Raw genomic sequence first — 200,495 nt, 5'->3', positions numbered from 1 at the left:
CCGCGCCCGCGACACCGACCAGCCGAGCTTCACCATTACCGAGAAGGCCCGGAGCTGGCTTCGCTGGCCCCAGGAGGGCGATCGCGTGGCAACCGAGGGAGTCGAACCCTGCGCGGCTTGTGAAGGCGGCGCCCATGGACCGGCCCTGACCCTTCGGCGGGCGACGGCTGCCATCTGCTCCAACGGTAGCTGGTACCCGGATATTTCCCTTCTCAAGCTGTGCTTCACCCGGACGGGCGGGGCTGGCATGGTGGTCCGCATGGATGATCTCCTGCTGCGCCGCGTCCGGCCGGGCCTCGGCGGGGACCTCGCCGACGTGCGGGTGAACGACGGCCGGGTCACGTCGATCACCGAACCGGGCTCCACGGGGTTCGCCGCGCGGGTGGTCGACGGGCACGGCGGGACGCTGCTGCCCGGGCTGGTCGACGCGCACGTCCACGTCGTGCAGTGGGCGACGTCCCGGCGCCGCATCCCGCTGGACGCGGCCCGCTCGGCGGGGGAGGCGATCGAGTTGCTGCTCGCGCACCTGCTGGCGACGCCGGCGCCGCAGACGGAACTCGTCGTGGGCGCGGGTTTCCGTGATGCGCTGTGGCCGGACAAGCCGCACAAGGACCTGCTGCAGCGGGCGTTGCCCGGGCGCGCGGTCGCGTTGTTCAGCGCGGACCTGCACACGGTGTGGCTGAGCCCGGTGGCGCTGAAGCTGATCGGCCGCGAGCACCCGACGGGCGTCCTGCTCGAGGGCGACTGCATGACCGCGACGGCCCAGCTCCCGACGGCGGCGATCGACGTCCAGGACCGGTGGGTGGCGGAAGCGGTTTCCGCGGCGGCCGCGCGCGGCGTGACCGAGATCGCCGACTACGAATACGCGGACACGGTGGCGGACTGGACGCGCCGGGGCGCCCCGGCCGCCCGGATCTCGTGCGTGATCGCGAGGTACCTCCTGGACCGGACGATCGAGCGCGGCCACCGCACCGGCGACGTCCTGCCGGACTCCGGCGGGCGGCTGACGGTGGGGCCGTTCAAGCTCTTCGTGGACGGATCCCTCAACACCCGCACGGCCTACTGCCACGATCCGTACCCGGGCGCCGAGTCGCCGGGGTTGCTGGAACTGCCGCCCGGCGAGCTGGTTCCGTTGCTGCGGCGAGCGTTCGACCACGGGCTGGTCCCGGCGGTCCACGCGATCGGCGACCGGGCGAACACGATCGCACTGGACGCGTTCGAGGAGGTCGGCTGTCCCGGCCGCATCGAGCACGCCCAGCTGCTGTCCCCGGAGGACATCCCGCGGTTCGCCGCGCTGGGCGTGATTGCGGCGGTCCAGCCGGCGCACCAGCCGGACGACCGCGACGTCGCGGACCGCCACTGGCACGGCCGCACGGCGCGGGCGTTCCCGTACCGGTCGCTGCTGGAGTCGGGAGCCCGCCTGGAGTTCGGCTCGGACGCCCCGGTGGCACCGCTGGACCCGTGGGACGGCATCGCCTCGGCGGTTTCCCGCACGGACGACGACCGCCCACCGTGGCACCCGGAGCAGGCGATCCCGTTCGCCGAAGCGTTGGCCGCGTCTTCGGGGGGCCGTCGCGGAGTGGCGGTGGGGGACGTCGCGGACCTGATGGTGACGGCCACGGACCCGTCCGCGCTGTCCCCGGCCGACCTGCGAAACCTTCCGGTGACGGCCACGATCGTCGACGGGCACGTCACGCACCAGATCTGAGCGGATCACCGGCGCGTGGCCCGGCGTGATTTTCCCGAACCGGCGCCGGGCGTCGCGGGGAAATCCCGGCCGATATTTCGGTCGCGTCAAGAAATCGATCCGATTCGGGGTGGTAATGGACCGTTCTCGCTTTTCGGGATCACGCTTTGGGTCGGATATCGGCTCGAGTGAGTAAGGCGGTGGCGGTGTGATGAGGCACTTCGGAATGGGGCTGCACCTCGTGCCTGCCCAAACCACGACCCCAAGTTCCCCGCCCAGTTCCCCGCCGCCCGGCTCGATGATTCCGGTTACGACGGGCGGCGCGGTCGCCCTGGCGGCCGGTTTCGTGGTGGTGCTCCTCCTCGCGGCATTCATTCCCATGGTCATGGACCTGCGCCGGGCGGCCAAGTGGCGCGACGACCTGACCGCCTGGCTCAAGACCAGCAAAAGCCATTGCGCCGAGCTGCTGCCGATCCTGCGGTTTCTTGCCCGGCCTCGCGGTACCGCGAACACCGCCCGGACCACCATCGCCTACCTCGTGGTCGCGCTGGTCGCCGCCGCATTCGGCGTCACCGCGTTTTCGGGTGCGGCGGATGCCCCGGATCTGCGCAAGACGATCATCGCTTCGATTCTGACCGTGCTGAGCCTGGTCATCGGTTTCTATTTCGGTTCCCGCACCGCGCAAACCGCCATCGAGGCGCAAGCCGGGTTGGGCAACGGAACTCCCAGCCGCGCGCCGGTCGTACCCGTCATCACCGGCGTGACCCCCGCGACCGGCCCGAGCGGAAGCGCGGTGACCGTGACCGGAAGCGGGCTTTCCGGAGCGTCGATCCATTTCGGGACGCTTCCGGCGACGCCCATCGGGCCGCCGTCCGACTGGCAGGTCGTCGTGGCGGTGCCCACCCGGCCCGACCGCTATCCGGCGGAGGTCGACGTGGTGGCCCAGACCGCGGCCGGCGCCTCGGCGATCACGGACGCGACGAGCTTCACCTTCGGCTAGGCGCCCGTCGGGGCTTGATTTGTCCACCGGACAACGGAAAAGATCCCACCGTGGATCTGACAACGTTGTCGCCGATTACCCGGACGCGCACCCGCGTCCTCGCCACTCTGCTCGCGGGAGCCACGACGATGGCGCTCGCCACCCCCGCCGAAGCCGGGGGCAGCAGGTTCGCCGAAGACCCCACCACGCTCGTCGACACCTCGATCGGCAACAACGGCGACGGCACCACCTTCCCCGGCGCCACCACGCCGTTCGGGATGGTCCAGCTCAGCCCGGACACGCAGCTGAAGAAGTACGCGTCCTACGACTACGCGCAGGACACCACCCTCGGCTTCAGCCACACCCACCTCTCCGGGGTCGGCTGCCAGACCATGGGCAACTTCCGGTTCATGCCCACCACCGGTGCCGTCACCACGAGCGACCCCGCGAAGTACGGCGCGAAGTTCAGCCACGCCGACGAGACCCGGCAGCCCGGCTACTACGGGGTCAAGCTCGCCAACGGCATCGGCGCCGAGCTCACCGCCACCCAGCGCACCGGCCAGCACCGCTACACCTTCCCCAACGGCGCGACCAGCGAAAACGTCCTCATCGAGGTCGGCGAGAGCAACGGCTACACCTACGCCGGTGACGTCCACGTGGTCGGCGACGACACCGTCGAGGGCTGGCTGCAGGGCGGCAACTTCTGCTGGGAGACGCAGAAAGAGCGCTACAGGGTCTTCTTCAGCGCCAAGTTCGACCGCAAGTTCACCGGCTTCGGCACCTGGACCGACAACAAGCTGACGCCGAACCAGCGTGACGCGAAGCTCGGCAGCCAGCGCACCGGCGCCTGGCTCACCTTCGGCACCGACAGCGCCCAGGTCGGCGCCTCGGTCGGCTTGTCCTACACCTCGATCGACGGCGCCCGGCTCAACCGCGGCGCCGAGCAGCCCAAGTCGTTCGGCAAGGCGCGAAAGGCCGCCCACGACACGTGGGAAGACGAGCTGAACCGGCTGCGCGTCGCCGGCGGGACGACCGCCGACCAGCGCACCTACTACAGTGCGCTGTACCGGTCGCTGCTGCACCCGTCCGTCGGGTCCGATGTGGACGGCTCGTACCGCGGCTTCGACGACGCCGTCCACCGCAGCCGGGACACCTACTACCAGATGTTCTCGCTGTGGGACACCTACCGCTCGCAGAACCAGCTGGTCGCGCTGCTGCACCCGGACAAGGCCGCGGACATGACCAAGTCCGTCCTCAAGATCTACCAGGACGGCGGCTGGGTCCCGCGCTGGGCGCTCGCCGGCGGCGAGACGAACGTGATGAGCGGCGACCCCGTCACGCCGTGGGTGGTCGACAACTACCGTCGCGGTCTCCTCGACGACCGGACCGCGCGTCAACTGTTCGACGCGTTGTGGCGCAACGCCAACGAAGTGCCCGCGGACCAGTCGATCTTCCGCGGCCGGGACGGCAACCCGAGCTACGTCGAGAACGGCTGGATCGGCTACCAGGACCTCCCGGGCTACACCTACGGCGACACCCGGCAGGCCGGCTCGGCGACCCTCGAGTACGCCCTCGCCGACTGTGCACTGTCCACAATGGCTGCCGGGCTGGGCTACGGAGACAAGGCTGCGACACTGCGGGCGCGCTGTGGCAACTTCGCGCACCTGTGGGACACGAGCGTCGAATCCCACGGCTTCACCGGCTTCCCGCGGACGAAGGCCGCGGACGGCACCGGCGTCGGCGATCCCGACCCGGCGAAGTCGACCGGCTTCCACGAGGGCACGCCGTGGCAGTACCAGTGGCTGGCCCAGCAGGACACCGCGAAGCTGTTCGGCCTGATGGGCGGCCCGGCGCAGGCGGAGCAGCGGCTCGACACCTTCTTCGACATGCCCTTGCTGCTCACCGATCCGGCGAAGGCCGCCAAGGACTCCTGGGTCCACGGCGCGTACGACTACCACAACAACTTCGCCTTCAACCCGAACAACGAGCCCGACCTGCACGCGCCCTGGATGTACAGCTGGACGGGCGCGCCGTGGAAGACCTCGGCCGTGCTGCGCGCGGCGCGGACGCTGTTCACCGACACGCCGTACGGCATGCCGGGCAACGACGACCTCGGCACCATCTCGTCGTGGCTCGTCTTCGGCATGGCCGGTGTCTTCGAGGCGCAGCCGGGCTCCGGGACGTACCTCCTCAGCACGCCGATGTTCGAGAAGGTCGAGATTCGCCCGGCCGGCGGCCGCAAGATCGAGATCGAGGCACCCGGCGCGAGCGCGGCGAAGCTCCAGTACACAAAGGACGTCCGGATCGGACACCGCGATCACGGCCGCAGCTGGATCTCGCACGACGACCTGCTCCGCGCGGGCAAGATCCGCTTTTCCTTGAGCGACACCCCCACCGCCTGGGGCACGAGCTCAGCGCCGCCCGCGATGTAACCTCATGACTCCCTCGGTGTGTTGGTGTCAACGAAACGAGACAGTTTCAATGGACATCATGTTGAGGTGGCAGCAGGCGGAGGGAAAGCGCCACGCGCTCGACGGACCGTTCCCTCCGCGTCCGGAGGAACAGTTCGTGGCTTTGTGCGGGGAAGAAGTGACCGTCGCGGTGAAGGATGTTCCGCAGCTCGGGGGGAATTGGTTCGACCCGACGTGCGCCGAATGCGAGTCGGCGTGGCTGGCGCGGTGCTGATCGACGCCGATCGGGACCATCGGCTGCTGGAGCGCATCCGCGACCTGCACGCCTCGCTCGTCCCGGATCTGGCGTGGCTGGCCAGGACCGTCGGGGAGGAGGCACCGCGCCCCGACATCCTCCGCGACCTGGGAGAGCGCCTCGCCGACCTCGGCGAGGACCTGATCACCCGCGCCGACGAGCTCGACGCCGAGGTCCGGGCCGGCCTCCCGGACCACGGCTGGCTCCCCGAAGCGGGCGCACGGCGGCGCGCACTGGCCGTCGCCCACCAGGTCGGCCCGCGCCCCCTCCGGTGCGGGCCGATCTTCCTGGCCGTCTGCGGCGCGGCCTGTTTCCCCTTCTACGGGACAGACCCGACCGGGCGGACAACCCGCCACGAACGGTGCGAAAAGTGCCTCCACGTGCGCTGACCCGCCGTTTCTGCTGAGCTGGGGACATGACCGACCAGAAACCGACGGCGACCGAGCGGTTCTTCCGCATCGCCATCGCGATCAAGGGCCTCGACGGCGCGTTGCAGGTAGTCGGGGCACTGATCCTGGCGTTCATCCCCGCCTCGACGGTCAGCGGGTTCACCCACGCGGTGATCACCCGCGACCTGCTGGGCGACCCATCGGGCACGCTCGCGCGCCACCTGGAATCGGCGACGGAGAACTTCCTGCACGGCGACACGAAGACCTTCGCCGTCGCCTACCTGCTCGCCCACGGCCTGATCAAGCTCGGCCTGGTGTGGGCCCTGGCCCGCAAGATCGTCCGCGCCTACCCGATCGCGGCCGCCATCCTGGCCGCATTCGTCGTCTACGAGATCTTCCGAGCGGTACACACCCACTCGATAGCACTGCCGTTCTTCGCCGCCCTCGACATCGTGATCATCGTGCTGGTGCTGCGGGAGTACCGCCAGCTCAAGCGCGGTTAAGGGCGAGGCAGGTAGGCGGCGCCTGACCCGCAATCCACGCATCGGCCACACCCGCCGGCGGGAAGACCCCGGCAGGACGCCCTCACCCCCGAGTTTCACGCGGCAACGGGAAACCGGACGGTCGTGCTGTCGACCTCCAAGGGTTCGACATAGAGGGCGGTGGCATTGTCCGAGCCACCGCGCGCCAGCGCGGCTTCAACGAGTTCCGCCGCACCCCGGCCCGGCTGCGCCAGCACAGCCCGAATACCACTCCCGGTGAGCGGCTTGTGGACGCCGTCACTGGTCAGCAGCAAACCCGAGCTCGTCGTCTCCGCCGTGCCGATCTCATGCGCCTCCGCGGTGCGGACACTGGTGGTGACGACGTGCTCCATCCGCGGCGTCACCGGCTGGTGCCGGGCGCGGAAGAACTCGGCGAGCGTGTGGTCGGTGGTCAGGCGGCTCAGCGTGGTGCCGTCCCAGGCGTACGCGCGGGCGTCACCCACCCAGGCGATGCGGTACCCGCCGTGCCCGGCCGGCATGGCGACGACGAGCACGGCGTCCCCGAGCGTCTGCTCGCGCACCGCGCGCTGCGCGGCGAGCACGGCTTCGACCGGTCCTTTGTGGACCGGTGTGCGCGCGGCGGCCGCGGCGGCGGTGCGGGCGGCGCGCGCGGCGGCGGGATCGTCCCCGACGCCGTCGGCGAGGGCGAACGCGATGCCGGGCCCGCCGGCCGCGGCGTACGCCCCGACGGCGTCGGCGTTGAGTGAGCGCGGTCCCTGCGCACTCGCGGTGTGCCAGCGTGGGTAACCCGGACGGGTGATGATCATCGCGGCCTCCTCATCCCCCTCTGGTCTCCATGATCCGCGCCGAACCTAAGGGGCGGCTGAGACTTTCCGGGTACGTTGGAGAGGGGGTGGGGATGGAGTTCCGGATTCTCGGGCCGCTGGCGGTCTCGCGCGCCGACGGCCGCCCGGCCGTGCTCGGCGGGTGCAAGCCGCGGACGCTGCTGGCGGCGTTGCTGCTGGCCCGTGGGCGCGTGGTGCCCGACGAACGGCTGATTTCACTGCTGTGGGACGGCGAACGGCCGTCGACGGTCGACGCGCAGGTGTGCACGTACGTCTCCCGCCTGCGCAAGGCCCTCGGGCGCCCGGCGCGGCTCGTCCGGGCCGGCGGCGGCTACCTGCTGACGCCGGGCGGGACCGTGGACGCCGAGGAGTTCGAGCGGCTGGCGTCGTCGGGCCACGCGGAGCTGCGCGCGGACCGCCCGGCCCGCGCGGCGGGGCTGTTCCACGCCGCACTGGAGCTGTGGCGCGGCCCGGTGCTCGCCGGCGTCGCCGAACCGCTCCGCGCGGGTGAGGCGGCGCGGTTCGACGAGTTGCGCCTGACGGCACTGGAGGGCCGTCTCGAAGCCGAAATCGCGGCGGGCGAACACCGGCGCGCGGTGCCCGACGCGACGGCGTTCGTCCTCGAGCACCCGATGCGGGAGCGCGCGCGGGCCCTGCTCATGGCCGCGCTCTGCGCGAGCGGACGGCCGGCGGACGCGGTGGCGGTGTACCACCGCGGCCGCCACCTCCTCGACGAGCGGCTCGGGATCGCGCCGGGCCCGACGCTGCGGGCGGCGTACCAGCGGGTGCTGGACGTTCAGCCCGGGTAGGGCGCCGACTGGAAGTCACGATCGAGTTCGGCGGGCGAGCGCGGCAGCCAGTACCGGGCGAGCGCACGGACCTGCTCGCGCGGCAGGGCGGGGTTGACGTGCCGGTGGTCGGGTTTCGCGATGGACTGCAACGCCCAGCCGAAGCCGATCATCGGGTGGATCCGCGCCCACCGGTGCCGGTCGATGCCGAGGACCATCTGCGCGCGCAGGACGGAGTGCCAGAAGTGGTAGCCACCCGGCGGGTTCCCGTTCATGGTGTGCACCTCCGACTCTTCCGGCGCGCGCCGCGGGTCGAAGAGGATGCCCTGCCCGAAGGCGGCGAAGGCCTTGACCAGGCCGGCTTCGTCACCGCGGTAGAAGTGGTCGAAGTTGTCGAGCTGCAGCGTCGAGAGAGTGGTCAGCGGACCTTCGACGGGCTTGGCGAACTCGGCGTAGTTCTTCGGGTACGCCGGTTCCCGGCTCAGCTCCCGCCACTTCTCGTACAGGCCTTCCGGAGCGTTCTGCTGGATGAAGGGGAAGAGCACCGCGTAGGCGTCCTGGACTGCCTGCGACGGGTGGTACAGCGAGATTTCGTCGAGCTGGTACCAGAGTTCGTTGGCCCGGCGGTCCCCGAGCATCCCGGGCACGGGCGGCAGCCCGCTGTCCGCGGCGGCGGTCCCGACGGTGCTCCCGGCAAGCGCCACCCCGGCAACGGTGGCGGCTCCGATTTTGAGCAGGCTACGGCGATCCATGGTGTACCCCCTGGTCTGGCGGCCCCCTGCCGCCGTTCGCTGCCAAGGTACGGAAGATTTTTATACTTTCTCTGTAAGATCGTTTAGCCACTATCTGCGTGCGAAGGGTCGTGAACACGGTCCGAGGTGGGTGCTATCCGTCAATCCGCCATTCGGTGGTTGAGTGCAGCGTTTTCGGGCCAATTCAAGGACATGGAGAATCAGATTGCTGCCCAGTCGCCGACTTCGGGAGAATGATCGCGCGGCCGGGTAGGGTGATCGCTCACGGCGTTGGCAACCGGTGAGGTGATCGCGGATGATGGTGCCGCACGCGAGTTTCAGCGGCTTGGTCCTCGGTGCGGTCCCTGATGTCTCGGTCAACTTGATCGCCGCCGCGATCGGTGGCGCGACGGTATGGCTGGCCACGAGAACCGGCAGGCGCGTCCGGTTGCTGCGTGCTCGGCGGTTCTGGAAAGCCATGGGGAGCCGTGCGCCGTTCATCGTTCTCGGTGCTCCGGATTGGGAGCCCCTCAGTGCGTGGGAGAAGTCGGGAATGGTGGGCAAGGGGGACATGCTCGCCCTCGTCGAGATCGAAACCCAGTTGCGCGAGCTGGGTTTCGAGGGAAAGATCGTCGAGTCCAAGGAGCTGAATTCCCGAGATCTGCGTTCGGACCTGGTGCTGATCGGCGGGCCGGACGGCAATTCCGTGACAGCGACCATGCTGGCAAGACTCGATCATGCGGTCGCCTATGAGTTCGCCCGGGACGCGGGAGGCGGCACCGCGGTGATCGATCGCAGAACCGGTTCTGCTTCGGCGCCGCAGTATGACGGAATCGGGGACCCGACCAATGACTACGGACTCATCATCCGTGCGGCGAACCCGCTGGCGCCCGAGACGGCCGAGATTGTCATCTTGGCCGGCTGCTGGGGGTACGGCACGACGGCCGCGGCCGAGAAGCTGCGTGATCGGAAGTTTCTCCGCAAGCAGCGGAAGTCGAAGCACTTCGAGGCGCTGGTGGAGACGACCGTGGTGCGTGGTGCGCACTACAACACGAGGGTCCGGGACACCCGCGAGATCACACCGGTCACGGACGACTGATGCCCGGGCTTCCGAAGAAGCCCGGGCACCCGCTGTCAGCTCTGCAGGTCGTACACCGTCTGGCCATCAACTGTGGTGGCGGTGAAGTTCGCCGTCACCCAAGCCGTGATGTCCGACGAACCACCACCCGGCCCGCCTCCCCGGCCACCTTCGACGTAGTACTTGACGTCACCCGCGGCCACGTACGCCTTGAACTCGGCCAGCGTCGGCGCCAGGTCGGAACCGCTCCAGCCGCCGATGCCGATCACCGCCTTGCCGCTCGACAGCTCCAGCGAGGCCGCGCTCTGCGAACCCGTGGTCGCCGCGGCCCACTTCGTCGTCGTCTGGGCCAGCAAGGAGCCGATCGCGCTCGACGATGAGTCAAGACCGCCACCGAAGCCGCCCATCGCGCTCGAAGTCGGACCCGACGTGGGGATCGACCCGCTGTGCGCCACCGACGCCGTCTCGACGCCGTAAGCCGCGGACGACACGCCGACCGTCAGGACCACCGCCGCCGCCACGACCGCGATCACCCGGCGCGAGGCCGGCACGCCCATCACCAGCACCGTGCCCACCAGCACCCCGAGCACCGCGACGATCCAGCGCAGCGCCGGGAACCACTCCGGCGTCCGGTCCAGCAGGATGAACGACCACACCGCCGTCGCCACGACCATCCCGGCCAGCGTCGCCCGCGGCGCCAGGTGCGCGCGGCCCTGCCACAGCGCGCGACCCGAAATCGCGACCAGCGCCGCGATCGCCGGTGCCAGCGCGACCGCGTAGTACGGGTGCACGGTGCCGCTCATGAAGCTGAACACCAGCGCCGTCACGACCAGCCAGCCGCCCCACAGCACCAGCGCCGCCCGGGTCGCGTCCGTCCGCGGCGCGCGGCGCGTGAACCACAAGCCGGCCACCAGCCCGATCAGCGCGGCCGGCAGCAGCCACGAAATCTCCGTGCCGAAGCTGGCGCCGAACATCCGGAACAGGCCCGACGAGCCGCCGAACCCGGTGTTGCCGCCCATGCCGCCGCCACCCATGCCGCCGTTGCCCTCGCCGCCGAAGATGCGGCCCAACCCGTTGTAGCCCAACGCGAGTTCGAGCAGACTGTCCCCTTCGGACCCGCCGATGTACGGCCGCGAAGACGTCGGCCACAGGTCCACCAGTGCGATGAACCAGCCCGCCGAAACGACCAGCGCCACGACCGCACCACCGAGGTGCAGCAGCCGCTTGCCCAGCGACGCCGGCGCCGCGAGCAGGTACACCAGGCCGAACGCCGGCAGCACCAGGAACGCCTGCATCATCTTCGCCAGGAAGCCGAACCCGATCGCGGCCCCGGCCATCGCGAGCCACCGCGGGCTGGCCTTTTCCGTGGCCCGCACGACGAAGTAGGCGCCCGCGACCATCAGCAGCACCAGCAGCGCGTCCGGGTTGTTGAAGCGGAACATCAGCGCCGCGACCGGCGTGACCGCCAGCACCGCTCCCGCCAGCAGCCCGGCGACCGGGCCCGACGTCCGCTTCACCGTCAGGTAGAGGATCCCGACGGAGGCGACACCCATGAGCGCTTGCGGGGCGAGCACGGTGAAACTGGAGAAGCCGAAGATGCGGGCGAAGGCCGTGCCGACCCACAGGGCCGCGGGCGGCTTGTCGACGGTCAGCACGTTCCCCGAGTCCAGCGAGCCGAAGAGCCACGCCTTCCAGCTCTGCGTCCCGGACTGGACGGCGGCGGCGTAGAAGGAGTTGCCGTAGCCGGACGCGGTCAGGTTCCAGAAGTACAGCACCGCGGTGGCGGCCAGCAGCCCGAACGCGGCCGGGCGGACCCAGCGCGGTGGCGCGTGCGCGGCGGGCTCCCTGCGGTGCTCGGTGACCGGGGCGGGCAGGACGGTGGTCATCAGTACTCCTTCTGAGAGGTGGCCTGGCGGCGCGGGTTGAACACCCAGCCGCGCAGCAGCAGGAACCGGAGCACCGTGGCGGCGAGGTTCGCCAGCACCAGCACGGTGAGCTCCAGGACGAGGCCGGGGGTGGTGGATCCGTTGAGCAGGGCCAGCGCCCCGCTGGTGAGCGCGAGCCCGAGGCCGAACACGAGCAGCCCTTCGAACTGGTGGCGTCCGGCGCCGGCGCGGCCGCGGATGCCGAACGTCAGCCGCCGGTTCAGCGCGGTGTTCCCGACCGCCGTCACCAGCAGCGCGGCGAAGTTCGCCGGTTGCGCCCCGACGACCGTGCGCAGCAGCAGGAACAGCACGAGGTAGGCGAGCGTGCTGCTGACGCCGATCGCGGCGAACCGCACCAGCTGCGTCACCAGCCGCGGCGGCACGCCCGGAGCGTCGACGCCGATCGGCTGCCGGCCGAGCTGCTCGCGCAGCCTGCTGACCGGGATGTCCCCGGTGAACGTGGCCCTGGTGACCCGGGCGATGCCCTTGAGGTCTTCGGTGGCGGTTTTGAGGATGTTGACCGACGAATCGGGGTCGTCGACCCAGTCGACCGGCACCTCGTGGATCCGCAGCCCGGCGCGCTGGGCCAGGACCAGCAGCTCGGTGTCGAAGAACCAGCCGGTGTCCACCACGTGCGGCAGCAGTTCGCGGGCGACGTCGGCGCGGATGGCCTTGAAGCCGCACTGCGCGTCGCTGAACTTCGCGGCGAGCGTCGAGCGCAGGATCAGGTTGTAGCACCGGGAAATGAACTCGCGCTTCGGCCCGCGCACCACGCGCGCCCCCCGGGCGAGCCTGCTGCCGATGGCGAGATCGGAGTGCCCGGACAGCAACGGCGCGACGAGCGGCCCGAGCGCGGCGAGATCGGTGGAGAGATCGACGTCCATGTAGGCGAGCACGGCGGCGTCGGAGGCGCGCCACACGGCGTTGAGCGCGCGGCCGCGGCCCTTCTCGTCGAGGTGGTGGACGGCGACCTCGGGGAACTCCCGGGCGAGCCGTTCGGCCACCTGCAGCGTCGCATCGGTGCTCGCGTTGTCGGCGACGGTGATCCGGTACGGGTAGGAGACGTGCTCGGCCAGGTGCGCGTGCAGCCGGCGGATGCACGGTTCGAGGTCGGCCTCTTCGTTGTAGACCGGGATGACGACGTCGAGAACGGGCTGCGGACCGGCCAGATCGACCGGGACGCTCCCGGGCCGCGATGCGGGGGCGGTGGCTGTCATGCCCCTACGATCGCGGCCGCCGCTTTGGTGATCGTGTGTTCTCTCTGTGCGGTTCCTGTGCGGTGCCCCGTTCGCGGCCGGGCACCGGGGGGCTCAGCTGTGAGCTCGCAGCGGGACCACTTCGCCGGGTGACGCGGCCCGGCCGGGCTCGCGCCGGAACGCCGTGGTGCAGATCGTCAGCGTCACCAGAGCCCCGTACTTCGGATGCCGGTCGACGTAGACCTCGGCGGCGAAGCAGGCGTTCGCCAGGACGTCCCGCCGGGAGTGGAGCTGCTCGAACCCGATGCCCGCCGGGCAGAACAGCGAGACCACGATGTCGCCGTCCACCGGGCGGGTCCACAGGATCGCCGGCCGGCGGCCGTCCACCGTGCAGATCCGGGCACCCGCGAAGGCCGAGCGGAGCCGGTGCTGCACCACGATCGCGCGCAGCCGGCCACGTACGTGACGGCGGGCGGCGCGCCAGTAGAAGACCCAGTTGAACGCCGCCACCAAAGCGATGACGGACCAGATCGGCCCGAGCCAGAGGACCAGGTTGACCAGGGCGTAGGGCAGGAGCGTCACGGCGAGGAGCTCGTAACGCCAGTGGTAGAGCCACAGCACCGGGTTGGACCGCTTCACGGGGGCCAGGTGCCGAGCCAGTTCGGGGACGTGGTTGTCGTGGGTCATGACCGTGCTCCTTCGCAGCCGTCGGCGACCGGGACGGCGGTCGTGGGCGCCCGGCGGACGACTCCGGTGCCGGTGCAGGCCGGGCAAGCCGCGCCGTCGGTCAAGCTGAGCCCGTGGCCGCCGCAGGAAATACAGGCGTGCACGGTGTCCCAGCGAGGATCGCGGTAGGTGCGGGTGCCTCGGGCCCCGCGGCGAACCTCCCAGCCGCGCGCTTCGGCGCGGGCGTCTTCCTCGGTGGCGAACAGCCAGGTGCCGAGGCGGTAGAGCAGCCGGTCGAACCAACTGCGTTGGCCGGACGTAGGTAGGTTGTGGTCTTGCATCGTGGCACCCCCGGAGTGAACGCACGGACTCGGAAGGCCGACCCGGTAGGGTCGCCCACGGGCGGCTCGGGGAGGCCGCCGGGCACTTTGCGTGGTGCCCCAGCTGCGCGCGGTCGCGACCGATACGGCGGAAGGGTGGCCCTCTAGCTGGGGATGCAACCCGTTCGGGCGAGTCATGCGCCGTCCGCACCAACGAACAGTCAGCGATGAGATAAGGTGCGCTCTGTGTCCACATATTGTCACCTCCCTACCTCCGCCTACCTGAGTAGGTAAGGCTGGTGCCGAGTGCTTACCTACATTCTATGTCGACCGCCCCGCGGCCGATAGGTACTGATGTGGTAACGGTGACGGCCGAGCAGGTGGGTGCCGAGCTGCGGCGGCTGCGCAAAGCGGCCGGCCAGACCCAGGCGGACGTCGCCCGGATCGTCGGGGTGAGCCGGGCCAACCTGACCCAGTGGGAGACCGGCCGCTACCTCCCGTCGGTGGAAAACGCCAGGCTGCTCGACGATCACTTCCGGGCAGCGAATGCGCTGGTGGAGCTGGCCGAAGCGGCGCGGTCGCCGGGGCAGGCGTCGGCTGGGGTCCTCACCACGGGGGGATCCCTGCTCGACGTCTTCCGGCGGGCCGGGGCCGTCCTCGCGCAGGAGCTGATCCGCGACGAGAACGGCCGGGCGGTCGGCTGGCGGCACAACCTCCAGAAGCGGGGCAAGCAGACGACGCTCGCCACCGCCTACGGGATCAGTGCGATGGTCGTGCTGGGCGAGCCCTACATCGACCTACATGCGGTGGTCCAGGACCTTTACGCCAAGCGGACCGAGTACGGCTGGCAAGGCCGGTCGGAGGGCCGTCGCCCCGAGGTCACGGCGGCGGTCGTGGACGCGCTGTCCCAGACCAGCACCATCCTGTCGGCGGAGGAAGGGCTCGAAAGCCTCCAGAGCTCGCTGGACGACTACAGCCGGACGCGGCCCTTCCTGCTCTCCGCCGCTTTACGCACTTCGGTCCGGCTCGGGCCGGACGCCCCGCTGACCCGGGGCCTGACGGACGACCTTCTCGCGGCCCGGCTCGACTTCGACGGCGTCCCGCTCTGGGGCGAGAAGAAGGAGCCCCGGCTGGTGGCGCCCGAACCGTCGACAGCGCACACGGCCCGAGCCGTCGTGGCGCTGCGGGCTCTCCTGCGCGCCGGCGACGACCGCGCCGACGTCCGGGACGCCGTCGAGGTCGGCACCAAGTGGCTCCTCGACCGGAACCACCCGGACGACGGAATCATGGAAGACCTGGCACTGCCCCAGCCCGGTGGCCGGGACGCGGTCCGGGTGAACATCAAGCACTTCACTTCCGCCTGGGTCGTCCAGGCCCTGGCCGAGGCACCGCAGGTGCCGGCGGTCCGGCTGAGCCGCGCGCTCAGCTCCCTGTGGGAACGCTACGAAGCCGGTGTCGGCCTGTGGGCCTGGGGCAGTGGTGACCTCCCCATCTGGATGACCCTCGACGCCGTGACGGCGCTGCGCTCGGCTGCGCTGGTCTTCGCGGCACCTCCGTTCCTTCCCCCTGCGGCCGCAGAATAGAGACCCTCACCCGATGAGCACGACACCGAGGGTCGTCGCCGACGACCACGTCTTCCCCCGACAGCTCGCGGAAGTCCTGCGTGGCAGTGAGTCCCAGCCCGGGCTGAACGAGCTGGTGGCGGCAGCCGAGCACGTGCGCGCCGCCCGTGGTGCGTTCGCCGCGTGGCTGCGCGACCTGGCCGCCGACGACGCGGCGGTCGCCGAGATCGCGAAACGCTCGTACTGGCATCCCAACGGCTTCGCGAAGATCGTCCTCCACGCCGGTGCCGAGCCGGAGTTCCGCGTCCGCCTGCATGTCTGGCCGCGCAGCGAAACGCCGTCCCGCGGGGAATCCAACCCGCACAGCCACCGCTGGGAGTTCGCCTCGCACGTATTGGTCGGGGCCGGGATGCACATGGTCGAGTTCGCGGAGACGGCCGAGGGCGGCAAGCCCTTCCGGCGGTATCGCTACGGCACGGACCCCGCGAATCCATCCGCCCTGGCCGCCGACGGTGAGGCGCGGCTCAAACGCCGGGCGGTTCCGCACGTCCAGGGTGGTGACGTCTACACCTGCGACACGGAGATCGTGCACACGGTGCGGCCGATCGACGCCGGGCTCACCGCCACGGTCGTGATCCAGGGACCCCGGCGGACACCCACCACGGTCGTCTACTGCGAGCCCGGGGAAAGCGACGACCAGCCCAACTTCGATCTCACCGAGGCCGACTTCCACGAGCTCGTGACCGCCGTGCGGGCGAGCCTGGACAGCGAGGTCGCGCCATGACGTTCGGGGAGACGGCGGACCAGGCCAGGAAACGGAGCCGGCCGGGCATTCTGACCGACCGGGCGATCCGGCGCGCCCTCGGTGCCGGCGAGCTGCGGGTGGATCCGTTCGATCCCGCGTTGGTGCGCCCGGCCGCGCTCAGCCTGCGGCTGGGCCACGAGGCGTTCAGCCTGGTCACCACCGGCCCGGTGGACGTCGCGGACCGTTCGACCCACCCCGAGCTCGTCCCGAAGGAGCCGGACGGACGTGGGCGGCTGACCGTCGAGCCGGGGGAGGTGGTGCTCGCCCCGACGCTGGAAAAGATCGGCCTGTCCGGGAACTTGGCCGGGCTCGTCGACGGCACCAGCGACTACGCGAGGCTCGGGATCAGCGTGGTGCTGTGCGGGCAAGTCAGCCCCGGCTTCGGCCACGAGACCGGCGCTGTGCTCACCCTGGAGATCGTCAACCACCTCAGGCACCCGGTGCTGTTGTATCCCGGAGTGCGCATCTGCAACTTGATGCTGTTCGCCTCCGCTGGGAGCGAGCTGTCCTACGGCACCATGCCGCACAATTATTCGAGTGACCACGCGGTCGTCGCATCCCGATTGGCGGATCATGTCCGATACCACTGAGCCGCGCCTCGGCGACCTGGGTGAGCGCGGCATCCAGGAACACGTCCTGCGGCCGCGTTACGACGGCACGGAAGGCTTCGGCGACGACAGCGCCCTCCTCGGGGCGGTGAACGCACCCAGCGAACTCGTGGCGACGACCGACAGCTGTCCGACACCGTTGGTCAATCTCCTGCGCGAGCCCGACCTCTACCACGCGGGCTGGCTGCTGGCCACGATCAACCTGTCGGACCTCGCCGCGGCCGGGGCCGAGCCGCTGGGGCTCGTCGTCAACTACACCCTGCCGAAAACGACCACGGTCGGGGCCTTCGAGCGACTGCTCGACGGCGTCGACGACTGCTGCGCCGCGCACGACACCAAAGTCGTCGGAGGCGACATCCGGGACGGTGCCGTGACGCACCTGACGGCCACCGCGATCGGCCGATGCGTCCCGGGCAGCAGGCTCCGGCGGTCCGGCGCTCTCGCCGGGGACCGCCTGCTGCTGGTCGGATCCCCCGGCTACCTCTGGGCCGCGGCCTTGCTGGAGACCGGCCAGGCGACACTCCCGGAGCCGGACCGTTCGGACGTCTGGGAGCGCGCCTGCCGGCCGATGGCCCAGCTGAAGGCCGGGCGGCTGCTGGCTGCCTCCGGACTCGCGCGGGCGGCGATGGACGTTTCCGACGGCCTGTTCGCGACGGTCCGCACGCTTTGTGAAGCGAATGGCCTCGGTGCGTCCGTCGCGGAAGAGTTCACCCTCGACGAACGGCCGGCTTCGGTGGCCCGGCAGTGCGGGTTGACGCCGTTCGCCCTCGCCCAGACCTGGGGCGACTGGGGCCTCGTCGTCGCGGTCCGGGCCGAGGACGTCGAGGTGGCGACCAAGACCCTGCGCGAGGAAGGTGTCGCGGCGCAGGAGATCGGGACGCTCACGTCCGACGGTGAGTTCACGAGGGGAACGGTTCCCTGGCGGGGGATCGCCCAAGAGCGGTTCTCGGCCAGTTCCTGGCACGGCGGCGAACTGTCCACATTGCTCACCGACGTGCTGGGTGTATCCGTTTAGCTGTGCGCGCGCAGCGGAACCACGTTGCTCGGGACCAGTGCCCGGCTCGGTTCCCGCGGGCCGCCGGTCGGGCTGATGGTCAGCGTCACCAGGCTGGCGTACTTCGGGTGGCGGTCGACGTAGACGGCCGGGACGGAACACGCCGCGGCCAGGACGGTGCGCCGGCGGTGCAATGGCTCGAACGCCTCGCGCCCGAACAGGGAAACGACGATGTCGTCGCCGCGAGGGCGGCTCCAAAGGATCGCCGGGCAACGCCCACCCGGTAGGCGCAGCAGCGGGAATACCGCCCTCAGCCGGTGTTGCAACCGTATTGTCTGGATCCGAGTCCGCAGCTGCCGGCGCCGCAGCACCGCCAAGCCGATGGCGGTGGCCAGGACAGCCGACGCCCACAGCGCGCCCGCCCACAGCGCGAATGTCACGAGAGCGTAGGGGAGCAGCGTCACCGCCAGGATTTCCCACCGCCAGTGGTAGAGCCGTGCGGGGACAGACGGTTGCGGAGCGGTGGTCATTTCCGTATTCCTTTCGGTGAGCCGGCGACGGAGAAGGCCGCCGAGGTGGCGCGAGAAACGTCCGGTCGCGATGCCGAACAGAAGCGTTGTCAGGATCGCCAGTCCGGGCGTCATGTCGGGATCCGGTTCTTGGCGGTGGGTTCGGGCCGGAGGTCCCGGTCGCGGCCCAGCTTCCAGGTCCAGCGCCATCCCGCCCAGATCGCGGCGACGGATCCCAGCAGGGTCAGGACGAAAGCTTGACCCAGCAAGCCATCGAGTGGCGCCAACCGCAACAACACCAGCAGTGCCCAGACCTGCGAAGCGGTGAACGGGATGACGATCCAAGCTGCGTAGACGCCCCGGCGCCAGTGGCTGCGACGCGGTGGGGTCGTGTGGAAATCCATGCTTGCCCTCCTCCTCGGTGGATCCAGGAGACCTCCGGCTCGCCGCCCTTTCTGTGTCAGATGACACAGAAAGGGGAAATTCAGCTCGCGAGCCTGCGAAGTTCGGCCAAGCGGTGGATCGTCAACTGTCTTCTGCCAGTGCTGATGACACCCGCCTGACGCAGTTCTCGCGTGGCCCGGGCCCACGACTCCCTGGACATCGCCGCGGTCATGGCGAGTTCGGCCTGCGTGGCCGGGACGGCGATTTCGACCTCGTCGCCGTTCCTCAGGCCGTGCTGGACGGCAAGCTGCATGAGCTGCGCCGCGACACGTCGCAGTGCGGTTCCACTGCCGAGTTCCAACCTCTGCTTGCCGACGTCTCGCAAGCGCGCACTGAGGACGAGCACCAGCGCCCAAGAGAGGCGGGGTTGGGTCCGGCACAGATGGACGAAGGTCGACCCTGAGATTTCCAGCGCGTCGACATCGTCCAGAGCTTCGACGGTTGCGGAGCGCGGTAGAGCGTCGATTGCCGCCAGTTCGCCAACGACGTCACCTTCTCCGCGCACCCCGACGATCACTTCGCGCCCGTCAGACGTGGAGCTGAGGATTCGCACGTGACCCGACCGCAGTAACAACACGGCGCGGGAGCGGTCGCCTTCCCGACACAGCGTTTGTCCGCGCCGGAACCGGCGAGGCCGCCCCGACTCCGCCAATCTGGAATGCGTGGCGGTATCCAGGCCGGTCCAGAAGCCACCTGCTTTCATGGCCGCGTCCACCTCCCCAGTCGCCGCGCCGGTCCGCTGGGCGCTATGCGGTCATGCCGTCCACGAGTTGCCCGGCTCTGGGGACATGGATCCAGCCGCGGAGCCGTCGTTTCCCCATCGAGAAGTGAGCGACTTGGGTGAATTCGTAGTGATCCATTCCGGCGTAGCCGTGCCGCACCACCGAATGATGTATTTCCTGGGAAATCACCAGCACGAGCGGGTCGGTTGTCTCCCGCAGGCGGCGCCGGACCTCGGGAGCGTCGACGAGCCGGCAGGTGATGTCGACGTCTTCACCGTACGGCCCCCGCTTGTCGTAGTGGGCGTCCCCCGCGTGCACAGCGACTCGCAGCCGGAAGGCAAGTTCGGGGTGGTTCTCGGCGCGTTTGGCGAGCAGTGCGGCCAGTGCCGGAACGACGCTGGTGAGCAGAACCGTCTTCGGAGCTTGGTCGACGGGGCGGACCAGGCACAGGGCGCCGTCCCCGCGGTCGACGTACTCGTCGCGGAATTTCTTGGTCACTCCGCCGGCGAGGAGGGCCTCGTCCAGCAGCTCAAACAGCGCGGTCCGGAGCCGGGCTCGGGCGGGGTTCGTGTGCGTGGTCGACCCTTCGATGTCGACGGCCATCATGGCCCGAGGGAGCGGTGTGTTGCGTGGTGAGGTGCCCATGGCCGACTCCTGACTTCAGGTCGGGACTGAAGTTTCAGTCGAAGTTGACTGTAGAACCCGTAGTCCGGTACGAGGAAGGGGTAGCATCGGAAGTTACCCGTTTGGTGCCAGGGAAAACACCCTCTGGTCACGCTTCGGCCCCGGTTTGGGAGGACCCGCGTTCGAAACTCGTCTGTCGGTATGTACAATTTACCCCTTGCTCGCGCCACTGAAATTTACTGAAAGGCGGAGTCGTGTCCCAAGCCAAGCCGCGGCCCGCCCTTGCCCGCCGCTTGCGCGAGCTGCGGGAGAAGGAGTGGCCCGACGCGGGAATCACCCAGTCGCAGCTCGCGGCGGCGATCGGCGGGGCGAAGCCGCTAAGCGTCTCGCTCATCTCCTCGTGGGAGAACATCGAAAAGCCTGTTACCCCGCCGATCAAGCGGCTCGACGCCTACGCCACACTCTTCGCGACGCGCCGGTCGGTGGAAGGGGGAAGCGTGCGGGTTCTTCCGCTGGAAAACCTCACCGACGACGAGCGCAAACTCCGTGACGATTTGTTGGTCGAGCTGATGAAGCTTCGCGGCGGAGAAGAGTCGGCGGCCGCGCCCCTGCCGGATGTCTGGCGCTTCCCGGAGGGCGAAGATATCACCATCGTGTGCGCTCCGTTGCCCGCGAAGTACCGGGAGCACTTGACGTACGCGAATCCGGAAAGCGCCGATTTCGTCACACTCTACACCTATGCCGATCCGGACGCGTTGATCGTCCTGTTTGGTCATATTCGCTCGCGCAATCCGGATAACCTGGTCACGTTCAAGACGAGTGATGAGCTGGTTTTGAAGGACTACACGAGCCATTTAATTCTCCTTGGCGGTGTCGATTTCAACAAGGTGACCCGTGATGTAATCGAGCGGGTAGCGGACCTGCCTGTCGAACAAGTCGCGCGCGAGGCTGACGCCGAACACGGTGGATTCCGTGTGAAGTACGCCGGTCGATCGGAACTGTTCGAGCCCAAGCTGGATCGCGCGGGGCGCCTGTTGGAGGACGTGGCGCACTTCTATCGCGGAGTCAGTCCCTTCAACCAAGAGCGCACAGTGACGGTGTGCAATGGTATGTACGGTCGCGGCACGCTGGGAGCAGTTAGAGCGCTGACCGACCCCCGCTTCCGTGACCGGAACCAGGACTACATCAGATCCCGGTTCCGCGGCGCCGACTCGTTCAGCGTGATCAGCCGCGTGTTGATCGTGGCCGGCAATGGGCTGACCCCCGACTGGACCATCGAGGACAACGTGCTGCACGAGTGGTCCAAGGCCGACGAATGACCGCGCGCCGTCACCCGCAGGTGCGGCAGCACCAATCCCACCTTGACCTCTTGGTCAGAGCCGACACGGCCTTCGCACCGCGCGCGGAGGTGGACGCGATCATCGTGCCGACTGCGCGCCGCGCTGCCTCTTTGTGCAAAGCAATGGCGGTGGCGAAAGACCTCGACGTCCACCTGCTTCTGCTCTGCAGCAAGCAATCCGACGCAGCGAGCGCTGCGCTGTTGGCGAAACGCGAGGGGGTGCGCGCGACTGCGCTCAACGTGGATCTGGTGCCCAAGCATCTGGTGCCTCCCTTCGCCACCGATGAGCTCCTGCGTTTCTTCGGCAGGTTCACCAGGCAGACCGACGTCAGCTTCAAGCGCAACCTCGGCCTCCTGATCGCCGCGTTGGCCGGGTGGAAACGGTTTTTCTTCCTCGACGACGATATCGTCGTGCCCGATTCGGCGGATCTCACCGCCGCAGCTGGTCTCGTCGACGACTATGCTGTAGCAGGCCTTGCGAACGCCGGTATGCCGGACAACTCGGTGGTGTGCCACGCCCTTCGGGACGTCGGCGTCGCGCAGCACACGTTCATCGGCGGTGGCGCGCTCGCTGTCGGCGAAGCCGCGTTCGGCTCGTTCTTTCCCAACATTTACAACGAAGACTGGTTCTTTCTTCTGGACGGCATGCGCATGCGTCGGTCGGCGGTGATCGGGACGGCGATCCAACAGCCCTACGATCCCTACCGCGACTCGCGGCGTGCTCGTGGAGAGGAGCTGGGTGACACCCTCGCGGAGGGGTTGTTCAGTCTCCTTGACGACGGTCTCCGCCTGGCTGATGCCGACGAGCGGTACTGGCGTGAGTTCCTCCCTGCCCGGCGCCGGATCATCCGGACCACCATCGGCCTGGTCGAGGCGTCTGCGGTCGAGCCGGCACAGAAGGACCGGATGCTGGCTGCGCTCAGGGCCGCGATCGGCCGCAGCAAGCTGATCACCCCGGATCTCTGCGTGCGGTACCTCCATGCCTGGCAGGCTGACAGCCTGCGGTGGCAGAGGCACCTCCGGACTGTCCGGCGTGAGCGGCGCGCAGCCAAAGATTTTGCGGGCGCGTTGACCACATTGAAGCTTTCGGACTTGGCGCAGCCAGGGGTTCCGATCAGGGATTGAAGCGCTGAAGCGTGCCGATGGTCCGGAACTCCGTCCGTGGTGCCGGCGGCATCAGTGCCAAGTCCTTGACCAGGATGCGGCATCGTTCTGGTTCCCGTACCTGCCGTCCGTCCGGCGAGGTCGTCCACGACAAGCAAGTGACCTCGCCGTGTGCCCAATCCCGGTAGCCGAGCCGGCCGTAGAGCCGCGCCGCGTCGTGGTTGTCCGTACGCACTGCAAGTGCGACACGGTGATGGCTACGGTCGCGCAGATGCTGCTCGACCGCCCCGACCAGAGCCTGACCGACACCGCGATTGCGCATCTCCGGAAGCACTTCCAGGTGGGTCAGCAGTGCCACGCAGGGGAGGTAACAGCGGATCAGCAGCTCCTCAGCGTCTTCCCGCCACAGGTAGACGGCTCCGGCGGGCTGGCCGTCAAGCCAAGCGAGGAACAGCTCACCCAGCCCTTTTCGCTGCCGTTCGAAGCGATCGACGAAAAATGCGCGGTCGCCGAGGGCGGTGGCGAACGAATCCAGGTCTGCCGAGTCGGCCGACCGTACGGAGGGCTCGGTCATCAGCAGGAACTCCTGTTCGCCTGGGCACCACCAGTGTGCCGGAGTGAGCCGGTTCTTGACCAGGTTGCCCGGGCCCGGACCGGCGTCACACCCTGCTTTCGTCGTGTCTCACACGGTCGCAGTCAGGTCGTAGATCGTTACGCCGTCCACAGTGGATGCCTCATACCGCGAAGCAACCCACTCGGCGATCTGCTGGGCCGCGTCCGAACCGCTGTTGCCCTGCATCGACATGCCCTCGCCCAGGAAGTAGTGGATCCGCCCACTCGCCACGTACTGCTGGAACTGCGCCAGCGTCGGGTACGGGTCCGTCCCGTTGAAACCGCCCACCGCCATCACCGGCGCACCACTGGCCAGCTGGTAGCCCGCTGCGGCGTTCGACAGCACCGTGGCGGCCGTCCAGGTGTACTTCGAGGCGTCCTGCCGGAGCAACGCGGTGAGCGAAGCGCCAGGCATTGTCGTCGAAAGCAGCGAACCGGGGCCGCCGCCACGGCCGCCGCCAAAGCCGCCGAAGCCGCCGCCAGGGCCGCCGAAGCCACGGCCGCCGCCGAAGCCGGGTGATGGTCCGGCCGAGGGGATCGCTCCACCGTGCGTCACCGCCGCCGTTGCCAGCGTGTACGCCCCGGTGCCGGACAGCAGGACCACCAGCGAAAAGATCGCCACGAAAGAAGCCGCTCCGCGGGTCAGGTGCGGTGCGAAGAACAGCGCCACCGCCGCCAGCAGGCCGCCCACCAGCACCGTCGGGGCCAGCCACGGCTGCCACGACGATCCCGAAAGCAGCAGGTACGCCGTCAGCGCCGTCACCGCGACGCCGCCGCTGAGCAGACCCGACGCCGCCGGGTGGGCGCGCAGGCGCCACAGCTGGACCGCCGCCGTTCCGACCAGCGCCGCTATCGCGGGGGCCAGGGCCACCGTGTAATAGGGGTGGATGATGCCGCCCATGTAGCTGAACACCAGCGCCGTCACCAGCAGCCAGCCGCCCCACAGCAGCAGGCCTGCCCGGGATGGGTCCGTGCGCGGGGCGCGGCGGGTGAACCAGAGGCCGGCGAAGAAAGCGAGCAGCGCCGCCGGCAGCAGCCAGGCGATGCCGCCCGCCATCTCGCTGCCGAACAGCCTGGTCAGGCCCGTCGAACCCCAGCCGCGGCCGGCGCCGCCGCCGACGCTGCCCACCTCGTCGCCCGTGAGGCGGCCGAAACCGTTGTAACCGAAGATCAATTCCCACAGCGAATTCGTCTGCGAGCCGCCGATGTACGGCCGTGAAGCCGCCGGCCACAACGCAACCACCACCAGGTACCAGCCCGCCGCCACCAGCACCGAGACCAGCGCGCCGAGCAGGTGCAGCAGCCGCTTGCCCAGGGACACCGGGGCGGCGACCAGGTAGGCGATCGCGAACGCGGGCAGCACCAGGAACGCCTGCAGCATCTTCGCCAGGAACCCGAAGCCGACCGCGACGCCGGCCAGCGCGAGCCAGCGCGGGCTCGCCTTCTCGCACGCGCGCACCACGCAGTACGCGCCCGCCACCAGGAGCAGCACCAGCAGCGCGTCCGGGTTGTTGAACCGGAACATCAGTGCTGCGGCGGGCGTCAGGGCCAGCACCAGGCCCGCGACGAGCCCGGCCGCCGGGCCGGACGAGCGGCGGACGGTCGCGTACAGCAGCCAGACCGAGCCCACGCCCATCAAGGCCTGCGGCACCAGGATGCTCCACGCGTTCACGCCGAACAGCCGCGCCGACAGGCTCATCACCCAGAGCGCGGCCGGGGTCTTGTCGACGGTGATCGCGTTGGCCGCGTCGCTGGAGCCGAAGAACAGCGCCTTCCAGCTCTGCGACCCCGCCTGCGCGGCGGCGGAGTAGAAGGCGTTGGCCCAGCCCGAGGCGCTCAGGCCCCACAGGTAGAGCACCGCGGTGCCGAGCAGGAGCGCGGCCAACGCGGGCCGGTGCCAGGAAGGGCGGGCCGGCGGGGAAGGGGGCACGACGGTTTCGGGAGCGGCTTGTTCCCGGGGGCTCCGGGTGGCGGAGCCCTCGGCCCCGGGCGAAGCCCCGGATGTCACAGCGGTCATGAGCTCAGCTTGCGGTGTCCAGCTGGGGCCGGGTTGTGCCGAGCCTGTGCACGCGCTGTGCGGGCACGGCCACGGGAAGCCGCACCGCGAACTCCGTCCGCCCGGGCCGGCTGTGCGCCTCGATGGAGCCGTGGTGGGCGACGACGACGGCGGAGGCGATCGCCATCCCGAGCCCGGTGCTGCCGGCGTGACGGGAGCGCGACGAGTCACCGCGGGCGAACCGCTCGAAGACGTCCGGCAGCAGGTCCGGCGCGATGCCGGGGCCGTCGTCGGTCACCGTGACCACGGCGTGGCCGTCCGCCGAGCGGGCCAGCGCCGTCACGACCGTGGTGCCCGGCGGGGTGTGCGTGCGGGCGTTGGCCAGCAGGTTCGCCAGCACCTGGTGCAGGCGCTGGACGTCGCCGAACACGAGCACCGGGTCCGGCGGCAGCTCGAGCAGCCACCGGTGCCCGGGCCCGGCGACCCGGGCGTCCCCGACCGCGTCGGCGACCAGCCTGGTGAGGTCGACGTCGCGCGCGTCCAGGGGACGGCCCGCGTCGAGCCGGGCGAGCAGCAGCAGGTCCTCGACCAGCGCCGTCATCCGGACGGATTCGGACTGGATCCGGTCCATCGAGTGCGCGACGTCCGGCGGCACCAGCGCGCTGCCGCGGGCGGCCAGCTCGGCGTACCCGCGGATCGCGGCCAGCGGCGTGCGCAGTTCGTGGCTGGCGTCCGCGACGAACTGCCGGGCCCGGATTTCGCTGTCGTGCCGCGCTTCGAGGGCCTGGGCGACGTGGCCGAGCATCAGGTTCAGCGCCGAGCCGACCTGGCCGACCTCGGTCCGCGGGTCGGTGTCGCCCTCCGGGACGCGGATGGACAGCGCCACCTGGCCGCGGTCGAGCGGAAGCTCGCTGACGCGGCCGGCGGTGGCCGCGACGCGGTCGAGCGGGCGCAGCGTGCGGCGGACCGCGAACGCACCGAGGACGGCCGCGCCGAGCACGCCCGCGGCGGCCACGCCGAACAGGATCAGCCCGACGGTGAGCAGGGTGTCGTTGATCGGTTTCATGGGCAGGCCGGTCACCACGACGTCGGACGTCCCGGGAACCCGCAGCGCCATCAGGCGGTACTCGCCGAGGTCGTCGAAGGACAGGGTGTGCGGTTCGCCGTCGGTGCGCACCGAGAGCATGAGGGCCTGCTGGTCCGTGCTCAGCTCGAGCCGGCCGCCGTGCTCGGAGATGCTGTCGTCGTGGACGAGCCGCCGACCCGAGAAGGTGGCGCTCACCGTGCCGACGTTCTGCCCGAGCGGGTGCTGGCCCAGGCTCTCCGGCGGCGGACCGCCATCCGGCGGCCGGACGTTGCTCGCGAAGACCAGCGAGCGGTTCGCCGCGGCCGAGAGCTGCTGGTCGATCTGGCGGGTGAGGAACACGTCGAGCGCGAACTCGCTGACCACCCCGATGATCAGGCACACCACGGTGAGCAGCACGACCACCGAGCCGGTCAGCTTCGCGCGCAGCGAAAGGCGCCCCCGGCGGGGGCGGGACGGGATGGTTCGCGCGGCCATGGAGCCAGCGTCCGTCCGTGCCGTGTGTGCGGGTTGTGTGCTGCCTGTGAGGCGGCTGTGGGGTGACCGGCCCGTCGCTGGATGTCCGGTTCCTCCGGTCACAGGAACGGCTGACGACAGGCACAGTGCGCACACAGCGAGGGACTCCACCGTGGATCGCACCGAAGGACCACGTGAAGGAGCACCACCATGACCACACCGCAGGCACCGTCCACTCCGGACCAGACGTGGGGCGCGACGCCGGCACCGGGCCAGGTTCCCCGGCCGGGCTGGTCGCCGGGCAAGAAGGTCGCGGCGGGCGCCGTCGCGGCGGTGATCGTGGCCGGCGGGGGAGCGGCGGTCTGGGCCGCTTCGTCGTCGGCGGCCACCGACACCCAGGCCGGGCCGGGCGGCATGACGGGCGGCCCCGGCGGCATGCGGGGCGGCGGCCTGGGCGCGGCGCTGCACGGGGAGTACGTGTCGTCCGACGGCAACGACGGCTACGTCACGAAGATCATGCAGACGGGCGAGGTGACGGAGCTGAGCGCGACGTCGCTGACCGCGAAGAGCGACGACGGCTTTTCGAAGACGTACACGATCACGTCGGCCCAGGCGACCGGCCTGGCGACGGGCGACACGGTCACGGTGGTGGCCACGGAGTCCGGCAGCACGGCGACGGCGACCTCGGTGACGGACGGCGAGTCGGGCGGCCAGGGCCAGGGCCAGGGCCAGGCGCCGGGCGGCGGCCGGGGGACACCGCCCTCGGGCGCCCCGACCCGGACCGGCTGACCGCGCTCCCCGGCGAACGCCGCGAATGACTCATTCGAGACCTCCCACGTCCCGAATGAGTCATTCGCGACACCGGGCGGAGCGGAAAGCGGGCGGTCAGCGGCGGTCGTAGTCGACCGCGACCTCCGGGGTCGTCGCGCGGGAGCGGCACGTCAGGATCCGGCTCGCCGCGACGTCGTCTTCGGTCAGGGCGTACCGGACGTCCATGTCCACCTGGCCGTGCAGCAGCGTCGCCCGGCAGGTGCCGCACGCCCCGCCGGTGCAGGAGTACGGCACCTCGTACCCGGCCCGCAACGCCGCGTCCAGGACCGTCTCCCCGGCTTCGGCCGTGACGCACGTCGTCGTGCCGCCCAGCGTCAGCGCCACCTTCGCCGGCGTGCCCGCCGGGTCGCGCAGGGGCGCCGCGCCGCGGAAGAGTTCGAAGTGGACGTTCTCCTCCGGGACGTCCGCGTCGGCCAGGGTGCGGCGGGCCAGTTCCGTCAGGCCGCGCGGCCCGCACAGGAACCACTCGTCGACCTTCGCCGGGTGCAGCCGGTTCTGCAGCAGCGCGCGCAGCCGCGTCCCGTCGAGCCGCCCGCGCTGGTAGCGCTCGTGGGAGATGGCGAGCGCCTCGCCGACCGCGTCGAAGTGCCGGGGCCGGTGCACGTGCAGGTCCGGGTCGCGTTCGTCGGTGCGGTAGTGGACGACGTGCAGCCGGCCGCCGAACCCTTCGGCGAGCGCGCTCAGCTCCGCGGCGAACAACGTCGTCGCCCCCGAGGTGTTGACGTACAGCAGCGTCGCCCGGCTGTGCGGTTCCGCGGTGAGGGTGCTGACCAGGATGGACAGCACCGGCGTGATGCCGCTGCCCGCGGCCAGCGCGACGTAGTGCGCGGTCCGCGCCGGATCCGGGGTGAGCGTGAACGCGCCGGAGGGCGGCAGCACGTCGAGGAAGTCGCCCGCGGCCAGCGTCGTGGTCGCGAAGCCGGAGAACGCCCCGCCGGCCCGCCGTTTCACCGCGATCCGCAGCTCGCCCGAGTCCGCCGGCGCGCAGATCGAGTACGTCCGCCGCACGGCCTGGCCGTCGACCACCGCGCGGACCGCCACGTGCTGGCCCGGCGCGAACCGGAACTCCGGCGCCAGCTGCGGCGGGACGTCGAAGGTGATCGCGACGGCGTCCGCGGTCAGCGGCCGGACCTCCCGGACCCGCAGCCGGTGGAACCGGCTGGGGCCGCGCGGGGGCGGCTCGGGGCACGGCTCGTGGTCGCCGAAGTCGTCGGCCAGCCGCCGCCACGCGCGGTACTCCGCCGGCGTCAGCTCCCGGCCCCACGCCGTGATGATCGGGACGTCGCGGGCCAGGTACGCGTCCCGGTTGTCCCGCCACGCCCGCAGGTAGCGGTAGAACGGCACGGCGGGGTGGAGGTGGTGGACCAGGTGGTAGTTCTGGAACAGCATCATCGGCGTCACCAGCCACTCCAGCCCCACCCGCACCCGTGTGGTGCCGAACTTGTCGCGCGGCTTCGCCTCGGGGAGGCCGTGGTGGGGCAGCCAGTCGAACCACCACGCCAGCAGGGCCAGCCCGATCCGCTGCGGCAGCAGGTACCCCAGCAGCAGTTCCCGGCCGTGACCGCAGGCGATCAGGATCGCGGCCGCGACGAACGCCAGCGACAGCAGCACGATCGTCTCCGCCCGCTCGGGCGCCGGGCGGGTGCGCACGCGCGCGGTGTAGAAGCGCGCGTACCAGAAGTCGATGGTGAGCCAGCGGAACGGCAGCGACCACCAGGCTCCCTGCGACGTCCACGCATCGGGATCCGTGTGCGAGTCAGCGTTCGTGTTGCGGTGGTGTTCACTGTGGATGAACCGGAGCAGGGGAAACGACGCGTACGCGGCGACGAACGGCATCGCCAGCCGGCCGAGCACCTCGTTGACCCATGTCAGCTTTCCTGCGGCGTGGTGGGCGGATTCGTGCACCACGGTGAACATCGTGAAGGTGACGATCGCGTGCAGCGGCACGGTGTACACCGGCGGCGCGATCCCGGCCAGCAGCAACCAGGTCGCGGTGGCCCACAGCGCGGCACCGCCGGCGAACAACAGGAGCGTCGGCACCGACAGGCGGGGCAGCGGGATGCGGGGCGAGGGCACCGAGCGCGGGGCCGGCGCGACGTTCAGCGGCCCCGACGGGGAGGATCCGGACGTCCGGGAGCCGCGCGGCGGGGTATCGACGACGGGCATCGAGCGGTCTCCTCGGTCGAGAAGCTCCTGGCGAGGCGGGAGTCACCGTAGACAACCCGCCGAGGTTTGTAAACGTTGCGCCACGCTTCGAAAAAAGGTCCCGGCCAGCCGAACGCAAGCGGTGGGTAAGCTGAGCGTGTGAAGGCTGTCACCCATCCCGCCCCGGTGCGCACCCGGGACAGGCTGCTGGACGCGGCGGCCGCCCTCATCGCCGGCGAGGGCTGGGCCGCGGTGACGATGGGCAAGCTGGCCGCGGACGTCGGCGTCAGCAGGCAGACCGTCTACAACGAACTCGGCTCGAAGGCCGAACTGGCCGAAGCGTTGCTGCTGCGCGAAACCGAGCGCTTCGCCGAGCGGGTGGGCGAGGTCGTCGCCGCCCACCCGGGTCGTCCCGTCGACGGTGTCACCGCCGCGTTCCGCCAGACTCTCGAAGCCGCCCGGGTCAACCCGCTGCTGCTGATCGCGCTCGGCTGCCCGAAGGGCGGCCGGGACGACTTCCTCCCGCTGCTGACCACCCGGCCCGAGGGCGTGCTCGAGCGCTCGGTCGACACCGTGGCGGTCCTGTTCGCCCGGTGCTACCCGGAGGCCGGGCTGACCCTGTCGGAGTGGACGGTCGCGGTCGAGGCCATCGTCCGGCTGCTGCTCTCCCACCTCGTGCAGCCGAGCGGGTCGGTGGCGCACGCGACCGGCCAGATGCGCTGGGTGATCGGCCGGATGCTGGGCGCCTGACGCCGCAGGTGGCCCCCGGCCCGGTGGCGGAGGCCACTGGCCTAGACTCGGACGTCCCGGCCTGACAGGTGAGGCGGGGCCATTTCCGCAGGATTGTCCACCACAATCGTTACCGCTCGAGGAGAAGACCTTGAAGAGCACCGTCGAGCAGCTGAGCCCGACGCGAGTCAAGATCAATGTCGAGGTGCCGTTCGACGAGTTGAAGCCGAACTTCGACCGCGCCTACCGCAAGATCGCCCAGCAGGTGCGCATCCCGGGCTTCCGGCCCGGCAAGGCGCCCGCTCGCGTCCTGGAAAGCCGGATCGGGCGCGGCCCGGTGCTCGACGAGGTCGTCAACGAGGCCATCCCGGCCAAGTACATCGAGGCCGTCCGCGCCAACGAGGTCCGCACGCTCGGCAACCCCGAGTTCGACGTGACCAAGCTCGAGGACCGCGACGTGCTCGAGTTCACCGCCGAGGTCGACGTGCGCCCGGAGATCGAGCTGCCCGACATGGACGGCTTCGCGATCACCGTCGACGACGTCGAGCTGACCGACGCGGAGGTCGACGAGCAGCTCGACGAGCTGCGCGCCCGCTTCGGCACGCTGACCGGCGTCGAGCGCCCGGCCGAGACCGGCGACTTCGTCTCGATCGACCTGGCCGCCACCGTCGACGGCGAGGCCGTCGAGGAGGCGAGCACCAGCGGGCTGTCCTACGAGATCGGCTCCGGCCAGCTCGTCGACGGCATCGACGAGGCCATCGTGGGCGCGAGCGCCGGCGAGACCAAGTCCTTCACCACCCAGCTCGTCGCCGGGGAGCACGCCGGCAAGGACGCCGAGGTGACCGTGACCGTCCAGTCGGTCAAGACCCGCGAGCTGCCCGAGGCCGACGACGAGTTCGCCCAGATGGCCAGCGAGTTCGACACGATCGACGAGCTCAAGAACGACCTGCGCGAGCGGCTCGGCCGCGTCAAGAAGATGCAGCAGGGCGTCCAGGCCCGCGACAAGGTGCTCGACGAGCTCCTGGAGCGCACCGAGGTGCCGATCCCGGAGAAGGTGCTCGACGCCGAGATCGAGAACCGCAAGCACGACGCGATCCACCCGTTCGACCACGACGAGGCCCAGTTCGCGCAGGCCCTCGAGGCCGAGGGCCGCACGCTCGAGGAGTTCGACGCGGAGACCCGCACCGAGTCGGAGAAGGCCGTCCGCACGCAGCTGCTGCTGGACACCATCGCCGACAAGGAAGAGGTGTCGGTCAACGACGGCGAGCTCACCGAGCGGATCATCTACCAGGCCCAGCGCTTCGGGATCAGCCCGGACGAGTACGTCCAGCGCGCCCAGCAGTCGGGCCAGCTGACCGCGATCTACGCCGACGTCCGCCGCGGCAAGGCCCTCGCCTCGGTCGTCCGGAAGGCGACCGTGACCGACGGCTCCGGCGCCGAGGTCGACCTCTCGGAGCTCTTCGGCAGCGACGAGCCGCCCGCCGACGTGGCCACCGAGGAGACGCAGGTCACCGACGAAACGGCCAAGACTCCGGCGGAGTGAAGCTGTGAGCGAACTTGGGCGGTGTCAGGCATTCTGCACCGCCCAAGTTCGTTAGGGTCGGATACAAGATCTCAAGCATCTGAAACGACAGCGGCGGCCGTCAGCACCGGGTCGCCGCCGGCGAAAAGGCAGGCAGACGTGACGCAGCACACGCCCGAGGCGCGGACCGGTACCGCAGGGCTCACCCTCACCGACTCGGTGTTCGAGCGGTTGCTCCAGGAGCGCATCGTCGTCCTCGGTTCCGAGGTCAACGACGAGATCGCCAACCGGATCACCGCGCAGCTGTTGCTGCTCGACGCGGACGACGCCGAGTCCGACATCCGCTTCTACATCAACTCGCCGGGTGGCTCGGTCACCGCCGGGTTCGCCATCTACGACACCATGCAGCTGATCCGCCCGGACGTGGCGACCTACGCGATGGGCATGGCGGCCTCGATGGGGCAGTTCCTGCTCTCCTCGGGCACGCCGGGCAAGCGCTACTCGCTGCCGCACGCGCGGATCCTGATGCACCAGCCGTCGGCCGGTGTCGGCGGTACCGCGTCGGACATCGCGATCCAGGCCGACCTGTTCAACAAGTGGAAGCGCGAGCTGGCGCAGATCACCGCGGACCAGACCGGGCAGACGGTCGAGCAGATCATCGCGGACGGCGACCGCGACCGCTGGTTCACCGCGCAGGAGGCGAAGGACTACGGGTTCGTGGACCACGTCCTCACCGCCGACATCGCCCGTCCGGGCTCTCGCTGAGCCCGAAGCACCAAGGAGACTTTCGATGAGCAACTTCAGGCTCCCGGGTGACTTCCGGGCTCCGAACATCCCCCAGTCGCGGTACATCCTGCCGTCCTACGTCGAGCGCACCAGCTACGGCGTCAAGGAGTCGAACCCGTACAACAAGCTGTACGAAGAGCGGGTCATCTTCCTCGGCGTGCAGGTGGACGACGCGTCGGCCAACGACGTGATGGCCCAGCTGCTGCACCTCGAGCACGAGGACCCGGACCGCGACATCCTGGTCTACATCAACTCGCCGGGTGGCTCGTTCACCTCGCTGATGGCGATCTACGACACCATGCAGTTCGTCCGCCCGGACATCCAGACGTACTGCCTCGGCCAGGCCGCTTCGGCCGCCGCGGTGCTGCTGGCGGCCGGCACGCCGGGCAAGCGCTACGCGCTGCCGAACTCGCGCGTGCTGATCCACCAGCCGGCCACCGAGGGCACCTACGGCCAGGTCTCCGACCTGGAGATCCAGGCCAACGAGATCCAGCGGGTGCGGCGCCAGATGGAGGTCATCCTGGCCAAGCACACGAACAAGGACCCGGACCAGATCCGGACCGACATCGAGCGCGACAAGATCCTGACGGCCGAGGAGGCCAAGACGTACGGCATCATCGACGAGGTGCTGCCGTACCGCAAGGCGTCGGCTCTGTAGCTCGATCCGCCAGGCCGGTGTGTGTCGAGAAGACGACATACACCGGCATCCTGGTTTAGGGTCGTCCTCTGACGTGCTCCCTGAGTTCGTGGGTGTTCCCGCTCGCGGCATCGGACGGGTACCGTCAGTGGCAATGCGTGAGGCTCCGTTCGGTCACCCCTGACCGCGGGTCGCACCGTCGCAACACACGTCAGGCGCGGAAACCCGCGCCGGAGGGGACGAGGGTCAACGGCCATGGCACGGATCGGTGACGGCGGAGACCTGCTGAAGTGTTCTTTCTGCGGGAAGAGCCAGAAGCAGGTGAAGAAGCTCATTGCCGGCCCCGGGGTCTACATCTGCGATGAGTGCATCGACCTCTGCAATGAGATCATCGAGGAGGAGCTGGCCGAGGCCGGCGACGTCAAGCTCGACGAGCTGCCCAAGCCCGCCGACATCCACGAGTTCCTCGAGCAGTACATCATCGGGCAGGAAGACGCCAAACGGACCCTCGCGGTAGCGGTCTACAACCACTACAAGCGGATCCAGGCGGACGACAAGGCCGGGCCGAAGGACTCGAAGGACGAGTCGGTCGAGCTCGCCAAGTCGAACATCCTGATGCTCGGTCCCACCGGGTGCGGCAAGACCTACCTCGCGCAGACACTGGCGAAGATGCTGAACGTGCCGTTCGCGATCGCGGACGCCACGGCGCTGACCGAAGCGGGCTACGTCGGCGAGGACGTCGAAAACATCCTGCTCAAGCTCATCCAGGCGGCGGACTACGACGTCAAGCGGGCCGAGACCGGGATCATCTACATCGACGAGGTCGACAAGATCGCCCGCAAGAGCGAGAACCCGTCGATCACCCGGGACGTCTCCGGCGAGGGTGTCCAGCAGGCGCTGCTGAAGATCCTCGAGGGCACCACCGCTTCGGTCCCGCCGCAGGGCGGCCGCAAGCACCCGCACCAGGAGTTCATCCAGATCGACACGACGAACGTGCTGTTCATCGTGGCCGGCGCGTTCGCCGGGCTGGAGAAGATCATCAACGAGCGGGTCGGCAAGCGCGGCCTCGGCTTCGGCGCGGAGATCCGCACCAAGTCCGAGATCGAGGAGAGCGACGTCTTCTCGGACACCATGCCCGAGGACCTGATCAAGTTCGGGCTGATCCCGGAGTTCATCGGCCGTCTTCCGGTCGTGGCGACGGTGAACCACCTGGACAAGGACTCGCTGGTCAACATCCTCACCCAGCCCCGCAACGCCCTGGTGAAGCAGTACAAGAAGCTCTTCGAGATGGACAACGTCGAGCTCGAGTTCACCAAGACCGCGCTCGAGGCCATCGCCGACCAGGCGGTCCTGCGCGGGACCGGTGCTCGGGGGCTGCGGGCGATCATGGAAGAAGTGCTCCAGCCGGTGATGTACGACATCCCGAGCCGCGACGACGTGGCGAAGGTCGTCATCACCGAGCAGACCGTCCGGGAGAACGTGAACCCGACGATCGTCGCCCGGCAGCCGACGCGGCGCGCGCGCAGCGAGCGCGGCGAGAAGTCGGCCTGACGCCGGGCGTCTCCGGGCCGCCCGGCCCGGAGACCCGACAGGAAAGCTGAATGACTGCTGACTCCTTCCCGGGTTCCGGGGCCGCTCCCGCCGGCGGCGTGCAAGCGCCGGCGCCGCCGGCCCCGGAACCCGCCAGGACCACCCCGGCTGGGCCGGTCCTGGGGTTTCGTGAGCTGAGCGAGCGCGTGATCGCGTCCGTCGCCGACCGGTGCCCGTGGCTGCACCGGGTGCTGATGGGCATGCTGGCCGTGTTCACCGGGACGTGCGTCGTCGCCGTCGTGTCTCGGCTCTCGCCGTTGCCGCTGATCCCGGTGCCGTTGTTCGTCGTCGCGGCGTACGGGCTGCGGCAGGCCCGCGGCGTGACCGAGCGGCGTCAGCTGTTCAACTGGGTCCTGCTGTTCGCGCTGGCGACCATCGTCGGCTTCTGGCTGATCGCCGTCGTCGGCCGTTGGGTGGAGTGAATTCCCGACGTCCGGAGGGTTTGAAGCGCTCGCCGGTTGGGTAAAAAAACTACTGTGGTAGATGCCCTCGGACCGTTCCGGCATCCGGCACTCTTCTATCGCGGCGACACCGAGTACCTGGACGGTGTCATCCCGTTCCTCCTCGAAGGTCTCGACCGGGGTGAGCCCGCGGCCGTCGCCGTTCCCGGCCGCAACCTGCTGCTGATCGAGAAGGCCCTGGAAGACCGGGCCGGCGACGTCCGCCTGATCGACATGCAGCGGGCGGGCCGCAACCCCGGTGCCATCCTGCCGTCGGTGCTGCACGCGTTCGCCGGCGAGCACGCCGGCCCGGTGCGCATCGTGGGCGAGCCGATCTGGGCCGCGCGCACGGACGCGGAGTACCCGGCGTGCGTGGTGCACGAAGCCCTCATCAACAACGCCTTCGCCGGGCGTGACCTGGCGGTGCTCTGCCCGTACGACGTCGGGGAGCTGCCGCCGGCGGTCCTGGCCGATGCCGAGCGGACCCACCCGGAGCTGTGGGGCCTGGCCGGGCCGTTCACCAGCCCGCGCTTCGACCCCGACGGCGTCCGGGCGGACTTCACGCGGCCGCTCGAGCCACCGCCGGGCGCGGTCGAGCGCGGGTTCGACATCGGGCAGCTGGCGTCGCTGCGCGGCTTCGCGGAGATCTGGGCGGCCCGGCACGGCCTGCGCCGCCCCCGCCGCGACGACTTCACACTGGCGATCGCCGAGCTGACGACGAACAGCGTGCTCTACGGCGGCGGCACCGGCGTGCTTCGGCTGTGGGCGGAGGCGTCGCAGGTGGTCGGCGAGGTCTGCGACGACGGCACGATCGCCGAGCCACTGGCCGGCCGCATCCCGCCCTCGGTGACCACCCTGGGCGGCCGCGGCCTGCTGCTGGTCAACCGCCTGGCCGACCTGGTCCGCACGTACTGGGTCCCGGGCCGCACGACCACCCGCATCCACTTCACCCGCTGACCCGACCCGCCGGTCGAACGCAGTGAATGACTCATTCCTGTCATCGGATGCCAGGAATGAGTCATTCACTGCATGCGAGGCGGGCTGGGTCAGTCGGCGCGGGGGACGTGCTTGCCGAGGAAACTGATCAGGCTCGGCACCACCGTGCGGTTGAACGGGTCGCCGTGCTTGCCGTGGGCGGTGTGCGCGACCGCCGGGTGGGCCGCGTCGATGTAGCGGCGGACGCCGGTGATGAACGAGTCCTCCGTGCCGCACCAGATGCCGTTGGCAACGCTCTTGGTCTCGTCGATGTGCCGCAGCGGGTCGAGGGCCGTCCAGTCCTGGATGCCGGTGAAGATGTGCCGCTTGGCCATCTCCGGCCACGACGTGATCAGCGCCGGGGCCAGCGTCGCGACGGCGGCGGGCGGCTGGCGCCGCTCGATCCGGCGGCGCGTGTACACCAGCGCGCCGAACCCGCCCATCGACATGCCCGTGCAGGCGAACGGCTGGCCGGCCGGGCCGGCGAAGCCGCGGGCCCGCAGCCACTGCGGGACCTCCTCCAGCAGCATGGCCATCGGGTCGTCGCCGGGGTGGACCTGGTGCCAGTAGTTGTCGCCGCCGTCGACGGCCACGAAGCCGAACGCCGGGACCGCCTTGCGGGCGACGTCGCTGGCGAGCTGCTTGAGCGTGCCGGTGGGTACCGCGCTGCGGGCGTTGCCGTGCAGGCCGTGCAGCGCGAGCGACATCGGCAGCCCCTTCGGCGGGGTCTTCGACGGGAGGATGAACACCAGGTCGACCATCCGGCCGCGCGCGGCGGAGTAGACGCGTTCGACGCGCGTGCTGCCCAGCTGGGTCGTCGGGTTCGACGACGTCACGCCGACTGTCCGCTGCAGGGCCTGGCTGAACGGCAGCTTGCCGGTCGCGGTGCCGACGGCCAGCCCGGTCACGGCCAGCCCGGACGCGCCCGCGATCAGCACCGACCGGCGGCCGATCCACCGCCGGGCCCCCTGGACCGCCTCGACGACCGCCCCGGCCGGTTCCGCGTCCCCGTTTTGCTCGTTCACCCTGTCTCCATCCCCCTGCCCCCTCATCAAGGACGCCGCGCACCCGCTCCGCGTTCCCCGGCGTCCCCGTTCACCGGGTTATTCGTTCTCACCCTGCCCGGCGTTTCCGGTCCTCGCCCGCCAAGCCGCCCGCGCGGCCTCGGCCGAGCGCCCGGCCTCGTCCACAGTGTCCCCGAGACCCACCGCCATGGTGATCCCGAGGGGGATCAAAATGTGGTCTATCCCCTGTTCACCGGGGCCGAAGTGCCCCGACGCCTCCAGTGTGACGAATCCGTGCAGCGCACTCCAGAGCTGGGCGGCCGCCTGGTACTCGTCCGCCGGCCGGAACCGGCCGGCCGCGATGGCCCGCTCGGTCGCCCGGACGATGTGGGCGAAGGCCTCCAGCCCCTCCTGGGCGGCTTCGCGGCCGGCCGCGGTCGTGAGGTCGGACAGCGTCGCCCGCTTGCCGCCGGGTGAGGTCTGGCCGAAGGTGACCGCGAACAGCTGCGGCTGCTCGGCGACCGCCTGCCGGTAGGTGCGGGCCAGGCTGAAGATGTCCGCCACCGGGTCGTCGGTCTCCCCGACCCCGGCCAGCCACCCCGACAGGCGCAGGTAGCCGGCCTGCGCGACCGCGTCGACCAGCGCGGCCATGCCGCCGAAGTGCGTGTAGACCGCCATCGTCGAGACGCCGACCTCCGCCGCCAGCTTGCGGGCCTGGAGGGCGTCGGGGCCGTTCTCGTCGAGCAACCGGATGGCGGCCTCGACGAGCCGAGTTTTGACGTCGGTCGCGCGCGGTTTGGGGCTCATGCTTGCCAGTATCTCATAACCCTGTTATACCTGGTTCTATAACCGAGTTATGGAAGGCGTGAGGGTCACATGGGCAACAAGTTCCTCGAAGGCAACTTCGCTCCGGTCAGCCAGGAGCACACGATCACCGGGCTCGACGTCACCGGGCGGATCCCGGAGTTCCTCGACGGCCGGTACCTGCGCAACGGCCCGAATCCGCTCTCCGAGGTGGATCCGGCCGCCTACCACTGGTTCATGGGCGACGGCATGGTCCACGGCGTGCGCCTGCGCGACGGGAAGGCCGAGTGGTACCGCAACCGGTGGGTCCGCAACCCCGCCGTCACGGCGGCGCTGAACGGCGAAGACACGAGCCGGTTCTGCGGGCTGGGCGCGCTCGGCGCGAACACCAACGTCATCGGCCACGCGGGCAAGACCCTCGCCCTGGTCGAGGCGGGCGCGCCGATCTACGAGCTGACCGACGAACTCGACACCGCCGGCCGCTGCGACTTCGACGGCACGCTCCCCGGTGGTTACACCGCCCACCCCAAGCGCGACCCGTGCACCGGCGAGCTGCACGCCGTCTCGTACTTCTTCGGCATGGGGAACAAGGTCCAGTACTCGGTGATCGACGCGGCCGGCCGCGCCCGCCGCACGGTCGACGTCGAGGTCACCGGGTCGCCGATGATGCACGACTTCTCGCTGACCGAGAAGCACGTCGTCTTCTACGACCTGCCGGTGACGTTCAACGCCGAGATGGCGGTCGCCGCCAGCGTGCCGGCCGCGCTGCGCACGCCGGCGAAGCTGGTGGTGTCGGCCATGGTCGGCAAGGTCCGCGTGCCGGACCCGGTGACCGCGATGATGGCCGGCAAGCTCGGCGCGAACGGCGGCCTGCCCTACCGCTGGAACCCGAAGTACCCGGCGCGGATCGGCGTGATGCCGCGCGAAGGGGGCAACGGGGACGTCCGGTGGTTCGACGTCGAGCCGTGCTACGTCTTCCACCCGCTCAACGCCTACGACGACGGTGACAGCATCGTCCTCGACGTCGTCCGCCACCCCAAGATGTTCGACCGCGGGCTGAACGGCCCCGACGAGGGCGGCCCGACGCTGGACCGCTGGACCGTGGACCTGGCCACGGGCAAGGTGCTGGAGGACCGTCTCGACGACCGCGGCCAGGAGTTCCCGCGCGTGGACGAGCGCCTGATCGGCCGCCGCCACCGCTACGGCTACGCGATGGCGGCCGACGGCGGCGCGGAGCCCGGTGGCTCGCTGTACAAGCACGACTTCCACACCGGCGCGCGGGACGAGCGCGCGTTCGGCGCCGGCCGCCAGCCGGGCGAGTTCGTGTTCGTGCCCCGCCACGACGACGCGGCGGAGGACGACGGCGTCTTGATGGGCTTCGTGTTCGACCCGGCGACGCAGCGCAGCGACCTGACGATCCTGGACGCCGGCACGCTGGACACGGTGGCCGCGATCCACCTGCCGGACCGCGTGCCCAACGGCTTCCACGGCAACTGGGTCGCCTCGGTCTAGGTCAGGATGCGGTGGTCGCCGGTGTAGAGGTTCATCGAGTCGCCGCGGAGGAAGCCGACCAGGGTGATGCCGTTCTCCTCGGCCAGCTCCACCGCCAGTGACGACGGTGCCGAGACCGCGGCCAGCAGCCCGATGCCCGCCATCGCGGCCTTCTGGACCAGCTCGAACGAGGCGCGCCCGGACACCAGCAGGCCGAGGCCGGGCGCCGGGATCCGGCCGTCGAGGACCGCCCAGCCCAGCACCTTGTCCACCGCGTTGTGCCGGCCGACGTCCTCGCGGACCACGGCGAGTTCGCCGTCCGGGGTGAACAGGGCCGCCGCGTGCAGGCCGCCGGTGCTGGCGAACACCTTCTGGCGGGCGCGCAGCGCGTCCGGCAGGCCGGACAACGTCTCGCTCTTCACCGCGAACCCCGCCTCGGCGGGGGAGAAGCGGGTGCGGAGCTTGACCGCGTCGAGCGCGGCCTTGCCGCAGACGCCGCACGACGAGGTGGTGTAGAAGTTGCGCTCGACGCCGGTGTCGGGCGGCGGGACGCCGTCGGCCAGCGCGATGTCCAGCACGTTGTAGGTGTTGCGGCCCTGGTCGTCGACGCCGTCGCAGTAGCGGGCGACCGCGATGTCCTCGCGGCCGCCGATCACCCCTTCGGACAGCAGGAAGCCGTGGGCCAGCTCGACGTCGTGGCCGGGGGTGCGCATGGTGACCGCCAGCGCCCGGCCGCCGACCCGCAGCTCCAGGGGCTCTTCGGCCGCCAGCGCGTCGAGGCGGCGCCGGTCCCCGGTCGCGGAAATCCGCCGCACCGGCCTGCGCACGGTCACCCTGCCCATCAGCACACCCTTCGCTGCCCGAAAGTTCGACACTCGTATGGTGCAACACCGGGTATTTAGTAATACATTCCCACCATCATCCCCAGAATACGGAGGGAACCGATGGCTCTCGGCTTCCTGGACCGATCCCGGATCGTGGCACCCCCCAGCTGGACGCGCTGGCTGGTGCCGCCGGCGGCCCTGTCGGTACACCTGTCGATCGGGCAGGCCTACGCGTGGAGCGTGTTCAAGACCCCGCTCGAGAAGACACTGCACCTCAACGGCACGCAGAGCTCGCTGCCGTTCCAGCTCGGCATCGTCATGCTGGGGCTCTCCGCCGCGTTCGGCGGCACGCTCGTCGAGAAGAACGGCCCGCGCTGGGCGATGTTCGTGTCGATGTGCTGCTTCGCCAGCGGATTCCTCATCTCCGCGCTCGGCGTGGCGACCGGGCAGTTCTGGCTGGTCGTCCTCGGCTACGGCGGCGTCGGCGGCATCGGGCTCGGCATCGGCTACATCTCCCCGGTCTCGACGCTGATCAAGTGGTTCCCCGACCGGCCGGGCATGGCCACCGGCATCGCGATCATGGGCTTCGGCGGCGGTGCGCTGATCGCCTCGCCGTGGTCGTCGTCGATGCTGGGCACCACGCCGACGACGAGCACCATCGCGACGGCGTTCCTGATCCACGGCCTCGTCTACGCGGCGTTCATGTCGATGGGCTGGCTGCTCGTGCGGGTGCCGGCCGACGACTGGAAGCCGGCGGGCTGGGAGCCGAAGACCGACCACGGCAAGGCGATGATCAGCACGGCCAACGTCTCGGCCGCCAACGCGATCAAGACGCCGCAGTTCTGGTGCCTGTGGGTCGTCCTGTGCTTCAACGTCACCGCGGGCATCGGCATCCTGGAGAAGGCGTCGCCGATGATCCAGGACTTCTTCAAGGGCACGTCGACGCCGGTGGGCGTGGCCGCGGCGGCCGGGTTCGTCGCGCTGCTGTCACTGTGCAACATGCTCGGCCGGTTCGTCTGGTCGTCCACTTCGGACCTGGTCGGCCGCAAGAACATCTACCGCACCTACCTCGGCGTCGGTGCGGTGCTGTACCTGGTGATCGCGCTGACGCAGAACTCGTCGAAGCTCGTGTTCATCCTGTGCGCCATGGTGATCCTGTCGTTCTACGGCGGCGGGTTCGCGACCGTCCCGGCGTACCTGAAGGACCTCTTCGGCACCTACCAGGTGGGCGCGATCCACGGCCGCCTGCTCACCGCGTGGTCGGTGGCGGGTGTGCTCGGCCCGCTGATCGTCAACCGCATCGCCGACGGCGAAAAGGCGGCGGGCAAGTCCGGCCCGGACCTGTACACGACGTCGTTCTACATCATGATCGGCCTGCTCGTGGTCGGTTTCGTGGCCAACGAGCTGGTGCGCCCGGTCAAGGAGAAGTACCACGAGCCGGTCCGCGAGGCCGTGAGGAGTGACGCGTGATGACCGAACCGTCGACGAAGCCCAACCGGGTGCCGCTGATCGTGCTGGCCTGGGCGTGGGTGGTGATCCCCTTCGGCTACGGCGTGTACCAGCTGTTCCTGAAGCTGGTGCAGCTGTTCGGCTGAGCAGGGGAGTGCTGGTCACCGGCGCGTCCCGCGGCATCGGGCGCGCCGTGGCCACGGCCTTCGCGGCCGGCGGCGACCGCCTCTCCGTCCACTATGGACACAGGGCCGAGGACGCGGAGGTCACCCTGGTGGCGTTGCCCGGCGAGACCGCGCACCCGGTCGCCGCGGCCGGCGTCTACCTGGCCTCGGCCGACGCGGCCTGGGCGCCCGGCGCGATCCTCGACCTCAACGGAGCCTCGCAGCTGCGGATGTGACCCGGGTCTCACTCGTGCAGCGGTTCCCGGCGTCCAGGCGTCCAGAGGGCGTGCATCCACTGGGGAAGATCGTCGTCGCCGGGCTGGCCCTCGTCGTACTGGGCGGTACCGCGTACGGCTACACGAACCTCCGCGCCCTCGACGAGGTGACGCGCGACAGCGTGATCGACGCGGACGGCGAGACGAAGCCGGGGGAACAGCCCGCCGACGGCTCGCTCGACATCCTCCTGGTCGGCCGGGACGCGCGCGAGGACAACCAGGGCAAGCCGCTGGCGCCGGAGGTGCTGCGCGAGCTGCGGGCCGGCGCCAACGGCGACGACCTCACCGACACCCTGATCGTGCTGCGGATCCCGAACGGCACCAAAGAGGTGAAAGCGTTTTCCATCCCCCGGGACAGCTACGTCTCGATGGCGGGCGGCAAGGGCAAGATCAACGCCGCGTTCGGGCGGGCGAAGGCGACCGAAGCGGGGCGGCTGCGCCGGGCGGGCGAGACCGACAAGGCGAAGATCAACCAAGGTGCGCTCACCGCCGGGCGGCGGGCGACGCGCCAGGCGGTCGAGGACCTCACCGGGGTGAAGATCGACCACTTCGCCGAGGTCAACCTGCTCAGCTTCTACGAGATCAGCAAGGCCATCGGCGGTGTCGAGGTCTGCCTGAAGGAAGCCACCAAGGACAAGAACTCGGGCGCGGACTTCCAGGCCGGGCCGCAGCGCGTCGCGGGTGCGGACGCGCTCGCCTTCGTCCGGCAGCGGGACGGCCTCCCGGGCACCGACCTCGCCCGCGTCCGGCGCCAGCAGGTGTTCCTCGCCGGGCTGGCCAGGCAGGTGCTCTCGGCGGGCACGCTGGCCGATCCGGGGAAGCTGTCGGACCTGATCGACGCGGTGAAGCGCTCGGTGGTGCTGGACGACTCGTGGAACCTCCTCGACTTCGTCGGGCAGATGCGCGGGGTCAGCGGCGGCGGGATCCAGTTCGCGACGATCCCGGTCGGCAACGTCGACTACCGCTACGACCCGGCGAACCCCAAGGCGACGGCGGTGCAGGTCGACCCGGCGGCGGTGAAGGCGTTCGCGGCGAACCTGATCGGCGGCGCGGCCCCGGCGCCGTCCGGCACGCCGGCCGCGCCTTCCACGCCGGCCGCCTCGGTCACCGTCGACGTCTCCAACGCCGGCCCGAAGGCGGGGCTCGCGACCCGCGTGGCGGGGGTCCTGCACGACAAGGGGTTCACCTCGCGCGCGGCCGGCAACTCGGAGACCCGGCGGACGTCGCTGGTCCGCTTCGGTCCCGCCCTGGCCGAGCGCGGCGCGGAGGTGGCGAAGCTGCTGGGCGGGCTGACGACGCAGCAGTCCGCGTCGGTGCCGGCCGGCCACATCGAGGTGGTGCTCGGGTCGGTCTACTCCGGTCCCGGCGTGTCCGCCGGCGGCGGCGCTCCCGCGGGCGCCGCGGACGAGCCGATCACGTCGAACGGCGTCGTTTGCGTCTTCTGACCGGCGGGGTGAATTGATCGACGGCGGAGTTCCGGATTTTCCGTCGAATCCCTGAAATGCGCGGGGAATTCCCGCGAGGATCGTCCCGACTGGACCACGGTGGACCACCCGGGTCAGTGGTCTTGACGCTGCCGCGCTGGTGAGGCAGGGTGCGGTGACCGTCGGCGCGGGCAGGACCGCGTGGGCGGTCGAAAGTTCACCCGATCGGTGGGCGATCTTGGAAAATCGATTTCAGGGAATACGGAAAGTCCGGGATTTATGCGCAGCAGTGTCGCCCGGGGCGGGTGGATCTTGCCCGTCCTCGCTTCAGCCGTTCTTTGTGCCGGGTGCCAGTCGGCGTCCGCTTCGGTGCACTACCCGGGCGCGATAGACGCCTGCCGGCTGCCCGGGCCGAACGCGGAGCAGCAGCTCGCGCCCGGAACCGTCGAGATCCCGGTCGACTCGGTGAAGCTCGCCGAGTCCAAGGTCATCCCCGACGACCACGCCAGCGAGGGCAACGAGGTCACCACCTGCCGCCGGCTGTTCGCGCGCGACCTCGGCGGCGGCAAGCCCAACCTGCAGGACTACCGGCTCGTGACGATCGCGGTGGTGCGGTTCACGCAGTCCGACCCGGACGAGGCCGCCAGCAAGGCCAGCCAGCTGATGACGGACGCGCTCGGCGACCACTCGGGCGTCCGGCTCGCCACCGGCGTCGGCGACGAGTCCGGCTTCTCCGAGCAGTGGGCCGCCGTGCGGACCGGGAACGTCGTGCTGGGCCTGGCCATCGCCGACGGCGGGACCGAGGCCGCGCTGATCCCGCCCGCGACGCTGGACAACGTGCAGGCCGTGGTCACGGACATGACCGGCACGCTGCAGCGGAACTATCAGGGCTGAGGTTCGGCCCGGACCGGTTCGAGCCGCACGACGATCGCCTTCGACACCGGCGTGTTCGACTTGTCCGCCACCGATTCCAGCGGCACCAGCGCGTTCGCCTCCGGGAAGTACGCCGCCGCGCAGCCGCGGGCGGTCGGGTAGGCGACGACCCGGAACGCCGCCGCGCGACGGTCCGGGTCGTCGCGCCACTCGGAGACCAGGTCGACCATCGCCCCGTCGGCCAAGCCGAGCGCCGCGAGGTCGTCCGGGTTCACCAGCACCACGCGGCGGGCGTTCTCGATCCCGCGGTAGCGGTCCGAGAGGCCGTAGATCGTGGTGTTGTACTGGTCGTGGCTGCGCATCGTCTGCAGCAGCAGCCGGCCCTCGGGGACCCGCGGGTACTCGAGTTCCGACACGGTGAAGTTGCCCTTGCCGTTCGCGGTCCCGGTGAACTCGCGGGAGTCGCGCGGAGCGTGCGGCAGCACGAAGCCGTCCGGCTCGCGGACGCGGTCGTTGTAGTCGTGGCAGCCCGGCACGACCCGGGAGATCCGGTCGCGGATCAGGTCGTAGTCGGTCTCGAAGCTGCGCCACGGAACGGCGTGACCGGGCCCGAAGAGCTTCTCCGCCAGCCGGCAGACGATGGCGATCTCCGACAGCAGGTGTTCGCTCGCCGGCTTCAGGCGTCCGCGCGAGGTGTGCACCTGCGACATCGAGTCCTCGACCGTGACGAACTGCTCGCCGCCGGCCTGGACGTCGCGCTCGGTGCGGCCGAGCGTCGGCAGGATCAGCGCCGTGCGGCCGTGGACGACGTGCGAGCGGTTGAGCTTCGTCGACACGTGCACGGTCAGCGAGCAGGAGCGCAACGCCTTCTCGGTCAGCTCCGAGTCCGGCGTCGCCGACGCGAAGTTGCCGCCGACGGCGAAGAACACCTTGCCGCGGCCGTCGCGCATCGCCCGGATGGCGTCGACGGTGTCGAAGCCGTGCTCGCGGGGGACCTCGATGCCGAATTCGCCCGCCAGGGCGTCCAGGAAGGACTGCGGCATCTTCTCCCAGATGCCCATCGTCCGGTCGCCCTGGACGTTCGAGTGCCCGCGCACCGGGCACAGGCCCGCGCCCGGCTTGCCGATCATCCCGCGCATCAGGGCGAGGTTCGCGATCTCGGAGATCGTCGGCACGGCGTGCTTGTGCTGGGTGAGGCCCATCGCCCAGCAGTAGATGGTGCGCTCGGAGGAGGCGATCATCCGGGCGACGCGCTCGATCTGCGCGCGGGGGAGGCCGGTCGCGCGCTCGACTTCCGGCCAGTCGATCTCCTGGAGGTGCTTCGCGTAGGCGTCGAAGCCCTCGGTGACGCGGTCGACGAACTCGCGGTCGACGATCGCGCCGGGCGCCTCGGCGTCCCAGGCCAGCAGCAGGTGCCCGACGGCCTGGAACAGCGCCAGGTCGCCGCCGAGGCGGACCTGGGCGAACTCGTCGGCCAGCGGGGTGCCCTTGCCGACGACGCCGCGGACGTTCTGCGGGTTCTTGAACCGCATCAGCCCGGCCTCGGGCAGCGGGTTGACGGCGATGATCTGCGCGCCGCGGCTCTTGGCCTCCTCGAGCGCCGAGAGCATCCGCGGGTGGTTGGTGCCCGGGTTCTGCCCGACGACGACGATGAGGTCGGCCTGGTGGATGTCGGCGAGGCTGACCGAGCCCTTGCCGATGCCGGTGGTCGCCGCCAGGGCCGCGCCGGAGGACTCGTGGCACATGTTGGAGCAGTCCGGCAGGTTGTTGGTGCCGAAGGAACGCACCAGCAGCTGGTAGAGGAACGCGGCCTCGTTGCTGGTGCGGCCGGAGGTGTAGAAGATCGCTTCGTCCGGCTCGGTCAGCGCCTTGAGCTCGCCCGCGACCAGCTCGAACGCGTCGTCCCAGGAGATCGGTTCGTAGTGCGTCGCGCCTTCGCGCAGCACGAACGGCTCGGTGATCCGGCCCTGCTGGCCCAGCCAGTAGTCGGTCTTGGTCTCGAGGTCCGCGATCGGGTGGGCGGCGAAGAAGTCCCGGCTCACCCGCCGTTTCGTGGCCTCCTCGGCGACGGCTTTGGCGCCGTTTTCGCAGAACTCGGCCAGCTTGCGCTTCTCGCCGTCGACCTCGCGGGGCTCCGGCCACGCGCAGCCCGGGCAGTCGAAGCCTTCGCGCTGGTTCAGCAGCCGCAGTGCCTTGATCGTCCGGCCGGTGCCCATCTGCTCGACGCTGCGCGCGAGCGACACGGCGACACCCGGTATCCCGGCCGCCCAGCCCTTCGGCTTGCCCACCTCGAGGCGGGTTTCGTCCACGTCCTGCGCCGGCGCTTCACGGGTCATGTGTCCATCGTGCGCCTCGATGATCGCCGGGCGCCACGAGGGTCAGGCCTGTTCGGCGCGCAGCCCGCGGTCGACGACGGTGACCACCAGCAGCAGCCCGCTGATGACGACCAGCGCGACGGCCAGCCGGTGCAGGCCGGCGGAGTCGGCGTGCGGGCCGTAGCAGAGCGCGATGAGCGTCGAGGCCACGATCGCGCCGAGGTACTGGGCCGTGCGGAACAGGCCGCTCGCGGTGCCCATCTGCTCGGCGGGTGCCTCGCGGTAGAGCGTCGTCTGGTTCGCGACGCTGGTCAGGCCCTGGGCGAGGCCGAACAACGCGGCCAGGGCGAGCAGCGCGCCGACCCACGTGCCGTCGTGGACGAGCAGCAGCAGCGCCGAGCCGCCGGCCAGCGCCACCGCCACGGTGACCAGCCGCGCCTTGATCCCGGACCCGCGTCCGGAGAAGGCCGCGGCGCAGACGGCGGTGCCCGACATCGGCAGCAGCATCAGCCCGGCGGCTTCCTCGGACAGCCGCCGGGCGGTCTCCAGCCACTGGACGTACCCGAACATGATCGCGTAGATGGCCATGAAGCTCAGCGCCTGCCGCAGGTAGGTCCGCAGGATCGCGCCGTTGGCCGCGAGCATCCGCAGGTCGAGGAAGGGCGCGTCGCGTCGGAGCTCGACCAGCGTGAACGCGGTCCCGAAGGCGGCGACGACGGCGAGCAGCCAGACCTCGGCGCCGGGGTCCATCAGGAAGAACAGGAGCGCGAGCAGGGTCGCGGAGAACAATGCGATGCCGAGCACGTCGATCCGGGTGGCGGTGCGCTCGCCGCGGTCGTCCTTCGGCACCCACAGCAGGGCCAGGACCAGCGACAGCCCGGCGAGCGGGATGTTCACCGCGAAGATCGCCGGCCAGCCGAAGAGGCCGATCAGCAGCCCGCCCAGCGTCGGGCCGATCACCATCACCGTCTGGGCGGACATCGAAAGCAGCGACAGCACCCGCGCGGGCACGCCCTGGCCGTGCGCTTCGGCGTGGTGGCGCAGGACGGCCATCGCGGCCGGGAACCCGGCACACGTGCCGAGGCCGAGGACGACGCGCACAGCGGTCAGCCAGCCGACGGAGACGGGGATCATGCCCGCGATCCCGGCGACGATCACCAGGCTCGCGCCCCCGAGCAGGACGCGGCGGGCGCCGTGGCGGTCGACCAGCAGGCCGACCACCGGCTGCCCGACCGCGGTGGCCAGGTAGAGGGCCGAGATCAGCCAGGCGGTCTGCCCCGGGCCGGCACCGAAGCTCTGCCCGATCGGCACGAGCGCCACGGCGATGAGCGTGGAGTTGATCGGGTTGAGCACCGCGCCGGCCACCAGCGGGGTGACCAGGCGGGCGCCGAACTTGGCGGGAGCGGTGACGGTGCTCGTGAGGAACTCCTTCGGCTTTTCAGCGGTTCGGCTTTTTCAGCGTTGCGCGATGCGCTGCAGCAGCGGCAGCGCGCGGGTGACGGCGTCGAGCTCGGCGGGGGACAGCTCGTCGAGCAGGGCCTGGGCCAGCCACTCGTCGCGGTGCTGCTGGATCCCGCGCACGGTGTCGCGGCCGGCGTCGGACAGGCTGATCACCACGCGCCGCCGGTCGGCCGGATCGGGCGTGCGGGCGAGGTAGCCGAGCTCGTCGAGGACCCCGAGGGTGGCGGCCATCGACTGCTGGCGCACGTGCTCGGCGGCGGCCAGCTCACCCTGCGTGGCCGGGCCTTCGCGCAGGAGCCGGTTCAGCACGGCGGACTGCGAGGGCGTCAGGATCCCGGCGTTGTCGACCTGGCGCAGCCGCCGGTGCAGCTGCCCGACGACCCCGCGGATCCAGCCGGCGCTCTCGGCCACGTGTGGAGGTACTTCGCCCATACACACAGTCTAACTGTTCAGTCCAGACTGTGCATCTGGGAGGCTGCTACTGCGGGCAGCCGTCGAAGGTCGGGACCGCCGACGATTCGATCATCGACGGCGGAGGACGGGCGTCAGCCGAAGTACGCGAGTTCGTTGACGCCGAAACCCTGCAGCTGGTGCACGATGATCGCCGCGGCGACCAGCCCGACCACGATGAGCAGGGCCAGCACGCCCGGCCAGCGGCTGTGCCCCGGCTGCTGGAAACCCCCCGACCGGCGCTCGCGCTTGCGGCGCTTCTTCAGGTCCTTCTTCGCGCCCAGCCAGGCGTCCCGCTGGGCGTGCTTCTGCCAGTCCGGGTTCATCAGGTCCGGGTGCGTCTCGAGGCGCCGGTCGTCCGGATCCTGCGGCTGCTGAGGCTCTGCCATCCCGAGTGCCTTCCCCCTGGGTGACCCGCCGTGACGGGTTCGTAGACTTGTCCATTGTGACCGAGAACGCTCCGCAGCAGACCACCGACCTTCCGGGTGCCTGGGACCCGGCCGCCGAGGAAGCCCCGATGTACGACCGCTGGGTAGCGGCCGGGTACTTCACGGCCGACGCTTCGTCGGGGAAGCCGCCGTTCTCGATCGTACTGCCGCCCCCGAACGTCACCGGCAGCCTGCACATGGGCCACGCCCTCAACCACACGCTGATGGACGCGATGAGCCGCCGCCGTCGCATGCAGGGCTACGAGGTGCTGTGGCTGCCGGGCATGGACCACGCGGGCATCGCGACGCAGAACGTCGTCGAGCGCCAGCTGGCCGGCGAGGGCCTTTCGCGCCACGACCTGGGCCGCGAGAAGTTCGTCGAGCGCGTCTGGGAGTGGAAGGCCGAGTACGGCGGCAAGATCCTCGGCCAGATGAAGCGACTCGGCGACGGCGTCGACTGGTCGCGTGAGCGCTTCACGATGGACGAGAACCTGTCGAAGGCCGTCCAGACGGTGTTCAAGAACTTCTTCGACGAGGGCCTGATCTACCGGGCCGAGCGGATCATCAACTGGTGCCCGCGCTGCCAGACGGCGCTCTCGGACATCGAGGTCGACCACAACGACGACGACGGCGAGCTCGTGTCGATCCGCTACGGCGACGGCGACAACGCCATCGTGGTGGCCACCACCCGCGCCGAGACGATGCTGGGCGACACCGCGGTCGCCGTCCACCCGGACGACGAGCGGTACGCGCACCTGGTGGGCACCGAGGTCGAGCTGCCGCTGACCGGCCGCCGCATCCCGATCGTGGCCGACAAGCACGTCGACCCGGAGTTCGGCACCGGTGCGGTGAAGGTCACCCCGGCGCACGACCCGAACGACTTCGAGATCGGCCGCCGCCACGACCTGCCGATGCTGACGATCATGAACGAGCGCGCCGAGATCACCGCGCCGGGGCCGTTCGAGGGACTCGACCGGTTCGAGGCGCGGCCGGCGGTCGTGGCGGCGCTGCGCGAGGCCGGCCGGATCGTGGCCGAGAAGCGCCCGTACGTGCACGCCGTCGGGCACTGCTCGCGGTGCGACACGGTCGTCGAGCCGCGGCTGTCGCTGCAGTGGTGGGTCAAGGTCGAGGAGCTGGCCAAGCTGGCCGGCGACGCGGTCCGCGACGGCCGCACCAAGATCCACCCGCCGGAGCTGGGCAAGCGCTACTTCGACTGGGTCGACAACATGCACGACTGGACGATCTCGCGCCAGCTGTGGTGGGGCCACCGCATCCCGGTGTACTACGGTCCGGACGGCGAAGTGGTGTGCGTCGGCCCGGACGACGAGTGTCCCCCGGAAGGCTGGACGCAGGACCCGGACGTGCTGGACACGTGGTTCTCGTCGGGCCTGTGGCCGATGTCGACCCTGGGGTGGCCTTCGTCTTCGGAAGACCTGGCGAAGTTCTATCCGACCAGTGTGTTGTCGACCGGCTACGACATCCTGTTCTTCTGGGTCGTCCGGATGATGATGTTCGGCGTGCACCAGATGGACGGCAAGCAGCCGTTCGACCACGTGTACCTGCACGGGCTGATCCGCGACGCCCAGGGCAAGAAGATGTCGAAGTCGCGCGGCAACGTGATCGACCCGCTGGAGTGGATGGACGCGTACGGCGCGGACGCGACCCGGTTCACGCTGGCCCGCGGCGCCAACCCGGGCGCGGACATGGCGCTGGCCGACGAGTGGGCGGCGGGTTCCCGCAACTTCTGCACGAAGCTGTGGAACGCGACGAAGTTCGCGATGATGAACGGGGCTTCGGCCGCTGCCCCCTTGCCCCCTGCTGCGGAGTTGACGGAAGCGGACCGCTGGATCCTGGGGCGGCTCGGCGCGCTGGTGTCCGAAGTGGACGGCCTGTTCGAGGACTTCCAGTTCGCGAAGGTGGCGGGCGCGCTCTACCAGTTCACCTGGAACGAGCTGTGCGACTGGTACCTGGAGCTGGCGAAGGTCCAGCTGTACCAGGGCGATGACGCGCGGGTGGCCGCGACCCGTTCGGTGCTGGGCCACGCGCTGGACACGGTGCTGAGGCTGCTGCACCCGTTCATCCCGTTCATCACGGAGAAGCTCTGGACGGCGCTGACCGGCGGCGAGTCGCTGGTGGTCGCGTCCTGGCCGGTTCCGTTCGAGGGCTACGCGGACGCTTCGGCCGACGCGCACATCGCGGACGTCCAGAAGCTGGTGACGGAGATCCGCAGGTTCCGCGCGGACCAGGGCCTCAAGCCGGGCCAGAAGGTGGCGTCCCGCCTGGCGGGTTACGCGGGCGGCCACGAGCCGGCGATCCGTTCGCTGGTCCGCCTGACCGAGCCGGCGGACGACTTCGCGGCGAGCGCGTCGCTGGAGGTGGCCCTGCCGGACGGCGTGGTGACGGTGGAGCTGGACCTGTCGGGCACGGTCGACGTGGCGGCGGAGCGCAAGCGTCTCCAGAAGGACCTCGCGGCGGCGGAGAAGGAGCTGTCGCAGACCGAGGCCAAGCTGGGCAACGAGGCATTCATCGCGAAGGCCCCGGAGCAGGTGGTGGCGAAGATCAAGACCCGCAAGGAAACGGCGGTCGCGGACATCGACCGCATCACGGCCCGCTTGGCGGCTCTGCCGGCTTCCTGAGGTTGTGGACAAGCCCGGCACTTCTTCACGGGAGTGCCGGGCTTTGTCGTACCCCTCGGGTAGCGTGGAAATCGGGGGCTGCTCAGTTCGTTCTGTCGCGTATACCGACGCCCCTGAACCGGGTGGGCTCGAAGCCCGCGGAATTGATTTGAGACTGCGCCGACAAGTGGAAGCCGGTCTTTCCCTTCGGACATACTTGCTCCGGGCGCGTTGAATACCGGTCGCACGGTCGCCCTGAACTGTCAGTTACGCCGAGCAGGAGAGCCGAGGATGTCCAGCAATTCCGTGGTGTCGGTCGCGGCATCGCGTCCGCGCGGCACCACTGCACGAGCCGTGCGGTGGCTGTACTTGACCGTGTTCACCAGTATTGCCGTGCTGACGTGGATCATCCAGCACGACGGTGTCGCGTTCCTGGCGGCTCTAACGGCGGCGAACGGGGAAGCCGTCGTCGTGGTTGCCCTGGTGAACAGCCTGCTCAAGACCCGGTGTGGCGGAGTTCCGGTGGTCCCGTGTTCGAAGCATGCCGGTCGCCCCCGGCCGTCGGCTTGAGGGGAACCGGATGATGGCGAAGCCGGGGCGCCCGGAGTCGAGTCTGGATCTCGGGTCCGGCCCCGAGGCTCGGTTCGGCGCCGCCTTGCGTCAATTGAGGGAAAACGCGGGCAGCCCGACTTACCGGGAACTGGCGGCGCGTCCCGGAGTGCACTTCTCCGCGTCCGTCCTGTCCACGGCGGCGAACGGTAAGAAGCTGCCTCGGTGGGAACACGTCCTTGCCTACGTGATTGCCTGCGAAGGTGTGGACTGTGCGGCCGCGATCAAGTATTGTAAACGCCAGTGGTGGCGATACTTCGCGGAACTGCACGGAGATTGCGGCGAATCGGGGATGCCGTCAGACGGCGACGCTCCGCTGCCGGTGAACCAGAGGAAGGGCTGCCGGCGTCGGCTTCTTGCGACCGCGGGAACAGTGGTCGCTGCCGTCACCGCCGCCGTTCTCATGGGGTCGGGGGAGACCTCGCTGCCGCCGGCCACACGATTGGAGCTGGGAGTCCCTTGCGAGTCCGTCGGGGCGGGTGGGAATGCCACCAGGCCAGTACGAGTCCCGCCCGGTTACCTGGATGGTCTGCACTACGAGGTCGGATATCGCTTCACCCTGCGAAGTGGCGGAGGCGTTCAGAGAGTTGCTTGTGCTGTCGACCACCAGGTGAACTCCGTGTCTCCCCGTCCCGTCCTGGGGATGATCAAGGTCAGGGTGGGCCTGCCTGACGGGTCGGTGAGCGAGACAGCGGTCACCGTGCGGATTGCCGGCGGCCCCGGATCGATGAACGATGACGAGACCTTCGGTGGTCAGGGAGGCAGCCATCCCACGGAAGTCGTTCAGGTGTTCTCGGTTCGACCGGGCTCGTCCGCGGAAAGAGTGGTCTTCGAGTTCGAGGCCCCTCCTGGCGCCGGGGAAATCGCCGTGGTGATCGCCGATCCGGACTTCAAGATCCTCTGGGGAACGGACGGCTGGTAGCTGGTGTTTCGGTGGCCCGCGCCGCTTCGATCAACGCCACCAGTTCCGGCGTCAACCGCCGATCCGAAGACGTCGCCAGGTACGTCGGCATCCGCGGCGAAGGATCCCGAAGCGGCCGGAACACCACGCCCGGGACCGGCAGCAGGTTCGCGTGTGCCCGGTAGAACACCGTCCAGTGTGGACGGCCGAATCCCAGTGTCCCCAGCGTGTCCTGCGCCGTCGTGAATTCCTTCCCGAGCACCGGCTCGAACCCCGCCTCCCGGCAGGAAGACATCACCAGGTCGTACAACGGCTGATTCCGCGAAGGCGGACTCAATCGCGCGGGAAGCGAAGCCAGCGAGGCGAACTCGACGACCGGAGAAGAAGCCAGTGGATGCGAAGCCGGAAGCGCCACCCAGACCTCGTCCATCCACAAGGGAGTGAAGTCGAGCCCCGGGGAAGGCCACGACCCCCGCACGATGGTCGCGTCCAGGGAACCGTCCCGGACCCGCTGAAGCCGCTGAAGAGTCGGCGCGTGGAGCAACTCCAACGAAGCCGACGGAGAAAGCCGCGCGAACGCTCCCAGCAAAACCTCCAGCCGATCACCCAGACCCTCGCTCGTCCCCAGCCGGACCAAGGCCCCGGAAGGCCGGAACTCCGCAATCGAGTCCACCGCCCGGTCCGCCGCCGCCAGGACCGATCGCGCCTGCGGCAGGAACCGCTGGCCCGCCTCCGTCAACGACACGCTGCGCGTCGTGCGCGCCAGCAGCGTCACCCCCAGTTCCCGCTCCAGCCGCCGGACCTGCTGGCTCACCGCCGGCTGGACGATGTGCAGCCGCTCGGCCGCCCGGCCGAAGTGAAGCTCCTCCGCCACCGTGACGAAATACCTCAGCTGACGCAGTTCCACGACCGGCCCCCATTCATCAGGCTTCGTGATCAGTGTAGGAGCGGACTGCTCATCGAAGCCGCCGGACGCACGCGGTTCCATGACCGGCATGCCCTCCTTGGACGTCAACGGAACCCGCCTCCACTACGAAGACGCCGGCACCGGCCCCGCGCTGCTGCTCCTGCACGGCTGGGGAACCAGCGGGCGCGTCTGGCACTCGTGCCTGCCCGATCTCGTGCGCGACCACCGCGTCGTCACCCTCGACTGGCGTGGGTGCGGCCGCTCGGACCACCCCGCCGACGGCAACACCATCGCCGGTGTCACGGCCGACCTCGTGCAGACGATCGAGGCGCTGCGGATCAAGCCCACCGTCGTCGGTTCCAGCATCGGCGGCCTCTTCGCCACCGAGCTCGCCCTGGCCCGGCCGGACCTGGTCGAACGCGTCGTCGCGGTCGACAGCCCCGGGTACTGGCCGAGCACCGGCATGCTCGACCAGGTCCGTGACCTGCGCAAACAGCTCGTCGACGACCGGGCCGGCACGCTGGCCGGCTGGGTGCCGGGTTGGTTCGCCCCCGGCGCCGCGCGCGAGCTCGTCGAGTGGACCGTCCGCCAGCTGCTCGACTCCGGCGCCTACATCGACGAGCTGTTCACCGAATGCACCACCTACGACCCGCGGCCCCGGCTCAAGGGCCTCGCCGTCCCGATCACCTATCTGCACGGCGAGCTGGACGCCCAGATCCCCCTCGAAGTGCCGCGAAGCTGCGCCGCGGCGACCCCTGGCGCGCGCGTGCACGTGCTCGCCGGCTGCGGGCACGTGCCGCACCAGGAAAACCCGCGCGCGTTCACCGCCGCGCTCCGGACCATCGCCGCCTGAAGGGGACGACCATGCCCAAAGTGACGCTCGGAGACACCGTCGTCCACTACGACCGGACCGGCGACGGTCCCGCGCTGCTCCTGCTGCACGGCACCGCCGCGTCCCGCGAACAGTGGGCGCCGCTGACCGCGCAGGCGGCCGGCTTCACCGTCCTGGCCCCCGACTTCCCCGGTTCCGGCCTGACCACCGACGGCGGCGGCCCGATCACCGTCGAAGCCCTCGCCGCCCAAGCCGTGGCCGTCCTGGACCACGCGGGAACCGGCACCGCCCACGTCGTCGGGCACTCGCTCGGCGGGGTCGTGGCGGCCCACCTGGCCGGCACCCGCCCGGACCGGGTGCGCTCGGCGGTGCTGCACGCCGCCTGGCCGGCCACCGACGTCCGGCAGGACGCCGAGTTCCGCTACTGGCTGGACCTGCTCGAAACGGGGACTTTCGCCCGCATGCTCCCGCTGATGGCGTTCGGGCCGCGCTACTGGGAGCAGGCCACCGCCGAGAGCAACGAACAGCTCGTCAAGACCCTGGAAACGGTGATCCAGCCCGGCGCGGACCGGCAGATCGAGACCGATCGCGCGGTCGACCTGCGGCCGGTCCTCGGCCGGATCACCGCGCCGGTGCTGGTGCTCGGCAGCACGCACGACCGGATCGTCACGGCGGACCAGCAGCGAGAGCTGGTCGCCGCGATCCCGGACGCACGCGCCGCCGCGATCGACGCGGGCCACGGCGCCCCGGCCGAGCTGCCGGACGAGTTCGCGCGGCTCGTGCTGGAGTTCGTCAGCGCAGCGCCTTGAGCACCACGGCCGCCACGCCGGCCATCCCGGCTTGGAACGGGTGGTAGGCGGCCGCCGCGAGGATGTTCTGGTCCTTGCCGTTGATCCACGCCGAGCCGCCGCGCGCGCAGGCGTCGTGGCCGCGCGACGGGCCGAAGGTGTCGACGTACTCCGCGGCGCCGTCCGCGGCCGCGTCCGCGAGGGCCGCGTTGAGATCGCTCTCGACGCGGTTCAACCAGGCGTAGTCGCCTTCGGCGAAGGGGAGGATGGCCGGGCAGGAGCCGCTCTCCGGCGCGATCCGCAGGTAACCCACGACGATCACCCGCGCTCCGGGCGAGCGCTGGTGGATCGCGGCGAGGACGGCCTCGATCCGCGGCTGGATGGCGGTGATGGCCATCTGCACGGTGTCGACGCCGTTGACGGTGAAGTGCTTTTCGCAGGGATTGCCGGTCGGGGCGCCCGCGCGCAGCCCCGGGCACGTCGCGAGGAGCCGGCCGAAGAGGTCGAAGTCGTTGCCCCCGATACCGACGGTGACCAGGTCGGTGTCGAGGCGCAACGCAGCCAGCTGGGGAGCGTTCGTGCCGTTGAACGACACCTTCTGCGGCTCGGTCATCGAGCCGGTGACGGCACCGGCGCAGCTGACGTCGGTGAACACGCCGGGCTTCAGCGCGGCCGCCACGACCGACGGGTAGTTCGCCGTCGACCGCCCGCAGCCGAGCGGGTCGGACCGTTGCATCGGGATGAACGGCCCGGAGGTGTAGGAATCACCCAGGGCGACGTAGTGGTGGATCCCCGCCGCCGACGCGGGGGTCGCGGTGGTGAGCAGGACGGCTGCCGAGGAGACGGCGACGAGCAGCCGGGTGATGCGCATGAAGACCCCGTTCTCGCTGGTGGAAACGCTGCCTCCACTTGTAGCGAGCCCCGGACGCCGACGGGGACGAACTTCACCCGCCAGTCGGGTCACCGTCTCCCTGTTCACGGTAAGCGATCAAGGTGCGCCAGAAGAGCAGCGGCCGGACCGTGCTCCCGGGCAGCAGCCAGGCAGACTCGCGGCGCAGCTCGGCGATCGTGGGGAACCGGAACAGCGTGGGTGCCTGCGGGCCGGCCTCCCCGCCACCGTTGAGCTGCTCGCCCGTATACACGACCAGCCGCGCCAGCGCGTTGAGCGGCACGGCCGCCAGCTCACGCGCCCAGTCCACCGGGCTGCTCGGCCGGGCCGGGGTCAGCACCACGAGCACGCCGCCCGGCACCAGCGCGCGGCGCAGCTTGGTCACCGTCTCGAACGGCATGTGGTGCAGCGACGCCAGGCACGAGATGTAGTCGTAGTGGGCCTCGGGCAGGGCGTCGGTGGTGACGTCGGCCCGCCGGTAGACGATCTCGCCGGGCCCCGGCGACCCCAGCCCCGCCGCCGCTTCGACCATCGCCGCCGAGACGTCGACCGCCTCCACCGCCATGCCGGTCGCGGCCAGCCGCCGGGCGAACCGGCCGGTGCCGCACCCGACGTCCAGCGCGATCCCCGGGCCGGGCGGCAGCAGGTCCAGCAGCAGCGGGTGGTAGTGGTGGTTGTGGTTGAACGGCATGCGTCGAGAGTGCCATCAAGCACGCACGTAGACTCGGATCGCAAGTGCGAAAACCCCAGGCCGGAGGAGATTCAGTGCCGCAGGATGAGACAGGTCGCAGGCCGGACCTGTCGGATCTGGACAGTTTCGCGGGTGTCGACGAGCTGGGTGCCCAGGGGTACGAGGACTCGGACGACCACGACCCGGAACTGGACGCGCGGGACACCGCGTTCGACGTGGGCGGGGGCTCGCGCGGCGGGATCGGCGGCGTCGGCCAGCTCGGTGACAACCTCGCCACCGGCCCGGTGCCCGACCTCAGCGTGCCCGAGGACGCCGAGCTGCACGAGCTCGACGACCAGGGCGAACCCGAGGCGTACGGCAACCCGGACGGCCCCGAGGCGCGCCGCGAGCTGATGGCCGTCGAGGCGGAGCTGAACCAGCGCTGGCCGGAGACGAAGATCGAGCCGTCGCTCACCCGGATCTCGGCGCTGACGCAGCTGCTGGGCGAGCCCAACCGCGGCTACCCGGTGCTGCACGTGGCCGGCACGAACGGCAAGGGCTCCACGGCCCGGATGATCGACGCCCTGCTGACCCGGATGGGCCTGCGCGTCGGCCGCTACACCAGCCCGCACCTGCAGCTGGTCACCGAGCGGATCGCGCTCGACGGCCGGCCGATCTCCGCCGCGCGCTACGCCGAGCTGTGGAACGACATCGCGCCGTACGTGTCCATGGTGGACGGTGCCGCCGCGGACGGCGTCGCGATGAGCAAGTTCGAGATCCTCACCGGGATGGCGTTCGCCGCGTTCGCCGACGCCCCGGTGGAGGCCGCGGTGCTCGAAGCGGGCCTCGGCGGTGCCTGGGACGCCACGAACGTCGCGGACGCCGACGTCGCCGTCATCACCCCGATCGGCCTCGACCACGTCGAGTACCTCGGCCCGGACATCCTCGGCGCGGCGCGCGAAAAGGCGGGCATCATCAAGCCCGGCTCGGTCGCGGTGATCGGCGAGCAGGACCCCGAGGTGCTGAAGGTGCTGCTGGAGCGCGCGGTCGAGGTCGACGCCGCGGTCGCCCGCGCGGGCAGCGAGTTCGGCGTGCTGGAGAAGGAGATCGCCGTCGGCGGCCAGCTGCTGAAGCTGCAGGGCCTCGGCGGCGTGTACGACGAGATCTTCCTCCCGCTGCACGGCGCTCACCAGGCCTCGAACGCTGCGTTGGCGCTGGCCGCGGTCGAGGCGTTCTTCGGCGCGGGCAAGGACAGGCAGCTGGTCGTCGAGGCGGTGCGCGAGGCGTTCGCCGAGGTCGAGACCCCGGGACGGCTCGAGCGCGTCCGGTCGGCCCCGACGGTCCTGCTCGACGCGGCGCACAACCCGCACGGCGCCCGAGCGCTGGCGACGACGGTGTCCGAGGAGTTCGCCTTCCGCCGCCTGGTCGCGGTGGTCGGCGTGATGGCCGAAAAGGACGCCCACGGCATCCTCGACGCGCTGGAGCCGGTGGTGTCGGACATCGTCGTGACGCGCAACTCCTCACCCCGCTCGATGCCGCTGGAGGAGCTGAACGAGCTGGCGATCTCGGTGTTCGGCGAAGACCGCGTCGTCGCCGAGACGGACCTGGAGACGGCGGTCGAGACGGCGATCGCGCTGGTGGAGACCAACGACGACCCCGAGGAGCCCCTGGCGGGCGGCGGCGTGCTGATCACCGGCTCGGTGGTCACGGCGGGCGAGGCGCGCACGCTGTTCGGGAAGGAGCCGGCGTGACGTCCCCCGCGCAGGAGACGCCCAAGCCGAAGGACCCGATGAAGGGCTTCCGCGGCGTGATGTCCGGGACGCTGATCATGGAGGCGATCACGGTCGCCCTCGCCCTCCCGGTGGTGAACAAACTCGGCGGCGGGATCTCGACGGGTACGGGCTGGACGGTCATCGCGGTGGCCGTGGCCCTGATCGTGACGTGCGGGTTCGTCAAGCGCCCGTGGGCGGTGCCGCTGATCCTGGCGCTGCAGGGGGTGCTGATCGCGCTGGTGTTCTGGCTGCCGGCGATCGCGGTGCTGGGCGTGATCTTCCTGGCGGTGTGGTTGTGGCTGCTGTGGCTGCGCCGGGACGTGGCACGCCGCATGGCGGCCGGGACGTTGGCGAGTCAGCAGCCCCAGCCGTGACTCACGCGTGCGGCGCCGCCTGGCAGGCCCGCACCTCGGTGGTGAGCGCGTCGAGCGCGTCGAGGGCATCGGCGGGCACGTCGAGGCGGTAGATCCGGTGCGGGCCCGCCCGGCTCACCGCCAGCAGGCGGGCGTCGAGCAGGATTCGCAGGTGCCGGGACACCGTGGACTGCGGCAGCCCGAGCGCCGCCTGTACCTCGCCGACCGTGGCGGATCCACCCCGGTCGATGAAGACCCCGACGATCTGCACCCGGGTCGCTTCGCCGAGTGCCCGCAGCACGGGCAGCGCCGTGGTGAGTGCGTCCTGGATCATGCGCTCACCCCCGCCAGCAGCTCTTCGAGCTCGCCGGTCGAAAGGCCGTGTCGCCGGCCGAGGTCCACCCAGTCCCGCAGCATCCGGACCGTCTGCGGGCCGTGCCCGCCGAAGTGGCCGCGGAGGTAGTGCGGCACGTCGAACGGCGCCAGCCGGGGCAGCAGCGCCAGTGCCGCACCCACGGCCCGCGGGCGGACCGGGCGCGGGCTCGGACCGCCGAATCCGGCCGCGACCGCGTGCCGCGCCTGGGTCGCGGCGGCGGCGAGCTGCCGGGACGACCGGCGGGCGGCCGCGAGGTCGAAGCCCGCGGCGTGCAACCCGGCCACGACGGGCATCATCGTCGCCGCGGACACCAGCGGAGCCGCGAGCGGGGCGGTCCGCGACCACCGCGGGCGGGCGAACAAGGACCGCAGTGACGCCGACGCGGGACCGGCGATCGTGAACCGGACCCGCGCCGGCGGCCACCACCACGTCGGATCGGCACCGGTGGCGAAGAACTCGGGAACGACCAGGCCCCACGGCCGGTCGCCCGCCAGTTCGCGAAGCAGCTCCACTTCCGACGGCACCTGCGTGACCGCCGCGACGATCGCCGCCTGCCCGAGCAGCTCGGCGACGCCGGGCGAGGCAGGCGAGGCCGTGCTGAGCACCACATCCCAGCCCGGTGCGGGCTCGTCGGCCGGCACCAGGTCGACGCTCCGCCGCTCGACCGGACGGGCGCTGCGCAGCCGGCGGGTCCCGACGAGCCGGGTCTCCGCCGTCCGCTCGCGCACCGCGAACCCGACCCGGTGCCCCTCGGCCGCCGACGTCGCCAATACCCGGGCGACCGGGCCCTGTCCCACCACCAGAACACGCACGTCCGCACTATATCCGCATATCCGGATGTGATGCTAGAGGTAGTCGGCGTGCTCGATGTCGTCGAGCAGGTCCGGCCGGGTGGGCGACCAGCCGAGCAGCTCCCGCGTGGAGGTGCTGGAGACGGGCGCGTCGAAGCCGTAGACCGTGGCCATGAACGGGCTCGCGTAGTGGCCGGCGGCCTCGTCCGGAGTCAGGGAGACCACGGGCAGGTCCAGGCCGCGCCCGATCGTCTCGGCAATGCTCCGGAACGGGACGTTTTCCGCGGCCCCGTGCAGCACGCTGCCGGCCGGAGCTGCTTCCAGGGCCAGGCGGAACAGGATCGCCGCGTCGAGCCGGTGCACCGCGGGCCACCGGTTGGCGCCGTCGCCGACGTAAGCGGACTTCCCGGTCTTGCGGGCGGTGTCGACGAGCATGCCGAGGAAGCCGTAGTCCCCGGGGCCGTGGACGCTGGGCGCGAGCCGGACGACGCTCGCCCGCACGCCACGCCCGGCGAAGTCCAGGCAGGCCCGCTCGCCGGCGATCCGGAACGCGGCGAGCCCGGCTGTGTCGGGCTCGTCCCGCTCGGTGCTTTCCCGGCCGGCGGGCATGACCAGCGTGCCGGACGTGCTCACGAACGGCTTGCCGGAGTTCACGAGGATCCGGCCCAGCGTCTCGATCGCCGTCCGGTCGCGGCGCATCATGTCGCCGGGATCGCTGAAGTCGCCGCCGAAAGCCATGTGCAGGACACCGTCGGCGGCTTCGGCGCCCGCACGCAGGCTGTCGAGATCGTCGAGCGAGCCGGGGTGCGGGGTGGCGCCCAGCCCCTCCAGCCGGGACGCGGCGGCGTCCGAACGCGCGAGGCCGGTGACGGTGTGGCCGGCCGCGATCAGCTCGGCGACGACGGCGGGGCCGGTCAGGCCGGAACCGCCGGTGACGAAGACGTGCATGGGACTCTCCTGGTAGCGACAGTGACTGACGCTACCGACTGTACCTCGTAGTGTCAGTCACTGTCGCTACCGGTAAGATAAGGGCGTGCCACGCAGCGGAGAAGAAGCGCGCCGCCGCCTCCAGCAGGCGGCCTTGGAGCTGTACGGAGAGCGTGGTTTCGACGGGACCACCACGGCCGAGATCGCCGCCAGGGCCGGCGTCACCGAACGCACGTTCTTCCGGCATTTCCCGGACAAGCGCGAAGTGCTGTTCGACGGCGAAGCCGCCCTGCGCGCGGAGCTGATTCGGTCGGTGGCCGACGCGCCCGAGGGCCTGCCGCCGTTCGAAGTCCTGATCCGGGCCTTCCGGAAGGCCGGGCGGATCCTGGCGGAGAACCGGCCGTTCGCCGAACCGCGGCTGGCGGTCATCGCCGCCACCCCGGCGCTGCGGGAGCGCGATCTGGCCAAGGCGGCGGCGATGGCCGACGCCCTGGCGGCGGCGTTGCGCGAGCGGGGGGTCGGCGACCGGCTCGCCGCGCTGGCCGCCCACGTCGGCTGGGTCACCTTCCACCACGCGGCCGGGGCCTGGATCCGGGAATCCGCGCGGAGCTTGGACGAGCACCTCGACGAGGCCTTCGCCGATCTGCGCGCGCTGTCGGCGGAGACGAGTGACTAGCGCCCGCCTCCGCCGAGGCCGTCAGCGCAGCACCACGACCCGCAGCGCGGGGGAGCGCAGGATGTCGGCTTCACAGAACCGGCCCTTCACCCACTCGCCCCGGCTGTAGAGCTTCGTCTGGTCGCTGAAGTACGGCGACGCCGGATTGGCCGACTGCGAATACGCCAGCAACGTCGAGGAGTCCGGGCACCCGCGCGCGCTGAACCCCACCACCTGGATGAAGCTGGACCCGTGCGCGACCTCGGTGTTGCCGCGTGCCGGCTCCCACACCGGCGTCATCACGTTGAGCACCCCGAGGAAGCCCTGGGCGCCGTGGATCGGGATGCGCTCGCCGTTGCGGGTGACGGACTGGGCGTCCCGCAACCGCGCGTCCGGCGCAAGCCTCGCCGCGCGCAGCTCCACGAGCGCGTCCCCGAACGCCCGCTGGATGCCCGGATCCCCGACGTTGAGCGTGTTCGGCGTGGTCAGCGGCGCCTGCGGATCGAACGGCACGGTGAACCGGGGAAGCCCGCCGAGCCGGGTGGCGAACCGCTGGAACAGCAGCGAACCCCGGCTGTCGAGCGAATACGTGTGGTCCCAGTTCGCCAGCGCGGTGCACGCCGGGCCGACGGGCGCCGGGCCGGACGACGACGGCGCCTGCCCGCCGGGGAAGGACGCGCACAGCTTCGCCAGGTCCGCCGCCGCCAGATCGGCGAGCAGGCTGTGGTCGGTGAAGAGCATCTTCTTCATCGAGTCCGTGCTGAACCCGCCCTTTTCGGCCGTGAGCAGCGCTTCCCGGGTGCGTGGGTTGCGCTCGGTCGCCTGGTCTCCGACGATGTGCGGGTACCCCGTGATCGGCGCCTTCGCGTTCGCCAGCCAGGCGCTGTCGTTCGTGTTCAGTTCGTAGTCACGGCGCTGCTGCTGCGGTAGCCGCGACGGCGCGAAGATTCCCGGTTCCAGCGCTCCCGGGTCGGAACCCCACCGGCAGGATGACTTCCCACCGTCCAAAATGGCCAGTTGATCGCCGGGGAACGTCTGGCGTCCCAAGGGAGTGCTGCACGCCTCGGCCAGTGCGTCGGTGACGTGCGGGACGACCTGGATGTCGGCGTAGAGCGCGTTGCCCGCCCGATCGGCGGCGATCGTGTTGACCCACGGCACGCCCTGCGTGCTGCTGAGCGCGCGGACGACGTCGGCCGTGCTGCGGGCCTGGTCGAGTTCGAACCACGTGTTCAACCCGCGCAGGTTGGTCGCATTGGCGTCCCGCAACGCGTACGCCGACTTCGCCGTCCACGGCACCGGGAATCCGCCGACATCGTTCAGCACCGGCCCGTACCGCGTCGCCCAGAACGTCCGGCGGACCGGCTTCAGCAAACCATCGGTCTGGCGCACCTCGACCGTGACCTCGCGGGAGGTCATCTTCTCGGGCTTGCCGTCGACCAGGTACGTCGTCGGGTCGCCGGCGGCCAGCGGCACCTCGAACAGGCCGAACGTGACCGGTGTGGACACCGTGTGCGTCCAGGCCGCGTCCGCGGTGTGCCCGATCATCACGAACGGCATGCCGAGCAGGCTCGCCCCGGCCACGTCCACCCGGCCCGGGATGGTCAGCTGGCTCTGCCAGAACCGCCGCCCGTCGTGCCACGGGTAGTGCGGGTTGCCGAGCAGCACGCTGCCCTTGCCCGCCGCGGTCCCGTCGCTGCCGATGGCGATGCCGTTGCTGCCGAGCCCGCCCTTGCCGAGCCCGTCACGCAGGCTCGCGGACAACTGCGCGGCCGTGCCGGGGCTCGCGGCCGCCGTGCCGGACGGCGGCGTCGCGAACAGCCCTTCGGTGACGAAGCCCAGGCCGCCGGTGACGGCGATGGAGTAGAAGTGCCGGTAGAAGTCCTGCTCGCTGATCGGCCGGACCCAGTCGGCGCCGCGGCAGGCCGGATCGGTGATCCCGGACCGGCCGGTGCGGGCCAGGAAGGCGTTGAACCCCTTGACGTAGCCCGAAACGATCTGCCGGACCTCGGGCCGCGGCCCCTGGGGCGCGGGTTGTGCGACCAGCCGGTCGACCACGCCGGAGTCGTTGAGCTGCTGGAAGAACAGGTCGCTGTGCAGGTTGTTCTTCGCCTCCGACAGCGACGGATAGCCCTCGCCGTCCGGGCCGAAGTACCGCGACCGCTGCGCGCTCACCGTGACGTAGATCTTCGCGAGCTCGCAGACGTTGTCGTTCGCCGCCGCGTAGCCGTACCCGTAGCCGAGACCGGCGAAGTCCTTGGCGACGATGTGCGGGATGCCGTGTTCGGTGTAGCGCAGGACGGCTTTCGCGCTGTCCTCCCCGGCCGTCGCGACGCCGGTACCGAGTGTCGTGATCGCCGTTGTGGTCAAACACAGCGCCGCAGCCACAACGGCCAGCGCCTTCCGGATGTGCGTCATTCGTACCCCCTTGTCGTGATCACCAAGCTACCGACGGCGATCGCCGCCGGGTATGGGGGAAAACCCCAATGTTCGTTCATCCGCACGCAAGCCGGTGTTGGCCGCGGCGGGATAGAAACCGCGCATGACCGAACCGACCCACCACTCCCGCCGCACGCTCCTCAAAGCCGGGCTGACCGGCGCCTCCGCGGTCACCGCCGGCCTCGTCGTGCCGTCCGCGGCCTTCGCCGCGGCCCCGCTCGTCCGCGGCGACCGGCCGCTGCTCACCCACGGCGTCCAGTCCGGCGACGTCACGCCGGGCTCGGCGATCGTCTGGTCGCGCGCGGACCGGCCGGCCCGCCTGGTCGTCGAAATCGCGCGGGACCCGTCGTTCCGGCACGCCCGGCGCGTGCCCGGCCCGCTGGTGGGCCCGGACAGCGGCGGCACCGGCCGCGTGCGCGTCGCGGCGCTGGCACCCGGCACCGAGTACCACTACCGCGTCACCGCCGAAGCCCTGGACGGGCGCGCTACGAGCGAGCCGCTGACCGGCCGGTTCGCCACCGCACCGGTGGGGCGCCGCGACGCGCGGATCCTGTGGTCGGGCGACGTCGTCGGCCAGAACTGGGGGATCAACCCGGGCCTGGGCGGGATGACGATCTTCTCCGCGATGGCCGCCCGCTGCCCGGACCTGTTCCTGCACAGCGGCGACACGGTGTATTCCGACGGCCCGCTCACCGAGACCGTCACCCTCCCCGGCGGCCGGACCTGGCGCAACGTCGTCACGCCCGAGAAGGCGAAGGTCGCCGAGACCCTCGACGAATTCCGCGGCCAGCACGCGTACAACCGGCTCGACGACCACTTCAAGCGCTTCGCCGCGCAGGTGCCCGCCTACGTCCAGTGGGACGACCACCAAGCGCGTCAACCAACAACAGTCTAGCACCGCTCTACCAGCGAAGATGGCCGCCTCTATTGCATAGCGGCGTTCGCTCTGGCGTTAACGTAAGCTAGGCCGCTCGCTGTCCCTGGACGTCGCAGCCCGGGCGGTCTCGGATTCCTCTCGGATCGGTCACGAAGGCAACGGGGTAATCCGTCCTGGCGACTTATCGGCATGGTACTTGCTGTCGAGGAGCCAAAGATCACCGACTGGATGGGTGCGTGGTTCACTCTTGGATCCGGACTGATCGCGCTGCTTGCGTTGATCGCCGCTGCCATTGCGGCCCGAGCGACGATTCAGACGAACAGAAATCAGTCCGCTCAACTGAAGCAGCTGGAAGTCGAACAACAGCGATTGGAGGTAGAACGGCAACGTCAGGAGGATGACCGGCTAAAGCAATTAGCATCACGCTTCGCAGTATGGGTAAGTTTGAACACTGATCCAGAGTCGGGACAGACGATATGTGTACTCACGTATCATAACTCTAGTCAGCTGCCATTTTATGACGTGACAGTTGAGTGGAGAATCGGCAAGAGAACTCGCGGTATTCACATTACCAATATTGCCCCAACTGATGAGCCTGCAGCGATTGAAGACGGCGGGAGTTTTCGCGAATCGATGCAAGAGTCTGCAGATCATGTCATGAAGTATCAGATGACTTCGGATTGGCGAGAAAAGGGACCCTCGCCAATCCTCGACAGAAATGATCTGCTGTTTTATGCGGCCAAGTACGTCGAAGTCAGGGCGCGGTTCCGGGACGTAAATGGTGTGCGATGGCTCCGAGATTCGGACGGCACGCTTACGCGGGATACATCGGCGAAGGGTGGAAATATCCTTGACTCTCGCGTCGTCCAGTTTGGCGCCCTTCTTGTCGGGGCTCAAGGATATGAACCACCATTCTTTGATGCGCCATCGCTGTGATCGTTATCGGAATGGCAATGCTTCACTCTGGCGTTCGCCAAACCTCGTCCTTGAGCGCAGCCGGTGAATCGGGTGAGGTACTGAAGTTCAGTGTTCGTTTCCTCTGCGAGCTCACTGGGCGATTTAATGTCGAGTTGCCATGGGTAGGCGGGCGCACGGCCGGGAGGAACTCGGACGTTGTCGACGCAATGGTCGGAAATGGGGATTAGCTAACAGTCTTCCCAGTCGCATTCGCAGCAGTATCACGCGGAAGCGTTAAATCATCGGCTAACGGAGGCGTAATTGGTCGATGATTTCGGCGATTGTCAGAATGGAGCTGGATTCACTGGCCGCTGTTGCGCGTATGGCTTTTGCGGTCGCCAAATACCGATTGGCATTTCGTGGCTCTGCGTCGTAAACGATGCCGTGAAGACTTTGGTGCACTACCGTAGTTGCGCCTGTTCTGGTCGACTCGTAAATCGAGAACGATGGTACGAAGTTGGTGGAGGCGTTACCGCGAACTACGCATACCCTGATGTGGGGAAGCTCGCTGACCTTCTGTAGATATTGCAATTGGTCGAGCATTACCTGTGGAGAATCGGCAATACTTCGCAAGGAAGGTTCGCCTAGGGCGAAGGTAAAAGTACCTGGGTTGTTACCGTCGACAATGTCCGGGCGTGCCGCGCAGGCGAGCGAGTGGCGACTAACCTCATCTTCACCGAGAATGCTATTCTCCAAGATCGCCTGAGTGTAGTCGGTGGTTTGAAGACGATTTGGAACAAGTGCAGGCGCCCATTCGAAGATTTTAGTTGCGGTCATCTCGTAGTGCCAGAGCAGCGGATTGGCAAGATCCGAGAATGGTTCGATTAGCGTCGGCCTGTCAATCTGACGGAAAATATCGATGATTTCCAGGTATTCGGCCTTCTTGACATGGAGGCAGCCAAGTAGGCGTGCGACGTCCTCAAGCTTGGGGGCGCGTACGCCGAGTTCCCATGCGGACAGTACGGCAGGGTGAATACCCACTCGGTAAGCGAGAACTCGCAATGAGATCCTTCTCGCCATCCGTGCGCGGCGGAGTGCAATGCCAAGTGCGAATACGCTTGGCCAACCGGACTTGGTCGAGGCGGGTCCTGTTTTTAGCTTAGTCAACTTCGCTCCTATTAGCGCCACCGTTTAGGCAGCGGTCGTGAAGGTCGAAATCGGGGCCAAAAGGCGTTTACAACGCGCTGCGCGGCCGCCATATCTTCTTCTGTCATCGGTTCGCCGGGCTTGCGTTCTCTCGATAGCTGCCGGAACGCATCATCGAGCGGCGACTCTTGGTCTTTCTGTTCCATATCACTCGCCGTTCGAACTGGCTGGGAGTGATGGCCATGCTTCGCTTGGCAGCTCGGGTGCAGCGCTGGGAGCCAGCCTTAAGCAGGACTCGCAGGGCAAGCCCGTGGGGTGGTCGATTAACTCCAATTGGCCGGGGCTGAACGATGCTGAGCACATTGCGACCAGCTGATCGGAAGAAATTTCTTGCTCCGCCAGTTCGAATACGTGGACCACGCGGCGAGTCTCGCCCGCGACGCCCGGCAGTGGGCGTCCAAGGATGAGTCGTGTCGTCATCGCTCGGCTCCGTGAGAATCGCGTCCGGCGGGGACGGCTGCGGTCGAGGGGCAGACCGTCCCCGCCGGACTTTCAGATCCGCCGCCATGTGGAGGGCACGCGGCGGCGGACGACCATCGGTGCTGCCGGAAAAGCCGTCTTCGCAGACTTTTCCTGGGCGCAGGTATTTTGGGCTGCGTGTTCGCGTTGCGGAGGATCGCTCGCGCGGCAACATAGGCAAGACAGCGCGGGCAGGGTGGAGCTGGTGGTATGAGGCTAGATGCGATCAGCAGCTCATGTCCGCACAGAGCAACGAACGATCCTTCTTGACGCTGGACACCACGCGCAAACTCTTCATCCGTGATCGCGTGATCCTGGCTGTCCACAAGGCATCGACTCCAGGTCACGAACAAGCGTTGGCCGAGGTCGTTAGTATGAGTCATAGGGACGCCACTCGATGCAGGTTGGTCGTTTTCGGGTGTTTAGCCACTCGATCAAGGCTGCGCGCGCATCGGGGATTGTGATGGCTGCCGCGCGGGGAAACACTGCGCCCGTTGTGCCGTTGAATATCAGGTTCACATCAGGCAGAGGGCGCTTCGAGTTGAAAGAGTTTGCGATCGGCATTTCTCGATCGTGGTTATCCATGTAGTTCAGTGCCGCAAAACCGGCCGATGGCCGGACGCTGATCCGAAGCTGATGGTCGGGGAAGGGGCCATCTTTGCTCCGGTGAAATTCGACGTCCCCGACTATAAGTGTGGTCTCCCAGTCGACATGATCCGTTCTCAGAATCTCGTCGACAAGTCGAGTCGATTCCAGCATTCCGCTCATGACACGGGCCACGCCAGTGGTAAGCGAAGCTGTCAGGAACATGTGTCACGTCGCCGTTCGGTCGGGGAGTGGTTCAGGGCCGGGCGTGCGGGCACGTGCTCGGCCTTCGCCCCAACCGTCACGCTGTGCAACAGGCGCGTCTATATCGCTCTCGGCATGTGACATGCCGAGAGCGGCATAGCGCCAGGTGAAGCGGCGATTCCGCTCTGACGCGGCTCACTCGCTGGTGAGACCCTGTCGCCCTATGTACGCTGGTCAGAGGGAGGCAGGCACCTGCAAGGCGAGGGGATCCGATGAGTTCACCCGGTGGTCCGCAGCATCGCGCGGCCGGCACTTCCGGCGGCCGTCGTTGCCAGGGGTGTGGGTCGGCACTTGCCGCAGACAACACGGCCCGCCTGTGCAGCAAGTGCCACCGGGAGCAACGGGACCAGCTTCGGACGCCTCCCGCCCAATTGAGGAACGAGTTCTTCGAGACGGATGAGTTTCGTGCCGCCTTCGAAAGTCAGCACATCGGCAAGGTGTTCAAGGCGTATCGGAACCACCCGCGTCACCTTCAGCTCTTCGGCAAGGCGTTGAATCAAGAGCTATTGGGGCGGTGGCTCGGGCTCACTCAGGCTCAGGTAAGCAAGCTGGAGAACGGCAAGCCTGAGCAGAACCTTGAGACGCTCCGGAATTACGCGAAGATTCTTCACCTGCCTCAGCATCTGCTCTGGTTCGACTTCCCCGGCCAAAGCCGCTTGAGGTTTCAGCACCTTTCAGCGGGTCAACGTCTGAACTCCGGCGACTCGCGGCCCAGCGGCTTGGTCACTCCCGAGGCTCGGGACGAACTTCTTGTCGTGAACACCGGCATGGACACGCTCGAACTGCTTCGGCGAGTCCGTGCGTCAGCAATCGATTCGTCCACCATCGACGCCTTGGACATCACCGTTGAGCAGCTGTGCTGCGACTACCCGCACGCGGATGCCCGTCAGCTCATGACGACGGGCAAGGAGTGGCTCGGCAAGATGACCGAGCTGCTCGAAAACCGCCTATCGCTGGGCCAGCACCGTGAGGTGCTCACCAAGGCTGGGATGTTGGCGCTTCTGGTGGGGTGCCTTGAGTACGACGTGGGCGACGCGCGTGCAGCCGAGGCCACCCGACGTATGGCATTGGAACTCGGCAAGGAAGCTGGAGATCCCGGCATCGTCGGCTGGGCACATGAAATGCTGGCGTGGTTCCATCTGACGGCCGGAAACTATCGCGCCGTGATTCCGGCGGCTGAGTCCGGCGCTCTGGCTGCGCCCTCGCATTCCGTTGCGGTACAGCTCTACGGACAGCAAGCGAAAGCCTATGCCCGCATGGGAATGGTCGAGGAAGTTCACAAGGCCCTCGACGCTGGCAGCGAGCTGCTGGGACGACTGCCGTTCCCAGAGCGACCGGATAATCACTTTGTGGTCGACCCGGACAAGTGGGACTTCTACGCGATGGACACCTACCGACTGGTCGGCGAGGACCAACTTGCCCAGCGCAACGCTGAGGAAGTCATGCGCCGGAGCGTCAACCCCGAAGGTGTTCCGATGGCACCCATGCGCATAGCGGAAGCGCAGCTCACCCTCGCCGTGATCGCCGCCAGGCGCGGTGACGTCGACGAGGCCGCAGCGTTGGGCATCGAGGCGCTTCAGAACGGCCGTCAGAGCCGTCCGACGCTGCTCATGGTGTCCAGCGAGCTAGAGCACGAGTTGGACACCTACGGCGCCAACGCAGGTGCGGACTTCCGAGAGATGTTCGCCGACGTCAAGCGCGCCCAGTAACGCAATATTCCGACAGAGAATATTCTCGGCGTTCAATATTCTTTTCTGGAATGTTGCGTGGCTTGAACGTGGCCTCGACCTGTGCATATTCCTTCGTGGGATCCTTTATTCACGCGCCGACATAGTCGCTATCTCGCGCTGACGGCTTACTTGATGGCGCGGCCCGCAAACCGCAGGGCCGGAGCCAATAGTAAGGGTCAAATACTGATGAAAACCACAACACATGGCGCCGCTTCTTCGGCGTTTCTTTCCATCCGTCAGGCCGCATGGAGTCTCGGTGTCACCGAGTCCTGCGTGTGCTCCGCAATCCGCAGTGGGGTGCTTCGTGCGGTGCGTCGGCGCTCCCAGCTGGTAGTTCCGGCGACGGAGTTGCGGCGCGTGCTGAGCGGCGGTGCGCGATGACCGATTACGACTACGAGGAGATGGCCTCCCAGCTCGATCGGTACGCCGACGTGCCGGAAGACGTGCTGAACGAAGTGGTGACCAGGGACGGTCTGTGCTTCTGGGCGTTCGACCGGGCCGACATGCCCAAGCTGTCCGGCGACGGCTCGCCGGACCGGGAGTTGGCTGCCGGGATGTGCGCCGGGTGCCCGGTAATCGACGAATGTCGGGAGCTGGACTTGCGGACGGCCGGGCCGGACACGGTCGGGGTGTGGGGCGCGCTGCCGGATACCGATCGGCGTGCCCTGCATCCGGTGTGGACGCGCCGTCGGGGTGGTGAGGCGCGATGACGGTCGATCTCACGCCGACACAGATCCTCGCCGGAGTCGGGGTGATGCTGGCGCTGTTCATGGTCTGGCGCTGGAGCGCCCGCAAGGCTCGCCGGGCCGCCGACGCGGCGCGGGCAAGTTCCCGGGTGGTGTCGCTGGCCGGGCGGGTGCTGTTCACGGGCGCGGCGTTCACGGGCGTTCAGTGGCTCGTGATCACGCACGTGCACAACCCGACCTTGGTCCTAGTGGTCCTCGGGTTGCCGGACCTGATCGCGGCCTACGTCCTGACGCGTGTCCTGACAGTCACGTCCATGGACACCACCAGCCCGCGCCGCCGGGGTGGTGGTCGCCGATGACCACGACTAACCAGAACGAGACAACTGCCGTGGAGGGGCGGGCGCGGCGGCTGGCCGAAGACGCGGCTGAGGCAGCCGACGTCCGTCGCTGGCAGACCCACCCCGACGTGGTGGCGCTGCGGGTGGAGCGGGTCCGGGCGCAGGTCGACCGCCTGTGCTGGTCCGGGATCGTGCTCGGGTTGGCGTTCACCACGGCCAACGTGCAGTGGTTCGCCGCTGCTGGAGCCGCGTTCGGGTCGCTGCCGTGGCTGACGGCGTGGCTACTCGATCCGACCGTGTGTCTGGTCTTGCTGGCGATCCTGCGTGCTGAGCAGGTGACCGCGCGGTACCAGGTACACACGGGAGCGTGGGTACGGGCGGCGAAGTGGCTCACGCTCGCAGCCACCTACGTCATGAACACCTGGTCATCGTGGGCGGCCGGGTCGCCGGCCGGGGTGGTCCTGCACTCCGTTCCGCCGCTGGTTGTGTTCGTCGCTGCTGAAGCGGTCACCGACCTGCGGGACAAGCTCACCGACGCCGTGTCGGTGGCGTTCATGAACGCCACTGATCAGGCGGAGCCTGGCGAAGCGGTCGGGGTTCAAGGATCGGCCGTGCTGGTCCACGAACCGAACACGCCTGATCATGAACCGACCGACCTGGCAAGTGAGCCGAACGTGTCAGGTCCTGAACCGGTGACACCGGAGCCGCGTCGGGAACGTCCGGCTCGGCGGAAGCTGTTCGCCGACTACCTCGCCGACGCCCGGGCCACCTGGACGCCCGGCCTGGAGATCACCCCGGCGTGGGTGCGGGAGACCACGGGATGTTCCCGGGGACTGTCCTCCCGGCTCGCCGCCGCGCTCTCTGCAGAGATCGGCAAGGGGGTGCGCGGCAATGACTGAACCGAGCCGGGAGGACCACGAGCGTGCCGCGTTGGCCCACAGCGGCGGCCGGGACGTCGAACACGTCGGCCCGGTGCTCGACGCTGAGTTGATCGACGACACGTTGCCGCAGCCGCGCCCTCGGACAGCCGGCCAACGGGGTGGCCCGTGGCAGCGGTGCGTGGCCTGGGCGGGCCGAGTGTGGCGATCCGGTCCGGTGTTGCGGGCGCGGTCGGTGTCCGCCTACCGGGTGCGGAAAGCTCCGGTGGACGTGCTCCGGCTGGTGTGGTTCGTGCTGCGCGGGAACTGGCGGTGGCTGGTCAAGTTCTGGAACTGGGCCACCTACGCCGATCTCCGCGCCGACGCTCGCCGGGCTCGGTTGTCCGGGGACGCCGAAGCGCGCCGCGCCGCGCAGGAGCTGATCCGGTCCGATGCCACGGTGCGGTGGGCGCGGCTGGGCATCGTGCTGCGCCGGGTGGCGATCACGCTGCGGTTCGCGGGACCGGTCGCCGGGGTGCTGTGGCTGGTGGATTCGGTGATGGACCGGGCGGACATGTGGCCGTGGCTGGTCGACGTATACATGGGACTGGGCGCCGTGTGGTCGGCTCTCACGGTCGCTGTACCGCTGCTGCTGATCGCGGCACCGGTGGTGTGGGCGGTAGCGGCGGCGTTCGAGGGCCGGGACCGCGCCCCGGGTGCCGGATGGCTGGTCCGCCCGGACCGTGAAGATGCCGACTCCTGGATTGACGAACGGATGATCTCCAAGGCGCTGGCGCATCTGGGCATCGCGCCGCTTGACCGGTTCTACCGCGACGGCGGGGAGTTGATCTACACCGTGGCAGCGCGCAAGGACGGTGACGGCACGTTCGCTCAGGTCCGGTTGCCGCTCGGGGTGACCGCCGACATGGTCGCCGCGCGTCGGTCGAAGCTGGCGGCGAACCTCGGTCGGGCGTCGTTAGAAACGTGGCCGACCAAGGGCGACGAAGACGGGGTGCTTGACCTGTGGGTCGCCGACAAGGGCGTCTTGGGGGGCGGGGCCGGCGAATGGCCGCTGGTCCACGATGGACAGGTCGACGTGTTCGACGGCGTTCCGTTCGGACTGTCGCAGCGCGGGAGGGTGATCAACGCGCCGTTGGTCGGAGTGAACTGGCTCATCGGCGGCCGTCCCGGGCAAGGCAAGTCCGCCGCGCTGCGGACGTTGCTGCTGGGCGCGGCATTGGATCCCACGGCCGAACTGTGGGCGTTCGTCATGGGCGAGTCCCCGGACTTCGAACCGTTCCGGCCCCGGCTGTCCCGCTACGGAATGGGGATGGACGACAGCGTGGCCGAAGCGGCAACGACTGCGCTGGCGGACTTGCTGACCGAAATGGAGCGACGCGGCAAGATTCTCGGAGAGCAGCCGGGTCGTCCGCCGAAGGTCTCGCGCAAGCTCGCCGACAAGGCCGGGCTCGGCCTGCACCCGTTGGTGTGCGGGATCGACGAGTGCCACGAGCTGTTCCAGCACCCGAAGTACGGCAAGAAAGCCGCCGAACTGGTAGTGCGGTTGATCAAGCGGGGCCGCAAGTACGGGATTGTGCTGCTGCTGGCCACCCAGTCGCCGACGAAGGACAGCATCCCCCGGGAGGTCACCCGCAATGTCTCGTGTGGCGTGGCGTTCTCGGTGGCTGATCAGGTGGCCAATGACGGGCTGCTCGGGTCGGGCAAGTACGCAGCCGGTATCCGCGCGACCGAACTGCGGATCAATACCGACCGGGGAACCTGTGTCGCGGTCGGCATCACCGATGAGACGTTCGAGTTGGTCCGCACGTTCTACGTCCCGTTCGAAGACGGGGCCGACGACGTTACCCCGGTCGTTGGCCGCGCTCTGGCTCTGATCGCGGAGATGGGCCGGGCGGTCGAGTCCAGCGCACGGCCGCAACTCGAGCCGGGCGGACCGGTGGAGGTGGACGAGCTGGCCGACCTTGCCGACGTGATCGGTGGGGATGACCGGGTGCGGACGCAGCAGGTGCTGACGCGGTTGGTGGAGCTTAACCAAGAGCACTACGGCGGGTGGAGCTTCGCCGCACTGTCCGCGCTGCTGGCCGAGCACGGCATTGGCGCGCGTAAGTCCCACGGCGTGATGACCGTGCGCGCCGCCGACGTTACCGCTGCCCTCGCTCGTCGGGAAGCGGGAACCGCTGCAGGGGAGGAGGAGGGGATACGGGGAGTTCTCCCCGCCGACTCCCCTGGGCAATCTCCCCCCGATGACCAGCGTAAACACGGCCCGGGGAGCCCGGGGAGCTGCCGCCGGCCGGACCCCGGATCGGGCCGAAGCCGGGGTGGTTCCGGGACCGATACGGATCCTTCCCCGGCTCCCCGCTGGCCCGGCGAGAGGAGGTGATCGCTCTTTTGCCCAATCACCCCATACGCACGCGGCCGAAACTCACCCAGCCCGACCCAGAAGGAAGCGAACATGACCAACAGCGCGACACAGAGGTTGGCCGTCCGACCCTCATTGACGGGTCGTTCGAGAAAAACACCTCAGGAGGTGACCGTGCCCACAGCCCGGACGGCCGAGGCCAGTCGGGCGGCGACCTGCCCCGGCGCGCCAAACAGAGCACCGCCGCAGCACGGTCCCAACGGTCCGTAGACGGCTCACCACCGTCCGAGCCGAACGATCTCTCAGTAACGCTCATGATGGGGCCGGACGGAGGTCCGTGGATGGCTGTGGGCGGCGCGGACCTGCAGGAGGTGGCTGCGAGGATCACCACGACATGTGAAGCGCTGCTCCGGGCGCAGCCATCCCGGAAGTGACTGCAGACGCCCTTCGCTGTGCGGCGAAGGGCGTCTGCCATTGGGAAGCGCCGGGGGTTGAGCAACACCGTCCGCACCGACGGTTGCGCAAGTCTGTCGAGAGTTGGTTTTGGATGGAAATCTACAACCCCAGACTGTCGGCATCCTGATAGGCGACATGCCCATTCTTCCGTCACTTTGGAGTCTCCGTGCTGTAAACCTGACGGCATGGACCTTGAGCGAGTTGGCGAGGATGATGTTAGTCGTGGCGTGGAGCTGCCCACTGATCCCGCTTCTGCGGTTGCGCTCAACGCGGCCGCGCCGTCATGGATGCCGTGGCGATCGCTTGCGCTCTATGGACGGTGGTGGCAGCTCGAAGGTTGGCTACGCGATCTTGTGTACGTGGAGCTTCGAGCACGTCACGGCGAGAAGTGGGGTGACTCGGTGAAAGCTGCGATTGGTAGGCAAAGTCAAGATGCGGCGTTCAGTCATATGACTGGAGTGGATAACGAGAACCCGCTGGCTTACCTCGACTACAGTCAACTCCTTGAGGTAATTGAAAGAAACTGGGACCTCTTTTCGTATGCTCTACTTGAGAAGCGATCATGGAATGGACGTCAGGAAGAACTAAAGCGGATACGTCACCGAATTGGGCATGTGCGGCGTCCGCATAGTGATGATCTAAATAGAATCGAACAAACTCTTCGAGACCTTGAGCTGGGCGCCTTCCGTGCTTGCGCTTCCTATAATAGACAGGCGATACCGGATTCGGATGATGCTAACCTTGTTGTAAAAGGTTGGATGCGGGGAGAGCATCGCGACGCAGATCGTCTGCTAGATCATGCCTATCGGCAGTACGACACACGGTTTAGTCTGCATGTTAGCAAGCGACCATGGGGGGAGTGGAGAAGCTCCCTGGAGGAGTCATCTGGGCTATTATGGCACGCCGAGTTCTATGTTGGAGGGTCGGGTGTAATTGATCCGAGAAGACTGTGGAGCGAAGTGGCTCCTATTCGACCCCTGATTGTTCATCTACTGATTGAGCCATCGGTGGCAAGTTTCACATTCAGCGGTGCTGATGATTCCTCGAAAATTTCCGATGCCGTCGGAAGGGCATTTGATTCTGTTCTGTACGCATCACGCTTCGGCTCTCCTGGATTTCAGCTAGACGATCCCTTCGACAACAAGGAGAGAGAAGTGTGGGTGCAGAAAGCGCAGCGTCTTGATTTTCGCGTGTTGAGTCAGAGTCTGTGGAGCGTTGTCGAGGATGCAACTGTTCCGATATCCATATTCCAATCCGGTGGCGGTGTCTTCGTTGCGGACTGCTAAGAAGATGGCGCGGCTTATGTCGAGGATGGAGGGCGAACAATGAACCGCAAGAGACTTTTTGTTAGTGCGCTCGAAGAGTTGGATGGATTAGTTAGAAAAGGTCAATCGAATATCAGCGACTATGAATTACTTAGAATTTCGGCCTTGCTGCGCCAGTTGATTCTCGATGCTCAGCCGCTGTATGCGCAGATAAATCGAGAGTATCGGGTCTCGGTCACGTTTCGCTCGTCATATCCTGCGAGTATGACGGATCAGGATCTGCCGGAGCCGCCTTTTGAAGGTTTAGATTCACCTTTGCCAATTGGAACGAAGACCCTGTCAAGAGATGACTTTCTTCGTCGACATGCTGGTTACACCCGGCCGCATTCTTTTACTGTAAAGGATTTGATCTTGTATGGGGCGAATGTCGCGGGTGGGGTACACGCTGGCAGTCCGAAAAGTCCTGAACACGCTACCCTTCACGATACTGCTGAGGTGTTAGTATTCTTCGGAAAAGAGCCTGCCTTGCTGGAACTATTAGGCATCGGTCAAGTGGTACTGCGCAGTCTTTCTCCGCTTTATGGCCTCGTCAAGGCTGAGACGTCCCGCGAGACTCCTTGACTTGCTTCTGAACTTCTTGCGCAGTCAAGGTACGGTGTCTATTGGCCTGGTAGCTCGGATTCGATTCTGGCACTTTCGTCGAGGAGCCATGATATCCAGTTGAGCAAATGCGGTTTCGTAAACTCGTCTGGGTAGCGTCTGCTTAGCCATTCGCGCAGAGCGATAGCACAAAAGCCGGTGAGTTGCGCAAGTAACCCCAATGGATGATCGCCGAGGGGTTCTCTTTTGCGATCTGCTGAAAGCCACTTAACGAGTTCGGATATAATCTTGAAGCGTACGTCAAACCCGGGATGCGTGGAGGCTGAATCATCTTCAAGCCACGCCTCGTTGACATGGGTTAATGCAAGAAGGGAGAGTGTGCTTCCCAGGGTTGCTCTGTAGATGTTGCTAAAGCTAGCCGCACGCTCGATAGAATCTGCTATCATCAGGAATGAAAGAATGTCAGCGTGAATTTCTCGCTTCTGCGGTAAGGTCAGCTTAATTAATTCATTCCAAATGTCGGCCCCCTGTATGGCCTCGTCAACTGCGCGCTTTGCCTTGCGGTTTTTTGACGATGAGGTGGTGTGGCCTAGAAGGTGATGCGCGAGCTCATGGCCAACAATGAACATCTCGCAGGACTCTTCGGCCACTTCAAGAGTGGCTCGCCGTTTGGCGGTTATCTTCGAAGTAAGCTTCCTATTCGTTCCGCCGATTATTTTCGAATCAATCCATTCTTGCCGTGAACTATCCAGGTAGTCCCAGGGCTCATAGAGTTGATGATGAAGGCGCTCAACCCACTGGGGATTATCGCCTTGTTCGTTGACGATGTCCCCGATCAATGTTCGCACTACGCGCGTGAATTCGTCGAATGCGACTACGTAGCTGTTTAAGATGTAGGTATATTGCAAGTTTATTTCAATGATTCCGGCTTGACGTTCAGTCCAGGCTTGCGCGTTTGCTTCGGCGTTGATAATCCTGCCGACGAAAATTGATTTGGCGGCCGCTCTCCATTCCGCTGGAAGGCTGTCGATCAAGTGCTCCACATGCGACGTCAACTCTGGGCAATTTGAGCGATCTGGTCTCCATGTGCGGTGAAATTCAAGAGAGGTTGCCGAAGCGTTGTCGAGTTGGTCGAGGCGTCGTATCACCTCGTACCAGAAACTCCCCTGCTTTGGTAACTTGTGTTTCGCGTAGAACTTGTTGCGTGAGTCTGCAAGGTTGGCCATCTGATCATTATAGCTCAGTTAAGCATTTAGTGTTACTGTGGATTCTGGGATTAAGAATTCAGCTGGAATTGAAGTTCGATGAAGTCTGTCGATGGCAAGTGCTGCGATCGCCCTGCGTTCAACGCTGCAATTAGTGCAGGGGTTTGGTAATCTTGATGGTTTTGCTGGTTCTGGAAATCTCGTCAAAATGTTCAGAAAGCTCCGGCATTGCTTCCCGCCATCCTTCCGGCAAACGCCAGCCGGCAGACCATGCGCCATCTGATCGTTTTTGCACGGCGAATCTAAAACCCAGTTCGAGCCACCGAATACGGCGATCCTCCGGTGTCATCCCTGCTAGCTCTTGCTGCCAAGTTCGCTCGGTGGCAACCCACTGCACTCCGCCTGGTTCGGCTGGAAGGGTCCTTAATGTGTCAATATCGGCCAGGATCTTCTCTCCGTCGTTCATAATTCGGCGTCGAGCTTCCAGTGACTTGGCCCGAGCAACCTCGGACATCAACTTGCCGTACTCGCGTTCCAGTTTCGCTATTTCGTTGGCATGGTTGGTTGGCGGCAAGATGACTCGTTCGCGCACTGGGACCATCGCGAAGATTTTGTAGAATGCTTGCGTGGCTAGTGGTTCCACTTCTTCGGCCTTCATGGCTGGGCCGTGTTTGCGTGACGGGCATTGCCAGAACCTGTACTGATATTCGATAGGACTTCCGTCTTTGCCTGTCCTCTTAACTACGGTAAGGCGATGCCATAGGTTTTCAAGACACTCTGGACATACCAGGATACCTGAAAACTCGTATGGTCGATTGCTGCCGCGTGTCTTTCGCTTAGATTTCTCTGCGAGTCGGGCTATGATCTCTGCCTGCTCGGCTGGCTCGAAGATGCCGAATTCGACCAGAGCGGGATCTGTCAGAAGGCGGCCAAGCGTGTTTCCCTGCCACTTATAGCCCTTTAGTTCGACAGTGGTTGGGTCTTGTCCACGTCGCTCGGCTCCCAGTTGCAACTGTCGATCCCTCGGCGTTACGACTTTCCGTTCGATGAGCCAGCGACACATGTCAGTTAGGCCGTCGCCCGCCCGTGCCATCCTGGACAGTTGGTGAAGGATCTTGACGGCGTACTGGTCAAGTCCGAGAACCCAACCACCGCCAGGCAGTTCTACGGGCATGGTGCCGTAAATGTGGCCCTCGCCGCCCCAGCGCCCAGCCTCTTTGAGGGCAGCCTTGGCTGAGCGGAAACGCTCCCTCATGCGCTCCCGTTCCATACGGGCGAACGCGGCAATCAGCGTGATCATGAACTCAGACATCGAGTTACTGGAGTCGATGCCCTCTGCAATGCAGATTAGTCGCTTCCCGCGCGCCCTCAGCCACTCCAGCAAGGTGAGAGCGTCCATGACGTTGCGAACTAGGCGATCCAGCTTCGACACAACCAACGTCTTCCATGGTTGCGGCGCCGCATCCGACAACCAGAGCCTTAGCCCGTCACGCTTGTCGGGCTCCAAGTCCCCGGAGACGTGCAGGTCCGACACGGTCGCAACGATCGGAATGCCGTACGCGTTCGCCCATCGCTGCGTGTCGCGTGTCTGGACCTCGTTGGACGTGCTCTCGTCCGAGAAGTGCGACTGACGGACGTAGCACAACGCTGCGTCGCCCTCAGGGTCGAACGGGACAACCGCCGGCCGCTCGCTGAGTTGCTTCTTGAACCGCCGCTTCTTCCGGGGTGCCGGTGCGCTCATGTTCGGTATCCTCGCTGGTAGACGCCTTGCCAGTGTAGTTGGTTGACGCGCCTGGTGGGACCACGAGGTCTTGAACAACTGGTACCCGGGCAAGATCCTCGACAACCCGGCCTACACCGAGAAGCGCGTCGACGTCCTCGCGCCGCGGGCGTACCAGGCGTTCCACGAGTGGCACCCGATCGACTCGCGCCGGGCCGTCGACGGCCGCGTCTACCGCAGCTTCAGCTACGGGTCCCGCCTCGAAATCTTCGTGCTGGACATGCGGACCTACCGCAACGCCAACACGGCGGACCGGACCAAGCCGGGCTACATCCTCGGTGACGCGCAGGCCCGCTGGCTGGCCGACGCGCTCGGCCGCAGCACGGCCACCTGGAAGATCGTCCAGGCCGACATGCCGCTGGGCCTGGTCGTCCCGGACGGCACCGACATCGAGGCCGTGGCGAACAACCTGCCGGGCGCGCCGGGCGGGCGGGAGACCGAACTGGCCTGGGTGCTGCGGGAAATCCAGCGCCGCCGCGTCCGCAACGTCGTCTGGCTGACCGCCGACGTCCACTACACCGCGGCGCACCACTATTCACCCGACCGGGCCGCCTTCCAGGACTTCGACCCGTTCTGGGAGTTCGTGTCCGGGCCGCTGAACGCGGGCGCGTTCGGGCCGAACGCGCTGGACCCGACGTTCGGCCCGCAGGCGGTGTTCGTGCACGCCCCGCCGGCGGCGAACACGGCCCCGGTCGACGGCTTCCAGCACTTCGGCGAGCTGAACGTCGACGGCGCGAGCGGCGACCTCACGGTCGATCTCCGCGACGCCACCGGAGCGTCGTTGTGGTCGAAGACACTGCACCCGGCAGGGCGCTGACGCCGGACGCCGCGAATGACTCATTCGGGACCTCCCACGTCCCGAATGAGTCATTCGCGACCTCGGCCCGGGCCGCTGACCGGGTCGGCTAGGCTCGCGCGCACCGATACGCACCCGTACCAATGACATCCGGGGCTTCGCCCCGAGCCGGGGGCTCCGCCACCCGGACCCCCGAAAAAGTATTAAGGAGAAACACCGTCGTGACTGAACGCACGCTGGTCCTGGTCAAGCCCGATGGCGTCGCGCGCGGCCTCGTCGGCGAAGTGATCTCGCGGATCGAGCGCAAGGGCCTCAAGCTCGCCGCGGTCGAGCTGCGGACCGTCCCGCAGGCGCTGGCCGAGGAGCACTACGCCGAGCACAAGGAGCGTTCGTTCTTCGGCGACCTGCTCGAGTTCATCACCTCGGGCCCGCTGGTCGCGCTCGCCGTCGAGGGCCCGCGCGCCATCGCCGCGTTCCGCCAGCTGGCCGGCGGCACCGACCCGGTCGAGAAGGCCACCCCGGGCACCATCCGCGGCGACTTCGCGCTGGAGACCCAGTACAACCTGGTCCACGGCTCGGACTCGCCGGAGTCGGCCGAGCGTGAGCTGAAGCTCTGGTTCCCCGACCTGTGATCGGCACCGGGGCCGCGTACCGCGCGGCCCCGGTTTCCCGGGAGACCCCATGACGACGATGCCGTTCCCCGCCCGCGAGTACCTGCCCGTGCTGCGCGAGCTGACCAGCGCCTTCGCGGAGCGGCTGCGCACCGGCGACCCGGCGGCGAAGGTGCCGGACTGCGTGGGCTGGACGCTGGCCGACCTCGGCACCCACCTCGGGAACGTGCACCGATGGGCCGCCACCGTCGTCACCACCGGTCAATCCCACCCGCAGGACTTCGAGCGGGGCCCGGGCGCCGATCTGGCGTCCTGGTACGCCGAGAGCGCCGGAATCCTCCTGGACGCGCTGGCCGCGGCCACCCCTGAAGACCGGTGCTGGCACTTCGGCGGCACCGAGAAGACCAAGGCGTTCTGGTTTCGCCGCCAGGTCCACGAAACCGCCGTCCACCTCGCCGATGCGGGGAGCGACCACGCGCTCGACCCCGCCGTGGCCGCGGACGGCGTCGACGAGGTCCTCGGCGCGATGCTGCCGCGCGTGACGCGCTGGCACGCCGTTCCCCAGCTGCCCGGGCCGGTCACCCTGCGCGCCACCGACACCGGCGACGTCTGGACCGTGCACCCCGGCGAGCCGCCCGCCCTGGGCCCCGCCGCTTCCGGCGGCGCGAGGGTGGAAGGGCCGGCGCGCGATCTCCTGCTGCGGCTGTGGAAGCGCTCCGGGCCCGACCCGCGTGCCACCGGCGAGGCCGCGGAAGCGCTTCTCGCCGCACCGCTGACCCCTTAAGGGTGTTCTAGACCATTCAGGCGGCGTTCACCGGGAAGTCTTCCCCCGGCCGTGCCGCTGCGCTGTGCTGGTCCGGCTCACTCTCACTCGATACTGGGGTACCTGGTGAAGAAGTCACGCGCAGCGCTGCCGCTCGTCGCCTTGTTCGCGACGGCGTTCGTCGTTCCGGCCCACGCCGACCCCCTCGCCGCACCGCTCGGCACACCACCGGTCGAGGCCGCGCCGGCCGCGTCGTCGGACCACCAGGGCCCGGCCGCCTTCGCCGCCGCGAATCCCGACGACGGGCTCGTCACCGGCAGCGCGACCACCGAGGTCGCGCCCGGCCTGAACCTCACCCAGTTCGACCGGTTCGACCCGGCCGGCTGGATCCGCGGCGACACCCTGGCCGTCGACCTGGGCAGCAAGGTGCTCAAGCCGACGTACCTGAGCCCCGGGACGGTTTCCGCGCGCACACCGCTGTCGCAGCAGGCCGCGCGGGCGGGCGCGGTGGCCGGCGTCAACGGCGACTTCTTCGACATCAACGCCACCGGCGCCCCGATCGGCGTCGGCATCGACCGCGGGCAGCTGCAGACCGCCCCCGCCGCCGGCCACAACCTCACCGCGTCGATCACCGACGCGGGCAAGGCCGAGCTCGCGTCGATCTTCCTCGAAGCCACCGTGACGCTGCCCGGGGGCACGGTGCCGGCGACCAACTTCAACAGCCCGGTCCTCGGTGCGGACGCGATCGGCGTCTACACGCCGTTGTGGGGCGCTTCGGGCCGTCGGACATCGGTGGCGGGCGCCGCGCGGGTGCGGGAGGTCGAGGTGCGCGACGGCGTCGTCACGCAGGTGCGCACCGCGCCCGCCGACGGCCCGATCGCGGCGGGGACGACGGTGCTGCTGGCCCGGGAAGCCGGGGCGGACGCGCTCGCCGCGCTGCGGCCGGGTGACGCGGTCGGCGTCACCTACGCGCCGCGCTCGGACGCCGGGAAGATCGCGGTCGCGGTGGGCGGCAACGAAGTCCTGCTCCGCGACGGCGTCGTGCAGCCGGTCGACGACGTCGCCATGCACCCGCGGACAGCGGTCGGCTTCTCCGCCGATGGCCGGAAGCTGTGGCTGGCCACCGTGGACGGACGGCAGGCCGACAGCCGCGGGATGACCGAGCTCGAACTGGCGCGGCACATGAAGAGCCTCGGCGCCGACGACGCCCTCAACCTCGACGGCGGCGGGTCGTCGACGCTCCTCGCGCGCAACGAGGGCGAAGCCGCGCCGAGCGTCCGGAACGCGCCGTCCGACGGCGGGGAACGCCTGGTGCCCAACGGGATCGGCGTCACGACCGTGCCCGGCAGCGGCCGGCTCGCCGGCTTCGCTCCGGCGCCGGCCGTCGCGACGACCGACGCGAACCGCGTGCTGTCCGGCCTGACCCGGCACCTGATCGCCGACGGCCACGACGAAACCGGCGCCGCGGTGGCCGCCGACCCGCGCTGGAGCACGTCGGACCTCCGGCGGGCCACCGTGACACGCGGGGTCGTCACCGGGCACAGCGCGGGTGCCGTCGACGTCGTCGCGCGCTCCGGCCGGGCATCCGGGAAGGCGGCGCTCGCGGTGCTGGGCAAGCCGGTTCGCCTCGGTACGAGCACCGAGCAGGTCGCGCTTTCGGCCGCGGGCGCGCGAAGCACCTTCAAGGTCTACGGCTACGACGCCGACGGCTACGGCACCTGGCTCGAGCCCGGCGACGTCAAGCTCGACTACGACCCCTCGGTCGTGCGGGTCGAGCCGTCCGGTGACGGCTACGCGGTGACCGCGCTGACCTCCTCCGGCGCTTCGGCGATCACCGCTTCGGCCGCCGGCCTGACCACACACCTGGCCGCGTCGGTCGGCACCGTGGCGCAGGTGGCGTCGCCGTTGGACGGTCCGGCGGGCTGGGCGGCCACCGTGTTCCCGGCGGTCGTCGGCGCGGCGCTCTCCGCGGCGCCGGGCCACGACGGCGGCGCCGGCTTGGCGCTGGACTACCGGCTGACCGGTACGACCGCGACGCGCGCGGCCTACGTGACGCCGTCCTCGCCGCTTCCGGTTCCCGGCGGCACGCAGAAGATCGGCCTGTGGGTGAACGGCGACGGCAAGGGCGCGTGGCTGCGGGCGGAACTGCGCGACGCCGCGAACGTGGCGTCCATTGTGGACCTTTCGCTGAGCGTGGACTGGACGGGCTGGCGGTACGTCACGGCCGCGATCCCGGCCGGGCTGCCCGCGGGACAGCGCCTGGCGCGCTTCTACGCCGTCGAGAACGTGCCCGACCAGCAGTACGAGGGCCGGCTCGGGTTCGACGACCTGACGTTCGAGGTGGCGCCGACGACCGCCGTGCCCGCCGATCCGGCCCCGCACGACCCGGCACTGGTCACCGACGGCGTCCTGACCGGCGGTCTGCGGGTCGCGGTGGTCAGCGACGCCCAGTTCACCGCGGACGACCCGGCGGGGCCGCTGGTCGCCCAGGCCCGGCGGGCGCTGCGCGAAGCCGTCGCGGCGAAACCGGACCTGGTGCTGATCAACGGCGACTTCGTCGACCGCGGCACGCCGCCCGACTTCGTGCTGGCCCGGCAGGTGATCACCGACGAGCTCGACGGCAAGGTGCCCTGGTACTACGTCCCGGGCAACCACGAGGCGGAGGCCGGCAACGGCCTCGCGAACTTCCAGGCCGCCTTCGGGGTCACGCACCAGGTCGTCGACGTCCGCGGCATCCGGCTGGTGCTGCTGGACTCCTCCCGCGGCTCGCTGCGGGCCGGCGGGTTCGACCAGGTCCGGCTGCTGCGCTCCGCCCTCGATTCGGCGGCGGCCGACCGGTCCGTGCGCGGGGTCATCGTCGCGATGCACCACCCGGTCGAGGACCCGGGCCCGACCGGGAACTCCCAGCTCGGCGACCGCAAGGAGGCGACCCTGCTGACCCAGTGGCTGACCGGGTTCGAGCAGGCGTCCGGCAAACCGGCCGCCGCCGTGGCGTCGCACGCCGGCGTGTTCTCCCTGTCGCGGGTCGACGGGGTGCCGTACCTGGTCAACGGCAACTCGGGCAAGGCGCCCGCGGCCGCGCCCGGCGACGGCGGGTTCGTCGGCTGGACGCTGCTGCGCGTCGACCCGGCCGACCGCGCGCAGCCGGTGCGGTTCGAGACGCGGCCGAACGTGGACTCGCTTTCGCTGTCGGGGCCGTCTTCGCTGGCCCGCGGCGAACGCGCGGTCGTCCGCGCTTCCGTGCGGCAGGGCACGCGGGACGTGCCGGTGTCGTACCCGGTGAGCGCCGGCTGGGCGGTGTCGTGGGGCGTCGTCGCGTTCGATCCCGCGTCCGGGGTGCTGACGGCGTTGCGGCCGGGGGTCGCGCGGCTGTCGGTGACGGTCAACGGGGTGACGGCCACGCTGGTCGTGACGGTCCGCGGCTAATCCGCTCGGTTTTTGTCGGTGGCGGGTCCTATGGTGCGGAGTGTGGACGAATCGGAGGACCGGGAACCGGCACTGGTGCAGGCCAAGGCACTGGTGAAGCGCTTCGGCGAGTTCGAAGCCGTGCGCGGGATCGACGTCGAGGTGCGGCGCGGGGAGGCGTTCGGCTTCCTCGGCCCGAACGGCGCCGGCAAGTCGTCGACCATGCGGATGATCGCGTGCGTGTCGCCCCGCACCGACGGCGATCTCCGCGTGCTGGGGCTGGACCCGGAGGTCGCCGGGCCGCGGATCCGCGCGCGCCTCGGCGTGGTGCCGCAGCAGGACAACCTGGACGTCGAACTGACGGTCCGGGAGAACCTGCTGATCTACGGGCGCTACTTCGGCCTCTCGCGGGCGGCGGCGCGGAGCAAGGCCGACGAGCTGCTGGAGTTCGCCCAGCTCGGTGACCGGGCCGGCGACAAGGTCGACCCGCTGTCGGGCGGCATGAAGCGGCGGCTGACGATCGCCCGCTCACTGGTCAACGACCCGGAGCTGCTGCTGCTCGACGAGCCGACGACGGGCCTCGACCCGCAGGCGAGGCACCTGCTGTGGGATCGGCTGTTCCGGCTCAAGGCCCAGGGCACGACGCTGATCGTCACGACGCACTACATGGATGAAGCCGAGCAGCTGTGCGACAGGCTGGTGGTGATGGACCACGGCCGCGTCGCGGCGGAGGGCGCACCGGCCGAGCTGATCCGGCGGTATTCCACCCGCGAGGTCGTCGAGCTCCGGTTCGCGCCGGGGGAGCAGGTCGCGGCGGCCCGGCAGGTCGACGGGCTGGCGGAGCGGGTGGAGATCCTGCCGGACCGGGTCCTGCTCTACAGCGACGACGGCGAGGACGCGCTGGAGCACGCGCATTCCCGCGGGCTGCGGCCGCTGTCGAGCCTGGTGCGCCGCAGTTCGCTGGAGGACGTCTTCCTCCGGCTCACGGGCCGGACCTTGGTGGACTGACTCGGGATGAGGGAGAACCATGCTCGCGGAAAGCGCTCGCCCATGACCCTCGTCGATGTGTTCTGCGGGGGCGCGGCCCCCGCGCCCGGTCCGGGGGCGAGCCCCCGGACCCCCGGCTGTCTCCCGCGGCTTCAGCCGTGCGCGGGGTGGCGGGCATGACCACCGTCGCATCGACCGGCCGCGTGGTCGGCAAGTGGCGGGGCGCCTGGCTGCAGGTCGAGGGCCGCTGGACCTGGTACCGCCGCCACTGGTTGTCCACTTTGTACTCGACCGGGCTGCAACCGGTGCTGTTCCTCGCCGCGATGGGGCTCGGCTTCGGCTCGCAGGTGCGGCCCGGCACGGTCACCGGCGGCCTGTCCTACCTGCAGTACATCGCCCCCGCGCTGCTGGCCGCCGGGGCCGCGCAGCAGGCCTTCGGCGAGTCCAGCTACCCCGTGCTCTCCGGGTTCAAGTGGCAGAAGGAGTACCTGGCGGTGACGGCGACCCCGGTGTCGCCGGGCCAGGTGTTCGGCGGGCACCTGATCTGGTCGGCCATGCGCCTGACGCTGGCGGGCGCGATCTACGCGTTCGTCGCGCTGTTCTTCGGCGCCTGGACCGGGCCGGGCGTGCTGCTGGTGATCCTGGCCGGCACCGTCACCGGGCTCGCCTGCACCGCGCCGATGGCCGCGCTGGCCGCGCGGACCTTCGACGAGGGCCAGCGGTTCGGGCTGATCTTCCGGTTCGTCGTGATGCCGATGACGTTGTTCTCCGGCACGTTCTTCCCGATCGCCCAGCTGCCGGCCGCGATCCGCTGGCTGGCCTGGCTCTCCCCGCTGTGGCACGGCACGCAGCTGGCCCGCGGCCTGAGCATCGGGGGCGTCGGCGGCTGGGCGATGCTCGGTCACCTCGCCGTGCTGGCGGCGTTGTTCGCGGCTGGGTGGGTGCTCGCGCACCGGGCCTTCTACCGGAGGCTGGTGGTCTGAATGACGACGGTCGAGGCCCGCGCCGGGCTGCTGCTGCGCATCCTCCCGCCCGGGCTGTACGCCGGCCGGGCCCGCATGCTCGTCGAGCGCTCGGTCATGGTGTCCCGCGCGAGCTGGCTGCTGTTCGTGTCCGGCGCGATCGAGCCGTTCCTCTACCTCCTGGCGTTCCAGCTGGGCTTCGGCAAGCTGGTCACCGAGGTGACGGGCCCGGACGGGCACCCGATGAGCTACGTCGCGTTCGTGGCGCCGGCCCTGCTGGCGACGTCGGCGATGAACGGCGCCGTGTTCGAATCGACGTACAACCTGTTCTTCAAGCTGCGCTACGCGAAGCTGTACGACGCGATGCTGGCGACCCCGATCGGCCCGCTGGACGTGGCACTGGGCGAGATCGGCTGGGCGATGACCCGCGGCGGCATCTACGCGGTGGCGTTCCTCGCGATCGCGGCGGCGATGGGCCTGCTGACGTCGTGGTGGGCGCTGCTGATGGTCCCGTCGGCGCTGCTGGTGGGCCTGACGTTCTCGGCGATCGGGATGGCCCTGGTGACGTTCCTGCGGTCGACGGCCCAGTTCGACTACATCCAGCTGGTCCTGACCCCGATGTTCCTCTTCGCGACGACGTTCTACCCGCTGTCGGTGTACTCGGAGCCGCTGCAGTGGGTGGTCCGCTGCCTCCCGCTCTACCACGCGATCGAGCTGATGCGCGGCCTCGCGACCGGCCTGCTGTCGGGCGGCATGCTGATCAACCTGGCGTACCTGCTGGTCCTGGGCGCTTTGGGCCTCTGGGCCTCGACGCGCCGGATCGCGAAGCTCCTGCTGACGTGACGCCCGGGTCAGCGGGCCTGGTCGGGCCGGCCGTCCGGCTCCGCGGCGGGCGCCGGAACCTGGACCATCCCGTGCCCGTAGAACCCGTTGTAGCCCTCGTACCCGGCGCAGTAGGCGTCCTGGAGCCCGTCCCCGGTCAGGTCGTAGTCGGCCGGGCAGGGCATCGGCAGCGCCGCCGCCTCCAGCGTCCGGCGCAGCTGCCGCGGCCGGGCCTCCGGCGCGGCGGACGCCAGCAGCGCGAGCACCCCGGTGACGTGCGGGGCGGCCATCGACGTCCCGCACAGCGGCGCGTACCCGCCCGGCACCGCCGACGCCACGCAGCCGCCGCTCTCCCCGCCCGGTGCCGTGACGTCGATCACGCCCAGGCCGTACGAGCTGTACCCCGCCTTCACCCGGTCCGCGCCGACGGCCGACACCGCGACGACGTCCCGCAGCCCGGCCGGCAGGGCTTCACACCCGCTGCTCGCCCCGCGCGCCCCCGAACGCGCCGACGGCGTCAGGTCCACCGCCTCGTTGGTGGCCGCCGCCACGTTCAACGTCCCCGCCGACGTGCTGTACTCGACCGCCCGGGCCAGCACCTCGTGCACCACGCCGCGGTCGTGGCCGCGGATGCACGACAGCGACCACGGGTTGACGAAGAAGCTGCTGTTCGTCACCCGCATGTGCCGTGAGGCGGCCCACATCAGGCCGCACACCGCGGCTTCCGGGTCGGCGTACCCGCGGTCGTCGATCACCTTCACCGACGCCACCCGCACCCCGGGTGCCACACCCGTCACGCCGTGCCCGTCGCCGGCCGCCGCGATGATGCCCGCCACGTGCGTGCCGTGCACCGACGTCGTCGGCGCCCACGCCGACGGCGCCCGGTCGGGCGCCCCGGTCAGGCAGCCGGCGGAGTCGTCGCGGTCGACGGCGTCGCTCAGCTCCGGGTGGTCCGGGTCGATCCCGGAGTCGAGCACGCCGACGACGACGTCCCGGGAGCCGCCCGGACCGCCGTGCGACCGGTCCGCGCCGATCATCCGCATGTCCCACTGCTGCTCGCTCAGGTCCGCGGACGGCACCTTCGCGGGATCGGTCGCGGGCAGCGCGGCCCGCGCGGGCTGCGGCTTGACCTCGGTGACGCGCTGGGCGGCCAGCCGCTCGGCCTGCGCGCTGAACGCCCGGTCGAGCCCGATCCGCTCGCCGAAACCCGGGTCGCCCGAGGTGGCGACCGCGACGGCGATCTGCGGGTAGAAGACGGTGGTGGCGCCGCAGGCGCCGTCGATCTCCGAACGGGCCGCGGCCTCGGTGGTGCCGCGGTCGAAGGTGACGACGTAGCGCAGGGCCCGGCCGTGGGCGCAGCTGTCCTCCCCGGCCACCGCCGGACCGGCGGTGACGCATCCCGAAAGCACCAGGACGGTGCACACGGCCGCTCGCAGCGGCCGCGCCAGCAGGGACACCGGACCTCCCACCGGATGCAGGAACCGCGGGTGCCGGCGCGCGAGATCCCGGTCACCCCGAGCCGCACCGTAGCCACCCGGTGCCCGGTGGACAAGCGCTGCGGCGAAGTTCCCCCGGCCGTGGGGCGGATGGGGGCGGTGCGGCGCGCCCGGATGCCTGCGGGAGGTACCGAGTACACCGGAGCGGTCACCCGGTGTGGGATACTCGGGGTGGCCGCTGGGCCGCGGGGCGCATGTGAGAGGTGCTGCCTGCGGCGTTGTGGCCCGGTGATGTGCGTGAACTCCTGCGACGCGCGTCGCCGCCCGCGAACCGGGCGGCTGGACGACGTGGCGGGCGGCCCGGGGGCCGCGGATGCCTCGCGTACGCCGCCGAGCAGACCTTTGACCGGGTTGCGTCCCACCGGAAGCGGTGGTGCGGCGCCCGGTTGTCGGGCCAGGATTCCCGCCGTTGGTGACCACCACGGCGGAACGAACAGAAAGGGGCCCCTGCGCGGCCGCGTCCCTGCCGGTGCGAACCGGCAGACGCGCCCGGGGGCGGAGGAGACATATGTCGAACGCGGAAACACCCGCCGAGCACACCGGCGGGAATCCCGCCACACCCACGGGCGGCCCGCTGGCCGACCTGCCGCCCCGGATCCGGGTGCACGCGCTGGCCAAGCTGCTGGAGTCGCACAGCCGGGACGTCCTCGCGAAGCTCGCCGAGCTGGGCGAGAGCGTGCGCAGCGCGCAGTCGAGCGTGACCAGGGACGTGGCGCTCAAGGTGGCCGAGGCCTTCGTGCCCGGTGAGACCGAAGACACGCCGGCCGAGCCGGAGCCCCAGGAGGCCCGGCCGGCCGCCGAGACGCGCCCGCAGGTGGCCGAGCGGCCGCAGGTGGCCGAGGTGCCGGCCGCCGAGGCCGAGAAGCCGCGGCCGCGGCAGAAGACCCGCGCCCACCTGCCGGTCTTCGCCGCGCCGTCGCCGGTCTTCCTGCCGCCGGAGCCGGCGGAACGCGCGGCCAAGCCGGCCCGCAAGCCGGCCGACCCGTTCGCGGAGCCGCCCTCGCGCCCGGAGCCCGAGGTCGCCGAGGAAGAGATCGAAGACACGACGCCGGGCGCCGACGTCGGGGCCGACGAAGACGACGACGCCGGCAGCCGCCGCCGTCGCCGCCGGGGCCGTCGCGGCCGTGGCCGGGGCAAGGGCGCCGAGGGCGGCGACGAGACCGCCGAAAACGACGACGACCAGGTCGAAGAGCAGCCCCGCCGCAAGGGCCGCAACGGCGACGAAAAGCCCGAAGCGGAGACCGAAGAGGCCGAGGACGCAGAGTCGTCTTCGGAGTCCGAGAGCGACGCGGACGACGGCGAAGGCGGCACCCGCCGTCGCCGCCGTCGCCGTCGCCGCAAGGGCTCGGACGGCGAAGACGCCGAGGCCACCGGCACCGACGACCCGCCGAACACGGTCACCCACGTCCGCCAGGCCAAGGCCGAGCCGGCCGAGCGCCCGGCGCGCGACGAGGTCCGCAGCGTCCGCGGGTCGACCCGGCTGGAAGCCAAGCGCCAGCGCCGCCGTGACGGCCGTGAGGCGGGCCGCCGCCGCGCCCCGATCCTGTCCGAGGCCGAGTTCCTCGCCCGCCGCGAGGCGGTCGAGCGCACGATGGTCGTCGCCGAGCACGGCGACTCCACCCAGATCGCGGTGCTGGAGGACGGCGTCCTCGTCGAGCACTTCGTGACGCAGTCGGGCTCCGGCTCGATCGTCGGCAACGTCTACCTGGGCCGCGTCCAGAACGTGCTGCCGAGCATGGAGGCCGCGTTCATCGACATCGGCCGCGGCCGCAACGCCGTGCTGTACGCCGGCGAGGTCGACTGGGACGCCGCCGGCCTGGAGGGCAAGGCCCGCAAGATCGAGCAGGCGCTCTCCACCGGCGACTCGGTGCTGGTCCAGGTCACGAAGGACCCGGTCGGGCACAAGGGCGCCCGGCTGACCACGCAGATCTCGCTGCCCGGCCGCTTCCTCGTCTACGTGCCCGCGGGCGGCGCCACCGGCATCTCCCGCAAGCTGCCGGAAAACGAGCGCCGCCGGCTCAAGGACATCCTCAAGCGGATCGTCCCGGAGGACGCGGGCGTCATCATCCGCACCGCCTCCGAGGGCATCGGCGAGGTGGAGCTGGGCCGCGACGTCGACCGCCTGAAGGCGCAGTGGGACGTCATCAAGGAGAAGGCCGCCGCCGGTTCCGGCAAGAAGGGCGGCGCGCCGACCATGCTCTACGAAGAGCCCGACCTGCTGGTCAAGGTCGTGCGTGACCTCTTCACCGAGGACTTCACCAAGCTGGAGATCCAGGGCAACCGGTCCTGGGAGACGATCAACGGCTACGTCAGCCACGTCGCCCCGGAGCTCACCGAGCGCCTCCGGCGCTACACCGGCACCGGCGACGCGTTCGCCGACCACCGGATCGACGAGCAGATCACCAAGGCGCTCGACCGGAAGGTCTGGCTGCCCAGTGGCGGTTACCTGGTCATCGACCGCACCGAGGCGATGACGGTGATCGACGTCAACACCGGCAAGTTCACCGGTTCGGGTGGCAACCTCGAGGAGACGGTGACCCGCAACAACCTGGAGTCGGCGGAGGAGATCGTCCGCCAGCTCCGGCTGCGGGACATCGGCGGCATCATCGTCATCGACTTCATCGACATGGTGCTCGAGTCCAACCGCGAGCTGGTGCTGCGCCGCCTGACCGAGTGCCTCGGCCGGGACCGCACGCGCCACCAGGTCGCCGAGGTCACCTCGCTCGGCCTGGTGCAGATGACCCGCAAGAAGATCGGCACCGGCCTGCTGGAGGCGTTCTCGACGCCGTGCGAGCACTGCAAGGGCCGGGGCGTGCTCGTCTCGACCGAGGTGCAGCGCACGGCCGGCAACTCGCCGCAGTCGCAGGGCGGGAACGGCAACGGCGGCAACGGCGGTAACAGCGGTGGCAACAGCGGCGGCGGGGAGAAGAGCTCCCGCCGGTCGCGGGGCCGCGGCAAGGCCGAGGAGGCCGCCAAGGAGGCCGCCGAGGCCGCGAAGGCCGAGGTGCACGCCGTTCCGCCGCCGGAGCGGCGCGAGTCGATCGCGTCGGCGGTGGCCGCGGTGGCCAACGCCGCGAAGGCCGCCAAGGAGCACGACCACGGCGCGCTGAACGGCAACGGGCCCGTCCCGGAGCCGGCCAGGGAGGTCGCGGGCGTCCCGGCGACCACGGAGGCGGACGAGACGCCGGTGGCGGCCGAGCCGGCCGCCGAGCCCGCCCAGCCCGCCCAGGAGGTCGCCGGCACCCCGGTGACCACCGAGGCGGACGAGGTGCCGGTGCCGCAGGACGACGAGCCCGAGGTCGAACGGTCCTCGGCTCCGGAACCGGCGGAGGAGCCGGTCAGCGAGCCGGTCGCCGAGCTCGCCGACCCCGAGGTCAGCGTGCCCGAACCGGCCGTGCGCTCCACCCGGCGCCGTCCGCGTCGGGCGGCGTCGCGGCCGGCGGGGCCGCCGGTGCACGCCTCCGACCAGAGCAAGTGAATCACTAGGGGGACCCCGGTGGTAACGCACCGGGGCACCCCACGTAACCTGTAGTACGGCCTGCCACCAGAGCAGGTTGTCTGCGCGAGTCCAGGACCGCCGTTCCATCAGGTGGGCCGGTCGCGTGGAGCCCCCACCCATTGTCGAGTAATGCAGGAGACTTCCGTGTCGGCGTACGCGATCGTCAAGACCGGCGGCAAGCAGTACAAGGTGGCCGTCGGCGACGTCGTCGAGGTCGAGAAGCTCGAGGGCGAGCCGGGCACCGAGCACATCCTCCCCGCCGTTTTGTACGTCGACGGTGGCGATGTCACCACGGACGCTGACGCGCTGGCGAAGGTCTCGGTCACCGGCAAGGTCGTCGAGCAGACCAAGGGTCCGAAGATCCGGATCCACAAGTTCAAGAACAAGACGGGCTACCACAAGCGTCAGGGTCACCGGCAGAAGCTGACCCGCGTCGAGGTCACCGCCATCTCTCTGTAAGAACTTCTCCGGATCTTAAGTAAGAAAGAGGACTGAGCTATGGCTCACAAGAAGGGTGCGTCCAGCTCCCGCAACGGTCGTGACTCGAACGCGCAGCGCCTCGGCGTCAAGCGCTACGGCGGCCAGGAAGTCAACGCGGGCGAGATCCTGATCCGCCAGCGCGGCACCAAGTTCCACCCCGGCGTCAACGTCGGCCGTGGCGGCGACGACACGCTGTTCGCCCTGGCCGCCGGTGCGGTCCAGTTCGGCGAGAAGCGTGGCCGCAAGACGGTCAACATCGTCGTGCCAGTCGAGGCTTGAGTCTTCGGTTCTCGACGCTAGACCTCGAACGAGGGGTGGAACCGGAATATCCGGTGCCACCCCTCGTTTGTTTTGTGTATCTCTGTTCGCGAGTGAAGTGAGGCAAAGTCATGGCGTCCCGGTTCGTGGACCGCGCGGTCATCCACCTGACCGCCGGTGACGGGGGCAACGGCTGCGCCTCGGTGCACCGCGAGAAGTTCAAGCCCCTCGGCGGCCCGGACGGCGGCAACGGCGGCAACGGCGGTGACGTCCTGCTGGTCGTCGACCCGAACGTGCACACCCTGCTCGACTTCCACTTCCGCCCGCACGCCAAGGCCGGCAGCGGCAAGATGGGCCAGGGCAGCAACCGCGCGGGCGCGGCGGGGGAGACGCTGGTGATGAAGGTGCCGTCCGGCACCGTCGTGTTCACCGAAGACGGCGAGATGGTCGCCGACCTGATCGGCCCCGGCACCACGTTCGTCGCCGCCCAGGGCGGCCGCGGCGGGCTCGGCAACGCCGCGCTGTCGTCGAAGGCCCGCAAGGCGCCCGGGTTCGCGCTGCTGGGTGAGCCCGGCGAGACCCGCAACCTCGTGCTGGAGCTGCGGTCGGTCGCCGACGTCGGCCTGCTGGGGTTCCCGTCCGCCGGCAAGTCGTCGCTGATCTCGGTGCTGTCCGCGGCCAAGCCGAAGATCGCCGACTACCCGTTCACCACGCTGGTGCCGAACCTCGGCGTCATCACCGGCGGCGACACGGTGTTCACGATGGCCGACGTGCCCGGCCTCATCCCCGGCGCGTCCGAGGGCAAGGGCCTGGGCCTGGACTTCCTCCGCCACATCGAGCGCTGCGCGGTGCTGGTGCACGTCGTCGACTGCGCGACGCTGGAGCCGGGCCGCGATCCGGTGTCCGATGTGGACGCTCTGGAGGCGGAGCTCGCGAAGTACACGCCGAGCCTCGGCGGCAAGCTAGAAGATCGTCCGCGGGTGGTCGTGCTCAACAAGATCGACGTCCCGGAGGCCGCCGAGCTCGCCGAGTTCGTCCGGCCGGACTTCGAAGCCCGCGGCCTCAAGGTGTTCGCCGTCTCGACGGCGTCCCGCAAGGGCCTGCGGGAGCTGACCTTCGCGCTCGCGGCGATCGTCGAGCAGAACCGCGAGGCGGAGCCGGTGCTGGAGCCGGAGAAGATCGTGCTGCGGCCGCTGGCCGTCGACGACTCCGGGTTCACCGTCGAGGTCGACCCCGAGGAAGAGGGCGCGTTCATCGTGCGCGGCGCTCGCCCGGAGCGGTGGATCCGCCAGACCGACTTCGGCAACGACGAGGCCGTCGGCTACCTCGCCGACCGGCTCAACCGCCTCGGCGTCGAGGACCAGCTGGCGAAGCTCGGCGCGAGGCCGGGCAGCCCGGTCACGGTCGGCGACGTCCAGTTCGAATGGGAGCCGTCGACGCCGAGCGTCGCGATGCACCTGTCCGGGCGCGGCACCGACGTCCGGCTGGAGCGCATCGACCGGCCCGGCGCCACCGAGCGCAAGGAAGCCCGCCGGATCCGGCGGGCGGGCTCGGACGAGCTCGAGGACGACCTGGACGTCGAGGAGTGAGCGGCACGCGCGAAGCCATCGCCGCCGCGCGGCGGCTGGTGGTCAAGGTCGGCTCGTCGGCGCTGACCAGCGCGGGCAGCGGCCTCGAGGTGGCCCAGCTGGACGCGCTGGTCGACGCGATCGCCGAGCGCGTCGCCCGGGAAACGCAAATCGTGCTGGTGTCCTCGGGCGCGATCGGGGCCGGGCTGGCCCCGCTCTCGCTGGGCAAGCGGCCGCGTGACCTCGCGACGCAGCAGGCGGCGGCGAGCGTCGGGCAGCTGGCGCTGGCGCACGCGTACGCGGAGTCGTTCGGGCGGTACTCGCTGACGGTCGGGCAGGTGCTGCTCACCTCCGACGACGTCGTCCGCCGTTCGCACTACCGCAACGCGCAGCGGACGTTTTCGCGGCTGCTGGCGCTCGGCGCGGTCCCGGTCGTCAACGAGAACGACACGGTGGCGACCGAGGAAATCCGCTTCGGCGACAACGACCGCCTGGCGGCCCTGGTCGCCCACCTGATCGGCGCCGACGCGCTGATCCTGCTGTCCGATGTGGACGGCCTGTACGACGGCGACCCCCGCGGCGGCGCGACCCGCAAGCTGACCGAGGTCCTCTCCGAGTCCGATGTGGACGGAATCTCGGTCGGCATGTCCAGTTCCGGCCTGGGCACGGGCGGCATGGTCTCCAAGCTCGCGGCGGCCCGCACGGCGGCGGGAGCGGGCATCCCGGTGCTGCTGGCGGCGGCTTCGGAAGCCTCGGCGGCGTTGACTTCCGCTTCCCCGGGAACAGCCTTCGCCCCGGCGGACACGCGGTTGTCGGCCCGCCGGTTCTGGCTGGGCTACGCGGCGGACACCACGGGCAAGCTCCGCCTCGACGACGGCGCGGTGACAGCGGTGGTCCGCCGCCGCCGGTCCCTCCTGGCCGCGGGCATCACGGGCGTGGACGGCGAATTCCAGGCAGGCGACGTAGTCGACCTGGTGGACGCGAAGGACCGCCCGGTCGCCCGCGGCGTCGTAGCCTTCGACGCCACGGAACTCCCGGACCTGATCGGCCGCTCGACCCCGGAACTCCCGGCCGAGCAACGACGCGAGGTCGTCCACGCCGACGACCTCGTCCCCCTCCGCCGCTGACCCCGCCCGTGCCGACCCGCCAATCACGCGTGTCGACCCGCCAATCACACGTGATGACCTTCCCGTCACACGTGAGGTCTTAACCCAGCGAGACCAGCCGGGCTCCGCCGTCGGCCTCCAGGACCGTGCCGGTCAGATTCCGGTTCGTCGCCGCCAGCGTCACCACCTCCGCGACGTCGTCCGCCGTCGCGACGCGGCGCACCGGGATCGAAGCCGCCGTCTGCGCGAAGAATCCCTCCCGCATCTCCTCCGGGAAGCCGCTCCACCACGCCGTATCGACCGCTCCCGGCGACACCGCGTTCACCCGCCTCGGCGCCAGCTCGACCGCCAGCGGCTTGACCAGTGCCTCGATCGCCGCGTTCAGCGCGCCGATCCCGGCCGTGCCGGCCATCGCTGCCCGGGCCGTGATGGCGCTGAGCAGCGTGATCGACCCGTCCGCCGCCAGGTGCGGCAGGACGGCCTGGATCGTCGCCAGGTGCGCCCAGAACTTCGCGTCGAACGCCCGCCGCAGCACGGCGAGGTCCAGCGCATCGATCGGCCCCATGCCTTCGGTGCCGGACAGGCTCACCACCAGCACGTCGACCGTCCCGAGCGACGCGGCCAGCGCGGCCATCGCCGGGGTGTCGCCGCCGTCGGCCTGGTGCCCCGTCAGCTCCGGATCGCTCGATGCGACGTCATCGAGACGTTCTTTGCCGCGCCCGGTGACGTGGACGTCGTATCCCCGCTGCCGGAGCCGCCGCGCGGTCGCCAGGCCGATGCCCGAAGTGCCGCCGGCCACGAGAGCGATGCTCATGCTTGTTCCTCATTTCGAACCGGTACGTCTCGTTTCGAAATTAACGCTACCATCGGATCCCATGACCGACCAGTCCCGCCCCGGCCGCAAGCGCAGCGAACAGAGCCGGCTGGCGATCCTCGCCGCGACGCTCGAACTGGTCGCGGAGGCCGGCTACGGCGCACTGACCATCGAAGGCATCGCCGCGCGCTCGGGCGTCGGAAAGCAGACGATCTACCGCTGGTGGCCGTCGAAGGCCGACGTCCTGCTGGACGCGCTCGCGACGAAGGCGGACCTGCAGATCCCCGTCCCCGACCAGGGCTCCTTCCGCGCCGACCTGGCCCGGTTCCTGGGCAGCACCTTCGAACTGGGCGGGAAGTCACCGGTCGCGGACACGCTCCGGGCGCTGATGGCCCAGGCCCAGATCGACCCGGAATTCGGCAAGCGCTTCCGCGAAGACTTCCTGTTCCGCCGCCGTGACGCGCTCGGCACGCTCGTCGACCGCGCCCGCGAGCGCGGCGAACTCCCGGCCGGCGTCCGGCCCGGCACGGTGCTCGACGTCGTGTTCGGGACGCTCTGGTACCGGCTCCTCGCGACGCGGGAGCCGGTCGACCGGGGACTGGCGGACGAACTAGTGGCGCTGCTGGCGGATCACGGCGCCTCGACCGCCGAGATCCGGTAGCGCGCCACCGAGGCGTCGAGGATCCGCGCCGCCTGTTCGTCCGACGGCCCGGAGCCGAGGAAGCGCTCCAGGTCTTCGTCGGACTCCCAGCGCTCGTACACCGTGACCCGGCCGGGGTCGAGCAGGTCGGCACCCAGCGCGTATTCGAGGCAGCCCGGCGCCTCCCGCGCGAGACGGACGGCTTCGGCGCACCCCGCCAGGTAGTCCTCACGCTCTTCGGGAGCGACGGCGAGCCAGCCGGCGACGATGATCACGACGTGATCCGATCCGCCTTGATCGTGAGCAGCAGCCGCGTCTGGTCGCGGCCACCCCACCACGGGTACGGGCCGCCGAGGTAGCGCTGCGACAGCTTCTCGATGTGCTCCACCGCGCCGTCTTCGGTCGTATCGATGACCTGCCCGCGGATCGCGAAGTAGCGCGAGGGCCGGGCGCGGTCGGCGACGTTGAGCGCCACCCGGGGATCACGCGCGATGTTGCGCTGCTTCTGGTGACCCAGCACGGTGTTGACGAGGACGTGTGTCCCGTCGGTGTCCACCCAGGTCTGGGTGAGCTGCGGCGAGCCGTCGGGCATCAGCGTCGACAGGAAGCAGAGGCTGGGCTCGCGCAGCAGAGCGAGCAGATCGCCGGGTAGTTCCACAGTGGTCTCCCGCTAGAGCCGGTCGGGCGCTTCGATGCCGAGCAGGGAAAGCCCGAGCGCGAGTGTGTGCGACGTCAGCGTAGTCAACCTCAGCCGAGACGCGCGCAGTGACGGTGAAGACGCCTTCAGAACGGGACATTCCTCGAAGAACCGCGAGAAAGCCACCGCGGTCTCGTACAGGTAAGTGCAGAGCTTGTGCGGCGCGTAGGCGCTTGTCGACGCCTTCAGTGCTTCGCCAAACCGGAGCAGCTTCAGCGCCAACGCCCGCTCCGCCGGCGCCTCGAGCAGGACGTCGTCGCCCTCCGGCAGGCCGCCCGACTTCCGCAGGATCGACTGCGTCCGCGCGTGCGCGTACTGGAGGTACACCGACGTGTTGCCCTCCTTGGCCAGCATCCGGTCCCAGGCGAAGACGTAGTCGCGCTCGCGGTCGCCGGACAGGTCCGCGTACTTGACCGCGCCGATGCCGACCGCCCGGGCGACTTCGGCCTGCCCGCCCGCGTCGAGCTCACTGCGTTCGGCGACGACCGCGGCGGCCTGCGTCACGGCTTCGGTGAGCAGGTCCGCCAGCTTGACGGTCTCGCCGGCCCGGGTCCGCATGGCCTTGCCGTCCGCGCCCAGCACCGTGCCGAAGCCGACGTGTTCGGCGTGGCCGGTCAGCCAGCCCGCGGCGCGGCAGGTGGCGAACAGCATCGCGAAGTGCTGCGCCTGCGGCGTCCCGACGACGTAGAGCAGGTCGGTGGCGCCGCGCTCGGCCGTCCAGTACCGGACGGTCGCCAGGTCCGTGGCGGCGTACCCGTAACCGCCGTCGCGCTTGCGGACGATCAGGGGCAGCCGGTCGCCTTCACGGTTGCGGAACCCGTCCGGGAACACGCAGATCGCGCCGTCGCTGGCTTCGGTGAGACCGGCTTCCTCGAGGTCGTCGACGACCGTGGCGAGGTACGGGTTGTAGAAGCTCTCGCCGTAGATGTCCTTGTCCGTGAGGGAAATCCCGAGCAGCGCGTAGACCTCGTCGAAGTGCCGTGTCGATTCGTCGACGAGCTCCTGCCAGACGGTGAGAGTCTCTTCGTCGCCGCTCTGCAGCTTGACCACGCGGGTGCGCGCCCGCGTCGCGAACGCATCGTCGCTGTCGAACTTCCGGCGCGCTTCGCGGTAGAAGGCGTCGAGGTCGGCGATCGCGCGTTGCCCGGCGGAGACGTCGAGGAGGTGCTCGATGAGCATGCCGAACGGCGTGCCCCAGTCGCCGAGGTGGTTGTGCGGCAGCACTTCGTGCCCGGCGAAGCGCAGCAGGCGGGCGAGTGCGTCGCCGATCACGGACGAGCGCAGGTGCCCGACGTGCATTTCCTTCGCCACGTTCGGGCTGCTGTAGTCGAGCGCGATCCGCCGGGGCGTCGCCGTTTCCGGCACGCCGAGCCGCGGATCGCCGAGCAGCGCGCCGGTGCGTGCTTCAAGCCATTCCCTGCGCAGCACGAAGTTCAGGAAACCCGGCCCGGCGACTTCGGGCGGAGCGGCGATCCCGTCGAGCTCCAGCGCTCCGGCGATGAGCCCGGCGACTTCGCGTGGCGGACGACCGAGCTGCTTGCCCAAGCTCATCGCGAGATTGGCCTGGTAGTCGACGCCGTCGCGCGGCGACGCCTGGACCAGTGCTTGCTCTGGCGTCAGTGCGACGTCCAGCGCCCGGCCGGCGGCGGTCACCACGCGGCGCGCCAGCTCCTCGGTAACGTCGGCGGTCTGCTGCACGGTGTCCCTCCTTCGGCTCCGGTCGCGGAAGCCCGCAGCGTAGCGAGCGTGACCGGCCGGTGACGAAGGGTTTACCGCAGCTCGCTGCCCTTCGTCTCGGGGAGCGTGAGGATCACCGCGAACGCGATCGCGGCGCCCACGGCGACGTACCAGAAGTAGAGCGTCTGGGACACGGTGCCGAACAGGGTGATGAGCAGGGGAGCGGTGCCGCCGAAGATCGCGACGGTGAGGTTGTACCAAGCCCCGATGCCCAGCCCGCGCAGTTCGGTGGGGAACAGCTCGCTCATGATGGCCGGCGCGATCGACGTCATCGCCGTGTACAGCCCGAGCCCGACGCAGAACACGACGAGCAGGCCGCCGACGCCCGGACCGATCAAAGTGGACAGCGGCACGACGACGACCGCCGTCGCCCCGGACCAGACGAGCAGCTGCGGCTTCCGCCCGACCCGGTCGGCGAGGGCGCCCATCGGGTACTGCAACGCGATGAACAGCGCCGTGCCGACCGACAGCGCGAGGAAGACCGCGTCGGCGTCCGCGTGCCGGTTCTTCACCGCGAACGACGTCAGGGCGCTGAAGAACGTGTAGTAGCAAAGCGTCGAGAGCATCGTGAAGCCGACGAGCCTGCCCACGGCCTTCGGGTGGTGGGTCAGCGTGGTCAGCAGCGGCCGCTCGAGCTTGCGTGCCTTGGTCTTCGTCTGCTCGAACAGCTCGGTCTCGGCGAGACTCCGGCGCAGCCACAGCCCGACCAGGCCGAAGACGCCGCCCAGCAGGAACGGCAGCCGCCAGCCCCAGGACACCAGCTGCGCCTTGTCCAGCGCCCGGGCCAGGACGAACCCGAGCACGGTCGCGATCAGCACGGCCGACCCGGTCGAGATGTAGAAGAACGCCGAATACCGGCCGCGACGCTCCGGCGGCGCGATCTCGCCCAGGTAGGCCGACGCGTTCGACACTTCACCGCCGAGCGACAGCCCCTGCGCGACGCGGGCGAGCAGCAGCAGGATCGGCGCGAGCCAGCCGACCTGCGAGAACGTCGGCAGCAGCCCGATCGCCACCGACCCGCCCGCCATGAGCAGGATGGTGAGGATCATGGCCGGCTTCCGGCCGCGGGTGTCCGCGAAGCGCCCGAGCAGGACTCCGCCCAGCGGCCGGAAGAAGAACGCGAGCGCGTAGGTGGCGAAAGTGTTGATCAGGGCCAGGGTGTCGTTCCCGGCGGGGAAGAACGCGCTGGCGAAGTAGATGCTGAACGTCGCGTAGATCGTCCAGTCGAACCACTCGAGCGCGTTGCCGGCGCTCGCGGCGAACAGCTTGCGCACCGGCAGCCGGTGGCGCTGCGGCACCTGGACGGCGGACTCGGTCATGGCGGCCTCCACGTCACCCGAAGGTGGAACGGGACTTTGCCACATCCGTTCGCAGTTCGAAAGGTTCTGACCGTCCTCCCTTCTCTTAGGCCGTGCTGGCCAATGCGAACGGCAGCACCGCGGGTGCCCCGGCCCGCCGCAGCAGCCGCGTGGCGAGCGTCATCGTCCAGCCGGTGTCGATGACGTCGTCCACCAGCAGGACCGGCCCGGACGGCAGGACCGCCGCGAGGTCCGCGGGCATGCTCATCCGCCGCCACAGATCGGCCAGCCGCTGCGCGCTGTTCGCCTGGCGCGGCGGCGGTCCCTCGGCGTCGAGCGCACCGAGGAAGTCGAGCTTGCCGATCTCGGCCAGCCGAGTCGCGAGGCTGTACACGAGCTGCGGCCTCGTCTCCGACGGGACGGCGACCACCGCCACCGGCCGTTGCGCCCACTGCCACCCGGCGAGCACCTGGACGCAAGCCTTGAACACCGAGTCCGGCACGTCGGCGTCCCGGGCGCCCGGCCCGACGAGCTCCCGCAGCCGGTTGCCCCAGCCGACGTCGGTGAGCCGCCCGAGCACCTGGCCCGGCTCGGCTTGGTCGTCGGCCGAGATCCGGCCGGAGACCGGGACGTCCAAAGAGGACATGCCGGTGGGCCACTGCTTCCGCGGCGCGACCTCGACGCCGGGCCGCTGCAGGCGTTCCCGGGTCGCATTGACGACGTCGTCGGCCACTGTCGTGTCCCAGTGCTGCCCGGTGCAGTTGTCGCACCGCCCGCACGGCGTCGCCTCGGGGTCGTCGAGCTGGCGGCGCAGGTACTCCATCCGGCAGCCGCCGGTCGCGAGGTAGCCGAGCATCGCCTCCTGCTCGCGCTCCCGGGCTTCCGCGACCCGCTTGTACCGCCCGCGGTCGTACTGCCAGTCCTCGCCCGTGCTCGTCCAGCCGCCCTTCACGCGCCGGACCGCCCCGTCGACGTCCAGCACCTTGAGCACCATTTCCAGCCGTGACCGGGAAAGCTCGACCGACGGCTCGAGCGCGGCCGTCGACAGTGGACGATCCGCGTAGGAGAGCGTGTTCAGCACCTGGGTCACCCGCAGCTCGTCGGGGAAGGCCAGCGACCCGAAGTACGCCCAGATCGCCTTGTCCTCCTCGCCGGGCAGCAGCACGACCTCGGCGCGCTCCACGCCACGCCCGGCGCGGCCGACCTGCTGGTAGTACGCGATCGGCGACGACGGCGCCCCGAGGTGCACGACGAACCCGAGATCCGGCTTGTCGAACCCCATGCCCAGCGCGGACGTCGCGACCAGGGCCTTGACGCGGTTGCCGAGCAGGTCGTCCTCGGCCGCCTGCCGGTCGGCCGGGTCGGTCTTGCCGGTGTAGGCCGCCACCGGGTAGCCGCGGTCCTTCAGCAGCGAAGCGACGTCGTGCGCCGCCGCGACGGTCAGCGTGTAGATGATCCCGGAGCCGGGCAGCTCGGCCAGGTGCTCCGCGAGCCAGGCCAGCCGCGCCTGCGACGTCGGCAGCCGGCACACCGACAGCCGCAGGCTTTCCCGGTCGAGGCTGCCGCGCAGCACCAGCGTGTTCGCGCCGGTGCCGAGGCCCAGCTGCTCGGCGACGTCGGTGACCACGCGGTCGTTCGCGGTCGCCGTCGTCGCCAGCACCGGCACGCCGTCCGGGAGGTCGCCCAGCAGGGTGCGCAGCCGCCGGTAGTCGGGCCGGAAGTCGTGGCCCCAGTCCGAAATGCAGTGTGCTTCGTCGACCACCAGCAGGCCGGTGCTCGCGGTGAGCTTCGGCAGGACGTTGTCGCGGAAGTCCGGGTTGTTCAGCCGTTCGGGGCTGACCAGCAGCACGTCCACCTCGCCGGCCGCGACCGCTGCCTGGACCTGGTCCCACTCCTGCGCGTTCGCGGAGTTCATCGTCGCCGCGTGGATCCCGGCCCGCGCCGCCGCCGAGATCTGGTTGCGCATCAACGCCAGCAGCGGCGAGACGATGACCGTCGGCCCGCTGCCCTGCTCGCGCAGCAACGCCGTGGCCAGGAAGTACACCGCCGACTTGCCCCACCCGGTGCGCTGCACGACCAGCGCGCGGCGCCGCTGCGCGACCAAGGCCTCGATGGCCGTCCATTGGTCTTCGCGCAGCTTCGCCGCATCGCCGGCCAGTGCCCGGAGGAGGGTCTCGGCGCGGTCGCGGAGGGCTGGGGTGGTGCTGGTCGTGTCCACGTCCCCACGTCTACCCCATGACACCGACAGATCGGGAATCGGCGGCGTCGCGAACGGACCGTTCGCGACGAATACGGGCCGTAATGTGATCCGAATCACAACTTCTGCCCGGTCGGGCGAGGTGGCGAAGAGCACCAGGCCGCCCGGCGCTCGGCCTTATAGGCTCTTCGCTCATGTCACCACGGCGGATCGGGGTCATGGGCGGCACCTTCGACCCCGTGCACCACGGCCACCTCGTCGCGGCCAGCGAGGTCCAGTCCCGGTTCGGGCTCGACGAGGTGATCTTCGTCCCCACCGGGCAGCCGTGGCAGAAGACCGATCGCGAAGTGACCAGGGCCGAGGACCGCTACCTGATGACCGTGATCGCGACGGCGTCCAACCCGGTCTTCTCGGTCAGCCGTGTGGACATCGACCGCGGCGGCCAGACCTACACCGTCGACACCCTGCGCGACCTGCACGCCGAATACCCCGGGGACGAGCTCTTCTTCATCACCGGCGCCGACGCGCTCGAACAGATCCTGACCTGGCACAAGGCCGACGAGCTGTTCGACTTCGCGCACTTCATCGGCGTCACGCGGCCCGGTTACCGGCTCAACTCCCACCACCTGCCGAGCGGCAAGGTGAGCCTCGTCGAGGTCACCGCGATGGCCATTTCGTCCACCGGCTGCCGCGATCGGGTCGAGCGCGGGGAGCCGGTCTGGTACCTCGTTCCCGACGGCGTCGTCCGCTACATCGCCAAGAAGGACCTGTACCGGAAGAGCGACTGAAACACTGTCGGTCCCTGCGGGTACCCTTCTCGGGCGAACCCGATCTGGAAAAGGAGCACCGTGGCAGCCACGTCCGAGGCTCGAGAGCTGGCCGTAGCGGCCGCCCACGCGGCGGCGGACAAGAAGGCCAGCGACGTCGTCGTGCTGGACGTGTCCGAGCAGCTCGTCATCACCGACGCCTTCGTCATCGCCTCCGCGTCCAACGAGCGCCTCGTCGGCGCGATCGTCGACAACGTAGAGGAAAAACTGCGCGAGAGCGGCCACAAGCCGGTCCGCCGTGAAGGCGCCCGCGAAGGGCGCTGGGTGCTGCTCGACTACGTGGACGTCGTCGTGCACGTCCAGCACGTCGAAGAGCGCACCTTCTACGGCCTCGAGCGGCTCTGGAAGGACTGCCCGCGCATCGAGGTGGCCGGTCTCGAGGAGGCACCCGCCGACGAGGACCCGGACGTCCCGTGAGCCCGCGGCGGCTGGTGCTCTGGCGTCACGGCGAGACGGACTACAACGCCGCCGGGCGGATGCAGGGTCACCTCGACTCCGCGCTGACCCCGCGCGGCTGGAACCAGGCCCGGTTCGCGGCGCCCGCACTGGCCCGCTTTTCCCCGGACCTCGTCATCGCCTCCGACCTGCGCCGGGCCACCGACACCGCCACCGTGCTCACCGACGCCATCGGCGTCCCGCTGCGGATCGACAAGCGGCTGCGCGAGACGCACCTGGGCGAATGGCAGGGGCTCACCGGCGAGGAGGTCGACAAGGCCTACCCCGGTGAACGCGACCGCTGGCGCACCGACGCGACCTGGGCCCCGCCGGGCGGCGAGAGCCGGGTCGACGTCGCCGACCGTGCCGGCGAAGTCGTCACGGACCTGCAGCAAGCCAATTCCGACGCGGGTGACACCGTGCTGCTGGCCGCGCACGGCGGCCTGATCATCGCGCTGACCGCCCGGCTGTTGGACCTGCCGGTCGTGACCTGGCCCTCGCTCGGCGGGATCTCGAACTGCCACTGGGTCGAGCTGGGCCGCCGCGACGGGAAGTGGCGGCTGCACGCCTACAACGCGGGGATGCACGGCTAGCCGATGGGGCCGCGCCTGCTGGTGTTCGGCGATTCGCTGAGCTTTCACGGTCCCGAAGGACCTTGCGCCGCGGACGAACCGCGGTTGTGGCCCAACTTGGCCGCCGCCGCGTTGGGTGGCACCGCCGACCTGGTCGCCGGCATCGGCTGGAACGCCCGGGACGCCTGGTGGTCGCTGACCGGCGACCCGCGGGTCTGGGCCGACCTGCACCACGTCGACGCGGTCGTGTTCGCGATCGGCAGCATGGACACGCTGCCCTCGCCGTTGCCGACCTACCTGCGCACCGGGCTGCGGTACCTGCGGCCCGACCCGGTGCGGCGCGTCGTGCGCAAGGCCTATCTCGCCGCGCAGCCGCGGCTGGCGGTGGCGCTGCGCGGCCGGCCCGTGGTGTTGCCGGCCAAGCTCACCGTGCAGTACCTCGACACGGCCGTGGGCGCGCTGCGCGTCCTGCGGCCCGAGCTGCCGATCTTCGGCTGGCTGCCGTCGGTCCACCGCGCGGCGGCCTACGGCGGCGTGCACACCGCGCGCCCGGCCGCGGCGGCGGCGATGGCGGCCTGGAGCTCGCGAGCGGGAGTTCCGTTGCTGGACCTCGAAGCCATTGTCGGGGAGCACGTGCTGAGCGGCGCGGGCAACCCGGACGGCATGCACTGGGGCTGGCCGGGGCACGCCGCGGTGGGCGCGGCGATGTCCGTGTTGATGGCGCCGGTGCTGGCACCCGGCCACGTAGGCTGACGGCGTGTCGGTCGCCGTAGTCACGGATTCCACCGCCCACCTGCCGGAGGGCTTCGCCGAACGGCACGAGGTCCGGGTGGTGCCCCTGCACGTCCTGGTCGACGGCGTGGTTTCCCTCGACGGCGTCGAGACCGGACCGGCGGCCGTCGCGGAGGCGATGAAGCAGCGGAAGATCGTCACGACGTCGCGGCCGACGCCCACCGAGTTCGTCAAGGAGTACCAGGCGGCGTTCGCCGACGGCGCGGACGCGATCGTGTCGGTGCACCTGTCGCGCGAGCTGTCGGGCACGTGGGAAGCGGCGGTGCTCGCGGCGCAGGAAGTGGGCCCGGACCGGGTCCGCGTCGTCGATTCCCGGACCACCGCGATGGGGCTCGGGTTCGCCGCGCTGCACGCCGCTTCGGCCGCCTCCGCCGGTGCTTCGGCGGCCGCCGTCGAGGCCGCCGCGGTGACGGCGGCCGGCTGCTCGTCGACGTTGTTCGTCGTGGAAACCCTGGACCACCTGCGCCGCGGTGGCCGGATCGGCCCGGCGGCGGCGCTGCTGGGCACGGCGCTGGCGGTGAAGCCGGTGCTGCACATGTCCGAAGGCCGGATCCTGCCGCTGGAGAAGGTCCGCACGATGAACCGGGCGATCGCGCGCCTGGTCGAGCTCGCGGCCCAGGCGGCGGCCGAGGACGACGTCGAGCTCGCCGTCCACCACCTGGCGTCACCGGAGCGGGCGGTCGAGCTGGCGAACCGGCTCGAGGAGGCCGTGCCGCGCTCGGCGGGCTGCGTGGTTTCCGAGCTGGGGGCGGTGATCGGGGCGCACACGGGTCCCGGCGTGCTGGGGGTTGTCGTCCAGCGGACGGTCCTGCCCCGAAGCTAGCGCCCATACCACCGGGGAACGACGGAAACGCCTGCTCCGGGGCTCGGCACGGGGAATCCATCCACAACACCCCGGTTGTCCACAGGACGCGCCGCCACCCCTGTCGGACACCTCCCCGCGGGCCCTAACGTCGATCGTGTGTTCGAGCAGTCCGCCCGGGATCCGGGCTCCCCCGTCAACGACCGGCTCTCCTGGCTGGCCGACCAGCTCTCGCCCGATGCGAGCACGGTCGGCCCGGGCGGCCGGCTGGTCCGGCGCTGGCTACCGGGTGGACAGGCCGGCACCGGCCGCCGCCGGTGGGCACTGGCCGGCGTCCTCGCAGCGGTCGTGGTGATCGTCCTCGGCGCGGTCGCGCTCGTGGGCGGCGGTCCGGCGCCCGAGCCACCGCCCGCGCTGCCCACCGCAAGACCGGCGGCGGAGGCGCGCGCCGCACCGCCGGCGGGTCTGGTGATCAGCGTGATCGGCCGAGTCCGGTCGCCGGGCCTGGTCACGGTGTCGCAAGGCGCCCGGGTGGCGGACGTCCTGCGAGCGGCCGGCGGCCCCGAGCCGGGAGCGGACATAGGCGCACTGAACCTGGCCCGCAAGGTGACGGACGGCGAGCAGCTGGCGGTCGGCATCCCGGCCCCACCACCAGCTCCCGACACCCCGCCGGCGGCCGCCGGAAAGCTCGACCTCAACACGGCAACGGCGGACCAGCTGGACACGCTCCCCGGAGTCGGCGAGGTGATGGCCAAGCGCATCGTCCAGTGGCGCACCGACCACGGCGGCTTCGCGAAGGTCGAGCAACTCCGTGACGTCGACGGCATAGGGGAAAGCAAGTTCCAGAAATTACGGGAGAAGGTGACGGTCGGATGACCGCCTTCCCCGAGACACCCGCCCGGACTGGCTGCGGTTGGCGTCGGCGAGTTCGTTTGCTGGGGGCGGCCGGGTGAGCGCCCCTAAGCGGCCGCCCCCGGCTGGTCCGGGCGGCGTGGGCGAGGGCCGGTCCGTTCGTCGCGGGAGGAGTGGCGAGCGGGCGAGGCTTCCTGATGTCGGCTGCTTGGCCACCACGGCCGGTCCTGGTGCCTCGGGCGAAAGCGAGCCCGCACCCGTGAGTGGCGGTGGCGGCCGGGTGAGCGTCCCTAAGCGGCCGCCCCCCGGCTGGTCCGGGCGGCGTGGGCAAGGGCCGGTCCGTTCGTCGCGAAAGGAGCGGCGATCGGCGAGGTTTGCCGACGGTGGCTGACTTGCTCGCTGCGATCGATCTCGGCGGCGTGGGCGAAGGCGAGCCCGCACCTGTGAGTGGAGGTGGCGGTCCGGCTCGCCACGGGCCGGGTCGCCATCAGGCGAGCCTTTCCCGATGGCCTGTGCCGACGGCACAGGCGAAGTCGCATTCGTTCGTACACGGAAGCAGGTGAAGCTCGATTGAGCACCTCCCGCACGACCGCCACCGGGCCGGCCGCGGCCCATGCCCGCAGCATCGCCGAACGCGAGTTCGCCCGCCCGCGAGAGCAGGCCCCCGGATGAGCACCGACACCCGCCAGGACATGCGGCTCGTCCCAGCGGCAGCGGCCTGTTGGCTGGCGGCGTTGGCCGGCCTGCTGCTCGGCTGGTGGACAGCTGTCGCCACCGGCCTTGCCGCAGTGGTGCTCGCGGGGCTGGTCCTGTGGCGGGCCCGCGGCCGGCCCCGGGTGCGCGACGCGGCGGCAGCCCTCCTGATCCTGGGCCTCCTCGCCGCCGGCCCGATCTCCTGGCGCATCCGCGAAGCTCAACGCGACGAACTTCGTGCCTCCGCCGCAGAAGGGCTGCCGGCGGCATTGCGGGTCGTCGTCGCCGAACGTCCGAAGCCCGTGCGGAGCGCGGGGTATGCCGATCAGCAAGCCGGTGCCCGGTCGGTCGTCCTCGCCGCCGATGTGCGCACCGCATCAGTCGACGGCCGGCCGGTTCCCTCCTCCGGCCGCGTCCTGCTGTTGGCCCCGGTCGCGCAGTGGGCGTCGCTGCTGCCGGGCCAAGAGGTGACGGCGACGGGTCTGCTGATGCCGCCGCGCGGCTCGGATCTGACCGCCGCGGTGCTGTCGGTGCGCGGCCCGCCCGGGGAGCCCGGCCCGGCGCCGTGGTGGCAGCGGGCGGCGGCCGGGCTGCGCACCGGTCTCCACGACCTGTGCCAGGTCCTGCCGGACGAACCCGCGGGCCTGCTCCCGGGACTGGTGCTGGGCGACACGAGCGCGTTGTCCCCGCGCGTCGAGCAGGAGTTCGTCTCCGCGGGCCTCACCCACCTCACCGCGGTCAGCGGCGGGAACCTCGCGGTGATCTGCGGGGCGGTACTGCTCCTGTTGCGCCTGCTCCGGCTCGGGCCCCGGCTGTCGGCCGCGGCGGCCGGCACGTGCCTGTCCGGGTTCCTCGTCCTCGTCGGCCCGGAGCCGAGCGTGCTGCGCGCGGGGGTCATGGCGGCCGTGGCGCTGCTGGCCCTGGCGCTGGGCCGCCGCGGTTCGGCGCTGCCCGCACTGGCCTTCGCGGTGTGCTTGCTGGTGGTCGCGGATCCGGCGATGGCCACGGACTTCGGCTTCGCGCTGTCGGTGTGCGCCACCGGTGGGCTGGTCCTGCTCGCGCCCCGCTGGGCCGACGCGCTGGTCCGCCGCGGGATCCCGCCGGGCTTCGCGGAAGGGCTGGCGATCCCGCTGGCGGCATTCCTGGTGACGGCGCCGGTGCTCGCGGGCATGGCGGGCTCGGTGAGCCTGGTTTCGGTGCTGACCAACGTCCTCGCCGCGCCCGTGGTGGCCCCGGCGACGGTGCTCGGCGTGCTGGCGACGGTCACCGGCCCGTGGTGGCCGGGCGCCGGGAAGGTCCTGGTGCACCTGGCCGATCCGGAGGCCCGGTGGCTGATCACCGTCGCCCGGCACGGCGCGCGGGCGCCGGAGGCGGTCATCGCCTGGCCCGGTGGCTGGGTGGGTGGCCTCCTGGCCGCTGCCGTCCTCGTGGTGCTGGTGCTCGCGCTCCGGCACCGGCGGGTGCGCGTGCTGGTGGCGGTGCTCGTCGCCGGCGCGCTGCTGGTGTTCGTGCCGGTCCGGGTGCTGGCGCCGGCGTGGCCGCCGCGGAACTGGGCGATGGTCGAATGCGACGTCGGTCAGGGTGACGCGGTCGTGCTGGCGACGGCCGAACCGGGACGGGCGGTCGTGGTGGATGCCGGGCCCGAGCCCGGACCGGTCGACGAGTGCCTGCACCGGCTGGCGGTCGACCGGATCCCGCTGCTGGTGCTGAGCCACCTGCACGCCGACCACATCGGCGGCCTCGCTTCGGTCTTCGAGGGCCGTGCGGTCGGCGCGATCGCCGTCGGGCCGGGGCGGTCGCCGGGGTGGGCGTGGCGCCAGGTGGCCGCCGAGGCCACCCGGCGGGCGGTGCCGCTGGTGGAGCTGACCCCGGGCGAGCGGCTGGACTGGCCGGGCCTGGCGCTCGACGTCCTGGGCCCGCGTTACGTACCCGCCCGCTCGGACGGGCCGCAGGACGGCACGACGATCAACAACAGCTCGGTGGTGCTCCGAGCGGAGACCACGGCGGGCCGGGTCCTGCTGACCGGCGACGTCGAACTGGCCGCGCAAGCGGACCTGCTGGCCGACATCGGAGATCTGAAGGCGGAGGTGTTGAAGGTGCCGCACCACGGAAGCCGCTACTCACTGCCCTCGTTCCTCGCGGCGGTGGCCCCACGGGTGGCCTTGGTCAGCGTGGGCGCGGGAAACACGTACGGGCACCCCAGCAAGTCCACAATGGACACCCTGACGGCCCTCGGCGCACGAGTGACCCGCACGGACGTGGACGGCGACACGGCGGTGGTCACCGGAACAGCGATAGCCCGCCGTGGCGAGCCCCGCGGCCCGCCTCGCCGGTGATGGCCGGGGCGGGGAAGGGTGCCGTGGGCCGGTGACTCTTGCCGGAGAGGTGCCGTGGGCCGGTGACTCACGCCGGGGAGGCGACACGTGGTTCGAGCGCCCGGGGAGACAAGGTGCGCCGCCGGGCCGGCGAGCTTGAGCCCGGGGGAGGCGACACGTGGCCGTGCCCCTCCGCCGAGCGCCGGGGCGGGCCGAGTGGCCGCCCCGGCCGGAGCTCAGTAGCCGAGGGCCTTGTTCACGGCCGCGGCCGAGGGCGGCAGGGTTGCCTTGGGACCCACGTGGTTCTCGATCGCGTCGAGGGTCTTGAGGCCGTCGCCGGTGATGAGGAGCACCGTCTCGGCGTCCGGGTCCAGCTTGCCCGTCTCGACCAGCTTCTTCGCCGTGGCGACGGTGACCCCGCCGGCCGTCTCGGTGAAGATGCCTTCGGTGCGGGCCAGCAGGCGGATGCCCTCGACGACCTCTTCGTCCGAGACGTCCTCGATCGCGCCGCCGGTGCGGTTGACGATGTCGAGCACGTACGGGCCGTCGGCCGGGTTGCCGATCGCCAGCGAGCGGGCGATCGTGTCCGGCTTCACCGGCTGGACCACGTCGTGGCCCTCGCGGAACGCGGCCGAGACCGGCGAGCAGCCGGTGGCCTGCGCGCCGAAGACCTTGTACGGGCTGGCGTCCACGAGACCGAGCTGCCCCAGCTCACGGAAACCCTTGTCCACCTTGGTCAGCTGCGAACCGGAGGCGATCGGCACGACGATCTGCGGCGGGATGCGCCAGCCGAGCTGCTCGGCGACCTCGAAGGCCAGCGTCTTCGAGCCCTCCGAGTAGTACGGCCGGACGTTCACGTTGACGAACGCCCACTTCGGGTGCTCGCCGGCGAGCTCGGTGGCGAGGCGGTTGACGTCGTCGTAGTTGCCGTCGATGGCGATGAGGTCGCCGTCGTACACCGCGGTGGTGAGGATCTTGGCGCGCTCGAGGCTCTTGGGGATCAGCACGACCGACCGCCAGCCGGCGCGGGCCGCGGCGGCGGCCGTCGCGTTGGCCAGGTTGCCGGTCGAGGGACACGCGAGCACCTCGAACCCGAACTCGCGGGCCGCGGCCAGCGCGACGGCGACGACGCGGTCCTTGAACGAGTGCGTCGGATTGCCGGTGTCGTCCTTGACCCACACGCGCTTGAGGCCGAGTTCCTTGGCGAGGCGGTCGGCGCGGACCAGCCGCGTCGCGCCCGGCTCGGTGTTCGGGATCTCTTCGACGTTGGACGGAACGGGAAGGAGTTTCTTGTAGCGCCAGATGTTCTTGGGGCCGGCCTCGATGTCTTCGCGGCGGACGCGGCCGAAGTCGTACGCGACCTCGAGCGGCGAGAAGTCTTCGGCGGAGACGAACTCCGGAGCGAGCGGCTGCCGGTGGCCCTCTTCCTTCGACACCAGTTCGACGGCGGGTCCGAGATCCGGGGTCTTCGTGGTGGAGGTCGTGCCGAGGGTGGCGGTCATCGCGAGGTTCCTTTCCTCATCTGCCCCGCCGAAGCGGGCCGGAATTGGCACCGTGGTCGTCAGCTATCCCGCGATCGCGGGATGACAGGCTGTACGCCGGTTGCCGGGGCTTCGTCGGGCCGTTCCCTCTGCCCCTCTGGATGAGCGGTATTCAATTGTCGGTGCGCGCACGCCGGATCCTCCGGGGCGGGCTGCCTCGGCTACACCGTACGACATCGCGCTCGGGACGTGCCACGGTGGCCGCTCGACATCACCGGAGCGGGGGCATCCGAGCGCAAGTGAGAGGATTCCCGGGTGACCGCGCAAGCCACCGCCCCGGCCCCGCTGCACCTGGTGCTGGGTGAGGAAGAACTGCTGATCGAGCGGGCCGTCCGCGAGACGCTCGCCGCCGCGCGCGCGATGGACGCGACCGCCGAGCTGACCCGGGCCCGGGTGTCCGATCTCACAGCGCCCGAGCTGGCCGAACTGGTCAGCCCGTCGCTGTTCAGCGAAGGCCGGGTGATCGTCCTGGAGTCGGCGCAGGACATCTCCCAGGAGCTGGCCGACGCCGTCGCGGCCTACCTGAAGGACCCGGCCGACGGGGTCGTGCTCGTCGTCGTGCACACCGGCGGCGGCCGCAGCAAGGCGGGCAAGACGCTCCCGGCGGCGCTGAAGAAGGCCGGCGCCGAGGTCACCGAGTGCCCGAAGCTGACCAAGCCGGCCGAGCGGGAGCAGTTCGTGCGCCACGAGGTGCGCCGGGTGGGCGGCAAGATCGACCCGGCGGGGGTCGCCGCCCTGCTCGACGCCGTGGGCTCCGACCTGCGGGAACTCTCTTCGGCGGCGACGCAGCTGGTCGCGGACACGGGCGGCACCGTCGACGCCGACGCGGTTCGTCGCTACCACCGCGGCCGGGCCGATGTCACCGGCTTCGCGGTCGCGGAGAAGGCGGTCAGCGGCGATCGCGCGGCGGCGCTGGAGTCGCTGCGCTGGGCGATGCAGCTTGGTGTCCCGCACGTGCTGGTCGCCGACGCGCTGGCCGACGCGGTCCGCACGATCGCCCGGGTCTCCGGCGCCGGCCGGGGCAACCCGAACCAGCTGGCGGGCGAGCTGGGCATGCCGCCGTGGAAGATCCGCAAGGCGCAGGGTCAGTCCCGGGGCTGGAACCCCGACGGCCTCGCGACGGCGATGCGCGTGGTCGCGCGGCTGAACGCCGAGGTCAAGGGCGTGGCGGCGGACCCTGGCTACGCGCTGGAGCGCGCGGTCCTCCAGGTGGCGGCGGCCAAGGGCGACCGCTGACCGCAGCGGCTCCGGACACGAAGAACCCAGACGCGAAGAGCTCCAGGCGCGAGGAGCCCGGCTCGAGAGCCCAGGTGCGAAGAGCCCGGACCTGAGGAGCCCGGACACGAGAGCCGGACCCGAGGAGCCCAGGCGCGAGAGCCGGACCCGAGGAACCCGGACACGAGGACGAGGAGCCCAGGCGCGAGGTGCCCGGACCTGAACAGCCCGGACCTGAAGAGCCGGAAGCGAGAAGTCCGGGCGCAAAAGGCCTGGACATGAAGAAGGCCCCGGCCGAAGCCGGGGCCTTCCCAGAAATCAACCAGCTCAGAGCGCGTTGACGCGCTTCGCCAGCGCCGACTTCTTGTTGGCGGCCTGGTTGGCGTGGATGACGCCCTTCGAGACGGCCTTGTCCAGCTTCTGGGCGGCGTCGCGCTGCAGCTCGGCGGCCTTGGCCTTGTCGCCGGCCTCGGCGGCTTCGCGGACCTTGCGGATCGCGGTCTTCACCGAGGACCGGATCGCCTGGTTGCGCTGACGCGCCTTCTCGTTCGTCGTGATGCGCTTGATCTGCGACTTGATGTTGGCCATAGGGCAACTCCTGTTTCACTCGGTGAGATTCGCCGCCGCGCTGAAGTGGCCCCGCTCGATGAGCAGGTTTCCTCCATGACGGAATGCCGCACGGGCAGCGAGCGATCACTCTAACAGCCGGGCCGCCGGCGCCCGGAGCCGGGAGTACCGTGGGCGACGGCAGTGCCTAGGGTTCCGTCGCCGGTCCGAGCAACCCGCACCACCCGCACCACGCACCACACGCACCACACAGCATCACCCAACCAGGACCGGTGGGTCTGGTCCGAGCGGCACCATCGGCGGGCCCGGACGGCCGGTCGTTCATCTGACGGGGCAAAAGCCTGGAGGACCGGCTGTTCGCGCGCGCGAACAGCCGAAGGGGTCCCGTGAACGCCACCGCCTTGTCCCTCGTCCTCGTCGCCGCCGTCGTGCACGCCGCGTGGAACCTCGCGGCCAAGCGGGTCTCCTCCGGGGGCACCCAGTTCGTCTGGCTCTACTACACGGCCGGCGCCGTCTTGCTGCTTCCCGTCACGATCGTGCTGCTCGTCGTCGAAGACCACCGTCCACAGTGGAGCTGGCTGCTCGCCGCCGCGGTCACCGCCGTCCTGCACATCGCCTACGGGGTCGTGCTGCAGCGCGGGTACCGCGTCGGCGACCTCTCCGTCGTCTACCCCGTCGCGCGGGGCACCGGGCCGCTGCTTTCGGTGCTGGCCGCCGTCCTGGTGCTCGGGGAACGGCCCGGTCCGCTCGGCCTGCTCGGCGCGTTCCTGGTCGTCGCCGGGGTGCTGGTGATCAGCACCGGCCGGAAGGGCGGTGACTCCCGCGCCGTGAAAGCGGGGATCCTCTACGGGCTGCTGACCGGGGCCGTCATCGCCGGCTACACGCTCTGGGACGCGCACTCGGTGACCGGCATCGGCGTGCCGCCGGTCGTCTACTTCGGCCTGGGCTCGGTCCTGCAGAGCGTGCTGCTCGTACCCGGCGCCCTGGCCGATCGTGCCGAAGTGACGCGGATCTGGCGGGACCAGCGCCGCGAGGTCCTGCTCGTCGCGGTCCTGTCGCCGATCGCCTACATCCTCGTGCTGTTCGCCCTCACCATGGCGCCGGTCAGCCTGGTCGCGCCCGCCCGGGAGCTGAGCATCGTGCTCGGCGGCCTCGCCGCGTGGCTGGTCCTGGGCGAGCGTGACGCCGTGCGGCGGCTGGCCGGGTCGGTGATCGTGCTGTCCGGCATCGCCGCGATTGCGGCCGCCTGAGCCCGTCCGGTAGGCATGGTCGGATGGAGATCCTGAAGAGCCGGCTGCTGATCCGCCCGCGGGACGTCGCCGCGTCCACGGCGTTCTACCGCGACACCCTCGGCCTGGCCGTCGAGCGGGAATTCCCGGGTGGCACCGTGTTCTTCCTCGGCCACGGCTCCCTGGAGGTCTCCGGTGCGGGCGAGACGGGCTCGTCGCCCGATCTGGTGCTCTGGCTGCAGGTCCGGGACCTCGCCGGCACCCTGGCCGAGCTGAAGGGCAACGGCCTGGAGCCGGTGCGCGACGCGCGGCGCGAGCCGTGGGGCCTCGACGAGGCCTGGATCGCCGATCCGGACGGCACGCGGATCGTGCTGGTCGAGGTGCCCGAGGGACACCCGATCCGCACGGACACCCGCTAGGCGGGCTTGACGGCGCGCAGCTGCGCGGCGAGCGCGGCGAACCCGGGCGGCTCCCAGGTCCAGGTCTGCAGGTCGGCGAAGCCCGCGGCGGCGGCTTCGTCGGCCAGGACGTGCCTGCTCACGGGCAGCCACTTCTCGTGCGCGGACAGCAGCAGCCGGCCGCCGGGGCGCAGCACCCGGAACAGCTCGGCGAACCCGGCGGCGCGGTCTTCCCACAGCATGACGTTGTTCACGCTCAGCACGACGTCGACGGAGCCGCCGGGCTCGCCGGTGTGCGCCGCCGATCCTTCGCGCAGCTCGGCGCGGTCGCCGCAGCGCTCGTGGCACAGCGTGAGCATCTCGGGGGAGGGGTCGACGCCGACAGCGCGCCCGGCCAGGCGGGCGGCGGCTTCCAGGCCGACGCCGGGGCCGGGGCCGACGATCAGGACGGTCTCGTCGGGCTCGATCTTCGCCAGGTCGACGACTCGGTGTTCGGTGGCGGCGTTGCCGCGGGCCATGACCCAGCCGCCGAGGCGGCCGAGCGTGCCGGTGGGGTGACCGAACGTCCGGTCGAGGACGCGGGCGAAGCCGCTGGTCTCCGGCTGGGGAGGGGGTGCCGGCTGGTGCGGAGTACTCATACTTCGAGGGCACCACGGATCGCGAAACCCCGCATCGGGGATGACCCCCAACCGCACCCGGAGGGCCATGGGACCATAGAGGTGGCCATCCCCGACTTTCCGAGGACTCATTCGAGTGACGACGTTCGCCGACACGACCTTCACGCCTCCGGAGCTCATCCGGAACTTCTGCATCATCGCGCACATCGACCACGGCAAGTCCACCCTGGCCGACCGCATGCTGCAGCTCACCGGCGTCGTGGAAGAGCGGGCCATGCGCGCTCAGTACCTCGACCGGATGGACATCGAACGCGAGCGCGGCATCACGATCAAGGCGCAGAACGTCCGGCTGCCCTGGAAGGTCGACGGGCAGGACCACGTCCTGCACATGATCGACACCCCCGGCCACGTCGACTTCACCTACGAGGTCTCCCGGGCCCTGGAGGCGTGCGAAGGCGCTGTCCTGCTGGTCGACGCCGCGCAGGGGATCGAGGCCCAGACGCTGGCCAACCTGTACCTCGCGCTGGAGAACAACCTCCAGATCATCCCGGTGCTCAACAAGATCGACCTGCCCTCGGCCGACCCCGACAAGTACGCGGGTGAGCTGGCCCACATCATCGGCTGCGAGCCGGAAGACGTCCTGCGGGTCTCGGCCAAGACCGGCATGGGCGTCGGCGCGCTGCTCGACGAGGTCGTGAAGTCGGTTCCGGCGCCGCAGGGTGACGCCGACGCGCCCGCCCGGGCGATGATCTTCGACTCGGTGTACGACACCTACCGCGGCGTCGTCACCTACATCCGCGTCGTCGACGGCAAGATCACGCCGCGCGAAAAGATCAAGATGATGTCCACCGGCGCCACGCACGAGCTGCTGGAGGTCGGGATCATCTCGCCCGAGCCCAAGCCCAGCAAGGGCCTCGGCGTCGGCGAGGTCGGCTACCTGATCACCGGCGTGAAGGACGTCCGCCAGTCGAAGGTCGGCGACACGGTGACGTCCGAGCGCAACGGCGCCAAGGAAGCGCTGGCGGGCTACCGCGAGCCGAAGCCGATGGTCTACTCGGGCCTGTACCCGGTCGACGGTTCGGACTACCCCGAGCTGCGCGAGGCGCTCGACAAGCTCCAGCTGAACGACGCCGCGCTCGACTACGAGCCGGAGACGTCGGTGGCGCTCGGCTTCGGCTTCCGCTGCGGCTTCCTCGGCCTGCTGCACCTGGAGATCACGCGCGACCGGCTCGAGCGCGAATTCGGCCTCGACCTGATCTCGACGGCACCGAACGTGGTCTACGACGTGGTGCAGGACGACGGCAAGGAAATCCACGTCACCAACCCGTCGGACTGGCCGACGGGGAGCAAGATCGACAAGGTGCTGGAGCCGGTCAGCAAGGTCAGCATCCTGGCGCCGTCGGAATTCATCGGCACGATCATGGAGCTGTGCCAGAACAAGCGCGGTCAGCTGCTCGGCATGGACTACCTGTCCGAGGATCGGGTCGAGCTGCGCTACAACATGCCGCTCGGTGAAATCATCTTCGACTTCTTCGACACGCTGAAGTCGCGTACGCGCGGCTACGCGTCGCTGGACTACGAAGAGGCCGGTACGCAGGCGGCGGATCTGGTCAAGGTGGACATCCTTCTGCAGGGCGAGGGCGTGGACGCGTTCTCCGCGATCGTGCACAAGGACGACGCCTACAACTACGGCAACCGCATGGTGAACCGGCTCCGCGAACTGATCCCGCGGCAGAACTTCGAGGTGCCCATCCAGGCCGCCATCGGCGCCCGGATCATCGCCCGCGAAACGATTCGCGCGATCCGCAAGGACGTGCTCGCGAAATGCTACGGCGGTGACATTTCGCGTAAGCGCAAGCTGCTGGAGAAGCAGAAGGAAGGCAAGAAGCGGATGAAGACCGTCGGCCGGGTCGAGGTTCCGCAGGAGGCCTTCGTCGCCGCACTGTCCACTGAGGACTCCGGCAAGAACAAGAAGTAGGCTGTTCCATTGATGTGACTGTTTCGTTGATGTGACACCGGCGCCCATATTCACGCCACCGCGTGAATATGGGCGCCGAACCCGTGTTCGAGGTGGTTTCTGTCGGTGCTCTCTGGTTTCCTCTGGTGTGAAGAGCGAAAGGAGAGCACCATGACGGTCATGGCAGACATCGAGCTTCCCGCCGATTCGGGCCCCCTGACGGTGCACGACCTCGAGGGGATCCCGTTTGATGGCCGACGTTATGAACTCATCGACGGGGTGCTCATCGTGAGCCCCGCACCGGGTCGAAGACACCAGAAGATCGTGATGAAACTCGCGAGAGTGCTCGAGGACGTGTGCCCGGCAGAGTACGACGTACTCGTCGCGCCGTTCGCGGTGCACTCGGGTGACAAGATCGAGCTTCAGCCGGACGTCCTGGTCGGCTTGGACGAGGACTTCACGGACAAGGATCTCCCCGCGCCACCGGTGCTGGCGGTCGAGGTGCTGTCGCCCAGCACGGCGATCCACGACCTCAACACCAAGAAGGCGGTCTACGAGCGGCTTGGGACGGGCAGCTACTGGGTGATCGACCCGGCGGCGCCCGCGTTGACGGTGTTCGAGCTGGATGCGGACGGTCACTACCAGCAGGTGGCCAAGGCAGCGGGCGACGAGGCGGTCGAGCTCGAGCAACCCTTCCCGGTGCGGATCGTGCCACGGGAGCTGCTGGGCCGGCTCGGCTGACGCGGCGCCGGTCAGTGGGGCCGGATGCGAGGCGTCCCGCGGAGCTGGGCGTGCAGCTGCCGGTGGCGCAGTTCCTTCCGGAGCCGGTCGAGCACGGCGTCGAACAGGGCCGGGGTGAGGATCGCCGTCTGCTCGAACTGTCTCCGCTCGGGCGGTGCCGGCGGCAGCTTGCTTCGCGGCGCGTAGCGCTGCACTGAGCTCTCGACGCCGCCGCCGGTGACCAGGTCGACCCAGAGGGCGTCGCGCAGGTAGCCGTCGCCGAAGCGGGCCGAACGCCGGACGGTGACTTCCGCGATCTCCGGCCAAGGCACCAGGCGCGTGCTGAGCGTGCCCGCCGGCAGGCGGATGCCCTCGTCGCCGATGGTGAGGTCGCGCAGGCCCTCGAACCCGCGCTTGAGGTCGCGGGCCCGGGAGACGCGGTAGATCAGGACGGCGGCGAGCACGGTCGCCGCGTAGGCGCCGCCGATCAGCCACGGCGAGAGGCCGCGCACCAACCCGGTGGCGAGCGCCGCGCCGAAGCCGGCGTCGGCGACGACGAGCAAGCCGACCAGGACCTTGACCGGCGTGGTCACGCGGGGCGGGGACTCGGACAACGGGACGACTCCTGGGGCCGGAGGGGTCAGGGATTGCCGATTATCCGGTCTGCCCGGATGAACACCGCGACCCGCCGCTCTTCGGCCATGACCCGGTCGTACTCGGCCCAGTCGTCGTGGGTGCCGGTGGCGGCGATGAAGACGTCACGCAACAGCTGCGGCAGGCCCGTGGGGTCGAAGGCGGGGTCGGGATCGTCGGGCCCGATGAGGTGGGTGGCACCGGTGACGGAGAGCCAGTTCCAGCCGCGCCGGAAGGTGACGGTGGCGTGCCCGGACCGCCGCAGCAGGAGAAGCTTGTGCGCTTGGCCGACGGCGACGTAGGCGACACCCGGCGCACCGGTCACCGGATCGTCGAAGACACCGACGTTGACGACGGAGGCGTGCACGGTGCCGTCCGCCCGCGTCGTGGCGACGGTGGCGAGGCCGTGCTCCTGCAGCGACAGCGTGCGAACCTGCTCCAGATCTGCGGTCATGCCCCAACCTAACCCGCCGCACGGGCCGCCCGTCCGGGTTTCACCGCGCGAAGTGCGCCGATAACCGTCCGCACAGGAGGTCGACGTCGGCGCGAGGCGCCCCGGGCCAGTCGACGTCCATCCACCCGACCTCGGCGGGAGTGCCCCGGTGCCGCACGAAGACGTGCTGGTGGAAGTGGGCAATGGCCCGCCCGGCGATGGCCGAGTGCACGGACTCGGGATCCAGTTCGGCCCGCAGTGCCCGGGCCGCCACCCAGGCGGCCCGCGCGACGGTCAGGGCTTCGGCTTCGGTGAGCCCGTCGAGGTTCGCCACGTGCCGCCGGGTCTCGACGAAGAGGTAGCCGGGGAAGGCGCCGGGCCGATGACTGACGACGGCGAGCTCGTCGGCCCAGATGACCGGCCCCACCAAGGGGCCGGTACCGCTGTGCTTGGCGCAGATCGGGCACGGCATGACCGCAGCGTACTGCGCCACGGTTCAGGTCGAGGTTCGATCGGCTGGAGGCCAGACGTGGCCGGCGGCGTCGTCCGCAACCCGGACGTGTTCGAGGACGACGGTCCGTTCGAAGGCCGCGGCGGCGAAGGAGACGGCGCCGCCGAACACCGCGCCGTCCGGGTGGGGGACGCCGTCGACCGTGCGCACGCCGCCGAACAGGGCCTCGTCGCGGAACACGGCTTCGTCGAACATCGCGCCGTTGTGGAAGACCGCTCCCCGGAACAGCGCCAAGCCGTGGAAGCGGGCACGCTTGAAGTTCGCGGACGTGCGGAACTCGCTGCCGCCGAAGCTGGCGTAGCCGGTGAATTCGACGTCCTCGAAGCGGTTCCAGCCGGCGAACCGCGCTCCGCCGAACCGGACGTTGCCGACCCGGCACCCACGGAAGTCGAAGTGGCACAGGAGAGCGCCCGTCAGGTTGAGGGTGATTCCGGGCCAGAACTCCGGACGCGGCTCGCCGGGAGCGTCGCCGGGTAGAGGTGGTCGGCCAGGATGCGCTGGGCCGTCGCGCGCACCTCGAGCTCCTGGTCGCTCGCGTGCCCGTCGGTGCCGGTCTGTGCTGAATCCGCCGTGTCCTGGCTCGAACCGGGGGCGCGCAACGACGACCAGGGTGGCATCCGGGGCCCGGTGGGCAGCGTGTACGGCAGCCGGAGGTAGGCGCAGAGGAGATTGACGATCGTCTGCCGCTGGTCCGGCGTGTTCTGCGCCAGCCGCTCCAACGCGTAGAGACCGGCCAGCCGGATCGGTGTCTTCTCGGATCCGAGCTGGTCCGCCGCCTTGGTGTAGAGCTCGGTGATCCGCCGTTCCGCCGCGTCGACCCGGGCGTCCTCGGCCAGCCGCCGCTGGTGCGCGGCAGTGTCCGAGGCCACCTGCTCGACGTGCTTTTGCGCGTGCTCCCGCTGGGCGAGCTCCTGCTCCTTCCGGCGGAGTTCGAGCTCGCCCAGGCGCTGCCGTCGCGCGGCCAGCACGAGCGCGACGGCGCCGCCCGCGCCGAGGACCACGTTTCCGGTCGCGCGGAACACCTCCAGCTGCGCCTGGTCCGCCGGTGTGCCGGCGCCGAAGAGCGCCAGCAGCAGCCAGAGCGTCCCGACCGCGACCACGACCAGCCCGGCGAACACGATGGCCCGCGTGGTGAGCACCTTGCCGAGGCGCTCCTCGCGAAGGCCGGCCGGCTCGGTCGGCTCCGGGCCCTCGCCGGCCGGTCGTGCTGGTGGGTTGCGCACCGGTCGACTGTGCCACGCCCACGCCTGGCCCGGAACCAGTTCCGGGCCGGGCCGCCCTCCGGGGAGGGAGGGCCCGGCGTTCGGCTCAGCAAGCGCCGTTGTCGGTCCACACCCCCCACTGGCCCGTCGTTCCCGGCTCCTCGCCCTGCGTCCACCACTTCGCGGTCCACTTGTGGCCGTTGTGGGACACCACGTTCCCGCCCGTGTACACCTGCGTCGCGGTCCACGCCGGGTCCGCGCACGTGCCCGGGTTCGTCGTCCCGCCCGTGTCCCACGCGATCTGCGCCGACCGGTAGAAGTTGATCCCCTGCGCCACCCAGCGGGGCGCCTGGGCGCCCAGCCGGGTCCGGAACGCCGTCCAGTCGTGCGTCGACCACGGTGACCAGCCCAGCTCCGCGTGCGCGGCCAAGCGGGGGAACGCCAGGTAGTCGATGTCCGATGGTGTCACCACCGTTTCCGTCCACAGTGGCGACTCCACGCCGCGGACCGCCGATTCGCCCACGCCCGACAGGTACGCTCCCGGGTTCCAGCCGTAGGCGTCCTGGACCTCGATGTAGCCCGCCCACGACAACCCGATGGGCGTCGAGCTGTTGTACTTCATGTCCAGGTACGCCTTGTTCGCCGGCGACAGGATCACCTTGCTGCCGCGGGAAACCGCCGTCGACACCCCCGGATCGGAGGTGGAAGTCCCCCAGAACTGCGGGGTCGCCGAAGCCGGCAGAGACGCCTTCGCGACGTCGTGCCAGCCCACCACCGACTTGCCCGTGGCCGCGACCAGGGGGAGAACCTTGTTGACGAACGTGAGGTAGTCGGCCGCCGACGTCGAGGACGCTTCGTCGCCGCCGATGTGGAGGTACGGGCCCGGGGTCAGAGCCGCCAGCTCGCGCAGGACGTCCGCGATGAACGTGTACGTGATGTCCTTCGAGATGCACAACGAGCTGTAGCCGACCGCCGTGTCCGTGCGCAGGGCCGGGGCCACCCCGTTGCAGTTCAGCTCGGCGTATGACGCCAGTGCCGCGTTCACGTGTCCCGGCATGTCGATCTCCGGGATGACCGTGATGTGGCGCGAAGCCGCGTAGTTCACGATGTCGGTGTACTGCGCCTTCGTGTAGTAGCCACCCGCGCCGCCGCCGACCTGGGTGCTGCCGCCGTACGTCGTCAGGCGGGGCCAGCTGTCGATCTGGATGCGCCAGCCCTGGTCGTCCGCCAGGTGGAGGTGCAGGTTGTTGATCTTGTACTGGGCCAGCTGGTCGAGGTACCGCTTGACCGTCGGCACCGGGTGGAAGTGGCGGGCGACGTCGAGCATCGCGCCGCGGTAGGCGAAGCGCGGGTAGTCCACGATCGTCGCCCCCGGGACGCTCCACGGGCCCTGCTGGGCCGTCGGGCTTTCGACCCGGCCCGGCAGCAGCTGCCGCAGCGTCTGGACGCCCGCGAAGAGCCCGTCCGCGGTGGTGGCCCGCACGGTGACCGACGACGCCGTCGACACCAGCTGGTAGCCCTGGGCGCCGACGCTCGCGGGGGCGCCGCCGAGCAGCAAGGCGATGCTGTCGGAGGGCACGGACGCCGGCGCGTCGGACACCGGCAGCGCGAAGCCGGTCGACGGCCGCAGCACGCCGGCCAGGTAGTCGCCGACCTGCCTGGCCGGCGCCGAACCGGCTTCGGTGACGATCTTCGTCGTCGAGACCAGCGGGAACGCGACCCCGGCCGCCGGGGTCACCGAGACCGGTGCCGGCACGATCGACTGCAACGCCGGCGTGGCCGCCGCGGCCGGCGTGAAGTGGGCGGCTGTCGTGCCGGCGCCGATCAGGGCCAGCACGGCGAGTGCGCGGCCGAGCCGCCGCGCGAAGGACTGCTTCACCGGGGGACCTCCTGGCGGGAAGGGCGCGACCTCGCCGTCGCACCTGACCGGATCGTCGCACTTCCGGCGGTCGTGGTCTAGACCAGTCTGGGTGGTTAAGCTCGCGCGGTGACGCGGGACTTCGTGCCGGGATCGCCGTTCGCGCTGCTCTCGGAAGCCGAAACGGCCGCCTGGTACGCCTACATGAAGGTGCACCTGCGGCTGGACTACGAGATGAACCGGCAGCTACGGGCCGACAGTGGCCTCTCCCTCGCCGACTACCACGTCCTGGTCGCCCTGACGAGCGATGCCGGTGGCCGGATGCGGGTCACCGACCTCGCGATCCGCATCGGCTGGGAGCGCAGCCGGCTGTCGCACCACCTCAAGCGGATGCGGGACCGCGGGCTGGTCGAAACCGGGACGGCCGTCGAGGACCGCCGCGTCACCGAGGTCGCGCTGTCCGAGGAGGGCTGGGCCTCGTTGCGGCAAGCGGCGCCGGACCACGTCGGGTTCGTGCGTGAAGCGGTCCTGGGTGCCCTCGAGCCCGGTGAGCTGGCGCAGCTGACGACGCTGCTCGACCGTGTCTACGACCGGCTGGTCGAGCGCGGCACCCTGCCCTGGCCGGACGACCACCCCTGACAGTTGCGTGACATGTCACCTAATATGGGTCGTGAGACCGAGGAGGACGTGATGGCGACGGTGGCCGGGCTGATGGAAGCCAATCTGCTTCAGGTGTTCAACGAACGTGACGACGAGCGGCGCGCGAAGGCGATCGCCGCGACCTACGCGCCCGACGTCGAGTTCGCCGACCCGGAAGGGGTGGTGACCGGCCACGCGGAGCTGAACGCCAAGGCGCGCGGGCTGCTGGAACAGTCGCCGGGCTTCGTCTTCGCGCCCGCCGGTCCGGTGCTCGTCAACCACGACCTGGGCCACCTCGCCTGGCAGTTCGGCCCCGAAGGCGCGCCGCCGGTCGTGCGGGGGATCGACATCGCGCTCGTCGAGGACGGCGTGATCAAGAAGCTGTACACGATGTTGCTGCCCGGCTGAGTACTACGCTCGGTGGCATGTTCGACGAGCTGACGTTCCCGGTCGTCGCCGCGCCGATGGCCGGCGGTCCCACCACTCCGGAGCTGGTCGCCGCGGTGTCCGAGGCCGGTGGCTTCGGCTTCCTCTCCGCCGGCATGCTCACGCCCGCGGCGCTGAGCGCGCAGATCGACCGCACCGCCGAGCTCACCGGGCGGCCGTTCGGCGTCAACCTCTTCGTGCCGCAACCCGACACCGGCGCCGACATCTCAGCCCACAAAACCCGGCTCGAAGCGTTCGCCCGCGAGTACGACGTCGAGCTCGGCGAGCCGAAGTGGGACGACGACGCGTACCCCGCGAAGCTGGACGTCGTGCTCGAGAAGCGGATCCCCGTGGTGTCGTTCACCTTCGGGCCGCCCTCGCCGTCGGACGTCCTCCGGCTCCGCGACGCCGGTGCGAAGGTCGTCATCACCGTGACCACCCCGGAGGCCGCCCACCGGGCCGCCGACCTCGGCGCCGACGCGCTCGTCCTGCAGGGCTTCGAGGCGGGCGGGCACCGGAGCCTGTTCACCGACGACCCGCGGCTGCCCGGCGGCGGCGCGGAATACGGCGTCCTGGCCCTCCTGCGGCTCGTCGCCGCCCGCGTGGACCTGCCACTGATCGCCGCCGGCGGGCTGGTGCACGGGGCCGACGTCGCCGCCGTGCTCGCCGCCGGGGCCGTGGCGGCCCAGCTGGGCACCGCCTTCCTGCGCGCGGACGAAGCGGGGACATCGGAGGCGCACCGCAAGGCGCTCGCCCTCGCCGAGCGCGAGACGGCGTTCACCCGTGCCTTCAGCGGCCGCCCGGCCCGAGGTCTGGTCAACAAGTTCATGGACGCCCTCTCCGAGGGAGCGCCGGCCGCGTATCCGCAGCTCAACAACCTGGCCGGCCCGGTGCGCAAGGCGTCGGCGAAGGCCGGTGACCCGGAAGCGATCTCGCTGTGGGCGGGCCAGACCTACCCGCTCGCCTACGACGCCTCGGCCGCCGTGATCATCGAGCGGCTGAAGGTCGAGGCGCGCGAAGCCGCCGCCCGCCTCGACCGGATCCGCTAGCCGCCCGTGCGGTTCAGCAGCGAGTGCCGCCGGCTGTAGAGGAAGTAGACGACCAGGCCGATCAGGAACCAGACGCCGAACCGGATCCAGGTCGCCGGCTGCAGGAACGTGATCAGCCAGAGCGAGAACACGATGCCGATGGCGGGCACCACCGGCATGCCCGGCGTCTTGAACGTCCGGGGCAGGTCCGGCTGCTTGTAGCGCAGCACGATCACCGCGACGCAGACGACGACGAACGCCAGCAGGATGCCGATGTTCGTCAGCTCGGCCGCCTCGCCGATCGGCAGGACGCCCGCGATGATCGCGGACGCGCCGCCGAGGATCCACGTCATCCGGCTCGGCACCTGGCGCTTCTCGTTCGTCTTGCCGAACCACGGCGGCAGCAGGCCGTCGCGGCTCATCGAGTAGCCGACGCGGGTGGCGCCCATCAGGAACGTGAACAGCACGGTGAGGATGCCGATGATGGCACCGATCGCGATCACCGTGGCCAGCCCGGAGAGGCCGACCGACTTGAACGCCGTCGAGAACCCGCTCTTCGGGTCGATCTCGGTGTACTTCTGCATGCCGGTCAGCACCAGGCAGGCCAGCACGTACAGCACCATCGAAATGGCGAGCGAGTAGATGATCGCCTTCGGCATGTGCCGCTGGGCGTCCTTCGACTCTTCCGCCGCGGTGCTCATGGCGTCGTAGCCGAAAACGGCGAAGAACACGGTCGCGGCGCCGGTCACCGCGCCGCCGAAGCCGGCCGGCGCGAACGGCGTGTAGTTGCCGGTCTTGACGTAGAAGAAGCCGACCAGGATGACCACCAGCACGATCAGGACCTTGATCCCGACCATCGCCGTCTCGAACCGGGCGGCGCTGCGGATGCCGCGGTTGAGCAGGTACGCGATCAGCAGGCACAGCAGCGCGGCGAACAGGTCGACCTTGTGGCCCGGCCCGGTCCCGGGCGCACCGAGCATCCACGCCGGCAGGTCCAGGCCGAGCTGGCCGAGCAGGAAGCTGAAGTAGCCCGAGATGCCGATCGCCACCACCGCCACGATCGCGGTGTACTCCAGCAGCAGGTCCCAGCCGATGAACCAGCCGACGATCTCGCCGAGCACCGCGTAGCCGTAGGTGTAGGCCGAACCGGCCTTCGGGATCAGGCCGGCGAACTCCGCGTAGGAGAACGCCGCCGCGGCGCTGGCGACCCCGGCGATGAGGAACGAGATCAGCACGGCCGGCCCGACGCCGGGGATGCCCGCCGCGTCGTCGCCGTGCGCGACACTGCCGGCGAGGGCGAAGATCCCGGCGCCGATGATGCCGCCGATGCCGATGGCGGTCAGCTGCCACAGCCCCAGAGTGCGTTGCAGGCCGCCGCTTTCGGCCGGGTCCTGGATCTGGTCGATCGGCTTGCGCCGGAAGATGCCGGAGCTCGAGCCCAAGCCTCCTGGAGCGGACATCATCGTCTCCCGAACGGTCGGTGGAAGGCCCGGATCACGGACCCTCGCGGGAACCTACCGCCAACCCGGCGCGCCGACAGCCTGAGCGCGTCAGCCCGCCGCGGTGTCCTCGCTGACGGCCTTCGGCGCCGACGCGGCCGCCCGCTTCGCCTGGGTGGTCCGGACCGCGCTCGCCGCGAAGTAGGTGAGCAGCTCCGCGACCTCCACCGGGTCGTCCAGCTGCGGGCAGTGGCCCCAGTCCTCGCGGACCAGCAGCCTGCTGTGCGGTACCAGCGTGTGCAGCTGCCGCCCGGACGCGGCGGTGACGAGCTTGTCCTTGCCGCACGCGACGACCAGCAGCGGGACCTCGACCGAATCGAGGCGGTAGGCGTCGGCGAGTTCCGCGACGAGCTGCCGGGCCTCTTCCAGCCGGCTCTTGGTCGCGCGGTAGTCCGGGAAGAGCGCGGTGAAGCGCTGCACCTGGGTGGCGTCGGCCGCGCCCGAGTCGGCGTACAGCAGCCGCGGGACGAGCTGCTCGGCGACCTTGCGCACCAGGAACCCCGGCACCGGGAGGGGCAGGGACGAATACAGCCGCAGCGGCAGCGGGTAGCGCGCGACCGCGCGGATCAGCCACGAGTCGACGAAGCCCGGCGCGGCGATCGAGACGACGCCGGAGATCGGCAACCTGCTGTTTTGGGCCGCGCGCAGGCTCATGGTGCCGCCGAGGGAGTTCCCGGCCAGCACGACCGAGCCGAGCACGGCCTGTTCGCGGACGACGGCGGTGGTGAACGCGTCGAGCTGCGGCAGCAGCGGGCCCGGCCGCAGTGGCTGGGCGTCGCCGAACCCGGGCAGATCGACCGCGACCGCGGGGATCCCGGCGGCCGCGAGCTGCTCCAGGGCGGGGCGCCAGGTGTCGGCGCTGTCGCAGTAGCCGTGCAGCAGCACCAGCCGCGGTGCGGTGGGCCGGACGTGCGGTGTGGCAGACCTGCGGCGCAGGGAGCGGCGCGGAACCTCCGGCTCGGGGACGGTTTCGCCGACCTCGAGCACGCGGGTGCGGACACCGGCGTAGCGCCGGAAGGAGACCCGGATCGGGTCCTCGTCACTGGGCCGGCCGCCCGGGACAGCCGGCGCGGGCCGCTTCGTTGCGGTCATGTTCCAAGATTACCTGGCCGGGGTGGGGTTTTGGTGGAATTTCGGTGCTAACGACCAGGTCTCGAACTGAAGACGTGAAATATTCACGAGATGCCGCGCTGGGCGGATCAAAGGGTCCGCCCAGCTCACGGTGGGTCTAGCGGGTGAAGACGATCTTCCCGGCGGTGTCCCCGTCGAGCATCGCCTGGAAGCCCTTGGGTGCCTCGGCAAAAGAAAGTTCCGCGCCGATCTGCGGGCGGACGCCGGTCAGGTCGAGGTAGGCGAGCAGGTCCGCGAGCTCGTCGCGGGTACCCATGGTCGAGCCGGCGACGCGCAGCTGGAGGAAGAAGACGCGCTGCAGCTCCGCATGCGCGTCCGGGCCGCTGGTCGAGCCCGAGACCACGATGATCCCGCCCGGCTTGAGCGACTTGACCGAATGCGACCAGGTCGCCTTGCCGACGGTCTCGAACACGGCGTCGACGCGCTCGGGCAGCCGCGCGCCCGATTCGAACGCCTGGTGCGCGCCGAGGCTCGTTGCGAGAGCGCGCTTCTCCTCGGTGCGGCCGGTGACCCAGACCCGGAACCCGGCCGCGCGGCCGAGCTGGACCAGCGCCGTCGAGACGCCGCCGGAGGCACCCTGCACAAGCATCGTCTGCCCCGGCCGCAGCCCGGACTTCACGAAGAGCATCCGGTAGGCGGTCAGCCAGGCCGTGCCCATGGTGGCGGCTTCGGCGAAGCTGAGCGCCGCCGGCTTCGGGACGACGTTGCGGGCGGGCACGACGACCTGGTCGGCGAAGGTGCCCTGGTGCTTCTCGGTGAGCAGCGTGCGCTTCGGGTCGAGGGTGTCGTCGCCCTGCCAGCCCGGCGCGTTGATCACCGAGTGGATGACGACCTCGGAGCCGTCGTCGAGGGTGCCGGCACCGTCGCAGCCGAGGATCATCGGGAACTGCTCCGGCTTGATCCCGACCCCGCGCAGCGTCCAGAGGTCGTGCATGTTGAGGCTGGCCGCCTTGACGCGCACGCGGACCCAGCCGTCGGGCACCTCGGGTTCGGGGCGCTCGCCCACGACGAGCGAGTCGAGCGGGCTGTCGGCGTTGGGCTCCTGCGCGTACACGGCGAACATGTCCTGCAACGTACCGCCCCTGGCACGCGGGGGCAGCAGAGCGCGCGTAGGCTCACACTGTGTTCAACGGGCTTGCCGACTGGTGGGACGGGGTCGAGCTGTGGCTCGCCCAGGCCTGGTTCCCGGTGCAGTTCGTGCTGGTCATGGTGGTCGTCGTGCCGCTGTGCCTGGCCGCCGCCTGGGTGCTCGACAAGGTCGTCGGCCTCTTCGCCCGGCGGTTGACTCCGGGGCGTGACGACGACTCCGACGGGTCGGCATAGGCTCGCGCACCATGTTCAACCGAAGGCGGATCACCGCCGCGCTGATCGGGCTCCTCGTGCTGGTGCTGGGGGGCTGGCTGGTCAAGGACGTCCTCAGCGACAGCTCGTCATCGCCCGCTCCGAGCTCGTCGGCGAGCGCGCCCGCGAAGAGCAGCACGCCGGCCAAGGGCGGCGCCGCTGTGCCGGGCGCGGACTCCGGGCTGCCGGTGAAGGCGCTTTCCGCGCTGCCGCCGCAGGCCTCGGACACGTGGAAGCTGATCGAGGCGGGCGGCCCGTACCCCTACCCGCGCAACGACGACGTCGTGTTCGAGAACCGCGAGAAACGCTTGCCCGGTAAGAAATCCGGTTATTACCACGAATACACGGTGAAGACCCCGGGCAGCGCCGACCGCGGCGCCCGGCGGATGATCACCGGGCAGGCGCACGAGCTGTACTACACCGGCGACCACTACGCGTCGTTCGTCGTCGTGGACCCGGCCCGATGAGCGCCGACGAGCTGGCGAAGGCCGCCGCGGAAGAGGCGTTCGCCCGGGGCGCGTACCCGCACCTGGTGAACTCCCGGCCGACGGTCGACAAGGCCGGCACGCTGAGCGCCTTCGCCGAAGCACTGTCCTTTCCGGACCACTTCGGGCACAACCTCGACGCGCTCTACGACTGCCTGACCGACCTGTCGTGGCTGCCGCCGGGCGAGCACGTGCTGATCTGGCCGGGCTCGGACGCGTTGCGCAAGGCCGAACCCAAGACGTACCTGGCCATCCGCAGCGTGCTGTCGGACGCGCAGCGTGCACTCGGCCCGAGCGGCCGCAGCGCCGGTTCGTGGCGGCTCACGGTCGTGCTGCCGGACGCCTGAGCGGCGTCCCCGCGCGTTTGACCGTGCGGATCACCGGCGCGCTTTCCAGGGTCTGCACGCCGCGGAGCCCGGCGACGCGGCCGGTGAGGTAGCGGTAGAGGTGCCGGCCGTCGCGGCAGTTCACCATCGCCGTGAGGTTCGTCGTGCCGGTGGTGGCGACGGCGAACGACGTCTCGGGGTGGCCGGCCAGCGCCTCGCCCGCCTCGGCGAGGTGCGCGGGCGAGACGGTCAGCCACAACCGCGTCTCGGACCGGAATCCGAGCCGGGCGGGGGACACGTCGAGGTGGTAGGTCAGCGTGCCGTGCCGCCGCAGCAGGTCCATCCGCCGCCGCACGGCCGAGTCGGACCAGCCCGTGGCCGCGGCCAGCGCGGTGTAGCTCGCCCGGCCGTCGTGGGCCAGCGCGTCGAGGAGCGGCTGGTCCCCGGGAGCCGGCGGGAGTCCCGGCCCGCTGGGCTCCGGCGGGCGCAGCCGTTCGATCTGCCCGGGCGACAGGCAGTGCAGTCCGCTCCAGCCGTCCGGGAGCGCGAACGTGTGCAGCAGTTCGTGTGCGGAGACCGCGGTCACGCGGTGGGCGCGCGGCAGCTTGTGCAGCAGGAGGTCGTCGCGCCCCGCCGTGTCCGGGGCGTGGACGGTGCAGGAGATCTCGGTGCCGCCGGAGAGCAGGTGCACCCACGACACGTCGGGCCGGTCGGCGAGCGCGGCCGCGACGGCGGCTCCGGCGTCGGGGGTCGTGCGCAGGCGGAGGGTCCACGTCGTGTAGCCGGCTTCACCGCCGCGGACCGCGCCGGTGATCTTGAGGACGCCGGCGGCCCGCAGCCGCTGGTAGCGCCGGGCGACGGTGTTCTCCGAGACGCCGAGGACCGGGCCGAGCGTTCGCATCGGCGCGCGGCCGTCGAGCTGCAGGGCGTGGAGCAGGCCCCGGTCGACGTCGTCGAGCGTGACGGTTTCCATGTCCGCAGCGTATTCGATGACGGTATCCGGCGGGCTCATCGACTTTTCTGGTGGTGATCGGCGCCTCTCGCGCACTCTTCGGGGCACACACGAAGGGAGTTTCGATGCGCAAGTGGTGGCCGTTGACCGTCGTCTGTGCGGGGTCGTTCCTGTTCCTGCTGGACACGACCGTCGTGACGGTGGCGCTGCCCCGGATCGGCGCCGATCTGTCGGCGTCGGTCGGGCAGCTGCAGTGGGTGCCGAACGTCTACACGCTGGTCTTGGCGGTGCTGATGCTCGCGGTGGGGTCGCTCGCCGACCGCTTCGGCCTGCGACGGGTGTTCCTCGGCGGGCTCGCGGTGTTCGGGCTGGCGTCGCTGGCCTGCGGGTTCTCGCCTGACATCGGGACGCTGATCGCGGCCCGCGGCGTCCAGGCGATCGGCGGGGCGGCACTGGCGGTGACCGGGTTCGCGATCCTGGCCGCCTCTTACGAAGGGCGCTCACGGGGAACCGCGATCAGCGTGTTCTTCGCGGTGAACGGGCTCGGCGCGGCGGCGGGTCCGGTGGTGGGCGGCGTGCTCACCGAGTACTTCGGCTGGGCGGCGATCTTCCTGGTCAACGTGCCGCTCGCGGTGGCTACGGGGTTGTTCGCGCTGCGGGCCGTGCGGCCGGACGAGCCGGGGCGTCCGGGCCGGTTCGACGTTGCGGGCGCGGTGTGGTTCGCGGTCGGCGCCGCGAGCTTGGTGCACGGGCTGACCTCGGACCGGTGGGCGCTGGCGGTTTCGGTGCTCGGTTTCGCCGGATTCGTCGTCGTGGAACGGCGTCGGGCCGAGCCGATGCTGGACCTGCGGCTGTTCCGCGACGGCGGGTTCTCGACGCTCATCGCCTGCGCGGCAGCCTCGACGTTGACGTTCGCGGCACTGGTCTACGTGTCGCTGTGGCTGGGACTTTCGCGGTCGCCGGTCGCGGCCGGGCTCGCGCTGGCTCCGCTCGCGGTGGCGTCCTTCCTGACTTCGACGCTCCTCGGCAAGGTGCTGCACCGGTTCCCGCCGCGAATCCTGCTCGGGGCCGGAGTTCTGGTGGGCGCGCTCGGCTGTGCGTCGCTGCTGGTCATGGCGATCCCGCTCGGGCTGGCGGTGACCGGCGTCGGCGTGGGCATCGCGGGCCCGGCGACGGGCGCGGCGATCGCTTCCGCGGCACCGCCGGGACGGGCCGGGATGGCCGCGGGGATCCTGACGACGACCCGGCAGTTCGGGCAGACACTCGGGGTGGCCGTGCTCGGGATCGCTTACCAGGCCGGGGGTTTGACGCCGGTGTACGTCGTCGCCGCGGTGGCCGGCGGGGTGACGGGCCTGCTCGCGCTGGTTCCGCGCAAGCAGGCCCGCGTCCCGGCTTAGTCCTGCGGGACCCAGTTCGGCTTGCGCTTCTGGGCGAAGGCCAGGATGCCCTCCTGGCCTTCCTCGCCGGCGAAGAACTTCGCCGACAGGCCGAGCATCTCGTCGAAGCCGTCCGAGGGCGTGGCCGGGCGGGGACGGCTCAGCAGCGCCTTCGTCTCGGCCAGCGCCTTCGGGCCACCTGCCGCCAGTGCCTTGACGTACCGGGCGACCTCGCCGTCGAGGTCGTCGGACGCCGAGTTCAGGAGGCCGATCTCGACCGCGCGGCGCGCGTCGAACGTGTCGCCGGTCAGGAACAGCTCGTGGGCCGCCCGGGGGTTGAGGCGGGGCAGGACCGTCAGGGAGATGATCGCCGGGACCACGCCGATGCGGACCTCGGAGAAGGCGAACGTCGCTTCCGGCACCGCCACGGCGATGTCGCACGCGGCCACCATGCCGATGCCGCCGGCGCGGGCGGGGCCGGCCAGGCGGGCGACCACCGGCTTCGGGCTGGTCCACAGCTGCTCGAGGATGCGCGGGAACTCGTTCACGCCCTGGTCACCCGCGCCGGCGCCGCGGGCTTCCTTGAGGTCCATCCCCGCGCAGAACACCGGCCCGGTGTGGGTCAGCACGATCACCCGCACGGCGTCGTCGGCGGCCGCCTTGGCCAGCGAGTCCGAGAGCTCGCGACGCAGCTGAGCCGACAGCGCGTTGCGGTTGTGCGGGGAGTCCAGGGTGATCGTGGCGGTGCCGCCCACCACGTCGTAGTGCACCAGTTCGTCAGCCATGCCCGTCACCCTTGCACATCCGCCGCGGGTGGTGCGGTGTTACGCGGGCCACCCCGCGGGCGGGAACCCGCGGGGTGGCCCGGCGCTCAGCCGATGGTCGTCGTGGTGAAGACCGGGCTCGGGTTGGGGAAGCAGGCCGTCGGTGCGGTGAGGTCGCCGATGATCGTGCTCGCCACCGCCTTGAACGTCAGGCCCGGGTCGCCATAGCTGGTCCCGCCCAGCTTCGTCTCGATCGTGCCCGACTGGCCCGCGGTCAGGTGCGCGGTGACGGTGGGCAGTTCGAACGTGGCGCCCCCGGCGATCGGACCGGGGAAGCTCAGCGTGGCGACGCCGTTCGCGACGGACAGGGTCGGCGGGGTCGAGCCGAGGCCCGAGCCGCCTGTCAGGTCCGCGCCGACGTACGACGAGTTGGCCGGGATCGGGATCTTGAGCGCGAAGGTGTTGATGTTCTTGACCTTGTTCCCGCTCACCTCGCCGGGCACGGTGTTCGGCGCGGGATCGATGACGACGTCGAACGCACCGCCCGGCGCGACCGTGGCGGGTGCGGTGACGTCCGCGTCCTGGTTCAGCGCCACCTTCTGCGGACCGACGATGGGGGCGTCGGCCTGGCAGTCGAAGGTGACGCTGGTGGCCGCCGACGCCGGAGCGGCGAGGGCGATCGGCAGGACCGCGGCCGCGGTCAGCGCGGCGAGCCGGGAGAAGTGAAGAGCTTTCATCTGTATCCACCTACCTGCGGTTTCACGAGGGGAGGGAAGAAAGCTGCGCAGCCGTTCAGATAGTTACCGGCAAGTTAACTAGCTCGTCAAGGATTCACCGTTCCCATGCGCGCTGGGTAACGAAAATGTGAATAAGACTCACCTTGTGGCGGTGTTGCCGCCCCGCTACGCGTACTGGCGGAGCAGTCCGCCGACCGCGGACGCGTACCGGCTGACCACCACGTCGGCGACGCGCGGGTCGTCGGCCAGCGGCTTCGCGATGAACGCCTTCGGATCCGCCTCGCGGGCCAGTGCGGCGATCCGGTCCGGCAGCAGGCCCGGGGCCAGGAACCACGACGCGACGACCAGGTGCTGGGCGCCCCGCGACCGCAAGGCCGCCGCCGCGGCGGGGATGTCCGGCTGAGCGGCGGAAGCGAACGCCTCACTCACCGGGACACCCAGCCGCTCTTCCCAGCGCGAAGCCAGCGAAGCGACCACGGCGTTCGCGGAAGCGTTCGAGGAGCCGACCGCGCTGACGATCACGCCCGTGCCACGGCGGTGGGGCGCGGACGCCAGCCGGTCCAGGGCGACCGCCTGCAGGGCGGGGTCGGGCCCCAGCACGTCCGAAACCTGGATCCGGAAGCCCGGGCAGCCCGCGACGACCTCTTCGATCAGCGCCGGCAGGTCCACCCGGGCGTGGAACGCGCTGCCCAGCAGGAGCGGCACCACGACCGCGGCCCGGTGGCCGTCCGCGTACAACGCTCGCAGCACGTCCGTGACGAGCGGCGCCGAAAGGTCCAAAAAGGACTCGTACACCGAGACGCCGGGTGCCCGCGCGCGCACGACGTCGACGAGCGCCCGCACGGTCGCCGCCGAACGGGGATCACGACTGCCGTGCGCGACGGTGACCAGGGGTGGCGTCACGAGAAGCGCTCACCCACCAGCCCCGCGGCGAGGGTGTCGCCGTCCTTCGGGTCGATCACCAGGAACGCCCCGGTGCGCGGGCTGACGCCGTAGTCGTCGACGCCCAGCTCCTCGGCCAGCCGCAGCGAGACGCGGCCGATGTCGTTGAGCTCCAGCGACGCCGGCGAGTCCACACTGGACAGCGTTTGCTCGTCGAACCGGGCGTTCAACTCGTCCACCAGCGCCTGCACCGTGCGCGTCCCGTGCTTGACGAGCACGCGCGCGCCCGGCTTCAGCGGCTTGGACGACAGCCAGCACAGCGTGCCGGTGATCTCGTCGGTGACCCGTGGCGGCGCGTCCGCGGCGGCGATCAGGTCGCCGCGGGAGATGTCGATGTCGTCGGTGAGCAGCAGCGTCACCGACGTCCCGGCACCGGCTTCCGCGAGCGGGCCGTCCGCGGTGTCGATGCGCTCGACGCGGCTGCGGATGCCCTGCGGCAGCACGACGATCTCGTCGCCGGGGCGGACCGTGCCCGCCGCGATCTGGCCCGCGTAGCCGCGGTAGTCCGGGTACTCGGGCGTGCGGGGGCGGATCACGTACTGCACCGGGAACCGCAGGGCCTGGTCGTGCGGATCGGGCGCGACCGGCACCTCCTCCAAGTGCTCCAGCAGGCTGGGGCCGGAGTACCACGGCGTCCGCTCCGAGCGGCTCGCGACGTTGTCGCCTTCCAGCGCCGACACCGGGATCGCGAGCACGGACCCCCGCGGGTAGCCCAGCGACAGGGCGTGCGCGGCGAACTCCTCGGCGATCACCGTGAACGTCGCCTCGTCGTAGCCGACCAGGTCGATCTTGTTCACCGCCAGCACCAGCTGCGGCACGCCGAGCAGGGCCAGCACCGCCGCGTGCCGCCGGGTCTGCTCGATCACGCCCTTGCGCGCGTCGACGAGCAGCACGGCCAGCTGCGCGGTGGACGCGCCGGTCACCGTGTTGCGCGTGTACTGCACGTGCCCCGGCGTGTCGGCCAGCACGAACGACCGCTTCGGCGTGGCGAAGTAGCGGTAGGCGACGTCGATGGTGATGCCCTGCTCGCGTTCCGAGCGCAGGCCGTCGACCAGCAGCGAGAGGTCCGGTGTGGACAGTCCCTTGTCGACGGACGCGCGGGTGACCGCGTCGAGCTGGTCGGCGAGCACCGACTTCGTGTCGTACAGCAGCCGGCCGACCAGGGTCGACTTGCCGTCGTCGACGCTCCCGGCGGTGGCCAGGCGCAGCAGCGAACTCATCAGAAGTACCCCTCACGCTTGCGGTCTTCCATGGCCGCCTCGGACATCCGGTCGTCGGCCCGGGTCGCGCCGCGCTCGGTCAGCCGCGAGGCCGAGACCTCGGCGATGACCTCTTCGACGGTGGCCGCGGTGGATTCGATCGCGCCGGTGCACGAGCCGTCGCCGACGGTCCGGTAGCGGACGGTCCGCTCCCGGACCTCTTCGCCCGGCCGCGGACCGCCCCACGGGCCCTCGGCGAGCCACATCCCGTCGCGCAGGTACACCTCGCGCCGGTGCGCGTAGTAGATCGACGGCAGTTCGACCTTCTCGCGGGCGATGTAGTTCCAGACGTCGGCCTCGGTCCAGTTGGACAGCGGGAAGACGCGGACCTGCTCGCCCGGGCGGTGCCGGCCGTTGTAGAGGTTCCACAGCTCGGGCCGCTGCCGCCGCGGCTCCCACTGGCCGAAGGAGTTGCGGAGGCTGAAGATCCGCTCCTTGGCGCGGGCGCGCTCCTCGTCGCGGCGGCCGCCGCCGAAGACGGCGTCGAACTTGTTCTCGGCGATCGTGTCGAGCAGCGGGGTGGTCTGCAGCGGGTTGCGCATCCCGTCGGCGCGCTCTTCGAGGCGCCCGTCGTCGATCCAGTCCTGCACCTTCGCGACGACCAGGCGCAGCCCGTGCTGCTCGACGACGCGGTCGCGGAACTCGATGACCTCGTCGAAGTTGTGCCCGGTGTCCACGTGCAGCAGCGGGAACGGCACCGGCGCGGGCCAGAACGCCTTGATCGCCAGGTGCAGCAGCAGCGTCGAGTCCTTGCCGCCGGAGAAGAGGATCACCGGCCGGTCGAACTCGCCCGCCACTTCGCGGAAGATGTGGATGGCTTCGGACTCGAGCGCAGCCAGGTTGTCCTGGGCAGCGTCGGTCGCGGGCTCCAAGGTCGTCATGCGTCCCTTCCTCAGCCGTGCAGTCCGCACTCGGTCTTGCTCTGCCCCGCCCACCGGCCGCTGCGCGGGTCCTGGCCCGGCGCCACGCGAGCCGTGCAGGGCGCGCAGCCGATCGAGAGGTAGCCGATCGACACCAGCGGGTTCTCGAGGATCCCGTGCTCGCGGATGTAGCCGTTGAACTCGTCGTCGGTCCACGCCGCGATCGGGTTGACCTTCACCAGGCCGTTGCGGTCGTCCCAGGTGACGATCGGGGTGTTCGCGCGGGTCGGCGCGTCCACGCGGCGGACGCCGGTGACCCACGCCGAGTAGTTCGCCAGTGTCTTGCGCAGCGGCACGACCTTGCGCAGGTTGCAGCACAGCGTCGGGTCGCGGTCGTGCAGCTTCTCGCCGTACTCGGCGTCTTGCTCGGCGACGCTCTGCTCGGCCTGGGCGTTCACGATCTTCACGCCCGGGTAGACCGTCTGGACGGCGTCGCGCGTGCCGATCGTCTCGGGGAAGTGGTAGCCGGTTTCGAGGAACAGGACGTCCACCTCGGGCTTCACCTTGGTGGCCAGGTCGATCAGCACGGCGTCCTGCATGTTGGACGCGACGATGAAGTCGTCGCCGAACGTCTCGACGGTCCAGCGGATCGCCTCGTCGGCGGTCGCGTCGGCGAGTTCTTTCGACGCGCGCTCGGCGAGGGTCTTGTAGTCGGCAGTGGCGGTCATCGGGACACCTCCGGAAGGGACAGTCCGAGGAACTTGACCGAGAAAACCCGGCGACAGGCGGAACACAGCCAGCCGCCGTTCTCTTCCGGCCGCAGGTCCTCGTCGCCGCAATAGGGGCAGTGGTACGGCGTCGCTCGTTCGGTCACTGCAGGGCGCTTTCGTCGGCCCGCGCGGCCCACTGCGGGAACCGTTCGCCCGGTTCGCGCCCGGCGACGTAGTTGCGCACGACCCGCTCGACGTACCCGGTCAGCTCGCCCGAAGTCACCTTGTGCCCGCGCAGCTTCCGGCCGAACCCGGCGTCGAGGCCGAGCCCGCCGCCGAGGTGCACCTGGAAGCCTTCGACCTGGCGGCCCTCGGCGTCGGTGACGATCTGGCCCTTGAGCCCGATGTCCGCGGTCTGGATTCGGGCGCAGGAGTTGGGACAGCCGTTGAGGTGCACGGTCACCGGCGTCTCGAGGCCGTCCTGGATGTCGGCGAGGGACTTCTCGAGGTCCGTGACGAGCTGCTGCGCGCGCGCCTTCGTCTCGACGATGGCGAGCTTGCAGAACTCCAGCCCGGTGCACGCCATCACCCCGCGCCGCCACGGCGACGGCTTCGTCTCCAGCCCCAGCTCGGCCAGCTCGGCCGACAGGGTCGCGACCTGCGCCTCGGGGACGTCGAGCACGACGACCTTCTGCTGCGGGGTGAGCCGGACGCGGCCGGAGCCGGCCCGCTCGGCGGCCTTGGCGACGGCGACGAGCGTGCCGCCGCTGGACCGGCCGGCGATCGGCGCGGCGCCGACGTAGAACTTGCCGTCGACCTGCGGGTGCACGCCGACGTGGTCGATCGGGACGGCCGGGTCGACCGGCGGCGGGCCGTCGAGCAGCTCGCGTTTGAGGTACTCGTTTTGCAGCACCTGCCGGAACTTCTCCGCGCCCCAGTCCTTGACCAGGAACTTCAGCCGGGCCCGCGAGCGCAGCCGCCGGTAGCCGTAGTCGCGGAAGATCGAAATGACGCCTTCCCAGACGTCCGGGACCTCGTCCAAGGGCACCCAGGCGCCCAGGCGCTGCCCGAGCATCGGGTTGGTCGACAGGCCGCCGCCGACCCAGACGTCGAAGCCGGGCCCGTGTTCGGGGTGCTCCACGCCGACGAAGGCCACGTCGTGGATCTCGTGGGCGACGTCGGGCTGCCCGGAGATCGCGGTCTTGAACTTGCGGGGCAGGTTGGCGAACTCCGGCTTGCCGATGTAGCGGCGCTTGATCTCCTCCAGCGCAGGTGTGCCGTCGATCACCTCGTCCGCCGAGATGCCGGCGACGGGCGAGCCGAGCATGACGCGCGGGCTGTCGCCGCACGCCTCCATCGTGGTCATGCCGGCGTTCTCGAGCTTGGCCCAGATCGCCGGGACGTCCTCGATCCGGATCCAGTGGTACTGGATGTTCTGCCGGTCGGTGATGTCGGCGGTGTCGCGCGCGTACGCCTGCGAGATCTCGCCGAGCACGGTGAGCTGCCCGGTCGTCAGCGCACCGCCGTCGATCCGGACCCGCAGCATGAAGTAGCGGTCGTCGAGCTCTTCGGGCTCCAGCGCCGCGGTGCGGCCGCCGTCGATCCCCGGCTTGCGCTGGGTGTAGAGGCCGAACCAGCGGAACCGGCCGCGCAGGTCACCCGGGTCGATCGCGTCGAACCCGCGGTGCGCGTAGATGTTCTCGATGCGCGCCCGCACGTTGAGCGGGTGGTCGTCTTTCTTGGACCGCTCGTTCGGGTTCAGCGGCTCCCGGTAACCGAGCGCCCACTGCCCTTCGCCGCGCTTCTGCTTGGTGCGCGCGGGGCGGGCTGGGGTTTGGGGCGTGGCCATGGCGGCGTCCTCCGAGAGGCGTTTCGTGGCGGCGGAGGCCCGCCGGCTCGCGGGTTTCCTCCGGCGCCGGCTGTCCGAAATTCGTGGCAGGTGGTGGCGATCGGTGAGTCAGCGAACGGGTACGCAGAGGGCGCTGGCGACCCGCAGGAGGTCGACGTGGCGGCGGGCCACGAGCAGAACACCGGCATGAGTCACGGCGTCAGATTGCCACGTGTCCACAATGTGGTCCAGGCCTGCCCGGATGCTGGGAGAAGGGTCACGTACCTGCGGAAACCGTGTCAACCGTTTCGGATGGACGCTCTTGCGCCGACCAAAGCACTACGTATATAGTACTTCAGGTACAGTGCTTTGAAGAGAGGAACTGGGGATGCAGGTCAAGGGTTTCGGGGCGGGCTACCTGGTCGACGACGTCGCGGCGACCACCCGCTTCTACGCGGACGTCGTCGGCCTGCCGGTCACCATCGAGCTGGACTGGTTCGCCAGCGTCAACGCGGGCGCGCCGGGGTACGAGATCAGCTTCGTGCAGCGCGGGCACGAGTCGGTGCCGCCGGCCTACCGCGCGCGGCAGACGGCCGGGCTGATGTTCGGGCTCGTCGTCGAAGACGCGCACGCCGAGGCGAAGCGGCTGGAGGAGGCGGGTGCCGAGCTGGTGACCCCGGTGGTCGACGAGGTTTACGGGCAGCGCCACTTCTACGTCGCCGATCCGAACGGCGTGCTGCTCGACGTCATCGAGATGATCCCGGTCGACCCGGACTGGGCGGCGGCGAACCCGCCCGCGTCGTAACAGGTGTTGACCCGATCGGCCCCTTGAGGCGACCGGGCGTGACGGGGTGGACAATTCGCACGTGCCCGTGCTGCGTCCCGACCCCGAGACATCGATCGATCCGGCGTTGCCGGAAAGCGCGCTGAAGGGGCTCGGCAGCAGAGCCTTCGGGGTGTACGTGCACGTCCCGTTCTGCGCCACGCGCTGCGGGTACTGCGACTTCAACACCTACACCGCGGGTGAGCTCGACACCGGTTCGTCGCCGCAGTCCTGGCTCGAAGGGCTGCGCCGCGAGCTGGAGCTCGCCGCGCGCGTGCTCGTCGTGCCGCCCGCCGCGGACACCGTGTTCGTCGGCGGGGGCACGCCGTCGCTGCTCGGCGCGGACGGGCTGCGCTCGGTGCTCGACGCCGTCCGGGACGTCTTCGGGCTGGCGCCCGGGGCCGAGGTGACGACGGAGTCGAACCCGGAATCGACGTCACCGGAGTTCTTCGCCGGCATCCGCGAAGCGGGCTACACGCGGATCTCGCTGGGCATGCAGTCGGCCGCGCCGCACGTGCTGAAGATCCTCGATCGCGTGCACACCCCGGGGCGTCCGGGGAAGGCCGCCGCCGAAGCACGCGCGGCCGGGTTCGAGCACGTGAACCTCGACGTGATCTACGGCACGCCGGGGGAGCGCGCCGACGACCTGCGCGCGACGCTCGACGCCGTGCTGGCCGCCGGTGTCGACCACGTGTCGGCGTACGCGCTGATCGTCGAGGAGGGCACGGCGCTGGCCCGCCGCGTCCGCCGCGGCGAGCTGCCCGCGCCGGACGACGACGTGCTGGCAGCGGACTACGAGATGATCGACGCGATGCTGTCCTTGGCGGGACTGCGCTGGTACGAGGTGTCGAACTGGGCGGCCTCCGACGCGGCCCGCTGCCGCCACAACCTCGGCTACTGGCGGGGTGACGACTGGTGGGGCGCCGGTCCGGGTGCGCACAGCCACGTCGGCGGGGTGCGCTGGTGGAACGTCAAGCACCCGGCCCGCTACGCCGCGCTGCTCGCCGGCGGCGACTCGCCCGCGGGCGGCCGCGAGGTGCTCACCGACGACGACCAGCACCTCGAGCGGATCATGCTCGAACTGCGGGTCGCCGAAGGGCTGCCGCTCGACGTGCTCGACGAGCCGGGGCTCGCCGAGGCGCGGGCGGCCGCGGCCGAGGGGCTGCTCGATCCGTCCGCATTGGACTCCCGGGGCCGCGCGGTGCTCACCGACCGCGGCCGGCTGCTGGCCGACGGGGTGGTCCGCCGCCTCGCCGGGTAGGGATTAAAACCGGGGGCCGTGCCGTTGCTTGTATTCAGCAACGACTTTCGAGGAGGCCTCATGGCGCGCGCGATCAGGTTCGACGAGTACGGCGACGTGGAGGTCCTCCGGGTCGAGGACGTTCCCCGGCCGGTCCCGGGACCGGGTCAGGTGCTCGTCGAGGTGCGGGCCGCCGGGATCAACCCGGGCGAGGCCGGCATCCGGCGGGGCTTCCTGCACGAACGCTTCCCGGCGACCTTCCCGTCGGGGCAGGGCAGCGACTTCGCCGGGGTGGTCACTTCGCTGGGCGAAGGCGTCGAGGAGATCGCCGTCGGCGACGAGGTGATCGGGTTCGTCGACACGCGGTCGAGCCACGCCGACTTCGTCGTCGCCGAGGCCGCGAACCTCACGCCGCGCCCCGACGGCGTGCCGTGGGAGGTCGCCGGCTCACTGTTCGTCGCGGGCACCACCGCGTACGCCGCGGTGAGCGCGGTCTGCCCGCGTGAAGGGGAGACGGTCGTCGTCTCGGGGGCGGCGGGCGGTGTGGGCTCGCTCGCGGTGCAGCTGGCGAAGCTGGCCGGCGCCACGGTGATCGGCCTCGCCGGCGAGGCGAACCACGACTGGCTGCGGGAGCTCGGCGTCATCCCCGTTTCCTACGGTGAAGGTGTGCTCGAGCGGATCCGCGAAGCCGCGCCTTCCGGTGTGCACGCGTTCGTGGACACCTTCGGCTCCGGGTACGTGGAACTGGCGCTGCACCTGGGGATCCACCCGGGGCGGATCAACACGATCATCGACTTCGCGGCGGCCGAGAGGTACAACGTGAAGAGCGACGGCAACGCGGCCGCGGCGTCGGCCGACGTGCTGCGCGAGCTGGGCCTCCTGCTGGACAAGGGATTGCTGACGCTGCCGATCGCCCGCGTGTACCCCCTGGACGAGGTCCGGGACGCCTACCGCGAGCTGGAGCAGCGGCACACGCGCGGCAAGATCGTGCTGCGGCCCTAGTTCTTCAGTTCCTCGCGGAGAGGGCCTTGAGGCCGGCGAGGTGGATGTCGAGGGCGAACTCGAGGCGTTCCGCCGCCGTCTCCGCTGAGAAGAACTCGCCGACGTGCAGCATGTTGGGGAATGATTCGGCGGGCAGTGACCGCATGTACGCCACCATCTGCCTGCCGCGTTCGCCGGCTTCCGCCTCGTCGATTTCGCCCCAGGTCCAGCCGCTGGCTTCGTAGGCGTACGCCTTCGCGTAGAGGGAGAGGGCGTCGCCCGCGAAGGTCGCCTGCTTGAGCGTCAACCCGCCCGCGCGGAGCAGGGCGAGCATCCCCTCTCCCTGCTTCAGCGAGTTGGGCGTGACCGGCACGGCGATGTCCCAAGCGATACGCGCGATGCCGCGGTGCGCGGCCATCGCCCGGATCTGGTCGCGGACGAGGTCCTTGACCTGCTCGTCCCAGCGCGCCGGGTCCGGCTCGGGCACCTCCACGTCGGCCAGCACGGCGTCGAGCATCAGCTCCGCCAGTTCGTCCTTGTTCGAGACGTGCGCGTAGAGCGACGCCGGTCCGGTCTCCAGTTCCTGGGCGATCCGCCGCATGGTGACCGCGTCGAACCCCTCGTCGTCCAGCACGATCAAGGCCGCCCGGACGATCGAGGCCTGGGACAGGACGGGTTTCGCGGCGCGGCGGCGGGGAGCGCTGCGCCATGGCGGCGGCGGAAGTGTCACCCGAACACTGTACTTGACGCGAACAGCGTTCGAGAGTAGAACGGTGTTTGTAAGACGAACAGCGTTCGAGGGGATCTGATGACTGTTACCGCCGAAGCCGATGTCCGTGGGGTGCTGGGCCGGCTCGCCGACGCGTGGAACTCCGGGGATGCCGCCGCGTACGGGCGGCTCTTCACCGAAGACGCGGATTACGTGACGTTCTTCGGGGCGAACTTCCCGGGGCGGGAGGCGATCGAGAGTTCGCACCGGGCCTTGTTCGAGGGGCCTTTGCGGGGGTCGAAGCTCACCGGGTCGCTGGGCGGAGCGGCGAAGGTGCGGTTCGTCCGGCCGGACGTCGCCGTGGCCGTCGTCGGCGGTGGCTCGTCGCTGAGCGGAGCGGATGTCGCCGACGAAGGGCGCGAGTCGACCGTTTCCTTCGTGCTCGTCCGGGAAGGGGGCGAATGGCTGATCACCGCGTTCCAGAACACGCGGGTTTCGGATCCGCGCGGGTGAAAACGCTTGCGGAGGCGTCCGGGGTGGTCGCCCGGCCGCCGGCGGAGGTGTTCGAACGGCTGTGGCGGAAGCTGCGTGGCGGCCATCCGATGCGGATGGAGGTCGACCGGGAAAGGGGATTCGTCGCGGTGCAGGGCGGCTGGTGGTATCGCGGGGAGTACCGCGTCACGGCCGATCCGGCGGGGGCGCTCGTCGAGCACCGGGTGGTCAACGCGGCTTCACGGGGGCGGTGGGGCGTGCCGTTGGCGAACCGGTTCTTCGTCGGGTTCCGGAAGGCGGTCGCCGCCGGGTTCGTGAGGTTGCTCGACGAGCTGGGTACACCTGAGTAGCCGCAGGCCGCTTCCGGCGCGTAGGCTGAGTTAGGTATGCCTTACCCGATGGTTGGAGTGGCCGATGGCTGAAGCACCCCGGCGGTCCGGGCGTCCCGCGGCGCGACTGCGGGTGCTGCGGACCGAGCGGCTGACCCCGCACATGATCCGGATCGTCGCCGGCGGTGAGGGGATCGCGGACTTCACGCCGAACGAGTTCACCGACGCCTACGTGAAGGTGCTGTTCAAGGTGCCCGGCGTCGAGTACCCGGAGCCGTTCGACGTCCAGGAGTGCCGGGCGACGATGCCGCGCGAGCACTGGCCGCGGCAGCGCTCCTACACCGTCCGCGGGTTCGACCCGCAGGCCGGTGAGCTCGTCCTCGACTTCGTCCACCACGGCGACGAGGGCATCGCGGGCCCGTGGGCGGCCTCGGCCCAGCCGGGCGACGAGCTGCTGGTGCTGGGCCCGGGCGGCGCATACGCGCCCGGCGCCGAGGCGGATTGGCACCTGCTGGCCGGGGACGAAAGCGCGTTGCCGGCCATCGCGGCGTCGCTCGAAGCGTTGCCCGCCGGCGTCCCGGCGCACGCGGTGATCCTCGTCGAGAACGCGGACGAAGAGCAGCCGCTGGTGACGAAGGCGGACGCGCAGGTCACCTGGCTGCACCGGACGTCGGGCGGCGATGTCGCGGCCGCGGTGCGCGAGCTGCCGTGGCGCGAGGGCGTCGTCCAGGCGTTCGTCCACGGCGAGGCGGGGTTCGTGCGCGAGCTGCGTCGGCACCTGCTCGACGAGCGCGGGGTGCGGCGCGAACTGCTGTCCATCTCGGGCTACTGGCGCTACGGGAAGAACGACGAAGCGTGGCGCGAGGAGAAGGCGGCCGAGCGGGCGCGGGAGAAGTAACCTCGCCGCATGGCGGACTTCGAGGTGGACGTCGACCCGGCCGAGGCCGGCTTCGACGCGGCACGGCTTTCCCGGATCGACGCGCATTTCGACCGGTACGTCGAGGATGGCCGGTTGCCGGGCTGGCTCGCGGTGGTGAGCAGGCGCGGCCGCATCGTCCACCTGGGCCGTGGCGGGCGCCGGGACGTCGAAGCGTCGCTGCCGGTGGAGACGGACACGCTGTGGCGGCTCTTCTCGATGACCAAGCCGGTCACCTCGGTCGCGGCGATGATGCTCGCCGAAGAGGGCCTGCTGGAGCTGGACGACCCGATCTCGCGGTGGTTGCCGGAGTTCGCGTCGCCGCGGGTGTACGTCAAGGGCTCGGCGCTGGCGCCGTTGACCGAGCCCGCCACTTCGCCGATCCGCGTCTGGCACCTGCTGACCCACACGGCGGGCCTGACGTACGGCTTCCACCACGGTCACCCGGTGGACGCGATCTACCGCGCGGCGGGCTTCGAGTGGGGCACGCCGCCGGGCCTCGACCTGGCGGCGTGTTCTTCGCGATGGGCGGCGCTGCCGTTGGTCTTCCAGCCGGGCACGGAGTGGAACTATTCGATCGCGACGGACGTGCTCGGCCGGCTCGTCGAGGTGGTGTCCGGACTTCCGCTGGACGAGTTCTTCGAGTCACGGATCTTCGCACCGCTGGGCATGACGGACACGGGTTTCGTGGCCTCGTCCCCATCCCGCTTGGCGGCGATGTACGTGCGCGACCCGGCATCGGGTCGAGCCACCCGCAACGACGCATTCGGCCGAATGGGCACGGCCCGCCCGGACTGCCTTTCCGGCGGCGGCGGCCTGGTCTCCTCGGCGCCGGACTACTGGCGTTTCACGGAGATGCTCCGGCGCGGAGGCGACCTGGACGGCGTCAGGTTGCTGTCCCCGCGAACGGTGTCCCTGATGGCGAGCAACCACCTGCCGGGCCGCGTGGACCTGGAGGAGTTCGGCCGCCCGCTGTTCGCGGAGATGCCGTTCGACGGTCACGGGTTCGGGTTGGGCTTCTCGGTACTGCAGGACCCGGTCAAGGCCCGCACGCTGTCCTCGGTGGGAGAGTTCGCTTGGGGCGGCGCGGCTTCGACGGCGTTCTGGGTGGATCCGGACAAGGATTTGACGGTGGGGTTCTACACGCAGCTGCTGCCGTCGAGCACCTACCGCTTGCGACCCCAGCTGCGGCAGCTGGTCTATCAGGCGCTGGTGGACTGAACCAGCTGATCCGCTGCATCGCCGGATCACGCCGGTCGTCCGGCACCTGGTGGGCACCCTGCCGTCCTGGGCGAAGGTCCTCGCCTCAGCCGAAAGGGCCGCGGTCCGGCGCGCAGACCGTGCCCGGGGCGGGTACCGCTCCCGTGCCGAAGTAGCGGTCGAGTGCCGCGTCTATGCAGGCGCTCTTGCCTCGGGAACCGTGGCCGTACGCGTCCAGGCTCAGCAAGCGTGCGTTGGCCAGCAGACGCTCTGTCCGCTGCGCCCCCGCGTATGGCGTCTCCAGGTCGCCCTGGCGGTTGGCCAGCAAGAGGATCGGCGCCGTCGGGTGGTTCCACGGTCCCGCGTAGCGGCCCGTGTCCGAGACGTCCCAGGTCGCGCACGGCAGCGTCTTGTAGACGTCGTACGGGCCGAACCCGCGGCCGATCTGGTCGGCGCGGCGAGCGTAGTTCCACCACACGGCCGGATCGTGCGGGTTCTCCGCGTTCGAACACAGCGTTGCGCCGCCGCCGAGGAGGGAGTCGATGTCCGGTGGTCCGTCCGCCGAAGCCGGAGCGGGGGACGCCGGGTTGGCCAGCGCCGTCAGGAAGGCCGCTAGTTGCGGGGCGGCTTGTGCGTCGGTCAAGTAGTTGTGGATCCGGGCGATCGCGCTCTGGTACGTGACGGTGACCTGCTTGCCCGCCGTGTCCGTCACCGTGATCGGGCCCGCCGTCAAGCGGTCGAGGATCGCGGAATAGTCGAACGCGCACCGAGCCGCGCAGGCGTCCAAAAAGGACGAAAGAGCCTTCGGGGCGTCCGAGAAGCCCTGCAGGCGGTAGCTCATCGGGGCTGGGCCGGTCGACCAGCGGACCGGATCGTCGACCGCGTCGAGTGCCAAGGATCCCACCCGGCCGGGGAACAGGTTCGCGTAGGTCTCGCCGAGGTACGTGCCGTACGACTTGCCGTAGTACCGCAGCTTCGGCTCGCCGAACGCCGCCCGCAGCCGGTCGAGGTCGCGGGCGATCGTGCCGGTCGACAGGTGATTGGCCAGCGGGCCCGCGTTCTGTTCGCAGAGGTCGGTGATCGTGCGGGTGTCCGCGATCTGCTGCTGCTCGGCCGCGTGCGTCAGCGGGAAGGTGCCCAATGCCCGTTGCAGCACCTCGAGCTGCGACGGGTCGGTGAAGCAGTGGATCTTCGAACTCGCGCCGACGCCGCGCGGGTCGAACCCGACGATGTCGTAGCGCTCGTGCAGGAACGGTGTCAACGCGGGCGCGAACCGCCCGGACGAACCCGGGCCGCCCGGGTTGTAGAAGATTGTGCCCAGCTTGTGAGCCTGGTCGGTGGCGGGCAGCCGGCCTACGGCGATCGACGCGGAACCGGCGGACGGGTCCTGATAGGACAATGGGACGTCGAGGTGGCCGCATCCGTAGCCGGCCGTGCAGGAGGCTTCCCAGACTATTCCGGCGGGGCTCGCCGCGGCCGCGGGCGCGCTCAACGCGACCACACTCGCGGCGGCCCCCAGAGCCAGCGCAGCACGGAGTTTCGGAGAATTCATGGTCCCGATCGTCCCGGCACCGGGACCGGGGGCGCGCTGGTGCGCACCCCCGGAACCGGAGTAGGGCGGCCCCTACGCGGTGAGCTTCGGGATGATCTGCGACCCGTAGGCCGCCAGCGTCGCCTCGCGGTCGTCGTGCATCAGGTACAGCGAGAACTGGTCCACGCCCAGTTCCGCGAGTTCCTGCAGCCGCTCGACATGGGCGGCCGGCGGCCCCAGCAGGCAGAACCGGTCGACGATCTCGTCCGGGACGAACTCCGTCGACGGGTTGCCCGCCTTGCCGTGGTGGCTGTAGTCGTACCCTTCCCGCTCGCGGATGTAGTCCGTCAGCTCCCGCGGTACCGCCCCCGACGAGCCGTACCGCGCCACCAGGTCCGCGACGTGGTTGCCGACCATCCCGCCGAACCAGCGCAGCTGTTCGCGCTGGTGCGGCAGATCGTCGCCGACGTACGCCGGGGCCGCGACGCAGATCGTGATACCGGCCGGGTCTCGCCCGGCCGCCCGGGCCGCGTCGCGGACCGCGCCGATCGTCCAGCGGACGATCGCCGGGTCCGCGCACTGGAGGATGAAGCCGTCGGCGTGCTCGCCGACCGTCTGCAGCGCCTTGGGCCCGTAGCCGGCCATCCACATCTCGAGCTGCCCGTTCGAGATCCACGGGATCTGCACGGTCTTCTCGTTCATGGTCACCGAACGGCCCTCGGCCAGGTCCTTGACCACGCGCATGCAGTCGCGGACGGTGGCCAAGGTGGACGGCGGCTTGCCGACCACCCGGTGGGCGGAGTCGCCGCGGCCGATGCCGCAGACTGTCCGGTTGCCGTACATGTCGTTGAGCGTGGCGAACGTCGACGCCATCACCGACCAGTCCCGCGTGCCCGGGCTGGTCACCATCGGCCCCACGACTAGCGACGACGTCGCCGCCAGGATCGCCGAGTAGATCACGAACGGTTCCTGCCACAGCACGCAGGAGTCGAACGTCCAGCCGTACCGGAACCCGGCGTCCTCGGCTTCCTTCATCAGCCGTACGACGTCCCGCGCGGGCGGGTCGGTCTGCAGCACGATCCCGAAGTCCATGGCCCGCCCCCTAGTTCAGGTACTGGTTCAGCGAGCGGGACAGGAACTTGCCGTGTGACGTCGAGCCCGAGAAACCCTCAGGCGACACGACAACGCGCCCACGCGAAAGCACCGTGTGCACCCGGCCGGTGATCTCGAACCCTTCGTACGCCGAGTAGTCCACGTTCATGTGGTGCGTCTCAGCCGACAGCGTCTGCTTGGCCGAAGGGTCGTAGATCACGATGTCCGCGTCCGAACCCGCCGCGATGACGCCCTTGCGCGGGTACAGCCCGAACATCCGCGCCGGGGTGGCCGAGCACGTCTCGACCCACCGGCCGAGCGTCAGCTGACCGGCCACGACGCCCTGGTGCAGCAGGTCCATCCGGTGTTCGACGCCCGGCATCCCGTTCGGGATCGCCCGGAAATCGCCGCGACCCAGCTCCTTCTGGTCCTTGAAGCAGAAGGGGCAGTGGTCGGTGGACACCACGGACAGGTCGTTCGTCCGCAGCCCGCGCCACAGGTCGGCCTGGTGCGACTTCTCCCGCAGCGGCGGCGAAGCGACGTACTTCGCGCCCTCGAAGTCCGGCTTCGCCAAGTCCTCAATGGACAGGTACAGGTACTGCGGGCACGTCTCCGCGAAGACGTTCTGCCCCTCGTTACGCGCTTCCGCCACCGCCGCAAGCGCTTGCGACGCCGACAGGTGCACGATGTAGAGCGGCGAACCGGTCACCTTGGCCAGCTGGATCGCTCGTGATGTCGCCTCTCCTTCCAACTCGGGCGGCCGGGTCAGGCCGTGCTGCACGGGATCGATGTTGCCCGCTTCGAAAGCCTGCGCGGCCAGCTGATCGATCGCGATGCCGTTTTCGGCGTGCATCATGATCGTAGCGCCGATTTCGCGCGCTTTCTGCATCGCCAGCAGGATTTCCCCGTCCGTGGAGTAGAACACCCCCGGGTACGCCATGAACATCTTGAAGCTGCCGACCCCGCCGTCGATGCAGGCTTCCATCTCCTTCAGCGACTGGTCGTTGACGTCGCTGACGATCATGTGGAAGCCGTAGTCGATCGCGCAGTTGCCGTCCGCCTTGGCGTGCCACTTGTCCAGTGTGGACAGCAGCGACGTGCCCTTGGCCTGCACGGCGAAGTCGATGATCGTGGTCGTGCCGCCCCACGCCGCGGCCGTGGTGCCGGTGGAGAAGGTGTCGACGGAGTGCGTGCCGCCGAACGGCATCTCCATGTGGGTGTGGGCGTCGATGCCGCCGGGCAGCACGTACTTCCCGGTGGCGTCGATCGTCTCGTCGCCGGTCAGCGTCCCGGGCGCCCCGACGGCGGCGATGGTTTCGCCGTCGACGAGGACGTCCGCCAGGAGCGCGCCCGACGGCGACACGACCTGACCGCCCTGGATCAGCGTGGTCATCAGGCCTCCGCGAGGGGGCCGTAGGTGTCCGGCCGGCGGTCGCGGTAGAACGCCCACTGGTTGCGGACCTCGTCGAGCAGGCCCAGGTCGAGGTCGCGCACCACGACCTCGTCGTCGGTGTCGGACGCCGCGTCGCCGACCAGCTGGCCGCGCGGGTCGACGAAGTACGTCTGGCCGTAGAAGTCGTTGTCGCCCAGCGGTTCCACGCCGACCCGGTTGATCGCGCCGACGAAGTACTCGTTCGCCACCGCGGCCGCCGGCTGCTCCAGCTTCCACAGGTACTGCGACAGGCTGCGGCTGGTCGCCGACGGGTTGAACACGATCTTCGCCCCGGCCAGGCCGAGCGCGCGCCAGCCCTCCGGGAAGTGCCGCTCGTAGCAGATGTAGACGCCGATGCGGCCCACGGCCGTGTCGAACACCGGGTAGCCGAGGTTGCCGGGGCGGAAGTAGAACTTCTCCCAGAACCCCTTGACCTGCGGGATGTGGTTCTTGCGGTACTTGCCGAGGTAGGTGCCGTCGGCGTCGATCACCGCGGCGGTGTTGTAGTACACACCGGGCTGCTCGACCTCGTACATCGGCACGATCAGCACGATGCCGTGCCGCTCGGCCACCTCCTGCATGAGCCGGGTCGTCGGGCCGTCGGGGATGGCCTCGGTGTAGGAGTAGTAGTCCGCGTCCTGCACCTGGCAGAAGTACGGCCCGTAGAACAGTTCCTGGAGGCAGACGACCTGGGCGCCCTGCGAGGCGGCGGTGGCGATGTGGTCGACCGCCGCCTTGATCATGGACTCCTTGTCACCCGTCCACCGCTGCTGGATCAATCCGGCTCGGACGACGCTCACTTGCTTCCTCCTTGGTTGACGGAATGGAGAGGGCGGCGAAGACGACGAAGGCGCCGACCAGGCCGATCACCCAGTTGTAGTCGTAAAGCGGCTTGAGGAACGGGATGAGCCCGGCGTCGGGGAACGGCCCGCCGTAGGCGCCACCGACGGCGAGCAGTGCTCCCACCAGCGTGGCGACCAGCGCGCGCCAGTTCCAGCCGCCGCTGAACCAATACACCCCATCGGGTGTGTAGAGGTCCTTCAGCCGCAGCTTCGTGCGGTTGACGACCCAGTACCCGGCGACGAGCACGCCGGCGACCGCGCCGAGCAGCCCGCCGTAGAAGCCGAGCCAGGCGAAGATGTAGATGTTCGGGTCGGAGTACAGCCGCCACGGCTGGATCAGGATGCCGACGACGCCGGTGATCCCACCGCCGACCGCGAACGTGATCTTCTTCGGGAACGCGTTCGAGAAGTCGTAGGACGGGCTGACGACGTTGGCCGCGAGGTTGGCCGAAATGGTGGCGAGCACCAGCGCGACCAGCGCGACGACGACCACGGCCGGACTGGTGAACTTGTCCGCCAGCTTCGCCGGGTCCCAGATGTCCTCGCCGTAGAGCACGTGCCCGCCCGACGTCGTGAGGATGGCCACGATGGCGATGAACGTCATCGTCGTCGGCAGGCCGAGGACCTGGCCGCGGACCTGCTTGCGCTGGCTGCCGCCGAACCGGGTGAAGTCCGGCATGTTCAGCGACAGCGTCGACCAGAACGCGATCATCGCCATCAGCGACGGCGCGAACACCTTCCAGAAGCCCGGGCCCCAGCCCAGTTCGCCGGGCGCCGACAGGATCGGCCCGAGCCCGCCCGCCTTGACCAGCACGTACCCGAGCATGATCAGGAACCCGACGGACACCAGCGGCGCCGTCCAGTTCTCGAACCGGCGGACCGCGTCCATGCCGCGCCAGATGATGAGCATCTGGCCGATCCAGAACACCACGAAGGACAGCCAGAGCGTCCAGTGCTGCCCGCCGACGACGGCGGAGTCGCGCCACCACGAGCCGAGCAGGCGGCCGAGGATGACGTAGATGGCCTCGCCGCCGACCCACGTCTGGATGCCGAACCAGCCGCACGCGATGAACGCGCGCAGCAGCGCGGCCAGGTTGGCGCCGCGCAGGCCGTAGAACGCGCGGGCGAACACCGGGAACGGGATGCCGTACTTGGTGCCCGCGTGGCTGTTGAGCAGCATCGGGGCGAGCACGACCAGGTTGCCGATCGTGATCGTGAGCAGCGCCTGCACCCAGTTCATGCCGAGCGCGATGAGCGACGCGGCCAGGGCGTAACTGGGGATGTTGTGGGCCATCCCCATCCAGAGCGCGAAGTAGTTGTAGGTGGTCCAGGTCCGTTTTTCGACCGGGACGGGGGCCAGTTCCTCGTTGAAGAACCGGCTGCCTTCGAGAGACCGGACGTCGGCGGGGTCGAGCTCGACCCGGCCGTCGTCGTGCACGCGCTGGTCTGCGGGTGTCGGCGCCATTGCGGAATCCTGCGCGCCTGGTCATCGCCGGGGCAACGGCAGTCTGTTCACTCTTCGCTGATCAGGAGTGCAGTCTGTCGATTGCGCGGAGGGGGCCGGAGTGCATGACCCGCGTCACACATCCGGCCGTCATCAACCGGAAAAGCGGGTGAAACGTCTCCACAGGATCTTCACACTTCACGCGAACCGTCTCCACCGGAGGTGCTTAGGGTCGTGGTCATGGAACTGGGTGGGCGGCGGGTGCTCGTCGTCGAGGACGACGTCACGATCGCCGCGTCGATCGCGGCCCGGCTGCGGGCCGAAGGGTTCGGGGTGGAGGTCGTCCACGACGGACCGGCCGCCGTCGAGGCGGACGCGGCTTCGGAGCCGGACCTGGTGGTGCTCGACGTGATGCTGCCGGGGTTCGACGGCCTGGAGGTCTGCCGCCGGATCCAGGGCCGCCGCCCGGTGCCGGTGCTGATGCTGACCGCGCGGGCCGACGAGACCGACCTGCTGGTCGGGCTGGGGGTCGGCGCCGACGACTACCTCACGAAGCCGTTTTCGATGCGGGTGCTGACCGCGCGGGTGCACGCGCTGCTGCGGCGGGTCGAGCGCTCGGCTTCGGTGGCAGGCACCCGGATCGTGCTCGGCGACCTCGAGATCGACGTCGACCAGCGGCGCGTCGCCCGGGCCGGGGTCGCGGCGCAGCTGACGCCGATCGAGTTCGACCTGCTGGTGCACTTCGCGCGGCGGCCGCGGGTGGTGCAGCCGCGCGAACGGCTCCTGTCGGAGGTGTGGGACTGGGACGTCCACGGCACGTCCGCGGGCACCCGGGCGGTGGACAGCCACATCAAGGCGTTGCGGCGGAAGCTCGGCGCCGACCTGATCCGGACCGTGCACGGCGTCGGCTATGCGCTGGAGGCGGGCTCGTGAACCTCGTGCCGAGGCCGCTGGACCGGATCCGGTCGATCAAGCTGAAGCTGGCGATCCTGATGGTCGCCTCCGGTGGGGTGGCGTTCGCGTTCTTCAACTGGCAGATCGGCTGGCTGCCGCCGAAGACGACGATCACCGCGATGGTGCTCGCGCTGGTGTTGTCGCAGGTGCTGGCGCACGGCATGACGCGCCCGCTGCGCGAGATGACGGCGGCCGCGCGGGCGATGGCCAAGGGCGACTACACCCGGCGGATCCGGGCCACCACGCGTGACGAGGTGGGCGAGCTGGCGCAGGCGTTCAACCAGATGGCGGGCGACCTGGGCGACGCGGACCGGCGGCGCCGGGAGCTGATCGCGAACGTGTCCCACGAGCTGCGGACACCGATCACGGCGTTGAGCGGGGTGCTCGAGAACCTCGTCGACGGCGTCGAGGAGCCCGACCCGGGGACGCTGAAGACGGCGCTGCGGCAGACCGAGCGGCTGGCGACGCTGGTGGACGAGCTGCTGGACCTGTCGCGGCTGGACGCGGGGGCGATCCCGCTGCACAAGACGTCGTTTTCGTTGTGGTCGCTGCTGTCGGAAGTGGTGGGGGAGGCGGCGTTCGCCGGCCGCGGGGTGACGTTCGAGGTGTCGGTGTCCCCGGAGGGCGCGATGGTGACGGCGGACCGCGGACGGTTGTTCCAGGTGGTGGCCAACCTGCTGGAGAACGCGGCCCGCCACGGCCCGGCGGGTGGCCAGGTCCGGGTGGTCGCCCAGGTGCGGCCGGCCGACGTGCGCATCGACGTGTGCGACGAGGGACCGGGGATCGCGCCGGCGGACCGGGAGCGGGTGTTCGAGCGGTTCACCCGCGGCGAGCGGCCCTCGGGCGGGGGCACCGGGCTCGGGTTGGCGATCGCCCGGTGGGCGGTGGAGCTGCACGGGGGAACGATCGGGGTGGTGGATCCGGCGCCGGGGACGGGGAGCCGGATCCGGGTGACGCTGCCGGCCTGATTCTCGGCTCGCCTCCGGTGCCGCGAATGACTCATTCGGGACGTCGGAGGTCCCGAATGAGTCATTCGCGACCTTGCGGAGCGGGGGCTTGGGCAGCGATATTCGCGAAAGCAAACACAAAGGTGGGCGAGATGCCGAAGAGCAGCGTTGGTGGGGCCGGGGAACCGGGGGACCGGGTGCCGCGAGGAAAGCGGGCAGTGGGGGAGGCCGGGGGCGGACCGGGGGTTGGTGGGGATTCGGCCGGGGCGGCGAGGGGCGGGCGCGGGCGGGGTGGAGGTCCGGCGGGGGATGTGCGCGCGGCCGGTTCGCTTGCCGAGGCGGTGAGTGGGGGTCCGGCGGGGGATGCGCGCCCGGCCGGCTCGGTTGCCGAGGCGGTGAGTGGGGGTCCGGCTGGTGGTGCGCGCCCGGCCGGCTCGCCTGCTGAGACGGTGAGTGGGGCCCCGGTGGGGGTCCGGGAACACCCCGGCCGGCACTCCACCGCCGGCGGAGCCGCTTTCGGGGCGCCCGGTGCTCCAGCCACGGGCGGTGGGGTCGCCGTGGCCGCTCCGTCCGTGCTGCTGCGGCCGTTGCCGCCGCCGAAGTCCGCTGTCGTTCCGCTGCCGCCCGCTGTCCTTCCGGCCGCCGGGCTGGCCGGGGTGGCCGGGGCGCTGCTGCTGCCCGTCGACCGGCCCGGGATCGGGTGGCTGCTCTCCGGGCTGGCCGTTGCCGCCGCTGTGGTCGTGGCCGATCGGCGTTCGCGTGAAGGTGCGGAAGGCGCTTTCACCTGGCGCAGCGGCGGGTGGGCCGCGCTCGCGCTCGGGCTGCTCGCCGTGGGGGCCGTGCGGGCGTCGGGGTGGCTGTTCGTCCTCTGCGTCATCGCCGCCGTCGTGGCCGGGTCGCTGGCCGTGGTCGGGGAGCGGACCGTGCACTCCGTCCTCTACGACATGCTCGCCGTCCCGATCGAAGCCTTCCGGGCCATTCCGTGGGTCGGGCGCGGGGCCGGCCGCTTCACCGCCCGCCGTGACGGGGTCGCCCGGCGGATCGCGCTGGCCGTACTGGCCGCCGCCGGGCTCGTCGGGGTCTTCGTGCCGCTGCTGGCCAGCGCCGATGCCGCCTTCGCCGCCGTCGTCACCGCCATGGTCCCCGATCTCAGCGTCGCGACGCTCGTGCGGTGGTGTTCGGTGTTCGCCGTCGTGGGGCTGGTTGTCGCCGGCGCTTGCTACTTCCTCGCCGCGCCAGCGCCCCGCGCTTCGGGCGACCGTCCACACCGGAGCGGATACGGTCTGGAGTGGACGGTCCCGCTGGTCGTCCTCGTCCTGGTGTTCAGCGTCTTCGTCGGGGTTCGGCTGGTCGTGCTCTTCGGCGGCACCGAGTACGTCCTGCGCACCGGCAACCTGACGGCGGCGGAATACGCCCGCGGCGGCTTCTGGCAGCTGTGCGCCGTCACCGTGCTGACGCTGGCCATCGTCGCCGCGGCGCTGCGGTGGGCGCCGGACTCGACGAAAGCCGACCGGCTCCGCCAGCGCGTCCTGCTCGGCACGCTCAGCGCGCTCACCCTGGTGCTCGTCGGCTCGGCGCTGAGCCGGATGTGGACCTACCAGCAGGCCTACGGCTTCACCGTGCTGCGGCTGCTCGTCGAGGTCTGCGAACTCTGGTTCGGCGCGGTGTTCGTGCTGGTGCTGGTGTCGTTGATCCGGCTGCGCCCGGCGTGGCTCCCCCGCGCGGCGATCGGCACGGCCGCGGCGGCGCTGCTCGGCCTCGCCCTCCTCGACCCGGAACGCCTGATCGCCGACGCCAACCTCGACCGCGCGGCCGCCGGCAAGACCCTCGACGACCGCTACCTGGCCCGGTTTTCGGCCGACGTGGTCCCGGTCGTCTCGGACCGCCTGGCGGAACCACTGCGCACCTGCGTGCTGCGGCAGGTCCTCCGCGACGACACCGACGGCACCTCAGACGGCTGGCCGGCCTGGAACCTCAGCCGCTCGGCGGCCCGGGATGTGAGGTTCGGCCCGGTCACCGCCTGCGGCTGAACCGGACCGGCGAGTAGCGCGTGGTTAGGAGTTACGCGGAAGTCACCGGGTCGTCGTGGGGGCGGCCCGGCGGCTTCCGCGCGCTCAGGCTCCCCACGAGGGCTTCCCACGATCGGGTGGTGACGGAGAGTGTGCCGCCCGCGCGGTCTTTCGTGTCGCGGATCTGCGACAGCCCGGCGAGCCGAACTTCGATGCAGTTACCTTCCGGGTCTTCGCCGCTGTAAGAGGACTTCCGCCAGGTGGCATCTGACATTTCAGGCCTCCAGTTCGGTGATCACCCCCTGGATGAGCTGCTCGGAATCATGCTCGCTCAACGCCAGGGCGGACAGGGTTGCGACTGCCGCGCGGTAGTCGGCCAAGTGTTCGTCATGGTAGACGTACCCGTTGCTGCGGTAGTGCTCCAGATAGACGATGGGCGGCAGGTCCGCGAAGTCGAAGATCACGAACGGCCCGTAAAGCCCGGGGTGGTAGCCGCTGCGCTCGGGCAGGACGCGAACCGAAACGTTGCGTGCGCGGGATGCCGCGAGCAGGTGGCGGAGCTGCTCGGCCATCACCTGCTGGTCGCCGATGTTCTGGCGCAGCACGGCCTCGTTGAGCACGGCCCGGTACTGCAGCGGCGGCCGGCCGACCAGGACATCGCGGCGGGCGAGCCGGACCATCACGTGCTTCTCGATGTTCTGCTTCGGGCGCGCCGCGGCGGCGAAGACCGCCCGCATGTAGGCGGGGGTCTGCAGCAGTCCGGGAATCAGCCCCGAAGCCCACTCGAACATTTCGGTGGCGGTCCGCTCGTAGTCGACGAACGTCGCCGTCGGCGGCGCGTGCTGCTCGAGCCAGTTGGGCTCGTTGGCGTTGCGGGCCAACTCGAGGAGCCGGGCGCGTTCGCCCGAATCCACCCGCAGTGCGGCGAGGATCGTGGCGACCTCTTCGAGCTTCGGGATCCGCTTGCCGCTCTCCCAGTTGGAAATGTTCTGGGGCAGCACGTCGATCAACCGGCCCAGTTCCCGGACCTTCAGATTCCGCGCCTGCCTGGCTCTCTTCATCCCGAACCCCAGCGCGCGGGCCCGGGGAGTGGCGATCGGTGGTGGCATGGGCACAGCCTGCCCGGGGACAGGCCGTGCCCGGCCGGGTGATGCCGTTCAGCTGTCGCGGCGCTGCGTCAGAACGCGAAGACCCCGTCCGAGTCGCGGTCGGCCTCGCAGCGGTTCGCGTACGTCGTGTCGAACGACACCGGTTTCCCGCGCCAGGTACCGATCGCCGCGACGTCCACCGGGGCGTAGATCAACGTGCACGCCTGGTGCCGCGCGCTGATCCGCGAGAAATCGCCGCCGGCGCCCGAAAGCACCGCGCACGCCTTGTCGCGCTGGGGGTGCGTGCCGCCCACCGGGTCGCACGCCAGCACCACCGAGCCGATCCGGCCGGCGGTGTCGTGGGTGGTCAGCTGCAGGGTCGAGGCCGGCGGCTGCGCCGGCGCCAGGCAGCCGAGACTCAGCACGCAAGCTGCGAAGGGGAATAGGGCCATATCGGTGTCATCGGCTGCCCGTCGCCGATCACTGTGCTGCACGTCCGGGTGAGTCTTCTTCGCTCGGCCGGGTGAGGTCCGCCGCCAGCAAGGCCACGTACAGCGACAACATCGACTCCGGGTCCTCCAGCCGCACGCCCAAGACCTGCTCGATCCGGGCGAGCTGCTGGTAATAAGCCGTCCGGGAGGTGTGGGCCGCCGCGGCCGCGGCCGACTTGTTGCCGCCCTGCTCGCAGTAGTGCCGCAGCGCCTGCACCAGCCGGCTGCCGGTCGCGGCGTCGCGCTGGAGCAACGGCCCGAGTTCCCGTGCCGCGAAGGCCGTCACGCGGTCGTCGCCGGAAAGCAGGTGCAGCAGGCCGCGCAGGCGGACGTCCGACAACCGGTGCACCACCCGGTCCGCGCCCGTGCCCAGCGCGGCCGCCGCGACCTGGGCCGCCTCCAGCAACGTCCGGCGGGCTTCGGCGGGGGACGACACCGTCGTGCCGACCGCGAGCACCCCCGGCGCGCTGCCGCGGGCTTCGTGGACGTCGGTGGCGAGCCGGTGCAGCACGGCCTCGGCGTTCGCCTCCGGGGACAGCGCGAGCAGGGCCCGCACGCCGAGGTCGTCCGTCGCCACCAGCGCCGAGACCTTCGCGCGGCGCGCCGCCAGCACCGTTGCCTCGGCCAGCTCGCGCAGCACCGGCGGCGTGGACAGCGCCGGACGCGCCGTTCCGGTCAGCCGCGGCCGGACGGCCAGCCCGACCAGCTGCCGTCCGGGCAGCGGCACGGCCAGCGCCGAGGCCCGGGCCAGCAGCTCCGCCGTCGGGGCGGGCGAAGCGAGCAGCTCGGCGAGCACCGCGCGGTGAGCCTGGCGTTCGAGACCGTCGGACTCCTTGGCGACCAGGCGGTGCACGGCCAGCGCGGACGCGGCCCGCTCGGCGACCACCCGGTGGCGGTGCGGCGGCTGGTCGGCGCAGACCAGGATCAGCCGTCCCCAGTCGTGCCCCCGCGCGCCGACCACGGTCACCAGCCAGCCCGAACCCGGGTGGTAGCCGGTGCGCTCGCCGACCTGGACCACCCGCGACCGGGCCGGCCAGGCGGTGAGCAGCTCGGCCGGGTCGGTGCCGGCCGCGTCGTAGGCGAGGACCTCGTGGGAGAGCGTTTCCAGCACGACCGGCTGCTCGGTGAGCCGGGCGACCTCGCCCAGGACGACGCCGGGTTCGGCGCCCGCCACCGTCAGCGCGGTGAACGTCTCGTGCACGCGCTCGGCGGCGCGCAGCTCGGCGACCTGGGCGTCGACGATCTGGCCGTTGACCGCCTCGGTGACGCTCACGAACCGCGTCTCCCGCGAGAGCGTGACCAGCGGCAGGCCGTGTTCCTCGGCCGCGCCGACCAGCGCGGCGGGCAGCTTGTCGCTCCAGTGCCGGACCAGCTCGACCACGACCCCGGCGGCGCCGACCCCTGCCAGGTCGGCGACGTACCGGGCGAGTGCCGGGCCGTCGTCGGGCAGCGCGACGCCGGTGGTCAGCACCAGCTCGCCGCCGCGCAGCAGGTGCGCGATGTCGGCGACCTCGGCGACGTGCGCCCAGCGCACCGGCGCGTCCAGCCCGGCGGCGCCGGCGACGACGTGCGGACGGCCCTGGCGCAGCACCGGCAGCGCGAGGACCTCGGCGACGGTCGGGTACATGGCTCCTCGGCGTGTGATCAGCGGCAGGGACAGACTGTACGGCCGCGACGGCGAGTCCGTACACGTTGCCGATGGCCTGGCGTGGCGCTCGCCCGGAGACTCGGGGGGACGTTGCCGGAGTGAAGGAGTGCCCGCCGTGACCGACCGCATCAGCCACTGGATCGACGGCAAGCCGTTCAGCGGGACCACCGCGCGGTCCGGTGAGGTCTTCGACCCGGCCACCGGGGAGGTCCGGGCGCACGTCGACTTCGCCGGTGAGGCCGAGGTCGAAGCCGCGGTCGCCGCGGCCAAAGCGGCGCTGCCGGGCTGGCGGGGGACGTCGCTGGCCGGGCGGACGCGGGTGCTGTTCGCCTTCCGCGAGCTGCTGTCCGCGCGCAAGCACGAGCTGGCGAAGATCATCACGAGCGAGCACGGCAAGGTCGAGTCCGACGCGGCCGGGGAGATCGCCCGCGCGATCGAGAACGTCGAGTTCGCCTGCGGGGCCGCCCAGCTGCTCAAGGGCGGGTTCAGCGAGAACGCCTCCACCGGCGTCGATGTCTACTCGATCGCCCAGCCGCTGGGCGTGGTCGGGGTGATCTCGCCGTTCAACTTCCCGGCCATGGTGCCGCTGTGGTTCGTCCCGAACGCGCTGGCCTGCGGGAACACCGTGGTGCTCAAGCCGAGCGAGAAGGACCCGTCGGCGGCGGTGTTCATCGCGGAGTTGTTCGCCGAGGCCGGGCTGCCCGCGGGCGCGCTCAACGTGCTGCACGGCGACAAGACCGCCGTCGACGGGCTGCTCGAACACGCCGACGTCAAGGCGATCTCGTTCGTCGGGTCGACGCCGATCGCGCGCTACGTCTACGAAACCGGCACCCGGCACGGCAAGCGCGTCCAGGCCCTCGGCGGGGCCAAGAACCACATGGTGGTGCTGCCGGACGCCGACCTCGACCTGGCCGCGGACGCCGCGGTGTCGGCCGGCTTCGGCTCGGCGGGGGAACGGTGCATGGCGGTGTCGGTGGTCGTGGCCGTCGACCCGGTCGGCGACGCCCTCGTGGAGAAGATCACCGAACGGATGGCCCGGCTGCGCGTCGGCGACGGCCGCGACCCGGAGTCGGAGATGGGCCCGCTGGTCACCGCGGCCCACCACGCGCGCGTCGAGTCCTATGTGGACGCCGGGGTGTCCGCCGGTGCGTCACTGGTCGTCGACGGCCGGGGCATCGAGGTCTCCGGAAGCGGCTTCTGGCTCGGCCCGACGCTGTTCGACCACGTCCGCCCGGAGATGTCGATCTACACCGACGAGATCTTCGGCCCGGTGCTCTCGGTGGCGCGCGCGGCCTCCTACGACGACGCGCTGGCGCTGATCAACGCCAACCCGTACGGCAACGGCACGGCCATCTTCACCGGCGACGGCGCGGCCGCGCGGAAGTTCCAGAACGAGGTCGAGGTGGGCATGGTCGGCGTCAACGTGCCGATCCCGGTGCCGGTGGGCTACTACTCGTTCGGGGGCTGGAAGGACTCGCTGTTCGGCGACAGCCACGCGTACGGGCCGGAAGGGTTCCACTTCTTCACCCGGACGAAGGTCGTGACGTCGCGGTGGCCGGACCGCTCGCACGCCGGGGTCAACCTGGGCTTCCCACGCAACTCCTGAGCGCGGCCCGGCTCGCCTCGTCCGCGGGCCGGCCGATCATCACCCGCTGGTCGGTGTCCTGGAGGGGCAGGAGCACTTCGAAGTCCACCGCGAGGACGCCGGCCGCGGGATGGCGCAGCACCTTGCTCCCGCGGCCGGTGGCCTTGACGTCCCGCTCGGCCCACAGCCGCGCGAACTCCTCGTCCCGGGTGCATTCGGCGATGAGGCCGAGCAACGCCGGGTCTTCCGGGTGGGCGGCCCACGCGGCGCGCAGGTGGGCGATGCCTTCCCGCACCACGCGCTCGCGGTCGACGTAGTAGTCGCGGATCTCCGGGTGCCGCAGGCACAGCCACATCGCGTTGCGCCGCGACGGCGGCAGGGTGCCGAAGTCCAGGAGCAGCGCCGCCATTTCGCCGTTCCAGGCGAGGATGTCGTAGCGGTGGTTCATCAGCATGGCCGGCAGCGGCGAGAGGTCGGCGACCAGCCGGGCCAGTGACGGCACCGCGGTGGTCGCGGGCTCGACGGCGTCGTCCGGGCGCTGCCGGGTCAGGTCGAAGAGGTAAGTGCGTTCGGCGGGGGTCAGGCGCAGCGCCCGGGACAGGGCGGCCACCACGTCCGCCGAAGGCCGCAGCCCCCGCCCCTGCTCGAGCCGCACGACGTAGTCGACGCTGACGCCGGCCAGTTCGGCGACCTCTTCGCGGCGCAGACCCGGGGTCCGCCGGGCTTGCCGGCGAGCGGGCAGCCCGAGGTCGCCCGGGTCCAGGCGCTCGCGCCGGGTCCGCAGGAACGCGGCGAGCTCCTCGGTCGGGGTGATCATGCCCGGTACAACCGCCGGGGGTAGGACTCGTGTTCCCAGGAAGTCCTCTCCCTTACCCCCGGCCCGCGGTGATCACAGGCTGGTGCCCGACGGATTTCGAGCACAGGAGGACCTGATGTCCCTCACCCTTGACACCTACCGGCTGCTGGGCCGCTCCGGGCTGCGGGTTTCCCCGCTGGCGCTGGGCACGGCGACCTTCGGCACCGAGTGGGGCTGGGGCGCGGAGAAAGACGAGGCGCGCAAGCTGTTCGACACCTACGTCGAGCGCGGCGGCAACTTCGTCGACACCGCGGCCACCTACACCGACGGCAGCTCCGAGCGCCTGCTCGGCGAGTTCGCGCGTGACCACCGCGAGAGCCTGGTGCTGGCGACGAAGTACACCACGCTGCGCCGGCCCGGTGACCCGAATTCCGGCGGCCCGCACCGCAAGAGCCTCTTCGCGTCGGTGGAGGCCAGCCTGCGGCAGCTGAACACGGACTACCTCGACCTGCTCTACCTGCACGTCTGGGACTTCACGACGCCGGTGGAGGAAATCCTGCGCGGCCTGGACGACCTGGTCCGCGACGGCAAGGTCCTGTACGTGGCGATGTCCAACGTCCCGGCCTGGGAGGTCTCGCGCATGCAGGCCATCGCCGACCTGCGCGGCTGGTCGCCGCTGATCGCGCTGCAGGTCGAGTACAACCTCGTCAACCGGGCGGCCGAGCGGGACCTGATCCCGATGGCCCGGGCGATGGGGCTGGGGGTGACGCCGTACTCCCCGCTGGCGGGCGGCCTGCTCACCGGCAAGTACCGCCACGCCGACCTGACCGCGGCGAACGCCGGACCCGGCGAAAGCACCCGCAAGAGCTTCAACGCGGGCCTGGGCCTGGTCACCGAGCGCAGCCTCGCCGTCGCCGACGTCGTGAAGGAGGTCGCCGCGGAGCTGGGCCGCACCCCCGCCCAGGTCGGGCTGGCGTGGACCCTGCAGAACCCGGGCGTGACGGCACCGATCATCGGCGCCCGCACCCCTTCGCAGCTGGAAGACAACCTGGGTGCCCTGGAGGTCGCCTTCACCGCTTCGCACCTGGCTCGCCTCGACGAGGTCGCCGCGATCGACCTCGGCTACCCGCACGACGTGCTCGCCAGTGACCACCTCCGCACGGTGACCCGCGGCGACCTGGTCATCGAAGCCCGCCGCTGATCGGTTGCCGGTCAGGCGGGGAGGACGTTGACCAGCAGCTTGCTCCGGGGTGCGACGAGCACGGTGTTGTTCCGGCCGGGCTGGATCCGCTCGCGGAGCTTCCGCTCCAGCGGGTAGGTCCGGCCGCCGGCGCGCAGGCTGAACGATTCGAGGCTCTTGAACCCCTCCGGGCTGCGGTGCAGGCCGATCGGGTACTCGTCGGTGAGGCGGGCGGTGTCGAAGTCGTGCGTCCAGCCCGTCACCGCGACCAGCCGGCCGCCGAAGGCGTCGGCGAGCCGGCGCCAGCATACGAACCCGAACCAGCCGGTGATCGCCAGGAGCGGGACCACGGTGCCCAGGACTTCGCCCGCCGTCTCGGCCGCGGTGGCGAGGGTCACCGTCACCACCAGCCCGGCTATGACGAGGGCCGCCGCCACCCAGAAGTTCAGGTCGAGCAGCGCGCCGCGCTGCGCGGGGTGGAGCCGGCCGTTGCGGTTGGCCAGCTCCACTTCGGGCCGGTCGTTCACTCGCCCTCGCCTTCGGGGTGTTCCTTCTCGTAGGCCTCCTGGGCCTCGTGGTAGCGGTCGTACTGTTCGTTCTCCTGGCGGCGGCCTTCGGTCGCCACGCCGACGGTGTCGGCGGTGTTCCAGTGCACCTTTTCGTTCGGGTCGAGGACCTTGTGCTGGTTCAGCACGCTGCGGCCCTCTTCGGAGTACTTGCCCGGACCTTCCAGCTTCTCGCGGCCCGGGACGTGCTCCTTGGCGGCGTCGCTCCAGCCCTTGGCCGTCTCTTCGGCGGACTTCGCCTCCCGGCCCGCCTGCTTGAGCTCGTTGGCCTTCCGCTCGATGCCGGCCGCCGTCTCGACGCTCTTGTCCACGATCCGGTCGGCCGCCTTACCCGCCTTCTTCAGCGCGTTCGCCGCCCCTTCGAGGGCCGCCTTGGACTTGCCCGCCCCCTTCGCCAGGCCCTCCAGCTTCTCGACGATCTTCGCGATGCGCGTGCTGATCTTCTCCGCGAGCACCCCGCCCTCGATCACCGTGTCCGCGATGAACGCCGCGATCGTGCCGCCGAAGGTGCACCACGACGCCGCCAGCGCGGCCAGCGCCTTGACGATCAGCTCGCCCACGAACGACGAGATCAGGTCGCGGATCAGCCCGCGCTCGGTGCCGACCAGCGCCGCGCCGACGTTCATCGCGGTCGACGCGCCTTCGGCGTGGGACGCGGCGCCGCGCAGGACGCCGACGTAGCTTTCGGCCGTCCGCTGGTACGCCTCCGCGGACCCGCAGTCGCTGAACGACTGCTGGACCTTCTTCGCCTGCTGTTCGTAGCTCTCGGCCGTCTCGGTGAGCTGCTTCGCGATGTTCGTCCAGGTCACGGCCTTGGCGGTGATCGCTTCGGGCTTGCCGGCGAGCTTGTCGAGGCCGTCTTTGAGGAAGCTGATGTGCTCGATCAGCCAGCCGACACCCGCACTCGCCAGGGTCCCGAGCGGGTCCATCGCCGCGCCGAGCAGGTCGAGGGCGTCGGTGCCGACGTCCATGGCGAGGTTGCCCCAGTCGCCGTTGCGGGCGTCGGTCAGCGTCGAGGCGGCGTCGCTGAAGATGCCCGCGCCGCCGGTCTGCGCGTTGACGTTGTCGAGCTCGCCCTTCGAGCCGTCGCCCATGCCGCTCCAGAAGCCGCCCGGCGACTCGGCCGTCGCGACCAGCGGGTTTTCCTGCGTTTCGGTCATGCCGGCAGCTCCTTGCCGATGCCTTCGATCAGGGACTTCGTCTTCTGCTCGTGCTCGCGGAACGCCGTGTGCGCGGTCTTCACCCGGTCCGCGACTTCGTGGCCGGCCTCGACGGCCGCGGCGAGGAAGCCGTCGGCCGTGGTCAGCCACGCCTGGATGGGGAGCGCGAAGACCTGGCCGACCAGTCCGAACGCGTCGAAGTCGAGCGCCTGGGCGGTGCCGGCGGCGTCGAGCGCCTGCTGGACCTTGGCGGCGATCTCGCGGATGTCGTCCTCGTGGCCGCCGAGGACGTCGAAGTCGACCCGCATCGCCATCAGAGCCCCCGGCGCAGGATCGGGCTGCCGAAGTCGTCGTCGGACGGCGGTTTCCGGCGCGGTTCTCCGGTGCGTTCTTCGGGGACTTCGGGTGCCGGAATCTGTTCCTTCAGGAATTCCATCGCCTCGCTGCGCTCGCCGATCACCGGCGCCATGATGCCGGTCAGCTGCTGCGCCGCGTCGAGCTGGGCCCGGCGCGCCGTGGCCAGGACCGCCTGGGCCAGCCGGGTCCGCGGCAGCTCGTCCGCACGCGGGCCGAAGCTGAGTTCCTGCAGCGCACCGGCGGTGTTGACGGTGACCGTGACGGCTCCGTCGGCGCTTGTGGCGGTCGCCGAGACACGCTGCAACCGCGCCTTCGCCTCGGCCGCGCGCCGGGCGATTTCGGGCATTCCGGCCGAAGCCGGGTCAAAATTGTTCACGGCGACCTCGTCAGTCGGGGAAGGGTGCGTGGCTCAGAGGGAGCAAACCGGTTTTCGGTTCCCCGTTCAAGCGGGAAACTCATTTCCAGAACAATTCATGGGCGGCGGTTTGCGTGCTCTTTACCCGGCGCGGGCGGCGGTGGGCGGCGCGCCGGGACGCAGTGAATGACTCATTCCTGACCTCCCACGTCATGAATGAGTCATTCACTGCGCCGGGGGTCGGGGCGGCAAGCGCGGGCTGCCCCCGGCGGCGCCCAGGCGGGCGCGTTGAGCGCGACCGGCTCAGGCTTCCGTAAACTCGGATCGAGCAGCGAGCGAGGTAGGTGAGGAACCGGTGGCCAACGCGGAGGAACGCCGCTTCGACGTGCTGCGCGCGATCGTGGCCGACTACGTGTCCAACCAGGAACCGGTCGGGTCCAAGGCGATCGTCGAGCGGCACAACCTGGGTGTGTCGAGCGCCACGGTGCGCAACGACATGGCGACGCTCGAAGAAGAGGGCTACATCACCCAGCCGCACACCAGTGCCGGCCGCGTCCCGACCGACAAGGGCTACCGCCTGTTCGTCGACCGGCTCTCGGAGATCAAGCCGCTCTCCACCGCCGAACGCAAGGCCATCACCACGTTCCTCGACAGCGGCACCGACCTCGACGACGTCCTCAAGCGCTCGGTCCGGCTGCTCGCGCAGCTGACCCGGCAGGTCGCCGTCGTCCAGTACCCGATGCTGACCAACGCCAAGGTGCGTCACCTCGAAGTGGTGCCGCTCACCCCGGCGCGGCTGATGCTGGTGCTGATCGCCGACAACGGGCGCGTGGACCAGCGCACGGTCGACCTCGGCGACGTCATCACCGAAGAAGACGTCGCCCGGCTCCGCAGCGTGCTCAACACGGCCATGGCCGGACGGCGGCTCAACGACGCCGCGGCGCGGGTCGCCGAGCTGCCCGACAAGTCGCCCGGCGAGCTGCGGGACACGCTCATCCGCGTCACCACGGTCCTGGTCGAGTCACTGGCCGAACACCCCGAAGAACGCCTGGTGCTCGGCGGCACCGCGAACCTCACGCGCAACGTCGCCGACTTCCCGGGTTCGCTGCGCCAGGTCCTCGAGGCACTCGAGGAACAGGTCGTCGTGCTCAAGCTCCTGGCCGCCGCGCGCAACCCCGGTGCGATCACGGTGCGCATCGGTGAGGAAAATGAGGACGAGCAGATGCGCAGCACCTCGGTCGTCTCGATCGGCTACGGCCGCGACGACGTGGTGCTCGGCGGCATGGGGGTGGTCGGCCCAACCCGGATGGACTACCCCGGCACGATCGCCGCGGTGCGGGCGGTCGCCAACTACGTGGGGCAAATCCTGGCCGGCCGCTGAGCCGGGCAGAGCAGAAGGAGAAGCAGAGACGGTGGCGAGGGACTACTACGGCATCCTCGGGGTGGCCAAGAACGCGAGCGATCAGGACATCAAGCGCGCGTACCGGAAGCTGGCCCGGGAGCTGCACCCCGACGTCAACCCGTCGGAAGACGCGCAGCACAAGTTCGGCGAGGTCACGACGGCCTACGAGGTGCTGTCCGATCCGCAGAAGCGCAAGATCGTCGACCTCGGCGGCGACCCGATGGACGGCGGCGCGCGCGGTGGCGGTGGCGGCGACCCGTTCGCCGGCTTCGGCGGCCTCGGCGACATCATGGACGCCTTCTTCGGCGCGGCCGGCGGGGGCGGGGGGCGCGGGCGCGGCCCGCGCAGCCGCGTCCAGCCCGGCTCCGACGCGCTGATCCGGCTCGGCCTCTCCCTCGAGGAGTGCGCCACCGGGGTCGACAAGGAGATCGCCGTCGACACGGCGATCGTCTGCGACCTCTGCCGCGGCGCGGGCACCAGCGAGGGCACCTCGGTCAAGACCTGCGACACCTGCGGCGGCGCCGGCGAGGTCCAGTCCGTCCAGCGGTCCTTCCTCGGCCAGGTCGTCACGGCCCGCCCGTGCCCGGTCTGCCGCGGCTTCGGCGAGGTCATCCCCGACCCCTGCCGCCAGTGCGGCGGCGACGGCCGCATCCGCGCCCGCCGCAACGTCACCGCGAAGATCCCGCCGGGCGTCGGCGACGGCATGCGCATCCGGCTGTCCGGCCAGGGCGAGGTCGGCCCCGGCGGCGGCCCAGCCGGCGACCTGTACGTCGAGATCGACGAGACCCCGCACGAGGTCTTCGTCCGGCAGGGCCACGACCTGCACTGCAACTTCCGCATCCCGATGACCACGGCCGCGCTCGGCGCCACGGTGCCGATCTCGACCCTCGTCGACGGCGACTACGAGCTCGACGTCGAGCCGGGCACCCAGCCCAACGCCGAGCTCGTCCTGACCGGCAAGGGCATGCCGCGGCTGCGGTCCTCCGGCCGCGTCGACGGCCGCGGCGACCTGCACGTCCACATCGACGTCGTGGTCCCGACCAAGCTCGACGAAGCCCAGCGCGAACTCCTCGTCGAGCTGGCCCAGCAGCGCGGCGAAGAGGTCCCGACGCTGGCGTCCAACGGCACCAAGCACGGCGGGCTGTTCTCCAAACTCCGCGCCAAGAACCACCGCTGACCGTGCCCGACACCACCCTGCCGGTCTTCCTCGCCGCGTCGGTGCCGGTTTCCGGCCGCGCGGTCCTCGACGGCGAGGAAGCCCGGCACGCGGCCACCGTCCGCCGCCTGCGCGCGGGGGAGCGGCTGGTCCTCTCCGACGGCGCCGGGACGATGGCCCGGTGCGTCGTCGAAGGCGTCCAGGCCGGGCGCGACCCGCTGCTGACGCTGGCGGTCGAGGAACACTGGACCGAGCAGCCGCCCGCCCTGCGTGTGCTGGTCGCGCAGGCACTGGCCAAAGGTGACCGCGGCGAACTCGCCGTCGAACTCGCCACCGAGGCCGGTGCCGACGCGATCGTCCCGTGGCGGGCGGCTCGGAGCGTCGCGAAGTGGGAGGACGGGGGCCGCGGTGAAAAGGCCCTCGCGCGGTGGCGCGCCACCGCGCGTGCGGCCGCGAAGCAGGCCCGGCGGGCCCACGTGCCGGAGGTCACCGAGCCGGTGACCACCGGAGAGCTGGCCGGGCTGGTGGCGACGATGTCGCTGGCCATCGTGCTCGAGTCCGACGTCCCCGAGCGGCTCACCGACCTGCCGCTGCCCGATGCCGGGGACGTGCTGCTCGTCGTGGGGCCGGAGGGCGGGATCACCGACGAGGAGCTCACCGCCCTGCGCGAGGCCGGCGCCCGGGCGGTGCGTCTGGGCACGACGGTCCTGCGGACCTCCACGGCCGCCGCGGTCGCCCTCGGCGCCCTCGGCGCGCTCACCACCCGCTGGCAGTGAGATCACCCAAAAAACCGGGCGAATTTTGCGCCCAGTTATGGCGCGATCACGCTCCGACCCGTTACTCTCGTTTATTAACGCGCCACTCAAAGTTCAGACGCGCCACTGGGAAGACACAGACTCCGCCGGGCACCTCCCCCCTCGGTCCGGCGGCCGCCGCGGTCGCGGTGAGGCGACCCCCAGGCTTCACCGCCGCCGCGGCATCTCTCTGCTCGCTTCGCTCGCCCTCGAGCCGCGGCTTGGTTTCGTTGTGTTTTTCTGGGGGTCAAACCCCCAGGCCCCCAGCCGGGGCTACGCCCCGGACCCCCGCGAGTTTCGTTTCGGGCCTGTTGTTGACGGCGTGTTGCCGGCTCGGCGGCCTTCGGCCTTCTCGCTTGTGTGGGTGCAGGTGGCGTTTGGGTGTGGTGGGTAGGGTGCTCTTATGAGCGGTAGTGATGCTGAGACTCTCTTCGAACGGATCGTTGGTGGGGAGATCCCTGCCGATGTTGTGTATCAGGATGAGACCACCTTTGCGTTTCGGGATGTTCGGCCGCAGGCTCGGGTTCATGTGCTTGTCGTGCCCCGGAAGCGGTACCGGAATGTTGCGGAGCTCGCCGCCGCGGATCCGCAGCTGCTGAGTGATGTCGTTGCTGCCGCTCGTCGGGTTGCCGAACTCGAGGGGATCGTCGAGAGCGGGTATCGGGTTGTCTTCAACACCGATGGGGATGCCGGGCAGACCGTCTTCCACGTGCACGCCCACGTTCTGGGCGGGGAGCCGCTCGGGCTGTTCGGGGCTCCGGACGAGGACTAGGGAAACCGGCCTGCGTCTTGTCGGTGGGTGCCAGTAGCATCGGTGGGGTCCGTTCTCCCTCACCGAGAAAGCAGGCCTGAGGCCACGTGGCCGGAACCGTACCGGGTGGCGCCGCCCGACCCGACGTCCCCGGGGACGTCGCCAAGACCGAGGATGCCGCCGTCCAGGCTGCGCAGTCCCGGTTCCCCATTCCCGATGCCGCCGCGCTCAGCCTGCTCGGCTCCCGCGACGAGAACCTGCGCGTCGCCGAGGAGCTCCTGGCCGCCGACGTGCACGTGCGGGGCAACGAAGTCACCCTGACCGGAAACCCCGCCGACGTCGCGTTCGCCGAACGCGTCTTCGCCGAGCTCGTGCAGCTCGCCACCGGCGGCCAGCAGGTCGGGCCCGACACCGTCCGGCGCACCATCGGCATGCTCTCCACCGGAGACGCCTCGCCGGCCGAGGTCCTCAGCCTCAACATCGTCTCGCGCCGCGGCAAGACCATCCGGCCCAAGACGCTCAACCAGAAGCGGTACGTCGACGCCATCGACAAGCACACCGTCGTCTTCGGCATCGGCCCCGCCGGCACCGGCAAGACCTACCTCGCCATGGCGAAGGCCGTCCAGGCCCTCCAGGCCAAGCAGGTCACCCGCATCGTGCTGACCCGCCCGGCCGTCGAAGCCGGCGAGCGCCTCGGCTACCTGCCCGGCACCCTGAACGAGAAGATCGACCCCTACCTGCGGCCCCTGTACGACGCGCTGCACGACATGGTCGAACCCGAGTCGATCCCGCGGCTGATGCAGGCCGGCACCATCGAGATCGCGCCGCTCGCCTACATGCGCGGCCGGACGCTGAACGACGCCTTCATCATCCTCGACGAGGCCCAGAACACCACGCCCGAGCAGATGAAGATGTTCCTCACCCGGCTCGGCTTCGGGTCCAAGATCGTCGTCACCGGCGACATCACCCAGGTAGACCTGCCCAGCGGGCAGCGCAGCGGCCTGCGCGTCGTGCGCGACATCCTCACCGGCGTCGAGGACCTCCACTTCGCCGAACTCACCAGCCAGGACGTCGTCCGGCACCGGCTCGTCGCGAGCATCGTCGACGCCTACGAGAAGTGGCAGGCCGTGCAGGACGCGCAGCAGAACGACGGCTGGAAGGGCAACCGGCGTTGAGCATCGAGATCGCCAACGAGTCCGGCGTCGACGTCGACGAGACGTCCATCGTCTCCGCCGCCCGTTACGCCCTCGACAAGATGGAGGTCAGCCCGCTCGCCGAGCTGTCCATCCTCCTCGTCACCCTCGAAGTCATGGAAGACCTGCACGAACGCTGGATGGACCTCCCGGGCCCCACCGACGTCATGGCCTTCCCGATGGACGAGCTCGACTCCTCCCGCCGCCCCGACGCGCCCGACGCGTCGCCGGCGCTGCTCGGGGACATCGTGCTCTGCCCGGCGTTCGCCAAGGACCAGGCCAAGACCGCGGGCCACGCCCTGATCGACGAGCTGCACCTGCTCACCGTGCACGGCGTGCTCCACCTCCTCGGCTACGACCACGCCGAACCCGCCGAGGAACGCGAGATGTTCGCCCTCCAGAAGCGCATCCTCGGCGAGTACCAGGACGCCGTCGCCGCGCTCGAGAAGCGGGACGCCCAACGCAACACCGACGACCGTGTCCTCGGCATCGCCGGGCTCGACGCCCCCGCGCCGGCCGCCGCCGAACCACCCGCCGGGGAAACGCCCTAGGCGCCAGCCATGGAACAGCTCTTCTTCGCGATCGCGCTCGTGCTCCTGGCGGGCGTGTTCGCGGCGGCGGACGCCGCGATCAGCACCGTGTCGCAAGCCCGGGCCGACGGCCTCGCCCGGCTCGGGCTGCCCGGCGCCCGCCACCTCGCCGCCGTCGTCGCCGAACGCCGCCGGCACATCAACCTACTGCTCCTGCTCCGCCTCGGCTGCGAACTCACCGCCACCGTCCTCGTCACCGTGTTCGTCGGCACCCGCCTGGCGCCGCTCGGCCTCGCCGTGCTGGTCACCGCCGTCGTCATGGTCGTGGTCAGCTACGTCCTCATCGGCGTCGGGCCCCGCACCCTCGGCCGGCAGCACCCCTACCGCATCGGCCGCTACGTCGCCGGGCCCGTCCGCGTCCTCGGCTCCGTCCTCGGCCCGCTGTCCCGGCTGCTCATCCTCATCGGTAACGCCATCACCCCCGGCCAGGGCTTCCGCGAGGGCCCGTTCACCTCCGAGGTCGAGCTGCGCGAGCTCGTCGACCTCGCCCAGGAACGCGGCGTCGTCGAGGACTCCGAACGCGAGATGATCCACTCGGTGTTCGAACTCGGGGACACCGTGGCCCGCGAGGTCATGGTGCCGCGCACCGAGATCGTCTGGATCGAGCGCACCAAGACCGTCCGCCAGGCACTGGCGCTGGCCCTGCGCACCGGGTTCACCCGGCTGCCGGTGATCGACGAGTCCGTCGACGACATCGTCGGCGTCGTCAACATCAAGGACCTGATGACCGGCTACCTCGACCCCGACGGGCCGAGCACGGTCGTCGACTCGGTGATGAACCCGGCGTCCTTCGTCCCCGACTCGAAGCGGCTCGACGAGCTGCTCAAGGAAATGCAGCGCTCGCACAACCACATGGCGATCGCCGTCGACGAATACGGCGGCACGGCGGGCCTGCTCACCATCGAGGACGTCCTCGAAGAGATCGTCGGCGAGATCACCGACGAGTCCGACGCCGACGAACGCCCCGAGGTCGAGGAGCTCGACGGCGGCGCCGTCCGCGTCTCGTCCCGGATGGGCATCGACGACCTGGGCGAACTGTTCGGCATCGACCTCGAAGACCACGACGTGGAGACCGTGGGCGGGCTGCTCGCGGAACGACTGGGTAGGGTCCCGCTACCGGGGGCCGAAGCCGAGGTCGCCGGCCTTCGGCTGTTCGCCGAAGGGGGCAAGGACCGGCGCGGCCGCATGCGGATCACCTCCGTCGTCGTCCACCCGGCCGACGCCGAGGCGATGACGGACCCCGTCGACCGGACGCGCCGCCGCACGCGCCTGCCCCACCCCGACGAACGCGACAGGAGCGTCGAACATGCCTGACCTCGAGGCGGAGGACCAGAAGCTGGTCGTCCTCGCCCGGTCCTCGCGCGCCCGCATCCAGGCCCCCGAAGGGGCCGCGGTCCGCGACACCGACGGCCGCACCTACGCGGCGGGCACGGTCGACCAGCCGTCGTTCAAGCTCACCGCGCTGCAGGCCGCGGTCGCCGCGGCGCTGTCCAGCGGCGCCGAAGGCATCGAAGCCGCCGCCGTCGTCAGCGAAGAGGGACTGCTCAAGGGCGCGTCCGTGCACGCCGTGCGCGACATCGCGAAGTACGCGCCGATCATCCTCGCCGCCCCCGACGGCACGGTGCTCGAGGTGCGCGAGCGATGACCGAGCACCGTTCCGGCTTCGCCTGCTTCGTCGGCCGGCCCAACGCCGGCAAGTCGACGCTGACCAACGCCCTCGTCGGCACCAAGGTCGCGATCACCTCCAGCAAGCCGCAGACCACCCGGCACGCCATCCGCGGGATCGTCCACCGCGAGGACGCCCAGCTCGTCCTCATCGACACGCCCGGCCTGCACCGCCCGCGCACCCTGCTCGGCGAGCGGCTCAACGACATCGTGCACACGACGTGGTCCGAAGTGGACGTCGTGGGCTTCTGCGTGCCGGCGAACGAGAAGATCGGGCCCGGCGACAAGTTCATCGCCGCCGAGCTGCAGAAGATCGCCAAGCGGACCCCCGTGCTCGGCATCGTCACCAAGACCGACCTCGTCCAGCCCCAGCAGGTCGCCGAGCAACTGCTCGCGCTGCAGGAGGTGATGGACTTCGCCGAGCTGATCCCGGTGTCCGCAGTGGACGGGTTCCAGGTGGACGCGCTCACGGACCTGCTCGTCCGCAAGCTGCCCGAAGGGCCGCAGCTCTACCCCGGCGGCGAGCTCACCGACGAACCCGAGCAGACCCTGGTCGCCGAGCTGATCCGCGAGGCGGCGCTGGAAGGCGTCCGCGACGAGCTGCCGCACTCGATCGCCGTCACCGTCGAGGAGATGCTGCCCCGCGAAGGCCGCGACGACCTCATCGACGTGCACGCGTTCCTGTTCGTGGAACGGCCCAGCCAGAAGGGGATCATCCTGGGGCACAAGGGCGAACGGCTGCGGGAGGTCGGCGCCGCCGCCCGCAAGAACATCGAGGCGCTGCTCGGCTCGAAGGTCTACCTCGACCTGCACATCAAGGTGGCCAAGGAGTGGCAGCGCGACCCTCGTCAGCTGCGCCGGCTGGGCTTCTGACCGGCGCTTTCCCCCGCCGGGGGAGGATCAGCGGAATTCCTGGTCTCGATTCGGTCGCGGCGTGATGAAACGCCGGACGCGTGCCCACGCCGCCCCCTACAGTCGCGGCTTCGACCACATCGCGGCCGATCGGGGCGGCAGCGGATCCGGTGGTCGTCTCTGGAGCACGACGAAGGGGAACAACCGATCATGACCGATAGCCAGGGCATGCCCAATTACCCCGGCGACCAGCCGAACCAGCCCGGCGGGCAGCCGAACTACCCCGGCGGGCAGCCGGGTGGCTACCAGCCGGGCCCGCCCCCGAGCAACAACCTCGTGTGGGCGATCCTCACCACCATCCTCTGCTGCCTCCCGTTCGGCGTCGTGTCGATCGTGCAAGCCGCGAAGGTGAACGGCCTGTGGGCGCAGGGGCAGACCGCCGCCGCCCAGCAGGCCGCCGACTCCGCGAAGAAGTGGGCGATCATCTCGGCGGTCGTCGGCGTCGTGTGGATCGCGCTGTGGGTCATCCTCGGGATCGCCGGCGTGTTCACGTCCAGCCTGAGCACGACGTCATACTGACGTAGCCGAACAGCAGGAGGATCCCCGGTGACCGACCAGTACCCGCCGCCGTACCCGCCCCCGGGTGGGCCGGGCTACGGCTACGGCTACCCGCCACCGAACTACGGGCCGCCGCCGGACAACAACATGGTGTGGGCGATCCTGAGCACCGTGCTGTGCTGCCTTCCGCTGGGCGTGGTCGCGATCGTGAAGTCCAGCCAGGTGCAGTCGCTCTGGTTCCAGGGCTTCCACGCCGAGGCGCAGAAGGCCGCGAACGACGCCCGCAAGTGGGCGATGTGGTCGGCCATCTCGATCGGGATCCTCCTGCTGCTCTACGTGCTCTTCTTCGTCGTGCTGGCGGGGCTCGGCGTCTTCTCGACGGGCTGGCGGCCATGACCACGACGACCGTCTACACGGGATACCCCGCGCGCGGCACCAAGGCCAAGCTGCGCGCCCTCGGTGCGCCGATGGCCGTCGTCGCGGGGCTCGGCGTGTGCTGCGCGGCCGTCTGGATCGGCGACCCGACCACGCCCGGCGGCTTCCTGCCGCTCTGCCCGACCAAGGCGCTGCTCGGCATCGACTGCCCGGGCTGCGGCGGCATGCGGATGGCCTACAGCCTGATGCACGGCAACATCCCCGCGGCCTTGCACTACAACGCCGTGTCGTTCGTCGTCGTGCTGCTGCTGGTGTGGAGCACGGTCGCGTGGACGCTCGGGCGTCTGCGTGGCCGCGCGATGAACAGCTGGCTCCACTGGCGGGGGACGCCGCTGGCGTTTTCGATCGTGTTCGTCGTCTGGTTCGTCATTCGCAACCTCCCGTTCGCCCCGTTCACGGGCCTGCGCGTCTGATTTCGGCGGCCGGGAACCGGGACGCCGCGGACCGCGTCGGAGCGGCATGGGATTCACCCGGACAGCTGAAGCCTGCGCGGCGCGGCCGAACGCCAACCGAGTACGCTCCCGCGGACCGCGCCGTACATCCGCGATGGTTCCGCACGGGGCGTGCGGCGGAGTGACCAGCGAGGGGAAATCCCAATGACCGATCCCTACGGGCAGCCGTCCTTCGGGCAGCAGCCCGGTGGCCAGCAGCCGTTCGGGCAGCCGCAGCCGGGGCAGCAGCCGTACGGGCAGCCCACGCCCTACGGGCAGCAGGCGCCGTTCGGCCAGCCCGCCCCCTTCGGCCAGCAGGGCAATCCCTTCGGACCGCCGCGGAACTACGCGAGCTGGGGGCAGCGCGCCCTCGGCTGGCTCATCGACTTCAGCCCGATCCTCGTGATCTACATCATCGGCGGCCTGTTCTCGGCGATCGTCGGCGAAGCCGGGCCGATCCTGGTCATCGGCGGTCTCGGCTGGCTCGCCTGGATCGGCTGGTCCATCTACAACCGGTGGATCCAGCAGGGCAACACCGGGCAGTCGCTCGGCAAGCGGGTCGCGAAGATCAAGCTCGTCCGCGAGGACACCGGGCAGCCGGTCGGCCCCGGCATGGCCTTCCTGCGCGATCTCGCCCACGTCGTCGACAACGTCATCTGCTACGTCGGTTGGCTGTGGCCGCTGTGGGACGACAAGAGCCAGACCCTCGCCGACAAGATCCTCGGCACCGTCGTGATCAACGCCGACGACGCGGCCGCGCCGTTCGCCCAGCAGAACGCGCAGCAGAGCGCGCCGGGGTTCGCCGGCGGCTTCCCGCCGCCGGGCCAGCAGCCCGGCCAGCCCGGTCAGTTCGGCCAGCCGCAGTCCGGGGGCTTCCCGCAGCAGCCGTCGTCCGGTGGCTTCCCCCAGCAGCCGCAGTCCGGTGGTTTCGGCCAGCCGCAGCCGGGCGGGTTCGGCCAGCCGCCGTCCTCCGGCGGGTTCGCGCAGCCCCCGCAGCCGGGCGGCTTCGGGCAGCAGCCGGGGCAGCAGCCGCTCGCCCCGCCGCCGGGTGGCGGCGCCTTCGACGAGCAGGCGGAGCGCACGCAGATGCTGCGCCCGGGCACCGGCGAGAGCGCGTTCGACGAGCAGGCCGAGCGCACCCAGATGCTGCGTCCGGACGCCCCGGGCGAACCCGAGGCGACCCAGAAGTTCCAGCCGGGCCAGTTCGGCCAGCCGCCGAACGAGCAGCGCTGACCGGCTCCTTCCGCACCACCGCCGGAGTCGCCCGGCGGAAGTTCACGAATAGTTGGGGTACAACGTCATGACCAATCCCTACGGCCAGCAGCAGCCCTACGGCCAGCAGCCGCAGCAGCCGGGTTACGGCCCGCCGTCCGGCGGTGTGCCCGCGCCGTACGGCCAGCCGGCGCCGTATGGCCAGCCCGCGCCGTACGGACAGCCCGCGCCGTACGGGCAGCCGCCCACCGGCGGCTTCGGCGCGCCCGGTTACGGTGCCCCGGGCTACGGCATGCCCGGTGGTGGCGACATCAACCAGATCAAGGACTACAAGGGCTGGGCGATCGCCTCGCTCTTCCTCGGTGGCCTCATCCTGGGCATCTTCGCCATCATGAAGTCCAACGAGGTCGGCACGTACAAGATGCAGGGCAACTACATGATGGCGGAGCAGGCGTCGCGGACGACCAAGACGCTGTGCCTGGTCTCCTCGATCCTGGGCGGCCTCGGCTGCGTCCTGTTCCTGTTCGCGTTCCTGGTCCCGCTGATCGCGTACGGCGTCTCCTGACACCGGCCGCTTCCGCGGGGCGCTCCACCCCGGCATCGCCCGAGAGTGGGACGATGTCGGGGTGGTGAACCTCTACCGCGACACCGGGGTGGTGTTGCGCACGCACAAGCTGGGTGAGGCCGACCGGATCGTCACCCTGCTGACCCGGCGGCACGGCAAGGTGCGCGCCGTGGCGAAGGGCGTGCGGCGCACCTCGTCGCGCTTCGGGGCCCGGCTGGAGCCGTTCGGCCACGTCGACGTGCAGTTCTACACCGGACGAACGCTCGACGTCATCACCCAGGTCGAGACCGTCGACGCCTTCCAGGTGCCGCTGGTCGCCGACTACCAGAGCTACACCGCGGCCAGCGCGATCGCCGAAACCGCGGACCGGCTCTCGGCCGAAGAGGGCGAGCCGGTGCTCAAGCTGTACCTCCTCGTCGTCGGCGCGCTGCGGGCGCTGGCCGACGGGACGCGTGACTCTTCCCTGGTGCTCGACGCGTTCTTCCTCCGCGCGATGTCCTACGCCGGCTGGGCGCCCGCGCTCACCGAATGCGCCCGCTGCGGCCTGCCCGGCCCGCACAAGGCGTTCAGCGTCGCCGCGGGTGGCTCGATGTGCCAGGACTGCCGGATCGCCGGCTGCGTGCACCCCGCCCCCGAGGTCCTGGCCCTGCTCACCGCCCTGCTGCACGGCGAATGGCCGCTGGCGGAGTCGACCCTGCCCGGCACCCGCCGCGACGCGAGCGGGCTGGTCGCGGCGCACCTGCAGTGGCACCTGGAGCGGCAGCTGCGGTCGTTGCCCCTGGTCGAGCGCCGCCCCCGGGAGAGCACGGTGACATCCGGGGCTTCGCCCCAGGCCGGGGGCTCCGCCACCCGGACCCCCGAAGGACAGGCGGTGACAGCTGGGGCTTCGCCCCAGGCCCGGGGCTCCGCCACCCCCGAAAGACAGGTACTGCCCGGGCAGTAGGGTCGGGCCTGATCGGTTCACCCATCCAGGGAGGCTCGCAGTGCTGCGCAGGGGACGCGAGAACAAGGCGTCGCGATACGAGCTGCGGGCCCCGGATCCGCACCCGTCGGGCGCGAAACCGCCGGAGATCCCGCGCGAGCTGGTGCCCAAGCACGTCGCGCTCGTGATGGACGGCAACGGCCGCTGGGCCAACCAGCGCGGCCTGCCGCGGATCGAGGGCCACAAGCGCGGCGAAGCGGTGATGATCGACGTCGCCGCCGGGGCCGTCGAAATCGGCGTCAAGTGGCTCTCGGTGTACGCGTTCTCGACCGAGAACTGGAAGCGCAGCCCCGAAGAGGTGCGGTTCCTGATGGGCTTCAACCGCGACACCATCCGCCGCCAGGTCGACTACCTCGGCTCGATCGGCGTGCGCATCCGCTGGGCGGGGCGGCGTCCCAAGCTGTGGGCGTCGGTCATCAAGGAACTGCAGGCGGCCGAAGAGAAGACCAAGCACAACACGGCGCTGAACATGACCATGTGCGTCAACTACGGCGGCCGTGCCGAGCTGGGTGACGCCATGCAGCGGATCGCGCAGGACGTCGCCGCCGGGAAGCTGAACCCCGACAAGGTCAACGAGAAGACCATCGGGAAGTACCTGTACCAGCCGGACATGCCGGACGTGGACCTGTTCCTGCGGCCTTCGGGCGAGCAGCGGACGTCGAACTTCCTGCTGTGGCAGTCGGCCTACGCCGAGATGGTCTACCAGGACACGCTGTTCCCGGACTTCGACCGGACCCACCTGTGGCGGGCCTGCCTGGAATTCGCGAAGCGGGATCGCCGTTTCGGCGGCGCGGTCGACCAGGCTTCGTCATGAGCGCGACCGAAGCGGCCGAGACCGCGGAGCTGCTGACGCAGGCGAAGGAGTCCCTCGAGCGCTACCTCGAGGTCCACGTCGACGACGACGGCGCGCTGACGTTCTCCCACGGCGGCGTCCCGTGCGTGATCCAGGCGACCCGGCTCGGCGAGGGCCTCACGGTGCTCACCCTGACCTGCGTGGTCGGCTGGGACTTGGCCGACGCGCCGGAGCTGTCGATCGCCGTCGCCGAGCGGGCGGGGCAGGGGCTGTTCGGGACGCTCGGGATCGGGCATTCGGACAACGGGGTCGACGTGACGCTGCGGTACGCGTTCCCGGCGGCCGGGCTGGACGCGCCGGCGCTCGGCACGTTGCTGATGCTGGTCGTGTCGACGGCTTCGCAGCTGCGGACCGATTTGCCCGGGATCGTGCCCGGCGACTGACCCGTCCGGGGTGGACTTTCCGCCGCGAACGGAGGATCAGGGCCCGAAACGGACCGTGATCCTCCGTTCGCGGACCGTGCGGGTCCCGTCGTGCCGGCCGGTACTGGCATCATCGCCTTCGTGAACATCGTTTCCGACACCGCGGCCGAGCCCGGCCGGCGCACGCGCCGGTTCCGGATCAGCTCGGTCGAAGTGCTGTGCGCGATCCTGCTGATCGCGATCCTCGGCCAGGGCTGGCTGCAGGACCTGTTCGACGTGCCCGCACTCCGGACCGGCTCGACCGTGTTCGTCGCCGTCTGCGTGCAGGCGCTGCCGTTCCTCGTGCTGGGCGTGCTGATCAGCGGGGCCATCGCCGCGTTCGTGCCCGCCCGCGTGCTGGAGAAGGTGCTGCCGCGGCGGGCCGGGGCGGCCGTCGGCGTCGCCGGGCTGGCCGGGGTCGCACTGCCGGGGTGTGAATGCGCTTCGGTGCCGGTGGCGCGGCGGCTGATGGGACAGGGCGTGGCGCCGGCCGCGGCGCTGACGTTCCTCCTCGCCGCGCCCGCGGTGAACCCGGTGGTGCTGGTGGCGACCGCGGTCGCGTTCCCCGGCAAGCCGGAGATGGTGCTGGCGCGGTTCGCCGGCTCGCTCGCCACGGCGATGGTGATGGGCTGGCTGTGGGCCCGCTGGGGCAAGCTCGAGTGGATCGCTTCGCGCGCGCTCCGGCGTCTCCCGGAGGTGGCGGGCGGTCAGCGGTGGCGGGTGTTCGCCGAGACCGCGCGGACGGACTTGGTCGAGGCGGGCGGTTTCCTGGTGCTGGGGGCGTTGATCTCGTCGGCGTTGAACGTCTTGGTGCCGGCGAAGTGGTTCGGCGTGCTGGGCGACCAGCTCGTGCTGGGCGTCGTGGTGATGGCGGTGCTGGCGGTGGTGCTGGCGCTGTGCAGCGAGGCGGACGCGTTCGTCGCGGCGTCGCTGACGGCGTTGCCGCTGCTGCCGAAGCTGGTGTTCCTGGTCGTCGGCCCGGCGATCGACGTCAAGCTGTTCGCGTTGCAGGCGGGCACGTTCGGCCGGTCGTTCGCGGTGCGGTTCGCGCCGGTGACGTTCGTGGTGGCGGTGGCCTGCGCGCTCGGGGCCGCCTTCCTGGTGGGGGTCGCGTGAAACGGGAAACCCAGAACATCCTGCTGATCCTGCTCGGCGGCGCGCTGGTCAAGATCGCGGTCAACGGCGACTACCTGCGGTACGTGAAGCCGGCGCAGCAGCCGTGGATCGTCGCGGGCGGCGCGGTGATGGTGCTGTTGGGCGCGGTCGCGATCGTGCGCGACCTGGTGGCGTCGCGGCGGGTCGTTCCGGCGGAGCACGCCGAGCACGACGGCCACGCGCACTCGGCGCGCCCGGCGTGGCTGCTGCTGGTGCCGGTGCTGGCGGTGTTCCTGGTCGCGCCACCGGCACTGGGCGCGGACTCGGTGATCCGCACGGAGGCCCGCGTCCCGGCGAGCGCGGCGGTGGCCGACGCGGCCGCGTTCCCGCCGTTGCCGGCGGGGAACGCGGTGGCGTTGACGGTGAACGAGTTCGTCAGCCGCGCGGGCTGGGATTCGGCGGGCACCCTGAACGGCCGGACGGTTTCCCTGACGGGATTCGTGGTCCACACCGACGGCAGCACGCTGCTGGCCCGCTTGGTGATCAGCTGCTGCGCGGCGGACGCGTTCCCGGTGACGGTCCGCCTCCGCGGCGGCGCGGCGGACCACCTGCCGAGCGACGCCTGGATCCAGGTGACGGGCGAGGTGGTCCCGGGCACGGCAACGAAGGACAACAGCTACACCCCGGACTTCACCCCCACCTCGCTAACCCCGGTCCCCACCCCCAAAGACCCCTACGAGTACTGACTTCGCGTACCCAGCCAGCCGGTTCGCGTACCCAGCTGGACGACACGCGTACGCAGCCGGACGACACGACCCGGCCGTGCACGGGGTCGTGTCGTCCGGCTGGGTACGCGAGTTCGCTTTCCAGGTTCGCGTGTCGTCCGTCCAGGTGCGCGTGTCGTCCGTTGCGGTACGCCGCGGGTAGCCTTGATCGGCGAGGGTTGTCGGGGTGGGCTGCCTTTTTTGCTTTGTGCGGCGGTGCTGTTCGCGTGCGCGCCGGGGACACGGAGACCGACCGGGTCGCCAAGCAGGTGGCCGGGGAGATCGATTCCCCGCCGCGGACTTCGGCGGCCGGATATGCGCGGAAGGCGCTCGAAACCAACCTCGCGTCCGCGACCGGGAACGACGTGCTCGCCGCGTTGTCGACCGGCGGGATCGACTGCCTGCTGGGCTCACGGGTGAACGGCACCACGCTGGTGTGGCGTCCCTCGTGGGCCCAGGTCCAGCCCGGCGAACTCCCGTGCACGGGGGAGGCCGCGCCGGACCGGCAGGGGACCACCCCGCCGCACTAGTGCTCGGCGCAGGTGCCGGTGATCTCGACCGTGTGGGAGATCTCCGAAAAGCCGTGCTCGGCCGCGATCTTCTCCGCCCAGCGCTCCACCGCCGGTCCTTCGACCTCCACCGTCCGGCCGCAGAGGCGGCACACCAGGTGATGGTGGTGGTGCGCCGAACACCGCCGGTAGATCGCCTCGCCCGAATCGGTGCGGAGCACGTCGATCTCGCCCGCCTCCGACAGCGACTGCAGCGTGCGGTACACCGTCGTCAGGCCGATTCCGTCGCCGCGCTTGCGCAGCTCGTCGTGGAGTTCCTGGGCCGAACGGAAGTCGTCGATCGTGCTCAGCAGCTCGACGACCGCGGACCGCTGCCGGGTGGATCGGCGCCCGGGGACCGGGGCCTGGCTGCGCGACGCGGCGGTGCTCATCACTTTCCTTCCTGCACGTGGGCGACGGCGTCGACCACGATGTGCGCCAGGTGGTCGTCGGCGAGCCGGTAGACGACCTCGCGGCCGCGGCGCTCGCCCTGGACCACCCCGGCCGTCTTCAGCACCCGCAGGTGCTGGCTGATCAGCGGCTGGGCGACGTCGAGGGCGTCCACCAGCTCGTGCACGCACCGGTCGGCCGCCCGCAGCTGCAGCACGATCGCGATCCGGACCGGTGCCGCCAGCGCGCGCAGCAGGTCGCCCGCGTCGGTCAGCACCGACTGCGGGGGGTGGGCGGGCGGTGCCGGAGACGCCTCCGCCGCCGGGCTGCAGTCCGCGAGCCCCGGCTGGGCGCCACTCCCGGTCACCGTCGCCATTCCCGCCTCCACGCTGCTCGTCACGCCGCCTGCGACCATGAATTCCGTAGTCATTGCCGATAACGGTGCGGCCCATCCTAGTGTTCCCCCGTCCGGGACCCCCGTCTCGGCGCCGAGCTGCGCGGTACGGCCGGTCGTATTAACCCATTCGGGTGAGTTCGTGGGATATTGGCCCTGCGGCTTCGCATGTCGTGGCCGACGGTGCAAGGTTGTCGCGGAGCGTTTTGCCGTTTCCCGGACGACGGCGAGCCGCCCGAGCAGAGCAGTGGGGAGACATGACGCGTTTCGTGACGAAGGCAGCCGCCCTGGCGGCCGCGGTGTTCCCGCTGGTCGGCGTGGGGGTCGCGGGGGCGCAGACCCAGGCCGTCGACGAGAAGACCGGCCCGGTCTCGTTCGCGAACATCGCCTCGGTGCGGATCGGCGACGAAGGCCAGCGCGGCGGCGCCCTGATCACCGAAACGCAACGCTCCCCGCTGCTGCCCGGCCAGTCGAAGCTCGGCGCGGACCGCGTCTCGGTCCCCAAGGACGACGGCGAGCGCGCGACCTTCGGCGGGCACTACCAGATCGACCTCGGCCGTTACAGCGCGTCACAGAACCCGTACCCGCCGGGGATCGCGAGCCGGGATCACAACGTCTTCGCCGCGTTGCTGGCCACGACCGTGCCCACCGCCGCCGCGGAGACGAACTACGCGCTGCGGGACAACTGGCAGGGCGGCACCGAACCGGCCGCCAACACCGTGCTCGTCCTGGAAGGCGCCAAGACGGCGGTGGACTGCACCGGCCCGGCGAAGCTCTCCGCCACCTCGTCGGTCGCCCGGCTGTGGGTGCGCCAGGCCGGCGGTGCGCTCGGCATCGTCCCGGTGCCGGGCGGCGACGCCGGGCTGCAGCTGAAGAACCTGCGGCTCGGCCCGCCCGGCGACATCACCAACGCCGACCGGGCGACCACGGTCTCCGACCTCAAGCTGACCCGCGTCGCCGCGTTCGACCAGCTGATCCGCCAGGACGGCTGGCGCGGGGGCGACCACACCGCCGTCGCCGGCTGGCGGGTCGAGATCACCACCCACGTCAAGGACGCGCAGGGTGGCGCGCTGCAGGACGTGCGGACCAGCATCGTGCTCGGCGGGGTCAGCTGCTCGGTGCCGAAGGGGTTCGTCGCGAAGGCTGCCGCCCCCGCGGGCGGCCCGACCGCCACGCAGGCCGCCGTGCCGACCCAGGTCCCGGCCGGTTACCTGGGCGCGGCCGCGCCGGCCACCGACGGTGACGGCTCCCGCGTGCCGTTCGGCATCGGCCTGCTCTTCGGCGGGGTCTTCTTCGCCGCGGTCGCCCTGCTGCTGGGCCGGCGGCGCAAGACCGGGTCGGATTAAGTGCTGCGCACCGCGCTGGCCGCCGTCTCGGCCGCGCTGGCGGTGGCCGCCTTCGCGGCCGGGATCGTCGTGCTGACCTGGCTGCCGCCGGCGGTCGCGCCGTCGGCGGCGGCACCCCCGCCCGGCACGCTGCCGGGTGAGAACGCGGCTCCGGCCGTGCTCCCGGCGGACAGCGAGTCCGTGGCGCAGCAGCGGCCGGGCACGGTCCGGCTGCCCGGCGGCGCCACCGCCCGCCTGGTCCGCACCGAGCTCACCGGCACGGGTGTGCTGCCGATCCCGCGCGGCCTCGGCGACGCCGCCTGGTGGGGCGCCAAGCTCGGCGCGGCCCGCGGTGCGGCCCTGCTGTCCGGGCACGTGAACTGGGAGGGCCGGCGCGGGCCGTTCGACGAGCTGTGGCGCATGCGGGCCGGCGACGAGGTCAGCGTGGTCGACGCGCGCGGCGGCCGGTGGGTCTATCGCGTCCACGACGTCGTCACGCTGCCGAAGGAGACGCTGCCGTCCCAGGCCGGGCGGTGGTTCGGGCAGGACGGGCCGCACCGGCTGGTGCTGGTCACCTGCGGCGGCGACTACGTCGGCGGCACCGAAGGCTACGACGAGAACCGCCTGGTCACGGCCGAGCTGGTGACGCGCCCCACCGGCTGATCGAGTTCGCTGCAACCTCCGGCGCCCTTCGCGGCATGCCTGTCCGTGCACTGGCCACGACAGCGAAGGAGCAGAACCCATGCAGGAGCGGAACCCGGCGGAGCCGAAGAAGGGCTCCGGGCGCTGGTGGATCGTTGGCGTCGCGGGGGCGTTCGTGGTCGCGGCGCTCGTCGCGACCCTGCTCGTGTTCACCGGAAAGGATGAACCCGCCGTCGCGAACGGCACCGGTGGGCCCGTCCCGGCCGCGAACCAGCCGGCCCCGCAAGGCGCTCCGCAGGCCACCGGCAAGGCGCCCGCGCAGCTGTCCCTGCCCGGCGGCGGCACCGCGAAGCTGATCCAGGAGGACCTCGACGCCGCCGGCGCGCTGAAGATCCCGGAGGGCCTCGACGAGGCGGCCTGGTGGGGCGCGCAGCTGGGCGCCGACCACGGCGTCGCGCTGCTGTCCGGGCACGTGAACTGGAAGGGCAAGAAGGGCCCGTTCAACGAGCTCTGGCAGGTCAAGCAGGGGCAGGACGTCAAGCTGACCGACGCCGCGGGCGGCGCGTGGGTCTACCGGATCGAGTCCGCCGAGACCGTGCACAAGACGGATCTCGCCGGCCGGTCGGAGCAGCTGTTCGACCCCGACGGCCCGCACAAGCTGCTGCTCGTCACCTGCGGCGGCGAGTACGTCGGCGGCAGCGAGGGGTACGAGGACAACCGCGTCGTGACGGCGTCGCTGGTGGCGCGGCCGTAGGCTCACCTGCGCGTAAAGGAGTGGGCCCCGGCGGATACCCTTGACGTTCTAGTCCGATGAACCGTCCCCGCAAGCTTTTCGGAGCGTGGAGTGCCCACGAACACCATTGAGAAGATCATCAGCCTGTGCAAACGCCGTGGTTTCGTCTTCGCCAGCGGAGAGATCTACGGCGGCACCCGCTCTGCGTGGGACTACGGGCCGCTCGGGGTCGAGCTCAAGGACAACATCAAGCGCCAGTGGTGGAAGACCGTCGTCCAGGGCCGCGACGACGTCGTCGGCCTCGACTCGTCGGTGATCCTGCCGCGTGAGGTCTGGGTCGCGTCGGGCCACGTCAACGTGTTCACCGACCCGCTGATCGAGTGCCTGTCGTGCCACAAGCGGTTCCGCGCCGACCAGCTCGCCGAGGAGTTCGCGGCGCGCACCGGCAAGGAGACCAGCGAGGACGACCTGTCCGAGGTGCCGTGCCCGAACTGCGGCACGCGCGGCAAGTACACCCCGCCGCGGGACTTCAACATGATGCTGAAGACCTACCTCGGCCCGGTCGAGTCCGAAGAGGGCCTGCACTACCTCCGCCCGGAGACCGCGCAGGGCATCTTCGTGAACTTCTCCAACGTCCAGACGACGTCGCGGAAGAAGCCGCCGTTCGGCATCGGCCAGATCGGCAAGTCCTTCCGCAACGAGATCACGCCGGGCAACTTCATCTTCCGGACGCGCGAGTTCGAGCAGATGGAGATGGAGTTCTTCGTCGAGCCGGGCGAGGACGAGACCTGGCACCAGTACTGGATCGACCAGCGCACCGAGTGGTACAAGGACCTCGGCATCAAGGCCGAGAACCTGCGTCACTTCGAGCACCCGAAGGAAAAGCTCTCGCACTACGCGAAGCGCACCGTCGACATCGAGTACCGGTTCGCGTTCAACGCGGGCCAGGAGTGGGGCGAGCTCGAGGGCATCGCGAACCGCACCGACTTCGACCTGACGACGCACTCGAACCACTCGGGCCAGGACCTGTCGTTCTTCGACCAGGCCTCGGGCCAGCGGTACCGGCCGTTCGTCATCGAGCCGGCGGCGGGTGTCGGCCGCTCGATGATGGCGTTCCTGGTGGATTCCTACGTCGAGGAAGAGGTGCCGAACGCCAAGGGCGGCACCGACACCCGCGTCGTGCTGAAGCTCGACCCGCGGCTTTCGCCGTTCAAGGTCGCGGTGCTGCCGCTGTCGCGCAACGCCGACCTGACCCCGAAGGCCAAGGAAGTCGCGGCCACCCTGCGCAAGCACTGGAACGTCGACTTCGACGACGCCCAGGCGATCGGCCGCCGCTACCGCCGCCAGGACGAGATCGGCACGCCGTACTGCGTCACGGTCGACTTCGACTCGCTCGAGGACCAGGCCGTGACGGTGCGCGAGCGCGACTCGATGTCGCAGGAGCGGATCGCGATCGACAAGCTGGAGTCCTACCTGGCGGGCCGCCTCGTCGGCTGCTGAACCACCCGGGCCCGGGTACCCCTGACACCTGTCACGGTCAGGTCGTGACGCACGATCTGGGGACCCGGGCCTTCCGGGCGGCAGCCTTGGGGGCATGCGAGAAACAGACATCCAGGCGGTGGCGGCGGGGGCCGCGATCCACCTCACCGGCCTGCGGAAGCACTACGGCGAAGTCCACGCGGTCGACGGCGTCGACCTGACGATCGCCCCGGGCGAGGTGGTCGCCCTGCTCGGGCCGAACGGCGCGGGCAAGTCCACCACCGTCGACATGATCCTGGGCCTGACCAGCCCCGGCGACGGCGAAGTGCGCGTGTTCGGGCGCAAGCCGATCGACGCCGTCCGCGCCGGCCTGATCGGCGCGATGCTGCAGGGCGGCGCCCTGATGGACGACCTGACGGTCGGGGAGACCGTCGGCATGGTCGCAGGCCTGCACCGCCGGCCGATGCCGGTGGCCGAAGCCCTGCGCGCCGCCGGCGTCGAGGAGCTGGCCGGCCGCCGCGCGAACAAGCTCTCCGGCGGGCAGAAGCAGCGGGTGCGCTTCGCGGTGGCCCTGGTCAGCAACCCCGACCTGCTCGTCCTCGACGAGCCGACCGCGGCGATGGACGTCGGCACCCGGCGTGAGTTCTGGCAGTCGATGTACTCGTTCACCGAGTCCGGGCGCACGGTCCTGTTCGCCACGCACTACCTCGAAGAAGCCGAGGAGTTCGCCGACCGGGTGGTGCTGATGCGCCGCGGCCGGATCGTCGCCGACGGCAGCGTCGCCGAGGTCCGCGCGCTGGCCGGCGGCCGCACCCTGCGCGCGGCCGTCCCGGGCGCCACCGACGCGGTCATCGCCGCGCTGCCCGGCGTCAAGGAGTTCGAGCTGCGCGGCGACCGCGTCGCCATCTCCAGCGCCGACTCCGACGCCACCCTGTGGGCGCTCAAGGCCGCGGTTCCGGCCGTGCACGACGTCGAAATCAGCGCCGTCGGCCTCGAAGGCGCCTTCCTGTCCCTGACCGCCGACGAGACCGCGGAGCCCGTGCGATGAACGCCACCTACCTGCTCACCGAGATCCGCCGGAACTTCCGGGCGCCGCGCTTCCTGATCTTCGTCGTCGCGTTCCCGGTGCTGATGTTCCTGTTGCAGACCAACGTCTTCACGAAGGCGAGCGACCCTGACCACACGCGGATCGCGGCCGTGATCATGGTCAACATGATGACGTTCGGCGTCTTCGCCGCGGCGACGAACAGCGGCGCCCGGCTCGCCCTCGAACGCGCCGTCGGCTGGCAGCGGCAGCTGCGCCTGACCCCGCTGACCGGCACCGGCTACCTGGCGGGCAAGGGGATCTCCGGGATGCTCGTGGGGCTGCCCGCGCTGATCCTCGTGCCGCTGCTCGGCGTGCTGGCCGAGGGGGTGCACGTCGACGCGGGCGGCTGGTTCCGGATCTTCGCCGGCATCTGGCTCGGCACGATCCCGCTGGTGCTGCTGGGCCTGCTGCTCGGCCAGTTCGGCACGCCGGACTCGATGCAGCCGATCAACATGCTCGTCACGCTCGGCATGGGGTTCCTCGGCGGGCTGTGGATCCCGATCGAGACGATGCCGGGCTGGATGCACGACGTCGCCCAGATCATGCCGACGTACTGGGTGCTACAGGTGGCGCGGCCCGCGGTGACCAATGACATGGTGGTCTCGCTGCCGACGGCCGCGGGCGTGCTCGGCGCGTGGACGGTCGTGCTCGGGGCGCTGGTGATCAGGCGTTACCGTAAGGACAGCGCCCGCGTCTGAGGGCCCGGAGGGGAAAATGGCCGAGGACGACGTGAACCGCAAGTACGGGCTGGGCACGAAGGAAACGTGGTGGGAGGACCCGCCGGTCAACCGCGGCAATAGCGGGCCGGACAAGTTCCGGTGGCCGGTCCTGTCGATCGTGTTCACCCTGCCCTACCTCATTCCGGTGACGAAGGGGCTGCTGGCCGTGGACCGGGTGACGCCCGGCGTGGTGGTGCTGTGGGTGCTCGTCTACGGCGTCGCTGTCTCGTACGCGCTCTTCCCGGTGGCATTCGACCGCAGCCGCCCGTTCCGGTTCGCGTACAGCGCGTGGATGCTCGTCCTCGGCCTCACCGTGGTCGCCGCGGCGGACACCAGCCCGTTCGTCATGCTCTACGGCACCGCGGCGCTGGTGTTCCTGCTGCCGCTGGTCTGGGTGGTGGTCCTCGACGGCGCAGCGCTGCTGCTCGGCGCCGGGATCCTGCTGCTGGACGGCCGGTTCGGCGACAACTACGGCGACCTGATCACCGTCGGTTCGGTGACGATGGCGATGTTCTTCATGTCCAGCCTGGTCCGGGCGGTCCGCCGGTTGCAGCAGGCCAACGAGGAGATCGCCACGCTGGCCGTGGCGAACGAGCGGGAGCGACTGGCCCGCGACCTGCACGACCTGCTCGGGCACAGCCTCACCACGATCACCGTCAAGGCGGGGCTGGCCCGGCGGGTGCTGGAGACCGCCGGCGACATCCCGCGCGCCGTCGAGGAGATCCGGGAAGTCGAGAGCCTCACCCGCAGCGCGCTCTCCGACGTCCGCGCGACCGTGTCGGCGAACCGCGAGGTGTCGCTGTCCGCGGAGCTCGTCGGCGCCCGCGCGGCGCTGCGGGCCGCGGAGATCGACGCCGACCTGCCGCACGCCGTCGACAACGTCCGGCCGGAGTTCCAGCCCACTTTCGGCTACGTGCTGCGCGAAGCCGTGACGAACGTGCTGCGGCACTCCGGGGCCAAGCGGGTGCGCGTGCGGCTGGGTGACAGCTGGCTGGAGATCGAGGACGACGGCACCGCCACCGACGTCGTCGCGGGCAACGGCCTGCGCGGGCTCTCCGAGCGGCTGGCCGCCGTCGGGGGCGCGCTGCGGACGTCGGTCCGGGCTGGGGGAGGATTGCTCGTGCGGGCGGAGATCCCGCTGCCCGAACCGAGCCCGGCCACCCCGGCCGTGCGCGCCGAACCCGCGGGAGGACTCGCTTGATCCGGGTACTGCTGGCCGACGACCAGGCCATGGTCCGCGGGGCGCTGGCCACCGTGCTGGGCCTCGAGAACGACATCGAAGTGGTCGGGCAGGTCGGTTCCGGCGACGAGGTGGTGGCCGCCGCGCGTGAGGCCAAGCCGGACGTCGCCCTGCTGGACGTCCAGATGCCGGGCAAGGACGGCCTGGAGGCCGCGGCCGAGCTGCGGGCCGCGCTGCCGTCGTGCCGGGTGATCATCTGCACGACGTTCGGCCGGCCCGGCTACCTCGCCCGCGCGATGGCGGCGGGCGCGGCCGGGTTCGTCGTCAAGGACGCTCCGCCGGAGCAGCTCGTCGAAGCCGTCCGGCGAGTCCACAGTGGACTGCGCGTGGTGGACCCGGCGCTGGCCGCGGAATCCCTCGCCACCGGGGCCAGCCCGCTCACCGGGCGGGAGCGGGACGTCCTGCGGGAGGCCAAGGACGGCAGCACGGTGGCCGACGTGGCCCGCGCCCTGCACCTTTCGGAAGGCACCGTCCGCAACCACCTGTCCGCGGCGATCGGCAAGACCGGCGCCCGGACGCGGGCCGAAGCCGTGCGCGTCGCCGAGGAGCGTGGCTGGCTCTGAGCCGGTTCTGAAAGAATGACCCGGATGGGTACCGCTGAACGCACCAAACCGTCGCTCGTGAGCTGGGCGCGCCGGATCGCCTTCGGCACGGTCCTGCTGCTGCTGGCGCTCGTCGGCGGCACGGCGTTCCGGGTCTGGCAGGTGGCCCGCGAGAACGACCGGACCCCCGCCGACGTCATCGTGGTGCTGGGCGCGGCCCAGTACAACGGCAAGCCGTCGGACATCTACGCGGCCCGGCTGGCGAAGGCCAAGCAGCTCTACGACGCCGGCGTCGCGAAGACGATCGTCACCGCGGGCGGCAAGAAGGCCGAAGACAACTTCACCGAGGCCCGGGCCGGCCAGCTGTGGCTGACCCGGCGCGGGGTGCCGGCGTCGGCGACGCTCGCGGTCGGCGAAGGCAGCGACACGCTGCGCAGCCTGCGCGCGGTCTCCCAGCAGGTCGAGGCCCGCGGCTGGCGCTCGGCGGTGCTGGTCAGCGACCCGTGGCACTCCTTCCGCGCCCGGACCATGGCCGGCGACCTGGGCCTGGACGCGTGGACCGCGCCGACGCACAGCGGGCCGATCGTCCAGGAGCGCGTCACCCAGGTGCGGTACATCGTGCGGGAGACCGGCGCGCTGCTGTACTACCGGCTGACCAAGACCCCGGCCGACGACCTGTTCGCCACGTTCCTGGGCTGAGGTTTGTCGGTGGGCCCGTTTAGGCTGGTCGGGTGGACTACACCGAGCACGACACCGCCCGCCTGCTGCCGGAGCCGGCGAAGGGTGCGGCGCTGCCCGGCGCCCGGGCGGACGGGCGCAGCGCGTTCTCGCGCGACCGCGCCCGCGTGCTGCACTCGGCCGCGCTGCGGCGGCTGGCCGGCAAGACCCAGGTGGTCGGGCCGGGGGAGGGCGCCGAGATCACCGGCGTCCCGCGCACCCGGCTGACGCACTCGCTGGAGGTCGCCCAGATCGGCCGGGGCATCGCCGACGAGCTGGGCGCCGACCCGGACCTGGTGGACACCGCGGGGCTGGCGCACGACATCGGGCACCCGCCGTTCGGGCACAACGGCGAGCGCGCGCTCGACGAGGTGGCCAGCGCGTGCGGTGGGTTCGAGGGCAACGCGCAGACGTTGCGCATCCTCACCCGGCTGGAGCCGAAGCTGCTGTCCGACGAGGGTGACCCGGTGGGGCTCAACCTGACTCGCGCGTGCCTGGACGCGGCCACGAAGTACCCGTGGCCGCGCCGGCCGGGGCAGGGGAAGTACGGCGTGTACGGCGACGACGTCCCGGTGTTCGAGTGGTTCCGTGCGGGGGCGCCGGCGGAGCAGCGGTGCCTGGAGGCCCAGATCATGGACTGGGCGGACGACGTCGCGTACTCGGTGCACGACGTCGAGGACGGGGTGCTGGCCGGCCGGATCAAGCTGGGCGTGCTCGCCCACCCGGACGAGCGTGCGGCCGTCGCCGAGGCCGCCGCCAAGCACTTCTCCGGGCAGTCGGTGTCCACTTTGGAGGATGCGGCGGCGGAACTGCTGGCGCTGCCGGTGGTGGCGGCACTGGCGTCGGCCGAGCCGGACGGTTCGCCGGGCGCCCAGGTCGCGCTCAAGCGGCTGACGAGCGAGCTGGTCGGCCGCTTCACCACGGCGGCCGTCACCGGCACGCGCGAGAAGTTCGGCGAGGGGCCGCTGGGGCGCTACCGGGCGAACCTGTGCGTCCCGGAGCAGGTGGCGGCGGAGGTGGCGCTGCTGAAGGCGCTGGCCCTGCGGTACGTGATGAGCGACCGCCGCCGGCTGGCCGTGCAGGACGGCCAGCGCGAGCTGCTGGCCGAGCTGGTCGACGCCCTCGCGCGCCGGGCCCCGGAGGCCCTCGACCCGCTGTTCGTCCCGGCCTGGAACGCGGCCCCCGACGAGGCCGCCCTGCTCCGGGTGGTGGTCGACCAGGTCGCCTCCCTCACCGACGCCCAGGCCCACGTCTGGTACTCCTGGCACGTGACCCGCCGCCACCGCTGAGCGGCCGGTTGGCGCTGCGGTGAATGACTCATTCCTGTCATCCGACGCCAGGAATGAGTCATTCACTGCGTCCGGCGATCCGGCATTCGGCTCAGGGGCGCCGCCGGGGGGATTTGTCACGGACGACCGGAGTTGCGCGCGGCCGCTCAACGGGGTGTCCTGTTCCGGTACTCTCGCCCGCATGGCCACGGACAGCCACCTCCGGTTCGCCCTCGCCGTCCACTCGGCCCTCGGTGCCGGGGGCGGGAACACCTGCTTTTCGCCGTATTCGGTGGCCAGTGCGCTGACTCTCGCCGCCCTCGCCGCCCGGGGGCGGACCCGGGACGAGCTGGTCGCGCTGCTCGGCGACCCGGGTGAGCAGACCGTCCTGCTGCGGGAGGCCGCCCAGCTCGTCGAAGAGGCGCACAGCAAGGAACAGCCCGAGCTGGCCGTCGCGAACACGCTGTGGGCGGACGACCGCCTTCCGCTCGAGGACTCCTTCAAGGCCGAACTGGCCGAGTGGCCCGGGGCCGCCGTCGCGAGCGCGCCGTTCGAAAAAGAGCCCGAGGCCGCTCGTGCGCTGATCAACGACGACGTCGAGCACACCACCCGGGGGCTGATCCCGCAGCTGCTGCCGCCCGGTTCGATCGACTCCGACGTCGCGGCCGTGCTGGTCAACGCGCTTTACCTGAAAGCCGCGTGGAGGCTGCCGTTCCGCGAGGCGAACACCAGCGACGCGCCGTTCCACGCCCCCTCCGGCACCCGGGACGTGCCGGCCATGTGGCTCAGCGAAAGCCTCGGGTACGCGCACACCGGCGGCTGGCAGGTGGTGCAGCTCGTCGCGGCCGGTGGCCTGCAGGCCGTCGTGCTGCTGCCCGACGGCGACCTCGCCGAGGCGGAGACCCGGCTCGACGCCGCCACCCTGACGGGCCTGCTCGGCAAGATCCGCTCCAAGAAGGTCGAACTCTCGCTGCCCAAGGTCTCGCTCGACGTGACCAGCAAGCTTGCCGGCGTGCTTCGCGGCCTCGGCGTGCAGACGATCTTCACCGACCGCGCCGACCTGACCGGGCTCTCGCCGGATCCGCGGCTGACCGTGTCCGAGGTGCTGCACCAGGCCGTGCTGCGCGTCGACGAAGAGGGCTTCGAGGGGGCCGCGGCCACCGCGCTGGTCATGCGCCTCACCTCGATGATGATCGACGACCCGGTCGCCGTGACGGTGGACCGGCCGTTCCTGCTGCTGGTCCGGCACGCCGCGACCGGGGCGCTCTACTTCGTCGCCAGGGTGGTCGAACCGTGAGCTTGAAGTCCGAAGCCGTCCCCGACCTGGTGCCACCCGCTCCCGAACCCCCCGAAGGCCCGAAGCGCTGGGCGTGGCAGGATTCCGCGATCGCCGGCGGGTTCCTGCTGTTCACGATCCTGCTCTACAACGGGCTGTGGTTCGACCTCAAGCGCGGCTACCTCTGGAACGGCGGAGCCGACCAGAGCCAGTGGGAGTGGTACTCGACGGTCGTCGCGAAGGCCGTCCTCCACTTCCAGAACCCGTTCACCACGGACCTGCAGAACTACCCGCTCGGCGTCAACATGGCCGCGAACGCGGCGATGTTCGGCCTCAACGTCCCGCTGGCGCCGCTCACCCTCACCTTCGGCGCGACGCTGACCTGGGCAATCGTGCTCACCGCCGGCCTCGCCGGCACCGCGGCCGGCTGGTACTGGGTGTTCTCCCGGCACCTGGTCCCGAACCGGACGGCGGCCGCGATCGGCGGCGCGTTCTGCGGCTTCGCGCCGCCGATGATCTCGCACGGCAACGCGCACCCGAACTTCGTCGTGCTGTTCGTGCTGCCGTTCATCGCGCTCAAGACCATCCAGATCGCGCACAACGAGCGCCCGGTGCGCAATGGCATCGTGCTCGGGCTGCTCGTCGCGTGGCAGATCCTGCTCGGTGAAGAGCCCCTGGCGATCTTCGCGCTCACCTTCCTCGTCTTCGCGGTCGCGTACTTGATCCCGCACCGCGCGGAAATCCGCGGCATGCTGGCGCCACTGGGTAAGGGCATCGGGGTCGGCGCGGTCGTCGCCCTGCTGATCGCCGGATTCCCGCTGTACTGGCAGTTCTTCGGCCCGCAGAGCTTCCACTCGCTGCTGCACGGTTCGGCGGGCAACGACACCGCGGCGTTCACCCGTTTCGCGACGCAGTCGGTCGCGGGGGCACCCGAGGCGGCCGCGGACGTCTCGATGAACCGCACCGAGGAGAACGCCTTCTTCGGCTGGCCGCTGATCGTGCTCGTGGTGATGCTGACGATCTGGCTCTGGCGTGACGTCGTTTCGCGGGCGCTCGCGATCACGATGTACGTGATGGCCGTGCTGTCGCTGGGCGTCGAGATCACGGTGGCGCACGAGGACACCGGCTTCGCCGGCCCGTGGAAGTGGCTGGGCCAGCTGCCTTTGCTCGACTCCGTGCTCGAGTCCCGGCTCGCGATGGGCTGCATCCCGGCGGTGGGCGCGCTCCTGGCGATCGCGACGCACCGCGTCTGGACGGCGGCGGCCCAGCAGCCGGCGCCGCTCGACGGAAAGCCCGCGTTCCCGCTGCGGATGATCTGGATCGGCGCGGTGGTGGCGGTGCTGCTGCCGATCGCGCCGACCGAGCTGGTGACGCACCAGCGTCCCCTCTCGCCGCCGTTCTTCGCCGACGGCATCTGGCGCCAGTACGTCGCTCCGGGCGGTTCGCTGGTGCCGGTGCCGCTGCCGAGCACCGGGGAGGCCGAGCCGCTGCACTGGCAGGTCGACGCGGGCCTCGGCTACCCGATGCCGGAGGGCTACTTCGTCGGCCCCACGTCCCCGACCGACCGCCGCGGCCGCTACGGCGCCGTCCCGCTGCCGACGTCGGACCTGTTCGCGCAGGTCGAGCGCACCGGTCAGGCCGCCGAGGTCACCGAGGCCGACCGCACGCAGGCGCTCGCGGACCTGCGAGCCTGGAACGCGGACGTGCTCGTGGTCGGGCCGCGGCAGAACCAGGAAGCGCTGAAGTCCACTGTGGAGCTGTTGCTGCGCAAGCCCGCCGAGTTCGTCGGCGGGGTGTGGATCTGGGACGTCCGCCCGTTGACGGCGTGAGTAGAGTCGGCCCTCGTGACCACTGTGGACGAACAGGACCGGCCCGAGCCGCCCGTCGACGGCGACGAAGCCGCCACCCTGCTGGGTTTCCTCGACTACCACCGGGCGACCCTGGCTTGGAAGTGCGCCGGCCTGGACGCGGCCGGTCTGCGCGTGACCGTCGCGTCGTCCAAGATGACGCTCGGCGGGCTCCTCAAGCACCTGGCCTACGTCGAGGACCACTGGTTCTCGCGCGTGCTGTTCGACCGCGAGCGCACGGCGCCGTTCGACGCGGTCGACTGGACGGCCACGCCCGACTGGGACTGGGACTCCGCCGCGGACGACACCCCGGAGCAGCTCTTCGGCCTGTGGGAAGACGCGGTCGCCCGCTCGCGGGAGTCGGTGGCGAAGGTGCTGCTGGAGAACGGCCTTTCCCAGCCGGCCCGGCGTCCGTGGCCGGACGGCCTCACACCGAGCCTGCGCTGGATCCTGGTCCACATGATCGAGGAGTACAGCCGCCACAACGGCCACGCCGACCTCATCCGCGAGTCGATCGACGGCCGCACGGGGGAGTAGCCGGGCCCTACTGCCGCAGGCCCACCAGCTTGGCCAGGAACCGGTCCAGCTGCTCGATCGCGGGCGGCCACGGCAGGTCGGGCTCGTTGATCCGCTGCGCCAGCATGCCGTTCACGGCGGTCCGCAGGTCGATCGCGACCGTGGTCGCGTCGTCGGCCGGGGCCACGCCGGCGTCCATGCACGCCTGGACCGCCTCGACCGTGCGGGCGACCATGACCTCCTTGAACGGCATTCCGAGCCGCCGGTGGACCTTGCTCTCGTGGAGCACCTTGTAGAGCCCGGAATGCTCCTGTGCCCACGCCGCCTGCGCCAGGATCCGGGCGCGCAGCGCGTCCGCCGGGCCGGAGGCCGTGGCGGCGGCTTCGTCGCCGACGCCGACCAGCTCCTCGTGGCAGCGCTGCATGGCCGCCAGCACCAGGGCGTCCCGGTCCGGGAAGTGCAGGTAGACCGACGTCGCCGCGATCGACACCTCGCGCGCGACGGCCCGCAGGGACAGCGCCTCGTCGTCGGCGAGCTCGTCGAGCATCCGGACGGCGGCCGTGACGATCTCTTCCCGCAGCAGCTCGCCCCGGCCGCGGGCGTTCGGGCGGCGCCTGGTCTCTTCCATCGACGCCCAGTGTAGCTGGACACCCTTTGCGCTACAGGTGTAGCGTCACTTGCACTACAGCTGTAGCGCTACAAACGTCCATGCAACTGAAGGAGCCGAGCTTGACCACCACCGAAACTCCGACGAGCCTCGAACGGCTCGCCGCGCTCGACCCCGTGTTCGCCCAGATGGCCGGGGCCACGGCGAAGTACGTCCGCTCGATCCCCGAGCTCACCGACCGCGAGAAGACCTTCCTGTGCGTGACGGCCGACGTCTGCCAGGGGAGCCTGGGCCTGGTGTTCACCGCGCACGTGCGGGCCGGCCTGGTCGCCGGGGTGTCCACTTCGGACGTCCGCGAGCTGCTGCGGTTCGTCTCCTACGACTGCGGTTACCACGCGGCGGCGGCGGGCATCGAGCGGATCGCCGAGCTCGAGGCGGAACTCGGCCTGCCGCGTCCGGACGCCGAACCGCTGGCGCCGGAACTGGTGTCGGCCGGACCGGACGCGGCGCCGAGCCCGTTGCCGGACGCGGTGCGGGCGCGCCTCGGCGAGCTGGACCCGCACTTCGCCGCGTACTTCGACCTGCAGTCGCGGATGCGCACCGGGCACGGGCCGGGCACGCTCAGCGAACGCGAGCGCGGCCTGGTCAGCCTCAGTGTCGACGTCCACTACCAGACCCTGGCCGACACGTTCCGCACGCACGTCGGGCGCGCGCTGCGGGGTGGCGCGTCGCCGGAGGACGTCCGGGCGGCGCTGCGGTTCAACGCCCAATTCGGTGTCACCCGGGCCTGGCACGCCTGGGAAGCGCTGAACCCGATCCTCGCGGAAAGCTAGCCGAGGACCTCGTCCGCGAGCCGGCTCAGGTAGCCGGCGAACCGTTCGCGGTCCTCCTCGGGCCAGTGGTCCACCAGTGCTTCGAACGCCTGACGCTGGTGGGCCCGCGAAGCGCCGAGGAACTCTTTCGCCGCGTCGGTGAGGGTCAACACCGCGCGGCGCGCGTCGCGGGTCGACGTCGAGCGCTCGACGAAGCCTTCTCGCGCCGCTTCGCTCACCATCCGGCTCGCGACCGAGCGGTCGATGCCCAGCTGGTGGGCCACGTCCGCGACGGTCACCTCCTCGCCGGCCGCCCCGTCGATCGCCTGGATGACGAACAGGTTCGGCACCGTCCACGACGCCGGCGCGCCGGCGGCGAAGCGCTCGACGACGTCCGGGGCCCACTGGCGTGCCCAGTGCCGGACCAGGCGGAACAGTGCCGGGCCGCCCTCGCTTGATGTGTGCATAAGACACGTTATAACGTGTGCTTTATGCACGCATCTCGGAACCTCGCCTACGCCGGCCTCCTGCTCGGCATGGCCATGGCCCAGCTGGACGGGCTGGTCCTCACCGCGGCCCTGCCGTCGATCGGCGCCGACCTGCACGCCCGGACCGGGCTCGTCGCGGTCACCGCCGCCGGCCTGCTGACCCTGACCGTCGCGACGCCGCTGCACGGCAGGCTCGGCGACCTGTACGGCCGCCGGATCTCCTTCGCGCTGTCGGTCCTCGTGTTCGCCGCCGCTTCCGCGTGGTGCGCCGCCGCGCCCGATCTCGGTTCGCTGATCGCCGCCCGCGCGCTGCAGGGCCTCGGCGGCAGCGGCCTGGTCGTCACGGCGATGAGCGCACTCGGCGAGCTGTTCGACCGCGACGAACTGCTGCGCCGCCAGGGCTGGCAGACGGCCGTCTTCGCGGCCGCCACCCTGGGTGGGCCGCCGCTGGGCGGACTGCTCGCCGCCGGGCCCGGCTGGCGGTGGATCTTCCTGGTCAACCTGCCCCTGAGCGTGCCGGCGCTGGTCCTCGGGTGGCGGGGGCTGCCCGCGAAACCGCGTCAGGGCAGAGAAAAGTTCGACGTCCTGGGCAGCGTGCTGCTGACCGTCGCGGGTGCCGCCGTCGTCGCACCCGGCACGTTCGCCGCCCTCGCGAGAAGTCCACTGTGGACGCCGGTGCTGCTCGGAACGACCGGGGTGGCGGGCTTCCTGTTCGTCCGGCGGCAGCGCCGCACGCCGAGCCCGCTGATCTCGCCGAAGGTGTTCGCCGACGCCGTCCTCAAGCGCGCGGTGGTGGTCAACGGCCTGGCCGGCGCCGCGCTCTACGGCACCTTCACCTACGTCGCCCTGGTCGCCGCTTCGGGGGCGGGCGCGGCGGGCACCGGGCTGCTGCTCGTCGCCATGACCGCGGGACAGCTCGTCCTGTCGGCGTCCTTCGCCGCGCTGGCCCGGCGGCACCCGGAGATGACGGTGTGGGGCCGGTCCGGCTGCCTGCTCGGCACGGCCGGGCTCGCCGCG

At 70.5% G+C, this 200,495-nt stretch carries 201 protein-coding genes, 4 pseudogenes and 1 riboswitch (1 of these 206 only partly in view); of the genes and pseudogenes, 124 read left to right on the top strand and 81 right to left on the bottom strand.

Going from position 1 to position 200,495, the window contains the following annotated elements; all coding sequences use genetic code 11:
• Positions 1 to 259 precede the first annotated feature (259 nt).
• From AB0F52_RS31335 to AB0F52_RS31310, 6 genes are all read left to right on the top strand, one after another.
• Complete coding sequence (locus AB0F52_RS31335; protein ID WP_360178928.1) at positions 260 to 1,708, top strand: amidohydrolase family protein; 1,449 nt, start codon at positions 260 to 262, stop codon at positions 1,706 to 1,708.
• Positions 1,709 to 1,913: 205 nt separating this feature from the next.
• The gene (locus AB0F52_RS31330; RefSeq protein ID WP_360178925.1) at positions 1,914 to 2,687 is read left to right on the top strand and encodes an IPT/TIG domain-containing protein; all 774 of its coding nucleotides are present in this window, start codon (positions 1,914 to 1,916) and stop codon (positions 2,685 to 2,687) included.
• A 50-nt stretch (positions 2,688 to 2,737) separates the two neighbouring features.
• Entirely contained in the window at positions 2,738 to 5,098 is a 2,361-nt protein-coding gene (locus AB0F52_RS31325; protein ID WP_360178922.1) for a GH92 family glycosyl hydrolase, read from the top strand.
• 4 nt (positions 5,099 to 5,102) lie between these two features.
• Positions 5,103 to 5,351 carry a zinc finger protein gene (locus tag AB0F52_RS31320; protein ID WP_360178919.1) on the top strand — a complete coding sequence of 83 codons (249 nt, stop codon included), beginning with the start codon at positions 5,103 to 5,105 and terminating at the stop codon, positions 5,349 to 5,351.
• A complete protein-coding gene (locus AB0F52_RS31315; RefSeq protein ID WP_360178916.1) occupies positions 5,321 to 5,761 on the top strand; it encodes a hypothetical protein in 441 nt (146 codons plus the stop codon). The genes AB0F52_RS31320 and AB0F52_RS31315 overlap by 31 nt, the downstream gene beginning before the upstream one ends.
• A 26-nt stretch (positions 5,762 to 5,787) precedes the next feature.
• Positions 5,788 to 6,264 (top strand): DUF2127 domain-containing protein, encoded by a 477-nt coding sequence (locus AB0F52_RS31310; RefSeq protein WP_360178913.1) that lies wholly within the window; start codon positions 5,788 to 5,790, stop codon positions 6,262 to 6,264.
• 95 nt (positions 6,265 to 6,359) lie between these two features.
• Here AB0F52_RS31310 and AB0F52_RS31305 read toward each other — a convergent pair whose 3' ends face one another.
• Positions 6,360 to 7,070: a serine/threonine protein phosphatase gene (locus tag AB0F52_RS31305; protein WP_360178911.1), complete on the bottom strand. Its 711-nt coding sequence runs from the start codon at positions 7,068 to 7,070 to the stop codon at positions 6,360 to 6,362.
• A 92-nt stretch (positions 7,071 to 7,162) separates the two neighbouring features.
• On the opposite strand from AB0F52_RS31305, the gene AB0F52_RS31300 reads away from it, so the two are divergent.
• Entirely contained in the window at positions 7,163 to 7,897 is a 735-nt protein-coding gene (locus AB0F52_RS31300; RefSeq protein WP_360178908.1) for an AfsR/SARP family transcriptional regulator, read from the top strand.
• On the opposite strand, the gene AB0F52_RS31295 is transcribed toward AB0F52_RS31300, so the two are convergent.
• Positions 7,885 to 8,628, bottom strand: coding sequence for a twin-arginine translocation signal domain-containing protein (locus tag AB0F52_RS31295; RefSeq protein WP_360178905.1), 744 nt, complete (start codon positions 8,626 to 8,628; stop codon positions 7,885 to 7,887). The genes AB0F52_RS31300 and AB0F52_RS31295 overlap by 13 nt on opposite strands.
• 295 nt (positions 8,629 to 8,923) lie before the next feature.
• On the opposite strand from AB0F52_RS31295, the gene AB0F52_RS31290 reads away from it, so the two are divergent.
• Positions 8,924 to 9,706 carry a hypothetical protein gene (locus tag AB0F52_RS31290; RefSeq protein WP_360178902.1) on the top strand — a complete coding sequence of 261 codons (783 nt, stop codon included), beginning with the start codon at positions 8,924 to 8,926 and terminating at the stop codon, positions 9,704 to 9,706.
• A gap of 35 nt (positions 9,707 to 9,741) precedes the next feature.
• Here AB0F52_RS31290 and AB0F52_RS31285 read toward each other — a convergent pair whose 3' ends face one another.
• The 4 genes from AB0F52_RS31285 to AB0F52_RS31270 form a co-directional block, all read right to left on the bottom strand.
• A complete protein-coding gene (locus AB0F52_RS31285; protein WP_360178899.1) occupies positions 9,742 to 11,571 on the bottom strand; it encodes a glycosyltransferase family 39 protein in 1,830 nt (609 codons plus the stop codon).
• Positions 11,571 to 12,827 carry a bifunctional glycosyltransferase family 2/GtrA family protein gene (locus AB0F52_RS31280; RefSeq protein ID WP_360178896.1) on the bottom strand — a complete coding sequence of 419 codons (1,257 nt, stop codon included), beginning with the start codon at positions 12,825 to 12,827 and terminating at the stop codon, positions 11,571 to 11,573. Before AB0F52_RS31280 ends, AB0F52_RS31285 begins: the two co-directional genes overlap by 1 nt.
• A 93-nt stretch (positions 12,828 to 12,920) precedes the next feature.
• Positions 12,921 to 13,493, bottom strand: a complete 573-nt coding sequence (locus AB0F52_RS31275) for a hypothetical protein (RefSeq protein ID WP_360178893.1) — start codon at positions 13,491 to 13,493, stop codon at positions 12,921 to 12,923.
• The gene (locus tag AB0F52_RS31270; protein WP_360178890.1) at positions 13,490 to 13,813 is read right to left on the bottom strand and encodes a hypothetical protein; all 324 of its coding nucleotides are present in this window, start codon (positions 13,811 to 13,813) and stop codon (positions 13,490 to 13,492) included. The genes AB0F52_RS31275 and AB0F52_RS31270 overlap by 4 nt, the downstream gene beginning before the upstream one ends.
• Positions 13,814 to 14,157: 344 nt before the next feature.
• Here AB0F52_RS31270 and AB0F52_RS31265 point away from each other — a divergent pair, with 344 nt between their 5' ends.
• Genes AB0F52_RS31265 through AB0F52_RS31250 form a run of 4 tightly spaced genes read left to right on the top strand, consistent with a single transcriptional unit; the run spans position 14,158 to position 17,782 of the window.
• The gene (locus AB0F52_RS31265) at positions 14,158 to 15,375 is read left to right on the top strand and encodes a helix-turn-helix domain-containing protein (RefSeq protein ID WP_360178887.1); all 1,218 of its coding nucleotides are present in this window, start codon (positions 14,158 to 14,160) and stop codon (positions 15,373 to 15,375) included.
• 13 nt (positions 15,376 to 15,388) lie between these two features.
• Entirely contained in the window at positions 15,389 to 16,138 is a 750-nt protein-coding gene (locus tag AB0F52_RS31260; protein ID WP_360178884.1) for a hypothetical protein, read from the top strand.
• A complete protein-coding gene (dcd, locus tag AB0F52_RS31255) occupies positions 16,135 to 16,749 on the top strand; it encodes a dCTP deaminase (RefSeq protein ID WP_360178881.1) in 615 nt (204 codons plus the stop codon). The genes AB0F52_RS31260 and dcd overlap by 4 nt, the downstream gene beginning before the upstream one ends.
• Complete coding sequence (locus tag AB0F52_RS31250) at positions 16,733 to 17,782, top strand: thiamine-phosphate kinase (protein WP_360178879.1); 1,050 nt, start codon at positions 16,733 to 16,735, stop codon at positions 17,780 to 17,782. Before dcd ends, AB0F52_RS31250 begins: the two co-directional genes overlap by 17 nt.
• Here AB0F52_RS31250 and AB0F52_RS31245 read toward each other — a convergent pair.
• The 4 genes from AB0F52_RS31245 to AB0F52_RS31230 form a co-directional block, all read right to left on the bottom strand.
• Complete coding sequence (locus tag AB0F52_RS31245; protein WP_360178876.1) at positions 17,779 to 18,405, bottom strand: hypothetical protein; 627 nt, start codon at positions 18,403 to 18,405, stop codon at positions 17,779 to 17,781. The two genes, AB0F52_RS31250 and AB0F52_RS31245, sit on opposite strands and share 4 nt — an antisense overlap.
• The gene (locus tag AB0F52_RS31240; protein ID WP_360178873.1) at positions 18,402 to 18,674 is read right to left on the bottom strand and encodes a hypothetical protein; all 273 of its coding nucleotides are present in this window, start codon (positions 18,672 to 18,674) and stop codon (positions 18,402 to 18,404) included. Before AB0F52_RS31240 ends, AB0F52_RS31245 begins: the two co-directional genes overlap by 4 nt.
• 80 nt (positions 18,675 to 18,754) lie before the next feature.
• Entirely contained in the window at positions 18,755 to 19,429 is a 675-nt protein-coding gene (locus tag AB0F52_RS31235; protein ID WP_360178870.1) for a Crp/Fnr family transcriptional regulator, read from the bottom strand.
• A gap of 31 nt (positions 19,430 to 19,460) precedes the next feature.
• Positions 19,461 to 20,039: a hypothetical protein gene (locus AB0F52_RS31230; protein WP_360178867.1), complete on the bottom strand. Its 579-nt coding sequence runs from the start codon at positions 20,037 to 20,039 to the stop codon at positions 19,461 to 19,463.
• 275 nt (positions 20,040 to 20,314) lie between these two features.
• On the opposite strand from AB0F52_RS31230, the gene AB0F52_RS31225 reads away from it, so the two are divergent.
• The gene (locus tag AB0F52_RS31225) at positions 20,315 to 21,379 is read left to right on the top strand and encodes a helix-turn-helix transcriptional regulator (protein ID WP_360178864.1); all 1,065 of its coding nucleotides are present in this window, start codon (positions 20,315 to 20,317) and stop codon (positions 21,377 to 21,379) included.
• Positions 21,376 to 22,524 carry a hypothetical protein gene (locus AB0F52_RS31220; protein WP_360178861.1) on the top strand — a complete coding sequence of 383 codons (1,149 nt, stop codon included), beginning with the start codon at positions 21,376 to 21,378 and terminating at the stop codon, positions 22,522 to 22,524. The genes AB0F52_RS31225 and AB0F52_RS31220 overlap by 4 nt, the downstream gene beginning before the upstream one ends.
• Here AB0F52_RS31220 and AB0F52_RS31215 read toward each other — a convergent pair.
• The 3 genes from AB0F52_RS31215 to AB0F52_RS31205 form a co-directional block, all read right to left on the bottom strand.
• Positions 22,514 to 23,077: a GNAT family N-acetyltransferase gene (locus AB0F52_RS31215; RefSeq protein ID WP_360178858.1), complete on the bottom strand. Its 564-nt coding sequence runs from the start codon at positions 23,075 to 23,077 to the stop codon at positions 22,514 to 22,516. The two genes, AB0F52_RS31220 and AB0F52_RS31215, sit on opposite strands and share 11 nt — an antisense overlap.
• 108 nt (positions 23,078 to 23,185) lie before the next feature.
• Complete coding sequence (locus AB0F52_RS31210; protein WP_360178856.1) at positions 23,186 to 25,132, bottom strand: glycosyltransferase family 39 protein; 1,947 nt, start codon at positions 25,130 to 25,132, stop codon at positions 23,186 to 23,188.
• 4 nt (positions 25,133 to 25,136) lie between these two features.
• Positions 25,137 to 26,672, bottom strand: coding sequence for an ATP-binding protein (locus tag AB0F52_RS31205; RefSeq protein ID WP_360178853.1), 1,536 nt, complete (start codon positions 26,670 to 26,672; stop codon positions 25,137 to 25,139).
• A gap of 189 nt (positions 26,673 to 26,861) precedes the next feature.
• Here AB0F52_RS31205 and AB0F52_RS31200 point away from each other — a divergent pair, with 189 nt between their 5' ends.
• Positions 26,862 to 27,440: a hypothetical protein gene (locus AB0F52_RS31200; protein ID WP_360178850.1), complete on the top strand. Its 579-nt coding sequence runs from the start codon at positions 26,862 to 26,864 to the stop codon at positions 27,438 to 27,440.
• 96 nt (positions 27,441 to 27,536) lie between these two features.
• On the opposite strand, the gene AB0F52_RS31195 is transcribed toward AB0F52_RS31200, so the two are convergent.
• A complete protein-coding gene (locus AB0F52_RS31195; protein ID WP_360178847.1) occupies positions 27,537 to 29,648 on the bottom strand; it encodes a fatty acid desaturase in 2,112 nt (703 codons plus the stop codon).
• 138 nt (positions 29,649 to 29,786) lie between these two features.
• Here AB0F52_RS31195 and AB0F52_RS31190 point away from each other — a divergent pair, with 138 nt between their 5' ends.
• The 7 genes from AB0F52_RS31190 to AB0F52_RS31160 all read left to right on the top strand — a co-directional run bounded on the left by AB0F52_RS31190 (position 29,787) and on the right by AB0F52_RS31160 (position 36,288).
• A complete protein-coding gene (locus AB0F52_RS31190) occupies positions 29,787 to 30,377 on the top strand; it encodes a TetR family transcriptional regulator (RefSeq protein WP_360178844.1) in 591 nt (196 codons plus the stop codon).
• A 130-nt stretch (positions 30,378 to 30,507) separates the two neighbouring features.
• Positions 30,508 to 31,899, top strand: coding sequence for a trigger factor (gene tig / locus AB0F52_RS31185; protein WP_360178841.1), 1,392 nt, complete (start codon positions 30,508 to 30,510; stop codon positions 31,897 to 31,899).
• A 138-nt stretch (positions 31,900 to 32,037) separates the two neighbouring features.
• A complete protein-coding gene (locus AB0F52_RS31180; protein ID WP_360178838.1) occupies positions 32,038 to 32,643 on the top strand; it encodes an ATP-dependent Clp protease proteolytic subunit in 606 nt (201 codons plus the stop codon).
• Positions 32,644 to 32,668: 25 nt separating this feature from the next.
• Complete coding sequence (locus AB0F52_RS31175; protein ID WP_308674633.1) at positions 32,669 to 33,322, top strand: ATP-dependent Clp protease proteolytic subunit; 654 nt, start codon at positions 32,669 to 32,671, stop codon at positions 33,320 to 33,322.
• Between the two features lie 234 nt (positions 33,323 to 33,556).
• Positions 33,557 to 34,852, top strand: coding sequence for an ATP-dependent Clp protease ATP-binding subunit ClpX (gene clpX / locus AB0F52_RS31170; RefSeq protein ID WP_360178835.1), 1,296 nt, complete (start codon positions 33,557 to 33,559; stop codon positions 34,850 to 34,852).
• Positions 34,853 to 34,902: 50 nt separating this feature from the next.
• Complete coding sequence (locus AB0F52_RS31165) at positions 34,903 to 35,313, top strand: hypothetical protein (RefSeq protein ID WP_360178832.1); 411 nt, start codon at positions 34,903 to 34,905, stop codon at positions 35,311 to 35,313.
• A gap of 54 nt (positions 35,314 to 35,367) precedes the next feature.
• Positions 35,368 to 36,288 (top strand): anti-sigma factor RsbA family regulatory protein, encoded by a 921-nt coding sequence (locus AB0F52_RS31160; RefSeq protein ID WP_360178829.1) that lies wholly within the window; start codon positions 35,368 to 35,370, stop codon positions 36,286 to 36,288.
• A gap of 89 nt (positions 36,289 to 36,377) precedes the next feature.
• Here the strand turns inward: AB0F52_RS31160 and AB0F52_RS31155 are convergent, their stop codons facing one another.
• Together AB0F52_RS31155 and AB0F52_RS31150 are read right to left on the bottom strand one after the other, a co-directional pair.
• Complete coding sequence (locus AB0F52_RS31155; RefSeq protein ID WP_360178826.1) at positions 36,378 to 37,331, bottom strand: alpha/beta hydrolase-fold protein; 954 nt, start codon at positions 37,329 to 37,331, stop codon at positions 36,378 to 36,380.
• Positions 37,332 to 37,409: 78 nt separating this feature from the next.
• On the bottom strand, positions 37,410 to 38,117 hold the full coding sequence (locus AB0F52_RS31150) for a TetR/AcrR family transcriptional regulator (protein WP_360178823.1): 708 nt from the start codon (positions 38,115 to 38,117) through the stop codon (positions 37,410 to 37,412).
• A 69-nt stretch (positions 38,118 to 38,186) separates the two neighbouring features.
• On the opposite strand from AB0F52_RS31150, the gene AB0F52_RS31145 reads away from it, so the two are divergent.
• Positions 38,187 to 39,626: a carotenoid oxygenase family protein gene (locus AB0F52_RS31145; RefSeq protein WP_360178820.1), complete on the top strand. Its 1,440-nt coding sequence runs from the start codon at positions 38,187 to 38,189 to the stop codon at positions 39,624 to 39,626.
• Here the strand turns inward: AB0F52_RS31145 and fdhD are convergent.
• A complete protein-coding gene (gene fdhD / locus AB0F52_RS31140; RefSeq protein WP_360178817.1) occupies positions 39,623 to 40,447 on the bottom strand; it encodes a formate dehydrogenase accessory sulfurtransferase FdhD in 825 nt (274 codons plus the stop codon). The two genes, AB0F52_RS31145 and fdhD, sit on opposite strands and share 4 nt — an antisense overlap.
• A gap of 102 nt (positions 40,448 to 40,549) precedes the next feature.
• On the opposite strand from fdhD, the gene AB0F52_RS31135 reads away from it, so the two are divergent.
• The 5 genes and pseudogenes from AB0F52_RS31135 to AB0F52_RS31115 all read left to right on the top strand — a co-directional run bounded on the left by AB0F52_RS31135 (position 40,550) and on the right by AB0F52_RS31115 (position 44,635).
• Positions 40,550 to 41,899, top strand: a complete 1,350-nt coding sequence (locus tag AB0F52_RS31135; RefSeq protein ID WP_360178814.1) for an OFA family MFS transporter — start codon at positions 40,550 to 40,552, stop codon at positions 41,897 to 41,899.
• The gene (locus tag AB0F52_RS31130) at positions 41,899 to 42,024 is read left to right on the top strand and encodes a hypothetical protein (protein WP_360178811.1); all 126 of its coding nucleotides are present in this window, start codon (positions 41,899 to 41,901) and stop codon (positions 42,022 to 42,024) included. The genes AB0F52_RS31135 and AB0F52_RS31130 overlap by 1 nt, the downstream gene beginning before the upstream one ends.
• A pseudogene (locus AB0F52_RS31125) lies at positions 42,021 to 42,170 on the top strand (SDR family NAD(P)-dependent oxidoreductase); the annotation flags it as partial. The gene AB0F52_RS31130 and the pseudogene AB0F52_RS31125, both read left to right, overlap by 4 nt.
• 158 nt (positions 42,171 to 42,328) lie before the next feature.
• Positions 42,329 to 43,762 carry an LCP family protein gene (locus AB0F52_RS31120; protein ID WP_360178957.1) on the top strand — a complete coding sequence of 478 codons (1,434 nt, stop codon included), beginning with the start codon at positions 42,329 to 42,331 and terminating at the stop codon, positions 43,760 to 43,762.
• Between the two features lie 348 nt (positions 43,763 to 44,110).
• Entirely contained in the window at positions 44,111 to 44,635 is a 525-nt protein-coding gene (locus tag AB0F52_RS31115; protein WP_360178808.1) for a hypothetical protein, read from the top strand.
• On the opposite strand, the gene AB0F52_RS31110 is transcribed toward AB0F52_RS31115, so the two are convergent.
• The 4 genes from AB0F52_RS31110 to AB0F52_RS31095 all read right to left on the bottom strand — a co-directional run bounded on the left by AB0F52_RS31110 (position 44,626) and on the right by AB0F52_RS31095 (position 49,229).
• Positions 44,626 to 46,950 (bottom strand): FdhF/YdeP family oxidoreductase, encoded by a 2,325-nt coding sequence (locus tag AB0F52_RS31110; protein ID WP_360178805.1) that lies wholly within the window; start codon positions 46,948 to 46,950, stop codon positions 44,626 to 44,628. The genes AB0F52_RS31115 and AB0F52_RS31110 overlap by 10 nt on opposite strands.
• A 42-nt stretch (positions 46,951 to 46,992) precedes the next feature.
• Positions 46,993 to 48,294 carry an MFS transporter gene (locus tag AB0F52_RS31105; RefSeq protein WP_360178802.1) on the bottom strand — a complete coding sequence of 434 codons (1,302 nt, stop codon included), beginning with the start codon at positions 48,292 to 48,294 and terminating at the stop codon, positions 46,993 to 46,995.
• 90 nt (positions 48,295 to 48,384) lie between these two features.
• Positions 48,385 to 48,822: a MarR family transcriptional regulator gene (locus tag AB0F52_RS31100; RefSeq protein ID WP_360178799.1), complete on the bottom strand. Its 438-nt coding sequence runs from the start codon at positions 48,820 to 48,822 to the stop codon at positions 48,385 to 48,387.
• A gap of 113 nt (positions 48,823 to 48,935) precedes the next feature.
• Entirely contained in the window at positions 48,936 to 49,229 is a 294-nt protein-coding gene (locus AB0F52_RS31095) for a hypothetical protein (protein ID WP_103343410.1), read from the bottom strand.
• 56 nt (positions 49,230 to 49,285) lie between these two features.
• On the opposite strand from AB0F52_RS31095, the gene AB0F52_RS31090 reads away from it, so the two are divergent.
• The 3 genes from AB0F52_RS31090 (at position 49,286) to AB0F52_RS31080 (ending at position 53,414) form a co-directional block, all read left to right on the top strand.
• Entirely contained in the window at positions 49,286 to 51,904 is a 2,619-nt protein-coding gene (locus AB0F52_RS31090) for a valine--tRNA ligase (RefSeq protein ID WP_360178796.1), read from the top strand.
• Positions 51,905 to 52,174: 270 nt separating this feature from the next.
• Positions 52,175 to 52,453: a hypothetical protein gene (locus tag AB0F52_RS31085; protein WP_360178793.1), complete on the top strand. Its 279-nt coding sequence runs from the start codon at positions 52,175 to 52,177 to the stop codon at positions 52,451 to 52,453.
• Between the two features lie 10 nt (positions 52,454 to 52,463).
• The gene (locus AB0F52_RS31080; RefSeq protein WP_360178790.1) at positions 52,464 to 53,414 is read left to right on the top strand and encodes a helix-turn-helix transcriptional regulator; all 951 of its coding nucleotides are present in this window, start codon (positions 52,464 to 52,466) and stop codon (positions 53,412 to 53,414) included.
• Here the strand turns inward: AB0F52_RS31080 and AB0F52_RS31075 are convergent.
• Entirely contained in the window at positions 53,383 to 54,300 is a 918-nt protein-coding gene (locus AB0F52_RS31075) for a LysR family transcriptional regulator (RefSeq protein WP_360178787.1), read from the bottom strand. The genes AB0F52_RS31080 and AB0F52_RS31075 overlap by 32 nt on opposite strands.
• 88 nt (positions 54,301 to 54,388) lie before the next feature.
• Here AB0F52_RS31075 and AB0F52_RS31070 point away from each other — a divergent pair, with 88 nt between their 5' ends.
• Together AB0F52_RS31070 and AB0F52_RS31065 are read left to right on the top strand one after the other, a co-directional pair.
• Positions 54,389 to 55,153 (top strand): alpha/beta hydrolase, encoded by a 765-nt coding sequence (locus tag AB0F52_RS31070; protein WP_360178784.1) that lies wholly within the window; start codon positions 54,389 to 54,391, stop codon positions 55,151 to 55,153.
• 11 nt (positions 55,154 to 55,164) lie between these two features.
• Entirely contained in the window at positions 55,165 to 55,941 is a 777-nt protein-coding gene (locus tag AB0F52_RS31065; RefSeq protein ID WP_360178781.1) for an alpha/beta hydrolase, read from the top strand.
• On the opposite strand, the gene AB0F52_RS31060 is transcribed toward AB0F52_RS31065, so the two are convergent.
• Positions 55,925 to 56,791, bottom strand: a complete 867-nt coding sequence (locus tag AB0F52_RS31060) for an SGNH/GDSL hydrolase family protein (RefSeq protein WP_360178778.1) — start codon at positions 56,789 to 56,791, stop codon at positions 55,925 to 55,927. The genes AB0F52_RS31065 and AB0F52_RS31060 overlap by 17 nt on opposite strands.
• A 73-nt stretch (positions 56,792 to 56,864) precedes the next feature.
• On the bottom strand, positions 56,865 to 57,500 hold the full coding sequence (locus tag AB0F52_RS31055) for a class I SAM-dependent methyltransferase (RefSeq protein WP_360178775.1): 636 nt from the start codon (positions 57,498 to 57,500) through the stop codon (positions 56,865 to 56,867).
• A gap of 74 nt (positions 57,501 to 57,574) precedes the next feature.
• On the opposite strand from AB0F52_RS31055, the gene AB0F52_RS31050 reads away from it, so the two are divergent.
• Together AB0F52_RS31050 and AB0F52_RS31045 are read left to right on the top strand one after the other, a co-directional pair.
• Complete coding sequence (locus AB0F52_RS31050; protein ID WP_360178772.1) at positions 57,575 to 59,230, top strand: folylpolyglutamate synthase/dihydrofolate synthase family protein; 1,656 nt, start codon at positions 57,575 to 57,577, stop codon at positions 59,228 to 59,230.
• On the top strand, positions 59,227 to 59,625 hold the full coding sequence (locus tag AB0F52_RS31045; RefSeq protein ID WP_360178769.1) for a DUF4233 domain-containing protein: 399 nt from the start codon (positions 59,227 to 59,229) through the stop codon (positions 59,623 to 59,625). Before AB0F52_RS31050 ends, AB0F52_RS31045 begins: the two co-directional genes overlap by 4 nt.
• A 1-nt stretch (position 59,626) precedes the next feature.
• On the opposite strand, the gene AB0F52_RS31040 is transcribed toward AB0F52_RS31045, so the two are convergent.
• From AB0F52_RS31040 to AB0F52_RS31030, 3 genes are read right to left on the bottom strand one after another with little or no spacing between them, the layout of a single operon-like run.
• A complete protein-coding gene (locus AB0F52_RS31040; protein ID WP_360178766.1) occupies positions 59,627 to 59,938 on the bottom strand; it encodes a metalloregulator ArsR/SmtB family transcription factor in 312 nt (103 codons plus the stop codon).
• Complete coding sequence (locus AB0F52_RS31035; RefSeq protein WP_360178763.1) at positions 59,935 to 60,792, bottom strand: hypothetical protein; 858 nt, start codon at positions 60,790 to 60,792, stop codon at positions 59,935 to 59,937. Before AB0F52_RS31035 ends, AB0F52_RS31040 begins: the two co-directional genes overlap by 4 nt.
• Positions 60,793 to 60,825: 33 nt before the next feature.
• Positions 60,826 to 61,719, bottom strand: coding sequence for an SDR family oxidoreductase (locus AB0F52_RS31030; RefSeq protein ID WP_360178760.1), 894 nt, complete (start codon positions 61,717 to 61,719; stop codon positions 60,826 to 60,828).
• A gap of 85 nt (positions 61,720 to 61,804) precedes the next feature.
• Between AB0F52_RS31030 and AB0F52_RS31025 the strand changes: the two genes are divergently transcribed.
• Positions 61,805 to 62,374 carry a TetR family transcriptional regulator gene (locus tag AB0F52_RS31025; RefSeq protein WP_360178757.1) on the top strand — a complete coding sequence of 190 codons (570 nt, stop codon included), beginning with the start codon at positions 61,805 to 61,807 and terminating at the stop codon, positions 62,372 to 62,374.
• Between the two features lie 21 nt (positions 62,375 to 62,395).
• Here the strand turns inward: AB0F52_RS31025 and AB0F52_RS31020 are convergent, their stop codons facing one another.
• Complete coding sequence (locus tag AB0F52_RS31020) at positions 62,396 to 64,768, bottom strand: penicillin acylase family protein (RefSeq protein WP_360178754.1); 2,373 nt, start codon at positions 64,766 to 64,768, stop codon at positions 62,396 to 62,398.
• Positions 64,769 to 64,892: 124 nt separating this feature from the next.
• Between AB0F52_RS31020 and AB0F52_RS31015 the strand changes: the two are divergent.
• Together AB0F52_RS31015 and AB0F52_RS31010 are read left to right on the top strand one after the other, a co-directional pair.
• Positions 64,893 to 65,660 (top strand): annotated as a pseudogene (locus AB0F52_RS31015) (alkaline phosphatase D family protein); the annotation flags it as partial.
• 195 nt (positions 65,661 to 65,855) lie between these two features.
• Complete coding sequence (locus tag AB0F52_RS31010; protein WP_360178751.1) at positions 65,856 to 66,602, top strand: hypothetical protein; 747 nt, start codon at positions 65,856 to 65,858, stop codon at positions 66,600 to 66,602.
• A 267-nt stretch (positions 66,603 to 66,869) separates the two neighbouring features.
• Here the strand turns inward: AB0F52_RS31010 and AB0F52_RS31005 are convergent, their stop codons facing one another.
• Both AB0F52_RS31005 and AB0F52_RS31000 read right to left on the bottom strand, forming a co-directional pair.
• On the bottom strand, positions 66,870 to 67,751 hold the full coding sequence (locus AB0F52_RS31005) for a helix-turn-helix transcriptional regulator (RefSeq protein ID WP_360178748.1): 882 nt from the start codon (positions 67,749 to 67,751) through the stop codon (positions 66,870 to 66,872).
• An 846-nt stretch (positions 67,752 to 68,597) separates the two neighbouring features.
• Positions 68,598 to 68,996 carry an Imm1 family immunity protein gene (locus AB0F52_RS31000; RefSeq protein WP_360178745.1) on the bottom strand — a complete coding sequence of 133 codons (399 nt, stop codon included), beginning with the start codon at positions 68,994 to 68,996 and terminating at the stop codon, positions 68,598 to 68,600.
• A 452-nt stretch (positions 68,997 to 69,448) separates the two neighbouring features.
• On the opposite strand from AB0F52_RS31000, the gene AB0F52_RS30995 reads away from it, so the two are divergent.
• The 7 genes from AB0F52_RS30995 to AB0F52_RS30965 all read left to right on the top strand — a co-directional run bounded on the left by AB0F52_RS30995 (position 69,449) and on the right by AB0F52_RS30965 (position 77,410).
• Positions 69,449 to 70,786 (top strand): helix-turn-helix domain-containing protein, encoded by a 1,338-nt coding sequence (locus AB0F52_RS30995; RefSeq protein WP_360178743.1) that lies wholly within the window; start codon positions 69,449 to 69,451, stop codon positions 70,784 to 70,786.
• Positions 70,787 to 71,184: 398 nt separating this feature from the next.
• On the top strand, positions 71,185 to 71,517 hold the full coding sequence (locus AB0F52_RS30990) for a WhiB family transcriptional regulator (RefSeq protein WP_360178741.1): 333 nt from the start codon (positions 71,185 to 71,187) through the stop codon (positions 71,515 to 71,517).
• Positions 71,514 to 71,852 (top strand): hypothetical protein, encoded by a 339-nt coding sequence (locus AB0F52_RS30985; RefSeq protein WP_360178739.1) that lies wholly within the window; start codon positions 71,514 to 71,516, stop codon positions 71,850 to 71,852. Before AB0F52_RS30990 ends, AB0F52_RS30985 begins: the two co-directional genes overlap by 4 nt.
• Positions 71,849 to 72,730, top strand: a complete 882-nt coding sequence (locus AB0F52_RS30980) for a hypothetical protein (protein WP_360178736.1) — start codon at positions 71,849 to 71,851, stop codon at positions 72,728 to 72,730. Before AB0F52_RS30985 ends, AB0F52_RS30980 begins: the two co-directional genes overlap by 4 nt.
• The gene (locus AB0F52_RS30975) at positions 72,723 to 75,089 is read left to right on the top strand and encodes an FtsK/SpoIIIE domain-containing protein (RefSeq protein ID WP_360178733.1); all 2,367 of its coding nucleotides are present in this window, start codon (positions 72,723 to 72,725) and stop codon (positions 75,087 to 75,089) included. Before AB0F52_RS30980 ends, AB0F52_RS30975 begins: the two co-directional genes overlap by 8 nt.
• A 620-nt stretch (positions 75,090 to 75,709) precedes the next feature.
• Positions 75,710 to 76,810, top strand: a complete 1,101-nt coding sequence (locus tag AB0F52_RS30970) for a Swt1 family HEPN domain-containing protein (protein WP_360178730.1) — start codon at positions 75,710 to 75,712, stop codon at positions 76,808 to 76,810.
• Between the two features lie 39 nt (positions 76,811 to 76,849).
• Positions 76,850 to 77,410 carry a hypothetical protein gene (locus AB0F52_RS30965; RefSeq protein WP_360178727.1) on the top strand — a complete coding sequence of 187 codons (561 nt, stop codon included), beginning with the start codon at positions 76,850 to 76,852 and terminating at the stop codon, positions 77,408 to 77,410.
• Between the two features lie 38 nt (positions 77,411 to 77,448).
• On the opposite strand, the gene AB0F52_RS30960 is transcribed toward AB0F52_RS30965, so the two are convergent.
• Together AB0F52_RS30960 and AB0F52_RS30955 are read right to left on the bottom strand one after the other, a co-directional pair.
• Entirely contained in the window at positions 77,449 to 78,615 is a 1,167-nt protein-coding gene (locus AB0F52_RS30960) for a hypothetical protein (protein ID WP_360178724.1), read from the bottom strand.
• A 130-nt stretch (positions 78,616 to 78,745) separates the two neighbouring features.
• Entirely contained in the window at positions 78,746 to 80,335 is a 1,590-nt protein-coding gene (locus AB0F52_RS30955; protein WP_360178721.1) for a recombinase family protein, read from the bottom strand.
• Positions 80,336 to 80,393: 58 nt separating this feature from the next.
• On the opposite strand from AB0F52_RS30955, the pseudogene AB0F52_RS30950 reads away from it, so the two are divergent.
• The 7 genes and pseudogenes from AB0F52_RS30950 to AB0F52_RS30920 form a co-directional block, all read left to right on the top strand.
• Positions 80,394 to 81,191 (top strand): annotated as a pseudogene (locus tag AB0F52_RS30950) (alkaline phosphatase D family protein); the annotation flags it as partial.
• Between the two features lie 200 nt (positions 81,192 to 81,391).
• Positions 81,392 to 81,802 (top strand): nucleoside-diphosphate kinase, encoded by a 411-nt coding sequence (gene ndk / locus AB0F52_RS30945; RefSeq protein ID WP_013228487.1) that lies wholly within the window; start codon positions 81,392 to 81,394, stop codon positions 81,800 to 81,802.
• A gap of 49 nt (positions 81,803 to 81,851) precedes the next feature.
• The gene (locus tag AB0F52_RS30940; protein ID WP_360178717.1) at positions 81,852 to 82,565 is read left to right on the top strand and encodes a maleylpyruvate isomerase family mycothiol-dependent enzyme; all 714 of its coding nucleotides are present in this window, start codon (positions 81,852 to 81,854) and stop codon (positions 82,563 to 82,565) included.
• A gap of 105 nt (positions 82,566 to 82,670) precedes the next feature.
• Positions 82,671 to 85,970, top strand: coding sequence for a phosphodiester glycosidase family protein (locus tag AB0F52_RS30935; protein ID WP_360178714.1), 3,300 nt, complete (start codon positions 82,671 to 82,673; stop codon positions 85,968 to 85,970).
• Positions 85,971 to 86,000: 30 nt separating this feature from the next.
• Positions 86,001 to 86,957 (top strand): ATP-binding cassette domain-containing protein, encoded by a 957-nt coding sequence (locus AB0F52_RS30930; RefSeq protein WP_360178711.1) that lies wholly within the window; start codon positions 86,001 to 86,003, stop codon positions 86,955 to 86,957.
• 155 nt (positions 86,958 to 87,112) lie between these two features.
• Positions 87,113 to 87,919 (top strand): ABC transporter permease, encoded by an 807-nt coding sequence (locus AB0F52_RS30925; protein ID WP_360178708.1) that lies wholly within the window; start codon positions 87,113 to 87,115, stop codon positions 87,917 to 87,919.
• Positions 87,920 to 88,741 (top strand): ABC transporter permease, encoded by an 822-nt coding sequence (locus tag AB0F52_RS30920; protein WP_360178705.1) that lies wholly within the window; start codon positions 87,920 to 87,922, stop codon positions 88,739 to 88,741. It begins immediately after the preceding gene.
• An 8-nt stretch (positions 88,742 to 88,749) separates the two neighbouring features.
• On the opposite strand, the gene AB0F52_RS30915 is transcribed toward AB0F52_RS30920, so the two are convergent.
• The gene (locus tag AB0F52_RS30915; protein WP_360178702.1) at positions 88,750 to 90,177 is read right to left on the bottom strand and encodes a S8 family serine peptidase; all 1,428 of its coding nucleotides are present in this window, start codon (positions 90,175 to 90,177) and stop codon (positions 88,750 to 88,752) included.
• Between the two features lie 547 nt (positions 90,178 to 90,724).
• Here AB0F52_RS30915 and AB0F52_RS30910 point away from each other — a divergent pair.
• The 5 genes from AB0F52_RS30910 (at position 90,725) to proB (ending at position 97,148) form a co-directional block, all read left to right on the top strand.
• On the top strand, positions 90,725 to 93,694 hold the full coding sequence (locus AB0F52_RS30910) for a translation initiation factor IF-2 N-terminal domain-containing protein (protein ID WP_360178699.1): 2,970 nt from the start codon (positions 90,725 to 90,727) through the stop codon (positions 93,692 to 93,694).
• Between the two features lie 165 nt (positions 93,695 to 93,859).
• The gene (gene rplU / locus AB0F52_RS30905; protein ID WP_003067132.1) at positions 93,860 to 94,174 is read left to right on the top strand and encodes a 50S ribosomal protein L21; all 315 of its coding nucleotides are present in this window, start codon (positions 93,860 to 93,862) and stop codon (positions 94,172 to 94,174) included.
• Between the two features lie 39 nt (positions 94,175 to 94,213).
• Positions 94,214 to 94,474, top strand: a complete 261-nt coding sequence (gene rpmA, locus AB0F52_RS30900; RefSeq protein ID WP_103343431.1) for a 50S ribosomal protein L27 — start codon at positions 94,214 to 94,216, stop codon at positions 94,472 to 94,474.
• Between the two features lie 110 nt (positions 94,475 to 94,584).
• Complete coding sequence (obgE, locus tag AB0F52_RS30895) at positions 94,585 to 96,042, top strand: GTPase ObgE (RefSeq protein ID WP_360178696.1); 1,458 nt, start codon at positions 94,585 to 94,587, stop codon at positions 96,040 to 96,042.
• On the top strand, positions 96,039 to 97,148 hold the full coding sequence (gene proB, locus AB0F52_RS30890) for a glutamate 5-kinase (protein WP_360178693.1): 1,110 nt from the start codon (positions 96,039 to 96,041) through the stop codon (positions 97,146 to 97,148). Before obgE ends, proB begins: the two co-directional genes overlap by 4 nt.
• A gap of 79 nt (positions 97,149 to 97,227) precedes the next feature.
• On the opposite strand, the gene AB0F52_RS30885 is transcribed toward proB, so the two are convergent.
• Positions 97,228 to 97,941, bottom strand: a complete 714-nt coding sequence (locus tag AB0F52_RS30885) for an SDR family oxidoreductase (protein WP_360178690.1) — start codon at positions 97,939 to 97,941, stop codon at positions 97,228 to 97,230.
• Positions 97,942 to 98,002: 61 nt separating this feature from the next.
• Here AB0F52_RS30885 and AB0F52_RS30880 point away from each other — a divergent pair, with 61 nt between their 5' ends.
• The gene (locus tag AB0F52_RS30880) at positions 98,003 to 98,602 is read left to right on the top strand and encodes a TetR/AcrR family transcriptional regulator (protein WP_103343434.1); all 600 of its coding nucleotides are present in this window, start codon (positions 98,003 to 98,005) and stop codon (positions 98,600 to 98,602) included.
• Here the strand turns inward: AB0F52_RS30880 and AB0F52_RS30875 are convergent.
• The 5 genes from AB0F52_RS30875 to AB0F52_RS30855 form a co-directional block, all read right to left on the bottom strand.
• A complete protein-coding gene (locus AB0F52_RS30875) occupies positions 98,572 to 98,856 on the bottom strand; it encodes an antibiotic biosynthesis monooxygenase family protein (RefSeq protein WP_360178687.1) in 285 nt (94 codons plus the stop codon). The two genes, AB0F52_RS30880 and AB0F52_RS30875, sit on opposite strands and share 31 nt — an antisense overlap.
• Positions 98,853 to 99,239 carry a PPOX class F420-dependent oxidoreductase gene (locus AB0F52_RS30870; protein WP_103343436.1) on the bottom strand — a complete coding sequence of 129 codons (387 nt, stop codon included), beginning with the start codon at positions 99,237 to 99,239 and terminating at the stop codon, positions 98,853 to 98,855. Before AB0F52_RS30870 ends, AB0F52_RS30875 begins: the two co-directional genes overlap by 4 nt.
• Before the next feature lie 12 nt (positions 99,240 to 99,251).
• Complete coding sequence (argS, locus tag AB0F52_RS30865) at positions 99,252 to 100,976, bottom strand: arginine--tRNA ligase (RefSeq protein WP_360178684.1); 1,725 nt, start codon at positions 100,974 to 100,976, stop codon at positions 99,252 to 99,254.
• Positions 100,977 to 101,047: 71 nt separating this feature from the next.
• Positions 101,048 to 102,334 carry an MFS transporter gene (locus tag AB0F52_RS30860; protein WP_360178681.1) on the bottom strand — a complete coding sequence of 429 codons (1,287 nt, stop codon included), beginning with the start codon at positions 102,332 to 102,334 and terminating at the stop codon, positions 101,048 to 101,050.
• 85 nt (positions 102,335 to 102,419) lie between these two features.
• On the bottom strand, positions 102,420 to 104,531 hold the full coding sequence (locus AB0F52_RS30855; RefSeq protein WP_360178678.1) for a RecQ family ATP-dependent DNA helicase: 2,112 nt from the start codon (positions 104,529 to 104,531) through the stop codon (positions 102,420 to 102,422).
• A 173-nt stretch (positions 104,532 to 104,704) separates the two neighbouring features.
• Here AB0F52_RS30855 and nadD point away from each other — a divergent pair, with 173 nt between their 5' ends.
• The 7 genes from nadD to AB0F52_RS30820 all read left to right on the top strand — a co-directional run bounded on the left by nadD (position 104,705) and on the right by AB0F52_RS30820 (position 111,819).
• On the top strand, positions 104,705 to 105,298 hold the full coding sequence (gene nadD / locus AB0F52_RS30850; RefSeq protein WP_103343440.1) for a nicotinate-nucleotide adenylyltransferase: 594 nt from the start codon (positions 104,705 to 104,707) through the stop codon (positions 105,296 to 105,298).
• A 60-nt stretch (positions 105,299 to 105,358) separates the two neighbouring features.
• On the top strand, positions 105,359 to 105,754 hold the full coding sequence (rsfS, locus tag AB0F52_RS30845; RefSeq protein WP_360178674.1) for a ribosome silencing factor: 396 nt from the start codon (positions 105,359 to 105,361) through the stop codon (positions 105,752 to 105,754).
• Positions 105,751 to 106,365: a histidine phosphatase family protein gene (locus AB0F52_RS30840; RefSeq protein ID WP_360178671.1), complete on the top strand. Its 615-nt coding sequence runs from the start codon at positions 105,751 to 105,753 to the stop codon at positions 106,363 to 106,365. The genes rsfS and AB0F52_RS30840 overlap by 4 nt, the downstream gene beginning before the upstream one ends.
• A gap of 3 nt (positions 106,366 to 106,368) precedes the next feature.
• On the top strand, positions 106,369 to 107,097 hold the full coding sequence (octT, locus tag AB0F52_RS30835) for a diglucosylglycerate octanoyltransferase (protein ID WP_360178669.1): 729 nt from the start codon (positions 106,369 to 106,371) through the stop codon (positions 107,095 to 107,097).
• Positions 107,098 to 107,101: 4 nt separating this feature from the next.
• Positions 107,102 to 107,959, top strand: a complete 858-nt coding sequence (locus tag AB0F52_RS30830; RefSeq protein ID WP_360178666.1) for a DegV family protein — start codon at positions 107,102 to 107,104, stop codon at positions 107,957 to 107,959.
• A 138-nt stretch (positions 107,960 to 108,097) separates the two neighbouring features.
• Entirely contained in the window at positions 108,098 to 108,814 is a 717-nt protein-coding gene (locus AB0F52_RS30825; RefSeq protein ID WP_360178663.1) for a ComEA family DNA-binding protein, read from the top strand.
• 644 nt (positions 108,815 to 109,458) lie between these two features.
• The gene (locus AB0F52_RS30820) at positions 109,459 to 111,819 is read left to right on the top strand and encodes a ComEC/Rec2 family competence protein (protein ID WP_360178660.1); all 2,361 of its coding nucleotides are present in this window, start codon (positions 109,459 to 109,461) and stop codon (positions 111,817 to 111,819) included.
• 215 nt (positions 111,820 to 112,034) lie between these two features.
• On the opposite strand, the gene thrC is transcribed toward AB0F52_RS30820, so the two are convergent.
• A complete protein-coding gene (thrC, locus tag AB0F52_RS30815; RefSeq protein ID WP_360178657.1) occupies positions 112,035 to 113,300 on the bottom strand; it encodes a threonine synthase in 1,266 nt (421 codons plus the stop codon).
• 13 nt (positions 113,301 to 113,313) lie between these two features.
• Positions 113,314 to 113,447: riboswitch (SAM riboswitch) on the bottom strand.
• 147 nt (positions 113,448 to 113,594) lie between these two features.
• Here thrC and holA point away from each other — a divergent pair.
• Complete coding sequence (holA, locus tag AB0F52_RS30810) at positions 113,595 to 114,575, top strand: DNA polymerase III subunit delta (RefSeq protein ID WP_360178654.1); 981 nt, start codon at positions 113,595 to 113,597, stop codon at positions 114,573 to 114,575.
• A 306-nt stretch (positions 114,576 to 114,881) separates the two neighbouring features.
• Here holA and rpsT read toward each other — a convergent pair whose 3' ends face one another.
• Positions 114,882 to 115,142, bottom strand: coding sequence for a 30S ribosomal protein S20 (gene rpsT, locus AB0F52_RS30805; RefSeq protein ID WP_091316168.1), 261 nt, complete (start codon positions 115,140 to 115,142; stop codon positions 114,882 to 114,884).
• 365 nt (positions 115,143 to 115,507) lie between these two features.
• Here rpsT and AB0F52_RS30800 point away from each other — a divergent pair, with 365 nt between their 5' ends.
• The gene (locus tag AB0F52_RS30800; RefSeq protein WP_360178650.1) at positions 115,508 to 116,371 is read left to right on the top strand and encodes a DMT family transporter; all 864 of its coding nucleotides are present in this window, start codon (positions 115,508 to 115,510) and stop codon (positions 116,369 to 116,371) included.
• Positions 116,372 to 116,394: 23 nt separating this feature from the next.
• On the top strand, positions 116,395 to 116,769 hold the full coding sequence (locus AB0F52_RS30795) for a VOC family protein (RefSeq protein ID WP_360178648.1): 375 nt from the start codon (positions 116,395 to 116,397) through the stop codon (positions 116,767 to 116,769).
• Here AB0F52_RS30795 and AB0F52_RS30790 read toward each other — a convergent pair.
• A complete protein-coding gene (locus AB0F52_RS30790; RefSeq protein WP_360178645.1) occupies positions 116,766 to 117,386 on the bottom strand; it encodes a class I SAM-dependent methyltransferase in 621 nt (206 codons plus the stop codon). The genes AB0F52_RS30795 and AB0F52_RS30790 overlap by 4 nt on opposite strands.
• A 115-nt stretch (positions 117,387 to 117,501) precedes the next feature.
• On the opposite strand from AB0F52_RS30790, the gene lepA reads away from it, so the two are divergent.
• Both lepA and AB0F52_RS30780 read left to right on the top strand, forming a co-directional pair.
• Complete coding sequence (gene lepA / locus AB0F52_RS30785) at positions 117,502 to 119,343, top strand: translation elongation factor 4 (protein ID WP_360178642.1); 1,842 nt, start codon at positions 117,502 to 117,504, stop codon at positions 119,341 to 119,343.
• 150 nt (positions 119,344 to 119,493) lie between these two features.
• Positions 119,494 to 120,063: a Uma2 family endonuclease gene (locus AB0F52_RS30780; protein WP_360178953.1), complete on the top strand. Its 570-nt coding sequence runs from the start codon at positions 119,494 to 119,496 to the stop codon at positions 120,061 to 120,063.
• An 11-nt stretch (positions 120,064 to 120,074) separates the two neighbouring features.
• On the opposite strand, the gene AB0F52_RS30775 is transcribed toward AB0F52_RS30780, so the two are convergent.
• The 7 genes and pseudogenes from AB0F52_RS30775 to AB0F52_RS30745 all read right to left on the bottom strand — a co-directional run bounded on the left by AB0F52_RS30775 (position 120,075) and on the right by AB0F52_RS30745 (position 124,700).
• The gene (locus AB0F52_RS30775) at positions 120,075 to 120,656 is read right to left on the bottom strand and encodes a hypothetical protein (protein WP_360178639.1); all 582 of its coding nucleotides are present in this window, start codon (positions 120,654 to 120,656) and stop codon (positions 120,075 to 120,077) included.
• A 26-nt stretch (positions 120,657 to 120,682) separates the two neighbouring features.
• Positions 120,683 to 121,129 carry a pyridoxamine 5'-phosphate oxidase family protein gene (locus AB0F52_RS30770; protein WP_360178636.1) on the bottom strand — a complete coding sequence of 149 codons (447 nt, stop codon included), beginning with the start codon at positions 121,127 to 121,129 and terminating at the stop codon, positions 120,683 to 120,685.
• A gap of 40 nt (positions 121,130 to 121,169) precedes the next feature.
• The gene (locus tag AB0F52_RS30765; RefSeq protein ID WP_360178633.1) at positions 121,170 to 121,580 is read right to left on the bottom strand and encodes an HIT domain-containing protein; all 411 of its coding nucleotides are present in this window, start codon (positions 121,578 to 121,580) and stop codon (positions 121,170 to 121,172) included.
• Between the two features lie 24 nt (positions 121,581 to 121,604).
• Positions 121,605 to 121,853, bottom strand: a complete 249-nt coding sequence (locus AB0F52_RS30760) for a hypothetical protein (protein WP_360178950.1) — start codon at positions 121,851 to 121,853, stop codon at positions 121,605 to 121,607.
• A 6-nt stretch (positions 121,854 to 121,859) separates the two neighbouring features.
• Positions 121,860 to 122,021: pseudogene (locus AB0F52_RS30755) on the bottom strand (hypothetical protein); the annotation flags it as partial.
• 11 nt (positions 122,022 to 122,032) lie between these two features.
• On the bottom strand, positions 122,033 to 122,842 hold the full coding sequence (locus AB0F52_RS30750) for a hypothetical protein (protein WP_360178630.1): 810 nt from the start codon (positions 122,840 to 122,842) through the stop codon (positions 122,033 to 122,035).
• A gap of 85 nt (positions 122,843 to 122,927) precedes the next feature.
• The gene (locus AB0F52_RS30745; RefSeq protein ID WP_360178627.1) at positions 122,928 to 124,700 is read right to left on the bottom strand and encodes a family 20 glycosylhydrolase; all 1,773 of its coding nucleotides are present in this window, start codon (positions 124,698 to 124,700) and stop codon (positions 122,928 to 122,930) included.
• A gap of 108 nt (positions 124,701 to 124,808) precedes the next feature.
• Here AB0F52_RS30745 and AB0F52_RS30740 point away from each other — a divergent pair, with 108 nt between their 5' ends.
• Genes AB0F52_RS30740 through AB0F52_RS30730 form a run of 3 tightly spaced genes read left to right on the top strand, consistent with a single transcriptional unit; the run spans position 124,809 to position 126,793 of the window.
• Positions 124,809 to 125,318 (top strand): MarR family winged helix-turn-helix transcriptional regulator, encoded by a 510-nt coding sequence (locus AB0F52_RS30740; protein ID WP_360178624.1) that lies wholly within the window; start codon positions 124,809 to 124,811, stop codon positions 125,316 to 125,318.
• 51 nt (positions 125,319 to 125,369) lie between these two features.
• Positions 125,370 to 125,726: a nuclear transport factor 2 family protein gene (locus AB0F52_RS30735; RefSeq protein ID WP_360178621.1), complete on the top strand. Its 357-nt coding sequence runs from the start codon at positions 125,370 to 125,372 to the stop codon at positions 125,724 to 125,726.
• Positions 125,727 to 125,743: 17 nt separating this feature from the next.
• Entirely contained in the window at positions 125,744 to 126,793 is a 1,050-nt protein-coding gene (locus AB0F52_RS30730) for a nitronate monooxygenase (protein WP_360178618.1), read from the top strand.
• Here AB0F52_RS30730 and AB0F52_RS30725 read toward each other — a convergent pair.
• The 3 genes from AB0F52_RS30725 to AB0F52_RS30715 form a co-directional block, all read right to left on the bottom strand.
• Entirely contained in the window at positions 126,790 to 128,232 is a 1,443-nt protein-coding gene (locus AB0F52_RS30725; protein WP_360178615.1) for an amino acid permease, read from the bottom strand. The genes AB0F52_RS30730 and AB0F52_RS30725 overlap by 4 nt on opposite strands.
• Positions 128,233 to 128,322: 90 nt before the next feature.
• Positions 128,323 to 129,363, bottom strand: coding sequence for an alpha/beta hydrolase (locus AB0F52_RS30720; RefSeq protein ID WP_360178612.1), 1,041 nt, complete (start codon positions 129,361 to 129,363; stop codon positions 128,323 to 128,325).
• 136 nt (positions 129,364 to 129,499) lie between these two features.
• The gene (locus AB0F52_RS30715) at positions 129,500 to 130,465 is read right to left on the bottom strand and encodes a zinc-binding dehydrogenase (RefSeq protein WP_285985123.1); all 966 of its coding nucleotides are present in this window, start codon (positions 130,463 to 130,465) and stop codon (positions 129,500 to 129,502) included.
• A gap of 59 nt (positions 130,466 to 130,524) precedes the next feature.
• On the opposite strand from AB0F52_RS30715, the gene AB0F52_RS30710 reads away from it, so the two are divergent.
• The 3 genes from AB0F52_RS30710 to AB0F52_RS30700 are packed head-to-tail and all read left to right on the top strand — an operon-like array spanning position 130,525 to position 131,575.
• Positions 130,525 to 130,725: a hypothetical protein gene (locus AB0F52_RS30710; RefSeq protein WP_360178608.1), complete on the top strand. Its 201-nt coding sequence runs from the start codon at positions 130,525 to 130,527 to the stop codon at positions 130,723 to 130,725.
• An 11-nt stretch (positions 130,726 to 130,736) separates the two neighbouring features.
• Positions 130,737 to 131,210, top strand: a complete 474-nt coding sequence (locus tag AB0F52_RS30705; protein ID WP_360178605.1) for a ribonuclease domain-containing protein — start codon at positions 130,737 to 130,739, stop codon at positions 131,208 to 131,210.
• Entirely contained in the window at positions 131,207 to 131,575 is a 369-nt protein-coding gene (locus AB0F52_RS30700; protein ID WP_360178602.1) for a barstar family protein, read from the top strand. Before AB0F52_RS30705 ends, AB0F52_RS30700 begins: the two co-directional genes overlap by 4 nt.
• Here the strand turns inward: AB0F52_RS30700 and AB0F52_RS30695 are convergent.
• Positions 131,550 to 132,527: an Lrp/AsnC family transcriptional regulator gene (locus AB0F52_RS30695; RefSeq protein ID WP_360178599.1), complete on the bottom strand. Its 978-nt coding sequence runs from the start codon at positions 132,525 to 132,527 to the stop codon at positions 131,550 to 131,552. The two genes, AB0F52_RS30700 and AB0F52_RS30695, sit on opposite strands and share 26 nt — an antisense overlap.
• Before the next feature lie 104 nt (positions 132,528 to 132,631).
• Here AB0F52_RS30695 and AB0F52_RS30690 point away from each other — a divergent pair, with 104 nt between their 5' ends.
• Positions 132,632 to 133,903 carry an MFS transporter gene (locus AB0F52_RS30690; protein ID WP_360178596.1) on the top strand — a complete coding sequence of 424 codons (1,272 nt, stop codon included), beginning with the start codon at positions 132,632 to 132,634 and terminating at the stop codon, positions 133,901 to 133,903.
• Here AB0F52_RS30690 and AB0F52_RS30685 read toward each other — a convergent pair.
• From AB0F52_RS30685 to AB0F52_RS30645, 9 genes are all read right to left on the bottom strand, one after another.
• The gene (locus AB0F52_RS30685) at positions 133,900 to 134,667 is read right to left on the bottom strand and encodes an enoyl-CoA hydratase family protein (protein WP_360178593.1); all 768 of its coding nucleotides are present in this window, start codon (positions 134,665 to 134,667) and stop codon (positions 133,900 to 133,902) included. The two genes, AB0F52_RS30690 and AB0F52_RS30685, sit on opposite strands and share 4 nt — an antisense overlap.
• Positions 134,668 to 134,753: 86 nt before the next feature.
• Entirely contained in the window at positions 134,754 to 135,383 is a 630-nt protein-coding gene (locus AB0F52_RS30680) for a cyclase (protein ID WP_360178590.1), read from the bottom strand.
• Positions 135,384 to 135,548: 165 nt separating this feature from the next.
• Positions 135,549 to 136,286, bottom strand: a complete 738-nt coding sequence (locus tag AB0F52_RS30675; protein WP_360178587.1) for a sirohydrochlorin chelatase — start codon at positions 136,284 to 136,286, stop codon at positions 135,549 to 135,551.
• The gene (locus AB0F52_RS30670) at positions 136,283 to 137,545 is read right to left on the bottom strand and encodes a GTP-binding protein (protein ID WP_360178585.1); all 1,263 of its coding nucleotides are present in this window, start codon (positions 137,543 to 137,545) and stop codon (positions 136,283 to 136,285) included. The genes AB0F52_RS30675 and AB0F52_RS30670 overlap by 4 nt, the downstream gene beginning before the upstream one ends.
• Positions 137,545 to 138,465: a sulfate adenylyltransferase subunit CysD gene (gene cysD / locus AB0F52_RS30665; protein WP_360178582.1), complete on the bottom strand. Its 921-nt coding sequence runs from the start codon at positions 138,463 to 138,465 to the stop codon at positions 137,545 to 137,547. Before cysD ends, AB0F52_RS30670 begins: the two co-directional genes overlap by 1 nt.
• An 11-nt stretch (positions 138,466 to 138,476) precedes the next feature.
• Positions 138,477 to 139,172 carry a phosphoadenylyl-sulfate reductase gene (locus tag AB0F52_RS30660; RefSeq protein ID WP_360178579.1) on the bottom strand — a complete coding sequence of 232 codons (696 nt, stop codon included), beginning with the start codon at positions 139,170 to 139,172 and terminating at the stop codon, positions 138,477 to 138,479.
• Positions 139,169 to 139,318 (bottom strand): Insertion element protein, encoded by a 150-nt coding sequence (locus tag AB0F52_RS30655; protein WP_360178576.1) that lies wholly within the window; start codon positions 139,316 to 139,318, stop codon positions 139,169 to 139,171. The genes AB0F52_RS30660 and AB0F52_RS30655 overlap by 4 nt, the downstream gene beginning before the upstream one ends.
• Positions 139,315 to 141,003 (bottom strand): nitrite/sulfite reductase, encoded by a 1,689-nt coding sequence (locus AB0F52_RS30650; protein ID WP_360178574.1) that lies wholly within the window; start codon positions 141,001 to 141,003, stop codon positions 139,315 to 139,317. Before AB0F52_RS30650 ends, AB0F52_RS30655 begins: the two co-directional genes overlap by 4 nt.
• A gap of 108 nt (positions 141,004 to 141,111) precedes the next feature.
• Entirely contained in the window at positions 141,112 to 141,198 is an 87-nt protein-coding gene (locus AB0F52_RS30645) for a putative leader peptide (RefSeq protein WP_350310667.1), read from the bottom strand.
• A gap of 172 nt (positions 141,199 to 141,370) precedes the next feature.
• On the opposite strand from AB0F52_RS30645, the gene AB0F52_RS30640 reads away from it, so the two are divergent.
• The 3 genes from AB0F52_RS30640 (at position 141,371) to AB0F52_RS30630 (ending at position 144,047) form a co-directional block, all read left to right on the top strand.
• Positions 141,371 to 141,787 (top strand): VOC family protein, encoded by a 417-nt coding sequence (locus AB0F52_RS30640; protein ID WP_360178571.1) that lies wholly within the window; start codon positions 141,371 to 141,373, stop codon positions 141,785 to 141,787.
• A 61-nt stretch (positions 141,788 to 141,848) separates the two neighbouring features.
• Positions 141,849 to 143,066, top strand: a complete 1,218-nt coding sequence (hemW, locus tag AB0F52_RS30635; protein WP_360178568.1) for a radical SAM family heme chaperone HemW — start codon at positions 141,849 to 141,851, stop codon at positions 143,064 to 143,066.
• Positions 143,067 to 143,126: 60 nt separating this feature from the next.
• Positions 143,127 to 144,047, top strand: a complete 921-nt coding sequence (locus AB0F52_RS30630) for an NADP-dependent oxidoreductase (protein WP_360178566.1) — start codon at positions 143,127 to 143,129, stop codon at positions 144,045 to 144,047.
• Between the two features lie 4 nt (positions 144,048 to 144,051).
• On the opposite strand, the gene AB0F52_RS30625 is transcribed toward AB0F52_RS30630, so the two are convergent.
• Positions 144,052 to 144,756 (bottom strand): TetR/AcrR family transcriptional regulator, encoded by a 705-nt coding sequence (locus AB0F52_RS30625; RefSeq protein WP_360178563.1) that lies wholly within the window; start codon positions 144,754 to 144,756, stop codon positions 144,052 to 144,054.
• Positions 144,757 to 144,834: 78 nt separating this feature from the next.
• On the opposite strand from AB0F52_RS30625, the gene AB0F52_RS30620 reads away from it, so the two are divergent.
• The 4 genes from AB0F52_RS30620 (at position 144,835) to AB0F52_RS30605 (ending at position 147,693) form a co-directional block, all read left to right on the top strand.
• A complete protein-coding gene (locus AB0F52_RS30620; protein WP_360178561.1) occupies positions 144,835 to 145,248 on the top strand; it encodes an SgcJ/EcaC family oxidoreductase in 414 nt (137 codons plus the stop codon).
• A complete protein-coding gene (locus AB0F52_RS30615) occupies positions 145,245 to 145,577 on the top strand; it encodes a hypothetical protein (RefSeq protein WP_360178558.1) in 333 nt (110 codons plus the stop codon). Before AB0F52_RS30620 ends, AB0F52_RS30615 begins: the two co-directional genes overlap by 4 nt.
• A 64-nt stretch (positions 145,578 to 145,641) precedes the next feature.
• The gene (locus AB0F52_RS30610) at positions 145,642 to 146,454 is read left to right on the top strand and encodes a siderophore-interacting protein (RefSeq protein ID WP_360178556.1); all 813 of its coding nucleotides are present in this window, start codon (positions 145,642 to 145,644) and stop codon (positions 146,452 to 146,454) included.
• Between the two features lie 9 nt (positions 146,455 to 146,463).
• Positions 146,464 to 147,693 (top strand): serine hydrolase domain-containing protein, encoded by a 1,230-nt coding sequence (locus AB0F52_RS30605; RefSeq protein WP_360178553.1) that lies wholly within the window; start codon positions 146,464 to 146,466, stop codon positions 147,691 to 147,693.
• A gap of 85 nt (positions 147,694 to 147,778) precedes the next feature.
• Here AB0F52_RS30605 and AB0F52_RS30600 read toward each other — a convergent pair whose 3' ends face one another.
• From AB0F52_RS30600 to AB0F52_RS30580, 5 genes are all read right to left on the bottom strand, one after another.
• Positions 147,779 to 149,224, bottom strand: coding sequence for an alpha/beta fold hydrolase (locus AB0F52_RS30600; protein WP_360178551.1), 1,446 nt, complete (start codon positions 149,222 to 149,224; stop codon positions 147,779 to 147,781).
• Between the two features lie 72 nt (positions 149,225 to 149,296).
• Positions 149,297 to 150,295: a TIGR03842 family LLM class F420-dependent oxidoreductase gene (locus tag AB0F52_RS30595; protein WP_360178548.1), complete on the bottom strand. Its 999-nt coding sequence runs from the start codon at positions 150,293 to 150,295 to the stop codon at positions 149,297 to 149,299.
• A 10-nt stretch (positions 150,296 to 150,305) separates the two neighbouring features.
• Positions 150,306 to 151,688 carry a dihydropyrimidinase gene (gene hydA / locus AB0F52_RS30590; RefSeq protein ID WP_360178546.1) on the bottom strand — a complete coding sequence of 461 codons (1,383 nt, stop codon included), beginning with the start codon at positions 151,686 to 151,688 and terminating at the stop codon, positions 150,306 to 150,308.
• The gene (locus AB0F52_RS30585; protein WP_360178947.1) at positions 151,688 to 152,470 is read right to left on the bottom strand and encodes a nitrilase-related carbon-nitrogen hydrolase; all 783 of its coding nucleotides are present in this window, start codon (positions 152,468 to 152,470) and stop codon (positions 151,688 to 151,690) included. Before AB0F52_RS30585 ends, hydA begins: the two co-directional genes overlap by 1 nt.
• A 10-nt stretch (positions 152,471 to 152,480) precedes the next feature.
• Complete coding sequence (locus tag AB0F52_RS30580; RefSeq protein WP_360178543.1) at positions 152,481 to 154,034, bottom strand: NCS1 family nucleobase:cation symporter-1; 1,554 nt, start codon at positions 154,032 to 154,034, stop codon at positions 152,481 to 152,483.
• A 219-nt stretch (positions 154,035 to 154,253) separates the two neighbouring features.
• Between AB0F52_RS30580 and AB0F52_RS30575 the strand changes: the two genes are divergently transcribed.
• The 3 genes from AB0F52_RS30575 (at position 154,254) to AB0F52_RS30565 (ending at position 157,944) form a co-directional block, all read left to right on the top strand.
• The gene (locus AB0F52_RS30575) at positions 154,254 to 154,946 is read left to right on the top strand and encodes a response regulator transcription factor (RefSeq protein WP_360178540.1); all 693 of its coding nucleotides are present in this window, start codon (positions 154,254 to 154,256) and stop codon (positions 154,944 to 154,946) included.
• On the top strand, positions 154,943 to 155,935 hold the full coding sequence (locus tag AB0F52_RS30570; RefSeq protein ID WP_103340832.1) for an ATP-binding protein: 993 nt from the start codon (positions 154,943 to 154,945) through the stop codon (positions 155,933 to 155,935). The genes AB0F52_RS30575 and AB0F52_RS30570 overlap by 4 nt, the downstream gene beginning before the upstream one ends.
• A 536-nt stretch (positions 155,936 to 156,471) precedes the next feature.
• A complete protein-coding gene (locus AB0F52_RS30565) occupies positions 156,472 to 157,944 on the top strand; it encodes a DUF4173 domain-containing protein (RefSeq protein ID WP_360178537.1) in 1,473 nt (490 codons plus the stop codon).
• A gap of 31 nt (positions 157,945 to 157,975) precedes the next feature.
• On the opposite strand, the gene AB0F52_RS30560 is transcribed toward AB0F52_RS30565, so the two are convergent.
• The 4 genes from AB0F52_RS30560 to AB0F52_RS30545 form a co-directional block, all read right to left on the bottom strand.
• Positions 157,976 to 158,197 (bottom strand): DUF397 domain-containing protein, encoded by a 222-nt coding sequence (locus tag AB0F52_RS30560; RefSeq protein ID WP_360178534.1) that lies wholly within the window; start codon positions 158,195 to 158,197, stop codon positions 157,976 to 157,978.
• A 1-nt stretch (position 158,198) separates the two neighbouring features.
• Positions 158,199 to 159,032: a helix-turn-helix transcriptional regulator gene (locus AB0F52_RS30555; protein WP_360178531.1), complete on the bottom strand. Its 834-nt coding sequence runs from the start codon at positions 159,030 to 159,032 to the stop codon at positions 158,199 to 158,201.
• Positions 159,033 to 159,100: 68 nt separating this feature from the next.
• Positions 159,101 to 159,463, bottom strand: coding sequence for an SSI family serine proteinase inhibitor (locus tag AB0F52_RS30550; RefSeq protein ID WP_360178528.1), 363 nt, complete (start codon positions 159,461 to 159,463; stop codon positions 159,101 to 159,103).
• A 28-nt stretch (positions 159,464 to 159,491) separates the two neighbouring features.
• A complete protein-coding gene (locus tag AB0F52_RS30545; protein WP_360178525.1) occupies positions 159,492 to 161,129 on the bottom strand; it encodes a PucR family transcriptional regulator ligand-binding domain-containing protein in 1,638 nt (545 codons plus the stop codon).
• Positions 161,130 to 161,265: 136 nt separating this feature from the next.
• Here AB0F52_RS30545 and AB0F52_RS30540 point away from each other — a divergent pair, with 136 nt between their 5' ends.
• On the top strand, positions 161,266 to 162,756 hold the full coding sequence (locus AB0F52_RS30540; protein WP_360178522.1) for a CoA-acylating methylmalonate-semialdehyde dehydrogenase: 1,491 nt from the start codon (positions 161,266 to 161,268) through the stop codon (positions 162,754 to 162,756).
• Here AB0F52_RS30540 and AB0F52_RS30535 read toward each other — a convergent pair.
• The gene (locus AB0F52_RS30535) at positions 162,728 to 163,552 is read right to left on the bottom strand and encodes a helix-turn-helix transcriptional regulator (RefSeq protein ID WP_360178519.1); all 825 of its coding nucleotides are present in this window, start codon (positions 163,550 to 163,552) and stop codon (positions 162,728 to 162,730) included. The genes AB0F52_RS30540 and AB0F52_RS30535 overlap by 29 nt on opposite strands.
• A 115-nt stretch (positions 163,553 to 163,667) precedes the next feature.
• On the opposite strand from AB0F52_RS30535, the gene AB0F52_RS30530 reads away from it, so the two are divergent.
• Positions 163,668 to 164,732: an aldo/keto reductase gene (locus AB0F52_RS30530; protein WP_360178516.1), complete on the top strand. Its 1,065-nt coding sequence runs from the start codon at positions 163,668 to 163,670 to the stop codon at positions 164,730 to 164,732.
• A gap of 11 nt (positions 164,733 to 164,743) precedes the next feature.
• On the opposite strand, the gene AB0F52_RS30525 is transcribed toward AB0F52_RS30530, so the two are convergent.
• Genes AB0F52_RS30525 through AB0F52_RS30510 form a run of 4 tightly spaced genes read right to left on the bottom strand, consistent with a single transcriptional unit; the run spans position 164,744 to position 167,140 of the window.
• Positions 164,744 to 165,238, bottom strand: coding sequence for a hypothetical protein (locus AB0F52_RS30525; RefSeq protein WP_360178513.1), 495 nt, complete (start codon positions 165,236 to 165,238; stop codon positions 164,744 to 164,746).
• Entirely contained in the window at positions 165,235 to 166,437 is a 1,203-nt protein-coding gene (locus AB0F52_RS30520) for a hypothetical protein (protein ID WP_360178510.1), read from the bottom strand. The genes AB0F52_RS30525 and AB0F52_RS30520 overlap by 4 nt, the downstream gene beginning before the upstream one ends.
• Entirely contained in the window at positions 166,434 to 166,751 is a 318-nt protein-coding gene (locus AB0F52_RS30515) for a type VII secretion target (RefSeq protein ID WP_103340843.1), read from the bottom strand. Before AB0F52_RS30515 ends, AB0F52_RS30520 begins: the two co-directional genes overlap by 4 nt.
• Complete coding sequence (locus AB0F52_RS30510) at positions 166,751 to 167,140, bottom strand: YbaB/EbfC family nucleoid-associated protein (protein ID WP_360178944.1); 390 nt, start codon at positions 167,138 to 167,140, stop codon at positions 166,751 to 166,753. The genes AB0F52_RS30515 and AB0F52_RS30510 overlap by 1 nt, the downstream gene beginning before the upstream one ends.
• A gap of 364 nt (positions 167,141 to 167,504) precedes the next feature.
• On the opposite strand from AB0F52_RS30510, the gene hrcA reads away from it, so the two are divergent.
• From hrcA to AB0F52_RS30410, 20 genes are all read left to right on the top strand, one after another.
• On the top strand, positions 167,505 to 168,530 hold the full coding sequence (hrcA, locus tag AB0F52_RS30505) for a heat-inducible transcriptional repressor HrcA (RefSeq protein ID WP_360178507.1): 1,026 nt from the start codon (positions 167,505 to 167,507) through the stop codon (positions 168,528 to 168,530).
• Between the two features lie 31 nt (positions 168,531 to 168,561).
• Positions 168,562 to 169,728: a molecular chaperone DnaJ gene (gene dnaJ / locus AB0F52_RS30500; protein ID WP_103340846.1), complete on the top strand. Its 1,167-nt coding sequence runs from the start codon at positions 168,562 to 168,564 to the stop codon at positions 169,726 to 169,728.
• A gap of 2 nt (positions 169,729 to 169,730) precedes the next feature.
• Entirely contained in the window at positions 169,731 to 170,483 is a 753-nt protein-coding gene (locus AB0F52_RS30495) for a 16S rRNA (uracil(1498)-N(3))-methyltransferase (RefSeq protein ID WP_360178504.1), read from the top strand.
• Between the two features lie 421 nt (positions 170,484 to 170,904).
• Positions 170,905 to 171,273 carry a histidine triad nucleotide-binding protein gene (locus AB0F52_RS30490; protein WP_360178501.1) on the top strand — a complete coding sequence of 123 codons (369 nt, stop codon included), beginning with the start codon at positions 170,905 to 170,907 and terminating at the stop codon, positions 171,271 to 171,273.
• Between the two features lie 86 nt (positions 171,274 to 171,359).
• On the top strand, positions 171,360 to 172,427 hold the full coding sequence (locus AB0F52_RS30485; protein WP_360178498.1) for a PhoH family protein: 1,068 nt from the start codon (positions 171,360 to 171,362) through the stop codon (positions 172,425 to 172,427).
• Positions 172,424 to 172,996 (top strand): rRNA maturation RNase YbeY, encoded by a 573-nt coding sequence (ybeY, locus tag AB0F52_RS30480; RefSeq protein ID WP_013228399.1) that lies wholly within the window; start codon positions 172,424 to 172,426, stop codon positions 172,994 to 172,996. The genes AB0F52_RS30485 and ybeY overlap by 4 nt, the downstream gene beginning before the upstream one ends.
• 9 nt (positions 172,997 to 173,005) lie before the next feature.
• Complete coding sequence (locus AB0F52_RS30475) at positions 173,006 to 174,349, top strand: hemolysin family protein (protein ID WP_360178493.1); 1,344 nt, start codon at positions 173,006 to 173,008, stop codon at positions 174,347 to 174,349.
• Positions 174,342 to 174,680 carry a hypothetical protein gene (locus AB0F52_RS30470; protein ID WP_013228397.1) on the top strand — a complete coding sequence of 113 codons (339 nt, stop codon included), beginning with the start codon at positions 174,342 to 174,344 and terminating at the stop codon, positions 174,678 to 174,680. Before AB0F52_RS30475 ends, AB0F52_RS30470 begins: the two co-directional genes overlap by 8 nt.
• Positions 174,677 to 175,573 (top strand): GTPase Era, encoded by an 897-nt coding sequence (gene era / locus AB0F52_RS30465; RefSeq protein ID WP_360178490.1) that lies wholly within the window; start codon positions 174,677 to 174,679, stop codon positions 175,571 to 175,573. The genes AB0F52_RS30470 and era overlap by 4 nt, the downstream gene beginning before the upstream one ends.
• Positions 175,574 to 175,762: 189 nt before the next feature.
• Positions 175,763 to 176,131, top strand: a complete 369-nt coding sequence (locus AB0F52_RS30460; RefSeq protein ID WP_360178487.1) for a CD225/dispanin family protein — start codon at positions 175,763 to 175,765, stop codon at positions 176,129 to 176,131.
• Positions 176,132 to 176,158: 27 nt separating this feature from the next.
• The gene (locus AB0F52_RS30455) at positions 176,159 to 176,506 is read left to right on the top strand and encodes a CD225/dispanin family protein (RefSeq protein ID WP_360178484.1); all 348 of its coding nucleotides are present in this window, start codon (positions 176,159 to 176,161) and stop codon (positions 176,504 to 176,506) included.
• Complete coding sequence (locus AB0F52_RS30450; protein WP_360178481.1) at positions 176,503 to 176,958, top strand: DUF2752 domain-containing protein; 456 nt, start codon at positions 176,503 to 176,505, stop codon at positions 176,956 to 176,958. The genes AB0F52_RS30455 and AB0F52_RS30450 overlap by 4 nt, the downstream gene beginning before the upstream one ends.
• 183 nt (positions 176,959 to 177,141) lie before the next feature.
• Complete coding sequence (locus tag AB0F52_RS30445; protein WP_360178478.1) at positions 177,142 to 178,209, top strand: RDD family protein; 1,068 nt, start codon at positions 177,142 to 177,144, stop codon at positions 178,207 to 178,209.
• A gap of 67 nt (positions 178,210 to 178,276) precedes the next feature.
• Positions 178,277 to 178,753, top strand: coding sequence for a CD225/dispanin family protein (locus AB0F52_RS30440; protein ID WP_199191489.1), 477 nt, complete (start codon positions 178,277 to 178,279; stop codon positions 178,751 to 178,753).
• Positions 178,754 to 178,814: 61 nt separating this feature from the next.
• Positions 178,815 to 179,696, top strand: coding sequence for a DNA repair protein RecO (gene recO / locus AB0F52_RS30435; protein WP_360178475.1), 882 nt, complete (start codon positions 178,815 to 178,817; stop codon positions 179,694 to 179,696).
• Positions 179,697 to 179,736: 40 nt separating this feature from the next.
• Complete coding sequence (locus AB0F52_RS30430; protein WP_360178472.1) at positions 179,737 to 180,549, top strand: isoprenyl transferase; 813 nt, start codon at positions 179,737 to 179,739, stop codon at positions 180,547 to 180,549.
• Positions 180,546 to 180,971, top strand: coding sequence for a hypothetical protein (locus tag AB0F52_RS30425; protein WP_360178469.1), 426 nt, complete (start codon positions 180,546 to 180,548; stop codon positions 180,969 to 180,971). The genes AB0F52_RS30430 and AB0F52_RS30425 overlap by 4 nt, the downstream gene beginning before the upstream one ends.
• A gap of 120 nt (positions 180,972 to 181,091) precedes the next feature.
• Positions 181,092 to 182,105: a permease gene (locus AB0F52_RS30420; protein WP_360178466.1), complete on the top strand. Its 1,014-nt coding sequence runs from the start codon at positions 181,092 to 181,094 to the stop codon at positions 182,103 to 182,105.
• On the top strand, positions 182,102 to 182,830 hold the full coding sequence (locus AB0F52_RS30415) for a TIGR03943 family protein (protein ID WP_360178463.1): 729 nt from the start codon (positions 182,102 to 182,104) through the stop codon (positions 182,828 to 182,830). Before AB0F52_RS30420 ends, AB0F52_RS30415 begins: the two co-directional genes overlap by 4 nt.
• Positions 182,831 to 183,075: 245 nt before the next feature.
• Positions 183,076 to 183,378, top strand: a complete 303-nt coding sequence (locus AB0F52_RS30410; RefSeq protein WP_360178460.1) for a hypothetical protein — start codon at positions 183,076 to 183,078, stop codon at positions 183,376 to 183,378.
• Here the strand turns inward: AB0F52_RS30410 and AB0F52_RS30405 are convergent.
• Both AB0F52_RS30405 and AB0F52_RS30400 read right to left on the bottom strand, forming a co-directional pair.
• The gene (locus AB0F52_RS30405) at positions 183,375 to 183,788 is read right to left on the bottom strand and encodes a Fur family transcriptional regulator (RefSeq protein WP_013228384.1); all 414 of its coding nucleotides are present in this window, start codon (positions 183,786 to 183,788) and stop codon (positions 183,375 to 183,377) included. The genes AB0F52_RS30410 and AB0F52_RS30405 overlap by 4 nt on opposite strands.
• On the bottom strand, positions 183,788 to 184,162 hold the full coding sequence (locus tag AB0F52_RS30400) for a metalloregulator ArsR/SmtB family transcription factor (RefSeq protein WP_360178942.1): 375 nt from the start codon (positions 184,160 to 184,162) through the stop codon (positions 183,788 to 183,790). Before AB0F52_RS30400 ends, AB0F52_RS30405 begins: the two co-directional genes overlap by 1 nt.
• Before the next feature lie 275 nt (positions 184,163 to 184,437).
• Here AB0F52_RS30400 and AB0F52_RS30395 point away from each other — a divergent pair, with 275 nt between their 5' ends.
• The 13 genes from AB0F52_RS30395 (at position 184,438) to AB0F52_RS30335 (ending at position 197,592) form a co-directional block, all read left to right on the top strand.
• The gene (locus AB0F52_RS30395) at positions 184,438 to 185,526 is read left to right on the top strand and encodes a hypothetical protein (protein ID WP_360178457.1); all 1,089 of its coding nucleotides are present in this window, start codon (positions 184,438 to 184,440) and stop codon (positions 185,524 to 185,526) included.
• Positions 185,527 to 186,168, top strand: coding sequence for a class F sortase (locus AB0F52_RS30390; RefSeq protein WP_360178454.1), 642 nt, complete (start codon positions 185,527 to 185,529; stop codon positions 186,166 to 186,168). It begins immediately after the preceding gene.
• 79 nt (positions 186,169 to 186,247) lie between these two features.
• Positions 186,248 to 186,901, top strand: coding sequence for a class F sortase (locus AB0F52_RS30385; protein WP_360178451.1), 654 nt, complete (start codon positions 186,248 to 186,250; stop codon positions 186,899 to 186,901).
• A 90-nt stretch (positions 186,902 to 186,991) separates the two neighbouring features.
• On the top strand, positions 186,992 to 188,380 hold the full coding sequence (locus AB0F52_RS30380; protein WP_103340869.1) for a glycine--tRNA ligase: 1,389 nt from the start codon (positions 186,992 to 186,994) through the stop codon (positions 188,378 to 188,380).
• A gap of 94 nt (positions 188,381 to 188,474) precedes the next feature.
• Positions 188,475 to 189,407 (top strand): ABC transporter ATP-binding protein, encoded by a 933-nt coding sequence (locus AB0F52_RS30375; RefSeq protein WP_360178448.1) that lies wholly within the window; start codon positions 188,475 to 188,477, stop codon positions 189,405 to 189,407.
• Positions 189,404 to 190,144: an ABC transporter permease gene (locus tag AB0F52_RS30370; RefSeq protein WP_360178445.1), complete on the top strand. Its 741-nt coding sequence runs from the start codon at positions 189,404 to 189,406 to the stop codon at positions 190,142 to 190,144. Before AB0F52_RS30375 ends, AB0F52_RS30370 begins: the two co-directional genes overlap by 4 nt.
• 16 nt (positions 190,145 to 190,160) lie before the next feature.
• Positions 190,161 to 191,366 (top strand): sensor histidine kinase, encoded by a 1,206-nt coding sequence (locus AB0F52_RS30365; protein WP_360178442.1) that lies wholly within the window; start codon positions 190,161 to 190,163, stop codon positions 191,364 to 191,366.
• Entirely contained in the window at positions 191,363 to 191,968 is a 606-nt protein-coding gene (locus AB0F52_RS30360) for a response regulator transcription factor (RefSeq protein WP_360178439.1), read from the top strand. Before AB0F52_RS30365 ends, AB0F52_RS30360 begins: the two co-directional genes overlap by 4 nt.
• A 24-nt stretch (positions 191,969 to 191,992) precedes the next feature.
• Positions 191,993 to 192,646 (top strand): YdcF family protein, encoded by a 654-nt coding sequence (locus AB0F52_RS30355; RefSeq protein WP_360178436.1) that lies wholly within the window; start codon positions 191,993 to 191,995, stop codon positions 192,644 to 192,646.
• Between the two features lie 32 nt (positions 192,647 to 192,678).
• A complete protein-coding gene (locus tag AB0F52_RS30350) occupies positions 192,679 to 193,953 on the top strand; it encodes a deoxyguanosinetriphosphate triphosphohydrolase (protein WP_360178433.1) in 1,275 nt (424 codons plus the stop codon).
• 181 nt (positions 193,954 to 194,134) lie between these two features.
• Entirely contained in the window at positions 194,135 to 195,229 is a 1,095-nt protein-coding gene (locus AB0F52_RS30345) for a serpin family protein (protein ID WP_360178430.1), read from the top strand.
• Positions 195,230 to 195,231: 2 nt separating this feature from the next.
• Positions 195,232 to 197,037 carry a glycosyl transferase gene (locus AB0F52_RS30340; protein WP_360178940.1) on the top strand — a complete coding sequence of 602 codons (1,806 nt, stop codon included), beginning with the start codon at positions 195,232 to 195,234 and terminating at the stop codon, positions 197,035 to 197,037.
• Positions 197,038 to 197,052: 15 nt separating this feature from the next.
• Complete coding sequence (locus AB0F52_RS30335; protein ID WP_360178427.1) at positions 197,053 to 197,592, top strand: DinB family protein; 540 nt, start codon at positions 197,053 to 197,055, stop codon at positions 197,590 to 197,592.
• A gap of 7 nt (positions 197,593 to 197,599) precedes the next feature.
• Here the strand turns inward: AB0F52_RS30335 and AB0F52_RS30330 are convergent, their stop codons facing one another.
• The gene (locus AB0F52_RS30330) at positions 197,600 to 198,199 is read right to left on the bottom strand and encodes a TetR/AcrR family transcriptional regulator (RefSeq protein WP_360178424.1); all 600 of its coding nucleotides are present in this window, start codon (positions 198,197 to 198,199) and stop codon (positions 197,600 to 197,602) included.
• Positions 198,200 to 198,300: 101 nt separating this feature from the next.
• Here AB0F52_RS30330 and AB0F52_RS30325 point away from each other — a divergent pair, with 101 nt between their 5' ends.
• On the top strand, positions 198,301 to 199,011 hold the full coding sequence (locus AB0F52_RS30325; RefSeq protein WP_360178421.1) for a carboxymuconolactone decarboxylase family protein: 711 nt from the start codon (positions 198,301 to 198,303) through the stop codon (positions 199,009 to 199,011).
• Here AB0F52_RS30325 and AB0F52_RS30320 read toward each other — a convergent pair.
• A complete protein-coding gene (locus tag AB0F52_RS30320; RefSeq protein WP_360178418.1) occupies positions 199,008 to 199,457 on the bottom strand; it encodes a MarR family winged helix-turn-helix transcriptional regulator in 450 nt (149 codons plus the stop codon). The two genes, AB0F52_RS30325 and AB0F52_RS30320, sit on opposite strands and share 4 nt — an antisense overlap.
• Positions 199,458 to 199,481: 24 nt before the next feature.
• On the opposite strand from AB0F52_RS30320, the gene AB0F52_RS30315 reads away from it, so the two are divergent.
• Positions 199,482 to 200,495: the 5' portion of an MFS transporter gene (locus AB0F52_RS30315; RefSeq protein WP_360178415.1), read on the top strand. Its footprint extends 345 nt past the window's final position; 1,014 of the gene's 1,359 nt are visible here — the first part of the coding sequence; its start codon is at positions 199,482 to 199,484; the stop codon falls past the right edge of the window.

Origin of the sequence: Amycolatopsis sp. NPDC024027 (assembly GCF_040638975.1) — a bacterium.
Lineage (GTDB): Bacteria > Actinomycetota > Actinomycetes > Mycobacteriales > Pseudonocardiaceae > Amycolatopsis.
Note: the sequence above shows the minus strand (reverse complement) of the source record. Positions and strands in the feature narration are given on the sequence as shown.

Coding starts and splice junctions, on each gene's coding strand:
- AB0F52_RS31335 (WP_360178928.1), top strand. CDS start 260: ATGGATGATCTCCTGCTGCGCCGCGTCCGGCCGGGCCTCGGCGGGGAC.
- AB0F52_RS31330 (WP_360178925.1), top strand. CDS start 1,914: ATGGGGCTGCACCTCGTGCCTGCCCAAACCACGACCCCAAGTTCCCCG.
- AB0F52_RS31320 (WP_360178919.1), top strand. CDS start 5,103: ATGACTCCCTCGGTGTGTTGGTGTCAACGAAACGAGACAGTTTCAATG.
- AB0F52_RS31315 (WP_360178916.1), top strand. CDS start 5,321: ATGCGAGTCGGCGTGGCTGGCGCGGTGCTGATCGACGCCGATCGGGAC.
- AB0F52_RS31310 (WP_360178913.1), top strand. CDS start 5,788: ATGACCGACCAGAAACCGACGGCGACCGAGCGGTTCTTCCGCATCGCC.
- AB0F52_RS31305 (WP_360178911.1), bottom strand. CDS start 7,070: ATGATCATCACCCGTCCGGGTTACCCACGCTGGCACACCGCGAGTGCG.
- AB0F52_RS31300 (WP_360178908.1), top strand. CDS start 7,163: ATGGAGTTCCGGATTCTCGGGCCGCTGGCGGTCTCGCGCGCCGACGGC.
- AB0F52_RS31295 (WP_360178905.1), bottom strand. CDS start 8,628: ATGGATCGCCGTAGCCTGCTCAAAATCGGAGCCGCCACCGTTGCCGGG.
- AB0F52_RS31290 (WP_360178902.1), top strand. CDS start 8,924: ATGATGGTGCCGCACGCGAGTTTCAGCGGCTTGGTCCTCGGTGCGGTC.
- AB0F52_RS31285 (WP_360178899.1), bottom strand. CDS start 11,571: ATGACCACCGTCCTGCCCGCCCCGGTCACCGAGCACCGCAGGGAGCCC.
- AB0F52_RS31280 (WP_360178896.1), bottom strand. CDS start 12,827: ATGACAGCCACCGCCCCCGCATCGCGGCCCGGGAGCGTCCCGGTCGAT.
- AB0F52_RS31275 (WP_360178893.1), bottom strand. CDS start 13,493: ATGACCCACGACAACCACGTCCCCGAACTGGCTCGGCACCTGGCCCCC.
- AB0F52_RS31270 (WP_360178890.1), bottom strand. CDS start 13,813: ATGCAAGACCACAACCTACCTACGTCCGGCCAACGCAGTTGGTTCGAC.
- AB0F52_RS31260 (WP_360178884.1), top strand. CDS start 15,389: ATGAGCACGACACCGAGGGTCGTCGCCGACGACCACGTCTTCCCCCGA.
- dcd (WP_360178881.1), top strand. CDS start 16,135: ATGACGTTCGGGGAGACGGCGGACCAGGCCAGGAAACGGAGCCGGCCG.
- AB0F52_RS31250 (WP_360178879.1), top strand. CDS start 16,733: ATGTCCGATACCACTGAGCCGCGCCTCGGCGACCTGGGTGAGCGCGGC.
- AB0F52_RS31245 (WP_360178876.1), bottom strand. CDS start 18,405: ATGACGCCCGGACTGGCGATCCTGACAACGCTTCTGTTCGGCATCGCG.
- AB0F52_RS31240 (WP_360178873.1), bottom strand. CDS start 18,674: ATGGATTTCCACACGACCCCACCGCGTCGCAGCCACTGGCGCCGGGGC.
- AB0F52_RS31230 (WP_360178867.1), bottom strand. CDS start 20,039: ATGGCCGTCGACATCGAAGGGTCGACCACGCACACGAACCCCGCCCGA.
- AB0F52_RS31220 (WP_360178861.1), top strand. CDS start 21,376: ATGACCGCGCGCCGTCACCCGCAGGTGCGGCAGCACCAATCCCACCTT.
- AB0F52_RS31215 (WP_360178858.1), bottom strand. CDS start 23,077: ATGACCGAGCCCTCCGTACGGTCGGCCGACTCGGCAGACCTGGATTCG.
- AB0F52_RS31210 (WP_360178856.1), bottom strand. CDS start 25,132: ATGACCGCTGTGACATCCGGGGCTTCGCCCGGGGCCGAGGGCTCCGCC.
- AB0F52_RS31205 (WP_360178853.1), bottom strand. CDS start 26,672: ATGGCCGCGCGAACCATCCCGTCCCGCCCCCGCCGGGGGCGCCTTTCG.
- AB0F52_RS31200 (WP_360178850.1), top strand. CDS start 26,862: ATGACCACACCGCAGGCACCGTCCACTCCGGACCAGACGTGGGGCGCG.
- AB0F52_RS31195 (WP_360178847.1), bottom strand. CDS start 29,648: ATGCCCGTCGTCGATACCCCGCCGCGCGGCTCCCGGACGTCCGGATCC.
- AB0F52_RS31175 (WP_308674633.1), top strand. CDS start 32,669: ATGAGCAACTTCAGGCTCCCGGGTGACTTCCGGGCTCCGAACATCCCC.
- clpX (WP_360178835.1), top strand. CDS start 33,557: ATGGCACGGATCGGTGACGGCGGAGACCTGCTGAAGTGTTCTTTCTGC.
- AB0F52_RS31165 (WP_360178832.1), top strand. CDS start 34,903: ATGACTGCTGACTCCTTCCCGGGTTCCGGGGCCGCTCCCGCCGGCGGC.
- AB0F52_RS31150 (WP_360178823.1), bottom strand. CDS start 38,117: ATGAGCCCCAAACCGCGCGCGACCGACGTCAAAACTCGGCTCGTCGAG.
- AB0F52_RS31145 (WP_360178820.1), top strand. CDS start 38,187: ATGGGCAACAAGTTCCTCGAAGGCAACTTCGCTCCGGTCAGCCAGGAG.
- fdhD (WP_360178817.1), bottom strand. CDS start 40,447: ATGGGCAGGGTGACCGTGCGCAGGCCGGTGCGGCGGATTTCCGCGACC.
- AB0F52_RS31135 (WP_360178814.1), top strand. CDS start 40,550: ATGGCTCTCGGCTTCCTGGACCGATCCCGGATCGTGGCACCCCCCAGC.
- AB0F52_RS31130 (WP_360178811.1), top strand. CDS start 41,899: ATGACCGAACCGTCGACGAAGCCCAACCGGGTGCCGCTGATCGTGCTG.
- AB0F52_RS31110 (WP_360178805.1), bottom strand. CDS start 46,950: ATGACCCGTGAAGCGCCGGCGCAGGACGTGGACGAAACCCGCCTCGAG.
- AB0F52_RS31100 (WP_360178799.1), bottom strand. CDS start 48,822: ATGGGCGAAGTACCTCCACACGTGGCCGAGAGCGCCGGCTGGATCCGC.
- AB0F52_RS31095 (WP_103343410.1), bottom strand. CDS start 49,229: ATGGCAGAGCCTCAGCAGCCGCAGGATCCGGACGACCGGCGCCTCGAG.
- AB0F52_RS31085 (WP_360178793.1), top strand. CDS start 52,175: ATGTCCAGCAATTCCGTGGTGTCGGTCGCGGCATCGCGTCCGCGCGGC.
- AB0F52_RS31080 (WP_360178790.1), top strand. CDS start 52,464: ATGATGGCGAAGCCGGGGCGCCCGGAGTCGAGTCTGGATCTCGGGTCC.
- AB0F52_RS31070 (WP_360178784.1), top strand. CDS start 54,389: ATGCCCTCCTTGGACGTCAACGGAACCCGCCTCCACTACGAAGACGCC.
- AB0F52_RS31065 (WP_360178781.1), top strand. CDS start 55,165: ATGCCCAAAGTGACGCTCGGAGACACCGTCGTCCACTACGACCGGACC.
- AB0F52_RS31060 (WP_360178778.1), bottom strand. CDS start 56,791: ATGCGCATCACCCGGCTGCTCGTCGCCGTCTCCTCGGCAGCCGTCCTG.
- AB0F52_RS31055 (WP_360178775.1), bottom strand. CDS start 57,500: ATGCCGTTCAACCACAACCACCACTACCACCCGCTGCTGCTGGACCTG.
- AB0F52_RS31040 (WP_360178766.1), bottom strand. CDS start 59,938: ATGATCCAGGACGCACTCACCACGGCGCTGCCCGTGCTGCGGGCACTC.
- AB0F52_RS31030 (WP_360178760.1), bottom strand. CDS start 61,719: ATGCACGTCTTCGTCACCGGCGGTTCCGGCCTGACCGGCCCCGCCGTC.
- AB0F52_RS31020 (WP_360178754.1), bottom strand. CDS start 64,768: ATGACGCACATCCGGAAGGCGCTGGCCGTTGTGGCTGCGGCGCTGTGT.
- AB0F52_RS31010 (WP_360178751.1), top strand. CDS start 65,856: ATGGTACTTGCTGTCGAGGAGCCAAAGATCACCGACTGGATGGGTGCG.
- AB0F52_RS31000 (WP_360178745.1), bottom strand. CDS start 68,996: ATGAGCGGAATGCTGGAATCGACTCGACTTGTCGACGAGATTCTGAGA.
- AB0F52_RS30990 (WP_360178741.1), top strand. CDS start 71,185: ATGACCGATTACGACTACGAGGAGATGGCCTCCCAGCTCGATCGGTAC.
- AB0F52_RS30985 (WP_360178739.1), top strand. CDS start 71,514: ATGACGGTCGATCTCACGCCGACACAGATCCTCGCCGGAGTCGGGGTG.
- AB0F52_RS30980 (WP_360178736.1), top strand. CDS start 71,849: ATGACCACGACTAACCAGAACGAGACAACTGCCGTGGAGGGGCGGGCG.
- AB0F52_RS30975 (WP_360178733.1), top strand. CDS start 72,723: ATGACTGAACCGAGCCGGGAGGACCACGAGCGTGCCGCGTTGGCCCAC.
- AB0F52_RS30970 (WP_360178730.1), top strand. CDS start 75,710: ATGGACCTTGAGCGAGTTGGCGAGGATGATGTTAGTCGTGGCGTGGAG.
- AB0F52_RS30965 (WP_360178727.1), top strand. CDS start 76,850: ATGAACCGCAAGAGACTTTTTGTTAGTGCGCTCGAAGAGTTGGATGGA.
- AB0F52_RS30960 (WP_360178724.1), bottom strand. CDS start 78,615: ATGGCCAACCTTGCAGACTCACGCAACAAGTTCTACGCGAAACACAAG.
- AB0F52_RS30955 (WP_360178721.1), bottom strand. CDS start 80,335: ATGAGCGCACCGGCACCCCGGAAGAAGCGGCGGTTCAAGAAGCAACTC.
- AB0F52_RS30940 (WP_360178717.1), top strand. CDS start 81,852: ATGACGACGATGCCGTTCCCCGCCCGCGAGTACCTGCCCGTGCTGCGC.
- AB0F52_RS30930 (WP_360178711.1), top strand. CDS start 86,001: ATGGTGCGGAGTGTGGACGAATCGGAGGACCGGGAACCGGCACTGGTG.
- AB0F52_RS30925 (WP_360178708.1), top strand. CDS start 87,113: ATGACCACCGTCGCATCGACCGGCCGCGTGGTCGGCAAGTGGCGGGGC.
- AB0F52_RS30920 (WP_360178705.1), top strand. CDS start 87,920: ATGACGACGGTCGAGGCCCGCGCCGGGCTGCTGCTGCGCATCCTCCCG.
- AB0F52_RS30910 (WP_360178699.1), top strand. CDS start 90,725: ATGTCGAACGCGGAAACACCCGCCGAGCACACCGGCGGGAATCCCGCC.
- rpmA (WP_103343431.1), top strand. CDS start 94,214: ATGGCTCACAAGAAGGGTGCGTCCAGCTCCCGCAACGGTCGTGACTCG.
- obgE (WP_360178696.1), top strand. CDS start 94,585: ATGGCGTCCCGGTTCGTGGACCGCGCGGTCATCCACCTGACCGCCGGT.
- AB0F52_RS30885 (WP_360178690.1), bottom strand. CDS start 97,941: ATGAGCATCGCTCTCGTGGCCGGCGGCACTTCGGGCATCGGCCTGGCG.
- AB0F52_RS30880 (WP_103343434.1), top strand. CDS start 98,003: ATGACCGACCAGTCCCGCCCCGGCCGCAAGCGCAGCGAACAGAGCCGG.
- AB0F52_RS30860 (WP_360178681.1), bottom strand. CDS start 102,334: ATGACCGAGTCCGCCGTCCAGGTGCCGCAGCGCCACCGGCTGCCGGTG.
- nadD (WP_103343440.1), top strand. CDS start 104,705: ATGTCACCACGGCGGATCGGGGTCATGGGCGGCACCTTCGACCCCGTG.
- octT (WP_360178669.1), top strand. CDS start 106,369: ATGGGGCCGCGCCTGCTGGTGTTCGGCGATTCGCTGAGCTTTCACGGT.
- AB0F52_RS30820 (WP_360178660.1), top strand. CDS start 109,459: ATGAGCACCGACACCCGCCAGGACATGCGGCTCGTCCCAGCGGCAGCG.
- thrC (WP_360178657.1), bottom strand. CDS start 113,300: ATGACCGCCACCCTCGGCACGACCTCCACCACGAAGACCCCGGATCTC.
- rpsT (WP_091316168.1), bottom strand. CDS start 115,142: ATGGCCAACATCAAGTCGCAGATCAAGCGCATCACGACGAACGAGAAG.
- AB0F52_RS30795 (WP_360178648.1), top strand. CDS start 116,395: ATGGAGATCCTGAAGAGCCGGCTGCTGATCCGCCCGCGGGACGTCGCC.
- AB0F52_RS30790 (WP_360178645.1), bottom strand. CDS start 117,386: ATGAGTACTCCGCACCAGCCGGCACCCCCTCCCCAGCCGGAGACCAGC.
- AB0F52_RS30780 (WP_360178953.1), top strand. CDS start 119,494: ATGACGGTCATGGCAGACATCGAGCTTCCCGCCGATTCGGGCCCCCTG.
- AB0F52_RS30770 (WP_360178636.1), bottom strand. CDS start 121,129: ATGACCGCAGATCTGGAGCAGGTTCGCACGCTGTCGCTGCAGGAGCAC.
- AB0F52_RS30765 (WP_360178633.1), bottom strand. CDS start 121,580: ATGCCGTGCCCGATCTGCGCCAAGCACAGCGGTACCGGCCCCTTGGTG.
- AB0F52_RS30735 (WP_360178621.1), top strand. CDS start 125,370: ATGGCGACGGTGGCCGGGCTGATGGAAGCCAATCTGCTTCAGGTGTTC.
- AB0F52_RS30730 (WP_360178618.1), top strand. CDS start 125,744: ATGTTCGACGAGCTGACGTTCCCGGTCGTCGCCGCGCCGATGGCCGGC.
- AB0F52_RS30725 (WP_360178615.1), bottom strand. CDS start 128,232: ATGTCCGCTCCAGGAGGCTTGGGCTCGAGCTCCGGCATCTTCCGGCGC.
- AB0F52_RS30720 (WP_360178612.1), bottom strand. CDS start 129,363: ATGACCGCAACGAAGCGGCCCGCGCCGGCTGTCCCGGGCGGCCGGCCC.
- AB0F52_RS30715 (WP_285985123.1), bottom strand. CDS start 130,465: ATGTTCGCCGTGTACGCGCAGGAGCCCAACGCCGACAGCCCGCTCGAC.
- AB0F52_RS30705 (WP_360178605.1), top strand. CDS start 130,737: ATGTTCAACCGAAGGCGGATCACCGCCGCGCTGATCGGGCTCCTCGTG.
- AB0F52_RS30700 (WP_360178602.1), top strand. CDS start 131,207: ATGAGCGCCGACGAGCTGGCGAAGGCCGCCGCGGAAGAGGCGTTCGCC.
- AB0F52_RS30695 (WP_360178599.1), bottom strand. CDS start 132,527: ATGGAAACCGTCACGCTCGACGACGTCGACCGGGGCCTGCTCCACGCC.
- AB0F52_RS30690 (WP_360178596.1), top strand. CDS start 132,632: ATGCGCAAGTGGTGGCCGTTGACCGTCGTCTGTGCGGGGTCGTTCCTG.
- AB0F52_RS30685 (WP_360178593.1), bottom strand. CDS start 134,667: ATGGCTGACGAACTGGTGCACTACGACGTGGTGGGCGGCACCGCCACG.
- AB0F52_RS30680 (WP_360178590.1), bottom strand. CDS start 135,383: ATGAAAGCTCTTCACTTCTCCCGGCTCGCCGCGCTGACCGCGGCCGCG.
- AB0F52_RS30670 (WP_360178585.1), bottom strand. CDS start 137,545: ATGAGTTCGCTGCTGCGCCTGGCCACCGCCGGGAGCGTCGACGACGGC.
- cysD (WP_360178582.1), bottom strand. CDS start 138,465: ATGACGACCTTGGAGCCCGCGACCGACGCTGCCCAGGACAACCTGGCT.
- AB0F52_RS30660 (WP_360178579.1), bottom strand. CDS start 139,172: ATGACCGCCACTGCCGACTACAAGACCCTCGCCGAGCGCGCGTCGAAA.
- AB0F52_RS30650 (WP_360178574.1), bottom strand. CDS start 141,003: ATGGCCACGCCCCAAACCCCAGCCCGCCCCGCGCGCACCAAGCAGAAG.
- AB0F52_RS30640 (WP_360178571.1), top strand. CDS start 141,371: ATGCAGGTCAAGGGTTTCGGGGCGGGCTACCTGGTCGACGACGTCGCG.
- AB0F52_RS30630 (WP_360178566.1), top strand. CDS start 143,127: ATGGCGCGCGCGATCAGGTTCGACGAGTACGGCGACGTGGAGGTCCTC.
- AB0F52_RS30620 (WP_360178561.1), top strand. CDS start 144,835: ATGACTGTTACCGCCGAAGCCGATGTCCGTGGGGTGCTGGGCCGGCTC.
- AB0F52_RS30610 (WP_360178556.1), top strand. CDS start 145,642: ATGGCTGAAGCACCCCGGCGGTCCGGGCGTCCCGCGGCGCGACTGCGG.
- AB0F52_RS30605 (WP_360178553.1), top strand. CDS start 146,464: ATGGCGGACTTCGAGGTGGACGTCGACCCGGCCGAGGCCGGCTTCGAC.
- AB0F52_RS30600 (WP_360178551.1), bottom strand. CDS start 149,224: ATGAATTCTCCGAAACTCCGTGCTGCGCTGGCTCTGGGGGCCGCCGCG.
- AB0F52_RS30595 (WP_360178548.1), bottom strand. CDS start 150,295: ATGGACTTCGGGATCGTGCTGCAGACCGACCCGCCCGCGCGGGACGTC.
- hydA (WP_360178546.1), bottom strand. CDS start 151,688: ATGACCACGCTGATCCAGGGCGGTCAGGTCGTGTCGCCGTCGGGCGCG.
- AB0F52_RS30585 (WP_360178947.1), bottom strand. CDS start 152,470: ATGATCAAGGCGGCGGTCGACCACATCGCCACCGCCGCCTCGCAGGGC.
- AB0F52_RS30580 (WP_360178543.1), bottom strand. CDS start 154,034: ATGGCGCCGACACCCGCAGACCAGCGCGTGCACGACGACGGCCGGGTC.
- AB0F52_RS30575 (WP_360178540.1), top strand. CDS start 154,254: ATGGAACTGGGTGGGCGGCGGGTGCTCGTCGTCGAGGACGACGTCACG.
- AB0F52_RS30560 (WP_360178534.1), bottom strand. CDS start 158,197: ATGTCAGATGCCACCTGGCGGAAGTCCTCTTACAGCGGCGAAGACCCG.
- AB0F52_RS30555 (WP_360178531.1), bottom strand. CDS start 159,032: ATGCCACCACCGATCGCCACTCCCCGGGCCCGCGCGCTGGGGTTCGGG.
- AB0F52_RS30550 (WP_360178528.1), bottom strand. CDS start 159,463: ATGGCCCTATTCCCCTTCGCAGCTTGCGTGCTGAGTCTCGGCTGCCTG.
- AB0F52_RS30545 (WP_360178525.1), bottom strand. CDS start 161,129: ATGTACCCGACCGTCGCCGAGGTCCTCGCGCTGCCGGTGCTGCGCCAG.
- AB0F52_RS30535 (WP_360178519.1), bottom strand. CDS start 163,552: ATGATCACCCCGACCGAGGAGCTCGCCGCGTTCCTGCGGACCCGGCGC.
- AB0F52_RS30530 (WP_360178516.1), top strand. CDS start 163,668: ATGTCCCTCACCCTTGACACCTACCGGCTGCTGGGCCGCTCCGGGCTG.
- AB0F52_RS30520 (WP_360178510.1), bottom strand. CDS start 166,437: ATGACCGAAACGCAGGAAAACCCGCTGGTCGCGACGGCCGAGTCGCCG.
- AB0F52_RS30515 (WP_103340843.1), bottom strand. CDS start 166,751: ATGGCGATGCGGGTCGACTTCGACGTCCTCGGCGGCCACGAGGACGAC.
- AB0F52_RS30510 (WP_360178944.1), bottom strand. CDS start 167,140: ATGCCCGAAATCGCCCGGCGCGCGGCCGAGGCGAAGGCGCGGTTGCAG.
- AB0F52_RS30490 (WP_360178501.1), top strand. CDS start 170,905: ATGAGCGGTAGTGATGCTGAGACTCTCTTCGAACGGATCGTTGGTGGG.
- AB0F52_RS30475 (WP_360178493.1), top strand. CDS start 173,006: ATGGAACAGCTCTTCTTCGCGATCGCGCTCGTGCTCCTGGCGGGCGTG.
- AB0F52_RS30470 (WP_013228397.1), top strand. CDS start 174,342: ATGCCTGACCTCGAGGCGGAGGACCAGAAGCTGGTCGTCCTCGCCCGG.
- era (WP_360178490.1), top strand. CDS start 174,677: ATGACCGAGCACCGTTCCGGCTTCGCCTGCTTCGTCGGCCGGCCCAAC.
- AB0F52_RS30460 (WP_360178487.1), top strand. CDS start 175,763: ATGACCGATAGCCAGGGCATGCCCAATTACCCCGGCGACCAGCCGAAC.
- AB0F52_RS30450 (WP_360178481.1), top strand. CDS start 176,503: ATGACCACGACGACCGTCTACACGGGATACCCCGCGCGCGGCACCAAG.
- AB0F52_RS30445 (WP_360178478.1), top strand. CDS start 177,142: ATGACCGATCCCTACGGGCAGCCGTCCTTCGGGCAGCAGCCCGGTGGC.
- AB0F52_RS30440 (WP_199191489.1), top strand. CDS start 178,277: ATGACCAATCCCTACGGCCAGCAGCAGCCCTACGGCCAGCAGCCGCAG.
- AB0F52_RS30425 (WP_360178469.1), top strand. CDS start 180,546: ATGAGCGCGACCGAAGCGGCCGAGACCGCGGAGCTGCTGACGCAGGCG.
- AB0F52_RS30405 (WP_013228384.1), bottom strand. CDS start 183,788: ATGAGCACCGCCGCGTCGCGCAGCCAGGCCCCGGTCCCCGGGCGCCGA.
- AB0F52_RS30400 (WP_360178942.1), bottom strand. CDS start 184,162: ATGGCGACGGTGACCGGGAGTGGCGCCCAGCCGGGGCTCGCGGACTGC.
- AB0F52_RS30395 (WP_360178457.1), top strand. CDS start 184,438: ATGACGCGTTTCGTGACGAAGGCAGCCGCCCTGGCGGCCGCGGTGTTC.
- AB0F52_RS30385 (WP_360178451.1), top strand. CDS start 186,248: ATGCAGGAGCGGAACCCGGCGGAGCCGAAGAAGGGCTCCGGGCGCTGG.
- AB0F52_RS30375 (WP_360178448.1), top strand. CDS start 188,475: ATGCGAGAAACAGACATCCAGGCGGTGGCGGCGGGGGCCGCGATCCAC.
- AB0F52_RS30370 (WP_360178445.1), top strand. CDS start 189,404: ATGAACGCCACCTACCTGCTCACCGAGATCCGCCGGAACTTCCGGGCG.
- AB0F52_RS30365 (WP_360178442.1), top strand. CDS start 190,161: ATGGCCGAGGACGACGTGAACCGCAAGTACGGGCTGGGCACGAAGGAA.
- AB0F52_RS30355 (WP_360178436.1), top strand. CDS start 191,993: ATGGGTACCGCTGAACGCACCAAACCGTCGCTCGTGAGCTGGGCGCGC.
- AB0F52_RS30345 (WP_360178430.1), top strand. CDS start 194,135: ATGGCCACGGACAGCCACCTCCGGTTCGCCCTCGCCGTCCACTCGGCC.
- AB0F52_RS30330 (WP_360178424.1), bottom strand. CDS start 198,199: ATGGAAGAGACCAGGCGCCGCCCGAACGCCCGCGGCCGGGGCGAGCTG.
- AB0F52_RS30320 (WP_360178418.1), bottom strand. CDS start 199,457: ATGCACACATCAAGCGAGGGCGGCCCGGCACTGTTCCGCCTGGTCCGG.